Source organism: Burkholderia sp. MSMB1589WGS (genome assembly GCF_001636105.1).
Lineage (GTDB): Bacteria > Pseudomonadota > Gammaproteobacteria > Burkholderiales > Burkholderiaceae > Burkholderia > Burkholderia humptydooensis.
In genome coordinates this window covers 621379-852064 of record NZ_LNJT01000007.1, presented here as the reverse complement: position 1 = coordinate 852064, position 230686 = coordinate 621379, and the positions used below count along the sequence as shown (strand labels likewise).

Below are 230686 nucleotides of genomic sequence, written 5' to 3'. Positions count from 1 at the left end.
CCCGTGTTCTGGCATCACCATTTCGGCAAGATCGCGGCGGCGTGGGCGGTCGCGTTCCTGGTTCCGTTCGCCGCGACGTTCGGCTTCGGCGCCGCGTTCGGCACGCTGATGCACGCGCTCTTCGAGGAATACATTCCGTTCATCGTGCTGCTGACGGCGCTGTACACGGTGGCGGGCGGCATCTGCGTGCGCGGCAACCTGCACGGCACGCCGAAGCTCAACACGGGCATTCTCGCGCTCGGCACCGTGCTCGCGAGCGTGATGGGCACCACCGGCGCCGCGATGCTGCTGATCCGGCCGCTGCTGCGCGCGAACGACAATCGCAAGCACGTCGTGCACGTCGTCGTGTTCTTCATCTTTCTCGTGGCGAACGCGGGCGGCTCGCTGTCGCCGCTCGGCGATCCGCCGCTCTTTCTCGGCTTTCTGAACGGCGTCGATTTCTTCTGGACGACGATCCATCTCGCGCTGCCGATGCTGTTCATCTGCTCGATCCTGCTCGCGCTCTTCTTCGTGCTCGATACGTATTTCTATCGAAAGGGCGGCGAGGAAGGCAAGCCGTTCCTCGATCCGACGCCCGATTCGCACGGCGTGTCGATCGAGGGCAAGATCAACTTCGTGCTGCTCGGCGCGGTGATCGCGCTCGTGCTGATGAGCGGCCTCTGGAAGCCGGGCGTCACGTTCGATCTGTTCGGCACGCACGTCGCGCTGCAGAACGCCGTGCGCGACGTGGCGCTCGTCGTGGTCGCGCTCGTGTCGCTCGCGATCACGCCGCGCTCGGCGCGCGACGGCAACGCGTTCAACTGGGCGCCGATCGAGGAGGTCGCGAAACTGTTCGCCGGCATCTTCGTGACGATCGCGCCCGTGATCGTGATCCTGCGCGCGGGCGGCGACGGCGTGTTCGCGCCGATCGTCCATCTCGTCACGGGCGCGGACGGCAAGCCGGTTGACGCGATGTACTTCTGGGCGACGGGCGTGCTGTCGTCGTTCCTCGACAACGCGCCGACCTACCTCGTGTTCTTCAATCTCGCGGGCGGCGACGCGCAGGCGCTGATGACGACAGGGGCGACGACGCTCGCGGCGATCTCGGCGGGCGCCGTGTTCATGGGCGCGAACAGCTACATCGGCAACGCGCCGAACTTCATGGTGAAGGCGATCGCGGAGTCGCGCGGCGTGAGGATGCCGAGCTTCTTCGCGTACCTCGGCTGGGCGCTCGCGATTCTCGTGCCGGTGTTCCTGCTGACGACGTGGGTGTTCTTCAGCGGTCAGGCAAGGTGACGATAACGGCCGCGCGGGCGGCGGGCGGCGCGATGCGCGCGCCCGCCGCCCGCGCGGCGTGACGGAGACGGCAATGCAGAAAATCCTGGTCGCGCGCTCGATCTTTCCGGACGTGATCGAGCGGCTCAAGCAGTATTTCGACGTCGACTGGAACGACGGCGACGCGCTTGCCCCCGACGTGCTGAAGGCGCGCCTCGCGGACAAGGACGGCGCGCTGACGGCGGGCGACATGATCGACGCGTCGGTGCTCGCGGCCGCGCCGCGGCTGCGCGTCGTGTCGAACATGGCGGTGGGCTACAACAACTTCGACATCGGTGCGTTCAACGCCGCGCACGTGCTCGGCACCAACACGCCCGACGTGCTGACCGAGACGACGGCCGACTTCGGCTGGGCGCTGATGATGGCGGCCGCGCGGCGGATCGCCGAATCCGAGCACTGGCTGCGCGCGGGGCAATGGCGCAAGTGGTCGTACGACAGCTTCCTCGGCGCGGACATTCACGGCGCGACGCTCGGCGTGATCGGCATGGGCCGCATCGGCCAGGCGCTCGCGCGTCGCGCGCGCGGCTTCGCCATGCGCGTGATCTATCACAACCGCTCGCGCGTCGCGCCCGAGATCGAGGCCGAGCTGGGCGCGGAGTACGTGTCGAAGGCGGCGCTCCTCGCGCAGGCCGATCACGTCGTGCTCGTGCTGCCGTACTCGGCGGAAAGCCACCATACGATCGGAGCGGCCGAGCTCGCGCTGATGAAGCCGACCGCGACGCTCACGAACATCGCGCGCGGCGGGATCGTCGACGACGCGGCGCTCGCCGACGCGCTGCGCGACAAGCGGATCGCGGCGGCCGGCCTCGACGTGTTCGAAGGCGAGCCGAGCGTGCATCCGGCGCTGCTCGACGTGCCGAACGTCGTGCTGACGCCGCACATCGCGAGCGCGAGCGAAGGCACGCGTCGCGCGATGGCGAATCTCGCGGCGGACAACCTGATCGCGGCGCTCGGCGCCGGGCCGCGCGCGGGGCGTCCGCCGAATCCGATCAATCCCGGCGTGCTGGGGAAGGCTCGCATATGACTGAAACCTTGTTGCTGGCGGCCGTCGTCGCATTGGCGGTGGCGCTCGCCATCGCGCTCTTCGTGCTGCTGCGCGGCGGCTCGCGCGGCGACGGCCTCGAGCGGCTCGCCGGGCAGATCGACGACGCGAACGACGCGCACGCGCACGCGGCCGAGCGGCTGGAGCGCGAGCTGCGCGCGGAGATCGTCGACGGCGCGCGCAGCTCGCGCACCGAACTCGCGGGCAACTTCGCGCAATTGCAGCAGACGCTCGCCACGCAGCTCACGAGCGTCGCGACCGTGCAGAACAACCAGATCAACGGCTTCGCGCAACAGCTCGCGAAGCTCGTCGCGGGCAACACGCAGCAGTTCGACGCGATGCGCGACACGCTGCAGCGGCAGGCGCAGCTCGCGCGCGAAGAGCAGGGCACGGCGCTCAGGCATTTCGGCGACACGCTCAATCAGCAGCTCACGCAACTGACGGAAGCGAACGATCGCCGGATCGGCGAGGTGCGCGCGACGCTCGAGACGCGCCTGAAGGAAATCGAGGCGAACAACGCGGCGAAGCTCGACGAGATGCGCCGCACCGTCGACGAGAAGCTGCATGCGACGCTCGAGCAGCGCCTGGGCGAATCGTTCAAGCTCGTGTCGGACCGGCTCGAGCAGGTGCATCGCGGGCTCGGCGAGATGCAGACGCTCGCGGCGGGCGTCGGCGACCTGAAGAAGGTGCTGACGAACGTGAAGACGCGCGGTACCTGGGGCGAAGTGCAGCTCGAGGCGCTGCTCGAGCAGATGCTGACGCCCGATCAATATGCGAAGAACGTCGCGACGGTGCCGAAGAGCAGCGAGCGCGTCGAGTTCGCGATCCGGCTGCCGGGGCGGCACGACGAAGGCGCGACGGGCGGGGCGGAGCCGGTGTGGCTGCCGATCGACGCGAAATTTCCGCGCGAAGACTACGAGCGCCTGATCGACGCGCAGGAGCGCGCGGATGCGGCGGCCGTCGACGAGGCCGCGCGCGCGCTCGAGGCGCGGATTCGCGCGGAGGCGCGCACGATCTCGGAGAAGTACGTCGCGCCGCCGCATACGACCGATTTCGCGCTGCTGTTCCTGCCGACCGAAGGGCTCTACGCGGAGATCCTGCGCCGCCCCGGCCTCACCGATCTGCTGCAACGCGACTATCGCGTGACGGTGGCCGGCCCGACGACGCTCACGGCGCTCCTGAACAGCCTGCAGATGGGCTTTCGCACGCTCGCGATCGAGAAGCGCTCGAGCGAGGTCTGGCAGGTGCTCGGCGCGGTGAAGACCGAGTTCGGCAAGTTCGGCGACGTGCTCGCGCGCACGAAGTCGCAGCTCGAGACGGTCACGCGCTCGATCGAGGCGGCCGAGCAGCGCACGCGCGTGATGAACCGCAAGCTGAAGCAGGTCGAGGCACTGCCGGGCGAGGTCGCGAACGGCCTGCTCGGCGCGGACGGGGCGGAGGCGGACGAGAGCTGACGCGCGTCTCTTCCGCGCAAAACAAAAACGGGGCGCCGCGTGCGCCCCGTTTGTTTTGCCGGTTCAGTCGTGCGCCGATGATCGGCATCGACTTCCATCGGCGAGCGCGTCGCTCTCGTCGCTCGTCGGCGACGGCCGGCCCGCGAGCCGCGCAACGTGCGCTACGCGGTGCCGTTCGCGAGCTGGGCGAGCGTGTCGCCCGTCACGCGCACGACGCGCCAGTCGGGCATTATCTGCGCGCCCATCTTCCGATAGAACTCGATCGCCGGCTGATTCCAGTCGAGCACGGTCCACTCGAAGCGCGCGCAGCGGCGCTCGACGGCGATCGCCGCGAGCCGGCGCAGCATCCGCGTGCCGAGCCCCGTGCCGCGCTGCGACGGCTGCACGTACAGGTCTTCGAGATACAGGCCGCGGCGGCCGACGAACGTCGAATAGTTGTGAAAGTAGAGCGCATAGCCGACGATCGTGCCGCCGTTCACCGTACCGTTCACCGCGACGAGCGCCTCGGCGGACGGCCGCGCGCCGAACAGCGCGTCGGCGAGATCCGCTTCGGTCGCGACGAACAGATGCGTGAGCTGCTCGAATTCGGCGAGTTCGCGCATCAGCGCGAGCATCGCGGGCACGTCGGCCGCCGCCGCCGCGCGGATCGCGGTCGTGTCGCCGGCGCTCACGCTTCCTCCGGCGCGTCCGACAGCACGATCTCGATGCCGCCGAAGCGCGAGGCGACCCAGTTGTACGCGTGGCAGGCGATCCACAGCAGCACGAAGCCGACGATCGCGTTCAGGAGCAGCGCGCTGAAGATCGTGCTGAAGATCGTGCCGAGCCCGACCGACTGTTCGCGAAAGAACGCGTTGACGATCCCGAGCAGCACGATCGGCACGCTGAACGTCAGATAGACGAGGATCAGCGCTTTCGCGGTCTGCCCCGGCGCGATCGATGAGATTTGTTTTTTCATATGCGAGTTGCCCCCGTGGAAGTGCTGAGTACGGATTCAGATGGCGCCGTCGAACGGCAGGATGTCGACCGTCGCGCCGGCGTCGACGCGGGCGGCGTCGTGCGCGAGCACGATGAAGCAGTTCGCGTCGCTCAGGCTCTTGAGCGATGCCGAGCTTTGCGAGCCGGCGGGCGTCACGCGCCAGACGCCGCCCGCGTCGCGCGCCGCGTGGCCGCGCAGGTATTCGGTGCGGCCCGCGCGCTTCTTGAGCGGCGCGTCGCAGATGGCCGGATAGCGGGGGAGCGGCTGCGCGTCGGCACCCATCATCGCGAGGAGCGCGTCGCGCACGATCACGGTGAAGGCCGCCGCGACCGCGACCGGGTTGCCCGGCAGGCCGAAGAAGAGCGCGGGCCGTCCGTCGCGCCCGCTCGCCCAGACGCGCCCGCATGCGAGCGGCCGGCCCGGGCGCATCGCGACGCTCGCGAACGTGACGTCGCCGAGCGTGTCGAGCAGCGCGCGAGTGAAATCCGCGTCGCCGACCGACACGCCGCCCGACGTGATCACCGCGTCCGCCTGCGCGGCCGCCGTCTTCAGGGCGCTTTCGAGCGCGGCGGGATCGTCGCGCACGATGCCGAGATCGAGCGTCTCGACGCCGAGGCGCGCGAGCATTCCGACGAGCGTCGCGCGGTTGCTGTCGTAGAGGCCGCCTTCGCGCAGCGGCTCGCCCGGCGTCTGCAGTTCGTCGCCCGTCGAGAACAACGCGACGCGCACGCGCCGGCGCACCGCGACGTCGGCGATGCCGAGCGAAGCGAGCAGGCCGAGATCGGCCGCGCGCATGACGCGGCCGGCGGCGAGCGCGCTCGCGCCGCGCGCGAGATCTTCGCCCGCGCGCCGGCAGTGGTCGCCGCGCGCGGCGGCCGAGGCCGCGAAGCGCACGACGTCGCCCGCAGCATCCACTTTCTCCTGCGGGATCACGGTGTCGCAGCCCGCCGGCATCTGCGCGCCCGTCATGATTCGCACGCACGCGCCTTTCGCGACGCGGGGGCCGTCGAACGGGTGCCCCGCGAGCGCGCGGCCCGCCACCGCGAGCGCCAGCGTGCCGTCGGCGGCAGGCGCGGCGAGCGCCGCGCCGTCGAACGCGTAGCCGTCCATCGCGGCGTTGTCGTAGGCGGGAATGTCGAACGGCGAGGCGACGTCGTCGGCGAGCACGCGGCCGAGCGCATCGCGCAACGCGACGCGCTCGACCTGCGCGACGCGTTCGGCGAAGCGCAACGCGAGCGCGCGCGCTTCGTCGACGGTCAGCGCGACGGCGTGCTCGGACGTGGCGGATGGCGTAGGCGTGGTGTGCGTGGTCATCGGTGACGAGGCGCCGCTAGGCGGATTGTGTTCGGGGCCGGCGCCCGGCCGCCGCTGTGAAACGCTCGCGTCGCAAGCGGCGGGCGGCAGGCGGCGCGCGGAACGCGGTGCGGCCCGTCATGCGCGTTCGAGGCCGGCCAAGTCCCGCAGAGAGTTTGCATTGTAAAACGCCCGCTCGTCGCCAAACGGCACTTCGGCCGTCTTGTGGCGTGCGTACCACGCGCGCATCTTGCGCTCGCCGGCCGCGAGATACGCGGCGAGATCGTCGGCGAGCGCGGTGCGCACGAGTGCGAAGACGGGCTGCGGCGCGATGCCGCCGCTCGCGTCGACAGTCGTCGCGAACGCGATGTCCGCGCGCTGCGCGTCGAGCGCGGCGGTGAGGCGCGCGGCGAGATCGGCGGGCAGGAACGGCGAATCGCACGGCACGCACAGGACGAGCGGCGTGCCGGCCGCGCGCATGCCCGCGGCGAGCCCTGCGAGCGGGCCGGCGAAGTCCGCGTGCGCGTCCGCGACGATCTGCGCGCGAAACGGCGCGCCGAGCGTGGCGTAGGCATCGAGATGGCGATTCGCGCTGATGACGAGCGCGTCGACTTGCGGCGCGAGCCGGCGCAGCACATGCAGCGCGAGCGGCTCGCCGCGCAGCGGCTGCAACCCCTTGTCGACGCCGCCCATTCGCGTGCCGCGTCCGCCCGCGAGCAGCAGGCCGGTGATCGGGGCGGCGGGCGCGGCGCACGACGACATGGCAAGAGCGGGGGCGCGTGGAGCGGGCGGGCCTAGCCGCCGATGTAGGACATTTCGACGCGCTTCGCTTCGCCCGCTGCTTCTTCCGTCGCCTGCGCGCTGCCGCGCAGTTGCGAGTAGCGGTCGGTACGCGCCTGCCAGATGTGGCCGATCAGCGCGGCGATCTGCTCGTCGGTCGCGCCGCCGCGCACGAGGCTGCGCAGGTCGTGGCCGGACGATGCGAAGAGGCACAGATACAGCCGGCCTTCGGTCGACAGTCGCGCGCGCGTGCAATTGCCGCAGAACGCGCGCGTGACGCTCGAGATCACGCCGATCTCGCCGCTGCCGTCCGCGTAGCCCCAGCGCTGCGCGGTCTCGGCGGGCGTGTGCCGCTCGAGCGGCACGAGCGCGAAATGCTCGGCGATGCGCGCGATCACGTCGGCGGACGGCAGCACCTCGGCCATGTTCCAGCCGTTCGACGTGCCGACGTCCATGTACTCGATGAAGCGCAGCACGACGCCCGTGCCCTTGAAGCGGCGCGCCATCGGCACGATCTCGGCGTCGTTCGTGCCGCGCTTGACGACCATGTTGACCTTCACGGGCGAAAGGCCCGCCGCATGCGCGGCGAAGATGCCGTCGAGCACGTCGGTGCTCGCGAAGTCGGCATCGTTCATGCGCTTGAAGAGCGTGTCGTCGAGCGCGTCGAGGCTGACCGTCACGCGCGACAGCCCCGCGTCGCGCAGGCTCTTCGCCTTGCGCACGAGCAGCGAGCCGTTCGTCGTCAGCGTGATGTCGAGCGGACGGCCGCCGGCGGTCGTCATTTTCGCGAGGCGCTCGATCAGGAATTCGATGTTCTTGCGCAACAGCGGCTCGCCGCCCGTGATGCGGATTTTCTCGACGCCGTGTGCGACGAAAAGCCGCGCGAGGCGCTCGATTTCCTCGAGCGTCAGCAGCGCGCTGTGCGGCAGGAACGGGTAATCCTTGCCGAACACGGTGCGCGGCATGCAGTACACGCATCGGAAGTTGCAGCGGTCCGTGACCGAGATGCGCAGGTCGCGCAGCGGGCGCGCGAGGGCGTCGCGCAGCGTGCCGCTCGGCGCGAGCAGGGCGCCGGACAGATCGGGCGCCGTGCTCACCGGGGTCACGGGGATGATGCGTCGGGACATGAGCGTTGCAAGATAAGCCAGACCTCCATTTTAGCTGGAAGCGCCGCACGCGGCCGGGCATGGAAACCCGCAGAACCGGAGCACAGACAAAAAAAGCCCGCCTTTCGGGGCGGGCTTTTTCGGGCGAAGGACGACCGGATCAGCGGTGCGTCGTCTCGACTTGCTGCATCGGCGTTGCGTCGACGGGCGGCAGCGGCTTGCGTTCGCGCGGCGCGCGCGCGGGCGGCACGATTTGCGCGGCGGCGGCTTGCGCGGCGCGCAGCTTGTCCGTGTCCGTGTTGACCCAGACAAGGCCGGCGGATTCGAGCACCGTTTCGAGGCTCGCGCCCGGCGCGGCTGCGACGGGGGCCGGGGCGGGCGCCTCGGCTTGAGCGGCTGCCGGGACGTGCGTCTCGGCGACGGGAGCCGGTTCGTGCGCGATATCCGCTTCGACCGGCGCGGCCGCGACAGGCGCGGGCTGCTGCGGCTCGGCGGCCGGCGCGGGCTCCGCGACCGGGGCCGAAGCGGCCGCGGGCGCGGCGACTTCGGACGCTTCCGCGGCCGGCGCCTCGGCCGCAGCGGCTTCGGCGGGGGCCGTTGCAACCGGAGCGGCTTGCTCGTGCGCGATGTCGGCCGCAGCCGGCTGCGCGTGCGCCGTGGTTGCCGGCGCGGCTTGCTCGACTTCGGCTTGCGCCGGTGCTTCGACGGGGCGAGCAGGCGCTGCTTCGGCCTCTGCCCCGGCCCGTGCGGTGTCGGCGACTGGCGCTTCGGCCGCCGGTTGCGGCTCGGCCTTCGCGCCGCTCTCGACATGCGCGACAGTTTCCGCCGCGACGGCTGCCGCCGCGATCGCCGCCGCGCCCGCACCCGCTTGCGCGGCATGCTGCGGCTCGTGACCGGCGACGGGCGCGACGCCCCGCTGCGCCGGCTCGGCATGCTCGACCGTTTCAGCCGTCACGCCTTCGCCGCCTTCCGCCGCCTGCACTGCGCCTTCGTCTTCACGCTCGCGGCGGCCGCCACGGCGACCGCGGCGGCGGCGGCGGCGCTCTTCGCCGTCGCGTGCGTTCGAATCCGCGTCGACGCCGGCTTCCGCGCCAGGCGCGTGCATTGGCTTCTCGGCGGCTTCCGCGTGCGCACTTTCGCCGCGGTTCACGGTTTCGAGCGTCGCGGCGTGCGGGGCCGGCTTGCGGCGCTCGCCGCGTTCACGGCGCTCGCCGCGCGGCGCTTCCGCAGCCTCGGGCGTTTCGGCGCGCTCGCGCGGTTCACGCGGTTCGCGTTGTTCACGTTGCTCGCGCGGCTCACGGGGTTCGCGGCTTTCGCGCGCTTCGCGGCCTTCCCGGTTGTCCCTGCCGCCGCGTGCTTCGCGGCCTTCGCGCGGCTCGCGGGTTTCCTTGCCTTCGCGCTCGGCGCGCGGCGCCTGAGCGCGGCCGCCGCCGGCCGCGACCTGGTCGCGCCCGCCCGCCTGCTGCGCGGCGCCGCCGCGACGGTTGCGATTGCGATCGCCGCCGCGCTCGGCCTTCTCGCCGCGTTCACCGCGCTCCGCGCGCTCGCGCGCCGGACGCGCGGCCGTTTCCTGCGCGGCGGGCGCCGGTGCGGGCGCCGCGGCCGGCTGCACGCCGAACAGGCCCTTCAGCCACTTCATGAAGCCGCCGCCGCTCGCAGGCGCGGCGGCCACGGGCGCCGCCGCTTCCTGCGCGCTCTGGCGCTGCGGCGCGGGGCTCGGTGCCGGACGCTCGGGCGTGATGCCCTTGACGGCCGCTTCCTGGCGCGGCTTCGTTTCCTCGGCGCGCTTGCTGTAGCCGGTTTCCGCCTCGAGCTCGCGGGCGGCCTCCTCGGCCATCTTCCACGAGGCGCGCGGATCGTCGAGGCGCGCATCGTCGTGACGCAGGCGCTCGAGCTTGTAGTGCGGCGTATCGAGGTGCTTGTTCGGGATCAGCACGACGCCGACCTTGAAGCGCGACTCGATCTTGTTGATTTCCTGACGCTTTTCGTTGAGCAGGAAGGCCGTGACCTCGACGGGCACCTGGCAGTGGATCGCCGCGGTGTTCTCCTTCATCGCCTCTTCCTGAATGATCCGCAGCACTTGCAGCGCGGACGATTCGGTGTCGCGGATATGGCCCGTGCCGTTGCAGCGCGGGCAGGTCACGTGGCTGCCTTCGGACAGGGCCGGGCGCAGGCGCTGGCGCGACAGCTCCATCAGGCCGAAGCGCGAGATCTTGCCCATCTGCACGCGTGCGCGGTCGTGCTTGAGCGCGTCCTTCAGGCGCTGCTCGACCTCGCGCTGGCTCTTCGCCGATTCCATGTCGATGAAGTCGATCACGATCAGGCCGCCCAGGTCGCGCAGGCGCAACTGCCGGGCGACTTCGTCGGCCGCCTCGAGGTTCGTGCGGGTGGCCGTTTCCTCGATGTCTGCGCCCTTCGTCGCGCGCGCCGAGTTCACGTCGATCGCGACGAGCGCCTCGGTGTGGTCGATCACGATCGCGCCGCCCGACGGCAGCGGCACCGTGCGCGAGTACGCGGTCTCGATCTGGTGCTCGATCTGGAAGCGCGAGAAGAGGGGGACGTCGTCGTGATAGCGCTTCACCTTGCCGACGTTGTCGGGCATCACGATGTCCATGAACGCGCGGGCCTGATCGTAGATCTCGGTCGTGTCGATCAGGATTTCGCCGATATCCGGCTGGAAATAGTCCCGGATCGCGCGGATCACGAGGCTCGATTCGAGGTAGATCAGCATCGGCTGGCCGGGATGGCCGCTTTGCGACGCCGCCTCGATCGCGCGCCAGAGCTGCAGCAGGTAGTTCAGGTCCCATTGCAGTTCCTCGGCGCTGCGGCCGATGCCCGCCGTGCGGGCGATCATGCTCATGCCGTCGGGGATCTGCAACTGCGCCATCGTCTCGCGCAGCTCCTGGCGCTCGTCGCCCTCGATGCGGCGCGACACGCCGCCGCCGCGCGGGTTGTTCGGCATCAGCACGAGGTAGCGGCCGGCGAGCGAGATGAAGGTGGTCAGCGCCGCGCCCTTGTTGCCGCGCTCTTCCTTCTCGACCTGGACGATCAGCTCCTGGCCTTCGCGCAGCGCGTCCTGGATGCGCGCGGAGCGCATGTCGACGCCTTCCTTGAAGTACTGGCGGGCAACTTCCTTGAACGGCAGGAAGCCGTGGCGGTCTTCGCCGTAGTTGACGAAGCAGGCTTCGAGCGACGGCTCGATGCGGGTGACGACGCCCTTGTAGATATTGCCTTTGCGCTGTTCGCGTCCGGCGGTTTCGATGTCGATGTCGATGAGCTTCTGCCCATCGACGATGGCGACGCGCAGTTCTTCCTGCTGCGTCGCATTGAACAGCATGCGTTTCATTGAACGACTCCAGGCGGCTCTGCCGGCGGCGCGCTCCGGTTGTCAGGCGGAGCGCGGGGACGACGTCAGGCCGCGCCTTGTTGTGTTGTCACAAGCACGCTGGAGCGGGAACGATGGCGGGAGAATGGCCTGATGAGGCGCGAACCCATACGGCGGGCCGCGGCCAGAGGGCGCCTGCGAACACGGCTTCAAAGCACACGGCGTCGACACTCCGCGCGCCGCAGGGCGCGCCAAGCCTCCGACCGGGCACTGCCGCGGGGCGCGGCGCAAGTTGCGCGCGACGCCGGGTGGCGGCATATGCTGCGGCTCGGCCGCAGCGGGGAGTATCGAATCCAGCCCGACTTTCCCGCCTGGGGTGTTCCTTCCTTGGTTTTGACGTCGCCAAGCCCCGCGCTCTCGCGGGGCCATATCGGGCGCACGCCGTTCTATTCGCAACAGGAAGCTGCGCCGGGCCTACATCGCGCCGCGCCGCAGCCTCCAACAAATTCTTTTTGTCCAACATTCCGTTACCGCGGCACGGCTCAAACCGAATCCGCCTGTGGGCGCGATCCCTGCCTGAGCGCGGTGCCGTGCGTGCAACTTGCTGCTTTCATTCGTGAGGACGAGCAGCACGCCCCGGGCGCAAGTAAAATAACAGTTTGCGCTTGCGCCTCGCGCAGTCCGCCCGAAAACCGGCCGATCAGGCCGCTCCGCTACGGAAGGCTGCGCAAAATTATATTCAGTATGAATGAGTTAGGCAAAAAATCCCATAATTCGATCGCGAGCGGCCAGGTTTCGCTCATCGAGATCGACGAAAGCGCCGCCGGGCAGCGCATCGACAACTTCCTGCTGCGCGTCTGCAAGGGCGTGCCGAAGAGTCATATTTACCGGATTCTGCGCAGCGGCGAAGTTCGCGTGAACAGGGGCCGGATCGATGCGCAATACCGGCTCGCGTTCGGTGACGTCGTGCGCGTGCCGCCCGTGCGCGTCGCGGCGGCCGATCTCGCGCGCGCGGCAGGTCTCGCACCCGTGCCTGCCGCCGCGTTCGAGATCCTGTTCGAGGACGACGCGATCATCGCGCTGAACAAGCCGGCGGGCGTCGCCGTGCACGGCGGCAGCGGCGTCGCGTTCGGCGTGATCGAGCAGATGCGCCACGCGCGGCCGCACGCGAAGTTCCTCGAGCTCGCGCACCGGCTCGACCGCGAGACGTCGGGCATCCTGATGCTCGCGAAGAAGCGCTCGGCGCTCGTCGGGCTGCATGAGCAGATCCGCGAGAACCGGATGGACAAGCGCTACTTCGCGTGCGTGCACGGCGACTGGGCGGCCGACTGGGGCCGCCGCCGCACCGTGAAGGCGCCGCTTTTCAAGTACGCGACGCCTGACGGCGAGCGGCGCGTGCGCGTCCAGGAAGACGGGCTGCCGTCGCACACGGTGTTCAATCTCGTCGACCGCTGGCCGGACTATGCGCTCGTCGAAGCGGAACTCAAAACGGGTCGGACCCATCAGATTCGCGTGCACCTCGCCCATCTCGGCCTGCCGATCGTCGGCGACGCGAAGTACGGCGATTTCGCGCTGAACAAGGCGCTTTCGCGCGCGAACGCGGCGCCGTCGATCAAGCGGATGTTCCTGCACGCGCACCGGCTGCGCTTCGCGCATCCGTTGACGGGCGAGCCGCTGCAGTTCGACGCGCCGTTGCCCGCCGAATGCCGGCAATTTCTCGATCAACTCACCGACTTGCGCGACACCGCGTGACAAGCATGGCCCGACAGCAATTTGATCTGATCGTCTTCGACTGGGACGGCACGCTGATGGATTCGACCGCGCACATCGCGCAGTGCATCCAGGCCGCGTGCCGCGATCTCGGCGTGCCCGCCCCGTCCGACGAGGCCGCCCGCTACGTGATCGGACTCGGCCTGCGCGATGCGCTCGCCGTGACCGCGCCGAGCGTCGATCCCGCCGACTATCCGCGGCTTGCCGAGCGCTACCGGTTCCACTACCTGATCAAGGATCAGCGAACCGAGCTTTTCGGCGGCGTGCGCGAGATGCTCGAAGAGCTGCGCGACACGGGCTACCTGCTCGCCGTCGCGACGGGCAAGGGGCGCGTCGGGCTGAACCGCGCGCTCGACGAGGCGAAGCTGACGAGCCTCTTCGGCGCCACGCGCTGCGCGGACGAGACGTTCTCGAAGCCGCATCCGGCGATGCTGCAGGAATTGTCGCGCGAACTGGGGCAGGATCTGGCGCGCACCGTGATGATCGGCGACACGACGCACGACCTGCAGATGGCGGCGAGCGCGGGGGCGGCGGGCGTCGGCGTTGCGTACGGCGCGCATTCGGCCGACGCGCTCGCCGCGCTGTCGCCGCGCTTCGTCGCGCCCGACGTCGTATCGCTCGCCGGCTGGCTGCGGGAGCACGCATGATGGGCGGCGGCGACGCGCGCTTCGTGTGCGCGGCCGACGCGCTCGTCGACGGCGGCGCGGGCGTGCGGATCGACGCGTCGCTGCGCGGCGAGTCCGTCGTCGTGTTCTTCGTGCGCTACGAAGGGCGCGCCTACGGTTACCTGAACCGCTGCGCGCACGTGCCGATGGAGCTAGACTGGATCGAGGGACAGTTCTTCGAATCGTCAGGCTTATACTTGATGTGCGCGACGCACGGCGCGATTTATGAGCCTGAGACGGGCAGGTGCGTCGGCGGCCCGTGCCGCGGCGCGCGGTTGCGCGCCGTCCGGGTCGACGAGCAGGACACGCCCGACGGCCGCGCGGTGTTCTGGCTGCCCGACGGCGATCTGCGCCCGGCCCCTTCTGACCACTGACTTTCACGCATGTCCGATCAAATCAATCCGCCCGATTCGTCTTCGTCCTCCGCGGCGAACGCCGCCACCCGCGAACCGAACTGGGAGCGCGCCGTGCTCGAGCGCGTTGCGCTTGCGGCGATCAAGGAGCAGCGCGCGGCGCGGCGCTGGAGGATTTTCTTCCGCTTCGCGTTCCTCGTCGTGCTCGGCGCGCTCGCGTTCGCGTTCCTGAGCGTATCGGGCGACGGCAGCAAGCTCGCGAGCGGCCGCCACACGGCCGTCGTGACGATCGAAGGGGAGATCGCCGCGAGCACCAACGCGAACGCCGAGGACATCAACACGGCGCTCGACAGCGCGTTCGAGGATTCGGGCACGGTCGGCGTCGTGCTGAAGATCAACAGCCCGGGCGGCAGCCCGGTTCAGGCGGGCATCGTCTACGACGAGATCCGGCGGCTGCGCAAGAAGTATCCGGGCAAACCGCTTTATGTCGTGGTCTCCGACATGTGCGCGTCGGGCGGCTACTACATCGCCGCGGCGGCGGACAAGATCTACGTCGACAAGGCGAGCATCGTCGGCTCGATCGGCGTGCTGATGGACGGCTTCGGCTTCACCGGGCTGATGGGCAAGCTCGGCGTCGAGCGGCGGCTGCACACGTCGGGCGAGAACAAGGGCTTCTTCGATCCGTTCTCGCCGGAGACGCCGAAGATGGACGCGCACGCGCAGGCGATGCTCGACCAGATCCACGAGCAGTTCATCAAGGCGGTGAAGGACGGCCGAGGCGCGCGCCTGCACGAATCGCCGGACATCTTCTCCGGGCTCTTCTGGACGGGCGCGAAGAGCATCGAGCTCGGCCTCGCCGACGATTACGGGACGACCGACACCGTCGCGCGCGACGTGCTGAAGGCGCCGGACCTCGTCGACTACACGGTCAAGGAAAGCCTGACCGACCGCGTCGCGCGCCGCTTCGGCGCGGCGGTGGGCAAGGCCGCGCTGAAGGCGGCCGTCGCCGGCGGCGAGCTGAAGCTGCGCTGACGGCGCGAAACGCTTCGCTCAGTTCGCGAGCAGCAGGAAGATCGCGGGGCGCTTGTGCAGATCGGGCACAGGCGCCTTTTTCCATTGCGCCGCCGAGCGGCTCGCGATCGTCTCGGTCGCGAGCGTCAGGTCGGCCGCGACGCACACGAGCGTCGACGGCGCGCACGTCGCGACGAGCGCGTCGAGCATCGCGTGATTGCGGTACGGCGTCTCGATGAAGATCTGCGTCTGGTTCGCGTGGCGCGACTGCTGCTCGAGCTCGCGCAGGCGCTTCGCGCGCGCGGCGGCGTCGACGGGCAGGTAGCCGTGGAACGCGAAGCTCTGGCCATTCAGGCCGGACGCCATCAGCGCGAGCAGGATCGAGCTGGGCCCCACGAGCGGCACGACCTTCACGCCGCGCTCGTGCGCGCGGCGCACGAGCAGCGCGCCGGGATCGGCGACGGCGGGGCAGCCGGCTTCCGACACGAGCCCCGCGTCGGCGCCCGCGAGCACCGGCGCGAGCAGCCTGTCGATTTCGCCTGCGGGCGTCTTCACGTTCAACTCGCGGATCTCGATTTCCTGGATCGGCCGCTCGGTGCCGATTTTCTTCAGGAACGCGCGAGTCGTCTTCGCGTTCTCGCCGATGTAGTAGCCGAGCGACGCGGCGCGCGCCTGCACGGCGGCGGGCAGCACGGCGGCGAGCATCGCGGCGTCGCCATCGCCGAGCGTGTTCGGAATCAGATAGAGCGTGCCTGCCGTCATCGTCCGTTCGCTCCGTCGGCGGCCGGCGCCGGCGCGCCGAAAAGGGGATAGCCCGCCGCGCGCAGCATTCGGGTGAGCGCGATGAGCGGCAGGCCGACGAGCGCCGTCGGGTCGTCGGATTCGATCGCGTCGAGCAGCGCGATGCCGAGCCCTTCCGATTTCGCGCTGCCCGCGACGTCGTATGGCGTCTCCGCGCGCAAATAGGCGTCGAGTTCGACGTCGGTCAGCGCGCGGAACCGCACGCGCGTCACGATGTCTTCGACTTGCGCCGCGCCGGAGCGGCTGTCGTACAGGCAAAGCGCGCTATGGAATTCGACGTCGCGGCCGCGCATCGCCTGCAGTTGCGCGAGCGCGCGCGCGTGCGAGCCGGGCTTGCCGATCTGCAGCCCGTCGAAGGTCGCGACCTGGTCGGAGCCGATCACGAGTGCGCCGTGAGGCGCCTGGACGCGCTCGGCCGCGGCGCGCGCCTTCGCGGCGGCGAGCCGCAGCGCGGTCGCGGAAGGCGTTTCGCCCGGCAGCGGCGTCTCGTCGACTTCGGGCGTGACGATGTCGAACGGCGCGCGCAGGCGTTCGAGGAGTTCGCGCCGGTAGCGCGAGCTGGAGGCGAGGATCAGCCTGGGTGGGCTGGAAGCGTTGTGCTGCATGATGGTCGGGTATCGGTCGGTTCGGGAGATCCGGGTTGAAGGAATGGCCGCCGCACTGCGCGCGGGCGCGCGGCGGCCGCGTGTTCGGCGAAGCCGTCTTAAGTATTTGACTCGAAAAGATAAAACGGGTATGCTCTTGCGCTTTTCATCGGCAGGGGTTTTGCGAGCGCCCGACGGCGAACCGAGCAGCCCGGATGCGTCATGCATCCCGTGGCGCGGGCCGCCGGGCCGCGCGGTCCGCTGCACGAACGAGTTGCATCGTGGGTTGATACGGCAGGAGCGCACATGAACCCGTCTTCAGGCAAGCCTGCGGTTTCGCTCGATCCGCACGCGATCGATCTGTTCGAATTTGCGCGCAGCGCTCGGCAGGCGGCGGGCGCCGTCCGGCTCTCGCAGTTGCCGCGCATGTTAAACGAAGTGCCGGCGGACGCGCCAGACCGCGACACCCTATTCACCTGGCAGGCGGAGGGCTCGACGCAGCCCGAGCTGCAGGACGACGGCGCCGAGGCGCAGCAGCCTTATCTGCGGCTCGCGCTGCACGGCGCCGCGTGGCTCGAATGCCAGCGCTGCATGACGCCGTACGAGCAGTCGTTCGACATCGACGTCGTGTACCGGATCGTCGCCACCGAAGAGGAGGCGGACGAATTTCCGCTCGACGAAGATGAAGTCGATGTGATCGTCGGCTCGCGCCAGTTCGATTTCGCCGGCTTGATCGAAGAGGAGCTGCTGCTTTCGCTGCCGCTCGTGCCGAAGCACCAAGTCTGTCCGGCGGTGCACGAAAGCCTGGTATCGGGCGCGAGCGGTCCCGCGGCCGATGCGGACGATACGTCCGACGAAGCGGCAGGCGAAAGCGACAGGCCGAATCCGTTCGCGGCGCTCGAAGCGCTGAAAAAGGGCGGCGACGGCAATAAACACTAAGCAGTTGGGGCGCGGGAAGGCGTGAGGCCGCAGGGCCGGGGTAGCAAGCGCCGGATCGGGCTGTGTTAGAATCCGAAAAATTATTTAGGAGTTAGTCATGGCAGTTCAACAAAACAAGAAGTCGCCGTCGAAGCGCGGCATGCATCGTTCGCACGATTTCCTGACGACCGCGCCGCTCGCCGTCGAGCCGAGCACGGGTGAAGTGCATCTGCGTCACCACGTCAGCCCGAACGGCTACTATCGCGGCAAGAAAGTCGTCAAGACGAAGAACGACTAAGCGTTTCCGTCTCCGTGGCGCGCGTCTGATGGCCATTCGGGCCCCTCGCGCGACAACCGGTTCGCTTGACACTTTCCTGGCTCAACAAAAAGGCGGCATTCAACTGCCGCTTTTTTGTGCCTGAAATTCGTCGCATTCCATGACTGTAAAGCTCACAATCGATTGCATGGGAGGCGACCACGGCCCGTCCGTGACCGTTCCCGCGGCAGTCAAGTTCGTTCGCTCGCATCCCGACGCGCAACTGATGCTCGTCGGCATCGAAAGCGCGATACGGGCGCAACTCAAGAAGTGCAAGGCGCTCGACGAGCCCGCGCTGTCCGTCGTGCCGGCCACCGAAGTGGTCGCGATGGACGATCCCGTCGAAGTGGCGCTGCGCAAGAAGAAGGATTCTTCGATGCGCGTCGCCCTCAATCACGTGAAGGAAGGCGAGGCGCAGGCGTGCATTTCCGCCGGCAACACCGGCGCGCTGATGGCGGTGTCGCGCTACGTGCTGAAGACGCTGCCCGGCATCGAGCGGCCCGCGATCGCGTTCGCGCTGCCGAATCCGACGGGCTACACGATGATGCTCGACCTCGGCGCGAACGTCGACTGCGAGCCGCAGCACCTGCTGCAGTTCGCCGAAATGGGGCACGCGCTCGTCGCGGCGCTCGAGGGCAAGGAGCGGCCGACGATCGGTCTTCTCAACATCGGCGAGGAGATCATCAAGGGGAACGAAACAATCAAGCGCGCGGGCGAGCTATTGCGCACGAGCACGTTGAATTTCCGCGGCAACGTCGAGGGCAACGACATCTACAAGGGCACCGTCGACGTGATCGTCTGCGATGGCTTCGTTGGCAACGTTGCATTGAAGACGTCCGAGGGCCTCGCGCAGATGCTCGCCGACATCATCAAGGAAGAGTTCAGCCGCTCGCTGCTGTCGAGGCTGATGGCGCTTCTCGCGCTGCCCGTGCTGCTGCGCTTCAAGAGGCGCGTCGATCATCGCCAGTACAACGGCGCGGCGCTGCTCGGGCTGCGCAGTCTCGTCATCAAGAGCCACGGCTCCGCCGACGCTTACGCGTTTGAGTGGGCGATCAAACGCGGGTATGATGCCGTCAAAAATGGCGTGCTGGAGCGCCTTTCGCGAGCGATGGCGGAGAACGCCGCGCCGCTTGGCGAAAGCGGTCGCGACGCGGACGGGACGGGGCAGGCGAGTCCGTCCGCGGGCCAGCCAGCCGAGCCCTCCGCCGCGCTTTCCTCGAAGACATGATGGCCCAATCGACCCTCTATTCCCGCGTGCTCGGCACGGGCAGCTATTTGCCGCCCGACCGCGTCACGAATCAAGAACTCGCCGATCGCCTCGCGAAGGACGGCATCGAGACGAGCGACGAGTGGATCGTCGCGCGCACGGGCATCCACGCGCGGCACTTCGCCGCGCCCGACGTGACGACGAGCGATCTCGCGCTCATCGCCGCGCAGCGCGCGATCGAGGCGGCCGACATCGATCCGCAGTCGATCGACCTCATCATCGTCGCGACGTCGACGCCCGATTTCGTTTTCCCGAGCACCGCGTGCCTGCTGCAGAACAAGCTCGGCATCAAGAACGGCGGTGCCGCGTTCGACGTGCAGGCGGTGTGCTCGGGCTTCGCCTACGCGCTCGCGACGGCCGACAGCTTCATCCGCACGGGGCAGCACCGCACCGCGCTCATCGTCGGCGCGGAGACGTTCTCACGCATCCTCGACTTCAAGGACCGCACCACCTGCGTGCTGTTCGGCGACGGCGCGGGCGCCGTCGTGCTGTCGGCGTCCGAAGAGCCGGGCATCCTCGGCAGCGCGCTGCACGCGGACGGCAGCTACTCGAACATCCTCTGCACGCCGGGCAACGTGAACCGCGGCGTCATCGCGGGCAGCGCATTCCTGCACATGGACGGCCAGGCCGTCTTCAAGCTCGCCGTGAATCTGCTCGAGAAGGTCGCGGTCGAAGCGCTGTCGAAGGCGGATCTCGCGCCGGAACAGGTCGATTGGCTGATTCCGCACCAGGCCAATATCCGTATCATGACGAGCACGTGCCGCAAGCTCGGCCTGCCGCAGGAACGCATGATCGTCACTGTCGACGAGCACGGCAACACGTCCGCCGCGTCGATTCCGCTCGCGTTCGACGTCGCGGTGCGCGACGGCCGCATCAAGCGCGGCCAGCACGTGCTGATCGAAGGCGTCGGCGGCGGCTTCACGTGGGGCGCGTCGGTCTTCCGCTACTGAGCCCGCACTTTCCGCGCATCCCATCGGCGCGCCGGGCGCAGCGCGCCGCTCGAATCGATTCAATTAGGGACGATATGAAATTTGCATTCGTTTTTCCGGGCCAGGGCTCGCAATCGGTCGGCATGCTCAATGCGTTCGCCGACGTCGCCGTCGTGCGCGAGACGCTCGACGAAGCGTCCGACGCGCTGGGGCAGGACATCGGCAAGCTGATTGCCGACGGCCCGGCCGACGAACTCAATCTGACGACGAATACTCAGCCCGTGATGCTGACGGCCGCGTACGCGTGCTATCGCGCGTGGCAGCAGGCGGGCGGCGCGCAGCCGTCGATCGTCGCCGGCCACAGCCTCGGCGAATACACGGCGCTCGTCGCCGCGGGCGCGATCGCGTTTCGCGACGCGCTGCCGCTCGTGCGCTTTCGCGCGCAGGCGATGCAGACGGCCGTGCCCGTCGGCGTGGGCGGCATGGCGGCGATTCTCGGCCTCGACGACGACACGGTGCGCGCGGTGTGCGCCGAGGCGTCGGCATCGGGCGTCGTCGAAGCGGTGAATTTCAACGCGCCCGCGCAGGTCGTGATCGCGGGCACGAAGGCGGGCATCGAGAAGGCCTGCGAGATCGCGAAGGCGAAGGGCGCGAAGCGCGCGCTGCCGCTGCCCGTGTCGGCGCCGTTCCATTCGTCGCTGCTCGAGCCGGCCTCCGACAAGCTGCGCGAATATCTCGCGAACGTCGACGTGAAGGCGCCGCGGATTCCCGTCGTCAACAACATCGACGTCGCGGAGGTGTCCGATCCCGCGGCGATCAAGGATGCGCTCGTGCGCCAGGCGGCGGGGCCCGTGCGCTGGGTCGAGTGCGTGCGGCACATCGCCCGCGAGGGCGTGACGCACGTGATCGAGTGCGGCCCGGGCAAGGTGCTCGCCGGCCTCACGAAGCGCATCGACAGCAACCTGGTCGGCGCGTCGGTGTTCGATCCGGCGTCGCTCGACGAAGCGCTCAAGCTCGCCGCCGCCTGACTCCGTCAGGCGCTCGAGCTTGCCGATTCAACCGAAACACGGAACCACTGCATGGACAAGACTCTCGACAAACAAGTCGCGATCGTCACCGGCGCGTCGCGCGGGATCGGCCGCGCGATCGCGCTCGAACTCGCGCGCCGCGGCGCAATGGTGATCGGCACCGCGACGACCGAAGCGGGCGCCGAGAGCATCTCGGCCGCATTCAAGGAAGCCGGGATCGAAGGCCGCGGCGCCGTGCTGAACGTCAACGACGCGGCGGCGGTCGACGCGCTCGTCGAAGCGACGCTCAAGGAATTCGGCGCGCTGAACGTGCTCGTTAACAACGCCGGCATCACGCAGGATCAACTCGCGATGCGGATGAAGGACGACGAGTGGGACGCCGTGATCGACACGAACCTGAAGGCCGTGTTCCGCCTGTCGCGCGCGGTGCTGCGCCCGATGATGAAGGCGCGCGGCGGACGCATCGTCAACATCACGTCGGTCGTCGGCTCGGCCGGCAATCCGGGTCAGGTCAACTACGCGGCGGCGAAGGCGGGCGTCGCGGGGATGACGCGCGCGCTCGCACGCGAGATCGGCAGCCGTGGCATCACCGTGAACTGCGTCGCGCCGGGCTTCATCGATACCGACATGACGAAGGCCCTGCCGCAAGAGCAGCAGGCCGCGCTGAAGACGCAGATTCCGCTCGGCCGCCTGGGCAGCCCGGAGGACATCGCGCACGCAGTGGCGTTCCTCGCGTCGCCGCAAGCGGGCTACATCACGGGCACGACGCTGCACGTGAACGGCGGCATGTTCATGTCGTAACGGATTTCGTTTACCATCCGCGCCGTGCATGCGCATTCGCGCATCGGCGCTTGTCTGGCCGCAAAGCCGGCGCGCATTTTGGGCAGCATCAAACCTGTTAAAATGCGCGCACTTGTAAATTTGAACTTTCCCTCGGAGGGGTAATGGACAATATCGAACAACGCGTCAAGAAGATCGTCGCCGAGCAACTGGGCGTCGCCGAAGCTGAAATCAAGAACGAAGCGTCGTTCGTGAACGACCTCGGCGCGGATTCGCTCGACACGGTTGAACTGGTGATGGCGCTCGAAGACGAGTTCGGCATGGAAATCCCGGATGAAGAAGCCGAGAAGATCACGACCGTTCAGCAAGCGATCGACTACGCTCGCGCGAACGTCAAGGCGTAACACGCGCGTCGTCTGCAAGTTTTTGCACACGCTGCGCCGGATGCGCGATCGCGTCGGCGTTCTCGCCGGCCGAGCTAACAGCCACAGGGCTCGCAGGGGTGGTTCCTGTGGCCGCTGTGGCTTTTGTTTTTGTCATTCAATGGAAAAGAGGTTACCGTGAGCCGCCGTCGTGTTGTTGTTACAGGCCTTGGGCTGATTTCGCCTGTTGGCAATAATGTTGCCGACGGCTGGGCCGATCTCGTGGCCGGCAAGTCCGGCATCGTCAATATCACGAAGTTCGACGCGACGAACTTCTCGACCCGCTTCGCAGGCGAGGTGAAGGGCTTCAACGTCGAGGACTACATCCCGGCGAAGGAAGCGCGCCACATGGATACGTTCATCCATTACGGGATCGCGGCCGGCATGCAGGCGATGCAGGACAGCGGCTTCCAGGTCACTGACGAAAACGCGGAGCGCGTCGGCGTCGTGGTCGGTTCGGGCATCGGCGGGCTGCCGATGATCGAAGTCACGCAGACCGAACTGCTCAACCGCGGCCCGCGCCGGATCTCGCCGTTCTTCGTGCCGGCGTCGATCATCAACATGATCTCCGGCCACCTGTCGATCAAGTTCGGCATCAAGGGCCCGAATCTCGCGCTCGTCACCGCGTGCACGACCGGCCTGCACTGCATCGGCGAGGCGGCGCGCCTCATCGAATACGGCGACGCCGACGTGATGATCGCGGGCGGCGCGGAGGCGACCGTGTCGCCGCTCGGCATCGGCGGCTTCGCGGCGGCGCGCGCGCTGTCGCAGCGCAACGACGATCCGGCGACGGCGAGCCGTCCGTGGGACAAGGACCGCGACGGCTTCGTGCTCGGCGAGGGCGCGGGCGTGATGGTGCTCGAGGAGTACGAGCACGCGAAGGCGCGCGGCGCGAAGATCTACGCGGAAATCGCGGGCTACGGGATGAGCGGCGACGCGCATCACATGACGGCGCCGCTCGAGGATGGCGACGGCGCGCGACGCTGCATGCTGGCCGCGCTGCGCAACGCCGGTGTCAACGTCGATCAGGTGAGCTACCTGAACGCACACGGCACGTCGACGCCGCTCGGCGATCTCGCGGAAACCATCGGCATCAAGCGCGCATTCGGCGATCACGCGAAGCAGATCGTCGTCAATTCGACGAAGTCGATGACGGGCCACCTGCTCGGCGGCTCGGGCGGGCTGGAATCGGTGTTCACGGTGCTGGCCGTCCACAACCAGGTGTCGCCGCCGACGATCAACATCTTCAACCAGGACCCCGCGTGCGATCTCGACTATTGCGCGAACGAAGCGCGCGAGATGAAGATCGACGTCGCGTTGAAGAACTCCTTCGGCTTCGGCGGGACTAACGGCACGCTGGTCTTCAAGCGCATCTGACGCGGGGTCGCTTGACGGAGCCGTTCCACGCCGCATCGGCAGGCGCGCAGCACATCGTGCTGCGCGCGTCGGCGTGCCTGCGCACCGCGTGCGCGCTGTTCGTGGCGGCCGCCGGCGCGGCGGTCTACGCTTGTGCGGCGCCGCTCGTCGGCAGCGGCGGGGCGGCGGCGCTCGCGGGGCTCATCGCGGCGCTCGTCGCGTTGCGCGCGCGGGCCGCCCGCGAGCGGTGTCAGCCGGCTGCGTTGCAGATCGATGCCGGCGCGGGCGTGCTCGCGGCGTTCGACCGCGACGGGCGGCTCCTCGCGCGCGGGCAGATCGCCGGCTGCACGCAATGGAGCGATCTGCTCGTCGTGCTGACGGTGCAAGGCCGCGGCCGGCGCGCGACGCCGCTCGTCATTCCGGCTGACGCGGTCGACGCGCCCGTGTTCCGCGCGCTCTGCGTGCTGGGCCGGCGCGCCGCGCGCGGGACGCTCGCGGCGGCATGACCGCTTTCGCGGCCGGCCGTTTCCGGTCGAAAACGCCCATGAGCGGCTCGAGCGGGAACGTTACAATAGCGCTCCGCGTTGCTTCCCTCGTTTACGGATTTGTCAGGTGAGTGAAAAAGAAATCGATCAGGCACTGGTCGAACGCGTACAGAATGGCGACAAGGCGGCGTTCGAACTCCTGGTCTCCAAATACCACCGCAAGATCATCCGGCTGATCTCGCGCCTCGTGCGGGACCCCGCGGAGGTCGAGGACGTGGCCCAGGACGCGTTCATCAAGGCGTATCGCGCGTTGCCGCAGTTCCGCGGCGAGTCGGCGTTCTACACGTGGTTGTACCGGATTGCCGTCAATACGGCGAAGAACTACCTTGCGACCCAGGGTCGCCGGGCGCCCACGTCCACCGACGCGGACGCCGAAGAGGCTGAAACTTTCTCCGACGCCGACCAACTAAGGGATATCAACACGCCTGAGTCGATGTTGATGAGCAAGCAGATCGCCCAGACGGTCAATGCCGCGATGGCGTTGTTGCCGGAAGAGTTGCGAACGGCCATCACGCTGCGCGAGATCGAAGGCCTGAGCTACGAAGAGATCGCGGAGATGATGGGATGCCCGATCGGCACCGTCCGCTCGCGGATCTTTCGCGCCCGCGAGGCGATCGCGGCAAAATTGCGGCCGCTTCTCGATACGCCGGAAGGCAGGCGCTGGTGAGCGCCTGCGGCGAATCGAAGCGGCTTGGGGTCTAGTTACGGAGTCGTGTGTCACGACGGGGTGTGCAAGATGGGGAGCATCATGGGGTCGGTCTCTACGCAGTCGCAAGCGTGCTCGCAACGCGAGCGCATGTCCGCTCTGGTCGACGGCGAAGCGCCTGAGGGCCTTTCGCTGAAACAGATTCTCGCGGGGCTCGCCGACGCCGAGCGCGCGACGTGGGCGCAATATCACGTGATCGGTGACGCGCTGCGCTCCGACGAGCTCACGCTCGAGCCCGCCGAGAGCCGCGCGTTCATGGCCCGCTTCTCGACGAGCCTCGCGGCCGAGCCGCACCTGCTCGCGCCCGCGGCCGCGCCTGTCGCGCGCCGGCTGCTGGCGCTGCGCCGCCGCGTCGTGCCCGCGTTCGCGGTCGCCGCCGCCGCGGCGACGCTCACGTGGATCGTCGTGCCGCAGATGCAGGGCGCCGGCGCGCCGGGCGCCGTCCAGGTCGCGTCGGTGAGTCCCGCGCAGCAAGGCCCGCTGCAACGCGTGGCGGCCGCGCAGACGGGCGCGCAGGACGTGAACATCATCCGCGACGCGAGCCTCGATCAATATCTCGAAGCGCATCAGCAATTCGCGCAGCAGCCCGTCGTGACGGGTTCGATGCCGGTCATTCGTACCGCCGTCGCCACGCAAGGCCAATAAACTCGATGCGGACGTTGCAGTTGAATCAAGCCCCCCTAGGTTGGAGACGGCTGCCGGCGCTGTTGCTGTGCGCGGCCGCGCTGTTGTCCGTCCAGTCCGCCGCCTCTGCGCAGCAACCCGACGATCCCGTGGCCACCCGGCGCCAGGCGGCCGAGTGGCTCGATCGCCTCCAGCAGGCCGCGCAGCAGCAGAACTACGAAGGGACGTTCGTCTATCAGCGCGGCGCGTACGTGCAATCGTCGCGGATCGTTCATGTCGCGACGAAGGGCGACGGCGAATACGAGCGCGTCGAAAGCCTCGACGGCAAGCCGCGCAAGCTACTGCGCCACAACGACGATCTCTACACGTTCGTGCCCGAGCGGCGGCTCTGCGTCGTCGAGCGCCGCCAGAACAAGGATTCGTTTCCCGCGCTGCTCGGCGCGAGCGGCGAGCAGGTGCTGTCCGTCTACGAGCCGAAGTCGCTCGGGCGCGATCGCGTCGCGGGCCTCGACGCGCAGGTCGTCGAGCTCGTGCCGAAGGACGCGTACCGCTTTGCGTACAAGCTGTGGACCGACGCGAAGACGGGGCTTCTGCTGCGCTCGCAGACGCTCGACGCCGACGATCGCGTGCTCGAGCAGATCGCCTTTTCGCAACTGCAGCTCGGCGCCGCTGCGCCGAGCCAGAAGACCGCGATCGCGGCCGGCATGCGCAATCTCGGCGGCTGGACCATCGTGCGGCCGCCCGTTTCGCCCGTCGACATCGAGGCGCAGGGCTGGCAGATCGCGCCGACCGTCGCGGGCTTCCGCAAGATCCGCGAAGTGCGCCGCCCGATGGCCGCGCGCGACGCGAACGATCCGCCGATTCCCGTCGACCAGGCCGTGTTCACCGACGGCCTCGCGACGATCTCGGTCTTCATCGAACCCGCCGAGAAGAACAGCCGCAAGGAAGGGGCGGGCAGCACGGGCGCGACGCACGTGCTCGTCAAGCGCCGCGGCGATTTCTGGATCACGGTTCTCGGCGAAGCGCCTCCCTCGACGTTGCAGCAGTTCGCGTCTGCCATAGAATACAAGGCTTCCAAGTAACCTTTCGGTTTCCGACATGATGAATCCCTCGCTGCGCACCTGGCTCGTCGCCGCGGCGGTGACGGCCTTGACGCCGCTTGCCGCGCAATCGGCGACGGCGGCTCCGAATGCCACGACCGCGCCCGCCGCAGCGGGCGCCGCGCCCACGATGCGCGCGGGTCTGCCCGATTTCGCGGACCTCGTCGAGAGAGTCGGCCCGGCGGTCGTCAACATCCGGACGACGGCGAACGTGCCGGCCGACACGCGCGGCGCGCTGCCGCCCGGCCTCGACAACGGCGACATGTCGGAATTCTTCCGCCGCTTCTTCGGCATTCCGCTGCCGCAGCCGCCGGGCGGGCAGAAGAACGCGCCGAGCACGCCCGAGGCGCCCGACACCGAGCAGAACCGCGGCGTCGGCTCGGGCTTCATCCTGTCGCCGGACGGCTATGTGATGACGAACGCGCACGTCGTCGACGACGCGGACACGATCTATGTGACGCTCACCGACAAGCGCGAATTCAAGGCCAGGCTCATCGGCGTCGACGAGCGCACCGACGTCGCGATCGTGAAGATCAACGCGTCGAGCCTGCCGACCGTCGCGATCGGCGATTCGAACCGCGTGCGCGTCGGCGAGTGGGTCGTCGCGATCGGCTCGCCGTTCGGCCTCGACAACACGGTCACGGCCGGCATCGTCAGCGCGAAGGGCCGCAACACCGGCGACTACCTGCCGTTCATCCAGACGGACGTCGCGGTCAACCCCGGCAACTCGGGCGGCCCGCTCATCAACATGCAGGGCGAAGTGATCGGCATCAACTCGCAGATCTACAGCCGCACGGGCGGCTTCATGGGCATCTCGTTCGCGATTCCGATCGACGAGGCGATGCGCGTGGCCGAGCAACTGAAGGCGTCGGGCAAGGTCACGCGCGGCCGGATCGCGGTCGCGATCGGCGAGGTGACGAAGGAAGTCGCCGATTCGATCGGCCTGCCGAAGGCGGAAGGCGCGCTCGTCAGCAGCGTCGAGCCGGGCGGCCCGGCCGACAAGGCCGGCCTGCAGCCGGGCGACATCATCCTGAAGTTCAACGGCCGTCCGGTCGAAACGGCGTCGGATCTGCCGCGCATGGTCGGCGACACGAAGCCGGGCACGAAGGCGACGGTGACGGTGTGGCGCAAGGGGGAGTCGCGCGATCTGCCGATCACGATCACGGAATTCCCGGCCGACAAGACCGCGAAGGCCGACAGCCGCCAGGCGCCGCAGCAGAAGCCGCGCAGCAGCGCGCTTGGCCTGACGGTCAGCGACCTGTCGCCCGATCAGTTGAAGACGCTCAAGCTGCGCAACGGCGTGCAGATCGACGCGGTCGACGGGCCGGCCGCACGCGCGGGGCTGCAGCGCGGCGATATCGTGCTGCGCGTCGGCGACGTCGACATCACGAGCGCGAAGCAGTTCGTCGACGTGACGTCGAAGCTCGATCCGCAGCGCGCGGTCGCGGTGCTCGTGCGGCGCGGCGACAACACGCAGTTCATCCCGATCCGGCCGCGCCAGAAGTGAGCGCCGCGCGTTTCACGCTGTACGGCCGCGGCTGGTGCCATTTGTGCGACGACATGCGCGACGCGCTCGCGCCGGTGGCGGCCGAATGCTCGGCGAGCGTCGATTATGTCGACATCGACGCAGAGCCGGCGCTCGTCGCGCGCTATGACGAGGACGTGCCGGTGCTGCTGCTCGACGGTGTCGAGGTATGCCGGCACCGGTTCGACGAGGCGCGGGTCAGGGAAGCGCTCGCGCGGCGCGGGGCGTGAAGCGCTGCGCGATGAAGCGCGCCAAAGGAAGCGCGGCGGTCTCGCCGCCGCTCGCGCCCGACGACTCGCCGCGCACTTCGAACGATCGCGCCGCAGGTCGCCGGCCGGCGCATGTCCGGACGTCCAAAATGCCGCCCCTGGCGAACCTTTTCGGCTAAAATAAGCCGTTTTTTCACCGACTTACAAGGCGTGCTCTGCGGTCGTCGAGCGCGCCTTTTTCGCTTGATCGGCACTGAATGGATCATATTCGCAACTTCTCGATCATCGCGCACATCGACCACGGCAAGTCGACGCTCGCGGATCGCATCATCCAGCTTTGCGGCGGCCTGTCCGACCGCGAGATGGAAGCGCAGGTGCTCGACTCGATGGATCTCGAGCGCGAGCGCGGCATCACGATCAAGGCACAGACCGCCGCGCTCACCTATCGCGCGCGCGACGGCAGGGTCTACAACCTGAATCTCATCGATACGCCGGGGCACGTCGACTTCTCGTATGAAGTGAGCCGCTCGCTGTCCGCGTGCGAAGGCGCGCTGCTCGTCGTCGACGCGAGCCAGGGCGTCGAGGCGCAGACGGTCGCGAACTGCTACACGGCAATCGAGCTCGGCGTCGAAGTGGTGCCCGTCCTCAACAAGATCGACCTGCCGGCCGCAAACCCGGAGAACGCGATCGCCGAGATCGAGGACGTGATCGGCATCGACGCGACCGATGCGGTGCGCTGCAGCGCGAAGACGGGCCTGGGCGTCGAGGATGTGCTCGAATCGCTGATCGCGAAGGTGCCGCCGCCGAAGGGCGATCCCGATGCGCCGCTGCAGGCGCTCATCATCGATTCATGGTTCGACAACTACGTCGGCGTCGTGATGCTCGTGCGCATCGTCAACGGCACGCTGCGCCCGAAGGAAAAGATCAAGCTGATGGCGACCGATGCGCTGTATTCGGTCGAGCACGTCGGCGTGTTCACGCCGAAGTCGCGCAATCTCGAATCGCTGTCGGCGGGGCAGGTGGGCTTCATCATCGCCGGCATCAAGGAACTGACGGCCGCGAAGGTCGGCGACACGGTCACGCACGCGACGAAGCCCGCACCCGAGCCGCTGCCGGGCTTCAAGGAAGTGAAGCCGCAGGTGTTCGCGGGCCTCTATCCCGTCGAGGCGAACCAGTACGACGCGTTGCGCGAATCGCTCGAGAAGCTGAAGCTGAACGACGCGTCGCTGCAGTACGAGCCCGAAGTGTCGCAGGCGCTCGGCTTCGGCTTCCGCTGCGGCTTCCTGGGGCTGCTGCACATGGAGATCGTGCAGGAGCGGCTCGAGCGCGAGTTCGACATGGACCTCATCACGACCGCGCCGACCGTGGTCTACGAGGTCGTGCAGAGCGACGGCACGACGATCAGGGTCGAGAACCCGGCGAAGATGCCGGAGCCCGCCCGGATCGCCGAGATCCGCGAGCCGATCGTGACGGTCAACCTGTACATGCCGCAGGACTACGTCGGCTCGGTGATCACGCTGTGCGAGCAGAAGCGCGGCTCGCAGATCAACATGCAGTATCACGGCCGGCAGGTGCAACTCACGTACGAGATCCCGATGGCGGAAATCGTGCTCGACTTCTTCGATCGGCTGAAATCGGTGTCGCGCGGCTACGCGTCGATGGACTACGAGTTCAAGGAATACCGGACGTCCGACGTCGTGAAGGTCGACATGCTGATCAACGGCGACAAGGTCGATGCGCTGTCGATCATCGTCCACCGTTCGCAGTCGCAGTATCGCGGCCGCGAAGTCGCGGCGAAGATGCGCGAGATCATTCCGCGCCAGATGTACGACGTCGCGATCCAGGCGGCGATCGGCGCGCACATCATCGCGCGCGAGAACATCAAGGCGCTGCGCAAGAACGTGCTCGCGAAGTGCTATGGCGGCGACATCACGCGCAAGAAGAAACTGCTCGAAAAGCAGAAGGAAGGCAAGAAACGAATGAAGCAGGTGGGTTCGGTCGAGATCCCGCAGGAGGCGTTCCTGGCGATCTTGCGAGTCGAAGACAAATAACAGGACTGATCCTTTATGAATTTTGCGTTGATCCTTTTTGTGCTCGTCGTGCTGACGGGCATTGCGTGGGTGCTGGACAAGCTGGTTTTCCTGCCGCAGCGGAAGAAGGCGGCAGACGCGGCGGTCGCCGAGTTCGACCGCCAGCAGGAGCGGATCGGCGAGCGCTTCGCCGACGAGAACGCGCCGCAGACGCGCGCGCGGCTGCGTGACGAGAAGCTGCGCCAGCCGTGGTGGCTCGAATACACCGCGAGCTTCTTTCCGGTGATTCTCGTCGTGTTCGTCGTGCGCTCGTTCGTCGTCGAGCCGTTCAAGATTCCGTCGGGCTCGATGGTGCCGACGCTCGTCGTCGGCGATTTCATCCTGGTCAACAAGTTCGACTACGGCCTGCGTCTGCCGATCACGAACCGGAAGATCACCGCAGGCCGTCCGCTCGAACGCGGCGACGTCGTCGTGTTCCGCTATCCGAAGGACGAATCGGTCGACTACATCAAGCGCGTGATCGGCCTGCCGGGCGACACGATCGCGTATCAGGACAAGAAGCTGACGATCAACGGCCAGCCCGTGCCCGAGACGCCGCTGCCGGACTACTTCGACGAAGAGCGGATGAACTACGCGAAGCAGTTCGAAGAAACGCTCGGCGCGCGCAAGAACGCGATCCTGAACAATCCGTCGGTGCCGCCGTTCGTGATGGGCGCGGACGACTATCCGTATCGCAACAATTGCCAGTACGACAGCCGCGGCGTCGTCTGCAAGGTGCCGCCTGGCCACTACTTCATGATGGGCGACAACCGCGACAACAGCGCCGACAGCCGCTACTGGGGCTTCGTGCCGGACAAGAACATCGTCGGCCGCGCGTTCTTCATCTGGATGAACTTCAGCGAGCTCAAACGCATCGGCTCGTTCAACTAGCCGCACCGAACGTTGCGACACGCCGCGCACGGGCTGCGAGGCGTGTTGCCGAACCACTTTAAGAACCGGCGGCAATGCCGCCTCGTCACGCCTTTTCGCGCCAGGCCGCGTTTCCCGACCGAAGCGGCGCCCGCGTTATACTCCTGTCCATGCCCTTATCCCAGTTGGAAAGCCGGCTGCGCTATGAATTTCGCAATGCGGAATTGTTGCGCCAGGCTTTGACCCATCGCAGTCACAGTGCCACGCATAACGAACGGCTCGAGTTTCTCGGCGATTCCGTTCTGAATTGCGCGGTGGCCGCCCTTTTGTTTCAGCGCTTCGGCAAGCTGGACGAAGGCGATTTGTCGCGCGTGCGGGCGAATCTCGTCAAGCAGCAGTCGCTGTACGAAATTGCTCAGGCCCTCAATATCTCGGACGGCCTGCGGCTCGGCGAAGGCGAGCTGCGCAGCGGCGGATTCCGAAGACCGTCGATCCTCGCGGACGCATTCGAAGCCATCATCGGGGCGGTGTTCGTCGATGGCGGCTTCGAAGCCGCCCAAGGGGTCATCAAGCGGTTGTACGTGCCGATTCTCGACCACATCGATCCGCGCACGCTCGGCAAGGATGCGAAGACGCTGCTGCAGGAATACCTGCAGGGCCACAAGATCGCGCTGCCGACCTATACCGTCGTCGCGACGCATGGTGCGGCGCACAATCAGCAATTCGAAGTCGAGTGCACGGTGCCGAAGCTGGACATCAAGGTGTCCGGCTCGGGCGCGAGCCGCCGCGCGGCCGAGCAGGCCGCCGCGAAGAAGGCGCTCGACGAGGTGATGGCGGTTGCGCCGATGCTCGCCGCGAAGCCGAAGCGCTCGAAGAGCGCGCGCGGCGCGAAGCATGTGGAGCCGGAGATCGTGCCGGGCGTGAAGGGCGTGCAGGAGGCGCTCGACCTGCGTTCGCCGGACCGCAAGGAGCGCGGCGCGAGCCGCGTGGCGGGCGACGAAGCGAAGGGCGCCGAGCCGAAGGCGGTCGATCCGAAGGCCGTGGCCGACCCGAAGTCGGGCGACGCGAAGCATGGCGAGCCGAAGGCTGCGGAGTCCTGCGCGGATGACTCGAAGGCGGCCGAGGCGAAGGCGCCCGAGGCAAGAGCCTCGGCGGACGCGAAAGCCGGTGCGCAGACCCACGCGGCCGCTTCGCCCGTCGTGCCTGCGCAGGCCGACGACGTGGCCGCCCGTTCGCCCGCGGCCACGCCCGTCGCGGTGATCCGCGCGGCGCACGTCGAGCACGGCGCCGACAAGAGCGAGCCGCGCGCGTCGAAGCCGGCCGAAAAATCCGCTTCGACGGCCGACAAGCTGCCGGAGAAGGCGAGCGACAAGCCGTCGCCGGAGAAATCGGCGGAAAAGCCGATGGAAAAGCCGGACGCCGCCGTGCGCGTCTCCGCGGGAACGGCCGACCGGCCGCCGCGCGCGCGCGACGCGTCGTCGTCCGCCACCGCCGAGCCCGATCTGGCCGCCGCGCCCGTGCGCGTCGCCGACGCGGGGCATTGACATCGTCCCAATCGACATCGCGGTCGCGCACGGTCGCGCGGCCGCTTCCGAACCCAGCAGCAGCCTGATATGAACGCACCCGCTCCCACCGGTTTCCGTTGCGGCATGATCGCGATCGTCGGCCGTCCGAACGTCGGCAAGTCGACGCTGATGAACGCGCTCGTCGGCCAGAAGATCAGCATCACGTCGCGCAAGGCGCAGACGACCCGCCACCGGATCACCGGCATCCGCACGCTCGACGACGCGCAATACATCTTCGTCGACACGCCCGGCTTCCAGACGCGCCACAGCACCGCGCTCAACCGGTCGCTGAACCGCGCGGTGACGTCGACGCTGACGTCGGTCGACGCGATCCTGTTCGTGATCGAGGCGGGCCGCTTCGGCCCCGACGACCAGAAGGTGCTCGACCTGATTCCGCCCGGCACGCCGACGCTCCTCGTCGCGAACAAGCTCGACCGCGTATCCGACAAGGGCACGCTGTACCCGTTCTTCCAGAAAATGGGCGAGCTGCGCGAGTTCGCGGAGATCGTGCCGCTGTCGGCGAAGCATCCGGAGGACATCGAGCGGCTGATGAACACGGTCAAGCCGTATCTGCCGGAAGGCGACGCGATCTACGGCGAAGACGACCTGACCGACCGCAGCTCGCGCTTCCTCGCGGCCGAGATCCTGCGCGAGAAAGTGTTTCGCTGGACGGGCGACGAGTTGCCTTACACGAGCACCGTCGTCATCGACAAGTTCGAGGAGGAGGGGCGGCTCACGCGCGTGTTCGCGACGATCCTCGTCGAGCGCGATTCGCACAAGGCGATGGTGATCGGCAGGAAGGGCGCGAAGCTCAAGCAGATCAGCACCGAGGCGCGGCAGGACATGGAGAAGCTGTTCGACGGCCCCGTCTATCTCGAGACCTTCGTCAAGGTGAGGAGCGGCTGGGCGGACAACGAAGCGGGGCTGCGCGCCTATGGGTACGAATGACGGGACGTCCGATGTCGGGATGACCGACGAGGCCGACGCCGACCCGCAACCCCCGATCGCGCCGCCCGCGCCGGACGCCGGCAAGCCGGCGCGCAAGCCGCGCCGCGCCGCGCCGCGCACGTCCGAATTCCGGATCGCCGAGCAGCCGGGGTTCGTGCTGCACAGCTATCCGTATCGCGAGACGAGCCTCGTCGTCGACGTGCTGACGCGCGACCACGGCCGCATCGCGCTCGTCGCGAAGGGCGCGAAGCGCCCGCATTCGGCGCTGCGCGGCGTGCTGCAGACGTTCCAGCCGCTGTCGCTGTCGTGGTCCGGCAAGTCGGAGCTGCGCACGCTGACGGGCGCCGAATGGGTGGGCGGCATGCTGCCGCTCGCGGGCGACGCGCTCTTGTGCGGCTTCTACGTGAACGAGCTGCTCGTCAAGTTCTGCGCGCGCGAAGATCCGCATCCGCCGCTCTTCCAGCACTATCTCGTCACGCTCACGCGCCTCGCGCACGGCGAGCCGCCCGTGCAGGTGCTGCGCTCGTTCGAGCGCGTGCTGCTGCGCGAGACAGGCTATGCGATGACGTTGAAGCGCACCGTCGCGCGGCGCGCGGTCGAGCCCGGCAGGCTCTACGTGTTCGATCCGCAGCGCGGCGTGTGCGATGCGGGCAGCGACGTGCCGTCGCACTGGCCCGTGATCGCCGGCCAGACGTTGCTCGACATGGAAGAGGACGATTACCATCGGGCGCAGACCGTTGCGCAAAGCAAGACGCTGATGCGCTTTCTGCTCAACACCTATCTGGGCGGCACGCCGCTCGCCACGCGTCAGATCCTGATCGACCTGCAAAACCTATGAGCTTCTTCCTCACGACGCCTACCGCCATCGAACTGGGCGTGAACATCGACCACGTCGCGACGCTGCGCAACGCGCGCGGCACCGCCTATCCGGACCCCGTGCGCGCGGCGCTCGCCGCCGAGGATGCCGGCGCCGACGCGATCACGCTGCATCTGCGCGAAGACCGCCGGCACATCGTCGACGCGGACGTGCGCACGCTGCGTCCGCTCGTGAAGACGCGGATGAATCTCGAGTGCGCGGTGACGCCGGAGATGCTCGACATCGCGTGCGAGATCCGGCCGCACGACGCCTGCCTCGTGCCGGAGAAGCGCTCGGAGCTGACGACGGAAGGCGGCCTCGACGTCGTCGGGCACTTCGACGCGGTACGCGCCGCGTGCAAGCAGCTCGCGGACGCGGGCGTGCGCGTGTCGCTCTTCATCGATCCGGACGACGCGCAGATCCGCGCCGCGCACGAGACGGGCGCGCCCGTGATCGAGCTGCACACCGGCCGCTATGCGGACGCGCACGACGCGGCCGAGCAGCAGCGCGAGTTCGAGCGGATCGCGACGGGCGTCGACGCCGGCATCGCGCTCGGGCTGAAGGTGAACGCGGGCCACGGACTGCACTACACGAACGTGCAGGCGATCGCCGCGCTGCCCGGCATCGCCGAGCTGAACATCGGGCACGCGATCGTCGCGCACGCGGTGTTCGCGGGCTGGGACAACGCGGTGCGCGAGATGAAGGCGATCATGGTCGCCGCGCGCGTCGCCGCGCTGCACGGCGGCCGCTGACGCGCATGGCGATCTACGGCATCGGCACCGATCTCGCTCAGGTGAGCCGCATCGCCGCCGTGCTCGAGCGCACGGGCGGGCGCTTCGCCGCGAAGGTGCTCGGCCCCGACGAACTGCGCGTGTTCCACGCGCGGCGCGCGCGCTCGGAGGCGCGCGGCATCGCGTTTCTCGCGACGCGCTTTTCCGCGAAGGAAGCGTTCTCGAAGGCGATCGGCCTCGGCATGCACTGGCCGATGACATGGCGCGCGCTGCAGACGCTCAACCGGCCGAGCGGCGAGCCTTACGTCGTCGCGTCGGGCGAGCTCGCCGCGTGGCTCGATGCGCGCGGCATCACCGCGCGCGTGACGGTGAGCGACGAGCGCGACTACGCGGTCACGTTCGTCGTCGCCGAGGCGCCCGACGACGTCGTCGCCGCGCGCTCGGGCGCCGCTTCCTGATCCATTCTCCGCAAGGACGCTGATTCGATGAAACTGACCCCCGGTCCGGTGATGCTCGACGTCGTCGGCACGACGCTCACGCGTGACGACGCGCGCCGTCTCGCGCATCCGCAGACGGGCGGCGTGATCCTGTTCGCGCGCCACTTCGAAAGCCGCGCGCAGCTCGTCGCGCTGACCGACGCGATCCGCGCGGTCCGCGACGACATCCTGATCGCGGTCGATCACGAGGGCGGCCGCGTGCAGCGCTTTCGCACCGACGGCTTCACCGTGCTGCCGGCGATGCGCCGGCTCGGCGAGCTGTGGGACCACGACGTGCTGCGCGCGACGAAGGCGGCGACCGCGCTCGGCTACGTGCTCGCGTCCGAGTTGCGCGCGTGCGGCATTGACATGAGCTTCACGCCCGTGCTCGATCTCGATTACGGCCGCTCGAAGGTGATCGGCGATCGCGCGTTCCATCGCGATCCGCGCGTTGTCGCGCTGCTCGCGAAGAGCGTCAACCACGGGCTCGCGCTCGCCGGGATGGCGAACTGCGGCAAGCATTTTCCCGGTCACGGCTTCGCGCAGGCCGATTCGCACGTCGCGCTGCCGACCGACGACCGCCCGCTCGAAGATATCCTCGCGAACGACGCGGCGCCGTACGACTGGCTCGGGCTGTCGCTCGCGGCCGTCATCCCGGCGCACGTGATCTATACGCAGGTCGACTCGAAGCCGGCGGGCTTCTCGCGCGTGTGGCTGCAGGACGTGCTGCGCGGCCGGCTGCGCTTTCCGGGCGCGGTGTTCAGCGACGATCTGTCGATGGAGGCCGCGCGCGAAGGCGGCACGCTCGCGCAGGCGGCGCAGGCGGCGCTCGATGCGGGCTGCGACATGGTGCTCGTCTGCAATCAGCCGGATGCGGCGGAACGGGTGCTCGACGCGCTGCGCACGACGACATCGCGTGAATCGCTGCAGCGGATCAAGCAGATGCGGCCGCGCGGCAAGGCGCTCAAATGGCGCAAGCTGATGCGCGAGCCGCGTTATCTGAATGCGCAGGAACTCCTGCGCAGCGCGTTCGCCTGACTTGAAACGGGCGAACGCGGGGCGAAGGCGGCGTGCGGCCGCCTTCGCGTCGACGTCGGCCGGACGTCAGCCGATCTTCATTCGCTGCAGCTTGTTGTAGAGCGTCTTCGGGCTGATGCCGAGCAGCGTCGCCGCGCGGTGGCGCGTGCCGCCGACCGCGTCGAGCGTCGCGCGGATCAGCAGATCCTCGACGTCGGCGAGCGGCATGCCGACGCGCACCTGCACGCTGCTGCCGTTCAGCGCGGCGCCGGGCTTCGGATACGCGTCGCCCGCGCGCAGCGTATCGATGAAGTCGCCCGACTGGTCGTACGCGGTCCGCACGCGCTCCTGCAGCTCGCGCACGTTGCCCGGCCAGTCGTAGGCGAGGCATTCGCGGATGAAGCCGGGCGCGATCCGCTTGTCGGTGATGTTCAGGCCCGCCGCGCGCGCGTCGCGGTTCAGGTCGTCGACGAACGCCTCGGCCATGACGACGACATCGTCGTCGCGTTCGCGCAGCGGCGGCAGGCCGATCGACGCGGCGTCGAGGCGCAGCCACAGATCCTCGCGCAGCGTGCCGTTCGCGACCGCTTCGCGCGCGGGGCGGCGCGTCGTCGCAATCAGCCGGAAGTCGCTCGCGATTTCCGTCGTGCCGCCGACGCGCATGAAGTTCTGCGAATCGAGCGCGCGCAGCAGCGCCTCCTGCAGCGACAGCGGCAGCGCGGTGATTTCCTCGAGGAACAGCGTGCCGCCGCTCGCCTGCTCGAAGAGGCCGGGGTCGCGCCGCTCGACGCCCGTGTACGCGCCGCGCTCGCGGCCGAGCAGCATGCTCTCGATCGCGCGGCCGTTGGTCTCGATGTTGCGCGGCGATTGCACGGCGGCGCGGCAGTCGAACGCGACGAACGGGCCCTTGCGGCGGCGGCTCAGCCCGTGCAGCGTGCGCGCGGCCGCCTCCTTGCCGGTGCCGGGCTCGCCCCACAGCAGCACCGCGGTTTCGGTGCGCGCGTTGTGCTCGATCATGTCGTAGACGTGCTGGATCGCGTCGCTGCGCCCGACGAGCGAGCCGAAGCGGCCGAGGCGGCGCAGCGACGCGCGCAGCGCCTGCACTTCCTCGATCAGTTCGTACGGGCGCGGGATTCGCGCGAGCAGGCTGCGCAGCCGCGGGATGTTGACTGGCTTCAGCAGGTAATCCCAGACGCCGTGCCGCAGCCCCTCGATCGCGCTTTCGACGGTCGCATTGCCGGTCAGCACGATCACCGGCAGCGAGCCGTTCGGCTGCTGTTGCGGCAGGTTCTGCAGCAGGTCGAAGCCGCTGCCGTCGGGCAGGTTCAGGTCGACGAGGACGACGTCGGGAATCGAGCGGGCGAGGGCGCCACGGGCCTCGGCGAGCGAGGTGGCCGTATCGACCGAGAAACCGTCCGCGGCGAGGAGCGCGGTCAGGCCGGATAAGCTATTGGGATCGTCTTCGACAATCAGGGCGTGTGGCATGGTGTGCGCAATTGAAAGACCGGTCCATCGGCCGGACCGGCGTACAACCCCCATTTCGGGATGAGAAATGAATTTTATGCCCCATCGCGCACTTGGCGTACGGTATTTGTTATCGACTATAAAACAGTTACGGATGATACAAATTGAATCCCGTCAGTGCTTCTTCAAGGCATTGTTTATGATGTGGCGCCTTTATGCAATAAGCGGCGTCGAATAAACAAAAAGCGCCCCGAAGGGCGCTTTGTTCGACCTGCCGGCGCAATCGGCGCTTATGCGCGGCTGCGGTACTCGTTCGTACGCGTGTCGATTTCGATCTTGTCGCCGGTGTTGCAGAAGAGCGGCACCTGCAGCTCGAAGCCCGTCGAGAGCTTCGCGTTCTTGAGCACCTTGCCCGACGACGTGTCGCCCTTGACGGCCGGTTCCGTGTACGTGATCTCGCGAACGAGGATCGTCGGCAGTTCGACCGAGATCGCCTTCTCGTTGTAGAACACGACTTCGCACGCCATGCCGTCTTCGAGGTAGTTGAGCGCGTCGCCCATCATTTCCGCTTCGACTTCGTACTGGTTGTAGTCGGCGTCCATGAACACGTACATCGGGTCGGCAAAGTACGAGTACGTGACTTCCTTGCGATCGAGCACGACGACGTCGAACTTGTCGTCCGCCTTGTAGACCGATTCCTGGCCTGCGTTCGTCAGCAGGTTCTTCAGCTTCATCTTGACGACGGCGGCGTTGCGGCCCGACTTGTTGTATTCGGCCTTCGAGACGACCCATGCGTCGTTGCCGACCATCACGACGTTGCCTACGCGGAGTTCCTGTGCGGTTTTCATAACTAAAACTATCCTGAACGAGAGAATTTGCCTGAGCGTTGCTCAACGGCTAACGGCGCAAGCGGGCTCGACCTGGCAAGCCCGGCGACCGTATGCGCGATCGGCCGCGGCCGGGCTGGCGGCCCCCTTTATCCTGAAGCGTCGCGCCGGTAACGGACGCGCTTGCGTGGTCAGCCGTTGGATAACCGTTTATTTTAACTGAGTTTTTGCAAAATCCGCCAGATTTCCGGCGAGGTCGCCGACGGCCGCGAGCTCGTTCGCCCAGTTCGCCGCGCGCGCGGCGAGCGCCGCGCGGTGCTGCCAGAAGTCGGCCCAGTCGGGCGCGCCCGCGCCGTTCCACGCATGCCAGAAGCGTTCGGTCGCCGCGCGCGTCGCGTGATCGACGCGCGCCGTGACGTGCGCGAGCGCCGCGTCGAGCTTCGGCAGATGCGCGTCGTCGGCCTGCGGATAGATCTGCCAGACGAACGGCCGGCGCGCCCATTGCGCGCGAACGAACGAATCCTCGCCGCGCACGAAGTTCACGTCGCTCGCCCACAGCAGCCGGTCGTAGTCGGGCTGTGCGACGAACGCGAGCCCGTGCGCGGCGACGCTGCCGCGTGCCGCGTGCGCGCCGGCGCCGAACGTGCCGACCCCGAAGAAGCGCGCGACGCGCGCCGAGATCCGGCCCTCGGGCACGAGCAGCACGACCGGCTCGCCGCCGTCGCGCCATTGTTCGAGCAGCGCGTCGAGCGCCGGGTTCTCGTACGCGAAGAGCGATGCGACGGTTGCGTCCGGGCCCGGCCTCGGCGCGCCCGCAACGTTTTGCCACCATGCGCGGCGCGCGTCGTCGTCGGCTTCGAACGCGGCGCGGCGCGCGTCGAGATCGCGCTCCTTCAGCACGCCGCCCGTGCCGGGGCCGAGGCCGGGGAAGAAGAACGTCTTCGTCAGCGGGTAGCGCGGGTGCGGCGACGGGCGCAGATGGAAGTCGCCCACCCAGTCTTCGGCGCTCAGGTATTCGAGGTTGATCCAAACGGGCGGCCGCGCGCGGCGCGCCATCGCGGCGACGTAAGCGCCCGGCAGCTCGCACGCGAACGCTTCGATCACGACGTCGGCGATCTCGAGCGTGTCGCCCGCGTGCGCGGGCGCGCGCCAGTGTTCGACGGCGATGCCGTCGACGGTCTGCCGCGCGGCGTCGGGCCGGGCGGCCGGCTGCAGGCGCGCGAATGTCGCGAGATCGTCGACGAAGAGCCGCACCTGCCAGCCATGCTCGGCCGCGAGCTGGCGCGCGAGGCGCCAGCACACGCCGATGTCGCCGAAGTTGTCGACGACCGCGCAGAAGATGTCGCACGCGATCGGGCCCGCCGCGTCTTGCGGCGGCGGGCGAGTGTCGGCTGGCGCGGAAGCGGGTGCGGAAGCGGGTGGGGTGAGCGGGGCGGACGACGTCATCTGGTCTGGGCAAGCGTAGCGAATGAAACGCTGATCGGCAGGCGAATCAGCGTGCAAACCGGCGAGCCGCGCGGCACGCGGACGCGCGCCGCGGCGGCCGGGCCGCGATCGCGCGCGGCGAATGCTCTAAACTGGCGATTCTAAATGACCTTGTTCGCGCGCGCCGCTCGCGCCCGCATTGAGCATGACATCCCCCGACGCACCCGAATCCCGTTTCGAACCCAAGCCGATCCTCGCCCAACTGCCGCACCTGCCGGGCGTCTACCGTTACTACGACGCGCAGGACGCGGTGCTGTACGTCGGCAAGGCGCGCGACCTGAAAAAGCGCGTGTCGAGCTACTTCACGAAGACGCAGTCGTCGCCGCGGATCGCGATGATGGTCACGCGCATCGCGCGCGTCGAGACCACGGTCACGCGCTCGGAGGCCGAGGCGCTGCTGCTCGAGAACAACCTGATCAAGGCGCTCGCGCCGCGCTACAACATCCTGTTTCGCGACGACAAGTCGTATCCGTACCTGAAGCTCACGGGCCACGCGTTTCCGCGCATGGCGTACTACCGCGGCGCGGTCGACAAGAAGAACCAGTACTTCGGGCCGTTTCCGAGCGCGTGGGCGGTGCGCGAGAGCATCCAGATCCTGCAGCGCGTGTTCCAGTTGCGCACCTGCGAGGACTCGGTGTTCAACAACCGCACGCGCCCGTGCCTGCTGCACCAGATCGGCCGCTGCTCGGCGCCGTGCGTCGGCGCGATCGGCGAGGAGGACTATGCGCGCGACGTGGACAACGCGTCGCGCTTCCTGCTCGGCCGGCAGGGCGAGGTGATGGGCGAGCTCGAGCGGAAGATGCACGCGTTCGCGGCCGAGCTGAAGTTCGAGCAGGCAGCGGCCGTGCGCAACCAGATGAGCTCGCTCGCGAAGGTGCTGCATCAGCAGGCGATCGACGTCGGCGGCGACAGCGACGTCGATATCCTCGCCGTCGTCGCGCAGGGCGGCCGCGTGTGCGTGAATCTCGCGATGGTGCGCGGCGGCCGGCATCTCGGCGACAAGGCGTATTTCCCGACGCACGTCGAAACCGCGCTCGCGCTCGAAGGCGACTTCGACGCGCGCGCCGGCGAAGGCGCGGGCGACGACGCGCAGGCCGCCGGAGCGGAGCCGACGGCGCGGGCGCCGCTTGCGGGCGACGCGCCCGCCGACGCGCGTGCCGAAGGCGATGTCGAGCGACGCGCGGACGCGAGCGTCGGCCCGCAAGGCGAGGCCGAAGCGCGCGAGGCCGGCGCGCCGCCCGGCAGCGGCGCTGCAGCCGCGCCGCAGGAAGCCGAGACCGATGCTGCCACCGCGCCGCTCGAAACCGAAGTGCTCGAAGCGTTCATCGCGCAGCACTACCTCGGCAACCGCGTGCCGCCGATTCTCGTCGTGAGCCATGCGCCCGCGAATCGCGAGCTGATCGATCTGCTCGTCGAGCAGGCTGGGCACAAGGTCGCGGTCGTGCGGCAGCCGCAGGGCCAGAAGCGCGCGTGGCTCGCGATGGCCGAGCAGAACGCGCGCCTCGCGCTCGCGCGGCTCTTGTCCGAGCAGGGCTCGCAGCAGGCGCGCACGCGCGCGCTCGCCGACGTGCTCGGCTACGAGAGCGACGATCTCGCGCAGTTGCGGATCGAGTGCTTCGACATCAGCCATACGATGGGCGAGGCGACGCAGGCGTCGTGCGTCGTCTATCACCATCACAAGATGCAGTCGTCCGAGTACCGCCGCTACAACATCGCGGGGATCACGCCCGGCGACGACTACGCGGCGATGCGCCAGGTGCTCACGCGCCGCTACGAGAAGATGGTCGAGGAGGCGGCCGCCGAGGCGTCGGCCGACGAAGCGGCCGGCATTGACGGCAATGCGGTGCATGCGGCCGCTTCGGCCGGGCGGTTGCCGAACATCGTGCTGATCGACGGCGGCCGGGGCCAGGTCGAGATCGCGCGCCAGGTGTTCTCCGAGCTCGGGCTCGATATCTCGATGCTCGTCGGCGTGGCGAAGGGCGAGGGGCGCAAGGTCGGGCTCGAGACGCTGATCTTCGCCGACGGCCGCGCGCCGCTCGAGCTCGGCAAGGAGAGCGCCGCGCTGATGCTCGTCGCGCAGATCCGCGACGAGGCGCACCGCTTCGCGATCACCGGGATGCGCGCGAAGCGGGCGAAGGCGCGGCAGACGTCGCGGCTCGAGGAACTCGAAGGCGTCGGCGCGAAGCGTCGGCAGCGACTGCTTGCGCGCTTTGGCGGCTTGCGCGGCGTCGTTGCCGCGAGCGTCGACGAGCTCGCGAGCGTCGAAGGCATCTCCCGCGCGCTCGCCGAGCAGATCTACCGGCAACTCCACTGAACGCCGCACCGCCCGCCGCCGCCCGGCCCGGCGCGGCCCGCGCCGGGCGCCTTGCTTGTGGCGGCGCGGGCGACGCGGCACAATGGCAAATCCTTCAATCGTGTCGCGTGCCATGCCGTTCAACTTCCCGATTTTCCTGACGTGGGTGCGAATCGTGCTGATTCCGCTCGTCGTCGGCGTGTTTTATCTGCCGGACACGATGCTGAGCGCCGACCATCGCAATCTGGCGGCCGCCGTGATCTTCATTCTGGCCGCGCTGACCGACTGGTTCGACGGCTATCTCGCGCGGAAATGGAACCAGACGTCGGCATTCGGCGCGTTTCTCGATCCGGTCGCCGACAAGCTGATGGTGACGGCGGCGCTGCTGATGCTCGTGCAGCTCGCGCGCATTGACGCGGCGATCGCGCTCGTGATCGTCGGCCGCGAAATCGCGATCTCGGCGCTGCGTGAATGGATGGCGCAGATCGGCGCGTCGAAGAGCGTCGCGGTGAACTCGCTCGGCAAGTTCAAGACCGCGTGCCAGATGGTCGCGATCCCGATGCTGCTCTTCTACGGCCGGCTGCCGTTCGGCGGCGGCGTCGCGATCGACACGCGCGTGTGGGGCGAGTGGCTGATCTATCTCGCGGCCGTGCTGACGATCTGGTCGATGCTCTACTACATGAAGCTCGCGTGGCCGCAGATTCGCGAGCGCGGCGGCGCGGCGTGAGCGCGGAACGCACGGCGAAACGCATGCCGGATCGCGCGTCGACGATGGCGATGACGTGATCGAAGAAAAAGGGCGCGAAAAACGCTTGACACGCAAATCGAGTTTCACCATAATTTCGCTTCTCCACTGCATGACGCCTGACGCAGTGCGGTGGGGGAAGCAAAACGCGGGAGTAGCTCAGTTGGTAGAGCGCAACCTTGCCAAGGTTGAGGTCGCGAGTTCGAGACTCGTCTCCCGCTCCAGGTTTCAAGGCAGCGTTTTGCTTGACGTGCTGTTCGGCAAGACATGCAGTGCAGGATGATGCGGGAGTAGCTCAGTTGGTAGAGCGCAACCTTGCCAAGGTTGAGGTCGCGAGTTCGAGACTCGTCTCCCGCTCCAGAACAAGGGGAAGCCAAGCTTCCCTTTTTGTTTGATGGGCCTTTCGGCCCTCGAACGAAATCTGTCGATCGTTGCAAGCCGGCTGGTTTTCGCGACGTTCGGCAGTCCGCTTACGGCGCGATAGCAAAGCGGTTATGCAGCGGCCTGCAAAGCCGTGTAGGCCGGTTCGACTCCGGCTCGCGCCTCCAGACAAAGCCCCGATCAACGGGGCTTTTCTTTTTTCGCTTCCCCGCCCGTATCGCCGCTTCCGGTGTGACAATCGCGTTCAATCCGCATGCGCCGCGGGCAACGCGCAGCGTCGCCTGCTCGCGTGCGCGAGCCGTTTCCCATTTCGAGCCTGACCGGGAGCGTACTTGAAACCGATTCATTCGAATTCGTCCGCGTCGTCGAACGACACGTCGGCCGCGGCATCGGCCGGGTATCGCGGCGGCCGTCTGCGCCGGGTCCTGCTGGATCAGGACGGCTTGCGCGCGCCGTGGGGCGTGCTGCTGTTCGTCGCGATCTTCGTCGGTGCGATCGCCGGGCTTGCGCTCGTCTCGCGCCGGCTGCTGCCGATGCCGGCGGGCGATCAGGCGCTGTCCGTCGCGAACGGCGCGGTGATGGAGGCGATGCAACTCGCATCGGTTGCGCTCGCAACGATCGTGCTCGCGTGGATCGAGCGCCGTTCGCCGTTTTCCTACGGGCTGCAGGGGCGAGCGCGCGCGTTGCGCTTCGCGGCTGGCGCCGTATGCGGCTTCATGGCGATTTCGGCGCTGGTGTTCGCGTTGTGGGAGGCCGGGCTGCTGCGCTTCGATGCGCCCGCGATTCACGGTGCGCGCGCGTGGGAATATGCGGCCGTGTGGGCCGCGATGTTCGTGATGACCGGGCTCTTCGAGGAGTCGCTGCTGCGCGGCTATCTGCTTTGTACGCTCGCGCGCTGGATTGGCTTTTGGTGGGGCGCCGTGTTGTTGTCGGCGCTCTTCGGCGCGCTGCATGTCGTCAGTCCGGACGAATCGATCATGGGGCTCGTGTCGGCGATGCTGTTCGGATTCGTCTTCTGTCTATCGCTCTGGTATACGGGGTCGCTCTGGTGGGCGATCGGCTTTCATGCGGCATGGGACTGGGGCGAATCGTATTTCTACGGCGCGCCGGATAGCGGCCGGCTCGTCGAGGGCGTGCGGCTGACCGCGCACGCCGTCGGGCATCCGCTGCTGAGCGGCGGGACGGCCGGGCCCGAGGGCAGCGTGCTGGTTCTGCCGCTGCTCGCTATCGGCGCGTTCGCGATGTGGGGCTGGTGGGGGCGCGGCGCACGTGCGCCGGGCATTGCGCTGCGTGGCGAAAGCGCGCGGGGAATCGATCGATAGACGCGGCCGGCCGGTTCGATGAGGGAGTGGCCGGGCACCCTGATTCATCGCGAGTGCGCGCGGGGGCGCGATCATACGGACGCGAGGCGCGCGCGCTTGCACACTGTCGAGACGAGGCGAACGGCTTGCCGGCGACGCCTTCCGCCTGGCACGGCCGGCATCGCCGGATACCGATTCACTTGCCGGGCCGCGCCGCGTTTTCCCACGCGACCTCGACGAACACCCGGCAGAGCGCCTCCATGCCTGCCGCGTCCTCTTCGTCGAAGCGGCCGATCAGCGGGCTGTCGACGTCCCATACGCCAATCAATGCGCCGTCGCGCGCGACGAGCGGCACGACGATTTCCGATTGCGACGCCGAATCGCATGCGATGTGGCCGGCAAACGCGTGCACGTCGTGCACGACTTGCGTGCTGCGCGTCTGCGCGGCCGTCCCGCACACGCCCTTGCCGAGCGGAATGCGCACGCACGCGGGCTTGCCCTGGAACGGGCCGACGACGAGCTCGCGGCCGTCAAGGAAATAGAAGCCGGCCCAGTTGAGGCCGTCGAGCGAGTGGTAGACGAGCGAAGCGAAATTCGCCGCGTTGGCGACGACATCGGTTTCCGTCTCGACGAGCGCGCGCGCCTGCGCGGCGAGCGTTTCGTAGAGCGCAGGCTTCGATGACGGAAGGGTTTCGGAGAGCGCGAACATGAGCGATTGACGTGATGGTTGAGCGGCGGCTGCGGCGGCTGTGGCGGCTGCGGCGGCCGCAACTCGTGCAGTCTAAGGGAATTCGCCGCGGCGCGCGGCGTGATCGCGCGCCGCGGCCGGGGTCAATCGGAGGCGGGCGCCGTATCGATCGAAGGCCCGAGCGTTCGTCTAATCCGGCTCGAGCGCGGCGAAACGCCGGGCGAGAAAGTCGAGCAGCGCGCACGGACGGCAGCAGCCCGCGGCGCGACGCGAACACCGCATGCACGATTTCGCGCCGCGGCGCCCAGCCGGGCAGCAGTTGCCGCAGCTCGCCGCGCGCAATCGGGCCGCGGACCATCATCGTCGGCAACTGGGCGACGCCGACGCTCGCGGCGGCGGCCGCGCGCAGCGCGATGTCGATTAGGAGCGCGATGCGCCGGCTCGGCTTCGACTTCGGCATGTTCAGCGCGCGCCCGGCGGGCGCGAAGCCGCCGTGATCGACGACCTGGACGAAGTAGCAGAGATCGTTCAGATCCCGCATGATGCATCGTTCTCCATATGGAACGCTGAGTGCGATTTCCACGCACTACCGCAAACATCGTTCGGATTCTATCTTCTATCCATCGACTGAAGCGATCGCTTCGGCCATGAATGAAAGGAGAGGAGCATGAAGCAAATCGTCGGCGTGCACAGCGCGCCTCGCTCGCATTGGGTCGGCGACGGCTTTCCCGCGCGGCCCCTGTTCAGCTACGACAGCCACGGCGCGCATCTGAGCCCGTTCCTGCTGCTCGACTATGCCGGTCCCGCGCGCTTCGAGCCGACGGCCCGCCGGCGCGGCGTCGGCCAGCACCCGCACCGCGGGTTCGAGACGGTGACGATCGTCTATCAGGGCGAAGTCGATCACCGCGACTCGACGGGCGCGGGCGGCCATATCGGCCCGGGCGACGTCCAGTGGATGACGGCGGCGGGCGGCATCCTGCACGAGGAGTTTCATTCGGCGCAGTTCGCGCGCGACGGCGGCACGCTCGAGATGGTGCAGCTCTGGGTGAATCTGCCGGCGAAGGACAAGATGTCCGAGCCCGGCTACCAGACGCTGCCGAACGACAGTATCCCGTCCGTCGAGCTGCCCGACGGCGCGGGCCGCGTGCGGGTGATCGCGGGCGAGTTCGGCGGCCGCCGCGGGCCGGCGCGCACGCACACGCCGCTCGACGTGTGGGACGTGCGCGTTGCGCAGGGCGGCCACGTGCGGCTGCGCGCCGACGCGGGCCGCACGCTCGCGCTCGTCGTGCTGCGCGGCACGGTGCTCGTGAACGGCGAAGAGGTCGTGCGCGAAGCGCAACTCGTGCAGTTCGCGCGGGACGGCGGCGACGTCGACATCGAAGCGAACAACGATGCGACGCTGCTGTGGCTGAGCGGCGAGCCGATCGACGAGCCGATCGTCGGCTACGGGCCGTTCGTGATGAACAGCGACGAGGAGATCCGTCAGGCGATCGACGATTTCAACGGCGGCCGCTTCGGCAAGATGAGCGCTTGACGAAGGCCCCGCGATGAGCGGAGCGTTTTTCGTGCGCCGTTCGCGCGGCGTCGCGTGCGGATGCTCGGCGCGGCGCGTGCGCATCGGCGCGGATGTCTGCATTCGCGTTCGCGACCCCGTCCGTTCAAGGCATAATCGGCCATTGCGCGCATCGCAACGGCGCAGCCTTTCATTCGGGATCTCGATCATGTCCATCTCCACGACAGCCGCTTCGTCCGTTACCACCGCTGCGCCGCCGGCGTCGCTCGAATGGCGCTGGAAGCCGTTCGGCGCGCTGACGCCGAGCGAGATCTACGCGATCCTCGCGGCGCGCAGCGACGTGTTCGTCGTCGAGCAGAACTGCGTGTACCGCGACATCGATCATGCCGATCTCGAGGCATGGCACCTCGGCGCGTACGACGCGCAGGGCCGCCTCGCATGCTACCTGCGCGTGCTGCTGCCCGACGCGTCGGAGCCGGACATCCGGATCGGACGCGTGCTGACGACGCAGCCGTTTCGCGGAATGGGCGTCGGCCATGCGATGCTCTCGGCCGTGCTCGAGCGCATTCGCGCGCAATGGCCGGATACGCCGATCAGCCTGCACGCGCAGGCGCATTTGCAGAAGTTCTATGGCGCGTTCGGTTTCGCGCCGAGTTCGGACGTGCACGACGAGGACGGCATTGCGCACGTGTGGATGCGTTCGCCCGCGTGAGCGGCGCGCGCCGCGCGCTCGTCGGACAGCCGGCCGCGCGCGGACAGCCGCATCCAGTGCCGCAGCGCGATCAGCGCGCCGATCACGCTCATCATCGAGCCGGGAATCCACAGCAGCAGCCCGCCGATCTGCTGGTCGCGCAGCGGGCTCAACCACGTGAACGCGCGCCCGCAGATCGAATAGATCGGATAGAGCTCGTGCGGCGTGAAGAAGATCAGCGCGCCGAGCATGATCTGCGGCGGAATCGCCGCGACGACCATCAGGATGCGCCGCCCCGGCGCGAGCCGGGCGGGCGGCGCGGGCCGTGGATCGACGACGAGCCACCAGAACAGCAGCCCGTCGATCACCATGCTCCAGTTCATCACGCGATAGAGCCGCCAGTCGAGCATCGCGACGAAGTGGATCGGCGACAGCAGCCAGAAATAGATCAGTCCGACGAACAGCACGACCGCGACGACCGGATTGAACAGCACGTCGAGCGTCGCGCGCACGAACGGCTGCGCGAGCGCGGGGCGCACGAAGCGCTGCCGCCACGCGAACGGGATGCCGGCGCGGATCGCCGCGCCCGGATACGACAGCGCGATGAAGAACGGCCCGAGGTGGTGCAGCACCAGGTGCTGCGCGCGATGCATGAAGAACTCGTGCTCGAAGAAATAATCGAGCCGCGTGTGCAGCGCGACGTACAGCGCGACGAGTCCGAGCCAGAACGCGACGCGCCGCGGCGCCGACACCTTCGCCTTGCGCGCGCCGCGCGCGAACAGCACGCCGGCCACGAGCACGGCGATCACGACGGTGGGCGACGGCTCCCACGGCTCGAGCCAGTACAGCAGGTTCATCGCGCGGAGCTTACTTGGCGGCCGCGGGCGACTTCACGGCGAACGGCGCGTCGAGCTTCTCGCCGTCGGAGAACTGCATCCGCAGGTGCACGGTGTCGCCCGGCTTGATCGCGCGCTTCGGCTCTTCGAGCATGAAGTGATAGCCGCCCGGCGCGATGTCGACCTTGCCGCGCGCGGGGATCGTCAGCTTGTCGACCATCTCCATCTTCTGCGTCGAGCCGTTCGACACGGTCTGGTGCAGCATCGTCATCCCGTACTCGGGGCTGTCGACGTCGACGAGATCGATCGGCTTGTCGCTCGCGTTGACGAGCGTCACGTAGCCGGCGGCGGGCAGTTTGTTCGGCAGCCAGCGCACCCACGCGTTCTGCGCGCTGATCGAAGCGGCGCCGGCCGCGTGTGCGTTCAGGCTGAGCGAAAGGGCGGCGAGCGCGGCGAGGAGGGTCGGTTTGAGCGTCATCGGCTTGGCGGTAAGTGGGTTCCGGTTCAGGAACGGTTGGCGATGATCCGGCGCAGATCGGCGGCGATCGCGTCGGGGGAATCCTGGTCGGTCGCGAGCAGGCGCGCGCGGCCTTGCGCATCGAACACGTAGACGGCCGAGCTGTGCGTGACTTCGTAGCTGCCGTTCGGGTCGCGCTTTTCCATCTGATACGCGACGCGATAGCGCTTCGCGAGCGACTCGATTTGCCGCTCGCTGCCCGTGAGCCCGTACGCGTGCTCGGCGTCGAACGCGCCGACATAGTCGCGCATCGCGGCGGGCGTGTCGCGCGCCGGGTCGACCGACACGAACAGGATGCGCACGTCGCCGCGCGCGTCGGGGCCGAGCAGCGCGAGCACCCGCATCAGGCGCGTCATCGTTTCGGGGCACACGTCCGGGCAGTGCGTGTAGCCGAAGTAGACGAGCGCGGCGTGGCCGCGGAACGCGGACGCGTCGATCGGCTTGCCGTCCTCACCCGTGAGTGAGAACGTCAGGTCGGGCAGGTGGCCTGTCACATTCGTCAAGCGCCACGGCTCGCCGCGCGGCGTGCAGCCGGCGAGCGCGGCCGCCGCCGCGCAGGCAGCGGCGAAGCGGAGAAGGCGCATGCGGCGTGCGCCAGCCGGCGGTGAGGCGGCCTGCGCGCGCGCCGCGAAAAAAGGAAACGGCATCGGCGAATTCGGTTCGAAGCAATCGTGCGCGACGGCCACGCGCGGCGTCGGGTGCCGCGGCACGGGGCTTGCGGCGCCGGCTGCGGTCGAGGGCGCATCGATCGCGCCGCGCCTTCGGCGCATCGCCCGTCGCGGCGCGCGCGTCAGGCCCGGCCACGGGCACCTGCGGATCGGCGTCGCGCCGTGTCGCGCTATATCGGTTGGCGATTGCGACTGTAGCGCAATTTGATCCGGATCGTCTTTTCGAAACGCGCGCGGCGCACCGAGCCGGGGCAAAATGTCGCAGCGGCGCGGCACGCCGGCCGCGCGCCACGGGCCCGCGCTTTTGTTCATCGCGCACGAGGCGCGGTAAGATGCGCACATTCGCCCGGCGGGCGCGCCCGCCGGCAGCCATTCTCTTCAGCGAATCGATGCAATCCATCCCGCTTTCCCTTCCGCTCGCCCGCACCGCGTTCTTCTTCGACTTCGACGGCACGCTCGTCGATCTCGCGCCGACGCCCGACGCGATCCGGGTGCCGCCCGACGTGCCCGCGCTCGTCGACGCGCTGCGGCGGCTGTCGCACGGCGCGGTCGCGATCGTGTCGGGGCGCGGCATCGACAGCATCGACGCGTACCTCAACCTGCCGGATCTGCCGGTGGCGGGCCTGCACGGCGCCGAACGGCGCGACGCGAACGGCGACACGCAGCGGATCGGCTTCGACGATCCGCGTCTGTTGCGCATCGAGCGCGAGCTCGCGGCGGTCGTCGATCGCCATCCGGGCATGCTGCTCGAGATCAAGGGCGCGGCGCTCGCGCTGCACTTTCGCAACGCGCCCGAACGCGAAGGCGTTGCGCGCGCGGCGGCCGAGCGGCTCGTCGCCGACTATCCGGACGCGTACGTGCTGCAGCCGGGCAAGATGGTGTTCGAGATCAAGCCGAGGGGCGTCGACAAGGGGCGCGCGGTCGCCGCGTTCCTGAACGAGCCGCCGTTCGCCGGCCGCATGCCTGTCTTCGCCGGCGACGATCTGACCGACGAGCAGGGCTTCGCCGTCGTCAACGCGAACGGCGGGCTGTCGATCAAGGTCGGCGCGGGCGACACGACGGCGCGCGCGCGCATCGATTCGGTCGCCGCGTTCCGCGAGCAGCTCGCGCGCTGGATCGACGCGGGGCGCGCGCCCGCATGAGCCGTCTCATCATCGTCTCGAATCGGGTCGCGCCGATTTCGGAAGGGGAGCCCGCCGCGGGCGGTCTCGCGGTCGGCGTCTACGACGCGCTGAAGGAAACGGGCGGCATGTGGTTCGGCTGGAGCGGCGAGGTCGTCGCGTCGGGCGCGCCGCAGATTCGCGTCGAGGAGCACGGCCCCGTCACGTTCGCGACGATCGGGCTGTCGCGCCGCGACTACGATCAGTACTACCGGGGCTTCTCGAATGCGACGCTGTGGCCCGCGTTCCATTACCGCGCGGACCTGATCCAGTTCGATCGCCACGAGTTCGAGGGCTATTCGCGCGTGAACGTGTGGCTCGCGCAGCAGCTCGTGCCGCTCTTGCGCGACGACGACGTGATCTGGGTGCACGACTATCATCTGATCCCGTTCGCGCAGGCGTTGCGCGCGGCCGGCGTGAAGAACCGGATCGGCTTCTTCCTGCACATTCCGTTTCCGGCCGCGCAGGTGCTCGTCAACGTGCCGCCGCATCGCGAGCTCGTCGAGGCGCTGTGCTCGTTCGATCTGCTCGGCTTCCAGACCGACACCGATCTGCGCGCGTTCTTCGAGTACGTCGAATGCGAGGCGGGCGGCGCGGTCGACCGCGCCGCGCATCCGGCGCGCGTCGAGGCGTTCGGGCGCACGCTGCGCGCGGCCGCGTATCCGATCGGCGTCTATCCGGACGAGATCGCCGCGCTCGCGAAGGCGGGCGAGAACGGCCGCGCGGTGAAGTCGCTCGCGGCGTCGCTGCGCGGGCGGCAGCTCGTGATGAGCGTCGACCGGCTCGATTACTCGAAGGGGCTCGTCGAGCGCTTTCGCGCGTTCGAGAAACTGCTCGAGCACGAGACGTCGTTTCGCAACCACGTGTCGTTCCTGCAGATCGCGCCGTCGACGCGCGCCGACCTGCGCGCGTACCAGGACATCCGCCGGCAGCTCGAGGGCGAATCGGGGCGCATCAACGGCCGCTTCGCCGAGCTCGACTGGGCACCGATCCTCTATATCCACCGGCAGTACGAGCGGCCGGTGCTCGCCGCGCTGTACCGGCTCGCGCGCGTCGGGTACGTGACGCCGCTGCGCGACGGGATGAATCTCGTCGCGAAGGAGTACGTGTCGGCGCAGGACCCGGACGATCCCGGCGTGCTCGTGCTGTCGCGCTTCGCGGGCGCCGCGTGCGAACTGACGGGCGCGCTGATCGTCAATCCGATCGATATCGGCGGGATGGCCGATGCGTTGTCGCGCGCGCTGTCGATGCCGCTCGCCGAGCGGCGCGCGCGTCACGCCGACATGCTCGCGCGGCTGCGCGAGAACAACGTGTCGGTGTGGCGCGACAACTTCTTGCGGGATCTCGGGCGGTAGCGCACGGCGACGGGCGACGGCCCGGGTCCTCTGCGGCGCGCGCGGCGCTACGCGACGCGTTCGTCGTCCGACGCAGACGAATCGTCGCCGCCGTCGCCGTTGTCTTCGGCGGGCGCCGGCGCGGCCAGGTGCCGGCCGTGCTGCTTCGCGAGCAGGTCGCGGTACAGGCCCGGGCGCTCGCGCAGCACGTCGGGGCTGCCGTCGTCGATCACCTTGCCCGCGCTCATCACGATGATCCGGTCGAAGTTGCGCAGCGTCGACAGCCGGTGGGCGATCGCGATCACTGTGCGGCCCGTCATCAGCCGGTCGAGGGCGGCCTGGATCGCTTCCTCGGACGCGCTGTCGAGCGCCGACGTCGCCTCGTCGAGCAGCAGGATCGGCGCGTCCTTCAGGATTGCGCGCGCGATCGCGATCCGCTGCCGCTGGCCGCCCGACAGCTTCACGCCGCGATCGCCGACGATCGTCTCGAAGCCCTCGGGCATCGCCTCGATGAACTCGGTGCAGCGCGCGTCGCGCGCGGCGGCGAGCACTTCCTCGCGCGTCGCGTCGGGCCGGCCGTACGCGATGTTCTCGTAGATCGACCGGTGAAAGAGGGAGATGTCCTGCGGCACGAGCGCGATCGATTGGCGCAGGCTCTCCTGCGTGATCGAGCCGAGGTCCTGGCCGTCGACCCGGATCGCGCCCTGCTGGATGTCGTAGAAGCGCTGCAGCAGCGCGAGCACGGTCGATTTGCCCGCGCCCGACTTGCCGATCAGGCCGACGCGCTGGCCGGGCTCGATGTGCAGGTCGAAGTGGTCGAGGATCGGCCGGCGGTGCGGATACGCGAACGTCACGCGCTCGAAGTCGACGCGGCCGCCGCGCGGCGCAAGCGCGATCGCGTCCGAGCGGTCGGGCATCCCGTGCGGCTCGAGGAGCGTCTTCACCGCCTCGGCGAGACGCGCGACGTGTTGCGTGACGTCGACGAGCGCGACGGCGAGGTCGCGCGTGCCGTGCAGGATCGTGAAGCCGAGCGAGCTGACGAGCACGATGTCGCCCGACGTCGCGCGGCCCTGGTCCCAGAGCCACAGCGCCCAGCCGAGAAGGCCCGCCGACAGCATCGCGGTGATCACCGCGTGCAAGAGGCGCAGCTTCTCGAGGTAGAGCAGGCTCTGCTGGCGCGCGTCCATCTCGGCCTTCACGGTCGCGGAAAAGCGCTTCTGCTCGCGCAGCGTCATCCCGAACGCGCGCACGAGCCCCATGTTGCCGATCACGTCGACGAGCTCGCCGTCGACAGCCGCCGCCTTCGCCGCGAAGCGGTGGTGGCGCATCGAGCCGCGCTTGGCGAGCTTGAACAGCACGATCGCGAGCACGCCCGAGCACGACAGCAGGCCGAGCGCCATCAGCGGATTGACGACGATGATCATCAGGATCGCGCCCATCACCGCGATGCACGGCGGCAGTACGTTCCACGCCATCGTGTTCTCCGACGTGTAGATCGCGTTCGACGTAGCGGTGATCCGGCTCGCGAGCGTGCCGGGCTGCTTCTCCGCGTAGTAGGTCTGCGAGTGCCCGCTCAAATACTGGAACAGATCGCGGCGCAGATCGCCCGTCACCGCGACGAACGTATGCGCGGCGACCCAGCCGCCGACGCGCCAGAGCAGGTTGTCCGCGGCGATCAGGCCGACGAGGAGCGCGAACGCGCCCCAGAGCGCGCCTGGATGATGGCGGCCGGCCGCGAGCACGTCGATCAGGTGCTTGATCGCGTACTGCGAGCCGAGCGCGCAGCCGACCGCCGCGAGCACGCTGACGAGCACGACGACATGTGCGACCGGCTGCATCCGGATGTAGCGGAACAGGAACGCGAGCGGCCGGGCGGCGTAGCTCGCGAGCTTCGCGTTGTGGGCGTTGCGCTGGGCAGGGGTGAGAGCTTCCAAAATCAGTGCGTGTGGTGAAACGAGGGTTGAACGCCGCGTCCGAACGTCGCGCCGAGAAGCAGGCGAAAGCCGGCATTGTAATCAAGCCGGTGTGTCGCGCTGCACCCGAGTTGCATCGCGCCAGGGTATGCGACTTATTTTGGGATAAAATTTTACGTCTTGTGGCGCGTTCCTCTCGTCGACGGACGAAAACCGCCGCGCGCACGGCCTGTTGCCGCAGGGAGCGGGGCAGACGCAACTACTCTAAAACGGTCTTCACGTCGGAAGATTGGCAAAGTGTTGCGTCTTTGTAACAACGTAAAGACTTTGAAATGTTGTGCGCCGCACTGTTCGCGACCCCCGATAATCGACTCCGGGTTTGCCCTAGGTCCTTTACTGGAACCTGTCAACGGATTTCCCGCTGAAACGTTGATTGCCCGTGCGACGCGGCCTGCGAGGCAACGCAGCTTCAGTGTCGCGAGCCGGCTCGCCCGACGTCCAACCGACGTCGCGGCGGCGTTCGGCAGGCGGGCGATCGACCCGCTGTTTTACTTTTTGCCGATTTTTTAGGAGTTGCACATGCGAATCGCTCAAATCGCTCCGTTGCACGAAGCGGTTCCCCCGAAACTGTACGGCGGTACCGAACGGGTGGTGTCCTATCTGACCGAGGCGCTCGTCGAGATGGGGCATGACGTCACGCTCTTCGCGAGCGGCGATTCGCAAACCTCCGCGAAGCTCGCGGCCGTGTGGCCGCAGGCGCTGCGCCTCGATCCGACGATCCGCGACGTGATGGCGCCGCACATGCTGCTGCTCGAGGAAGTGCGCCGCCGCGCGGACGAGTTCGACGTGCTGCACTTCCACATCGACTACTACCCGTTCCCGCTGTTCTCGCGCCAGCCGGTGCCGCATCTGACGACGCTGCACGGCCGCCTCGACTTGCCGGAGCTGCAGCCGATCTTCAACACGTTCAGCGACGTGCCCGTCGTGTCGATCTCCGACAACCAGCGCATTCCGCTGCCGCAGGCGAACTGGCTGCAGACGACCTATCACGGTCTGCCCGAGAACCTGCTGAAGCCGATTCCGGACGTGAAGCCGAGCTACCTCGCGTTCCTCGGCCGCATCTCGCCGGAAAAGCGCGTCGACACCGCGATCCGGATCGCCGAGCAGGCCGGCATGCCGATCAAGATCGCCGCGAAGCTCGACAAGGCCGACCGCGCGTACTACGAAGAGAAGATCAAGCCGCTCTTCTCGCTGCCGCACGTCGAATATATCGGCGAGATCAGCGAAGCCGAGAAGGCCGAATTCCTCGGCAACGCGCACGCGCTGCTGTTCCCGATCGACTGGCCGGAGCCGTTCGGCCTCGTGATGATCGAGGCGATGGCGTGCGGCACGCCGGTGATCGCGTTCAAGCGCGGCTCGGTGCCCGAGGTGATCGAGAACGGCGTGTCGGGCTTCGTCGTCGAAGACGAGCTGTCGGCCGTCGCCGCCGTCAAGCGCCTGAACACGCTGCCGCGCGAGCGGGTGCGCGCCGCGTTCGATGCGCGCTTCACGTCGAAGGTGATGGCGCGGAACTACGTGTCGGGCTACGAAGAGCTGCTGCGCCAGAAGCGCCGCACGGTGCTGCGCGAAGTCAACGCAGGCTGACGCGCCGCGTCTTCGCCGCACGCGGCGAAGCGCCGCGCCGCGCTTTCGGACGCCGCATGTTCGAGCGATGCCCCGCCCGGGTCGACCCGGGCGGGGCATTTTGCATTCGGCGACGGGGTAGGCCGGCCGCCCTGGCGCGCCGCCCGCGATCTGTTGTATTCGCGCCGCGCCGCCGGGGCAGGAAACGACGCAATCCGGCGATTTGCGCCGCGCGGGCATCAGCCGGCCGAGTAATGTCCCTATAATGGCCGTGCCGTAAAATCAGGCCCCGGCAAGGCCGTCAAGAGGAGAGAGCTTTGGCGAGAACGAAACCCACGCGCGCGAACCCGGCTCCCGGCTCGGGCGTCATTTTCGCGTTGCGAGCCATCGGTCTCGTGCTGCTCGCCCGCTGGCTGTTCTCGATGTCGCTGATGGGCTATCGCGCGTCGCTGTCGGCGATGGCGTCCTCGCCGTGGGCGTGCATCAACGTCGTCCTCATCTTCCTGCTGCTCGTCTTGCCCGGCGCGCAGGCGCGCGCCGAGCGCCCGTTTCATCCGCTTCCGCAGTGGCTGCGCCAGGCGCTGCGCTTCTTCGCGCTGCTCGGCTTCCTGTTCGCCGTATGGTCGGTCGGCGTGTTCGCGGCGGCGGCCGGCTGGCGCCGCTCGCTGCACGCGCTGACGGTCAGCAACGGCTGGCTGCTCGCCGCGCCCGCGCTCTATGCGGCCGTCGTCTGGATGTGCCGGCCGCGCGCGCTGTGGCGTACCAATGTCGCTGCGCGCCGCTACGCGATCGGCCGCTACGCGATCTCGCTCGATGTGCTGACGCGCACCGTCGTCGTCTGGATGGAGAGCCGCAAGGTCGGGCAATACGATGCGCGCGAGCTGTCCGTGCGCTGGCCGAAGGGGGCCGCGCCGCAATCCTCGGCCGTCGAAGCCGGCGCGCCGGCGCAACCGGATATTGCCGCGCAACCCGTTGCGCAACCGGATGCCGCCGCATCGGCGGCATCGGCCGCATCGCGTGCTTCGGCGAAACAGCCGACGTCGGCGCGTCCCGCACCGCGCAACGGAGGGTGGCTCGCGCGGCCGAAGATCGAGCTGCTGTGGGATTCGCCCGCCGCGGTCGGCCACAACCGCCAGATCGTGATGCGCGCGCCGCTCGCGACGGAAGGGGACCGCGTCGCGGCGCGCGCGCTCGACGCGTCGCTCAGGCAGATCGCGTGACGCCGGCGGGCCGGTTCGCGCTGCCGCGCCCGCTTCGCCGACACAAGGAGGAACGATGCTGACCGTTCGATGGCTGCTCGCCGCCGTTCATTTGCTCGCGTTCGGTTTCGCGTTCGCGTCGATCGCCGCGCGCAACCGCGCGCTCAAGCGCGTCGCCGCGTCGCGGCAGTCCGCCGATCTGCCCGACGTGTTCAGGGCCGACGCGATCTGGGGCGTGTCCGCGCTCGTGCTGATCACGACGGGCATCGTCCGCGCGTTCGGCGGCTTCGAGAAAGGCGGCGACTATTATCTGCACGCGCCGCTCTTTCATCTGAAGATGGGCGCGCTCGCGCTGATCCTCGTGCTCGAGCTGATGCCGATGATGGGCCTCATCCGCTGGCGCGTGACCGCGCGGCGCGGGATGCTGCCCGACCTCGCGCGCGCGCCCGCGTACGCGCGGATCGGCCACGTGCAGGCGATGCTCGTCGCCGTGATCATGCTCGCGGCAACCGGAATGGCGCGCGGCGTCGGGCTCTGAGCGCTGGCCGTTCCCGCCGCCGCGCATTCTCCGTCAAACCACGTTCTTCTCGACGATCGGCCGGCCTTCGAGCACGCGCGCGAAGCCGAGCGGCGAAAGATCGAGCGACGTGTACCGCCCGTGCACGATCAGCTCCGCAACGCCGCGCCCCGTCGCCGGCCCCTGCTGCAGCCCATGCCCCGAGAAGCCGTTCGCGAAGAGGCAATTGTCGAGGTCCGGGTGCGGCCCGATGATCGCGTTCTGGTCGAGCACGTTGTACTCGTAGTAGCCGGACCAGCTCCGCACGACCCGCAGCGCCTCGAACTGCGGCACGCGGTGCGCGAGCGTCGGCCAGATCAGGTCGTCGAAGAGCGCATGGTCGACGTCGTCGAGCGGCAGGTCGTCGAAATCGCGCTCGGGCGGCGGCGCCGCGCCGCAAATGAACGATGCGCCTTCCGGCCGGAAGTAGACGCCGCTCGGATCGACGACGAGCGGGCAGCGCGGCAGCACGGCGGGCGAGCTCACGTTGAAGATGCTGCGGCGGCGCGCGCGCACCGGCAGATCGACGCCGACGAACGCCGCGACCGTGCGCGCCCACGGCCCCGCCGCGTTGACGAGCGCGTCGCAGTCGAACGTGCGGCCGTCGGCTGTCAGCAGTTGCGTGACGCGCCGCCCGCCGACGCGCGCGCCCGTCACATCCGCGCTCACGTATTGCGCGCCGAGCGCGCGCGCCTTGCGGCGCAGCGCCTGCACGAGCCCGTAGCCGTCGAACCAGCCTTCGCCGCGCTCGCCGTAGCAGCCGGCCGCGAGGTCATCGGCGGCGAGCCAAGGGAACGCCGCGGCGAGCGCATCGCGCGGCAGATAGCGGATCTGCGCGCCGAGCGACGTCTGCAGCGCGTGGTTCTCGCGCAGCGTCGCGTCGCCCGCCGGCGTCGCGAGAAAGAGGTAGCCGCCTTCGTGCAGATCGATCGACGCTCGTTCGCCGTCGACCGCGAGCCGCTCGCCGAGCGAGCGCAGGAACTCGATCCCGAAGAGCGACATCCGGATCGACAGCGGCGTCGAGAACTGCTGGCGGATCGACGCCGCGGACAGCGCGGACGACGCGCGCGCATAAGTCGGATCGCGCTCGATCACGGTCACGGCGATGCCCGGATCGAGCGTGCGCAGGAAGTAGGCGGTCGCGCTGCCGATGACGCCGCCGCCGACGATGACGACTTTCGAATGCATCGAAACTCCGTGGGTTGGGCGCGATGCGCGCCGTTCGGGAAAAGGGCCGCGCGCATGCAGCGCGTTGCACGCGGCCCGCTCGAATCACGGGCGGCCGATCAGCCCCCCTTCGTGACGATTGTCTGCCACGCGCCGTTCTTCACCTGATAGAGCGTGGACATCCCGCTCTTGAGCGAGCCGTCGCCGCCAAACGAGATGCGGCCGGTGATGCCCTCGAAGTCGATCTTCTTCAGCGCGGGCCGATAGCCGTTCGGATCGGTCGAGCCCGCCGCCTGCATCGCCTTGATCGCGGCCCACGTCGCGTCGTAGCCGAACTGCGCGTACGACAGCACGTCGACGCCGAAGCGCTTCTTGAAGCGCGCCTCGAAATCCTTGCCTTGCGGCAACTGGTCGAGCGGCCGGCCGTATTCCCACGCCATCGCGCCTTCCGCGGCGGGGCCGGCGATCTTGATGAACTCGGCGTCCTTCACGCCGCCGCCGCCGACGAACTGCGCATTCAGGCCGAGCTGCTTCATCTGCCTGGTGAAGTTCGCCGCGAGCGAATCGAGGCCGCCGAAGAACACCAGGTCGACGTTCTTGCTCTTGAGGCTCGTGATCTGCGCGCGGAAGTCGACGGCCTGGTTGCTCGTGTATTCGCGCGCGACGATCGCGCCGCCCGCGGCCTTGACCGCCTTGTCGAACTCGTCGGCCTCGCCCTGGCCGAACGCGGTGCGGTCGTCGACGATCGCGATGCGCTTCGCCTTCGTCACGCCGACCGCGTAGCGGCCCGCGTTGCCGGCGTTCTGGCCGTCGGTGGCGATCACCATGAACACGTTCGCGAGCCCGCGCGAGGTGATGACGGGGTTCGTCGCGGCCGGATCGATGACGGGGATGCTCGCCTTGTCGTAGACGACCGATGCGGGAATCGTCGTCCCGGAATTGAAGTGGCCGACCACGACCGACACCTTCTTGTCGACGAGGCTTTGCGCGGCCTGCACGCCGATCCGCGGGTCGGCCTGGTCGTCCTCGACGACGAGCTCGAAGCGCGCGGGCTTGCCGGCGATCTTGACGTCCTGCGCGCGGGCGTCGTCGAGCGCGAGCTGCACGCCGTTTTGCAGATCCTTGCCGTAGCCCGCGTTGACGCCCGTGAGCGGCGCGGCGAAGCCGATCCTCACGGGCGTGTCGTCGGCGGCGCGCGCGGCGCCGGTTGCGCCGCACGCGAATGCCGCAGCGAGGGCGAGGGAGGACAGTGACGAGCGGAGTCTCATGTTCTTTCCTTGTAGCGATGCACGAACGGGACGCGAGTAGCGCGGATGCTCAGGGCCGACGCCGCGGCCCGCGTCGCGGGCTGCCGGAGCGGCGCCGGCTAACCGATTTATAGAAGGCCAAATTGGGCGAGTCTTGTCGATTTGCGGCGCATCGGGTGCGGATTTGCGCATAGTCGCGCGATGGCGGGAGCGGGCGCGAAACGGCGGGGGCGCCTGGATTCTGCAGACTGTTGGCGAAGTGCGCCGTGCGTGCATCGGTGGGGGCTCGCGGCGCATTGCGGCAGAACGCGGGGAATCGGGTTCGAGCGGGGAAAGCGTGCGCGGGAGACCGCGGGAGACATATGGCGGGCGGGATGCGCTCCGCCGCTTTCAGGACGATTTCGTACGACGGATCGCCGGCGCGTGATCGATCGATCGCGGCATGACGCGGCGAGACGCGTCGCGCTGCGTGCGTCTCGCCGCGTGTTCGCCGGACGCGCGGGGCGATCGCCGCCCGAGCGCTCCGTCGTGCGCTCGCCCGCCGCACGACGGGCGACAGCCCGCGCCCGTCCCGTCGGCCGCGTGCGCCGCCGAAGCGACGCACGCGGCGTCGCTCGGACCGCCGCTCAGACCGTCGCGATCAGCGGATCGCTCGTGCTCGGCCGGCCTGTCTCGACGTGCCCCGCGAAGCGGCGCAGGAAGCCGTTCGGCGCGCCGTCGGAGACGGTCAGGTCGTACCAGTTGTAGCTGTCGCGCAGATCCCAGTAGTCGTTGATCCGCTGACCGGGCTTCAGCTCGTAGACGCGCGGGCTTTCCTTGCCGTACGCGTTCGCGACCGTGAGCCGCACCGCCGCGCGGCCGCGGTTCGACAGGCGCAGCGTAATGTTGCCGTTCGCGACGTCGTAACCGTAGATCACTTCCGGGTTCGCGGTGAGGCCGAGCGCGGCCGCGGTCGAGCCGCGGAACTGGCAGAGGAAGCCGTTCGGGCCGTAGACGGTCAGATCGTAGAGGCTCAGCGTGAGCGCCGTGCTCCACTCGTCGGACAGGCGCTTGCGCGCTTCGACCGTGTACGCCCACGGGCCGTCGAGCCGATTGCCGGCCGTCACCTGGAACGCCGCGCCCGCGCGGCCCGTGTTCGCGAAGGTCAGCTTGAACTTGCCGGTCGACTGGTCGATGCGGCCGAGCACGAAGAGCTCGTACGGCAGCGCGCGCGCGGCGCGCAGGCCCGCCTCCTGTTTCGGCATCGACTGCACGACGGGCGGCACCGGCACGTAGCTCGGGTGGCGGTTGCGATCGGGCGGCGCGTAGCCGCTCGTGTCGGGCAGTTGCGGCCAATTGCCGTCCGGGCTCGCGAAGTCGAATGCGGACGTGAGATCGCCGCACACCGCGCGGCGCCACGGCGTCACGTTCGGCGCGCGCACCGGGTAGCGATCGTTGAAGCGCGCCTCGATGAATTGCAGCAGCGACGTGTGATCGAACGTCTGCGAGCAGACCCAGCCGCCCTTCGTCCACGGCGACACGACGAGCATCGGCACGCGCGGCCCGAGCCCGTAAGGTCCGGCCATGTGCGTCGCGTCGCCCGCGAAGATCTCGCCCGCGGTCGACACCGTCGACAGCCCGTTGTCGCGCGACTGCGGCGCGAACGGCGGCGCGACATGATCGAAGAAGCCGTCGTTCTCGTCGTACGTGATGAAGAGCGCGGTCTTGCTCCACACGTCCGGGTTCGACGTCAGCGCCTTCAGCACCTGCTCGACGTACCACGCGCCGTAGTTCGCCGGCCAGTTCGGGTGCTCGGAATACGCTTCCGGCGCGCAGATCCACGACACCTGCGGCAGCGTGCCGTTCTTCACGTCCTGCAGCAGCACGTCGAAAAGCGTGCCGCCCGCGCTCACGTTCGTGCCCGTGCGCGCCTTGTCGTACAGCGCGCTGCCCGGCTGCGCGTTGCGGTACTGGTTGAAGTAGAGGAGCGAATTGTCGCCGTAGTTGCCGATGTACGGATTCTGCGTCCAGCCCCACGAGCCCGCCGCGTCGAGGCCCGTGCCGACGTCCTGATAGATCTTCCACGACACGCCCGCCTGCTCGAGCGTCTCCGGATACGTGCTCCAGCCGTAGCCGGCTTCCTCGTTGCCGAGCACCGGGCCGCCGCCCGCGCCGTCGTTGCCGACGTAGCCCGTCCACATGTAGTAGCGGTTTGGATCGGTCGAGCTCGGGATCGAGCAGTGGTACGCGTCGCAGATCGTGAACGCGTCGGCGAGCTGGTAGTGGAACGGGATGTCGCCGCGCTCGAGATGCGCCATCGTCGTCGTGCCCTTGTTCGCGATCCAGCGGTCGTAGCGCCCCTTGTTCCATGCGCCGTGCGTGTCCTGCCAGCCGTGAGGCAGATCCTGCAGGAACTGCATGCCGAGGTTCGACGCGTCCGGATGGAACGGCAGCAACTCGGCCGGGCCGAGGAGCACCGGCTGATGGAACACCGACTTGCCGTTCTGCATCACGAGCGGGCGCGGATCGCCGAAGCCGCGCACGCCGCGCAGCTTGCCGAAGTAATGGTCGAACGAGCGGTTTTCCTGCATCAGGATCACGATGTGCTCGATGTCGCGAATCGTGCCAGTGCGGCGGTTCGCGGGAATCGCGAGCGCTTCGCGGATCACGGGCGGAAAGAGCTGCAGCGCGGCCGCGCCCGCCGTGCCGGCGGCGAGGCGCAGAAAGTCCCGGCGATTCTGATTCGTCATGTTGTCGCTTCCTTGTCTGGAGTGGGGCGAGACCGCCGGAGCGGCGGCGGCCGAAGGGAAGATGGTCGCGATGCGTGATGCCGTCTTGCGCGGCAGCGCCGCCGCGCAACGCCGCCGGGAGGATATCGGGGAAACGGTGTCATCCGGATGAACGTGCGCGGGCGTGCGCGTGGATGCCGGCGCGCGCGTTCGGGCGCGATGGCGCGCGCCGTGTCGATGCGGCGTGCGCGGCGGCGCGGCGGATGCGGTTCGGCGCGAGGACGCGAGTGGGCGGGCGATGGGTGCGGCCGCGGCTGTGGCCGTGAGGCGGGCGACGGCGGCTGTGATGACTGCGGCGATGGCGAGGATGGCGAGGAAAGCGGAAGCGGCAAGAGCCGCGACGACGCTTTGCGCCGAGGCGGCCGAAACGCAAGCGCGCGATGGAGCGTGCGGATCAACACGCGGGCCGGCGCGCGCCGCGCATCAATCCGCGCCCGTGATCCACGCGCCGAACCACTCGCTCGGCTGCGCGATCTCGTCCTGCGCGGCGACGAGCTCGAGCTCGTAGCGCCGCGCGTCGTAGGTCGCCTTGACGACCGCGTGCACGGCGGCGAGCGTGTGCTCGAACGCGGCGCGCACGCTGTCGCCGCGCAGCCGGCGTGCGACGAAGATCGCGCTCGTCAGGTCGCCGACGCCGACCGGATGCCGCGGGAACGCATACAGCGGCCGCTGGCCGATCCACGCTTCGGTCTCGGTGACGACGAGCATGTTGAAACGGTCGGCGGGGCTGTTGCGGTCGTGCAGATGCTTGACAAGGATCACCTGCGGACCGCGGCGGATGATCGAGCGGCATGCGTCGACCGCCTCGGCGACCGTTTCGATCCGCTGTCCGGCAAGCTTTTGCAGCTCGCTGTGATTGGGCGCCATGCCGTCCGCGAGCTCGGGCAGCTCGGCGACGATGAACTCCTCGACGCCGGGCTCCGGCCGGATGCCGCCCGTCTGGCCCATCGCCGGATCGCAGAAGTACCACGCGTTCGGATTCGTCGCCTTCACGGTGCGCACGATCTCGACCGCCGCGCGCGCCTGCGCGGGCGAGCCGAGGAAGCCCGAGAGAACCGCGTCGCAGCGCTTGAGCGCGCCGATCGCGGCGATGCCGTCGACGAGCTGCTCCATCTTCGCCGCGTCGATCGCGCTGCCCGCCCAGTGACCATACTGCATGTGGTTCGACAATTGCACGGTGTTGAGCGGCCAGACGTTGACGCCGAGCCGTTGCATCGGAAACACTGCGGCGCTGTTGCCCGCATGCCCGTAGATGACGTGCGACTGGATGCTGAGGACGTTTTTCATGATCGAGTGTGCCGGCGCGCGGCGGGCCCGTCGGACTACGTCGAACGATACATGACTTTCCCGCATTCGCGGAAACATCCAGTAATACAGTGCCGGGGAGGCGTCAGCCCGTCGAAAGTAAAATGGCGCGCGGCTTGCACGGATGCCGGCGAGCCGCTTTCTTCATCGCTTCCTTTATCGCTTCATTCACTCTTCCCGGCTTCGACGATGCTCCAGATTCGCATAGTGTGGTTCACGCGGCTCGCCGCGATGTTCGCGGCCGCTGCGGCGGCCGCGGCGATGCCGCAGGCGCCGGCGTTCGCCGCTTCGCCGGTTGCCGCGAGCGCGCCTGCCGTGGGTGCGGCGAGCGCCGCCGCGCGCGCGAAGGCCGACGGCCCCGAGTACGGCGCCCAGTTGGAAGGCTTCGCGTACGCGTATCCGGTGCATCGCTACGCATTCACGTCGCAGCGCGAGACGCTGCAGATGGCGTATCTCGACGTGCGCCCCGAGCATCCGAACGGCCGCGCCGTCGTGCTGCTGCACGGGAAGAACTTCTGCGCGGGGACGTGGGAGCAGACGATCGACGTGCTCGCGAAGGCGGGCTACCGCGTCGTCGCGCCCGACCAGATCGGCTTTTGCAAGTCGACGAAGCCCGTGCGCTATCAATACAGCTTCCAGCAGCTCGCGCACAACACGCACGCGCTGCTCGAATCGATCGGCGTGAAGGAGGCGACGATCGTCGGCCATTCGACGGGCGGCATGCTCGCGGCGCGCTACGCGCTGATGTACCCGAAGGACACGCAGCAGCTCGTGCTCGTCAATCCGATCGGCCTCGAGGACTGGAAGGCGCTCGGCGTGCCGCCGCTGTCGGTCGACTACTGGTATGCGCGCGAGCTGAAGACGACCGCGGACGGCATTCGCCGCTACGAGCAGCGCACGTACTACGCGGGCGAGTGGTCGCCCGCGTACGAGCGCTGGGTGCAGATGCTGGCCGGCATGTATCGCGGACCGGGGCGCGACGTCGTCGCGTGGAATTCGGCGCTCGTCTACGACATGATCTTCACGCAGCCGGTGCTCTACGAGTTCGGCGCGATCAGGGTGCCGACGCTGCTCCTCATCGGCGACAAGGACACGACCGCGATCGGCAAGGACGTCGCGCCGCCCGACGTGCATGCGAGGCTCGGCCGCTATCCGGCGCTCGCTAAGCGAACGCAGGCGGCGATTCCGGGCGCGGTGCTATACGAATTCCCGGCGCTCGGCCACGCGCCGCAGATCCAGGACCCGGCGACGTTCCACAAGGCGCTGCTCGACGGGCTCGCGGACGTGAAGCCCGCCGCGCGCGCGGCGAGTTCGGCGAACGAGTAGGCGTTCGTGGCGGGGGCGGGGCCCGGACATTTGGACTTGGACTCCGCGCATCACCCCCATGCGGCCATCGCCATCGCGCCGCCCTCGCCGTCTTCCCCCCATCACCCCCCGGCTTCGTCGCGAAGCTCGTCGCGCACCTGCGCGGCGAGCTGGTACGACCGCACCCGCGCGCCGTGATCGAAGATCTGCGCGGCGACGATCAGTTCGTCCGCGCCCGTCTGCGCGATCATCCGCCGCAGCCGCTCGCGCACGGTGTCGCGCGAGCCGACCGCCGCGAACGACAGCGCGTGCGCGACGCTCGCGAGCTCCTGCTCGGTCGCGCCGAGCGCGTCGAGCGATTCGACGGGCGGCGGCAGTTGCCCGGGCGTGCCGCGCCGCAGATTCAGGAACTGCTGCTGCAGCGACGTGAAGAGGCGGCGCGCGTCGTCGTCGGTGTCGGCGGCGAACACGTTCACGCCGACCATCGCATACGGTTTCGCGAGCGCGGCGGACGGCCGGAATTGCGCGCGGTACACGTCGAGCGCGCGCATCAGATAGTCCGGCGCGAAATGTGACGCGAACGCGAACGGCAGCCCGAGCATCGCGGCGAGCTGCGCGCTGAAGAGGCTCGAGCCGAGCAGCCAGACCGGCACGTCGAGCCCCGCGCCCGGCACCGCGCGCACGCGCTGGCCGGGGGCGGGCGCGGCGAAGTAGCGCTGCAGCTCGACGACGTCGTCCGGGAACGAATCGGCGCTGCCGATCAGGTCGCGGCGCAGCGCGCGGGCCGTCGTCTGATCGGTGCCGGGCGCGCGCCCGAGGCCTAGATCGATGCGGCCCGGATACAGCGACGCGAGCGTGCCGAACTGCTCGGCAATCACGAGCGGCGCGTGGTTCGGCAGCATCACGCCGCCCGAGCCGACGCGGATCGTCTGCGTCGCGCCCGCGACGTGGCCGATCACGACGGCGGTCGCCGCACTCGCGATGCCGGGCATGTTGTGGTGCTCGGCGAGCCAGTAGCGGCGATAGCCGAGACGCTCGGCATGCCGAGCGAGATCGGCGGAGTGGCGAAACGCCTGGGCGGCGTCGGCGCCGGCGGGAATCGGCGCGAGGTCGAGAACGGAAAACGGGATCATGGCGACGGCGGAACGAATGGCATGGGGACGGAACGCGGGCCGGCGCATGCGCCGCTGCCCGGCGATGATGCGCGCACGCAACAGATGGCGTCGATTGTGCCAAAGCGTTCCGGATCGCGTCGGAGGCGGGAAAGATATCCCTGACGGCGGCAGGGGCGAAAGGGGGTGTCGACGTGACGCGGCGCCTCGCGAAAGATTGTTCTGTAATAGACTGTAATCGTAAGAAACCCGACGAAATAAGCGAGGATTTGACTCGAATATTTCATCTGGTACAAAAAATCACAGAAACCCTTACGTTTTGGACAGCGCGCGTCCTGCAAAGCGCTTACGCTAACAATGGAGCAATTGCGCGGAAATTGACCGTATCTGCGTGGATCTGCCGTTCAGAAACAGTGCTTTTCAACATGCGCGGCAAGCGTTGCCGGCTTGTCGCTGCTAAAATTCGCGGCCTACGCACCAATCGCGCTCACGGATTCCGTTCCATTCTCCCTGCGCTTGCAGCGAAAAGCCGCACGAGGAGCCTCGGGATAGCGGCCGCCAGGCCGGTTCCGGTGCGTTGCGCGTCGTTGAAAGTGCAAGCCAGTCAGAAAGGAGTTGGGATCGTGTTCGAAATCGTCCCCGCCGAAGCATCGCATCCCCGTTTCGCCCGCCGCCCGATCGTCCGGAGGCGCGCGGCATGACGGAATCGCTTTCCATCGTCGGTTGGGTGTTGCTCGCGCTCGTTTGCGCATCGTGCGGCTATGCGGCGCTCGCCGCGTTCGCGCCCGCGCCGCGCGTGCCCCGTACGGCCGCGCGCGACGGCTTCGAGCCCGTGAGCGTGCTCAAGCCGCTGTGCGGATCGGAGCCGCATCTCTATGAAAACCTCGCGACCTTCTGCGAGCAGCGGCATCCGCGCTATCAGTTGCTGTTCGGCGTCGCGTCGGCCGCCGATCCGGCCGCAGCCGTCGTGCGCCGGCTGCAGGCCGACTATCCCGATAGCGATATCGAGCTCGTGATCGACGCGCGCGTGTACGGCTCGAACCTGAAGGTCAGCAATCTCGTCAATCTCGCCGAGCGCGCGCGCCACGGCCGCATCGTGATCGCCGACAGCGACATCGCGGTCGAGCCCGACTATCTGACGCGCGTGAGCGCGCCGCTCGCCGATCCGTCGGTCGGCGTCGTCACTTGCCTGTATCATGCGCGCAGCGTCGGCGGCTTCTGGACGCGGATCGGCGCGCAGTTCGTCGATGCGTGGTTCGCGCCGTCGGTCCGGATCACCCATCTCGGCGGGTCGAGCCGGTTCGGGTTCGGCGCGACGCTCGCGTTGACGCGCGCGACGCTCGACGCGATCGGCGGCTTCAAGGCGCTGAAGGATGAGCTCGCGGACGACTACTGGCTCGCCGAGCTGCCGCGCCGCCTCGGGCGGCGCACGGTGCTCTCCGAGGTGAACGTGGCGACCGACGTCGCGGAGCCGTCGTTCGCGCCGCTGTGGCTGCGCGAGACGCGCTGGCTGCGCACGATCCGCTCGCTGAATCCGGCGGGCTTCGCCTTCCTGTTCATCACGTTCACCGCGCCGTGGCTCGCGATCGGCGCGGCGCTCGCGGCGTGGCTCGGCCCGGCGTCGGCGGCGGGCGCGACGGCCGCCGCGGCGGCCGCGATCGGCGCGCTCGCGCGGCTTGCGCTGCACGCGCGCGGCTCGGCCGGATGGCGCGCGTTCTGGCGGGACTTGCCGCTCGTGCCGGTGCGCGACGCGCTGCTCGCGCTCGAATGGCTCGTCGCGGCGTTCGGCACGCAGGTCGTGTGGCGGGGCGCGCGGATGACGGTCGTCGGCGGCGACGCGCGCGCGACGGTCGTGGAAGCGGGCGACGGGCGCTGACGGGTGCCGGGCACTCATGCCGGATGCGCGGGCGGCGGCGGGCCGTCCGCGGTTTTTCGAAACATTTGTACTGGAACGAATTGATATCTATGCAGCAGGCTACCGGAGCATTCATGAAAACGCTGTTCTTGCAGGCACCGTCGTACGACGGCTTCGACGGCGGCGCGGGCTCCCGCTACCAGGCGAAGCGCGAGATCCGATCCTTCTGGTATCCGACCTGGCTCGCGCAGCCGGCTGCGCTCGTGCCGGGCAGCCGCGTCCTCGACGCGCCCGCCGACGGCCTGTCGGTCGAGGAGACGCTCAAGATCGCGCAGGACTACGATCTCGTGATCATCCACACGAGCACGCCGTCGTTCCCGACCGACGCGATGTTCGCGGAAGACCTGAAGAAGATGAAGCCGTCGATGCTCGTCGGCATGGTCGGCGCGAAGGTCGCGGTCGATCCGCACAACTCGCTCGCCGCGACGGAAGCGATCGATTTCGTGTGCCGCGAGGAATTCGACTACACGTGCAAGGACATCGCGGCAGGCTTGCCGTTCGCCGAGATCCTCGGGATGAGCTACCGCGCGAAGGACGGCTCGATCGAGCACAACGGAGCGCGCCCGATGATCGAGAACATGGACGAGCTGCCGTTCGTCGCGCCCGTCTACAAGCGCGACCTGAAGATCGACAACTACTTCATCGGCTATCTGAACTACCCGTACGTGTCGATCTACACGGGCCGCGGCTGCCGCTCGAAGTGCACGTTCTGCCTGTGGCCGCAGACGGTCGGTGGCCATCGCTATCGCACGCGCTCGGTCGAGAGCGTGCTCGCGGAAGTGAAGTGGATTCGCGACAACATGCCGGAAGTCAAGGAGATCATGTTCGACGACGACACGTTCACCGACTTCAAGCCGCGCGTCGAGGAAATCGCACGCGGGCTCGGCAAGCTCGGCGTCACGTGGTCGTGCAACGCGAAGGCGAACGTCCCGTATTCGACGCTGAAGATCATGAAGGAGAACGGCCTGAGGCTGCTGCTCGTCGGCTACGAGTCGGGCGACGACCAGATCCTGCTGAACATCAAGAAGGGCCTGCGCACCGACATCGCGCGCCGCTTCAATGAAGATTGCAGGAAGCTCGGCATCAAGATCCACGGCACCTTCATCCTCGGCCTGCCGGGCGAGACGAAGGAAACGATCAAGAAGACGATCGAGTACGCGAAGGAAATCAATCCGCACACGATCCAGGTGTCGCTCGCCGCGCCGTATCCTGGCACGCGCCTGTACAACCAGGCGATCGAGAACGGCTGGATGGAAGAGAACAAGACGATCAACCTCGTCAGCAAGGAAGGCGTGCAGCTCGCCGCGATCGGCTATCCGCACCTGCCGAAGGAGGAGATCTATCACGAGCTCGAGCACTTCTATCGCGAGTTCTACTTCCGCCCGTCGAAGATCTGGGAAATCCTCCGCGAAATGCTGACGAGCTGGGAGATGATGAAGCGCCGTTTGCGCGAGGGCGTCGAGTTCTTCCGTTTCCTGCGCGCGCATGAGGCGTGATCGGTGGCGGCTTCCGGCGCGGCGCCGCGTGCGCTGATCTTCACGGCGGACGACTTCGGCCTGCATGAGCGGGTCAATGCGGCCGTCGAGCGCGCGCATCGCGACGGCGTGCTCTCGGCCGCGAGCCTGATGGTCGGCGCGCCGGCCGCGCGCGACGCGGTCGAGCGCGCGAAGCGCCTGCCGTCGCTCGCCGTCGGCCTGCACGTCGTGCTTGCCGACGGGCCCGCGACGCTGCCCGCGCGCGAGATCCCCGCGCTCGTCGGTCCCGACGGGCGCTTTCGCGACGCGATGGCGAAGGACGGCTGCCGCTTCTTCTTCCTGCCGCATGTGCGGGCGCAACTGCGCCGCGAGATCCGCGCGCAGTTCGACGCGTTCGCGGCGACCGGGCTCGCGCTCGATCACGTGAACACGCACAAGCATTTCCATCTGCATCCGACCGTGCTGTCGATGATCGTCGACATCGGCCGCGAGTTCGGGCTCTCCGCGATGCGGCTGCCGTGCGAGCCGTCGACGCCGTTCTGGCTGAAGCCGTGGATCGCGCTCGTGCGCGCGCGGCTCGACCGCGCGGGCATCGCGCACAACGATTACGTCGTCGGCATCGAGCACTCGGGCGCGATGGACGAGGCGGCGCTGCTCGCCGCGCTCGCGAAGCTGCCCGCGGGCGTCGGCGAGATCTATTCCCATCCGGCCGAGGCGGGCGACGGCCCGATCACGCCGTCGATGCGCGACTACCGGCCGGCCGACGAGCTCGCCGCGCTGCTGTCGCCGCGCGTCGCGGCCGCGGTGCAGGCGGCGGGCGTCGCGTGCGGCGGCTTCGCCGACGTGTTCGACGGCGGCGCGCGCGCACGGATGCCGCGCGCGGCGCGCGGATGAGCGGAGCGCAGCCGTCATGACCCGCTGGATCAAATGGCTCGGCTGGCCGATCGGGATTGCGATCCTGCTCGCGCTCGTCGTGCGCGAGGGCGTCGGCGACGTCGGTCGCGTGATCGGCCAGGCCGGCTTCGCGCTGCTGTGGCTTGTGCCGTTCCACGGGCTGCCGCTGCTGCTCGACGCGCACGCGTGGCGTCTGCTGCTCGACAAGCGCGCGTCGCTGCCGTTCCTCTGGTGGATCGCGACCGTGCGCGAGGCGGTGAACCGGCTGTTGCCCGTCGTCGGCGTCGGCGGCGAGATCGCCGGCATCCGGCTCGCGCGTTGGCGCGTGCCCGATGCGAGCCGCGTGACGGCGTCGGTGATCGTCGAGGTGCTCGTGACGATCGCCGTCCAGTACGCGTTCGCCGCGCTCGGGCTCGTGCTGCTGCTCGCCGCGACGCAGGAGAGCGTCGGCGCGAGGACGATCGGCGTCGGGCTCGTGCTGTCGCTGCCGATCCCCGTGCTCGGATTCGTGCTGATGCGGCGCGGCGGCGTCTTCCATGCGATCGAGCGCTTCGCGAGCCGGCTGCTCGGCGATTCGCACCGGCTGTTGCAGGGCGTCGACGGCAAGCGCCTCGACGCCGACATCGATGCGCTGATGTCGCGCGCGGGCCTGCTGTTCCGCGCGTTCTTCTGGCAGCTCGCGGGTTATGTCGCCGGCGCGCTCGAGATCTATTGGGCGCTCGCGCTGCTCGGCCACCCGGTGTCGATCGGCGGCGCGATCGCGATCGAGGCGATGACGCAGGCGGTGCGGCATGCGGCGTTCATGGTGCCGGGCGGTCTCGGCGTGCAGGAGGCGACCGTCGTGCTGCTCGCGCAGATGTTCGGCGTCGGCCGCGAGGCGGCGCTGTCGCTCGCGCTCGTCAAGCGCGTGCGCGAGCTGCTGTTCGGCGCGCTTGCGCTCGGGTCGTGGCAATTCGTCGAGCTGTCGCGCACGCGGCGGCGGATTCGCAGCCATGCGCGGCGCGCGGCGCGCGTCGCGGCCGCCGAGGCGCGGCGCGAGCGGCAGGCCGAGCCCATGCTGTGAGCGCGCGGCCGAGCGGCGGGGCGCTTTCGTTCGGGCGTTGACTCGTGGGCGCGGCGGATCGATGGTCCGGTGGCTCGGCGGCTCGGCGGCTCGGCGGCTCGGCGGCTCGGTGGCTCAAAGGCGCGGCCCTCGTGCGCGCCCAGCGCTTCCTTCGGTGGCGATCCCTCGGCCATGCGGTCGACGGGTTTCCGATTTTCCTCCTTTCCCGCCCCGGCCCCGGGGGGAATCGCCCGCCCGCTCGCCGCGCCGAATCGTGCTTTCCGTGTGCGACGGCCGCGGTGCGTTATGCTTGCGCGCGTGTTCGATGTCACGCGCGAAGACGCGCCGTTTCCCGATGACGATGTTCCGATTCCGTATCCTCCCTGTCGCGATGCTCGGCGCGGCGCTCGCGCTCGCCGGTTGCGACGATCAGCAAAGCGAGCAGACCGTGCAGCGATTCAAGGATTTCTTCAACGCGATCAAGCCCGCGCCGCTGTTCCTCAAGGGGCTCACGCCCGGCGTGACGACCGAGGCCGAGATCCGCAGCCAGATGGGGCGGCCCGAGACGGAGCGCGCCTACACCGACGGCTCGAAGCGGCTCGAATACCCGCGCGGCCCGATGGGCAACGAGACGTACATGGTCGACATCGACGCGAACGGCCGCTTCGTCGCCGCGACGCAGGTGCTGACGGCCGCGAACTTCGCGAAGATCCGCTCGGGCATGACGCAGGACGAGGTGCGGCGTCTGCTTGGCAAGCCGACCGAGGTCGCGCGCTACCCGCTCAAGCCGGAGACGGTGTGGAGCTGGCGCTGGCTCGAGGACGGCGTCAATCAGGACGCGTTCTTCAACGTCCATTTCGGGCCGGATGGGCTCGTCTACACGACTTCGCGCTCCGACATCCTGAAGGGGCACTGAGCGCCGCTCGCCCGCCGACCCCGTCGGCTCTATCGCAAAAGCGACCCGAAACTTGCAAAAAAGCCGCAGACGGCGCGCGGCCGGCAACGCACGGAACCGACGTTTACCCCGCTAAAACAGTGCTGTGCGCGCCGCGCGCGGCGGCGTCGGTGTGATGTTGCAACGCAGCATCGCGCGTCACCGCCATTTGAGCGGTTTTTTTTCGCTTGCGACTATCCGCGTCAAACCGGCGCAGTCATCCGCGCGCCGTTCCCCCCCCTCACGATCACGGAGACAAGCGTGTTCCTATACGGCTTTGGTCCGCTCATCTGGGCGGGCACCGTGCAGACGATCGAGCTGTCGGTGCTGTCGCTCGCGGCGGCGGTGCTGCTCGGCCTCGCCGGCGCGATCGCGAAGCTCTCGCACAATCGCGTGCTGCGCGCGATCGCGACGGGCTACACGACGCTCATCCGCTCGGTGCCCGATCTCGTGCTGATGCTGCTGCTGTTCTACAGCATCCAGATCTGGCTCAACCAGTTCACCGATCTGATGAACTGGGATCAGATCGACATCGATCCGTTCGTCGCCGGCGTGCTGACGCTCGGGTTCATCTACGGCGCGTATTTCACCGAGACGTTCCGCGGCGCGTTCCTCGCGGTGCCGCGCGGTCAGCTCGAGGCGGGCAGCGCGTACGGGATGGGCGGGATGCGCGTGTTCGTGCGGATCATGTTTCCGCAGATGATGCGCTTCGCGCTGCCCGGCATCGGCAACAACTGGCAGGTGCTCGTGAAGGCGACCGCGCTCGTGTCGATCATCGGTCTCGCCGACATCGTGAAAGCCGCGCAGGACGCGGGCAAGAGCACGTTCAACATGTTCTTCTTCATTCTCGTCGCGGCGCTCGTCTATCTGGCGATCACGACGGCCTCCAATCTCGTGCTCAAGCAGCTCGAGAAGCGTTATTCCATCGGCGTGAGGCACGCGGAACTATGATCGAGATTCTCCAGGAATTCGGGCGCGCGTTCCTCTACTGGGACGGCCAGCGCGTGTCGGGGCTCGCCGTCACGCTGTGGCTGCTCGTCGCGTCGATCGCGATCGGCTTCGTCTGCGCGGTGCCGCTCGCGGTTGCGCGGGTGTCGAAGAAGCGCTGGCTGTCGACGCCCGTGCGCTTCTACACGTACGTGTTCCGCGGCACGCCGCTCTACGTGCAGTTGCTCCTCATCTACACGGGGATGTACAGCCTCGCGTTCGTTCGCGATCACGCGTTCCTCGACGCGTTCTTCAGGAGCGGCTTCAACTGCGCGATTCTCGCGTTCGCGCTGAACACCTGCGCGTACACGACCGAAATCTTCGCGGGCGCGATCCGCGCGATTGCGCACGGCGAGGTGGAGGCGGCGCGCGCGTACGGAATGGGCCCGTTCACGATGTATCGCCGGGTGATCCTGCCGTCTTCGCTGCGCCGCGCATTGCCGCTCTACAGCAACGAGGTGATCCTGATGCTGCACGCGACGACGGTTGCGTTCACGGCGACCGTGCCCGATATCCTGAAGGTCGCGCGCGACGCGAATTCGGCGACGTACATGGCGTTCCAGTCGTTCGGAATCGCCGCGCTGATCTATCTTGCGGTATCGTTCGCACTCGTCGCGGCCTTTCGTCGGGCCGAGCGCCACTGGCTCGCGTATCTCGCGGCCGGCCGTCATTGATTTCACTCCAGGGAGAGCCAGTTGGCAGAGACCACGACCACGAATGCCGCGTGCAAGCTCGAGGCACGGGACATCCACAAGCGCTACGGCGACAACGAGGTGCTCAAGGGCGTGTCGCTGAACGCGAAGGCGGGCGACGTGATCAGCATCATCGGCGCGAGCGGCTCGGGCAAGAGCACGTTCCTGCGCTGCATCAACTTCCTCGAGCGGCCGAACGCGGGTCAGATCGTCGTCGACGGCGAGACGGTGCGCACGAAGACCGATCGCGCGGGCAATCTCGAAGTCGCCGATCACAAGCAACTGCAGCGGATTCGCACGAAGCTCGCGATGGTGTTCCAGCACTTCAATCTGTGGTCGCACATGAACGTGCTGGAGAACGTGATGGAAGCGCCCGTGCACGTGCTGGGGATTTCGAGGCGCGAGGCGGAGGGGCGCGCGCGCGAATATCTGGAGAAGGTCGGTCTCGCGCCGCGGGTGGAGAAGCAGTATCCGTCGCATTTGTCGGGCGGCCAGCAGCAGCGCGTCGCGATTGCGCGCGCGCTGGCGATGCACCCGGACGTGATGCTGTTCGACGAGCCGACGTCGGCGCTCGATCCGGAGCTGGTCGGCGAAGTGCTGAAGGTGATGCAGAAGCTCGCGGAGGAAGGGCGGACGATGATCGTCGTCACGCACGAGATGGGCTTTGCGCGCAACGTGTCGAATCACGTGATGTTTCTGCACCAGGGTCGCGTCGAGGAGGAAGGCGCGCCTGCCGAGGTGTTCGGCGGCACGAAGAGCGAGCGCCTGAAGCAGTTCCTGTCGGGCAGCCTCAAGTAACGGCCGACGCGGCAGGTCGTGACGTCCGTGAATCGCCCAGGCAGCCCCGCGCGCACGATACAGGTGGCGATCGTTGCATTGCCGCCCGTGTCGATGTCGGGTGTCGGGCCGATCGTCGACGCGCTGAATCTCGCGAACGAGATCGACGGGCGTCTGCTGTACCGCTGGCGGGTGTGCTCGTGGGACGGACGTGCGGTGCCGCTTGCGGGCGGCGCGCAATGGCACGCGGACGCGGCGTTCAACGATGCGATCGTCTGCGACTGGCTGATCGTCGTGAGCGAGCGGTTCCAGCAGTTCGCCGACTACCGGCTTTTTCTCGCGAGCCTCGCGCGGGTCGGCCAGCGCACGCCGCTCGTGACGGGCATCCATCACGGCGTATGGTGGCTCGCGATGGCGGGGCAACTGTCGGGCTACCGGGTCAGCGTGAACTGGGAGACGTACCAGCAGTTCGCCGAACAGTTCGAGCGCTCGATCGTCACGCAGCAGATCTTCGAGATCGACCGCGATCGCGCGACATGCGCGGGCGGCCAGGCGAGCGTCGACTTCATGCTGGCGATGATCGGCCGCGACCAGGGGCCGGAGCTGGCGGAGCGGATTGCGGATGCGCTCGGCACGGGGCCGCTCAGAAGCGGCGAGGCGCGCCAGCGGATTCCATTCGTGACGGCGCCGGGCGAGCGGCACCCGCGGTTGAACGATGCGTTGCTGCTGATGGAGGCGAACATCGAGGACCCGCTCGCGACCGACGAGATTGCGGGGCTCGTCGGCGTGTCGCGCAGGCAGCTCGAGCGGCTCTTCAGACAATATCTCGGCGCGATGCCGTCCAAGTATTACCTCAATTTGCGGCTCCTGAAGGCCCGCACGCAGTTGCAGCGCACGAGCAAGTCCGTCGTGCAGGTGAGTCTTGCTTGTGGGTTTTCTTCTGCTGCGCATTTCTCCAATGCTTATCGGGAGCGGTTCGGGGTGACGCCGCGTGAAGATCGGCGGGCCTGGCTCGAGAAGCAGCATGGGGGCGTCGAGCCGCCTCGGGCGGGGGCGCTGGTCGAGCGGCCCAGCGATGGGGATTGAGTGGTCGTCGGGGCGTTTTTTTGTGGCAGTTTTGGGTGTTGCTTTTGGGGGGGCGTGAATGGCCTGTGATGTTTTCGGTCTATTGGCGTCGCCCCTCCCCGGGGCGGGGGTCACTTTTCTTTGTCTTGCCAAAGAAAAGTAACCAAAAGAAAGGCGCTTTTTCGGCCCCGGCCTACGTTGCCAGGCTCCAGCAAACTGGCACAGCCCCTAACGAGTCGCGTCAGACAAGAACGCCAAGGGGATCGCGCAGGGTCGGTGTCGTCGAACCGTTCACCAGAGCGGTATACCTCCCGCCGCTCCATCCTCGCTGCGCTCGGACGACGGGTACAGCGAATCGAGCGGGAAAGCTGGCGGGAAGAGGGAGCGTAGCTCCCTTTGCTGTCCGCCCAAGGACGCGCCTTTCTTTTGGTTACTTTTCTTTGGCAAGACAAAGAAAAGTGACCCCCGCCCCGGGGAGGGGCGACGCCAATAGACCGAAAACATCACAGGCCATTCACGCAACACACACAAATGACCGACCAAGAAACCATCCCCCACCGAAAAAGGTGGCAAAAGCCCCCTCCGATAAATCCCGTCGCAATTGCGCAAGACGCATCCCGCGACGTTGCCTAAACTTGAATCTGTTACCTCTTACGAAACGAAAGGAATCGTCATGAAGAGCCCGAACGTGTCCCGTCAGACTTTCGATGAAGTGATGGTGCCGGTGTTCTCGCCCGCGCCGTTCGTCCCCGATCGCGGCGAGGGCTCGCGCGTCTGGGACACGGAAGGCCGCGATTATGTCGATTTCGCCGGCGGCATCGCCGTCACCGCGCTCGGCCACGGTCATCCGGAACTCCTCAAGGTGCTCGACGAGCAAAGCCGCAAGCTCTGGCACATCGGCAACGGCTACACGAACGAGCCCGTCCTGCGCCTCGCGAAGCGTCTCGAATCGCTCACGTTCGCCGACCGCGCATTCTTCGCAAACTCCGGCGCCGAAGCCAACGAGGCCGCCCTCAAGCTCGCGCGCCGCGTCGCGTTCGAACGCCACGGCGCCGACAAGTACGAAATCGTGTCGTTTCTCCAGTCGTTCCACGGCCGCACGTTCTTCACCGTCAGCGTCGGCGGCCAGTCGAAGTACTCCGAAGGCTTCGGCCCCGTGCCGGAAGGCATCAAGCATCTGCCGTTCAACGACATCGCCACCGCCCAGGCCGCGATCGGCCCGAGGACCTGCGCGGTCATCGTCGAGCCGATCCAGGGCGAGGGCGGCGTCATTCCCGCCGATCCCGCCTTCCTCGAGGCGCTGCGCGAAGCGTGCGACGCGCACGGCGCACTCCTCATCTTCGACGAAGTGCAAACGGGCGTCGGCCGCACCGGCCACTTCTACGCGTACATGGACACGGGCGTCACACCCGACATCCTGACCACCGCGAAAGCGCTCGGCAACGGCTTCCCGATCGGCGCGATGCTCACCACCGAAGCGCTCGCCGCGCACTTCAAGGTCGGCGTGCACGGCACGACATACGGCGGCAATCCGCTCGCGTCGGCGATCGCCGACAAGGTCGTCGAGCTCGTCAGCGATCCCGCGCTCCTCGAAGGCGTCAACGAACGCAGCGCGCGCCTCACGGCCACGCTCGAAAAAATCAACGCGCGCTTCAAGCTCTTCAAGGAGGTTCGCGGCAAGGGCCTCCTGATCGGCGCCGAGCTCGTCGACGCACTCGACGGCCGCGCGAAGGACTTCGTGTCGGCCGCGGCCGAGCACGGCGTCATCATGCTGATCGCCGGCCCGAACGTGCTGCGCTTCGCGCCATCGCTCGTGATTCCGCTCGACGTGCTCGACGAAGGCCTCGCGCGCTTCGGGAAGGCCGTCGAGCAGGTGCTCGCCGCGCAAGCCGAAACCGCGTCGCGCTAAGCCGACCCTGAGCCGCCCCCAAGCAGCCCAATCGCTGACGTAGACAGGAACGACGATGCTCTTCGTACGCCCCGGCAAACTCGCCGATCTCGACGCGCTCGCGCAGATGGCGCGCACCGCGCAACCCGTGCTGCACTCGCTGCCGCACGACCGCGCGGCGCTCGAAGCGCGCGTCGCGCTTTCCGAGGACTCGTTTCGCGCGGAAGTCGACTTCCCCGGCGAGGAGTTCTATCTGTTCGTGCTCGAGGACAGCGCCACAGGCAAGCTGCTCGGCACCGCGAGCGTCGTCGCCGCGGCCGGCTACTCGGAGCCGTTCTACGCGTTTCGCAACGACGCGCTGATCCACGCGTCGCGCGAGCTGCACGTGAACCGCAAGATCCACGCGCTCACGATGTCGCACGAATTGACGGGCAAGAGCCGGCTCGCCGGCTTCTATGTCGATCCGTCGCTGCGCGGCGACGCCGCCGCGCACCTGCTCTCGCGCGCACGGATGATGTACATCGCCGCGAATCGCAGCCGCTTCACGCCCGAGGTGTTCTCGCTGCTGCTCGGCGTCACCGACGAGACGGGCGCGTCGCCGTTCTGGGAAGCGGTGGGCCGCAAGTTCTTCGGGCGCGACTTCGCCGCGGTCGAGATCGAATCGGGCGGCCGCAGCCGCACGTTCATCGCCGAAGTGATGCCGACCTATCCGCTCTATGTGCCGCTCTTGCCCGAAGCCGCGCAACGCGTGCTCGGCGAGCCGAACGAGCATGCGCTCCTCGCGTACGACATCCATCTCGAAGAAGGCTTCGAGCCGGACCGCTATGTCGACATCTTCGACGCCGGCCCCGTGCTGACCGCGCAGGTCGACCGCACCGCGTGCGTGACGAAGCACGCCGATCGCACGGTGCGCGAGGCGGCGCGCGCGCAAGGCGGCGCCACGTATCTGCTGTCGAGCGGGCGCGGCGACGCGTTCCGCTGCGTGCTCGCGGACTTGCCCGCCGACAGCGCCGACGCGCCGCTGCCCGCCGATGCGCGCACGGCGCTCGGCGTCGCCGACGGCGACACGGTGCGCTGCGTGCCGCTGCATCAGCGCGACGGCCAACCGGTGGACCAACCGACGGACCAACCAGGAGACGCAGCATGATCGTCGTTCGGGTCGTACAAACGGGCGACGTGGACGCGCTCGTCGCGCTCGCGCAGGAAACCGGACCGGGCCTCACCACGTTCAAGCCGGACCGCGACGCGCTCGCCGCGCGCATCGAGCGCACGCGCCGCACGCTCGGCAATCTCGCGCCGCCCGCCGAAGCCGGCTACTTCTTCGTGATGGAGGATTCGCAGTCGGGCGACATCGCCGGCGTATGCGGCATCGAAACCGAAGTCGGCCTCGCGCAGCCGTTCTACAACTACCGCGTGAGCACCGTCGTCCACGCGAGCCAGGATCTCGGCGTGTGGACGAAGATGTCGCTGCTGAACATCTCGCACGACCTGACGGGCTACGCGGAAGTGTGCTCGCTGTTCCTGAGCCCGCGCTACCGCACGGGCGGCGTCGGCGGCCTCCTGTCGCGCTCGCGCTTCATGTTCATCGCGCAGTTTCGCGAACGCTTTCCGGAGCGCATCTGCGCGGAGCTGCGCGGGCACTTCGACGACGACGGCACGTCGCCGTTCTGGCGCGCGGTCGGTTCGCATTTCTATCAGATCGACTTCAACGCCGCCGACTATCTGAGCTCGCACGGCCGCAAGTCGTTCCTCGCGGAGCTGATGCCGCGCTTTCCGGTGTACGTCGACCTGCTGCCGCAGGACGCGCAGGACGTGATCGGCGTCACGCACCGCGACACGCTGCCCGCGCGCAAGATGCTCGAAGCGGAAGGGCTGCGCTATCAGAACCATGTCGACATCTTCGACGCGGGCCCCGTGCTCGAATGCCACGTGTCGGATCTGCGCACGGTGCGCGAGAGCGTCGTCGTGCCGGTCGCGATCGGCTCGCGCGAAGGGCGCGAAGGGCAAGACAACGTGCCGCGCTCGCTCGTGTCGAACACGTCGCTCACCGATTTTCGCGTCGGCATCGCGCCGGGGCTCGTCGACGAAGGCGCGTTCACGCTGTCGGCCGAGGACGCCGCCGCGCTGCGCGTGAGCGCGGGCGATCCCGTGCGCGTGCTGCCGCTCAAACCGAAACAGGGATAACGAAATGACTGAACTCTTCATCGACGGCGCCTGGCGCGACGGCGCGGGCCCCGTCTTCGCTTCGCGCAACCCCGGCACGAACGAGCGCGTGTGGGAAGGCGCGAGCGCGTCGGCGGACGACGTCGAGCGCGCGGTCGCGAGCGCGCGCCGCGCGTTCGCCGCGTGGTCCGCGCTCGATCTCGACGCGCGCTGCGCGATCGTCAAGCGCTTCGCCGCGCTCCTCGTCGAGCGCAAGGAAGCGCTCGCGACGATGATCGGCCGCGAGACCGGCAAGCCGCTGTGGGAGGCGCGCACCGAGGTTGCGTCGATGGCCGCGAAGGTCGACATTTCGATCGCCGCATATCACGAGCGCACCGGCGAGAAGCGCACGCCGATGGCGGACGGCGTCGCGGTGCTGCGGCACCGTCCGCACGGCGTCGTCGCGGTGTTCGGTCCGTACAACTTCCCGGGCCACCTGCCGAACGGGCACATCGTGCCCGCGCTCATCGCGGGGAACACTGTCGTGTTCAAGCCGTCGGAGCTCGCGCCCGGCGTTGCGCGCGCCACCGTCGAGACCTGGCGCGACGCGGGGCTGCCCGCGGGCGTGCTGAACCTCGTGCAGGGCGAGAAGGACACGGGCGTCGCACTCGCGAACCATCGGCAGATCGACGGCCTCTTCTTCACCGGCAGCTCGGACACGGGCACGCTGCTGCACCGGCAGTTCGGCGGCCGGCCCGAGATCGTGCTCGCGCTCGAGATGGGCGGCAACAATCCGCTCGTCGTCGCCGACGTCGAGGACATCGACGCGGCCGTTCACCACGCGATCCAGTCGGCGTTCCTGTCGGCGGGGCAGCGCTGCACGTGCGCGCGCCGGATCCTCGTGCCGCACGGCGCGTTCGGCGAGTGCTTCCTCGCGCGCTTCGCGGACGTCGCATCGAAGATCACGGCCGACGTCTACGACGCCGATCCGCAGCCGTTCATGGGCGCGGTGATCTCCGCGCGCGCGGCGTCGCGCCTCGTCGCCGCGCAGGCGAAGCTCGTCGGGCTGGGCGCCGCGCCCATCATCGAGATGAAGCAGCGCGATCCGGCGCTCGGCTTCGTCAACGCGTCGATCCTCGACGTCACGCCCGTGCGCGAGCTGCCCGACGAGGAGCACTTCGGCCCGCTTGCGCAGATCGTTCGCTACACGGATCTCGACGACGCGATCGCGCGCGCGAACGATACCGCGTTCGGCCTGTCGGCGGGCCTGCTCGCCGACGACGAAAAAGCCTGGGACACGTTCCGCCGCGCGATCCGCGCCGGCATCGTGAACTGGAACCGGCCGACCAACGGCGCGTCGTCCGCGGCGCCGTTCGGCGGCGCGGGCCGCTCGGGCAACCATCGCCCGAGCGCGTACTACGCGGCCGATTACTGCGCGTATCCGATGGCGTCGGTCGAGAGCGCGCAATTGCAGATGCCCGCGAGCCTGTCGCCGGGCCTTCATTTCTGAGCAGGATGCGACGATGAACGCTAAGGAAGCCAATTTCGACGGGCTCGTCGGCCCGACCCATAACTACGCGGGGCTGTCGTTCGGCAACGTCGCGTCGCTGTCGAACGAGAAGTCCGACGCGAACCCGAAGGCGGCCGCCAAGCAGGGGCTGCGCAAGATGAAGCAGCTCGCCGACCTCGGCTTCGCGCAGGGCGTGCTGCCGCCGCAGGAGCGGCCGTCGCTGCGCCTGTTGCGCGAGCTCGGCTTCTCCGGCAAGGACGCCGACGTGATCGCGAAGGCCGCGAAGCAGGCGCCCGAGCTGCTCGCCGCCGCGAGCTCCGCGTCGGCGATGTGGACCGCGAACGCGGCGACGGTGAGCCCGTCCGCCGACACGAGCGACGGCCGCGTGCACTTCACGCCGGCCAACCTGTGCAGCAAGCTGCATCGCGCGATCGAGCATGAAGCGACACGCCGCACGCTCGCCGCGATCTTCGCGGACGAAACGCGCTTCGCGGTGCACGACGCGTTGCCCGGCACGCCGGCGCTCGGCGACGAGGGCGCCGCGAACCACACGCGCTTTTGCGCGGAATACGGCGCACCCGGCGTCGAGTTCTTCGTGTACGGCCGCGCCGAATATCGCCGTGGGCCGGAGCCGACACGCTTCCCGGCGCGCCAGACCTTCGAGGCGAGCCGCGCGGTCGCGCATCGCCACGGCCTGCGCGAGGCGGCGACGATCTACGCGCAGCAGAGCCCGGACGTGATCGACGCGGGCGTGTTCCACAACGACGTGATCGCGGTCGGCAACCGCGACACGCTGTTCTGCCACGAGCGCGCGTTCGTCGACAAAGCGGCCGTGTACGACGCGCTCACCGCGTCGCTCGGCGCGCTCGGCGCGCGGCTGAACGTGATCGAGGTGCCGGATCGCGCGGTGAGCGTCTCCGACGCGGTGGGCTCGTACCTGTTCAACAGCCAGTTGCTCACGCGCGAGGACGGCCAGCAACTGCTCGTCGTGCCGCAGGAGTGCCGCGAGAACGCGAACGTAGCCGCGTATCTCGACGCGCTCGCCGCCGGCAACGGGCCGATTCGCGACGTGCGTGTGTTCGATCTGCGCGAGAGCATGAAGAACGGCGGCGGGCCCGCGTGCCTGCGGCTGCGCGTCGTGCTGAGCGACGACGAGCGCGCGGCGGTGAAGCCGAACGTGTGGATCGGCGACACGTTGTTCGCGTCGCTCGACGCATGGATCGACAAGCACTACCGCGACCGGCTGTCGCCCGCCGATCTCGCCGATCCCGCGCTCCTCGACGAATCGCGCACCGCGCTCGACGAACTGACGCACATTCTCGGCCTCGGCTCGCTCTATGACTTCCAGCGCTGATCCCGGCCGCGACGCCGCCTGGCTCGACGATTTCCTCGCGCTGACGCTCGCGGGCGAAGCGCCGCGCGCGGATGCGGGCGAGTGCGCGGCGCACGCGGTGCGCTGGCGCTGGCTCGGCGACGGCCTGCTGCAGTTCGAGCCTGTCGACGCGGCGCAGCGCATGCAGAGCGTGCTCGTTTCGGCGGGCGTGCACGGCGACGAGACCGCGCCGATCGAGCTGCTGTCGATGCTCGTGCGCGACATCGCGCGCGGCGCGCTGCCGCTGCGCTGCCGGCTCCTCGTCGCGCTCGGCAATCCGGGCGCGATGCGCGCGGGCGAGCGCTATCTCGACGACGATCTGAACCGGCTGTTCGGCGGCCGGCACGCGTCGCTCGCGACGAGTCGCGAAGCGCCGCGCGCCGCGCAACTGAAGGCGGCCGCGTCGGCGTTTTTCGCGACGGCGGGCCGCGCGCGCGGCGCGCGCTGGCACATCGACATGCACACGGCGATCCGCGCGTCGGTCTTCGAGCAGTTCGCGCTGCTGCCGCACACGGGCGAGCCGCCGACGCGCACGATGTTCGAGTGGCTCGGCGAAGCGAAGATCGCGGCGGTGCTGCTGCATACCACGCGGGGCAGCACGTTCTCGCACTTCAGCGCGCAGACGTGCGGCGCGCTCGCGTGCACGCTCGAGCTCGGCAAGGTGATGCCGTTCGGCGCGAACGATCTGTCGCGCTTCGCGCCTGCCGACGCGGCGGTGCGCAATCTCGTGTCCGGCCGCCGCGAAGCGGCGCGCGGGGTGCTGCCGCGCGTGTTCACGGTCGTCGACCAGATCACGAAGCGAAGCGATGCGCTCGAACTGTTCGTCGCGAAGGACGTGCCGAATTTCACGCCGTTTGAGCAGGGCACGCTGCTCGCGCGCGACGGCGATTACCGCTACGCGGTGCGGCACGCGCAGGAGCGCATCGTGTTTCCGAATCCGTCGGTGAAGCCCGGCCTGCGCGCGGGGCTGCTCGTCGTCGAGACGACGCGCGACACATACGCGGCGCTCGCGTGAAGCGCGGGACACACCGGGCCCGGCCCGATCCGGCCCGGCGTGTCTCGCGCGTCAGCGGCCGAGACCTTCGGCCGCGAGCGCCTCCTTGACCTTCGGCCGCGCGGCCACCCGCTCCATGAACGCGACGAGATGCGGGTACGGCGCGAGCGGGATGCGCAGGAGATTCGACCAGTTCGCGACCGCGAACAGATAGGCATCCGCGACCGTGAAGCCGCCCGTCAGATAGTCGCGCGTCGCGAGATGCGCGTCGACTTCCTTCAGGCGACGGTCGAGCTTGTCGAGACATTGCTGCCGCGTCGAGTCGGCGGTGTCGGCGCGAAAGAGCCACGGGCTGTACGTCTTGCCCAGCTCGGAGCTGACGAACGTCAGCCATTCGATCACCTCGTAGCGCGCCGCCGTGCCGTGCGCGGGAATCAGCGCGCCGGCGCCCGCGAGGTCGCCGACGCGCTGCAGCAGCGCGGCCGCCTCGGTATGGCGCGTGCCGTCGTCGAGCTCGACGAGCGGCACGTAGCCGCGCGGCGACACCGCGTAGTAGTCGCTGCCGTCGGACGCGATGCGATGCTTCGACAGATCGACCTTGACGCTTTCGAACGGCAGGCCGGCTTCGGTGAGCGCGATGCGGATGGCGAGCGAGCATGCGCCGGGCGAGTAATAGAGCTTCATGAGTGAGCGTTTCCTTGTCGTGACGATTGAGCCGGGGAGGGCGGCCGCGACGGCGCGCCCGGAATACGCCGTTAAAATAGCAGCGACCGACTCCGGCGATAACCGGCAAGACGCCAAACGATGCATGCAGAAACGCAATACGAACTGACGGCCATCGACATGCAGACCGTGCTCGCGCTCGTGCGCGCGGGCACGCTCGCGGAGGCGGCGCGACGGATGAATCTCGATGCGTCGACCGTGTTCCGCACGGTGCAGCGCATCGAGCGCGGCCTCGGGCAGCGGCTCTTCGAGCGCTCGAAGCGCGGCTACCGGCCGACGCCGCTCGGCAGCCGGCTCGCGCAGCACGGCGAGCGGATCGAGGCGGAGCTCGACGCCGCGCGCGTCGCGGCGGGCACGGATACGGCCGCGCTGACGGGCACGGTCCATGTGACGACGACGGACAGCGTGCTGTCCGGGCCGCTGCTGAACGCGCTCGGCGGGCTTGCCGCGCGGCATCCGGCGCTGCGCTTCGATCTCGACACGAGCAACGGCCTCGCGAGCCTCACGCGGCGCGACGCGGACATCGCGGTGCGCGCGACGAAGCGCGCGCCCGGGCATCTGATCGGCCGCGCGGTCGGCCCGTTGCGCATCGCGGTGTTCGCGCACGCGTCGAGCCCGCTGCGCGCCGGCGATTTCGACGCGCTCGCGCAATGCGATTGGGCGGCGCCCGACCTCGCGCTGTCGAACCATCCGTCGGTGGGCTGGCGCCGCCGCCGCTATCCGGACGTCGAGCCGCGCTATCGCGTGAACAGCGTCGTGTCGGTGTGCGAGCTCGTCGCGGCGGGCCTGGCGATCGGCGTGCTGCCGATTTTTCTCGCGAAGGCGTACCCGGGCATCCGGCGGCTCAGCCCGCCGCTCGACGACGCGCAATCGCAGCTCTGGGTGCTCGCGCATCCGGACGCGCGTCACCTGCCGCACGTGTCGGCCGTCTACTCGCATCTGTGCGCGGCGCTTGCCGACGCGCTCGCCGACGACGGCGGCGACGCATAGCCGGGCGAGCGCGGCGCATGCACGCCTTGCGCGATTGCGACATCCTCTTGCGACTTCCGCCCGGGCCGCGCGGCGCATGCGTCGCGGCGGCGCTCGAGCGAGGGTTCGACGGCTCGGCCCGCGCGAGACGGTACAATCGCGACCTTGCGGCTGTTGCGCCGCATCACGGCCGCCCCGCGCGTTTGTCCGGAAATTTCGGCGCTGCAATGATGCGGCGGTCCGGTCGTTGACTGACATTGTTCGTTCAAAGCGAGGAGAACACCTGATGAAGTTGAACTGGCGGAAGATGGCCGCGCACGCGGTGGTGACGGCCACGGCCCTGGCGGCAGGCAGCGCGTTCGCCGCCGACCTGAAGGAAATCCGCTTCGGCGTCGAGGCGTCGTATGCGCCGTTCGAGTACAAGACGCCGGACGGCAAGCTGGCGGGCTTCGACATCGACATCGGCAACGCGGTGTGCACGAAGCTGAAGGTCAGGTGCGTGTGGGTGGAGAACGCGTTCGACGGCCTGATCCCGGCGCTGCAGGCGCGCAAGTTCGACGCGATCAACTCCGACATGACGATCACCGAGCAGCGTCGGAAGGCGATCGATTTCACCGATCCGATCTACACGATCCCGAACCAGTTGATCGCGAAGAAGGGCAGCGGCCTGCTGCCGACGGTGGCGTCGCTGAAGGGCAAGCGCATCGGCGTGCTGCAAGGCACGATCCAGGAAGCGTATGCGAAGAAGCGCTGGGCGCCGGCGGGCGTCGAAGTCGTGCCGTACCAGACGCAGGATCTCGCGTATGAAGACCTGAAGTCGGGCCGTCTCGACGCGACGTTCCAGGATTCGGAAGCCGGCGCGAAGGGCTTCCTGTCGAAGCCGCAGGGCGCGGGCTTCGCGTTCGCGGGCGATCACGTGAGCGATGCCGAGATCCTCGGCACGGGCGTCGGCTTCGGTCTGCGCAAGAACGACGCGCAACTGAAGAGCGCCGTCAATCAGGCGCTGAAGGAACTGAAAGCCGACGGCACGATCGACGGCCTCGCGAAGAAGTACTTCAGCGTGCCCGTGACGCTCAAGTAATGCGCCCGGCGGGCGGCTCGCCGCCGCGCGGCGATGGGCTCGAACCGGCCGGCCGCGCAAGCGGCCGGTCTTGTTTCAGGGGCGTGGTGCGGCAGCGTGGGGCGATCGCCGCGAGTGGGCGAGCGGCGAGCGAGCGACGGGCGCAGCCATGCGGCCGCGCAGCCACGTAGCCGCCGGCGTCACGCGCCGCTCAGCCCGTTCGGCGTGTCGATCGGCCGCTGCTCGGCCATCGGCGCATCCGCGCGCAGATGCGCGTCGCTCGTCGCGCGGCCGCGATAGTCGGTCCAGCACTTGCGATCGGTATCGTAGAGCTTGCAGCGCCGCGCGGTGTCGAAGTACCAGCGCCAACTGAAGTGCTGCACGACGATGCGCCCCGGCAGCATCGCCTCGAGCTTCGCCTGCGCGTCCTTCAGCCCGTACAGCGGAATGCTCATGTCGACGTGGTGCGCGGTGTGCTCCATGATGTGATGCAGCAGGCCGCCGATGCCGTACGAGAACGTGAGGTGCAGCGTCGTCGACACGAACGGCGCGGCGCGCGACCACTCGGCGCGGTTCGCGTGCCACGAGATGCGCGGATCGGTGTGGTGAACGTAGACGACGAAGCCGATCATCGAGCACCAGAACAGGAACGGCACGGCAACGCCCGTGACGAGCAGCAGGAGCGTCGACTGCTGCGTCGCCGCGGCGATCCAGACCACCGCGCCGATCCACAGCGCGGCGAAGCCCGTGACGAGCAGGCAGTCGCGCCGGAAGATCGGCCGCGACGCGCCGAGGTAGGCCTTCGTCGGAAAGTACATCCGCAGCCACCAGATTTCGACGAGATAGTAGAGCCCCGGCGCCCAGCCGCTGCGATAGATGCGATCGAGGAAGCGCTGCGTGGGCGACAGCGCCGCGTATTCGTCGGGCGTGCGCGGCGCCCATACGAAATCGAAACCTTTCAGGTTCGTGTAGCCGTGGTGGACGACGTTGTGGCCGACCTCCCACAGGCTGTACGGCGTGAGCGACGGCAGGAACGCGATGCGGCCGAGCCAGCGGTTGAGCCGGTGATTCGGCGTGAGGCTCTGGTGGCATGCATCGTGGCCGATGATGAAAAGACGCCCGGTGATGAAGCCGGCCGCCATCCCGCAGACGATCTTCACGATGCTCGACGCGGCGAGCAGCGCGCCCGCCAACGCGGCGAGGAGCAGCAGATAGTCGACGGCGAGCAGCACGATCGAGCGCGCGATCACGCGTTCGCCGAACGGCGTGATCCATGAGCGGATGACCTTGCGGTGCGGCATCGGCTCGTCGACGCGAATGGGGTTGGAAGAGTCGTTCATGGAATCGATCACACAAAGAGACATCGATGCGCCGTTTCCCCTTGCTCCGCGTTCCGCGGCGAAATCGCGGCGGCGGGCGAGGGCGGCGCGACGCGTCCGGCAAGCAAACAAGCGGCCGGCCCGCGCGGGAATCGAACCCCCGCGCGATCCGGCTGCAACAAAAGCGATGCCGTCCCGCGCGGGACGGCATCGGCGACAGGCAAAACGGCTCGCCTATCGGGACATCATGTTCATGCCGACGTTGTGCATGACCCAGACCGTGCCGAAGATCAGGATCAGCGCGGTCAGCACCGTGTAGCTGAACGCCATCACGTTCCAGCGCTGGCTCGATGACGTGTTCATGTGCAGGAAGTACACGAGGTGCACGACGATCTGCACGGTGGCGAGCACGGCGAGCGACACGAGCGCCTCGCGCGGCGGCAGCACGCCGCCCATCACGAGGCCGAACGACGCGGCCGTGAGCAGTACCGACAGCAGGAAGCCCGCGATATAGCCGCCGACGGTGCCGTGCGCTTCATCGCCGTGGGAAGGATGCGAATGGGCCATTTAGATCACGCTCGCAAGATAGACAAAGGAAAAGACGCAGATCCAGACGATGTCGAGGAAGTGCCAGAAGAGGCTGAGGCAGGTGAGCCGGCGGATGTCGCGCTCGGTCAGCTCGGGGCGGCGCAGCGCCTGCGCGGCGAGCACGGCCATCCACAGGAGGCCCGCCGTCACGTGCAGCCCGTGCGTGCCGACGAGCGTGAAGAACGACGACAGGAACGCGCTGCGCTGCGGTCCCGCGCCCTCGGCGATCAGGTGCGAGAACTCGCGCAGTTCCATCGCGAGGAACGCCGCGCCGAGCACGAACGTCACCGCGAGCCAGCCGAACACCGCGCCGCGCTGCCGCTTGTGCGCGCCGATCATCGCGAAGCCGTACGTGATGCTCGAGAGCAGCAGCGCGGCGGTTTCGAGCGCGACGCCGGGAATGTCGAACAGATCCCGGCCGGTCGGGCCGCCCGCGAACTGGTTGCCGAGCACCGCGAACGTCGCGAACAGCGCGGCAAAGAGCACGCAGTCGGTCATCAGGTACAGCCAGAAGCCGAACACCGAATGCGACGGCGGATGACCGTGCGATGCCGCGTGGTCAAGCATCATCGTGTTGTGCGACATCAGTTGGCCTCCAGTTCGACTTCGGCCGGCTGCGCGGCAACGCGCGCGCCGGCGCGCTTTTCTTCGATCTTGCGGACGGTGTCGGCCGGGATGTAGTAGCCGTCGTTGTCGCCCGCGCTATACAGGACCACCGTCGCGACGATGCCGACGAGCGACGCGATCGCGAGCCACCAGATATGCCAGACGAGCGCGAAGCCGAGCACGAGGCTGAGCACGCCGATGACGAAGCCCGCACCCGTGTTCGACGGCATGTGGATGTCCTGGTAGACGACGTTCTTGCCGGCGCCGATGCCGATGCCGTGCTCCTTGCGGTATGCGAGCTCGTCGAGCGCGTGCACGGTCGGGATCACCGCGAAGTTGTAGACGGGGGGCGGCGACGACGTCGCCCATTCGAGCGTGCGGCCGCCCCACGGGTCGCCCGTCGTGTCGCGATAGCCGGGCTCATTGCGGTTGCGCACCGCAACCCACACCTGCGCAACCTGGTGCAGCACGCCGATCGCGATCAACGCGACGCCGCACGCGGCGACGATGAGCCACGGATGCCATGCGGGGTTGTCGTAGTGGTTCAGGCGGCGCGTCATGCCCATGAAGCCGAGCACGTAGAGCGGCACGAACGACACGTAGAAGCCGATGAACCAGCACCAGAACGCACGCTTGCCGAGCTTTTCGTCGAGCTTGAAGCCGAACGCCTTCGGGAACCAGTAGTGGAAGCCGGCGAGATAGCCGAACACGACGCCGCCGATGATCGCGTTGTGGAAGTGCGCGATCAGGAACAGGCTGTTGTGCAGCACGAAGTCGGCGCCCGGAATCGCCATCATCACGCCCGTCATCCCGCCGAGCGTGAACGTCACCATGAAGCCGATCGTCCACAGCACGGGCGCGGTGAACTCGATGCGGCCGCGGTACATCGTGAACAGCCAGTTGAAGATCTTCACGCCGGTGGGGATCGCGATCACCATCGTCATGATCCCGAAGAACGCGTTCACGTTCGCGCCCGAGCCCATCGTGAAGAAGTGGTGCAGCCACACGAGGAACGCGAGCACCATGATCACGCACGACGCGTAGACCATCGTCTTGTAGCCGAACAGCGGCTTTTTCGAGAGCGTCGCGATCACTTCCGAATAGATGCCGAACGCGGGCAGCACGAGGATGTACACCTCCGGATGGCCCCACGCCCAGATCAGGTTCAGGTACACCATCGCGTTGCCGCCGGCGTCGTTCGTGAAGAAGTGCATGCCGAGGTAGCGGTCGAGCGCGAGGAGGGCGAGCGCAACCGTCAGGATCGGGAACGTCGCCATGATGAGGACGTTCGAGCAGAGCGCAGTCCACGTGAACACGGGCATCTTCATCATCGTCATGCCGGGCGCGCGCATCCGCAGGATCGTCACGAAGAAGTTGATCGCGGTGATCAGCGTGCCGACGCCGGATATCTGCAGCGCCCACAGGTAGTAGTCGACGCCCACGCCCGGGCTGAACTGCAACTCCGACAGCGGCGGATACGCGAGCCAGCCCGTCTGCGCGAACTCGCCGACGATGAGCGACACGTTCATCAGCAGCGCGGCGACGGCCGTCATCCAGAAGCTCAGCGAGTTCAGGAACGGGAACGCGACGTCGCGCGCGCCGATCTGCAGCGGCACGATCAGGTTGAAGAGCCCGACGAGCAGCGCCATCGCCATGAAGAAGATCATGATGACGCCGTGCGCGGTGAAGATCTGGTCGTAGTGGTGCGGCGGCAGATAGCCGGGGCCGTTGTACGCGAGCGCGAGCTGCAGGCGCATCATCACCGCGTCCGCGAAGCCGCGCAGCAGCATCAGCACTGCGACGATGATGTACATCACGCCGATCTTCTTGTGGTCGACCGACGTGAGCCACTCGGTCCATAGCCATTTCCAGCGCTTCGTGTAGGTCAGCGTGCCGACGACCGACAGCGCGACGAGCGCCATGAACGCGGCCGCGCCCATGACGATCGGCTGATCGAACGGGATGGCAGAAAGCGTCAATTTACCGAACATGCATTACCCCTTCGTCCGACAGGCGGCGTCCGTCAGGTCGAGGACGTGGCCGTTGTTGTACTTCGCGATGATGTTGTGAAAGAGCCGCGAATCGACCGTCGAGTAGTAGCGCACGGGCTGCTTCTCGCTCGGCTGCGCGAGCTGGCCGTATGCGGTCATGTCGAGCCGGTCGGCCGATGCGCGCACCTTCGCGACCCACGCGTCGAACGCGTCGCGCGATGTCGCGAGCGTGCGGAACTTCATGTCCGAGAAGCCGCGGCCGCTGTAGTTCGCGGAAATGCCGGTGAAATCGCCCGGTTCGTCGGCGATCAGGTGCAGGCGCGTCTGCATGCCGGCCATCGCGTAGACCTGCGTGCCGAGCTGCGGAATGAAGAACGAGTTCATCACCGAATCGGACGTGATCCGGAAATTGATCGGCGTGCCGACGGGCACCGCCAGTTGGTTTACCGAAGCAATGCCGAGATCGGGATAGACGAAGAGCCATTTCCAGTCGAGCGCGACGACCTCGACGTTGATCGGCTTCACCGACGATTCGAGCGGCCGGTACGGGTCGAGCGCGTGCGTCGTCTTCCACGTGAGGATGCCGAGAAACAGGATGATCAGCGACGGAACCGTCCAGATCACGATCTCGATCGCGGTGGAATGCGCCCACTTCGGCGCGTAGGTCGCGTTGCGGTTCGATGCGCGGTAGCGCCACGCGAACAGCAGCGTGAGGAGGATCACCGGCACGACCACGATCAGCATCGCCCACGTCGACGTCGCGATCAGCGACTTCTCCGCGGCGCCCACCGCGCCTTTCGGATCGAGCACGTGCAGCTCGCTGCATCCGGAAAGTCCCGCGACGAGCCCTAATCGCAGGATCGCGGACGCTCTACTCGTTATTCTTCGGACCATTGAATTTGCCTAAGTTGTGATGAAGCGGGCCTACCGAGGCGCCGAAACGCATTCGGCGCATGCGATGCGACATCCAGTCGCTTTGGCGGCGGAATGTAGCGGAAATCCGCGGGACGCATGTTGACGATTCGCAAACAACAAGTAGGGCAAGGTCTTGATCTGCGTTCAGACGAACCCGATGCGAGACGAAAATGCGCATCGGAACGCGGTATCGGAGAAAATGCCGACGCGCCGGGCGCGCGCCGCGCCCGCGCGCCCGCGGCCCGGCAATCTTGTGCTGAATCAACGGGAATGAAGATCGGCGAGCGAACGGCGGCCGCGGCATGTACCTTCGAAGAGGCGACCCGTCAGGCCGCGTCCCGAATCACGAACCATTCCGTCCTTCCGATGCAAGACCTTTCAACCGAGCTGAAACCCGAGCTGAAGCTCGACGATCCGTTCGTCGACGCCGTTCACACGGAATTCGTCCAGTTGCTCGACGCGGCCGCGCGCGCGGACGACGCGCATTTCCTGCAGGCGTACGACGCCTGGATCGATCACTGCCGGCAGCACTTCGAGCGCGAAGAGCGCTGGATGGCGAGCACGAAGTTCGGCCCGCAGTATTGCCATGCGGCCGATCACGACGAGGTGCTGAAGGTGGCGGCGGCCGTGCGCGACAAGGTTGCGCGCGACGCGCAATTCGAATTGGGCCGCCGGTTGCTGGCGGAGGTATCGGAATGGTTCGACCATCACGTCCGGACGATGGACTCGATGATGGTCTCCCACCTGAAGATGCTGAACTTCGTGATGGTCGACGCGCCGACCGAGGTCTGACGCGATTCTGCTTTCGTCGATCGCGACATCGCGAGGGCCAGGGCTAGGGCCAGGGCGCGGCGCTCGGCCGCCGCGTCCGCGCGGGACGAACGCGCAGCGGCGATCGGCATTCGGGCGCGGGCCTTCAGCGCGCTCGCGCGATCGATTTCGACGGCATCGCGACCGTGAATTCATGCATCTTCTCGGCCGGGCTCAATCCGTTCTTCGGCGGCGGGCCGACGAGATCCGCGAGCGTCGCGCCGTCGAGTTCCTTGAAGTACGCGCGCAAGGCGCTGTCGAGCAGCCGCTCGAGCCGGCATTTCGCGGCGAGCATGCACGTGTTCGTGTTCCGGTCGAAGCACTCGACGAGGCGGAAGTCCGTTTCGGATGCGCGAATCACGTCGCCGATGCCGATGCGCGCGGGCGGCATCGCGAGGCGTACGCCGCCGCCCCGGCCGCGCGTCGTCTCGAGCGTGCCCTGGCGTGCGAGGCTGTTGACGATTTTCGTCAGGTGATTCTTCGACACGGCGTGGCGTTCGGCGAGCTCCGCGATCGTGATGAGCCGATCCGGATTCGCCGCGCAGTACATCAGCACGCGCAGCGTGTAGTCCGTGTATTCAGAGAGTCGCATACGTGGCAAAAAGATGCATGTCTTATGTTGCTGTCGAGGGTGGCGCGCTATAACATGCGCAATACATGCACTTTATATAGTGAACGGCTGCATGTTGCAAGCCGGGCGAACGCTGTGCGCGTCTTCCGGCGAATGGCGGGCGTTCCGCACCGGTCGCGCGCCGCGTCTTCCTCCCTTCAAGGACCATGGCTCGAAGAGCGCGCGGCCGATTCGTTCGAATGGACGTATCTGGCGGCGGGACCGTCGCAGTGGCGCGTGCAGATCGCGAAGCGCGACGGCGGGTTCGGACGCGACGCGGGCGAAAGCTGCGGCCCGGGCGGCGGCTGCGGCGGTTAAGACGCACGTCGCGACGGGATGCGGCGCGGTGCCCGCGGGCGGCGCCGCGTCAGAGACCGAGCGTCAGCATCGCCGTCTCCGACATGCGCGACCGGTCCCACGGCGGATCGAACACCATGTCGACGTTGACTTCGCCGACGAACGGCAGCGCGAGCACCTTGTCGGCGACTTCGTCGGCGAGCGTTTCGCCCATTCCGCAGCCGGGCGCGGTCAGCGTCATCCTGATCGACACTTTCACGCGGTCGTGCTCGGCAGGCTCGATCGTGCAGCCGTAGATCAGCCCGAGCTCGACGATGTCGACCGGGATCTCCGGGTCGTAGCAGGTCTTCAGCGTCCGCCAGACGAATGCTTGCGCGTCGTCGGGCGATACGGGGCCGTCCGGCGCGTCGGCCGGCTCGGGCGGTGGCCTGCCGATCGCGTCGGCGTCGTCGCCGCGCAGCCGCACCATCTGGCCGCCGACGACGAGCGTGAAGTTCGTGCCGAGCGCCTGCGTGATGTCGGCGACGGTGCCCGCGGGCAAATCGAGCGGCGCGCCGGACGGCACGCATTCGACCCGCACCCGCCGCCGCAGGACGACTGCTTCTCTCGAATGTCTCATGATGCGCGCGGCTCCGCTTCGGAAGGGGCGGCCACGCGCGTGTCGAGCGCGTGCGCGAGCGCATGCCAGCCGAGCAGCGCGCATTTGATCCGGCTCGGGTAGCGTTGCACCGCGACGAGGCTCTCGAGCTTGCCGAGAGACGCTTCGTCGTGCACGGCCTGGCCGGTGAGCACCGCGCGGAAACGCTGCTGGAGCTCGCGCGCGGCTTCGACGTCACGCCCGATCACGGCCTCGGTCATCATCGACGCGGACGCGATGCAGATCGCGCAGCCGTGGCCGTCGAAGCGGATGTCGCCGATCCGGCCGCCTTCGATGCGCAACTGGACTTTCAGATCGTCGCCGCATTGCGGATTGTGTCCGCGCGCTTCGTGCGTCGGCTCGGCAAGCCTGCCGAAGTGGCGCGGCGCACGCTTGTGCTCGACGACGAGCTCCTGATAGAGCGTGCTTTGCGCATCATCGGGAACGGTGTGGGACGCAGCCGGATTCATCTCAGTACCTTCAGTGCTTGCGCGACGCCCGCGACGAGGCGCTCGACTTCGTCGTGCGTGTTGTACAGCGCGAACGACGCGCGCGTCGTCGGCCCGCAGCCGAGCCGGTCGAGGAGCGGCTGCGCGCAGTGAAAGCCCGTGCGCACGGCGATGCCGCGCTCGTCGAGCAACGTGCCGATGTCGTGCGGATGCGCGCCGTCGGCGACGAACGACACGATCGCCGACGGCGTGTGCGGCGCGAGTACGGTCACGCCGTCGAGCGCCGCGAGGCCCGCCGCCGCGTGCGCGCGCAGCGCGCGCACGTGGGCGTCGATGCGGGCGCGGCCGATCGCGTCGATATAGTCGGCGGCGGCCGCGATTCCGACCGCGCCGGCCACGTTCGGCGTGCCGCCTTCGAGTCGCGCGGGCAGCGCGTCGAACGTCGCGTCCGTCTCGCCGACCCAGCTCACCATGTCGCCGCCGAAGCGCAGCGGAACGAGCCGCTCGAGCGCGTCCCGGCGGCCGACGAGCGCGCCCGTTCCCATCGGCCCGTACATCTTGTGGCCGGAGAACGCGGCGAAGTCGCACGCGAGCGCCGACAAGTCCGGCACGTCGTGGCCGACCGCCTGTGCGGCGTCGAGCACCGTCAGCGCGCCGGCCGCTCGCGCGATGGCGAGCAGCGCTTCATAGGGCGGCCGCTCGCCCGTCGCGTTCGAGCACGCCGTGACCGCGAACACGCGCGTGCGCGGCGTCAGCAATCGTTCGAGATCCCGCACATGCAGGCGGCCTTGCGGATCGGGATGGAGGATTCGCAGTTGCGCGCCGCAACGGCGCGCGGCCATCTGCCACGGCACGAGATTCGCGTGATGCTCGAGCGCGCTGACGACGATCTCGTCGCCTTCCTGCAGCACGGCGCGCGCGTGGCCCGCGAGCGACAGCCCGTGCGCGACGAGATTCAGCGCATCGGTCGTGCCCGACGTGAAGACGAGCAGGTGATCGTCGCTCGCGCCGACGAAGCGCGCGAGCGTGTCGCGCGCGCGCTCGTAAGCGTCGGTGGCGCGCTGGCTGAGCGTGTGGACGCCGCGGTGAACGTTCGCGCGGTCGCGCTCGTCGAAGCCGCGGATCGCGGCGAGGACGGGCTGCGGCACGTGCGTCGTCGCCGCGTTGTCGAGGTAGGCGAGCGGCGCGCCGTTCACGCGCTGCGCGAGCGCCGGGAACGCGCTCGCCATCGTGGCCGAACGCAGCATGTCACCCATGATGCGCCTCCCCTTGTTCGGCGAGATGCCGGGCGACCTCGCGCGCGAGCAGCGCGTCGCCGCCGAGCGCCTCCAGCCTGCCCGGCGTGTCGATGCCGCGCGCGAGCGCCGCGTGCGCGATGCCCGCGACGATCATCGCCAGCGCGTCGCGGCGAGCGAGGCCGCGCTGGCACGCGTAGAAGAGCGCGTCGCCGGGCAGCGCGCCCCACGTCGCGCCATGCGCGGCCTGCACGTCGTCGTGATGAATGTCGAGATGCGGCCGCAGCACGACGCGCGGCTCGCCGCCCGTCGGAATGCCGCTCAGGCGTTGCCGGAGGTCGGCGCCCGACGCGCCGGCGGCGATCGACGAGAACGCGTTCGCGACGATCTGCGCATGGCCGCTCGCGAGCGCGAGCGTATCGATCGCGCTTTGCGTATTCGGCGACGCATGCATGGCGCGCACCTGCTGTTCGAGCTTCGCATGCGCGGACGCGAACAGCGCGCCGGATGCGCGGCCCAGCGCGCGCTCGCCGCGCAGATCGAGCACCGTGCGTTGCAGGTGGTACTCGCTGCCCGACGCGAGCAGCGATTGCCGGTATTGCGCGTCGCGCTCGAGCCGCACGTGCACATGATGCGAGATCCGGTCGCGTGCGCCGGGCGTCGCAACGCGCAGATGGTCGAGCGACGCGCCGGCGCCGAGCCGCACGTATGCATGCAGGTTCTGCGTGATCGGGCCGTCGCGGCCGGCGGCATCGTGCTCGTGCGATTCGACGAGCACGCAATGCCCGCCGGGCAGCACGTCGATCACGACAAGCGGCGCTTCGACGCTCGCCTGCGGCAGCAGCCGCAATTGCAGCATCACGGGCGCGCGATGCGCTGGGCCGCTGCCGACGCGCAGACGCAAGCCTGCTTCGCACAGCGCGCGATGTGCCCAGAAAAACGGTGCGGCGTCGTCTTCGGACGACGTCGGCAAGTCTGCGAACAATGCGGCGCGCTCGGCGCAATCCGCGGCGCTGAGCCAGCATGCGTCGACCTGTTCGAGCGAGCCGGAGCCGACGGGCGCGAGCAGCCAGCCGGCGTGCGCGGCGGCGCGCGGCGGTTGGGCCGCGCGCGCGTGGCCGGCTTCGCCGCCGAGCCATGCGTCGGCCGCGGGCGGCGGCAGATGGCGGAATGATTCGTTGCGGCGCGAGATCCAGCCGTGTTCCGCGAGCCGCGTTCGCGCGGCGATCCGTTCGGTGTCTGTCGTCGTCATCGTGTCAGGCCTGCGCGAGCGCGTCCGTGCGAACGAAGCCCTTTGCCGCGATGTCGCGGGCGAGGGCGAGGTCGCCGGATTCGGCGATGCGCCCGCGATCGAGCAGCAATACCGCATCGGGCGCGAGCGATTCGATCATCTGCAGATAATGCGACACGATCACGAACGCTGTGCCTTGCTCGCGCAGCCGGCCGATCAGGTCGACCGCCGCGCGCACGCCGTCGACGTCCATCCCCGAGTCGATCTCGTCGAGCATCGCGAGCCGCGGGCGCAGCAGCGCGAGCTGCAACAGCTCGTTGCGCTTGCGCTCGCCGCCCGAGAAACCTTCGTTCATCGAACGGTTGAGCATCGCGTCCGGCAGCCCGACGCGCGCGGCGGCCGCGCGCGCGTCGCCGAGAAAGTCGAGCGCGGTGTCGCCGCGCGCCTCGCGCACCGCGTTGAGCGCCGTGCGAATGAAGAGATTGTTTTTCACGCCGGGAATGTCGGGCGGCGCCTGGAACGACAGGAACAGGCCGGCGCGCGCGCGCTCCTGCACGCTCATCGCGAGCAGGTCCTGCCCGCCGAACCGCACGTGGCCGTGCGCCACGCGATACGCGGGATGGCCCGCGAGCGTCATGCCGAGCGTGCTCTTGCCGCTGCCGTTCGCGCCCATCAGCACGACGAGCGCGCCTGCCGGCACGGCGAGCGACACCGATTGCAGCACGCGGCGCTTCGCGACGTCCACGCTCAGGTCGAATGCCTGCAGCAAGGGTTCGGATCGATTCATGGTGATTCCTTCGTTCGTCATGGGTGGGGATCAGCCGACGGCGCCTTCGAGCGACACCGCGAGCAACGCCTTCGCCTCGAGCGCGAACTCCATCGGCAGCGCTTCGAGCACCGCCTGGCAGAAGCCGCCGACGATGAGCGCCGCCGCTTCCTGCGGATCGATGCCGCGCTGCTGGCAATAGAAGAGGCGATCTTCGGAGATGCGCGTCGTCGTCGCCTCGTGCTCGACGACGGCGTCGCCGCGCGCGCTCTCGACATACGGGAACGTGTGCGCGCCGCATCGCGGGCCGATCAGCAGCGAGTCGCACTGCGTATGGTTGCGCGCGCCTTCGGCCGTGCGCGCGACGCGCACGAGCCCCCGGTAGCTGTTCTGCGCGCGGCCCGCGCTGATGCCTTTCGAGACGATCCGGCTGCGCGTGTTGCGGCCGAGATGGATCATCTTCGTGCCGGTGTCGGCCTGCTGGCAGTGGTTCGATACGGCGATCGAATGGAACTCGCCGCTCGATTCGTCGCCGCGCAGCACGACGCTCGGATACTTCCACGTAATCGCGGAGCCCGTCTCGATCTGCGTCCATGCGATCCGCGAGCGCGCGCCCGCGCAGAGCCCGCGCTTCGTCACGAAGTTGTAGATGCCGCCGACGCCGTTCGCATCGCCCGGATACCAGTTCTGCACGGTCGAGTACTTGATGTGCGCGTCGTCGTGCGCGACGAGCTCGACGACGGCTGCGTGCAGTTGGTGCTCGTCGCGCTGCGGCGCCGTGCAGCCTTCGAGGTAGCTGACGTGACTGCCGGGCTCGGCGATGATCAGCGTGCGTTCGAACTGGCCGGTGTTCTGCGCGTTGATCCGGAAGTACGACGACAGCTCCATCGGGCAGCGCACGCCTTCCGGCACGTAGACGAACGAGCCGTCGGAGAACACGGCCGAGTTCAGCGCCGCGTAGAAATTGTCGGCGGGCGGCACGACGGTGCCGAGATAGCGCTCGATCAGCTCGGGGTGATGCTCGACCGCGTGCGAGAACGAACAGAAGATCACGCCCGCTTCGGCGAGCTGCTCGCGAAACGTCGTGCCGACCGACACCGAATCGAACACCGCGTCGACTGCGACGCCCGCGAGCCGGGCGCGCTCGTGCAGCGGCACGTTCAGCTTCTCGTAGGTTTCGAGCAGCTTCGGGTCGACGTCGTCGAGGCTCTTCGGGCGGTCCTTCAGCGATTTCGGCGCCGAATAGTACGACTGCGCCTGGAAATCGATCGGCGCGATGCGCAGCTTGCCCCAATCGGGCGGCGACATCGCAAGCCAGCGCTCGAATGCGGCGAGCCGCCATTTCAGCAGGAACGCCGGTTCGCGCTTGCGGCGCGAGATCTCGCGAACGACGTCTTCGTCGAGGCCGGGCGGCAGCGAGTCGGATTCGATGTCGGTCACGAATCCGTGCCGATACGTTTGTTCGAGCGCTCTCGCGAGCGGCGTGGGTTGATCGACGTTGAGCATGGGCGAATCCGTGTAGAGCAGGGCGGCCGCCTCCGTGCGATTCGATGTGCAACGCGCGGCGCGACTCGGTTCGGTCTGTAGCCTTAATTGTGGTATATGTTATGCATCTATTTGACGGGCCGCAAGCTGCGGGATGGAGACCCTGCTTCGAGTCGTGTCTTTATCGCCGGGAAGCGGCTGAGAAGCGGCTGAGAAGTGGCTGAGAAGTGGCTGAGAAGCGGCCGGAAAGTGATCGGAAAACGAAGCGGCGCGGCCTCTTGACGCCATGCACGGGGAATGCGTATCCGGGCGACGCGGTTTCTCGCCGGACGTCGCGACGAAAACGGCCGAGCCGGAACAACTTCGGAGTCCGTCTCGATCGAGCGGCGCTCCGGCGGTTCAACCGGCCTTGCCGTCGATGCGCGGCGACGTCAGATAGCCGGTGTAGCGCAGCGCATACACGGCGAATGCCGCTATCCAGCACGCGCCGGCGATGTCGATCCAGACACGCGTCGCGCCGGGCGCGATCCACGGTGCGAACACGCGCACGAGCGCGGCCGCGATCAGCAGCCAGTAACACGCGATTTCGGCCGGCCCCGCGCGCAGCGGCCGGCCCGTATGGCCGAGCGCGGTGCGTGTGATCATCGCGACGATCGCGCCGCCGATCACGCCAACCGTCAGCGCATGGATCGCGAGCGAATGCGGCGCAACGCCGAGCGCGGCGAGCGCGAGCATCGCGAAACCCACCGGCACCCACGCATACGCAACGTGCAGGATCCACAGGATCGGCCGCGCGCCGACGCGCCACGAACGCCAGCCAACGATGCGCGTTGCGTGCAGCGCCGCCGCGGCAAACGCGACGGCCGCGACGATCGCACCCGGCAATCGGGACGCGTCCGCGCAGAGCGCGAGCACCGTGACCGGGGCGGCGAGCGTCTCGACGAATTTCCAGCGCTTCGCGGTGAAGCCGGGAATCGCGTTCATCGTGAACGTCGGCACGATGCGGCCCGCAATCACGACGACGAACAGCATGACGAAGCCGACGGCCGCATACGCGGCCTGCAGCGCGAGATCGAGGCGCCCCTGCGCGGCCCACCAGTGGAAGAGCGCGTTGAGCGCGCCGAACAGAAAGAGCGCGACGGTCAGGAACACGTTGCGATGATTGCGCGCGGCGAGCAGCACGCGCAGCAGGATGATCGCGGTGATCGGCAGGAACGCGGAGTCGACGACGGCGGCGAGCGGCTCCGGTCCCGCCCAGACGAGCAGGCGGCCGGCCGCCCACAGCAGCCATAGTGCGGCGAGCTGCGCGCCGTGCGGCGTGTCGCGCGAGGTCCACGCGCGGATTGCCGTGAGCAGGAAGCCGACGATGATCGCCGCGGAGAATCCGAACACCATTTCATGGACGTGCCACGCGAGGCCGCTCATCGTGGATGACAGGCCGGCAACCGGATGGCCGCGCAGCGACGCGAGCCAGAGCGCGATCGAAACGATCCCGAAATAGGCGCCGCCGAGATAGAACGGCCTGAAGCCGAGCCGCAGCACCGGCAGGCCGGTGGGTTGTCGAGACGGTTGCGGGGGCGCGAGCGGAATCTTCAAGTTGGTTCTCCAGTAAGATGTATTTATTATGTATCTTAATGCGTGAATCGATGCGGGTCCAATGCTCGCGCGCATGGAGATGCCGGCGGCGAAGACGCCGTCGATATCCGGCATTGCGGCAATTTTGATCCGCATCAAACGATGGTCAGGAAAACGGATCATGGCGCACGTGCGGCACAGCGCCGCATGAATGCGAAAGCGCCGCACGGACTCGAACAAATGGCACAACGCGCGCGAGTCGCGCCATAGGCGTTTGCAGGCGACATGCATCGCGCGCGGTTGCGATAGCGCGCGGGCGTCGCGCAATTGGTGCGGCGTGGGGAAGATTTCGATGTCGTGGTTGACGATTGATCTCGCTTAAGTATCGGGCCGAACGATCCGTATACAGAAACGAGACCGAAACAGTCGTCTTATCACATCGAAAAGGGGCAAGAATGAGCAAGCAAGTATTTGGACCTGGAATGCGCCTGATGGCGCGCATGAAGCTGCCCAGGAAGCTCGCGATTCTCGCCGTGCTGTTCATCGCGCCGCTCGTCGCCGCACTCTACGCGACGCTCGCCGTCGCTCTGCACGCCTATGCGACGACGCAGGGCGAGCGTGACGGTATCTCGATCCTCGAAACGACGCAGGATCTGTTGAAGGCGGTGCAGGTGCGGCGCGGCGCGGGCGCCTCGGTGCTCGCGGGCAACGAGGCGATGCGCGCGAAGTTCGATGCGGCGAGCGCGAGCGCCGATCGTCTCGTCGCGACGCTCGAGCAGCAGGTGCGCGGCACCGGCCGGTTCGACGTCGTCGCGCCCGTGGGCGCGCTCGCGAGCCGGTACGGACACGCGGCGACGGGCGGGCTCGGCACGTCCGCCGCCGCGCTGTTCGATTCGCACACCGACGTGATCCACGCGATCTTCCTGTTCGAGAAGGACCTGGCGGTCGCGTCGCAGCTCGGCGCCGATCCGGATGCGTCGAACTATCACCTGATCGACTCGGTGTTGTTCGTGCTGCCGGGCACGGCCGAGACGGTCGGCGTGCTGCGCGGCAAGGGATCGGCCGCGCTGAGCGGCGGCTCGCTCGGCGACGCGGACAGGCGCGAGCTCGCCGTGCGCGCGGGCGGCCTCGCCGAGCAGATGAGCATGATTCGCCATCATCTCGAGCGCGTGAAGAACATGCTCGGCGCAAACACGCTGGATGGCGTCGATCTCGGCGCGGTTGCGGCATTTCAGCGCGCGGCGGCGTCGCTCGCGGGCGGCGGTGCGTCGATCGACGCGAAGAGCTATTTCCAGCAGGGCAGCGATGCGATCGACGCGCTGTATCGCGTGCACGGCGCGCTCGCGCAGCAGCTACGCGAGCGCCTCGCGGCGCGCGCGCACGCCGAGCAGATGAAGGTGGCCGCGATCATGACGCTGAGCGTCGTGCTGGTTGCATGCGCGCTCTATCTTTTCGTCGCTTTCGCGATGTCGACGCACGAGGACGTCGCGCAGTTGTCCGGCTGCATGCGCGCGGCGGGCGACGGCGATTTGCGCGCGCGCCTCGCGGTGCGCGGCGGCGACGAATTCGCTTTCATCAAGCGCGGTTTCAACGCGCTGCTCGACGTCTGGGCGCAGACGCTGACCGAGACGCGGCGCGTTGCCGATTCGGTGATGGTCGGCAGCCAGCAGATCGCAGCCGGCAATCTCGATCTGTCGGGCCGCACCGAGACGCAGGCGGCGTCGCTCGAGCAGACGGCGGCGAGCATGGAGGAGCTGACGTCGACCGTGCGCCACAACGCATCGAACGCATCGCATGCGAGCACGCTGAGCGCCGAGGCGTCCGAGCGCGCGGCGGACACCGGGCGGATCGTGACGCACGCGGTGGCGCTGATGACGAAGATCCACGACAGTTCGAGCCGGATGGCGGAGATCGTATCGGTGATCGAAGGCATCGCGTTCCAGACCAACATCCTCGCGCTGAACGCGGCCGTCGAGGCGGCGCGCGCGGGCGAGCAGGGCAAGGGCTTCGCGGTGGTCGCGGGCGAGGTGCGCTCGCTTGCGCACCGCAGCGCGACCGCCGCCAAGGACGTGAAGGAGCTGATTCACGAATCGATTCGTCACGTGACGGACGGCGCGTCGCTGTTCACGCGCGCGGACGATGCGATCCGCAGCGTGAACGCCTCGATCAGGAGCGTCGATACCGTCGTCAGCGAAATCGCGAAGGCGTCCGAGCAGCAAAGCGACGGGATCGAGCAGGTCAACGCGGCGATCACGCAGATGGACGAAGTGACGCAGCGCAATGCGGCGCTCGTCGAGGAATCGGCGGCCGCGAGCGCGTCGCTGCGCGAACAGGCCGAGCACATGGGAAAACTCGTTGGGCACTTCGTGCTCGCGTAGCGGGCGGACAGCTCGTCAGCGTATACGTGTGCCGCCCGGCCGGCGGCACGCGCGCGACATCGGAGGTTGATTTGCGTCAAGTCCGTCCGAGCCGCGCGCCCGACAATGGAACGCTGGCGTTTCGCGCGGCATGCCAGGGTATAGCCAGGGTACAAGCAGATGGACATGACAACGCATTCGAATGACGGCGCGGATACGATCGCGCCCGCTCTCCACCACGACGTGTCCGCGTTCGCGGACGTTCAGATCTCCGAAGCGCTGATCCGGCGCTTCGACCGGCAAGGGCCGCGCTATACGTCCTATCCGACGGCCGACCGGTTTTCCGACGCATTCGACGAACACGCTTACCGCGAGCATCTGTCGCGCCGGGCGTCGGCCGAGCGCAACCCGCCGTTGTCGGTCTACCTGCATCTGCCGTTTTGCGAGTCGCTCTGTTACTTCTGCGCGTGCAACAAGATCATCACGCAGGATCACACCCGGACGAGCGCGTATGTCGACTACCTGATCCGTGAAATGGAGCTCGTCGCGCCGGACCTCGGCCGCGACCGTCTGACGACGCAACTGCATCTGGGCGGCGGCTCGCCGACGTTCTTCGCGATCGACGAGCTCGCGCGCCTGATGCGCGCGCTGCGTGGCCATTTCGAATTCGCGCCGCATGCGGAGCTCGGCGTCGAGATCGATCCGCGCACGGTCGACGAGCGCACGCTGCAGTCGCTCGCGGCGCTCGGCTTCAACCGGACGAGCTTCGGCGTGCAGGACTTCGATCCGTCGGTGCAGGAGGCGGTGCATCGAATCCAGCCGCTGCCGATGGTCGAGCGCGCGCTCGCGGCGAGCCGCGCGGCCGGGTTCGAATCGGTCAACATCGATCTGATCTACGGGCTGCCGCGGCAGACGCCCGCGAGCTTCTCGCGCACGCTCGACGAGGTGATCCGGCTGTCGCCCGATCGCATCGCGGTCTACAACTACGCGCATCTGCCGAGCCGCTTCAAGGCGCAGCGCCTGATCGTCGAATCGGAGCTGCCGGCCGCCGAAGACCGGCTGCGCATCTTCATCGAATCGACGCGGCGGCTGCTCGACGCCGGTTACGTGTACATCGGGCTCGATCACTTCGCGAAGCCGGTCGACGAGCTCAGCAACGCGTTGCGCGAGCGCAGCCTGCACCGCAATTTCCAGGGCTATACGACGCAGGCCGAATGCGACCTGGTCGGCTTCGGCGTGTCGGCGATCGGCAAGGTCGGCGCATCGTACAGCCAGTCGACGCGCTCGCTGAAGACGTATTACCGCCAGCTCGACGCCGGACGCCTGCCGATCGAGCGCGGCTTTGCGCTGACGCCCGACGATCTGCTGCGCCGCGAAGTCATCATGACGGTGATGTGCAGCACGCCCGTCGATTTCGCGGAGATCGGCCGCCGGCACGGCATCGATTTCGCGCGGTATTTCGCGTCCGAGCTCGCGCAGCTCGAGCCCTATCGCGACGCGGGGCTGCTCACGATCGACGCGGAGCGCATCGCCGTGACGCCGAAGGGGCGCATGTTCGTGCGCGCGATCGGCATGGTGTTCGACGCGTATCTCGGCCGGCCCGCCTCGGCGTCCTATTCGAAGTTGATCTAGGGTCTGTTGACATACGAAATCGCATGTGCGTTCCGTATGTCAACAGACCCTGGTGATGAAGGTGGCGTGATGAAGGAAAGCAAGATTCCCGTGCAGGACTTTCTCGCGCGGTTGCCGATTTTCAGCGTGCTGTCGCGCGGCGAGCTCGACAATCTCGCGCGCGGCACGATGCGCGTGCAGGTGCCGCGCGGGCAGACGGTGTTCAGCCGCGGCGATCCTTGCGGCGGCTTTCACATGATCGTCTACGGCCAGATCAAGCTGAGCTCGTTCTCGCCGCTCGGCATCGAGAAGATCGTGCGCCTGCTCGGGCCGGGCGACAGCTTCGGCGAAGCGGTAATGTTCATGGACAAGCCGTATGCGGTGACGGCGAAAGCGCTCTCCGACACGCTGCTCCTGCACGTGACGAAGGCCGTCGTGACCGAGGAGCTCGATCACAACCCAGCGTTCGCGCGCCGGATGCTCGCGAGCCTCAGCATGCGCCTGCATCAGCTCGTCGTCGATGTCGAGACGTATTCGCTGCGCTCGGGCACGCAGCGCGTGATCAGCTACCTGCTCGAGCAGACCGACGCGCCCGTGGAATCCGGCCTGCAGATCCGGCTCGAGACGGGCAAGAAGGCGATTGCGTCGCGCCTGAATCTCACGCCCGAGCATTTCTCGCGCGTGCTGCGCGATCTGTGCACGCGCGAGCTCGTCGTCGTCAACGGCCGCGACATCTTCATTCCCGACGTCGACCGGCTACGCTCGGAGATGCAGTACTGACGCCGACGCGACGCGCCGCCGGATTCGCGCGTAGCGCCGCCATGCACCGAGCATGTTGAGCGCGAGCCAGCCGGCCGACACGCCGAGCGCGACGGCGGCCGGCCGCGCGAACGGCGCCGGCGCGACGCTCGCGGCGGCGAGCAGCAGCAACGCGGCGACGTGCGCGAGGAACTGCGGGCGCGCGGCGCGCTCCGGCAACATGTCCTTGACCTTCGGCATCGCGGGAATCGTCGTCTCGCTCGACTTTTGCGCGTGATACCACAGCAGGAACGGGATGATCTTGTAGAGCATCCCGTTGATCGCCGACCACGCGCCGCCCACCATCAGCAGCACGCCGACCGTCACCGCGACGTCTCGGCCGCCCGCGGCCGCGTTCGCGATCCACAGCACGCTCGCGCATCCGACGCTCGCCGTCGCGGTGCGCCAGAACAGCGTCGTCGTGTCGGCTTCGGGGCGCTTGCGCGTCCAGAGCAGGTAAAAGGTCCACGCGGCGTATCCCGCGTACAGCGCGTAGAGCGTGAGCCGGATCGCGTCGGAGGCGAAGCCGCGGCGATCGCCCGGACCGAACGCGGCGGCCGATGCCGCAACGAGCGCCGCGAACACGCCTGGGCCGAACCACCGCGCGGCGGCGCGCGGATAGGGCTCGGTCGCCTGGAACATCGGGATCAACTGGTACGAGATGCCGGCCGTCAGCAGCCCGACCCAGCCGGCCAGCCCCCAGGTCGCGTGCAGATCGACGAGTCCGATCGAGAAGAAGGGCAGATGCCCGCCGAGCGCGAACCCGAGCGACACGCCGAGCGCGCCGGTTCCCGCGAGCGCGAGCCACGCGAGGCGCACGGTGCGCAACACGCTTGCGGCGCCTGCCGGCATGCGCCGCCGATGTTGCGCGAAGCCGAGCGCGCAGACGAGCAGGAACCACAGGAGCGCCGCGCCGAGCAGCAGCGCGGCGGGCGCGAACAACACGGGCGCCGCGCCCGCGAACGCCGCCGCGAGCATCAGCGTGCCGAGCGTCAGGCACGCGTGGATCGCGGTTGCGTTTGCGACGGGCGATGCGATCCGGATGCCGGCTGCGACCGACATGATCTGAATCATCGCGCCGACCATCGTTGTCGCGAGCATCCCGAGCGCGCACAGATGCGTGAGCGCGAGCGCGGCGGGCGACCAGCGCGACGCGAGCGCATCCGGCCCGGCCCACAGCAGCAAGCCTGCCGCGACGATCGCGAAGAGCGGCGCGCTGACGAAGAAGCGCAGCGGCACGCTCAGCGCGGGGGAGTGGTCGAGTTCGAGTTTGCGCTGCATGGCGGAAAGAATGCGCTCGGCGAGGGGCGCCGCGAACGGGGGCGGCCGGCGCATCGCGCGCCAGCGCATCAACGACGCGCGGCGACGCGACGCACCCATGTTTCGGCATTCTGATCATAACCCCGGATCGAGGCGCGATCCGGACCGAGACCTTGACGCCGATTAAGGCGATGCCAACACATTCGGCCGCACACTTACGCACCAGGCGTAAGCCGGCTTTTCAGGAATTTGCCGTGTCCGTGTCCGTCGTCAAAACCGCATTCAAGAATCTCGTGATCAAGGGCAGGTCGCTGCTGCCGATTGTGCAAGGCGGGATGGGCGTCGGCGTGTCCGCGCACCGGCTTGCCGGCGCGGTCGCGTCGCTTGGCGCGTTCGGGACGATCTCGAGCGTCGACCTGCGCCGCCATCATCCCGACCTGATGGCGCGCACCGGCCGCTCGCGCGATCGCGCGCTCATCGACGCGGCGAACCTCGAAGCGCTCGATCGCGAGATCCGCGCGGCGAAGTCGCTCGCGAACGGCTGCGGGCTCGTCGCCGTCAACGTGATGCGCGCGTTGTCCGAATACGCGTCGTATGTGCGCCAATCGTGCGAGAGCGGCGCGCATGCGGTCGTCGTCGGCGCGGGGCTGCCGCTCGACTTGCCCGAGCTGACCGCCGATTTTCCCGACGTCGCGCTGATTCCGATCCTGTCGGATGCGCGTGGGATCGGGCTCGTGCTGAAGAAGTGGATGCGCAAGAACCGCCTGCCCGACGCCGTCGTCATCGAGAACCCGCGCTACGCGGCGGGCCATCTCGGCGCGCCGACGACAGACACCCTGAACAACCCGAATTTCGCGTTTCCCGCGGTGCTCGAAGGCACGTTCGCGCTATTCAGGGAGCTCGGCATCGAGCGCGAGCGGATTCCGCTGATCGCGGCGGGCGGCATCCACAGCCACGAGCAGGCGCGGCAACTGTTCGCGCTCGGCGCGAGCGCGGTGCAGCTCGGCACGCCGTTCGCCGTGACCGAAGAGGGCGACGCGCATCCGAACTTCAAGAAAGTGCTCGTCGAGGCGGGGCCGGACGACATCGTCACGTTCATGAGCGTCGCGGGCCTGCCGGCGCGCGCGGTGCGCACGCCGTGGCTCACGAACTATCTGGAACGGGAACGGAAGCTGCAGCGCGCGGCGAAGCCGCGCAAGTGCCTCGTCGGCTTCGATTGCCTGCAGCAATGCGGGCTGCGCGACGGCATCGAGAAGCACGGGCAGTTCTGCATCGACACGCGGCTTGCGTTCGCGCTCGCGGGCGACATCAAGCGCGGGCTGTTCTTCCGCGGCTCGGAAGTTTTGCCGTTCGGTCACGAGATCCGTTCCGTGCGCGAGCTGATCGACTATCTGCTCACGGGCGTCAGGCGCGCGGCCGCCGCGGCGCTCGCACCCGAGCCGGTGCGTGCGCCGCTGCCCGCACTCGGCTGACGGCGCCTCGCTTCGGGCGACGCCCGTTTCCGCCGCTCGCCGGCATGCCGCGAGCGGTTTCTCGTTTCTTTGATGGAGCCGTCATGCCATGACGCAAAGCAGTCACTTCGCGACGGGCGCCGCGCCGATCGAACTCGTGTGCCCGGCGGGCAGCCTGCCCGCGCTGAAGGCCGCGGTCGACAACGGCGCGGACTGCGTGTATCTCGGTTTTCGCGACGCGACGAACGCGCGCAACTTCGCCGGCCTGAACTTCGACGCGCAGGCGATCGCGGCCGGCATCCGCTATGCGCGCGAGCGCGGCCGCAAGGTGCTCGTCGCGCTCAACACGTATCCGCAGCCGGACGGCTGGACCGCATGGCGGGAAGCGGTGGCCCGCGCGGCCGACGCGGGTGTCGACGCGATCATCGTCGCCGATCCGGGGCTCATGCGCTTCGCGCGCGAGCGCTACCCGGAGCTGCGGCTGCACCTGTCGGTGCAGGGCTCGGCAACGAACTACGAGGCGATCAACTTCTATCACGAGCACTTCGGCGTGTCGCGCGCGGTGCTGCCGCGCGTGCTGTCGCTCGCGCAGGTCGAGCAGGTGGCCGAGAACACGCCGGTCGAAATCGAGGTGTTCGGCTTCGGCAGTCTGTGCGTGATGGTCGAAGGGCGCTGCGCGCTGTCGTCGTACGCGACGGGCGAATCGCCGAACACGCGCGGCGTGTGCTCGCCCGCGAAGGCGGTGCGCTGGCAGAAGACGCCCGACGGCCTCGAATCGCGGCTGAACGGCGTGCTGATCGATCGTTACGAAGACGGCGAGAACGCCGGCTACCCGACGCTCTGCAAGGGGCGCTTCAAGGTCGCGGACGAGAGCTACTACGCGATCGAGGAGCCGACGAGCCTGAACACGCTCGAGCTGCTGCCGAAGCTGATGCAGATCGGCATCCGCGCGATCAAGATCGAAGGCCGCCAGCGCAGTCCCGCGTACGTCGCACAGGTGACGCGCGTGTGGCGCGAAGCAATCGATCAGTGCGCGGCGAACCTCGCGCGCTACTACGTGAAGCCGGCGTGGATGACGGAACTGAACAAGGTCGCGGAAGGGCAGCAGCATACGCTCGGCGCCTACCATCGGCCGTGGAAATGACACGCACGACGGCGCACGCCTGAATGCGGGAGCCAGGATCATGAAAATTGCTTTGGGGCCGGTGCAGTACTACTGGCCGCGCGTCGCGACGATGCAGTTCTATCAGGCGATGGCGGAGACGCCCGTCGACATCGTGTATCTCGGCGAGACCGTCTGCGCGCGCCGGCACGAGCTGCGCTTCGCGGACTGGATCGAGATCGCCGACATGCTCGCCGAGGCCGGCAAGGAAGTCGTGCTGTCGACGCAGGTGCTGCTCGAATCGGGCCGGGACCTGAAGGCGATGCGCGAGATCGCCGGGAACGGCCGCTATCTGGTCGAGGCGAACGACATGGGCGCCGTGCGCAGCAGCGCGGCGTGCGCGTTCGTCGCGGGGCCGTGGCTGAACGTCTACAACCCGCCGACACTCGCGATGCTCGCGGAGCTCGGCGCGCGGCGGTGGGTGATGCCGCCCGAGATGAGCGAGGCGGGGCTCGCGCAGATGCAGGCCGAGCGGCCCGCGCATCTGGAAACCGAAGTGTTCGCCTACGGGCGCATTCCGCTTGCGTTTTCCGCGCGCTGCTTCACCGCGCGCAATCGCAATTTCCCGAAGGACAACTGCCAGTACGTGTGCATGGAGCACCCGGACGGCCTGCCGCTGCACACGCGCGAAGGTGAGCCCTTCCTCGTGCTCAATGGCATTTCGACGCAGTCCGCGCGCGTCTACAACCTGATCGGCGAGATCGACGCGTTGCGTGCGCTGAACGTCGACGTCGTCCGGTTGAGCCCGCAATCGCAGCACATGGCCGAGGTGGTCGACGCATTTCACGGCGTGCTGAACGGCCGCGCGAGCGCGCGCGACGCGCTCGCCGCGCTGCACGACAGGATGCCGGAGACGTCGTGCAACGGTTACTGGTACGGCAAGCCGGGCCTCGAGCACGTCGCGCATTGAAGCCGCGGCTCGGCCCTTGCCGCGTCGCTTCGAACTGGATGATGAGGAATCCCCGATGAACGCCCCGATCTATCAATTGCCGCCCGCACTCGGCAAGCTGCTGTCGAAATTGCCCGCGTATCCGGGCGCGCTCTTGTTCGCGAGCGGGATCAATCTCGTGCTGCGCCGGCATTTGCCCTCGGAGACGCTCGCGCTGCTGGACGATCGTCCGCTGCGCATCCAGGTGAAGGATGCGGGCGTCGCGTTCGATTTCGTCTGCCGGCGCGGAACGTTTTCGGCGCTGTCGGGCGGGCGAGACGTCGATCTGACGATCGGCGCGACCGCGTACGACTTCTATCTGCTGTCGCAGCGCCGCGAAGATCCCGATACGCTGTTCTTCAGCCGGCGCCTGACGATGGAAGGCGATACCGAGCTGGGTTTGCTCGTGAAGAATTCGCTCGACGCGATCGATCTGTCGGTGTTTTCGCTCGAGCGATGGCTGCCGTCGCGGCTGTTCCGCCAGCAGCCGGTCGGGCGCGGCGGGATGTCGGACTGAGGATGACGGACTGAGATGCGCGCGAGCCGGCGAACGGGCGATCAGGAGACCGGAATGAATCACGAAACGAAAGTGCTGCCGATCGTCTATTCCTGCTCGGGATGCTCGAACGTCGCGCAACTCGCGAATCATGTCGCGGTGCGGCTCGACCGCGGCGGCGACGCGGAGATGTCGTGCATCGCGGGCGTCGGCGGCGACGTGCCGTCGCTCCTGAGGGTCGCCCATTCGGGGCGGCCGATTCTCGCGATCGACGGCTGCCCGCTCGTGTGCGCGAAGAAGAGCCTCGCGCGGCACGGGATCGCGCCGGACGCGCATTTGCAGCTCGGCGAGCATGGCGTCAGGAAGCGCTTTCACGAGGATTTCGACCCGGACGACGCGAGTCGCATTCTCGCGATCGCGCGAGGCGAAGCCGCGCGGCTCGCACGACGCGAGCCGGCGCGCGAGCACGAGCATGCGCTCACGCTCACGCAGGCCGACGAGGGCGCCGACGCCGCGTTGCACGGCAAGATCTGACCATGCGCGGCCGATTCGGCCGCGCCGGCTCAACCGCGCCGAATCGAGAAATTCGCAAACAGGCGATCGAGCCGGCCGAGCACCGCATCGCTCGGATAGCCGGCGAGATGCGCCGCGTTCAGCGCGCCGTCGCCGCATCCTTGCGCCCGAAACACTTGCAGCACGTAATGCTCGACGCCGAGATCGGCGAGTTCGTGCGCGATGCGCAGCAGCGCCGGCTCGGGCAGCAGATCCGGATGCGCGGTCGTCCGGCATTCGTATGCGATGCCGCTCGCGAGCACTGCTTCGAGGCTCTGCCGTGCATGGCCGCCGCTTGCGCGCACGCGTGTCGTGCGCGCGTAGTCGTCGAACGGCGCTTTCACGTCGAGCCCGATCCAGTCGAGTGACGGCAGCAGGGGAGTGAGTCGCCGCGGATGCGTGCCTGCGCTGTGCAGGCCGATCTTGAAGCCGAGCCGCCTGATGTCGCCGATCGATGCGGCGAGCGCCGGATCGATCGACGGTTCGCCGCCGCTGAACACGACCGCGTCGATCAGCCCGACGCGGCGCGCGAGGAACGCGAGCAGCGCGTCCCATTCGATCCCGGCCGGATGCGAGCGCGGCTGCAGGTGCGGATTGTGGCAATACCCGCAACGCCACGGGCAGCCCTGCACGAACACGACCGCGGCGAACTGGCCGGGATAGTCGGTCGCGGTGAACGGGACGAGCCCGCCCACCTTGAGCGAACGACGCCGGGGAAGGGCGAGGTTCATCGCGTGAGCGAGCCGCGCTTACGCCGCCGCGCGCATGGCGACGCCGCTCGCTTCGACGTCGCCCGTTTCGCGCTCGCGGAAGTACCTGCGCTCGTGGAATTCGCCTTGCTTGCCGACGTTGAACGACGACACCGGGCGATGGTAGCCCATCACGCGGGTCCAGATTTCGCACGGCTGGCGCTCGTCGTCGGGCAGCGCGATCGCGGCGAGGGCGGCTTGTGGGTTGGTTTGCAGTGTCGTCATGATGTTCAGGCTTCCATCGGTTGGGATTGAGACAGTTTGCGACGCAGCAGTGCTTCGTCGCACTTCGGGCAAAACGGGTGGCTGCCCGCGAGATAGCCGTGCGTCGGGCAGATCGAGAACGTCGGCGTGACGGTCAGATACGGCAGCGAGAAGCGGGTGAGCGCGCGCTTCACGAGCGTGCGGCACGCGTCGGCGGACGACAGCGGCTCGGTCATGTACAGATGCAGCACCGTGCCGCCCGTGTATTTGCGCTGCAGGTCGTCCTGGCGCTCGAGCGCCTCGAACGGATCGTCGGTGAAGCCCACCGGCAACTGCGACGAGTTCGTGTAGTACGGCATCTGCGCCGTGCCCGCCTGCAGGATGGCCGGATAGCGGCGGCGGTCCTCTTTCGCGAAGCGGTACGTCGTGCCCTCGGCGGGCGTCGCCTCGAGGTTGTACATGTGGCCCGTTTCCTCCTGATACTCGACGATGCGCGCGCGCACGTGGTCGAGCAGCCGCAGCGCGAACGCATGGCCCCAGTCGGTCGTCAGGTCGTGCGCGTCGTGCGTGAAATTGCGGATCATCTCGTTGACGCCGTTCACGCCGAGCGTCGAGAAGTGATTGCGCAGCGTGCCGAGATAGCGCTTCGTGTACGGGAAGAGCCCGTTGTCCATGTGGCGCTGAATCACGTCGCGCTTGATCTCGAGGCTTTCCTTGCCGTAGTCGAGCAGCGTGTCGAGCCGCGCGAAGAGCGCGCGCTCGTCGCCCGCGTGCAGATGGCCGAGCCGCGCGCAATTCACGGTGACGACGCCGATCGATCCCGTCTGCTCGGCCGAGCCGAAGAGCCCGTTGCCGCGTTTCATCAGCTCGCGCAGGTCGAGCTGCAGCCGGCAGCACATCGAGCGGATCATGTTCGGCTTCAGCTCGGAATTGATGAAGTTCTGGAAGTACGGCAGGCCGTAGCGCGCGGTCATCTCGAACAGGCGCCCGGCATTCGGGCTGTGCCAGTCGAAATCGGCGGTGATGTTGTAGGTCGGGATCGGGAACGTGAACACGCGGCCCGCCGCGTCGCCCGCCTGCATCACCTCGATGTACGCCTGGTTGATCATGTCCATTTCGGGCTGCAGATCGCCGTACGTGAACGGCATCTCTTCGCCGGCGATCACGGGCACCTGCTCGCGCAGATCCTCGGGGCAGGTCCAGTCGAACGTCAGGTTCGTGAACGGCGTCTGCGTGCCCCAGCGCGACGGCACGTTCAGGTTGTAGATCAGCTCCTGAACGGACTGCCTGACTTCGGCGTAGGTGAGCGCGTCGCGGCGCACGAACGGCGCCGTGTACGTGTCGAACGAGCTGAACGCCTGCGCGCCCGCCCATTCGTTCTGCAGCGTGCCGAGGAAGTTCACGATCTGGCCGACGGCGCTCGACAGGTGCTTCGGCGGCCCCGACTCGACCTTGCCGGGCACGCCGTTCAGCCCTTCGGCGAGCAGCGTGCGCAGCGACCAGCCCGCGCAGTAGCCGGACAGCACGTCGAGATCGTGGATGTGCAGATCCGCGTTGCGGTGCGCTTCGCCGATCGCGCTCGGGTAGACGTGGCTCAGCCAGTAGTTCGCGATCACCTTGCCGGACACGTTCAGGATCAGGCCGCCGAGCGAATAGCCCTGGTTCGCGTTCGCGTTGACGCGCCAGTCCTGCCGGTCCAGGTATTCGTTGATCGACGATTCGACGTCGATCAGCGGCTTGCCGCGCGGCGCCGGATTCGACGCGGCGCCAGGGTGGATGGTCTCGGACAACGTGGGCCTCTCTCGTTTGTGACACAAAATATGGTGATATGGTGAATGCTAAATACCAGATGTTGTGTTGGTCAACGCCGAGACGCCGAAGTTTGGCGCGCACTTGACGGCGATTAAGGCGAGGCGAATCCGGGCTGCGGCATCGATCGCCGGTTGCGCGGATCGAATGCGCGACGCTCGTGCGGATGGCAGGATTTGCCGCGCGGCCGCGAATATGCGGCTCTGACGCGTGACGGGAGGCGGGCGGGAGAGCGGGCGCTCACGGTGTGCGCCGTCTCGTGTCCGCAGCCGGGCGGGTGCGGTGAGCGAACCGGGCATCGCCGACGAGAAAGCGAGGTCTCGCCGAACGACTTGCGACTAACGACTAACGTCCGGCAATGCGCCTACTCGCCGGACTTCGCGTCCGAACCGGGCGCGGTCAACGCAGGCGAAACCAGGCGTCCGGCATAGCGCGCGACGTAGACGAGCAGCGCAGCCGCCCAGGCGACGCCCGCGACGACGAGCCATTGCGCGGTCGCGGCGGGCGCGAGCCACGGCCCTGCGACGCGCGCGAGCGTCGCTGCGATCAGCAGTCCGTAGCAGACGCGCTCGGCGAAGTTCGCGACGGGCTCGCGTGCCGTCTGTTCCAGCGCGGTGCGCGTGATCATCCCGATGATCGCGCAGCCGATCGCGCCCGTCGTGAACGTGTGCAGCGCGAGCGAATGCGCGACGAGCCCGTATGCGCTCAAGGCCGTCAGAGCGAAGCCGGCGGCGATCGATGCATAGGCGACGTGCAGGATCGACAGCATCGGCCGCCGCCCGGTCGCCCAGAAGCGCCAGCCGGCGAGCCGCGCCGCGTGCAGCGCGGCCGCCGCCCCGGCGAGCGCGGCGATCGCGGGCGCGGGGGCGGCCGTCGCGTCGGCGATCAGCGCGGCGAGCGTCACCGGCATCACCGACGATTCGACGATCCGCCACTGCCCGATGGTGAGCTCGGGCCGCGCGGCCGTCGCGATCGACGGAATGATGCGCCCGCCGATGATGACGATAAAGAGCACGAGCAACCCCGCGGCGAGCTCGACGCAGCGCAGCGCCCAGTCGGCGTGGCCTTGCCGGAGCCACAGGTGAAAGAGCGCGTTGAGCACGGCGAGCATGCCGAGCGCGACGGGCAGGAAGATGCCGTGCCGATTCCTCGCGCCGATCAGCGCGCGGACGAGCGCATAGGCGATCGCCGGCAGGAACGCGACGTCGACCGCGGCCGCGGCCCAGCCGGGCCCCGTCCACATCAGCACGCGGCCGGCGAGCCACAGCAGCCACAGCGCGGCGAGCGACGGGCCTTGCGCGGGGTTCGTCGACGTCCAGGTGCGCACCGACGTCAGCAGGAAGCCGGACACGATCGCGCCGCCGAAGCCGAAGACCATTTCGTGCGCGTGCCAGAAGAGGCCGCTCGCGGGCGGCGCATGGCCGGCCCAGTCGCGGCCCGCGAGCGCGCCGAGCCAGGCGAGCATCGCGATCGCACCGAAAGAGGCGCCGCCGAGATAGAAGGGCCGGAAGCCGGTCGACCACAGCGCGGCGCGGCGGCCGTCGGGCTGCGCGGGCGCGTTGTGGTCCGTCGAGCGGACGAGCGGCATGGCGTTCCCCCCTTTTTTGATATGTTGCTTTCGTGATGCATGATAGGAGAAGAAGCGCGCGCATGCGCTGCGACAAGATTGCGCGGCCGCATCTTTGTCTGCGCGCAAGGCTGTCGCGTTCGCGCGTTGACGCGACGGATGCGGTGAACTAGCCGGCTCGCTTGCCGTTGCTGCTACGCCTCGTCGAACGGCGCGCGAGCGCGGCGCCGATCGCGAGCGTGACGGCGAAGCTCGCGATCGCGAGCGCGGCGATTTCGCCGCCCGCGCGCCGCAGCGCGAACGCATCGAAGAGACCGCCCGCGACGCGCAGCGCGACGGCTGCGTGCAAGAGCGCGAGCGGCGCATGGAAGAACGGCCGGTACGCGACGCGCAGCCGTGTGACTGCCGGCACGATGATCGGCATGTGCCCGAGGATCATCGAGAACACGAAGCCGAGCGTGAGCGTGTGCAGTGCGGCGTCGTGCGCCGGCTGGCCGGGCGCGAGCGCACCGGTCAGGCCGAGTGCGCCGCTCACCGCGAGCCAGCCGTAGCCGGACAGCAGGCAGACGGCGATGAAGCGCGTGAGGCCGCGCTGGCGCACCGTGCGGCGCGCGACGTCGTAGCGGATCAGCCACGACGCGAGCAGCAGTTCGCCCGCGCCGAACAGCCGCAGCGCGGGCAGCGGCTGCCACGGCGCAAGCGCGGCGGCGACGGGCAGCAGCGCGGCGATGCCGCAGAAGCAGGCGCTCGCGCCGCGCGGCAGCGGGCGCACGCGCGTGAGCTCGAGCCGCTCGGCGGCGATCGTCAGGATCAGGAACGCGAGCCACCACGCAACGGCCGCGAACGGATCGCCCGTCAGCAGCCAGACGACATCGCCCGCCCACCAGCATCCGACGCTCGCGGCGAGCACCCACAGGAACAGCGCGGTTTGCCGCCGCAGCACCGCGGCGTTGACGGCGAGCGCGACGCTTGCCGCGCCGGCCAGCAGCGCGGCGGCGAGCATCGGCGGCGCGCCTGCAAGCAACGTGATGCCGGCCGCGACGGCCATCGCCGGCACGAGATACGCCCAGCGCGCGCCGAGCGCGACCGCGCGCTCGATGCCGATCACCGCGCCGAAGAACACCGGAATCATCAGCACGCCGTGCCACGCGAGCCTCGATACGGCATGCGCTGGCGCGGGCGCGCCGAGCCGCGCGAGACCCGTCGCGACGCCGCACGCGAGCAGCGCGACGATCACGCCGCCCGCCGTCGCGCGGACGATCGGGCGGGCGAGCGAGCGGGCGAGCGAAGCGGCCGGTTGCATGGCGGCGGGCACGACGTCGAGGGCGTGAAGCGCGTTACGCGATCGGCCAGCCCATCTGCTCGCGCGCCGCGTCGCTCATCATCTTCGGCGCCCACGGCGGCTCCCAGACGAGATCGACGTCGACGGGCAGCGTATCGGAGGTGGCGTCGCCGAGCGTCGCCTGCACGTCGTCGATCACGACGCCCGCCATCGGACAGGCGGGCGACGTCATCGTCATCGTCACGACGATGCGCTCTTCGGTGCGTTCGATCCGGTAGACGAGACCGAGGTCGACGATGTTGACGCCGATCTCCGGATCGATGACTTCGCGCAGCGCGTCGCGCAGCGCGAGCTCGTCGGGCGTTTCGCTTCGGATTGCTGAGGCATTCGGCATGATTGCTCCGGACGGAGGGAGGAGAGGAGGCCGGCGGGCCGTGCGATGCGCACGGCCCGCCGGCGGCGCGAGAGCGGCGCTTACATGCGTTGCGCGGCCTGGCCGACGGCGCGCTCATCGGGCTGCGGCGGCGCGGGCCGGCGCAGCAGGCGAAGCGCGAACCAGCCGAGATACAGCACGCCGAACGCGAACACGATGTCGCCCGGCACGCGCAGCCACACGAGCGCGTTCATGATCGGCGCGTGCACGACTTCCGGCGAGCGTGCGTACCAGAGGCCCTTCGTCACGCTCGCATACGCTTCATAGATGCCCGACGGCAGGATCGACACGAACACCATCATGAAGAGGCCGACGTTCAGCAGCCAGAACGCGGGCTTGAGCAGGCCGTCGCTCCACGCGCCGCGCGCCGACATGCCGCGCAGGCAGAACAGCATCAGGCCGATGCCGAGCATCCCGTACACGCCGAACAGCGCGGCGTGGCCGTGCGCGGGCGTCATGTTCAGGCCCTGCACGTAGTAGAGCGAAATCGGCGGATTGATCGAGAAGCCGAGCAGGCCCGCGCCGACGGTATTCCACGCGCCCACCGCGACGAAGCAGAGGATCGCCCACTTGTACGACTGGATCCACGGCGCGGCGTGCGACTTGCGATACGTCTGCCAGCCCTCGAAGCCGACGAGCGCGAGCGGCACCACTTCGCACGCGGAGAACACGGCGCCCACCGCGATGATCGACGTCGTCGTGCCGGTGAAGTACAGGTGGTGCAGCGTGCCGAGAATGCCGCCGAACAGGAACACGATCGTCTCCATCACGATCGCGCGGTTCGCGCTTTCGAAGCGGATGAGGCCGAGGCGCGCGAAGATGAGGGCGATCACCGCGGTCGCGAACACTTCGAAGAAGCCTTCGACCCACAGGTGCACGAGCCACCATCTCCAGTACTCGATCATCGAGTAGTGCGTGTTTTGCCCCCACGCGAGCGACGACGCATAGAAGAGCCCGATGCACGCGGCGGACAGGAAAACCATGCCGATCAGGCCGCGGCCTTCGGTCGCCTTGTTACGCAGCGCGGGCATCAGCGCGCGGCCCATCAGGAACAGCCAGAACAGCAGGCCGACGAAGAGCAGGATCTGCCAGACGCGGCCCATGCTCGTGTACGCGAGGCCCTGATTGCCGATCCAGAACGAGAAGTTCGTGCCGAGATGCTTGAGCGAGCCGAGCCAGCCGGTGACGGTCGAGCCGACGACGATGAAGATCAGCGCCCAGAACAGCACGTCGACGCCGAGCTTTTGCAGCTTCGGCTCGCGGCCGGACAGAAGCGGCGAAATGTAGAGGCCCGTCGCGAGCCACGCGGTCGCGATCCAGAGGACGCCGAACTGCGTATGGATCGTGCGGCTCACGACCCACGGCATCACGTCCGCGAGCGGAATGCCGAAGAAGCTGTGGCCTTCCACCGCATAGTGCGCGGTGATCGCGCCCATGAAGACCTGCGTGAGCAGCAGGCCGATCACGACGTAGAAGTACTTCTTCGTCGCGCGCATCGACGGCGTCGGCTTCACGTTGAAGAGCGGATCGTTGGTCGGGACGGCGAGCGGCGCATCGTGCTCGCCGTGCGCGGTGTGATACCAGACCATCGCGGCGATCGCGCCGAGCAGGATGATCACGCTCGCGATCGACCACATGCCGTTCGCGGCGGTCGGCGTGTTGCCGACGAGCGGCTCGTGCGGCCAGTTGTTCGTATACGTGACGCCCGTTTCGCCGGGACGGTCGGTCGTTGCCGACCACGCGGACCAGAAGAAGAACGACGCGAGCGCGGTGCGGTCGGCCGCGCCCGGAACCGAGCCTGCCGTCATCGCGTACTGGTCGCGCAGCGTGTCGAGTGACGGATCGGCGCCGAACAATGCTTCGTAGTGCCCGGCGACCCGCTGCGCCGCCGCCGCGCGCGCATCCGACAGCGTGAGGCGATCGTTCGCGGCGTCATAGCGGTTCGCGCGCATTTCATGCTTCAGGCGCGCATCGAGCATGCCTTGCTGATCGACGGGCAGCTTCTCGTACGGCGCGCCGAATTGCTGGCGCGCCCACGCGTCGCGCAGCTCGAGCGCTTCGCGATGCAGCCAGTCCGCCGACCAGTCCGGCGCGACGTAGCTGCCGTGCCCCCAGACGGTGCCGAGTTGCTGGCCGCCCGATGCGAGCCAGACCTGCTGACCGCGCCTGATCTGCTCGCCAGTGAAAATGACGCGCCCATTTTCGCTGACGACCGTGTTCGGTATCGGCGGCGCGGCGAGATAGATGTCTCTGCCGAGCCATAGCAGGACGGCGAATGACGCGAGGCAGACGAGCCCGAGCCATGTCCATGAACGACGTGTGGAGCGCATGACCTCTCTCCTTTCAAGAGGGTGAATGTGGAGAAAAACGTTCAATGCGACGGCGGCGCGACAGGCCGTCGATTAAACATGTATAAAGAATGTATGTTTTAGCGGATGGTATGAGACGGCCATGCGCTTGTAAAGGCTCGATGCCGCGACAGGGCGGCGCGACGGCGTTGCGCGCCGCATCGCGCGGGCCGCTCAGGCGCGCCGATATTGGGCCGCCGGGCGTGGCGGGAAAGGCGGCGTGTCAATTGGTCGCGGGCGGGCGCGACGTCGCGGCGCGAGGTATGGCGGCGATGGGCGCTCGTGCGACGTGAGCGCCGTGTATGCCAGGGACGGCGGCGTTGCGCGATCGGAAAAAGCGCGATTCAGGCGAGGCGGTTGCGGTCGGTCAGCGCGAGAGGGGCGAAGCAATGCGGGCGAAGCAACGAAACGCGAACGCAAAGCGTCGCGGCGTCCGCGCGCCGGGCTGCCGTGGGGCGGCGTCCCGGCGCGTCATCGAATCATGGCGTGTTCGCGATCGCCAGATTCGCGAGCACCTTCTGCCGGATCGACGGCTTGATGTTCGATTGCGCCATGTCCGCGCCGTAGTGCGCAACGACCCGCGGATTCATCACCCGGAACCACAGCGGCGGCACGTACGCGAGCAGGATCATCGCCGCGTAGCCGGCGGGCAACTGCGGCGAATCGTCGAAGTGCCGCAGCGCCTGATACGAGCGCGTCGGATTCGCGTGATGATCGGCGTGGCGTTGCAGTTGATAGAGAAACAGGTTCGTCACGACGTGGTTGCTGTTCCACGAATGCTGCGGCGTGCAGCGCTCGTAGCGTCCGGTCGGCAACTGCTTGCGGCCGAGTCCGTAATGCTCGACATAGTTCACGACCTCGAGCAGCGACGCGCCGTAGGCCGCCTGGATCAGCAGGAACGGCGCCACCTTCGCGCCGCCGAACGCGATCGCGGCGCTCCATAGCGCGACCGTCATCGCCCATGCCTGCAGCACCTCGTTGCGCCACGACCAGACCGGGCGGCCGCCTCGCGCGAGACGCTCCCGCTCGAGCTGCCAGGCGGAGGCGATGCTGCCCGTCACGGTGCGCGGCAGGAACGCCCAGAACGATTCGCCGTAGCGCGCGCTCGCGGGATCGTTCGGCGTCGCGACGCGCACGTGGTGCCCGCGATTGTGCTCGACGAAGAAGTGGCCGTACGCGACGGGCGCGAGCGTGATCTTCGCGAGCCAGCGCTCGAGCGGGCTCGTCTTGTGGCCGAGCTCGTGCGCGGTGTTGATCGAGATGCCGGTCGCCGCGCCGAGCGAGAGCGCGAAGCCGAGATAGTCGTACCATGCGAGCGGCTTCGTGCCGACGATCCAGATCGCGCCCGCGAATGCGACGTAGACAACGAAGGTCGCGAGATAGACGACATGGCGATAGTAGCGGTCGCTTTCGAGCCGGGGCACGATCGATTCGGGCGGATTCTCGCTGTCGACGCCGATCAGCAGATCGAGCACCGGAATGACGCCGAACGCGAAGAGCGGCCCGAACCACCAGAAGATATGCCAGCCTGTCGACAGCGCGAGGAGCGCGGCGAGGAGCGGCAGCGTGATCGTCAGCGCGCCGAGCAGCCACCAATAGCGTTTCGTGTCGGTCCAGTCGGCCGACGCCGGTTGCCGGATTGCCATTGTCTCCCTCCATGTCGGGTACCGATTTTGTTGCGCTCCGATCGATCGCTTGCGCAAGCGATCGCCGTTCGCGCCGACGGGTTCATGCCCGTTGCGCTGATTTATACGTGTTCAATTATCGTTCAGCCAAACATTCGGAATAGGGCGCGACCTCCAAACATCGGCGCGGCCGGCAGGCGTTGCGATACCGCTTGCGTCGGGGGGCGATTCAAACGTCCGCGTATTCCATGATTGCCGAACGGACGACGCGTAAAACCGAGGGTAATTCCGTATATTTTGGGGGGCGGTGCACGAAGCATGAGCGCGCGGCGCCGCGTCCGATACAGTCGGTCCGCGTTGACTTTGTTTCGTTTGTCTTTCATCGGAGTCCGTCCGTTGTCTTCATCCGTCCCGGCCGCGCCCGCCGTCGTCGGGTTTCGCGATGATCTGCGCGTGTACCGTCATCCCGCGCTCGCGCGTGCCGCCGAGTCGGGGCGCCCCGTGATCGAGCTCGACGCACTCGGGCTCGAGCCGAGCGCCCGGACTGGGCGGGCGGTTTGCGCGAAGCGTGGCGTTTCGGCGAGGACGCCGCGCACCGCGCGGCGACGCAGGCGGATCTCGACACGTTTCTGAGCGAGCTCGGCTGGCGGGAGTCTTGCTGGGCTCAGCCCTATCGTTTTCCGGACCTGCCGCGCCGCAGCCTGCGTCACACGCTCGACGGGATGCCGTGGCGCGACGATCCCGCCGCGCTCGCCGCGTGGCGGCGTGGCGCGGCGCAACGGGCTGTCCGCTCGTCGATGCCGGCACGCGCGAGCGCCGGGCGACGGGCGGGATGCACAATCGCGCGCGGATGGTTTGCGCGTCGTTCCTCGTCAAGCATCTGCTGATCGACTGGCGGGTGGGCGACGCGTGGTTCTGGGACACGCTCGTCGACGCGGACGCCGCGCCGTACTTCCGGATCTTCAATCCGGTCGCGCAGGGGAGGCGGTTCGATCCGGACGGCGCCTACGTGCGGCGCTGAGCGTCCGAACTGGCCGGCTTGCCGCCGGCCGCGCTCCGCGAGCCCTGGGCCGCGCCGCCCGCGCAGTTCGCCGCGGCGGGCGTGCGGCTCGGCGACACCTATCCGATGCCGATCGTCGCGCACGACGCCGCGCGCCGGCGCGCGCTCGACTCCATTTGCGACAACCCAATGAAGCCGGTGCTGGAGCATTTAATTTTTTGTAATTAATTCGTCTGAAATAATCCGGGAAGAGCGCATTTTTTATCTTTTTCAGTGGTTAAACTCTCATCTCGCGCCAAAGAGGGTTTGAAAGAGGCTAACGCATGGACATGATGGGCGGTTTTCCGCCGGAGGCGGTCGCTCCGGTCGTATGGATGACGGGGCTGCCGGGGGCCGGCAAGACGACGACGGCGAACGCGCTGCTGAACCGGCTGATCGAGGGCGGCGCGAAGGCGGTCGTGCTCGACGGCGATGCGCTGCGCGCCGGCCTTTGCGCCGATCTCGGCTTTTCCGACGCCGACCGGCTGGAGAACATCCGCCGCTTCGCGCACGTCGCCAAGCTGTTCCAGCGCGAAGGCTATGTCGTGATCGTCGCGACGATCTCGCCGCTGCAGGCGCATCGCGATCTCGCGCGCTCGATCGTCGGGAAAGGCTTCTTCGAGGCCTACGTGGCGACGTCGCTCGAAGTGTGCCGCTCGCGCGACCCGAAGGGGATGTACGCGCGCGCCGAGCAGGGGCGGCTGATGCAGTTCACGGGCGTGTCGGGCGCGTACGAGCCGCCCGTGGCTCCCGATATCCTGATCGACACGACGAACTGCAGCGTCGCTTTTTCGCTCGCCGAAGTCATGGCGCAGCTTGCGCGGGTGAACGCGTTGCCGGCGCAACTCGCCGCCGCCGCATCCGCACCCGCCACGGCGCTCGGCTGACGGACGTTCGATTCGCGACGCGCGGGGGCTCGCTTGCCGCCCGCGCAGCGGATCACGCGGCGCATTCCCGGCGCTTGCCGCAGCGCTCGTTTTCCTGCTCGTTCCCGTTCGATCGCGCGCCGCCGGCAGGCGTGTCGCGCTGCCCGTCGGCAGACGTTCGTCATCTGCCGACTCGCACGCGGCGCGCGTCATTCAACTGACGAATGCGTCGCGCGTGCCTCGCGTCGCAATGCGCCGATTTACTTTTTGGTTAAAAATTTCGATATCACACAAGCCGCACTCGCTGCGCGTGTCGATGCACCCATTATCTTTCGCCCGCTTTTCACTCGCTTTTCGCCCGCTCCGCCGATGCCTGCACAAAGGCTTTTTTGAGATGTTCTGGCGTCGCGCGTGAATAATCCGAGCAAGCATTGAGCGATTTCTTCGGCTATTCGAGCAGCGTATGGGGCCGTTTTGGGGAATGAAAAAATCTCATTTGCCCGAAGGTCGCTGCGCATGTGTAATTCGAATCGCATTACACGAAAACGCAAACCGCATAAGCACAATCAATCATAAATACATGCTGATCATTCGGGCCGGTTGATCTTGCCTCGCATTGCCGCGTCGGGCGCGGCGCATCGTACCGCTACGCGAGAAACTTCGGCTTGCCCGAGCATGGAGGTCCGATGAGGGCGGCGATGGGGAATTGGGCAGAGGATCTGCTGGCGGGGCTCGACAGCGCACGATCCGAGGAAGAGGCGTTTCGGAGCATCGAAACCGCGACGACGGCCCTCGATTTCGAATACTGCGCATACGGGCTGCGCGTGCCCTGGCCGCTGTCCAGGCCGCGCATCGAGACGCGCAGCAATTTTCCCGAGCAATGGAAGCGGCGCTACGTCGAGGCGGGTTTTCTCGACATCGATCCGATCCTCGCGCACGGCCGCCGATCGCAGCAGCCGGTCGTCCTGAGCGAGACGCTGTTTGCGTCCTCGCATCAGATGTGGGTCGAGGCGCAGTCGTTCGGACTGCGGTTCGGCTGGGCGCAATCGAGCTTCGACGCATACGGCGGCATGGGCATGCTCGCGCTCGTCCGCTCGCGCGGGCCAGTGACGGAGGCGGAGCTCGACGCGAAGGAATACCGGATGCGCTGGCTCGTGCGCACCGCGCACGCCGCGCTCGGCCGCATGATGTTGCCGAAACTGATGGCGGATCCGGAGCGCGGGCTGACCGAGCGCGAGGTCGAGGTGCTCAAATGGGCGGCGGACGGCAAGACGTCCGGCGAGATCTCGAAGATCCTCGCGATTTCTGTCGATACGGTGAACTTCCACGTGAAGAACGCGATCCTGAAGCTCAGGACCGCGAACAAGACCGCAGCCGTCGTGCGCGCGGCGATGCTCGGGTTGTTGAGCTGAGCGGGGGCGGGCAAAGCCCGGCGTACCGGTACGCCGCCGCAACCCGGCATCGGGCGACGATTCCGGCCGGCGGCGTTCGGCGCACCGCGCCGCGTCGTGCGTTTCGGCGTCCGCGCAATATCGCCACCGTTCGCTCGCGGCTCGGGACGGCAGGTATGGGTCGGCGCATATTGGGTCACGCGCGTTTCGCTCACCGCGCGCCGCCGTTTCCCGACCTGGCGCGGCTCGCTGCCGGCTTCGCGCAAATCGAGTAACGTATCGTTGCTGCGTCGCGGCGGCCATTCAGGCGGCGGCCATTCGGGCCATTCGGGCCATTCGGCCGTGCGATGTCCGCGCGGCGACATCCGGGGCCGAAGCAATGCGGAACCTGAGCGGACGGCGGCGCATCGGCGCGCGTCGCCGTGCCCGCGCGGCGTCGCAGCATCGCGATGCCGCCCGATTCCGGCGGGCGATCGACGGACGTGCATCCGCCGGTCCGCGGACGACTGACGAGAGCGGACGGCCGCGCGGCGCCCCGCCCCGACAAATCGAAGATATAAGGAGACGATAGATATGCCGGACCCGCAACCCGACGCCATTCCGCCCGAGCCCTTCATCGCGCCCGCCGCCGACGGCTTTCCCGTGCGCGGCTTCGCGTGGCGGCATCGCGGCCCCGCGGCGGGCAGGCCGGTGACGGTCGTCAATTGCGCGACGTCCGTGCGCTGCCGCTATTACTTCCGCTTCGCCGCGTATCTGTTCAGCCACGGCAGCGACGTGCTCGTCTACGACTATCGCGGCATTGGCGAATCGCGGCCCGCCTCGCTCGCCGGCTTTCACGCGACCTGGCTCGACTGGGGCCGCCTCGATTGCGACGCGGTGCTGCAATATGCGGCGCGCACGTTTGCAGGCCAGCCGGTCGACGTCGTCGCGCACAGCGTCGGCGGCGTCGTGCTCGGGCTCGCGGCGTCGAATCCGCTCGTGCGCCGCGTGCTCACGGTCGGCTCGCAATATGCGTACTGGCGCGATTACGCGGGCTCGCACCGGCTGCGGATGCTGATCAAATGGCATCTCGCGATGCCGGTTCTCGCACGCGTGTTCGGCTACGTTCCGGCCAAGCGGCTCGGCTGGATGGAGGATACGCCGCGCGGCGTCGCGCTGTCGTGGAGCCGCAGCCGGCCGCGCTTCGAGGACGCGTACGTGCGCGCGCCGCTCGACGAGACGTCCGACGCGCGGCGCGATCTCGTCGAGCGCTTCACGCGCCTCACCGCGCCGATGCTCGCGATCGGCCTGTCGGACGACGAGTTCGGCAGCGTCGAGGCGGTCGAACGCCTGCTCGGCTATTACACGCGCAGCGCGGTCACGCATCTGCGGATCGCGCCCGAGCAGATCGGCGCGGCGTCGATCGGGCATTTCGCGTTCTTCCACAGCCGCTTCGAACCGACGCTCTGGCCGATCGCGCTCGGCTGGCTGAAGACGGGTGCGCTCGCGCCCGGGACGCCGGGCGACGTCTATCGGCAGTCGTCCCCGCCCGAGCGCGGGCTCGCGGCGCGCGACGAAGCGGCAGGACGGACGGCCGCGGGCTGAGCGGCGCGAGAGACGGCTGCGGCCGGCGCGCGCGAAGATCCGTTACCATCGAGCGCTTTCCACCGCCTGCACGACGTGCACCGCCGCCGATGCGCCAGCCGACCGACGCCGCCTTGCCGTTCCCGACCGACGCCGCCTTTCGGGCCGTCGAACTGTCGCCGCCCGCGGCGGCGCAACGCGCCGGCGTGCGGCTCGTGCGGCTCGATTTCGATTTCGACGCCGCGCACCGCACATGCGCGTTTGCGTGGCTGAGCGATGCCGAGCGCGAGCGCGCTCGCCGCTTCATGCGCGCAGAGGACACGCTGCGCAGCGCCGCGACGCGCGCCGTCGTGCGCGGCGTGATCGGCGCGGCGCTCGGCTTGCCGCCCGCCGAGTTGCGGATCGTCGCCAACGCGTCGGGCCGCCCGCGGCTCGCGCCCGAGCATGCGGCGCGCGCGCCGACGCTCGACTTCAACGTATCGCATTCGGGCGCGCACGCGCTGATCGCATGGAGCCGCGCCGTGCGTGTCGGCGTCGACATCGAGGCGCGGCGGGCGGACGTCGACTGGAGGTCGCTTGGCCGCTCGGCGTTCGCGCCCGCGGACGCCGCGGCGATCGACGCGCTGCCCGCTGACGAACGCGAATCGGCGTGCTACCGCGTATGGGCGGCGAAGGAGGCGCTGCTGAAGGCGCTCGGCACGGGGATCGGCGGCGGCCTGACCGCGTTTTCGGTGCTCGCCGGCGGCGGCGCGCCGCCGGGCGCGGGCCGCGCGCCCGGCGTCGGCGTCGTCGATCCGACGTCGGCCGCGAGCGGCGTGGCGGCGTTCGACGCCGCGTGGCTCGACGCGCCCGCAGGCTATGCGGCCTGCTTGGCGTGGCGGCGCGCCGGGCAGGGGGCGTTCTAGCCGCGGTGCGCGGCGGCGCGGGATTGGCATCGGCGTTCGCCCCGTTGCGTCGTCCCGCCATGCCCCGCGCCATTCCGCGGCCGGCGGATTCCTCACGGCCTTGCATGGCGATTGCGATGCCTTCGGCCATCGAGGGGCGATCACCGGCGATCACCGGCGATCGCGAGCTATCGCGGATCATCGCGGCGTCGACTGCGCTCACGAGCGCGCCGGCCCTAGGGGAAACTCCTAGCCCCGGTTTTTGAAAAACAAGTTGTCTATACAACATCGAATCACTACACTCGTCTCATTCCGAAAACTTGTATAGACAGGACCCCTTCATGATCACGCTGACCCCAGGCCGCCTGACTCTCCCGCAACTGCGCCGGATTGCCCGCGAGAACGTGCAGATCGCGCTCGACCCCGCGAGCTTCGCCGCGATCGACCGGGGTGCGCAGGCCGTCGCCGACATCGCCGCGAAGGGCGAGCCGGCGTACGGCATCAACACGGGCTTCGGACGCCTCGCGAGCACGCACATCCCGCACGATCAGCTCGAGCTGCTGCAGAAGAACCTGGTGCTGTCGCATGCGGTGGGCGTCGGCGAGCCGATGGCGCGCCCCGTCGTGCGCCTCCTGATGGCGCTCAAGCTGTCGAGCCTCGGCCGCGGCCACTCGGGCATCCGCCGCGTCGTGATGGACGCGCTCGTCAAGCTGTTCAACGCCGACGTGCTGCCGCTCATCCCGGTCAAGGGCTCGGTCGGCGCATCGGGCGATCTCTCGCCGCTCGCGCACATGTCGGCGGTGCTGCTCGGCATCGGCGACGTGTTCATCCGCGGCGAGCGCGCGAGCGCGACGGACGGGCTGCGCGTCGCGGGCCTTGCGCCGCTCACGCTCGAAGCGAAGGAGGGCCTCGCGCTCCTGAACGGCACGCAGGCGTCGACCGCGCTCGCGCTCGACAACCTTTTCGCGATCGAAGACCTGTACCGCACGGCGCTCGTGTCGGGCGCGCTGTCGGTCGACGCGGCGGCGGGCTCGGTGAAGCCGTTCGACGCGCGCATCCACGAGCTGCGCGGCCATCGCGGCCAGATCGACGCGGCCGCCGCGTACCGGTCGCTCCTCGACGGCTCGGCGATCAACGTGTCGCACCGCGACTGCGGCAAGGTGCAGGACCCGTACAGCCTGCGCTGCCAGCCGCAGGTGATGGGCGCGTGCCTCGACCAGATCCGCCACGCGGCCGGCGTGCTGCTTGTCGAAGCGAACGCGGTGTCGGACAACCCGCTGATCTTCCCGGATACGGGCGAGGTGCTGTCGGGCGGCAACTTCCACGCGGAGCCCGTCGCGTTCGCGGCCGACAATCTCGCGATCGCGGTGGCCGAGATCGGCGCGCTCGCCGAGCGCCGCATCGCGCTCCTGATCGACGCGACGCTCTCCGGCCTGCCGCCTTTCCTCGTGAAGGACGGCGGCGTGAACTCGGGCTTCATGATCGCGCACGTGACGGCCGCCGCGCTCGCGTCGGAGAACAAGACGCTCGCGCATCCGGCGTCGGTCGATTCGCTGCCGACGTCGGCGAACCAGGAGGACCACGTGTCGATGGCGACGTTCGCCGCGCGCAAGCTCGCGGACATCGCGGAGAACGTCGCGAACATTCTCGCGATCGAGCTGCTCGCCGCCGCGCAGGGCGTCGACCTGCGCGCGCCGCACGAAACGAGCCCGGCGCTGCGGCACGCGATGAAGACGATCCGCGCGGATGTCGCGCACTACGATCTCGACCATTACTTCGCGCCCGACATCGCGGTGATCGCGCGGCGCGTGCGCGAGCGCGCGTTCGCGACGCTGAGCCCGCTGTCGTTCGAATCGGAACAATAAGACGATGAGCACACCCGCCTATCAGGAAATCAAGGACTTCATCCTCGCGCGCATTCACGCCGGCGAATGGGCGGAAGGCGATCAGGTGCCGTCCGAGAACGAGCTCGCGCGCGAGTTCAAGGTCGCGCGGATGACCGTCAACCGCGCGCTGCGCGAGCTGACGGCCGAGCAGGTGCTCACGCGCATCCAGGGGGCGGGCACGTTCGTCGCGCGGCCGAAATACGAATCGACGCTCGTCGCGATCCGCAGCATCTCCGACGAAGTCGCCGCGCGCGGCCACAAGCATCATGCGCGCGTGCTCGACCTCGTCACGATGAAGGCCGACGAGGCGCTCGCCGACGAAATGCAGGTGCCGCTCCACACGAGGCTCTTCCGCTCGGTGATGCTGCACTACGAGAACGACGAGCCCGTGCAGCTCGAGGAACGCTGGGTCAATCCGGCCGTCGCCGCGGATTACGCGGAGCAGGATTTCTCGGCGATCACGCCGAACCAGTACCTGACGCGTGTCGCGCCGCTGCAGCGCGTCGAGTACCGGATCGAGGCGGCGATGCCCGATCGCGCGATGCGCGAGGAGCTGGAGATGAGCGAAGCCGAACCGTGCCTCGTGCTGCATCGGCGCACGTGGTCGCAGGGCGTCGTCGCCTCGGTCGCGAACCTCTGGCATCCGGGCAGCCGCTATCGCTTCACCGGCCATTTCTGAACGCTTGACGAACCTTCACATCCTTTTCCGGGAGCAGTTGCGATGAACCACCCGAAACACATCGATCCGCGCCTCGATCCGACCCGCGTGATCCGAGCGCCGCGCGGCAGCGAGAAGACCTGCAAGAACTGGCTCGCCGAGGCCGCGTACCGGATGATCCAGAACAATCTCGATCCGGAGGTCGCCGAGCATCCGCACGCGCTCGTCGTCTACGGCGGCATCGGCCGCGCGGCGCGCAACTGGGACTGCTTCGACCAGATCCTCGCGTCGCTGAAAGACCTGAACGGCGACGAGACGCTGCTCGTGCAATCGGGCAAGCCGGTCGGGGTGTTCCGCACGCACGAGAACGCGCCGCGCGTGCTGATCGCGAACTCGAACCTTGTACCGCACTGGGCGACGTGGGACCACTTCAACGAGCTCGACCGCAAGGGCCTGATGATGTACGGCCAGATGACGGCGGGTAGCTGGATCTACATCGGCAGCCAGGGGATCGTGCAGGGCACCTACGAGACGTTCTTCGCGGTCGCGAACCAGCACTTCAACGGCGATCCGGCGGGCCGCTGGATCCTGACGGGCGGGCTCGGCGGCATGGGCGGCGCGCAGCCGCTCGCGGCGACGATGGCGGGCTTCTCGATGATCGCGGTCGAGTGCGACGAATCGCGGATCGACTTCCGCCTGAAGACGCGCTACGTCGACAGGAAGGCGAAGACGCTCGACGAAGCGCTCGCGATGATCGACGAGGCGAAGCGCGCGGGCAAGCCGGTGTCGGTGGGCCTCCTCGGCAACGCGGCCGACGTGTTCGCGGAGATCGTCGCGCGCGGCATCACGCCGGACTGCGTGACCGACCAGACGAGCGCGCACGATCCGATCAACGGCTACCTGCCGCAGGGCTGGAGCGTCGAGCAGTGGCGCGAGGCGCAGAAGGTCGATCCGCAGAGCATCGTGCGCGCGGCGAAGCAGTCGATGGCGGCGCAGGTGCGCGCGATGCTGACGCTGCAGGCGCGCGGCGCGGCGACGCTCGACTACGGCAACAACATCCGCCAGATGGCGCTGGAAATGGGCGTCGAGAACGCGTTCGACTTCCCGGGCTTCGTGCCCGCGTACATCCGGCCGCTGTTTTGCGAAGGCAAGGGGCCGTTCCGCTGGGTCGCGCTGTCGGGCGATCCGGAGGACATCTACAAGACCGATGCGAAGGTCAAGGAACTGATCCCCGACGATGCGCACCTGCACAACTGGCTCGACATGGCGCGCGAGCGGATCGCGTTCCAGGGGCTGCCCGCGCGGATCTGCTGGGTCGGCGTGAAGGATCGCTATCGCCTCGGCCAGGCGTTCAACGAGATGGTGAGGAACGGCGAGCTGAAGGCGCCGGTCGTGATCGGCCGCGACCACCTCGACACCGGCTCGGTCGCGAGCCCGAACCGCGAGACGGAGGCGATGAAGGACGGCTCGGATGCCGTGAGCGACTGGCCGCTGCTGAACGCGCTGCTGAATACGGCGGGCGGTGCGTCGTGGGTGTCGCTGCATCACGGCGGCGGCGTCGGCATGGGCTTCTCGCAGCATGCGGGCGTCGTGATCGTCGCCGATGGCACCGATGCCGCGCACGAGCGCCTCGGCCGCGTGCTGTTCAACGATCCGGCCACGGGCGTGATGCGTCACGCGGACGCCGGCTACGAGCTCGCGCAGCGCACCGCGAAGGAAGCGGGCCTGAAGCTGCCGATGCTCGGACGCTGATGCGGGCCGCGCCGTCCCCGATGCGCGCGACGCTGATCCGCGCGGACGCGCTCGTTGCGTCGCCGTGGAAGAACGGCGGCGGGGTGACGCGCGAGATCGCCGCGCATCCGCCGCGCGAGGGCGCCGGCCACGGCGCGCTCGACGCGTTCGCGTGGCGCGTGAGCGTCGCGGACGTCGCGGAGCCGGGGCCGTTCTCGCGCTTTCCCGGCGTCGACCGCACGCTCGTGCTGCTCGCGGGCGCGGGGATGACGCTCGTCGGCGCGGACGGCGCGCGGCACGCGCTGCGCGCGCCGCTCGATCGCGCCGCGTTCGCGGGCGAGGCGGCGATCGCGGCCGAGCTGCACGACGGCCCGACGCGCGACTTCAATCTGATGATCCGGCGCGACGCCGCGCGCGGCGGCGTCGACGTATGGCGCGGCGGCGCGGCGCACGCGCTGTGCGCGGACACCGTGCTGCTGTTCTGCGCGAGCGGCGCGCCCGTCGTCGACCTCGGCGGCGGCGCGAGCGTCGCGCTGGGTGCGTTCGACACGCTGCGCATCGACGCGCCAGCGCCCGCGAACGGCGAGCTGCGGTGCGCGGTTCGCGGCGACGGCGCGCTTCTCGCGGTCGGCGTGACGCTTCTTCAAGACAATGCACAAGGCTCGAGCGGATGAAATCGATTCTCTGGCACAACCTGAAGCTGTGCGCGCACGGCGACCCGAACGACACGATCGCGGACGCGGCGATCGCGGTGAACGGCGACGGCACGATCGCGTGGACCGGGCGCGCGAGCGACGTGCCGGCCGGCTACGTGCACTGGTCGCGCGAGGACCTGCGCGGCGCATGGGTGACGCCCGGCCTCGTCGACTGCCATACGCACCTCGTCTACGGCGGCCAGCGCGCGGACGAGTTCGCGCAGCGCCTGGCGGGCGCGAGCTACGAAGAGATCGCGCAGCGCGGCGGCGGGATCGTGTCGACCGTGCGCGCGACGCGCGACGCGAGCGAGGCGACGCTCGTCGAGCAGGCGGCCGCGCGGCTGCGGCCGCTTCTCGCCGAGGGCGTGACCGCGATCGAGATCAAGTCCGGCTACGGGCTCGAGCTCGCGAGCGAGCGCCGGATGCTGCGCGTCGCGCGGCAGCTCGGCGAGCGCTTTCCGGTGAGCGTCTACACGACGTTCCTCGGCGCGCACGCGCTGCCGCCGGAATACGCGGGCCGCGCGGACGAATACGTCGACGAGGTCTGCGAGCGGATGCTGCCCGCGCTCGCCGACGAAGGGCTCGTCGACGCGGTCGACGTGTTCTGCGAACGGATCGGCTTCACGCTCGCGCAGAGCGAGCGCGTGTTCGAGGCGGCCGCGCGGCGCGGGCTGCCCGTCAAGATGCACGCGGAACAATTGTCGAACGGCGGCGGCGCCGCGCTCGCCGCGCGTTATCGCGCGCTGTCGGCCGATCATCTCGAATATCTGGACGAGGCGGGCGTCGCGGCGATGCGCGCATCGGGCACGACGGCCGTGCTGCTGCCGGGCGCGTACTACTTCATTCGCGAGACGAAGCTGCCGCCGATCGATCTGCTGCGCCGCCACGGCGTGCCGATCGCGCTCGCGACCGACCACAATCCGGGCACCTCGCCGCTCACGTCGCTGCTGCTGACGATGAACATGGGCTGCACGCTCTTCAAGCTGACGGCGCAGGAGGCGCTGCTCGGCGTCACGCGCCATGCGGCGGCGGCGCTCGGCGCAGGCGACCGGCACGGCTCGCTCGCGCCGGGGCGGCAGGCGGACTTCGCGGTGTGGGCGGTATCGACGCTCGCGGAGCTCGCGTACTGGTTCGGCCGGCCGCTGTGCGAGCGGGTCGTGAAGGGCGGCGTGACGGTGTTCGCGCGCGAAGTGCGCTGACCGGAAGACGAGCATGACGATGATCGAATCGATGTTGTTTGCCGAGCATGCGTATCTGCCCGGCGGCTGGCAGCGCGACGTGCTGCTGCGCTGGGATGCGACGGGCGCGCTCGTCGACGTGAGCGCGAACGCGGCGGCGCCCACGCGCGTCGCGCGCGCGAGCGGGCCGCTCTTGCCCGGCATGCCGAACCTGCATTCGCACGCGTTCCAGCGCGCGATGGCGGGGCTCACCGAATATCGCGCGAATCCGTCCGACACGTTCTGGAGCTGGCGCGACCTGATGTACCGCTTCGCGCTGAAGATCACGCCCGACGCGCTCGCCGCGGTCGCGCGCTGGCTCTATGTCGAGATGCTGAAAAGCGGCTACACGTCGGTGTGCGAATTCCATTACGTGCATCACGCGCCGGACGGCACGCGCTATCCGCGGCTCGCGGAACTGGCGGCGCGCGTCGTCGGCGCGGCGCGCGACGCGGGCATCGGCATCACGATGCTGCCCGTCGCGTATCAGTACAGCGGCTTCGGCGAGCGCGCGCCGCGCGACGACCAGCGCCGCTTCATCAACACGCCGGACGCGCTGCTCGCGCTTCTCGGCGCGCTGCGCGGCGAACTGCCCGAGCACGGCGGGCTGCGCTACGGAATCGCGCCGCATTCGCTGCGCGCGGTGTCGGAGAGCGGGCTGCGCGAACTGGTCGGCGCGCTGCCGGCCGACGCGCCGGTCCACATCCACATCGCCGAGCAGACCGCGGAAGTCGACGATTGCGTGCGCGCGTACGGCGCGCGGCCGGTGCAATGGCTCATCGACCGCTTCGACGTGAACGCGCGCTGGTGTCTCGTCCATGCGACGCATCTCGACGCCGCCGAGACGCACGCGCTCGCGCGCAGCGGCGCGATCGCGGGCCTGTGTCCGACGACCGAGGCGAACCTCGGCGACGGCATTTTTCCGGCGGTCGACTATCTCGCGGCGGGCGGCGCGATCGGCATCGGCTCGGACAGCCACGCGAGCGTCGACTGGCGCGCCGAGCTGCGGCTCTTCGAATACGGGCAGCGGCTCGCGCGGCGCGAGCGCAACGTGCTTGCCGATGCGGCGCAGCCGCGCGTGGCGGACCGCCTGTTCGCCGCGTCGCTCGCGGGCGGCGCGCGCGCGGCCGGGCGCCCCGTCGGCGCGCTCGAGGCAGGCCGGCGCGCTGACTGGATCGTGCTCGATCCCGCGCATCCGTCGATCGCCGAGCACGGCAGCGACACGTGGCTGTCGGGCGCGGTGTTCGCCGAGCATGGCGACACGCCGGTGCTCGACGTGTACGTCGGCGGCGAGCAGGTGGTGAGCGCGCGCCGGCATCGTGACGAAGAGGCGGCGTATGCCGGATACCGCGCGGCGCTTGCGCAGCTATTGAGCTAAAGCGCGGCCGCGTTGCGCGAACGCAGGGCGCTACGAAGGGGTGGCAACGCGGACGCTTCGCAACGCGGTTAGGATAGGTTCGGCATCCGGCGCGGCGGCCCGCCGCCGCGTGCGCCGCAAGAATGGCCGGCGAGCCGTGCGGCTCGCCGCATCATCAACGAGGTCGAACGATCATGAACACCGCATCGCATCCGCCGGTATTCACGCTGCATCGCGGCACGCTGCCGCTGCTCGTGTCGATACCGCACGCGGGCACTCACATTCCCGATGACATCGCCGCGACGATGACGCCCGTCGCGCGCCACGTCGACGATTGCGACTGGCATCTCGAGCGTCTGTACGATTTCGCGAAGAGGCTCGGCGCGTCGGTGCTCGTGCCGTCGCACGCGCGCTATGTCGTCGACCTGAACCGTCCGCCCGATGATGCGAATCTCTACCCGGGCCAGGACACGACGGGCCTCGTGCCTGTCGATACGTTCGACAAGACGCCGCTGTACGCGCACGGCAGCGAGCCGACCGTCACCGAGATCGCGCGCCGCCGCGCGCGCTACTGGGCGCCGTATCACGATGCGCTCGCGGGCGAGCTGCAGCGGCTGAAGGACGCGCACGGCCGCGTGCTGCTGTGGGAAGCGCACTCGATCCGCTCGCACGTGCCGCGCTTTTTCGACGGCCGGCTGCCGGACTTCAACTTCGGCACGTCGAACGGCGCGAGCGCCGCGCCCGGTCTCGCCGACAAGCTGGCCGCGCTCGTCGACAGGCACGGCGGCTACACGTCGATCGCGAACGGGCGCTTCAAGGGCGGCTACATCACGCGCCACTACGGCGCGCCGGAGCAGGGCGTGCAGGCGGTGCAGCTCGAACTCGTGCAGGCGACCTACATGGACGAAGCGCGGCCTTATTCGTATGACGAAGCAAAGGCGCAACGGATCGCGACGCTGCTCGAGGCGCTCGTGAGGACCGCGCTTTCGCGACCGATTTGAAACGAGCGCAACGGACGCATGTTTCGTTCGCGATTCGCATGTGTGTTGCGAGAAGCGAGCGTATCAGCCGATCATTATTCGGATTCCGATCGAGCCTCGCGCCGATGCCGCGCAATACGCGCATGTGCCGGCACCGATCGTCGAATATTTTAAGCAACGCTTGAGCCGAGAGATCAGGGAAAACCCCGGCTTCGTAATGTTGAAACCGAATTGACGGCGTTTCCAGTTACGATAAGCTGATTGTCAGCTAGCCGTCACATCGATCGCGGCGGCGTCCGTCGACGTTGCCGCCACTCGCGAACGGGCTGCTGCGACGTTCGCGACGATCGACCGGCTGGCCGAGCGGCGGCGCATGCGAAGTCGCATCGCCGCTTGCCGCGTTCAATACTTTAAACAGTCAGTCGAGTGTGATCGTGAGAGTCCAAGGCCCCTTGGTCGGACGGGATCGAAGTCGGCGCGCGAGTCTTGCGCACGCCGTCGATGCCGCCGCCGACGGCTGCGGCAAGCATCTCGCCAGCCGAAGCCTGTCCATCTTCCCCTCCGTGTCCCGGCGCTCCGTGCGCCGCCACAACGCGGTCGCCGCGCGCGCCTACATGGCGGTGCACGACGACGGCATCGCGTCGCTGTTGCCCTAGCGCCTCTTTTCGTCGCTCGCCGGGTCGTCCGCTGGTTCGTCGTTACCGCGCGCCGTTGCATGGTGCGAAGTCCCGCCGACGCCTCGTCGCGCGCCGTGCATGCGTTCGTCGCGCGTGTCGAATGGAGGAATCGCGATGAATGAACACCTCGACGCCGGGCAGCGGCCTGTCGTCGGCGTCTGCGCGGATCGCAAGACGATTGGCCTGCATGTCGCGCACGTCGCGGGCGAGAAATACCTGAATGCCGTCGTCGACGGCGCACATGCGCTCGCGATCGTGCTGCCCGCGCTCGGCGAGCGGCAGCGCGCGGACGAGTTGCTTGCGCTCGTCGACGGCCTGCTGCTGACGGGCAGCTATTCGAACGTGGAGCCCGCGCGCTACGGTGGCCCGGCGAGCGCGCCCGGCACGCTGCACGACGCGGCGCGCGACGCGACGACGCTGCCGCTCGTGCGCGCCGCGATCGACGCCGGCGTGCCCGTGCTCGCGATCTGCCGCGGGATGCAGGAGCTGAACGTCGCGTACGGCGGCACGCTGCATCAGGCGGTGCACGCGTCGGGCGGCCACGCCGATCATCGCGAGGACCTGCTGGCGTCGGTTGACACGCAGTACGGCCCCGCGCATCCGGTCCGGCTCGTGCCGGGCGGCCTGCTGCATCGGCTCGCGGGGGCCGGGACCGTCGACGTCAATTCGCTGCATGCACAAGGCATCGAGCGGCTCGGCGACGGGCTGACCGTCGAGGCGCGCGCGCCCGACGGGCTCGTCGAGGCGATCGGCGTGCGCGACGCGCGCGCGTTCGCGCTCGGCGTGCAATGGCATCCCGAATGGCGATTCGACGGCAATCCGCTGTCGCGAGAAATCTTTGCGGCGTTCGGCGCGGCGTGCCGCGCCCGAAGACGCAGGACGGCCGCACGCGCGCTGCGCGCGTGACGGCCGTCGAAGCTTATCGAAGAGAGGCTCACATGCAAGACATCGATGATTTTCTGAGGCAGCACCGGATCACCGAAGTGGAAGCGATCATCCCCGACATGGCGGGCATCGCGCGCGGCAAGATCATTCCGCGCAACAAGTTCGAAACCGGCGAATCGATGCGCCTGCCGCAGGCGGTGATGGTGCAGACCGTCACCGGCGACTACCCGGAGGACGGCACGCTCACGGGCGTGACCGATCCCGACATGGTGTGCGTCGCCGACGCGTCGACGATCTGCCTGATTCCGTGGGCGGTCGATCCGACCGCGCAGGTGATTCACGATTGCGTGCATTTCGACGGCTCGCCCGTCGAGATCTCGCCGCGCTACGTGCTGCGCCGCGTGCTCGACCTGTATCGCGCAAAGGGATGGAAGCCCGTCGTCGCGCCGGAGCTCGAGTTCTATCTCGTCGACATGAACAAGGACCCGGACCTGCCGCTGCGGCCGCCCGTCGGGCGCACGGGGCGCGCGGAGACGGGGCGGCAGTCGTACTCGATCGAAGCCGTCAACGAGTTCGATCCGCTCTTCGAGGACATCTACGAATACTGCGAACTGCAGGGCCTCGACATCGACACGCTGATTCACGAAGTCGGCGCCGCGCAGATGGAGATCAACTTCCTGCACGGCGACGCGCTGTCGCTCGCCGACCAGGTGTTCCTGTTCAAGCGCACGGTGCGCGAAGCGGCGCTGCGCCACAACATGTACGCGACGTTCATGGCGAAGCCGATGGAAAACGAGCCGGGCTCGGCGATGCACATTCATCAGAGCGTCGTCGACATTGAGACGGGCCGCAATCTCTTCATCGGCGCGAGCGGCGATGCGACGCCGATGTTCCGCAGCTATCTTGCCGGCCTGCAGAAGTACACGCCCGCGCTGATGCCGATCTTCGCGCCGTACATCAACTCGTATAGGCGGCTCTCGCGCTTCATGGCCGCGCCGATCAACGTGCAGTGGGGCTACGACAACCGCACGGTCGGCTTCCGGATTCCGCATTCGGTGCCCGCCGCGCGGCGGATCGAGAACCGGATTCCGGGCGTCGACTGCAACCCGTATCTCGCGATCGCGGGCACGCTCGCGGCGGGCTACCTCGGTATCACGCAGGCGCTCGAGCCGACCGAGCCGATCGCGAGCGACGGCTACAGCCTGCCGTATCAGTTGCCGCGCAATCTCGAGGAGGGGCTCACGCTGATGAGCGCGTGCGCGCCGCTCGCCGAGATGCTAGGCGAGAAGTTCGTGATGGCCTACCTCGCGTTGAAGGAAACGGAGTACGAAGCATTTTTCCGCGTGATCAGCTCGTGGGAGCGCAAGCACCTGCTGCTGCACGTTTGAGCGTGCGTGAGCACGCCGCATTAAGGAGATCAAAGTGACGTATCGAACCGAAGACATCGCCTATGTAGAACCGCTGCACGCGAGCGCGTCGCGACAGCGCCGCACGAGCGCCGAATACCGCGCGCTCGACGCCGCGCACCACATTCACCCGTTCTCGGACATGGGCTCGCTCAATCGCGCGGGCAGCCGCGTGATCGTGAGGGCCGAAGGCGTCCATCTGTGGGATTCCGACGGCAACAGGATCATCGACGGCATGGCCGGCCTCTGGTGCGTGAACGTCGGCTACGGCCGCGACGAGCTGATCGAGGCCGGCAGCCGCCAGTTGCGCGAGCTGCCGTTCTACAACACGTTCTTCAAGACCACGCATCCGCCCGTCATCGAGCTGTCCGCGCTGCTCGCGGAAATCGCGCCGCCGGCGTTCAACCGCTTCTTCTATTGCAACAGCGGCTCCGAGGGCAACGACACGGTGCTGCGCATCGCGCATCAGTACTGGCGCACGCAGAACCGCCCGCAGAAGAAGTTCGTGATCTCGCGCAGCAACGGCTATCACGGCTCGACGATCGCGGGCGCGACGCTCGGCGGCATGAGCTACATGCACGAGCAGATGCCGTCGAAGGTCGAGCACATCGTCCACATCGATCAGCCTTATTACTTCGGCGAAGCGGGCGAGGGACAGACGCCCGAGGCGTTCGGGCTCGAACGCGCGCGGCAGCTCGAAGCGAAGATCCTCGAACTCGGCGCGGAGAACGTCGCGGCGTTCATCGGCGAGCCGTTCCAGGGCGCGGGCGGCGTGATCTTCCCGCCGTCGACGTACTGGCCCGAGATCGAGCGGATCTGCCGCCAGTACGACGTGCTGCTCGTCGCGGACGAAGTGATCGGCGGCTTCGGGCGCACCGGCGAATGGTTCGCGCATCGGCACTTCGGCTTCGAGCCGGATCTGATGACGCTCGCCAAGGGCCTGACGAGCGGCTACGTGCCGATGGGGGCCGTCGCGCTGTCGGACCGGATCGCCGACGCGCTGATCGCGCACGGCGAGTTCAACCACGGGATGACGTACTCGGGGCATCCGGTCGCGGCGGCGGTGGCCGTTGCGAATCTGAAGGTGCTGCGCGACGAACGGATCGTCGAGCGCGTGAAGACCGATACCGGCCCCTACTTCCAGCAGTTGCTGCGCGAGACGTTCGCGAACCATCCGATCGTCGGCGAGATCGCGGGCGCGGGGCTCGTCGCGGGCATCCAGCTCGCGCGCGAGCCGGGCGCGCGCAAGCGCTTCGAGAACGGCGGCGAAGTCGGCACGATCTGCCGCGACTACTGCTTCAACGGCAACCTGATCATGCGCGCGACGGGCGACCGGATGCTGCTGTCGCCGCCGCTCGTGGTCTCGAAGCCCGAAATCGACGAGATCGTCGAGAAGGCGAAGCGCGCGATCGACGCGACGGCGAAGCAGTTGGGCTTCGCGTGATGCAGGGTGGGTGGCGTCGGGTGTGCGCGCGTCGATCACGGTGACGGAGCGATACGCATATGGGGCACGCGGCGGTACAACTGCTCTTGCCGGTTGAGTAAGGCGGCTTGGTCGGTGCTACTTGTCTCGATACCGTTTCAGCTCTTTTCGAAGTCGGTGATTGTCCAAAAGCAGGGCGACGAAAACGACGGTCGCCAGGATAAGGGTGCTCCACTTGCCGGCGCCGATTGAAAACAGCCATGCGAGGCCCGCGCATAGAACTGCGACGCCGAGTAGCGCAGCGCGATCAATCCACCACTCACGGGAACGGGTCTTCATGGTCATTTCGCGAATTCGGGTTGCTTGGTCGACAGGCCGCGGCGCGCATACATAAGGCGGTTCGTCGCGTTGTCATCGAAGATTTCCGGGTGAGTCTGCAGGTGAAACAGCAGGGTGCTCGGAACGCGGATTGCCGCCTCGAACTGGAATCGTTGGACGGCTCGCGAGATGTCAGTCGAGCTGCCGCATTGCGCATATTTGCCGGTGGCGACCATGAGGCTGCCGACGGCCGCGCCGACATACCACGATGCATAGATTCCGCCGGCCGCTAGCAGCTTCTCCGGCAAAGTGGTTGCGCCGATCAGTTCCGCAAGCGTTGCATTTCGGCCGAGCCGGTCAACTGCTGCGACGAGTGCGCCGACGCGTGTAAGCAGGGTGGTTTGGGTGCCGTACCAGCTCGACGGCACATCAAGGCCGAGCGCCTCCATGTTTTGCTTGAAAGCTTGGTAGAACGCTGTTCCCGTGCAGGCTACAGACATTTGATTTCCCTCGGATTTTTGTATTTGGAAGCCCGGGCAGGATGCCATAGCGCGCGATGGGCTGGCAACTGGTGGGGTCGGTGGGGCGTTGGGTGCGAAAAAAAAAGCCCCGCAAGTGTGGGGCTCTTTTGCTTATCAACTGAATGCTGGTTCGGGGTGTCCGTTGAGGATCTGCCTGAACCAGTCTTTGAAACGCTGCCAGCGGCTACGCTTGGTGTCTTTGGTGGGCGGTACTGGGATCGAACCAGTGACCCCTGCCGTGTGAAGGCAGTGCTCTACCGCTGAGCTAACCGCCCAAAGAGCCTTGAATTATGTCAGAGCTTTTCCACTTCGTAAAGCACTTTTTCGACATAACTCATCTGGCGGGTGCCGGTCGCGCATCGCGCGACCAAGGCCGTGATTCTACCGGCAATCGCGCACTTTTATCCAGAACTTTTTCAGCGCCGCCGCGCGCCGTCACTTCGCCATGCCGCGAAGCCGCCGGATCTCGTCGTCCAGATATTCGCCGAAGCGCTCCGCAACGGGCTCCCGCTCGTTCGCCCGGCGCAGCCGCAACGTGTGCGATTCGAGCGCATCGCCGGCGAGCGGCAGGTAGCGCAGCCGTTCGCTGCGCACCTGGCGCAGCACGCTCGGCACGAGCGCCACCCCCATCTCGAACTCGACCATCGTCAGCACCGTCTGCCACAGGCGCGCTTCGTGCCGGATCTGCGGGCTGAAGCCCGCGCTCACGCACTGCGCGATGATGAGGTCGTGATAGTGAGGCGCCGCCTCGCGCGGGAACAGGATGAACGGCTCGTGCGCAAGCGTCGCGAGATCGACGCGCTTTCGTCGCGCAAGCCGGTGCGCGGCGGGCAGGCAGCAGAGGAACGGCTCGGAGAAAATCGCGTCGGCCGCGATCTCGGGCGGGAACGTGCCCCAGTGCGCGTAGCCGACGTCGATCTGCGCGCGCAGGATCGCCTGCACCTGCTCGTGCGTGTTCATCTCCTTCAGCACGACTTCGACATTCGGATAGTCCGCCTCGAAGCGCCGCACCGCGGACGGCAGCCCGCGATACAGCATCGAATTGACGAAGCCGATCTTGAGTCTCCCCGCGAGCCCCGACGCCGACCGAATCGTCAGACGTTGCGCCTCCTGCGCCTGCAGCAGCAGCCGGCGCGCCTCGCCGAGCAGCACTTCGCCCGCATTCGTCAGCGTGACCGACTTGCTCGTGCGCGCGAACAACTGCACGCCGAGCTCGTCCTCGAACTTGCGGATGTCGAAGCTCAGGGCCGGCTGCGAGATGAACAGCCGTTTCGCCGCGCGGCCGAAATGCAGTTCCTCCGCGACGGCGACGAAGTAGCGCAATTGCTTCAGGTCCATCCCGTTTCCGTTCGAAGCGATCGATAAATGCTGCTTATCGTACTGGATAAATCCTGTATTGGACGATTATCGATCGCGGTCCTACGCTCGTCGAACCAGGAGACAAGCGATGAACATGATGAAAGAAATCGTCGAAGTGAACGCGCCCGCGGCGGGCGCGGCGAACATTCCCGACTCGCGGGGCATCAACTTCTTCACGAACGACCCCGATTGCGCGGCGCTGTTGCGGCTCCATCTCGGCGAAGCGCGCTTTCGCGACCTCGAGCCGGAACTGCGCACGCTCGGGCTGCGCGCGTCGGACGAGCTCGATCGCCTCGCGTCGCGCGCCGATCGGAATCCGCCCGTGCTTCAGCCGCGCACGCGTCGCGGCGAGGCGCTCGAGACGATCGACAAGCATCCGGACTATGTCGCGCTCGAGCGCGTCGCGTATTCGGAGCTCGGGCTCGCCGCGATGAGCCATCGCGACGATGCGCCGCCGCCGCTCGTCAAGTATGCGTTGACGTTCCTGTTCGTGCAGGCCGAATTCGGCCTCTGCTGTCCCGTCAGCATGACCGACTCGCTGACGCGCACGCTGCGCCGCTTCGGTTCGCGCGAGCTCGTCGGGCGTTTCCTGCCGCGGCTCGCGTCGCGCGATTTCGACGTGCTGTACCAGGGCGCGATGTTCATGACCGAGCAGGCGGCGGGTTCCGACGTCGGCCGGATCGCAACGCGCGCGGTGCGCGATACGTCCGCCGACGGCTCGGCGATCTGGCGTCTGTTCGGCGACAAATGGTTCTGCTCGAACGCGGACGCCGATCTCGCGATGGTGCTCGCGCGCCCCGAGGGCGCGCCTGACGGCGTCAAGGGGCTCGCGTTGTTCCTGTTGCCGAAGACGCTTGCCGACGGTTCGCGCAATCGCTATCGGATCGTGCGTCTGAAGGACAAGCTCGGCAGCCGCTCGATGGCGAGCGGCGAGATCGCGCTCGAAGGGGCGCAGGCGTATCTGATCGGCGAGATCGGCCGCGGCTTCCATCAGATGGCCGACATGATCAACATGTCGCGTCTGTCGAACGGCGTGCGCGCGGCGGGGCTGATGCGTCGCGCGACGACGGAGGCGCTGCACGTCGCGCGCCATCGCGAAGCGTTCGGCCGCAAGCTGATCGACATGCCGCTGATGCAGCGGCAACTCGTCAAGATGCTCGTGCCGACCGAGCAGGCACGCTCGCTCTTCATGCAGATCGCGCTGCTGCTCGCGAAAGCCGACGAGGGCGACGCGCAGGCGGCCGGCTGCGTGCGGATACTGACGCCGCTCATCAAGTTCCGCGCGTGCCGCGACGCGCGCCGCGTCGCCGGCGACGCGATGGAGGTGCGCGGCGGCACCGGCTACATCGAGGAATGGAGCGACGCGCGCGTGCTGCGCGACGCGCATCTCGGCTCGATCTGGGAGGGCACGAGCAACATCGTCGCGCTCGACGTCGCGCGGGCGGTCAAGCGCGAAGGCGCGCTCTCGCCGCTGCGCGCGTTCCTGCTCGACACGCTCGACGCGGCGCGGCTGCCCGGCGCGAGCGCGGCGCGTCTGCGCCGCGCGCTCGATCGCGCGAGCGACGCGATCGCGCACGTCGCGCAGACGGGCGACGATGCGTTCGTGCGGCAGGCGGCGTCCGCGCTCTATCACGCGACGACCGCGATCCTGCTCGCGAGCGAAGGGATGCGCCTCGCGCCCGACCATCGGCGGCTCGCGCTCGCGCATCTCGTGCTGCGCCACAAGCTGTCGCCCGTCGATCCGCTCGCGCTGCCGGGTGCCGATGCCGATGCCGATGCGGACGCCGGCGCGCTGGCGGCGTTGCTGCGCGATCGGCCCGTCGCGCTCGACGATGCGCTGCGGCTGCTCGGCGAGCCGTCAGGAGAGGCGGCATGAGCGGCGATGTCTCGAAGCGATTTCCGTCTTCAAGCGGATGGGAGATCGGGTGTGCCGCCGCGCGTGCGCCCGATTCGGCATGCGCGTCCGGTGTTGCCGGCGAGGCAGGGAGCGCCGCGGATTCGTCGCAGCCGGCGAGCGCACTTTGTGCATCGTCCGCGCGGCGCGAATCGTCGGAGACGACAATCGCCGATGCTGCGCACACCGCAAGCACCGCGAACACCGCGCGCCGCCCGAACCCGGCCGTCCCGGGCAACGCGACAACGACCGAGCCCGCCCGTCATGGCGCGCTCGCGGGGCTCAAGGTGATCGACCTGAGCCGCGTCCTCGGCGGCCCGTACTGCACGCAGGCGCTCGCGGACCACGGCGCGCGCGTGATCAAGATCGAGCCGCCCGCGGGCGACGAAACGCGCGGCTGGGGCCCGCCGTTCTTCGACGACGACGCGTGGTACTTCACCGGCGTGAACCGCAACAAGGACGGGATCGCGCTCGACCTGTCGCGCGACGAAGGCCGCGCGATCCTCTGGCGGCTGCTCGAGGACGCGGACGTGCTTGTCGAGAACTTCAAGCCCGGCACGCTCGCGCGCTGGGGGATGGACTACGAGCGGGATTTGCGGCCGCGCTTTCCGCGCCTCGTCCATTGCGCGATCACGGGCTTCGGCGCCGACGGCCCGCTCGGCGGGCTGCCCGGTTACGACGCGGTGATCCAGGCGATGGCGGGCCTCATGAGCGTGAACGGCGACGCCGACGGCGACGCGACCCGCATCGGCCTGCCGATCGTCGACATGGTGACGGGCCTGAACGCGCTCGCCGGCATCCTGCTCGCGCTCGCCGAGCGCGAGACGAGCGGCGTCGGCCAGTCGGTCGACATCGCGCTGTACGACTGCGGCGTGTCGCTCCTGCATCCGCATCTGCCGAACTGGTTCGGCTCGGGGCGCACGCCCGCGCGCAGCGGCAACGCGCATCCGAACATCGCGCCGTACGACAGCTACCGCACCGCGAGCGCGCCGATCTTCCTCGCGGTCGGCAACGACCGGCAATTCGCGCGTCTCTGCGCGCACCTCGGCGTGCCCGCGCTCGCGAGCGATCCGCGTTTCGTCGACAACCGCAGCCGCTGCGCGCATCGCGCGGAGCTGAAGGCGAGCCTCGAAGCGCGGCTCGCCGATCGCGACTGCGAAACGCTCGCGCGCGAGCTGATGGCCGAGGGCGTGCCGTGCGGGCCGGTGCGCACGGTCGATGCCGTCGTGCGCGATCCGCACACGCTGCATCGCGGGCTCGTCGTCGAGATGGGGCGCTACCGCGGCGCCGCGTCGCCGATCAGGCTGTCGCGCACGCCCGCGACGTACCGCAGCGCGCCGCCGACGCTCGGCCGCGACACGCGCGCGGTGCTCGACGCGCTCGGCATCGACGCGGCGCCGCAGGCGCGGCTCGCCGACGCGGGCGTGCTGAAGGAGGCGAAATAAATGGCGACGTGAGCGAATGCATGCGGCCGCCGGCGCGAAGCGGCGGCTTCTGCTTGATGGTCGCCGTCGGGGGCGCGCGCGGCCGGACGTCCGGAGACGATCGATCCGTCTTCGGCCGAACGGTTCGCGTGGCCCGCCCGGCGCGACCGAATCCGGAGCGATCCGGCCCGACCGGTGAAGGCGCGCGCGAGTCGCGCCGCCGGCAAGAGACATGGAGACAACGATGACATCCCAGCACGATGGCCGCGTCGAGCGCGCGCCGGTCGGCCAGCCCGCGCGCGCCGCGCTCGCGGCGTTCGTCGGCACGACGATCGAGTGGTACGACTTCTACCTTTACGCGACCGCGTCCGCGCTCATCTTCGGCAAGCTGTTCTTTCCGCCGGGCGAGCCGTTCTTCAGCACGCTCGCGTCGTTCGGCACGTTCGCGGTCGGCTTTTTCGCGCGGCCGTTCGGCGGCCTCGTGTTCGGCCATCTCGGCGACCGGATCGGCCGCAAGAAGGCGCTCGTCGCGACGCTCGTCATCATGGCGGCCGGCACGGTCGGCATCGGCCTGCTGCCCGCTTACGCGCAGGCGGGCGTCGCCGCGCCCGTCGCGCTCGTCGCGCTGCGCATCGCGCAAGGCATCGCGATCGGCGGCGAGTGGGGCGGCGCGGTGCTGATGGCGAGCGAGCACGCGAGCGCGGACAAGCGCACGTTCGTCGCGTCGTTCGCGCAGCTCGGCAGCCCGGCCGGATTGATTCTCGCGCTGCTCGCGTTTCGGCTCGTCGCCGGCATGGAGCACGGCGCGTTCCTCGCGTGGGGCTGGCGGCTGCCGTTTCTCGCGAGCGCGGCGCTGCTTGTCGTCGGGCTCGCGATCCGCGCGGGCGTCGACGAATCGCCGGAGTTCGCGCGCGTGAAGGCCGAGCGGCGCACGGCGGCGCGGCCCGTGGCCGACGTGGTGCGCGACGCGTGGCGCACGCTGCTGCTCTGCCTCGGCGCGAACGTGATCGGCGTCGCGGGCGCGTGGTTCGTCAACACGTTCATGCTGAACTACACGACGCAGACGCTCGGGCTCGATCGCGCGCTGATCCTCGATTGCCTGTTCGTCGTCGCGTTCATCCAGCTCGGCACGCAGCTCGCGTCCGGCTGGTTCGCGCAGCGCGTCGGCACCGGGCGTTTCCTGATGACGGCCGCCGCGCTCGCGATCGCGTCGCCGTATCCGATGTTCGCGCTCGTGTCGACGGGGCGCCCCGTCGCGATCGTCGCCGGCATCGCGATCGCGGTGATGTGCATGTCGAGCTCGTACGCGGTGATGGCGGGCTTCATGTCGACCGCGTTCGACGTGCGCGTCCGCTATTCGGCGATCTCGCTGTCGTACCAGCTCTGCGCGGCGCTCGCGGGCGGGCTCACGCCGCTCGCCGGCGCGCTGCTCGCGCACCGTTTCGCCGGCCAGTGGTGGCCGCTCGCCGTGTTTTACAGCGCGCTCGCGGCGGTGTCGCTCGTGTGCATCGCGACGCTCGAGCGCGGCAAGCGCGTCGACGTCGGCGCGAGGGGCGGGGTGCTCGCGAAGCCTTGACGGCGCGCTCGCGCGCTCGCGCGCGCAAAAAAAGCCTCGGGCAGCAATCGCTGCCCGAGGCTTTCGTCCGATATGCGGAACGCGGCGGCGGAACGCGGCGGTTCAGCCCTGCGTCGGCGGCACGTAGCCGGACGCCTGGTCCGCGCCGTCGCCGAAGAAATACTTCTCGGTCTGCTTCATCAGGTACTGACGCGCGCGCGGATCGGCCATGTTCAGCCGGTTCTCGTTGATCAGCATCGTCTGCTGCTTGAGCCAGCCTTGCCACGCTTCCTTCGACACGCTCTCGTACAGGCGCTTGCCGAGCTCGCCCGGCAGCGGCGGGAAATCGAGTCCCTCGGCTTCCTTGCCGAGCTTCGCGCAGTGAATCATACGGGCCATCGTGTACCTCTCCTGTAATCGTAATCGGGGGGAAGGGCGCGCCGCGCCGCTCAGAGCTGCTTCATCAGCACGAGCGACTTGCGCTGCCAGTTGTAGAGCTTGCGGCGGTCTTCGGGCAGGTCGTCGACCGTCGCCTTCACGAAGCCGCGCTTCAGGAACCAGTGCTCGGTGCGGGTCGTCAGCACGAAGATCCGCGTCAAGCCGCGCGCGCGGGCGCGCTGCTCGATCCGCTTCAGGAGCTGCGCGCCGTCGCCCGAGCCTTGCGCCTCGGGCGCGACCGTGAGGCACGCCATCTCGCCGATCTTCTCGGTCGGGTACGGGTAGAGCGCCGCGCAGCCGAACAGCACGCCGTCGTGCTCGATGACCGAGAAGTGATCGATGTCCCGCTCGATCTGGTGGCGGCCGCGCCGCACGAGCGTGCCGTCCGTCTCGAGCGGCTCGATGAGGGTCAGGATGCCGCCGACGTCGTCCGGCGTCGCTTCGCGCAGGCTCTCGAGGTTCTCGTACGAGATCATCGTGCCCACGCCGTCATGCAGGAACAATTCGAGCAGCACGCTGCCGTCGAGCGACTGCGGAATCAGGTGCGCGCGCGCGACGCCGCCGCGGCACGCGCGGATCGCGTGCTTCAGGAAGAACCCGTCGTCGCCCTGCAGATCGCCCGAGTCGAGCAACTCGGCCGCCGCGTCGAGCGACATCTCGCGCACGAGCTCGCCCGCTTCGTCGACGATGCCGGGCGACTCGGTCAGGAAGATGATCTTGTCCGCGCGCAGCGCGATCGCGGCCGCCGACGCGACGTCCTCCATCGACAGGTTGAACGCCTCGCCCGTCGGCGAGAAGCCGAGCGGCGACAGCAGCACGAGCTTGCGGCTCGCGAGCGAATGGCGGATCGACTCGGCGTCGATCTTGCGCACGACGCCCGTGTGCGCGAAGTCGACGCCATCGAGAATCCCCACCGGCCGCGCGGTCACGAAGTTGCCGGACACGACGCTGATGTGCGCGTGCGCCATCGGCGTGTTCGGCAGGCCCTGGCTGATCGCCGCCTCGATGTCGAGCCGCACTTCGCCCGCCGCTTCCTTCGCCGATTCGAGCGCGCGCGCGTCGGTGATCCGCAGGCCGTGCGAGAACGCGGATTCGACGCCGTGCAGGCTCAGTTGCTCCTCGACCTGCGGCCGCGAGCCGTGCACGAGCACGATCTGGATGCCCATCGCCTGCAGCAGCGCGATGTCGGACACGAGCGCGCTCAGCAGTCCGCGCTGCACGACCTCGCCGCCGAAGCCGACGACGAACGTGTTGTTGCGGAACTTGTGGATATAGGGCGCGACGGAACGCATCCAGTCGACGAACTGCGCGTGATGGACGGCTTCGTCGACGGACGGCTGGGGCGCGGCGCCCGAATGGGTGGCGGGGAGGTCGGTTTGGGAATTCATGGGCGGGATTATAATGCGCCCCCATGTCGAATGTACCTAAAAGTCCCGCGCAAAAACGTGCGGGCACGCCGGGCGAGCCGCGGCCGTCGCGCCCGCGGCAGGCGTCGCCCGGGCAGCCGGGCGCGCCGCGCGCCGCGCGCCGCGACGCCGGCCCCGAGGCCGCCCGCGCGCCGCGCGCACCGCATGCCCCGCAGACACGCGTCGCGCCGAATCCCGTTGCGCCGATCACGTTTCCCGAAAGCCTGCCCGTGTCGGGCAGGCGCGACGAGATCGCGCGCGCGATCGCCGATCACCAGGTGGTGATCGTCTGCGGCGAGACGGGCTCGGGCAAGACCACCCAGTTGCCGAAGATCTGCCTGTCGCTCGGCCGCGGCCTCGGCGCGGGCGGCGCGGGCCTGATCGGCCACACGCAGCCGCGGCGGCTCGCGGCGTCGTCGACAGGCCGCCGGATCGCCGAGGAGCTCGGCACGCCGTTCGGCGAAGTGGTCGGCTACAAGGTGCGCTTCACCGACAACCTCGCGCCGGGCGCCTCGGTCAAGCTGATGACGGACGGCATCCTGCTCGCCGAGACGCAGACCGATCCGCTCCTGAAGGCGTACGACACCCTTATCATCGACGAGGCGCACGAGCGCAGCCTGAACATCGATTTCCTGCTCGGCTACCTGAAGCAGATCCTGCCGCAGCGGCCGGACCTGAAGCTGATCGTCACGTCGGCGACGATCGACGCGGAGCGCTTCGCGCGCCATTTCGGCAGCGACGAGCGGCCCGCGCCCGTGATCGAGGTGAGCGGGCGGCTGTATCCGGTCGAGGTCCGCTACCGGGCGATCGCCGATGACCGGCCGGCCGCCGTCCGGCACGCGGAAGGCGCGGCGTCCGGCCGCGACCGCGCGAAGAGCGCGCGCGAGGCCGAGCGCGACCTGATGGACGGCATCGTCGACGCGGTCGACGAGCTGTGCCGCGAAGGCCCGGGCGACGTGCTCGTGTTCCTGCCCGGCGAGCGCGAGATCCGCGACGCGGCCGAGTCGCTGCGCAAGCATCATCCGCCGCACACCGAGATCCTGCCGCTCTTCGCGCGGCTGTCCGCCGCCGAGCAGGAGCGCGTGTTCAAGCCGTCGAACGCGCGCCGGATCGTGCTCGCGACGAACGTCGCCGAGACGTCGCTCACGGTGCCGGGCATCCGTTACGTCGTCGATACGGGCCTCGCGCGCGTGAAGCGCTATTCGTACCGGAACAAGGTCGAGCAACTGCAGATCGAGTCGATCTCGCAGGCGGCCGCGAACCAGCGCGCGGGCCGCTGCGGCCGCGTCGCCGACGGCGTCTGCATCCGCCTTTACGAAGAAAGCGATTTCGCCGGCCGCGCGCGCTTCACCGATCCGGAAATCCTGCGCTCGTCGCTCGCGGCGGTGATCCTGCGGATGAAGTCGCTGCATCTGTCGGAGATCGAATCGTTTCCGTTCATCGAGCCGCCGCCCGGCCGCGCGATCGCGGACGGCTATCAGTTGCTCAACGAGCTCGGCGCGGTCGACGACGACAACGCGCTCACGCCGCTCGGCCGCGAGCTCGCGCGGCTGCCGCTCGACCCGCGCGTCGGCCGGATGATCCTCGCCGCGCGCGACCAGCAGGCGTTGCGCGAAGTGCTCGTGATCGCGAGCGCGCTGTCCGTGCAGGACCCGCGCGATCGCCCGGCCGACGCGCAGGAGCAGGCCGACCAGGCGCATCGGCGCTTCGCCGACGAGCGCTCCGAGTTCCTCCAGTGGCCGAAGATCTGGGCGTGGTTCGAGGAGGCGGTCGCGCACAAGAAGTCGAACCGGCAGCTCGTCGACGCGTGCCGGCAGAACTTCCTGTCGCATCTGCGGCTGCGCGAATGGCGCGACGTCCACTCGCAGCTCTTGACCGTCGTGCGCGAGCACGGCTGGCGCCTGAACGAGGCCGACGCGACGTTCGAGCAGATCCATCTGTCGCTGTTGACGGGCCTGCTCGGCAACATCGGCTTCAAGGCCGAGGACGAGCCGCACTACCTCGGCGCGCGCGGGATCAAGTTCCATCTGTGGCCGGGCTCCGCGCTCGTGAAGAAGGCGGGGCGCTGGGTGATGGCGGCCGAGCTCGTCGAGACGAGCCGGCTCTATGCGCGCTGCATCGCGAAGATCGAGCCGGAATGGATCGAGCGGATCGGCGCGCATCTGCTGAAGAGATCGCTGTCCGAGCCGCACTGGGAGAAACGTCCCGCGCAGGTCGCCGCGTTCGAGCGCGCGACGCTGTACGGGCTCACCGTCTATCACCGGCGGCGCGTCGCGTTCGGCCGGCAGGACCCGGCGCGCGCGCGGGAGCTCTTCATCCGCGGCGCGCTCGTCGACGGCGAATTCGACACGAAGCTCGCGTTCTTCGCGCACAACCGCAAGCTGCTCGCCGACATCGAGCAGCTCGAGCACAAGTCGCGCCGGCAGGACGTGCTCGTCGACGACGAGCTGATTCACGCGTTCTACGATCAGGCGATTCCGGCCGGCATCCACACGGGCGCCGCGTTCGAGCGCTGGTATCGCGACGAGGTGAAGAAGAGCGGGCAGCCGGAAGACGGGCTGCGCCTGCTGTATCTGTCGCGCGACGACCTGATGCGCCACGAGGCGGCGGGCGTGACGACCGACCTGTTTCCGAAGCGCGCAACGATGGCGGGCGTCGAGATGGCGCTCGCGTACCACTTCGAGCCCGGCTCGCCGCGCGACGGCGTGACGCTCGCGGTGCCGCTCTTCGCGCTGAACCAGGTCGACGCGCGCCGCGCCGAGTGGCTCGTGCCCGGGATGCTGAAGGAGAAGGCGCACCTGCTGCTGAAGTCGCTGCCGCAGAAGCTGCGCCGCCATTGCGTGCCGCTGCCCGAATACGCGGCGGGCTTCGTCGAGCGCGCCGGACGCGCTCGCTTCGGCGCGGCCGGCGCAGGCGCGGGCGGCCTCGTCGATGCGCTGATCGCCGACGTCCGGGAGCAGACGCAAGTCGCGACGAAGACGTCCGACTTCAAGCTCGAGACGCTGCCCGCGCACCTGTTCATGAACTTCAAGGTGATCGACGAGCACGGCCGCCAGCTCGCGATGGGGCGCAATCTCGCGCAATTGCGCGCGGAGCTGGGCGCGCAGGCGCAGCAGCATTTCCAGAAGATCGCCGCCGCGGCGACGCTCGCGCCGGCGGGCGAGCATTCGGGCGCGACGGCGGCCGCCGCCGAGGCGCCCGCGGGCGGCGCGCGGCCGCGACGCGGGCACGTCGGGGCGCCGCAGCCGGCGGCGCAAGCGGGCGCGGCGGCCGCCGGCGCGACCGCGCTCTACGAGAACCTGACGACGTGGAACTTCGGCACGCTGCCGGAATTGCTCGAGATCCGCCGGCGCGGCGAGACGCTCGTCGGCTACCCGGCGCTCGTCGACCGCGGCACGCACTGCGACGTCGAGGTGTTCGACTCGCCCGACGAGGCCGCGCGGGTCCACCGCGCGGGCTTGCGGCGCCTGTTCGCGCTGCAGTTGAAGGAGCCGATCAAGTATCTGGAGAAGAACCTGCCGGGGCTGCGCGAGATGGCGATGCAGTACATGTCGCTCGGCACGCAGGACGAGCTGCGCGACCAGTTGATCGCGACCGCGCTCGACCGCGCGTGCCTGCAGGACCCGCTGCCCGACGACGACGCGAGCTTCCACGCGCGCCGCGACGAGGGCAGGAGCCGCCTGAACCTGCTCGCGCAGGAGATCGCGCGGCTCGTCGGGCAGATCCTCGCCGAGTACGCGGGGCTCGCGAAGAAGCTCGCGCAGGCGAAGCCGTTCCCGGCCGCGCACGCGGACATGCAGGGCCAGCTCGCGGCGCTCGTCGGCAAGCGCTTCGTCGTCGATACGCCTTACGCGCAGCTTGCGCACTTCCCGCGCTACCTGAAGGGGATCGCGCTGCGAATCGACAAGCTGAAGGCCGATCCCGCCCGCGACGCGCGGCAGGCGGCCGAGCTGCAGCCGCTCGCGCAGCACTACCAGCGCTCGGCCGCGCAGCGCGGCGGCGTCGCGGACGCGCGGCTCGCCGAGTTCCGGTGGCTGCTCGAGGAACTGCGGATCTCGCTGTTCGCGCAGGAACTGCGCACGCCGATGCCGGTGTCGGTCAAGCGGCTCTACAAAGTGTGGGAGTCGATGCAGCGCTGAGCGCGGCTCGGAGTATGCGGGTTCACACTCGGGCGCGGGACGTCAACCGGCGGCGTTCTCGCGCGTTTTATCAATCACGCCAGTCCCTCGACGTGAGTCTTCATGCGCAATTTCCTCTCTCTCGGCCGCACGCTCGCGCTTGCGGCCGCCGTGCTGGCGCCTGTCGCCGCCTTCGCGAACAACGTGATCGTGCTGAATTCGGCTGAAGCGACGCTGTCCCTCATCGATCAGCAATCCCGCCAGGTCGTCGGCCAGTATCCGACCGGCAAGGAGCCGCATCACCTGATGGCGACGCCCGACAATTCGTCGCTGATCGTCGCGAATTCGGTGTCGAACAGCCTGATGTTCCTCGATCCGAAGACGGGCAAGCCGCAGCGCACGCTCGAAGGGATCGACGATCCTTACCAGCTCGGTTTTTCGCCCGACCGCAAGTGGTTCGTCGCGGCGGGCCTGCGGCTCGACCGCGTCGACATCTACAGCTACGACGGCCGTGACCTGAAGCTCGCGAAGCGCGTGCCGCTCGCGGTGATGCCGAGCCACCTCGCGTTCACGAAGGACAGCAAGACGGTGCTCGTGTCGCTGCAGGTGTCGGGCGAGCTCGCGGCGATCGATCTGGCCACGCAGACGGTCAAGTGGAAGATGAAGGTCGGGCCGGTGCCGGCGGGCTTGTGGCTCACGCCCGGCGACAAGTACGTGCTGATCGGGATGACGGGCGCCGACTACGTCGCCGTCGTCGACTGGCGCAACCAGAAGGTCGTGAAAACGATTCCGACCGGCAAGGGCGCGCACAACTTCCGCTCGCTCGCGGACGGCACGCACGTCGCGGTGACGAACCGGGTGGCGAACACGATCAGCATCATCGACGAGAACGCGCTCACGAACGTCGGCGACATCACGGGCCTGTTGCCCGGCCCGGACGACATGGAGCTGTCGGCCGACCGGAAGACGCTGTGGGTGACGTTCCGCTTCGCGAAGAAGGTCGGCGTGATCGATCTGCCGAGCCGCAAGCTGATCCAGACGATTTCGGTCGGCCGCTCGCCGCACGGGATCTATTTCTACGACCGGGCGCCGTGGACGGCGCCGAACGGCGCGTGACGCGGCGGGGGAGCGGTTCATGCTGCACATGATCGTCGCCGCGCTGGACGGCTTCGTGTCCGATCTGCAGACCTGGCTGTACGTCGACATCGTGCAGCCGCTGCTGTTCAAGGTCGGCCTGATGGACTACGACGAGGACACGTACGACGCGCTCTACTGGGTGATCGTCGGCGCGCTGCAGGTGGTCGCGATGTACGCGCTGCTGCGCCCGCTCGAGGCGCTGCGCCCCGTCGAGCGGTGGGAGAACCGCAAGGAGGCGCGCGTCGACGTGATCTACACGCTGATCGCGAAGCTCGGCATCTTCAGCCTGTTCTTCTTCTTCGCGATGCAGCCGCTCTTCGACGCCTTCCAGGCGTGGCTGCGTCTTCACGGGATCTCGAACTTCAATCTCGACTACCTGTGGCCGGGCGTCACGTCCAAGCCGATCGTCGCGTTCGCGATCTATCTGATCGCGCTCGATTTCGCCGGCTACTGGTATCACCGCTGGCAACACCGGATCGGCGTCTGGTGGGAGCTGCACGCCGTGCATCACAGCCAGCGCCAGATGTCGCTCTGGTGCGACGACCGCAACCACCTGCTCGACGACGTGCTGCAGGCGTGCTTCTTCGCGGCGATCGCGCTCGTGATCGGCGTGTCGCCGTCGCAGTTCGTCGTGCTGACCGCGGTCACGAACTTCATGCAGAGCGTTCAGCATACGAACGCGCGGCTGCCGCTCGGCTGGCTCGGCGAGCGCCTCGTCGTCAGCCCGACGTTCCATCGCCGCCATCACGCGGTCGGCTACGGCCACGAGGGCACGAAGTACGGCTGCAACTTCGGCGTGCTGTTTCCGTGGTGGGACATGCTGTTCCGCACCGCGTCGTGGAACCGCACGCCCGAGCCGACGGGCATCCGCGAGCAGTATGAGGGCGTGTCGTACGGCGACGGCTTCTGGGCGCAGCACTGGCTCGCGTTCGTGCGGATCGCGCGGCGGCTCGCGCCGGGGAAGCAGCGCGACGCGGCGTCGGCGTAAGCCGCCGCGGCGGGCGAGCGGCGCGTTCGGGGGGCGGCTTGGCCGAACGGCTTGCGGCTTTTCGACTGCCGGGGCGCTTCCCACCAGCTCTCTTCTCGCCGCGCGCCGCCCGGCCGCCCATGTGCGCGCATCGCACGCCTTCGCCGCCCCCATTCGCTACCGCCCCGTTTTTGCCGCACGCATGCCGCGTGGTTTATCCTTTCCGGGCCTTCCCATTCCCGATCGATGATCCGTCCCGCATGAACGATCTGCTGCGCTCCTTCGGCCGGGCGCTCGCGAGTGCGCTGCACCCGCGGATGCTCTGGCTCACCTTCATGCCGTTTATCGTCTCCGCGGTGATCTGGGGCGTCGTGCTCTGGTTCTCGTGGCAGCCGCTCGTCGACGCCGCGCGCGCCGCGCTCGACGGCTTCGCGCTGACGGCGCTCCTCTACAAGTTCTTCAACGCGATCGGCGCATCGCAACTGCACGCGGTCGTCGCGCCGTTCGTCGTCGTGTCGCTCGCGATTCCGCTCATCGTGCTGACGGTGCTGCTCCTGATCGCGACGCTGTCGATGCCCGCCGTCGTCTCGCATCTGTCGAAGCGCCAGTTCGCGTCGCTCGAGATGAAGCGGGGCGGCAGCCTGTTCGGCAGTGTGTTCAATTCGCTGTGGGCCGCGTTCGCGAGCATCGTGCTCCTGATCGTGACGGTGCCGCTGTGGCTGATTCCGCCGTTCTTCGCGCTGCTGCCGCCCGTGATCTGGGGCTGGCTCACGTACCGCGTGATGACCTATGACGCGCTCGCGCTGCACGCGAGCGCCGACGAGCGCCGCGCGCTCGTGCGCAAGCGCCGCTGGCCGCTGTTGGGCATCGGCGTCGCGAGCGGGCTGCTCGGCACGGTGCCGACCTTCATCTGGGTGTCGTCGATCTGGATGATGGTGCTGTTTCCGTTCGTCGCCGCCGCGATGATCTGGGTCTACGCGTTCATTCTGGTGTTCTCGGCGCTGTGGTTCGGCTTCTACTGCCTGCGCGCGCTGCAGGACGAGCGCGCGGCGGCCGGGAACGCGACTTCCATCGATTCGACGAGGCAAGCATGACCATCGGCATCATCATCATCGGCGACGAGATTCTGTCCGGTCGCCGCCAGGACAAGCACCTCGCCAAGGTGATCGAGCTCCTGGCCGCGCGCGGGCTGGCGCTCGGCTGGGCCGAGTACGTCGGCGACGATCCCGCGCGGATCACGGCGACGCTCGCGCGCACGTTCGCGTCGGGCGACATCGTGTTCTCGACGGGCGGGATCGGCGCGACGCCCGACGACCACACGCGCCAGTGCGCGGCCGCGGCGCTCGGCGTGCCGCTCGAGCTGCATCCGGAAGCGAAGGCGCTGATCGAGGCGCGGATTCGCGAGACGCACGCCGATCCGGCGAAGCCCGCCGATCTCGATTCGCCGGAGAACCGGCATCGGCTGAACATGGGCGTGTTCCCGCGCGGCGCGACGATCATCCCGAACGGCTACAACCGGATCCCGGGCTTTTCGTGCGGCGATCATCACTTCGTGCCGGGCTTTCCGGTGATGGCGTGGCCGATGATCGAATGGGTGCTCGACACGAAGTACGCGCACCTGCATCACGCGACCCCGCATGCGGAGCGCTCGCTCTATGTGTTCGAGCTGCCCGAATCGACGCTCACGCCGCTGATGGAGAGAATCGAGCGAGATTTCCCGGGCGTGCGGGTCTTCAGCCTGCCGAGCGTAGGCGACGCGGAAAAGGGCGGCGTCTATGCGCGCCGGCACATCGATCTCGGCGTGAAGGGCGAGCCGGAGGCGGTCGCGGCCGCGTTCGTGAGACTGCGCGAGGGCGTGCATCTGCTCGGCGGCGACATCGTCGAGCCGGCCGAGCCGCAGCACGGCTGAGCGGGGCGGGCGCGGCGCGCGGGCCGTCATCGCCATGTCATCGGCCGGCCGGACGATGGCGGGCGGCGTCGCGCGTTATGCGCCGATCCAGGGCAAGCCGCGGTGGCACCAGCCTTCGACGGTCTTCCGGTGCCCTTGCGCGTCCTTAGCGCCTTCGAATCCTTCGAGCAGATCGAACGCCTTCATGAAGCCGGCCTGCGCGGCGGCGACCGCGGCGAGCTTCGAGCGCGCGGCGCTGCGGCACAGGAACAGGATCGGCTGACCGGGTTGCGCGAGGGTGCGCAATTGGTCGATGAATTCCGCGTTCGGCACGCCGCCCGGGTAGCGGGCCCATTCGATGTGCGCGTACTGGCCGTCGCCGACGAGCGGACGGCCGACCCAGTCGAGCTCCGCGCGGGTGCGCACGTCGATGAGGCGCGCGCTCGGATCGAGTTGCAGCAGCTCGAAGGCCTCGGCGGGCGAGAGCGCGCCCGCGTAGTTCAGGTTGCCTTGCGCGCGGCGCGTGTCGGCTTGCGCGTAAAGCTGTTCAAGCGTACTCATGGCGGGAGGTCTCCTGCGGATCAAAAAACCATTCTAGCGCGCCGGCCGGGCAGCGACGGCCGCCGATATCCATGACGCGCGCGATGTGCTGATATCACCAAAAAGGTGCAAAATGAGCGAAGGGCACCAGAACGGTGATTTCAGGGTGTATGGAACGCTCTATTGCACAAACAAGGTGCGCGCCCGGCAGCGTCCGGGCGCGCCGAAGCCCCGAAAGTGCGCGCCCCGGCCCTGACGGGGCGCGGCCTCGCGCGCTTCGCGCCGATCTGGCGCATGCATGGCATGGAAGCTGCTATATCCATCCCGTTCGAATCGGTTGTACGCGGCAAAGAACGCTGCGCTCAGCAGCTCGCTTAACGAGGCGGTCCCAGTCCGCCGGATTTGTTCAATCAGGAGAAGAGGTTATGAGTAAAACCGTCGCCGACGTCATGCAGCTTGTGAAGGACGAGGACGTCAAGTTTGTCGATTTCCGCTTCACGGACACGCGCGGCAAGGAGCAACACGTGTCGGTGCCGGTGTCGGCCTTCGGCGAGGACAAGTTCGAAAGCGGCCACGCGTTCGACGGCTCGTCGATCGCGGGCTGGAAGGGCATCGAGGCGTCGGACATGCTGCTCATGCCGGATCCGAACGCCGCCTTCATCGACCCGTTCTACGAAGAGTCGACCCTCGTGCTGACCTGCGATGTCGTCGAGCCTGCCGACGGCAAGGGCTACGAGCGCGATCCGCGCTCGCTCGCGAAGCGCGCCGAGGCGTACCTGAAGAGCACGGGCATCGGCGACACCGCGTACTTCGGCCCGGAGCCGGAATTCTTCATCTTCGATTCGGTGCAGTGGAACACCGACATGTCCGGCTGCTTCGTGAAGATCAGCTCGGAAGAAGCGCCGTGGTCGTCGGCGAAGGAATTCGAAGGCGGCAACACGGGCCACCGTCCGGGCGTGAAGGGCGGCTACTTCCCGGTCGCGCCGGTCGATTCGTTCCAGGACATGCGCTCGGAAATGTGCCTGCTGCTCGAGCAGATCGGCATTCCGGTCGAAGTGCACCACCACGAAGTGGCGGGCCAGGGCCAGAACGAAATCGGCACGAAGTTCTCGACGCTCGTCGAGCGCGCGGACTGGACGCAATGGGCGAAGTACATCATCCATAACGTCGCGCACTCGTATGGCAAGACGGCAACGTTCATGCCGAAGCCCGTCGTCGGCGACAACGGCTCGGGCATGCACGTGCACCAGTCGATCTGGAAGGACGGCCAGAACCTGTTCGCGGGCAACGGCTACGCGGGCCTGTCGGAAACGGCGCTCTTCTACATCGGCGGCATCATCAAGCACGCGCGCGCGCTGAACGCGATCACGAACCCGACGACGAACTCGTACAAGCGCCTCGTGCCGCACTTCGAGGCGCCCGTGAAGCTCGCGTACTCGGCGCGCAACCGCTCGGCGTCGATCCGCATTCCGCACGTGTCGAACCCGAAGGGCCGCCGCATCGAAACGCGCTTCCCGGACCCGATGGCGAACCCGTACCTGTGCTTCACGGCGCTGATGATGGCGGGCCTCGACGGCATCCAGAACAAGATCCATCCGGGCGAGGCCGCGGACAAGAACCTGTACGACCTGCCGCCGGAAGAGGACGCCAAGATCCCGACCGTGTGCGCCGGCCTCGACCAGGCGCTCGAAGCGCTCGACCAGGACCGCGAGTTCCTGACCCGCGGCGGCGTGTTCACGGACGCGATGATCGACGCGTACCTGGGCCTGAAGGAACAGGAGCTCGCGAAGTACCGCATGACGACGCATCCGATCGAGTTCGAGATGTACTACTCGCTGTAAGCGACGATGGCGCTTCGTCTCGTCGGCGAACGAAGCGCCGCGGCGCCGACCGGCCTTCGCGCGGCAGTTGCGCGCGAAGGCATCGGACCTTGAAAAGGGGACGGCGGGACGCCGTCCCCTTTTTGTTCCGCCAGCGACGGCGGTTTTTGACACGGCATCCACGCAAGATGGTTCTGAAGAATCTGATCAAGGCCAGGGCCGGCCACCCGGAGCGCTTGTCGGACGACGACCGGCTCGTGCGCTCGGGGCTTCTGACCGGGCTCGAAGCGTTGCCGACGGTCGTGCTCGTGCTCGACCGGCGCACGCTCAGGATCGCGTTCGCCAATCCGTCGGCGGAGGCGATGCTCGACATCTCGCGCCGGCAGTTGTCGCAGATGCCGTGGGGCGAGATCTTCCCGAACGCGGGCGAGCTCGCGACGACGATCACCGCGATCGGCGAAGAACGCTTTCATGCGACGCATCTCGACACCGTGCTCGACCGCCCGGGCCGCGAGCCGCTGCACGTGCACGCGATCGTCGGCTTCCTCGAGGGCGCGCCCGATTTCGTGCTCGTCGAGCTGTTCGAGAACGAACGGCAGTCGCGCACCGACCGCGAGGAGCGGATCCACGATCTCACGGCCGTCAACAAGCAACTGATCCGCAATCTCGCGCACGAGATCAAGAACCCGCTCGGCGGGATCCGCGGCGCTGCGCAATTGCTCGAATTCGAGTTGGGCGAGCGCGAGCGCGACGAGCTGCGCGAGTACACGCAGGTGATCATCAAGGAATCGGACCGGCTGCAGACGCTCGTCGATCGGCTGCTCGAGCCGCATCGCCATCCGCACATCGTCGGCGACGTGAATATCCATGAAGTGTGCGAGCGGGTGCGCGCGGTGATGCTCGCGGAATTTCCGCGCGGCCTCACGATCGAGCGCGACTACGACGTGAGCGTGCCCGATCTGCGCGGCGACAAGGAGCAACTGATCCAGGCGCTCCTGAACATCGTGCGCAACGCGGCGCAGGCGCTGCGCGAGCGCATCGCGCAGGGCGACGCGAGGATCGAACTGCGCACGCGCGTCGCGCGCAAGGTGACGATCGCGAAGCGCCTGTACAAGCTGGCACTGGATTTGCACGTGATCGACAATGGCCCCGGCATTCCCGACGACATCCGCGACCGGATCTTCTATCCGCTCGTATCCGGCCGCGACGACGGCAGCGGACTCGGGCTCACGCTCGCGCAGACGTTCATCCAGCAGCATGACGGGATGATCGAAGTGGACAGCCGGCCGGGCCGAACCGAATTTCAGATTTTGCTGCCGCTCGACCATTGAGCGGCGGCGCAGCGATTCTCCATACCTCTGACCGACTATGAAGCCGATCTGGATAGTAGACGACGACCAATCGATCCGCTGGGTGCTCGAGAAAGCGCTCGCGCGCGAGAGCTTCGCGACGAGGAGCTTCGCGAACGTGCGCGAAGCGCTCGGCGCGCTCGACCAGGAAACGCCGCAGGTGCTCGTATCCGACATCCGGATGCCGGGCGGCTCGGGGCTCGAGCTGCTGCAGGCGATGCACGACAGGCTGCCGGGGCTGCCCGTCATCATCATGACGGCGTTCTCGGACCTGGACAGCGCGGTTGCGGCGTTTCAGGGCGGCGCGTTCGAATATCTCGCGAAGCCGTTTGACGTCGACAAGGCGGTCGAGCTGATCCGGCGCGCGGTCGAAGAGAGCCTGCGCGGCGGCGTGCCCGACGACGACAAGCTCGCCGAAGCGCCCGAGATGCTCGGCCAGGCGCCCGCGATGCAGGACATGTTCCGCGCGATCGGCCGGCTGTCGCATTCGGCCGCGACCGTGCTGATCACGGGCGAATCGGGCACCGGCAAGGAGCTCGTCGCGCGTGCGCTGCATCGGCACAGCCCGCGCGCGAACGGTCCGTTCATCGCGCTCAACACGGCGGCGATCCCGAAGGACCTGCTCGAATCCGAGCTGTTCGGCCACGAGCGCGGCGCGTTCACGGGCGCGCAGACGACGCGCCAGGGCCGCTTCGAGCAGGCCGAGAACGGCACGCTGTTCCTCGATGAAATCGGCGACATGCCGTTCGACTTGCAGACGCGCCTGTTGCGCGTGCTGTCGGACGGGCAGTTCTATCGCGTCGGCGGCCACAGTCCGCTGCGCTCGAACGTGCGCGTGATCGCGGCGACGCACCAGAATCTCGAGGCGCGCGTGCGGCAGGGGCTGTTCCGCGAGGATCTGTATCACCGGCTCAACGTGATCCGGCTGCGGCTGCCGCCGCTGCGCGAGCGCAGCGAGGACATTGCGCTGCTCACGCGCCACTTCCTGCAGAAGAGCGCGCGCGACCTCGGCGTCGAGCCGAAGCGCGTGTCGGACGAGGCGCTCGCGTATCTGACGTCGCTGCCGTTTCCGGGCAACGTCCGGCAGCTCGAGAATCTCGCGAACTGGCTGACGGTGATGGCGCCCGCGCAGACGGTCGAGATCAAGGATCTGCCGCCCGATCTCGTCGCGACGCAGACCGCGTCCGGCAGCGTGACGCCCGTCGAGGCCACCGTGGAGGCGGACGCGCCGATGGCCGGCATGGGCGTCGGCGTGGCGGAATCGCACGTGGCGAGCGTGGTCGCGGCCGCGCCCGCGATGGCGGGCGTGCCGGCGGCGATAGGTGCGACGGCGGGGCATCCGCTGTGGGAGCACGGCTTGCGCACCGAAGTCGCGCGCTTGTTGCGCGAGAACTCGGCGGACGTGATGGATGCGCTCGCGCGCCGCTTCGAGGCCGCGGTGATCCGCGAGGCGCTCGATTTCACGCGCGGCCGCAAGGTCGAGGCGGCCGAGCGGCTCGGCATCGGCCGCAACACGATCACACGCAAGATTCAGGAGCTGCACCTCGAATCGTGATCGGCGCGGCGCGATGTGCGCCGTGCATGCGGCGCCGGCTCAGCCGATCTGCGCGACGACGGGCGTGTGGTCGGACGGCTGCTCCCACGTGCGCGGCACGCGGTCGACCGTGCAGCTCGTGCAGGTCTCCGCGAGCGCGGGCGACAGCAGGATGTGATCGATCCGCAGCCCCGCGTTGCGGCGGAACGCGAGCATCCGGTAGTCCCACCACGTGAAGGTTTTCTCGGGTTGATCGAAGCGGCGGAATGCGTCGACGAAGCCGAGCGCGACGAGTTGCGCGAAGTGCGCGCGCTCCTGCGGCGACACGAGATTCTGGCCTTCCCATTTCGCGGGATCGTGCACGTCGCGATCTTCGGGCGCGATGTTGTAGTCGCCGAGGAGCGCGAGCTTCGGGTAGCGCTGCAGCTCGCGCTTCAGCCACGCCTGCAGCGCGTCGAGCCATTGCATCTTGTAGACGAACTTCTCCGAGTCGAGCGCCTGGCCATTCGGGAAGTATGCGGACACGATCCGCACGCCGTCGATCGTCGCGGCGATCAGGCGCTGCTGCGAGTCTTCGAAGCCGGGAATGTTGCGCACGACGTCCGCCTCGTCGAACGGCAGGCGCGCGCGCGCGAGGATCGCAACGCCGTTGTAGGTCTTCTGGCCCGCGAACCAGCTTCGGTAGCCGGCTGCTTCGAGCGCTTCGCGCGGGAATTTCTCGTCGGGGATCTTGAGCTCCTGAAGGCACAGCACGTCGACGTCGCTTTGCGCGAGCCAGTCGAGCACGTGCTGCTTGCGCACGTTCAGGGAGTTGACGTTCCAGGTGGCAATCTTCATGGCGGATCAACGGGATGCGTGAGGCCGACATCTTACCGCGAGCCGCCACAGTCGACGGGAAAGCCGGGGGCAATGCCGAGCCGGCGAGCGACCGGCGCCGCGCCACGCCGACGGGTCGGCCGACGCGGGCGCACGATCCAGGCGCTGTCGGGGCGGGTCAACGCGCCACCAAAGCCCGACGGCGCGCGCAATCAGAAGCGCGAATTGACCCAGTATTGGCCGCCGTCGACCGTCGTCATGCCGACCACCGACGACAGTTGCGGCTGATGCGCGAACGTGACGGGGCGTTCGCGCATGAGATGCCAGCCGTGCTTGTGCAGGCATTCGATCAGCGCGCCTTCGATCTTCCGGCTGTGCGTGCCGACGAACATGCGCTTGACCTTCTGGCTGAGCAGCGCCGCGCCGTGGACGAGCACTTCCTCTTCCGAGCCCTGGATGTCGCAGTGCAGGAAATCGACGGCGTCGAGGCCGTCGAAGATTTCGTCGAGCGTGCGGATCGGCACTTCCTCGTGCGGGACCGCGCGGCCGACATAGTCGACGTCGGGCGCGCTGTCGGCCGCCTGTCCGCCGTTCTCGAACGCGCTGTTCACGACGGGGAAGAACATCGTGCCTTTCTTGATGCCGACCGCGCCGTGGATCGCGACGCTTTCGACCGTCGGGCCCGCGCCGTTCGACTGGCCGGCGAGATCGTTCGCCGCGTAGTTCTCGGAGATGAGCGCGTGGAAGTAGCGGCTCGCCTCGACGGCGCGCACCGACACGTTCTTGCCGAGGCGCTTCGCGATCACGCCCGCGAGTGCGGCCCAAGGCGCGTAGCTTGCCCCCAGCTCGACCATCGCGAAATGCGGGCTGGCGCTGTGCTCGATGCTGTCGAGCAGCGCGACGTATTCGATCGCCTCCGCGCGAACGCCGTCGTTCGGAATCGGCGGCGCCGTGAGCGTGTGTCCGTTGAGGGCGTTGGCCCACGGCACGAAGTCCGTGCGCGTCTTCACGCCGAAATAGTCGGTCACGTAGCCCGTGGAGCCTTCGGCCGGCTTGTGATGACGCGCGAACAGATCGAGATCGGCAGGCGTCCAGCCGCCGAAGAAATCGCCGCCCAGTGTCTGTCGGGCCGATAGGAGGTGCTGAAGCTGTTCAGATGCTGTCATGAGACTGCCTACCTTCCTGGATGGGGTAAAAGTCACGCCGCACCGCGTGCGGCGGCCCGGGACAACGCGTGCCGCGTTGTCGGGTTGCGCACGTCGACGAGTCAGGCTCGGCGATTGTTTCGTCGTATGCGCCGCCCCGCTGCGTTGTCCGGCAATCCTAGCGTCACGCAGAATACCGCAAAATTTTGTCGTGGCAACACTCTTGCACGCCGATCGTCGATGGGCCGCGTGTTTGCCGTGTGTTCGATGCGGGCTTCGCGAGTTCGATTGACGTCGGCATGCTGGAATACGACAGCCCGAACCCTTTCAGCCGCTTGCGGGATGTAATCGGCGCGTTCGATCGTTGCTCGGCGTGCGTCGCCGATTTCGAGAAGGCTGTTGAAAGGCTTGCTCACGCGTTTGCGATCGGGGGAGGTCGTGGCGCGGTGCACGGGCCGGCGGCGTTCAGGCTGACGTCGGCCCGCGTTGCCGGCGAGGGCGAGATCGACGGCGCATTCGATCGCTCGATCGGTGGCGCGGCGATGAGGCGAAGAACGATGTCGCCGCGATTCACGCGGCCCGCGCCGGCATCCGCACGCGCGTCGCCGAGCGCGCGCGGCAGGCGTTCCCGTTCACGCCTCGGCCGGATGCGGCGCGGTGAGCCCTCGCTCGACCGCATACACGGCGATCTGCACGCGGCTCGTCAGGTTCAGCTTCTTCAGGATGTTCTGCACGTGGATCTTCACCGTGCTCTCGGCGACGTCGAACTCGCGCGCGATCTCCTTGTTGCTCGTGCCGCGCGCGAGCGCGCGCACGATGTCGTGCTCGCGCGGCGTCAACTGGTCGGGATCGACCGACGCATGCGCGACAGGCGCTGCCGCCAGGGCCGGCGCGGGACGCACGGCGGGCGCCGGCGTGCGCAGGCTCGCGATCCACTTCGCGGTCATGCTCTCGGCGATCACCGGCTCGCCCGCGGCCGCCTTGCGGATGCCCGCGACGAGCGTCTCCGCGTCGATGTTCTTCACGAGGAAGCCGCACGCGCCGTCGCGCAGCGCGGTCGTCAGCTCTTGCGCATCTTCCGACACCGTGAGGATCACGACGTGCGCGGACGGCACGTCCTGCACCAGCAGTTGCAGCGTTTCGAGCCCCGACAGCCCCGGCATGTTCAGGTCGAGCAGGATCACGTCGGGCTGATGCTGCTTCGCGCGCTTCACGCCCTCGACGCCGTCGGGCGCCTCGTCGACGACGTCGAAGTCCGGCTGGCGCTGCAACAGCAGCTTGACGCCGCTGCGAAAGAGCGTGTGGTCGTCGATCAACAGTACGCGTATGGTCATGATTGTTGTCCTCGTTCTTGTTCCTATGCCGCCTGTCGCGCGTCGGCCGGCAACACCAGCTCGACGCGCGCGCCGCGTTGCGGCGCGCCCGTCAGCGTGAGCGTCGCGCGCAGGCGGGCGGCGCGCTCGCGCATGATCGCGAGCCCGACGTGCGTGTCCGCGCGCGCGGCGAGCGCGGCCGGATCGTAGCCGCAACCGTCGTCGGAGACGGACAGCCGGAACGCGGCGCCGTTCTCGACGTCGACCGCGACGTGCCCCGCGTGCGCGTGCTTGCGCACGTTCGACAACGCTTCCTGCAGGATGAACAGCACCTGCAACTGCTCGTCGGGCGGCAGCGGCGCGCCGCCCGTCTCGCGATAATTCAGCGCGCACGCGATGCGCGTCTGCTTCTCGAAGCGCGCGATCGTTTCCTCGATCGCCGCCTTCAGCTCCCCTTGCGTCAAGCGCGTGCGGAAGTTGAGCAGCAGCTCGCGCACGTCCGCGTAGCTCTGCTCGACGCCGTGCCTGAGCATCGGCACGATGTCGCGCGCGTCGGCGAGGTTGTCGTGTGCGATCGCGTCGCCGAGCATCTGCGTCTGCAGGTTCACGAAATTGAGGCTTTGCGCGATGCTGTCGTGCAGCCCCTGCGCGACGAGATTGCGCTCTTCGGCGACGGCGAGCTGCCGCGCGCTCGCGGACAGCCGCACGTGGTCGAGCGCGATTCCGAGATGGCGGCCGAGCGTCTCCAGCACGCGCCGCTCGGCGTCGGGCAGCCGCGACGCGTCGCGATAGTGCAGCGAGAACGAGCCGAGCACGGCGTCCTGCGTCATCACCTTGAATACCGCGACGGCCGCGAAGCCCTCGCGCGAGCACGGCGTCGGCGAGCGCGCGGCGCTGCCGCGCAGATCGTGCAGCACGGCCGTTTCCGCGCGCGTCACGGTGCCGCAGAAGCAATCGTCGACGGGCATGCAGCGCTCAAGCTCGGTGAGCTCGGTCGACAGGCCTTCCGCGATCACGAGATGCAGTTTTTCGCCGGTCGGATCGGTGACGCGGATGCTGCCCGCATCCGCGTCGAACTGCGCGATCGTGCGCGACAGAAAGCCCGAGCACATCTCGTCGACGGCCTGAGGGCGGTTCAGGAACGCGGTGATTTCGTAGAGCGCGCTCAGCTCGCGGTTCTGCGCGGCGAGCTGCGCGGTTTTTTGCTGCACGCGTTCCTCGAGCCCCGCGTAGACCTCCTGCAGTTCGCTCGCCATCCGGTTGAAGCCGTGCGCGAGATCGCCGAACTCGTCGCGCGTCTGCACGGGCAGCCGCACCGCGAATTCACGCGCGGCCATGCGCTTCAAGCCATCGCGCAACTGCATCACGGGCAGGATGATCCACAGAAACAGCAGGTAGATGACGGCGACCGTGCCCGAGCACGCGAGCAGGCCGAGCGCGATCTGCGACAGGCGCAGCCATGTCGTCTTGCGCGCGTTGTCCGATTCGATCTCGCGCACGAGCAGATCGGCTTCGTCGACGAAGCCCGGCAGCGCGACGAGATAGGCGGCGGCCGCGTCAGGGCGCGGCGCGCCCGTCAGCGCGGCGTCGGCGAGCGGCCGCAGCGCGGCGTTCCAGCGATCGGCGACGATGTCGAGCTGATGCTGGACGACGGCGGCATTCGGCAGAAAGAGGGGGCGCGACGGATCGCCGCGGCGCAGCCGCGCGAGCGTGCCGTCGATCGCGCCGACCTCGGCCGCGAGCTGGCGGCGCGGCTCGATGCCCGCGCCCGAGAGTTCGACGTAGGTGCGCGTCGCGCGCATCCGCAGGCTGCCGGCGTCGTTGATCGCCGCGCCCGCGCCCTCGAGCTGCCACGACAGCCACAGCGTGCCGCCCACCATCGCGAGGACGAGCGCCCACGCGATCGCCGACAGCGCGACGATCCGCGTCGACAGGCGGTGCCGCCATGGGGCGGGGGAGTCGGGGAGGGCGGAATCCATGGCACGTCATGATTCTTTTGAACATGACAATTGTCCTGCCGAATGTTGCGTCCCTGCTGCGACATTCGCGCACGTGGGGCATCGCGGCGCACCCGCCCGGTGCGCCGATGCCGCCGTCATGCCGCCGTCATGCCGCCGTCAGGTGTTTGGCTCCGGCCCTGCCCGAACCGCCTCTATCGGCGCGCGCGCACGAGCTGCCACGCGCGGCCGACGTACGTGACCGACGCGAAGCCGCTCCACACGTGCACGAGCCGCGTGAACGGGAAGATCGCGAAGAGCGAGAGCCCCATGAACAGGTGCGCCTTGAAGAGCCACGGCGCATCGGCGACATGGCTCGCCGCGTCGCCGCGGAACGTGACGATGTGCTGCGCCCACGTCATCAGTTGCACCATCAGATGGCCGTCGGTGTGGCTCGCCGACTCGAAGATCGTCGACAGCCCGAGCACCAGCGTGACGAGGAGCCACGCGAGCAGCACCTTGTCGCCGCGCCGCGTGACGGCCGCGATCCGCGCGTTCGTGAGCCGCCGGTGCAGCAGGATCGCGAGGCCCGCGAGCGCGAGCGAGCCCATCACGCCTCCCGCCGTCATCGCGACGAGCTGCTTGAAGTGGTGGGTGACGCCGAGCGCGTCCCAGACGGCCACGGGCGTGAGCAGCCCGACGAGATGCCCGAAGAAGAGCCCGAGCACGCCGACGTGAAAGAGGATGTTGCCCGTGCGCAGCGCGCCGCGATGCAGGAGCTGCGAGCTGTCGGACTTCCACGTGTACTGCTCGCGCTCGAAGCGCGCGAGGCTGCCGAACAGGAAGATGGCGGCGGCGATGTACGGATAGATGCCGTAGACAAACGTATTCAGATAATCCATGACGTGACCTCGAAACGGGTTCGCGACGCCCCCGCGTCACGCGCGGGGTGCGGGCGTCGCCGCGCGGCGCGGCGGATGAAAGCGGATCGGCTGCGCGAGCGACGCGTCGGCCGCCGGCGACAGCAGCGGCTCGACGCCGTCGGGGCCGGGGCCGAAGCGTTCGAGCGCCTCGTCCATCGTGCGCGGCGGCGGCTCGGCCACGGGCCGCGGCTCGACGGGCGAGCGCGCGCGCAGCACCGCGAACGCGGCCGCGTACGGACTCTGCGCGCGCGCGAGGCGCTCGCCGAGCGCGGCGAGCACGTCGATCGCGTCGCCGAGCAGATGCGCCGCGTGCGCCTCGTCGCCGTCGCTCGCGATCGCGCCGAGGAACTCGACGAAGAGCGGCACGTAGTCGGGCAGCTCGCTGCCGACAGGCTCGAAGCCGTGGCGCCGGTATTCGTCGAGCAGATCGACCATCGCCTGGCCGCGGTCGCGGCTCTCGCCGTGCACGTGCTCGAACAGATGCAGCGAATGCGACGGCGTGCGGTCGAACGTCGCGACGTAGCGCTCCTGCAGCTCGATCAACGGCGTCGCGCGCAGCGATGCGAGAAGCGGCGCGAGCGTCGCGCGCGCGTCGGGAAACGCGTCGAGCGCGCGCTCGACATCGGGCAGCGCGTCGAGCAGCGGCTGCTCCGGGTAGGTCAGCAGGGCGGACAGAATCGGATAGATCGACATGACGTTTTCCTCGTGCGATACGCTCATGCGGCGCTCGCTTTCTTGCGCGTGACGGTCGGCAACGCGGCGTACGACACGGCCGTTTCCTTCTTGCGGTCGAACAGCGTGCCGTCCGACGTGCCGCCCGAGCAGCCGTTGCCGAACGAGAAGCCGCAACTGCCTTTCTCGTCGAAGCTGTCCTCGGCCATTTCCTTGTGCGACGACGGAATCACGAAGCGGTCCTCGTAGTTCGCGATCGCCATCAACTGATACATGTCCTCGACCTGCGCGGCGGTGAGCCCGACCTGCTCGAGCACCTGCGCGTCGTGCTCGCCGTGCACGGTCTGCGCGCGCTTGTACGCGCGCATCGCGAGCATCCGGTCGAGCGCGGCGGCGACCGGCGCTTCGTCGCCCGCCGTCAGCAGGTTCGCGAGATAGCGCAGCGGAATCCGCAGGCTGCGCACGTCCGGAATCACGCCGTTCATCCCCATGTGGCCCGACTGCGCGGCGCCCTGGATCGGCGAGAGGGGCGGCACGTACCAGACCATCGGCAGCGTCCGGTATTCCGGATGCAGCGGGAACGCCACCTTCCATTCGCACGCCATCCGGTAGACGGGCGAGCGTTTCGCCGCGTCGAGCCAGCTTTGCGGGACGCCGTCGGCCAGCGCCTGGCGCTCGATCGCCGGATCGTGCGGATCGACGAACACCGAAAGCTGCTCTTCATAGAGCTTCTGCGGATCGGCCACGGACGCGGCCTGCTCGATGCAGTCCGCGTCATACAGCATCACGCCGAGATAGCGGATGCGCCCGACGCAGGTTTCCGAGCACACGGTCGGCTGGCCGGCCTCGATGCGCGGGAAGCAGAACACGCACTTCTCGGCCTTGCCGGTCTGCCAGTTGAAGTAGATCTTCTTGTACGGGCAGCCGGAGATGCACATGCGCCAGCCGCGGCACTTGTCCTGGTCGACGAGCACGATGCCGTCGTCCTCGCGCTTGTAGACCGAGCCGGACGGACACGATGCGACGCACGCCGGGTTCAGGCAGTGCTCGCAAAGGCGCGGCAGGTACATCATGAAGGTGTTCTCGAACGTCGAGTACATCTCCTTTTGCACCGCCTCGAACAGCTTGTCGCGGCCGCGCGACTTGAACTCGCCGCCGAGGTCGTCTTCCCAGTTCGGCCCCCATTCGATCTTGTCCATCTTCTGGCCGGTGATCGCGGAGACCGGGCGCGCGGTCGGCGGCGTCTGCGACAGCGGCGCGTTCTGCAGATGCGCGTAGTCGTACGTGAACGGCTCGTAGTAGTCGTCGATCGCGGGCAGGTTCGGGTTCGCGAAGAGGTTCGCGAGGATCTTCAGCTTGCCGCCCTGGCGGGGCTCGAGCTTGCCCGAGTCGTTGCGCTTCCAGCCGCCTTGCCACTTGTCCTGGTTTTCCCACTCGCGCGGGTAGCCGACGCCCGGCTTCGTCTCGACGTTGTTGAACCACGCGTACTCGACGCCGTCGCGCGAGGTCCACACGTTCTTGCAGGTGACGGAGCAGGTGTGGCAACCGATGCACTTGTCGAGATTGAGCACCATCGCCACCTGTGCGCGGATCTTCATTGTTCTGCTCCTTCGTTAAGCGGCTCTTCGAGCCAGTCCACCCGGTTCATCTTGCGCACGATCACGTATTCGTCGCGATTGCTGCCGACGGTGCCGTAGTAGTTGAAGCCATACGCCTGCTGCGCGTAGCCGCCGATCATGTGCGTCGGCTTCGTCACGGTGCGCGTGACCGAGTTGTGAATCCCGCCGCGCTTGCCGCTCGTTTCCGCGCCCGGCACGTTCACGATCTTTTCCTGCGCGTGGTACATCAGGCACATGCCGGCCGGCACGCGCTGCGACACGACCGCGCGCGCGGTCAGCGTGCCGTTCACGTTGAACACCTCGACCCAGTCGTTGTCGAGGATGCCCGCCTGCTGCGCCTCGGCCTCCGAGAGCCACACGTGCGGGCCGCCGCGCGAGAGCGTGAGCATCCGCAGGTTGTCCGAGTAGGTCGAATGGATGCCCCATTTCTGGTGCGGCGTGATCCAGTTCAGCACGAGCTCCGGCTGGCCGTTCGGCATCCGCTTGTGCAGCGGCGCGACGGTCTTCGTGTCGATCGCCGGGCGATACGCGCACGAACCTTCGCCGAAGTCGAGCATCCAGCGGTGGTCCTGATAGAACTGCTGGCGGCCCGTCAGCGTGCGCCAGGGAATCAGCTCGTGGACGTTCGTGTAGCCGGCGTTGTAGCTCACTTCCTCGGATTCGAGCCCCGACCACGTCGGCGCGGAGATGATCTTGCGCGGCTGCGCCTGCACATCGCGGAAGCGGATCTTGTCGTGCTCGCGGCCGAGCGCGAGATGCGTGTGATCGCGGCCCGTGATCTTCGAGAGCGCGTCCCATGCCTTCACGGCGACGTGGCCGTTCGTCTCCGGCGCGAACGTGAGGATCATCTCGGCCGCGTCGATCGCAGTGTCCAGGCGCGGCCGGCCGCGGCTCACGCCGGGCTCGGCGACCGTGTCGGAGAGCGCGCCGATCTCCTTCACCTCGTGCTCGGTGTTCCAGTTGATTCCCTTGCCGCCGTTGCCGAGCTTGTCGAGCAGCGGGCCGATCGACGTGAACTTCTTGTGGATGTCGCCGTAGTTGCGCTCGACGACGGTCATCGACGGCGCGGTCTTGCCGGGAATCAGATCGCATTCGCCGCGGCGCCAGTCCTTCGGCTCGAACGGCTGGCCGAGCTCGCCCGGCGTGTCGTGCAGCAACGGCGTGCAGACGAGGTCGCGCCGCGTGCCGAGGTAGGGGCCCGCGATCTCGCTGAACTTTTTCGCGATCGCCTTGTAGATCTCCCAGTCGGTCTTGCTTTCCCACAGCGGCTGCACGGCTTCGGACAGCGGGTGGATGAACGGATGCATGTCCGACGTGTTGAGATCGTCCTTCTCGTACCAGGTCGCGGTCGGCAGCACGATGTCGCCGTACAGGCACGTCGTGCTCATCCGGAAGTCGAGCACGGTGAGCAGGTCGAGCTTGCCTTCGGCCGCGTCGCGCACCTGCACCTCGGATGGCTTGAGCGCGTCCGCCTCGTCGCTGAAGAGCGCGTTCTGCGTGCCGAGCAGGTACTTGAGGAAATACTCGTGGCCCTTGCCCGAGCTGCCGAGAATGTTCGAGCGCCACACGAACATGTTGCGCGGGAAGTTCGCGGGGTTGTCCGGATCGTCGCATGCGAACGCGAGCTTGCCGCTCTTGAGCATCTCGACCGCATAGGCGATCGGCTCCTTGCCCGCGCGCTCGGCTTCGTCGACGACGTCGAGCGGATTACGGCCGAGCTGCGGCGCGGACGGCAGCCAGCCCATCCGCTCGGACTTCGCGTTCAGGTCGAGCAGCGTCATGCCTTCGTACTTCGAAGGATCGGCGGTCGGCCCGAGGATTTCGCCCACCGCGAGCTTTTCGTGACGCCACTGGCTCGTGTGGTTGTAGAAGAACGACGTGCCGTTCATCTGGCGCGGCGGGCGCGACCAGTCGAGCGCGAACGCGAGGGGCGCCCAGCCGAATTGCGGACGCAGCTTCTCCTGGCCGACGTAGTGCGCCCAGCCGCCGCCGCTCTGGCCGATGCAGCCGCACATCATCAGCAGGTTGATGATGCCGCGGTAGATCATGTCGTTGTGATACCAGTGGTTGAGCGCCGCGCCGACGATCACCATGCTCTTGCCGCGCGTGCGGTCCGCGTTGTCGGCGAACTCGCGCGCGACCTGGATCACGAGATGACGCGCGACGCCCGTGTGCTTTTCCTGCCATGCGGGCGTGCAGGGCACGTCGTCGTCGTAGCCAGCCGCGACGTTCGGGCCGCCGAGGCCTTGATCGACGCCGTAGTTCGCCATCTGCAAGTCGTAGACGGTCGCGACGAGCGCGCTCGTGCCGTCGGCGAGCACGACGCGCTTCGCGGGCACGCGGCGCGCGAGCAGCGATTCGCGCTCGCCGCCGAAATACGGAAAGCCGACGTCGACGATTTCGTCGTGCGCATCGACGAGCGAGAGCCTGGGATCGATCGCGCGGCCGCTGCCGCCGTCCTTCATTTCGAGATTCCAGCGGCCGGCCTTCTCGCCGCCGTGGTGCGCGGCCTCGCCCCAGCGAAAGCCGATCGAGCCGTTCGGCGCGACGATGTCGCCCGTCGCGGCGTCGATCGCGAGCGTCTTCCATTCCGGATGGTTCGCTTCGTTCAGCGAAGCGGCGAGATGCGACGCGCGCAGGAAGTGATCGGACACGCGCACGCCGTCGCGCTCGCGCAGCAGCACGAGCATCGGCATGTCGGTGTACTGCTTCACGTAGTCGCGGAAATACGCGGACTTGCTCGACGCGTGGAATTCCTTCAGCACGACGTGGCCCATCGCCATCGCGAGCGCGGCGTCGGTGCCTTGCTTCGGCGCGAGCCAGATGTCGCCGAACTTGACCATCTCGCCGTAGTCGGACGAGATCGCGACCGTCTTCGTGCCCTTGTAGCGCACCTCGGTGTAGAAGTGCGCGTCCGGCGTGCGCGTCTGCGGCACGTTCGAGCCCCAGACGAGCAGGTAGCTCGAGTTGTACCAGTCGGCCGATTCGGGCACGTCGGTCTGCTCGCCCCACACCTGCGGGCTCGCGGGCGGCAGGTCGCAGTACCAGTCGTAGAACGACAGGCATGCGCCGCCGATGAGGCTCAGATAGCGCGCGCCCGCCGCGTACGACACCATCGACATCGCCGGAATCGGCGAGAAGCCGACGACGCGGTCCGGCCCGTAGCGCTTGATCGTGTACGCGTTCGCGGCGGCGATGATCTCGGTCGCGGTGTTCCAGTCCGCGCGCACGAAGCCGCCCAGGCCGCGCACGCTCTTGTAGCGGCGCGCCTTCTCCGGGTTCTGACTGATCGATTCCCACGCGGCGATCGGGTCCATCGTCTTGCGCGCCTCGCGCCACATCTCCATCAGGCGGCCGCGGATCATCGGATACTTGACGCGCTGCGCGGAGTAGACGTACCAGCTATACGACGCGCCGCGCGGGCAGCCGCGCGGCTCGTGGTTCGGCAGGTCGGCGCGCGTGCGCGGGTAGTCGGTCTGCTGGGTTTCCCACGTGATGAGGCTGTTCTTCACGTAGACCTTCCACGAACAGGAGCCGGTGCAGTTCACGCCGTGCGTCGAGCGGACGATCTTGTCGTGCTGCCAGCGGCTGCGGTAGCCGTTTTCCCAGCGCCGGTCCTCGTCGACGACGGCGCCGTGGCCGTCGGAGAACGTGGATTTCACGCGCGACATGAACTTCAGCCGATCCAGAAAGTGACTCATCGTGTGTTTCTCCAAGGGCATCCGCGGTCGCCCTCGGGTGCTGCGAATGCTTGTGTCAGGGGACAGTCCGAGATTACGGCGCGCGCGCTCGCGCGCCCATTCGCCGATGGAGCGGGAAACGGGCGGGAGAAGAACTAGTTCGAAAGAACTAGAGGGCGCGGCGCGCCCTGTGGAAATGCGAACCGGATGCGGCGGCGTGTCGCGCCGCGCCGCATCCGGCGGGAGGCGTCAGCGCGCCGTCCTCAGCACGGCATCGACGCGTTGCGGCGCGCGTAGAACCACCAGGTGATCGCGACGCACGACACGTAGAACGCGATGAAGCACGCGAGCGCCGGCACGGCCGAGCCCGTCATGTCGAGCGACGTGCCGAAGCTCTTCGGAATGAAGAAGCCGCCGTACGCGCCGATCGCGCCCGAAAAGCCGAGCACCGCGGCCGATTCCTTGCCGGCGTCGAGCGCCGCCTGCTTTTGCGCGGCTTCGCCCTGGCCCTGCGCCGCGCGCTGCCGCTCGGTCAGGAAGATGACCGGAATCATCCGGAACGTCGAGCCGTTGCCGATGCCCGTCAGCGCGAACAGCACGATGAACATCGCGAGGAAGCCCGCGAAGCTGCCCGCGTCGCCGCCCGACGGCAGCGTCGCGATCACGCCCGCGACTGCCGCGATCATCGCGGCGAAGGTCCAGAACGTCACGCGCGCGCCGCCGATCCGGTCGGACACCCAGCCGCCGACGGGCCGCATCAGCGCGCCCGCGAGCGGGCCGATGAACGCGTACGCGGTCGGGTTCACGTTCGGGAAGAGCGCCTTCGTGAGGAGCGCGAAGCCCGCGGAGAAGCCGATGAACGAACCGAAGGTGCCGACGTACAGCCAGCACATCAGCCAGTTGTGCAGCCGGCGGAAGATCACCGCCTGCTCGGCGAACGACGCCTTCGCGTCGGCGATGTCGTTCATGCCGAACCACGCGGCGAGCGTCGCGACGACGATGAACGGCACCCACACGAAGCCCGCGTTCTGCAGCCACAGGTTCGTCGTCGCGCCGTGCGCGGCGACGGTCTGCGGATCGCCCGCGAGCGCGCCGAACAGGCCCGCCGAGATCACGAGCGGCGTGACGAACTGCACGACCGACACGCCGAGGTTGCCGATGCCCGCGTTCAGGCCGGTCGCGAGCCCTTTCTTCGCCTTCGGGAAGAAGAAGCTGATGTTCGCCATCGACGAGCTGAAGTTCGCGCCGCCGAACCCGCAGAGAAGCGCGAGGATGAGGAGCGTCGGATAGCCCGTGCCCGGATCACGCAGCGCGAAGCCCATCCCGAGCGCGGGGATCAGGAGCGTCGCGGTGGAGATCGCGGTGAAGCGGCGGCCACCGAAGATCGGCACGAGGAACGAATAGAAGATGCGCAGCGTCGCGCCGGAGAGCGCGGGCAGCGCGGTGAGCCAGAACAACTGGTTCTTGCTGAAGTGAAAGCCCGCGCGATCGAGATTGACGACGACGACGCTCCAGAGCGACCAGACGACGAACGCGAGCATCAGCGCGGGAATCGAGATTGCGAGATTGCGCCACGCGACGGGGCGCCCCTTGGCCTGCCAGAAGGCCGGGTTTTCGGGGTCCCAGCGCACGAGTAGAGAAGTGGACATGATCGAATCCGTTGAGTGAACGAAGATGACGAAGACGAAGCTCACGCGCAGCGGGCGGCGAGCACGCGCTGGTCCTGCGCCGCGCGCTCGGCGCGGAAGCTGAAGTACATCCAGACGAGGCTCACGCTGACGGCGCCGTAGAGCAGCATGAAGCAGGTCGAGCGCACGCCCGTCAGGTCGACGAGCGCGCCGAACAGGATCGGCAGCGCGAAGCCGGCGAGGCCGCCCGCGAGGCCGACGATGCCCGACACCGCGCCGATGTCGTCAGGGAACTCGTCGGCGATGAACTTGAAGACCGACGCCTTGCCGACCGCCATCGCGATGCCGACCGTGAACAGCAGCGCGGTGAACGCGACGGGCGTGAGCGACAGATGGAAGCCGAGCGGGCCGTGCGCGGCGCGGATCGTGAAATCGGTCGGCGGATAGCTGAGCAGGAAGAACATCACCCAGCAGATCCACATCACCCACCACGTCGTGCGATACGCGCCGTAGCGGTCGGAGAGCCACCCGCCGATCGCGCGCAGCACGCCGCCCGGCAGCGAGAAGCACGCGGCGAGGAACGCGGCCGACTGGATGCCGAAGCCGTATTCGCCGACGTAGTACTGCGTGAGCCACAGCGACAGCCCGACGTAGCCGCCGAACACGACCGAGTAGTACTGCGAGTAGCGCCACACGCGCGGGTCCTTCAGCACGCGCAGTTGCGCGCGCAGCGACGTCGCGTTCGTCGAGCGGTGCGCGGGATCGGTTGCGGAGAACAGCCAGAAGAGGAGCGCCATCGCGAGCATCGCGATCGCGTAGACGCGCGGCACGATGGTCCACGTGCCCGCCGCGGCGATCAGCGCGGGCGCGACGAACTTGTTGACGGCGGCGCCCGAGTTGCCGGCGCCGAACACGCCCATCGCGAGCCCCTGGCGCGCTTTCGGAAACCAGCGCGCGACGTAGGGCGTGCCGACCGAGAACGAGCCGCCCGCGAGCCCGACGAACAGGCCGAGCACGAGGAATTGCCAGAGCTCGGTGGCGTACGCGATCAGCCAGATCGGCGCGACGGTGACGAGCATCAGGATGAAGAACACGATGCGCCCGCCGTAGCGATCGGTCCAGATGCCGAGCGGCACGCGGATCAGCGAGCCGGTGAGCACGGGCATCGCGGCGATGAGGCCGAATTCGGTGTCGTTCAGGCCGAGCGTTTTCTTGAGCGGAATGCCGAGGATCGCGAACATCATCCAGACGGCGAAGCACAGCGTGAACGCGATGGTGCTCGACACGAGCACGGGCATCGCGCGCTTGTCGAGCGATGCGGGAGGAGCGGAGGTTGAAGCCATGACGATTCTCTCGAGACGAGGAGGAGCGTCTCAAGAGTAGGGACGGGCGATGCCCTTGCCTATTCGCCGGAGGAACGGGCGCGGTTGCGTCGCTGGGTCGACCGGACTAGTTCGATCGGCGGGGGCGCGGCTGCGTGTGTGACGAAAATGCGAAATAAGATTTGACGCATCCGCTTAAAACCCATATACTTTTATTTCTTTGACGCGGGGTGGAGCAGTCTGGCAGCTCGTCGGGCTCATAACCCGAAGGTCGTAGGTTCAAATCCTACCCCCGCAACCAAATTCGGCGATGTCCACGCGCAAATGACCGATGCGCGAATCGCCCAGGCGGAAACCCGGCTCTCGAGCCGGGTTTTTGTCTTTCTGCGTTCTGCATTTCGTTTCCCGCTTCTTTCCGATTTCAATGGGCAGCGTGCCGTCGCACCGAGCAGTTGAAACGTGAACTGTGTTTTTGTACAGTATCGGCACCTTGGACAAGCCGACGCCTTCCTTCGATCCGTCTCCGCCGCCTTCGGGTGACGCGGCGCCCCTCGCGCGCAAGATCATCCATTGCGACTGCGACTGCTTCTACGCATCGGTCGAGATGCGCGACGATCCGTCGCTGCGCGGCCGTCCGCTCGCGGTCGGCGGCCGCCCCGACCAGCGCGGCGTGATCGCGACCTGCAACTACGACGCGCGCCGTTACGGCGTGCATTCGGCGATGTCGTCGGCGCTCGCGATGCGCAAGTGTCCGGATCTGCTGATCCTGCCGCCCGCGATGGACAAGTACCGCGCGGCGTCGCGGCTCATCATGGCGATCTATCGCGACTACACGCCCGACGTCGAGCCGCTGTCGCTCGACGAGGCGTATCTCGACGTGAGCCGCGCGACGCGTTGCCAGGGCAGCGGCACGCTGATCGCGCGTGAGATTCGCGAGCGCGTGCGCGACACGGTCGGCGTCACGGTGTCGGCGGGCGTCGCGCCGAACAAGTTCATCGCGAAGATCGCGTCCGACTGGAACAAGCCAGACGGCCTGTTCGTCGTGCGGCCGCACGAAGTCGACGCGTTCGTCGCCGCGCTGCCCGTGCGCAAGCTGCACGGCGTCGGCCAGGTGACGGCGGTGCGCCTCGACAAGCTCGGCATTCGCACCTGCGCGCAATTGCGCGGCTGGTCGCTGTTCGATCTGCATCGCGAATTCGGCGCGTTCGGCCGACGGCTTTACGAACTCGCGCGCGGCGTCGACGAGCGGCCGGTGCGCGCGGACCAGGAGCGCAAGTCGGTGAGCGTCGAGACGACCTACGTGCAGGACCTCGCGACGCTCGACGAATGCGCGGCCGAGATCCGTCGATTGACCGGGCTGCTCGATGCGCGGATCGAGCGGGCGGGGGCCGCGCGCTCGATCAGGAAGCTGTACGTGAAGATCCGCTTCGCGGATTTTCAGCGCACGACAGTCGAATGCGTCGCCGACGCGACCGACGCCGAGACCGCAGTCGCGCTGCTCGCGAAAGGGCTCGCGCGCCGCAAGCAGGCGGTGCGGCTGTTGGGCGTCGGCGTGCGGATCGACGAGGACACGGCCGAGCGGCACGGACAGATCGCGCTCTTTGACGACGACGTGAGCGACGGCGACGACGCGTCGCCCGGCGCGTGAGCGAACGCGCGGCGCGGCGCGCTGCTTCGACGGGGCGATAAAAAAACGGCAACCCGTCGGTACGGGCTGCCGTTCGTCGATATTGCGGATCGGCCGCGCGCCCGACCCGGGCGCGCGATGCCGAACGCGTCACGCGCGCGGCTGCGCGGCGTCGGCCATCCCGCTGTGGCGCAGCAGCGCGTCGATGTTCGGCTCGCGGCCGCGGAACGCCTTGAACGAGTCCATCGCCGGGCGGCTGCCGCCGACTTCGAGAATCTCGCGCCGATAGCGCGCGCCCGTCGTCGCATCGAGCACGCTGCCCGCCGAGCCGGCCGCTTCCTCGAACGCCGCATAGGCGTCGGCGGACAGCACTTCGGCCCACTTGTAGCTGTAGTAGCCGGCCGCATAGCCGCCCGCGAAGATGTGGCTGAACGTGTTCGGCCAGCGCGAGAACGGCGCTTGCGGAATCACGTGGAAGCGCTCGTTGATCTTGCGCGCGAAGTCGTTGACGCTCGTCTTGCCGGACGCCGGATCGAAGTCGACGTGCAGCAGCATGTCGAACATCGAGAACACGATCTGGCGCAGCGTGCCGAGGCCGCTCTGGAAATTCTTCGCGGCGAGCATCTTGTCGAAGAGCCCGCGCGGCAGCGCGTCGCCCGTGTCGACGTGCGACGACATCGACTTCAGCACGTCCCACTCCCAACAGAAGTTCTCCATGAACTGCGACGGCAGCTCGACCGCGTCCCATTCGACGCCGTTGATGCCGGACACGCCGATCTCGTCGACGCGCGTGAGCATGTGATGCAGCCCGTGGCCGAACTCGTGGAACAGCGTGATCACCTCGTCGTGCGTGAAGCACGCGGGCTTGCCGCCGATCGGCGCGGAGAAGTTGCAGGTCAGGTACGCGACGGGCGTCTGCACGCGGCCGTCGCCGCGCTTCGCGCGCGAGCGCGCGTCGTCCATCCACGCGCCGCCGCGCTTGCCTTCGCGTGCGTACAGGTCGAGATAGAACTGCGCGACGAGCGAGCCGTCGCGGTTCTCGACGCGGAAGAAGCGCACGTCCTCGTGCCAGACGGGCGCGTCGTCGCGCGCGATCCGCACGCCGAACAGCGTCTCGGCGACCGTGAAGAGGCCCTTCAGCACCGCGGGCTCGGGGAAGTACTGCTTCACCTCGTTCTCGGAGAACGCGTAGCGCCGCTCGCGCAGCTTCTCGGCCGCGTACGCGACGTCCCACGGCTCGAGCGCAGCGAGGCCGAGCTCGCCCGACGCGAACGCGCGCAGCTCGTCCCAGTCCTTCTCCGCGAACGGGCGCGCGCGCTTCGCGAGATCCTCGAGGAACGCAATCACCTGCTGCGGCGATTCCGCCATCTTCGGCGCGAGCGACACTTCGGCGAAGTCGTGATAGCCGAGCATCGTCGCCTCTTCGCGGCGCAGCGAGAGTTGATCCGCGACGATCGTCGTGTTGTCCCAGTCGGCCTTGCCGTCGCCATACTGCGGGCCGAGCTCGGATGCGCGCGTCACGTAGGCGCGGTACATCGCCTCGCGCATCGCGCGGTTCTGCGCGTATTGCAGCACCGGGAAATACGACGGGAAGTGCAGCGTGAACTTCCAGCCGGCCTTGTCTTCCTTTTGCGCGGCCTCGCGCGCGGCCGCGATCGCATCGTCGGGCAGGCCGGCCAGCTCGTCCTCGCTCTGCGCGTAGTACGCGTAGCCGTTCGTCGCGTCGAGCACGTGATCGGAGAATGATTTCGACAGCGCCGCCTGTTGCTCCTGCAACTCGGCGAAGCGCGGCTTCCGCTCCTCGGGCAGCTCGGCGCCCGACAGGCGGAAGTCGCGCAGCGCGTTGTCGAGGATTTTCTTGCGCTCGGCGGACAGCGTCGCGTATTCGGCGCTCGCGGCGATCGCCTTGTACTTCTCGTAGAGCGCGAGATTCTGGCCGACGCTCGACCAGAACTCGGTCACGCGCGGCAGGTTCTCGCCGTAGACGGCGCGCAGCTCGGGCGTGTCGGCGACCGCGTTCAGGTGGCCGACGACGCCCCATGCGCGGCCGAGCGGCTCGGTCGCATGCTCGATGGTCTCGACGACGGCGGCCCAGGTCGCGGGCGTCTCGGGCCGCGCGGCTTGCTCGACGGCGTCGTTTGCATTCGCGAGCAGCGTGTCGAGCGCGGGCGTCACGTGCTCGGGGCGAATTTCGCCGAAGCGGGGCAGGCCTGAGAAATCGAGAAGCGGGTTGGCGTTTGCGCTGACGGACATAGTGCTCCCTGGCGGTTTCGGTTTCGGGTTGGGGGAAGACGGCGGCGCACGGCGCCGGCCGTCGCGTCATGTCGACATTATTGGGGCGCATCGCGCGCTTTCCAATCGTTAGTTTCCAACGAAGCGATTGGGGCGGGAACGCGGGGCGGCGATGGCGGCCCGCTGCGCGCATACGCAGGCGTGTGCATGCGGCGAGCGATATGGGAGGGCGGGGAGGGCGTTTCCGGACCGTGAGCATCCGGTTTTCCGCACGACGCTGCGAGGAGGCGCGCGGCAGCATGGCGGCCGACGCGGGCGGCCATCGCCTCCCGGAGCCGGCCGGCTCGCCCGCCGCCGCAAGCGTTGGCGAACCCGCCGTCAGGCCGCGGCCGCGGCGCGCTCGGCGGCTTCGATCGTGTTGATGAGCAGCATCGTGATCGTCATCGGGCCGACACCGCCGGGCACGGGCGTGATGTGGCCCGCGACCTGCGAGACGCCCGCGAAGTCGACGTCGCCGCACAGCTTGCCTTCGTCGTTGCGGTTCATCCCGACGTCGATCACGGTCGCGCCCGGCTTCACCATGTCGGCCGTCAGCACGTTGCGTTTGCCGACCGCCGCGACGACGATGTCGGCTTGGCGCGTGTGCGCGGCGAGCTCGCGCGTCTTGCTGTGGCAGATCGTGACGGTCGCGCCCGCTTCGAGGAGCAGCAGCGCCATCGGCTTGCCGACGATGTTCGAGCGGCCGATCACGACCGCGTTCGCGCCCTGCAGCGGGATCTTGTATGCGTCGAACATCTTCATCACGCCGTATGGCGTGCACGGGCGAAAGAGCGGCTTGCCCGTCAGCAACGCGCCGGCGTTCGCGACGTGAAAGCCGTCGACGTCCTTCTCCGGCGCGATCGCCTCGATCACCTTGTGGCTGTCGATGTGCGCGGGCAGCGGCAACTGCACGAGGATGCCGTGGATTTTCGGATCGCGGTTCAGTTCGTCGATGCGCGCGAGCAGCTCGGGCTCGGAGAGCGTCGCCGGATAGCGGTCCTTCAGCGAGAAGAAGCCGTTGTCCTCGCACGCCTTGATCTTGTTGCGCACGTAGACTTCGCTCGCCGGGTTGTCGCCGACGAGGATCACCGCGAGGCCCGGGCGGTGGCCGCGCGCGGCTAGCGCGGCGGCGCGCTCGGCTGCTTGCGCGCGCAGGGTCTTCGAAAGGGCGTTGCCGTCGATCAGGGTGGCTGTCATGGTGGGAATTCGCTTGGGCGAGGTTGGATATGCGGGCGTGCGGCGCCGGGTTGCGCTGCAGCGAAGCATCGAATTATACCGCCCGCCTGTCGTCAGCCGACACCGACCAGGTCGATTCGCGCCATGCGCCGCGTGAGGCGCGGGAGAAAAACGGGGACGGCATGTGCCGGAGAGCGGGGATGCGCGCGGGCATGCAGGCGGACGACGGGACGGCGGGAACCGGAAACATCGCGCGCGCCGTCGCGCCGCAAAAAGAGCCGCTCGCCCGGCGCGCACCGGGCGGGAGAGGGGGCGTGGCGCCGCGCGTTACGCCTGTTTCTTCGACAGCGCGAGCCGCAGCAGATCGGCGACCGTGTTGACGTTGAGCTTTTCCATGATGTTCGCGCGGTGCGCCTCGACCGTCTTGATGCTGATTCCGAGGTCGTCGGCGATCTGCTTGTTCAGGCGGCCGGCGATGATCCGCTCGAGCACCTGCTGCTCGCGAGCCGTCAGCTTCGACAGGCGCTCGCTCGCCGCGCGCTGCTCCTGGACGCTCTTGCTCTCGCTGCGCGCCTTGTCGAGCATCCGCTCGACGAGCTTGCGCAGCTCGGCTTCGTCGAACGGCTTCTCGATGAAGTCCATCGCGCCTTTCTTCATCGTCGACACGGCCATCGGCACGTCGCCGTGGCCCGTCACGAAGATGATGGGGAGCGCCGCGTTCTCGGCGATCAGGCGCTCCTGCAGCTCGAGGCCGCTCATCCCGGACATCCGCACGTCGAGGATCAGGCACGCGATCTGTCCCGCCTGCTGCGCGGGCTGGTAGGCGTCGAGGAACTGCTCGGCGCTCGAGAAGCATTGCACGCGATAGCCGTTTGCCTCCAGCAGCCAGCGCAGCGAGTCGCGCACGGCCTCGTCGTCGTCGACGACAAAGACGGTTTCCTGAGAGGTGGTGACAGGGCTATTCATATCTCTCCCGTTACGGTTTGTGATGGCGATGTCTCGGATCCGCGACCGCGATCCTCCGGTTCCCCAACGGGCAGGCTGCAGTGGAACGTCGCGCCCGACACGAAGCCGTCAGGCTCGACGTTGTTGACCACCCACAGACGCCCGCGATGCGATTCGATGATCGAGCGGCAGATATTGAGCCCCATGCCCATCCCGTCCGACTTGGTGCTGTAGAACGGTTCGAACAGGCGTTCGGCCGTCGCCTCGTCGACGCCCGGACCCTGGTCGATCACGCGGATGTCGACGAAACCTGCTTCGAGGTCGGCGACGACGCGGATCACGCCGTTCTCCGCCTGCGGCCGCGCCTCCTGCATCGCCTCGGCCGCGTTCTTCATCAGGTTCACGAGCACCTGCTCGATCAACACGGGGTCGACATAAATAATAGGCATTCTTGCGCGGATTTCGGTGACGATCCGAATCCGGCGCTTTCTCGCCTCGATTTCGGCGAGCCCGACCGCGTCGGCGACGATGTCGGCGACGCGCGACGGCTGCCGCTTCGGCTCGCTGCGTTTCACGAACTCGCGGATCCGCTTGACGATCATCCCGGCCCGCAGCGCCTGCTGCGCGGTCTTCTCGAGCGCGGGCGCGAGCGTCTCGGGCGACGCGCGGCCGCTCTTCACGAGCGCGAGCGTGCCGGAGCAATAGTTGTTGATCGCGGCGAGCGGCTGGTTCAGCTCGTGCGCGATCGACGACGCCATCTCGCCCATCGTCATCAGCCGGCTCGTGAACTGCAGCTTCTCCTCCTGCTGGTGCGCGAGTTCCTGCGCCTTCTTGCGCGTCGTGATGTCGGTCGCGATCTGCATCTGCGCGAGGTGGCCGTCGACCCACTGGATGTACTGGCGGCGCACCTCGAACCACTTCTGAATGCTCTCGACGTACACCTCCTGCGCGTCCGCCGTGCTCTCGGTGAGCGCGGCGGCGGGCAGGCCGGCGTATGCGTCGACCAGGTCGATCGAGTCGGACGACGCCTGCGCGGTGTCGAAACCGCCGCCCGACAGCTCGAGATGGCCGTCCGGACGGATGCCGAACAGATGCCGGTAATAGCGGTTCGCGAACAGGAGCTCGGCCTCGTCCGCGGCGAGCACCGACACCGCGGCGTCGAGGCTTTCGAGCACGGTCGTGAAGCGCTCGTGCGCGGCCGCGAGCTCTTCGCGCGCGCGCTTCGGCTCGGTGATGTCGGTCATCGACGACATCCAGCCCGTCTGCCGGCCGGCGCTGTCGATGAGCGGCGATACGTACAGGCGCGCGTGAAAGAGCGAGCCGTCCTTGCGGCGCACGCGCAGCTCGAAGCCGGAAGAAGGCGCCTTGCCGCGCAGCGTCATGTCGAGCTGGCGCTGCATTTCCGGGTATGCATCGCGCGGCCAGTACGGGAACGGCGCGGTCTTGCCGACGAGGTCGCTCTCGTCCCAGCCCGTCATCCGGCAGAACGCCGGGTTCACGTGCGTGATCCGGCCGTGCATGTCGAGCACGCGCATGCCGATCAGCACCGAATTTTCCATCGCGCGGCGGAAGAACGCCTCCGCGTACAGCGCCTGCTGCGCCTCGAAGCGCTGCCGCGTGTGCTTCCACAGGCTCCAGAGGCTCCACAGCACGAAGCACGACAGGCCCGCGACGAGCCACACGAGCGTGTTGTTGGTCAGGTTCGTCGTTTGCGGGTACGCGTAGACGCGCACCGTGAGGCCCTGGCCGGGCGGGTCGAGCGGCAGGTCGTAGTGCGCGTCGCGCGGCAGCCGCGGGCGCGACGACGTCGACGCGAGCTCGCGGTTGTTCGCGTCGGTGATCGAGATCTTGTATTTCGCGGACAGCTCGGGCGGGATGTCGTGCTTCAGGATCCCTTCAACCGAGAACACCGCGGCGATCGAGCCGAGGTACTCGCGGTCGCGGATCACGGGCGTTTGCAGCGTCAGGTAGCCGTTGCCGAAGTCGTCGTAGACGAGCGGCGAGTACGACTGCCGGCGCGTGCCGCGCGCCTCGGCGTACGCGCCGCGCACGACTTCGTCCATCTGCGCGTCGCCCGGCTTCGCGAGCCGCTGGCCGAGGACCGGCAATTGCATCGTCGGCCAGCGTTTCGTGCCGGGCGACGTGTACCAGTTCAGATAGAGGATCTCGGGATGCGCCTGCATCACGTCGCCGACCGTCGCCTGGAACGCGTGCTCGTCGACGCGGCCCGCGGCGATGTCGCGCGAGAACGCCTGGAGCTGCTCCTGCGCGCTCGTCATCGACAGCCGGATCTGCTGCTGCGCCCACGCGACGTTGCGAAACAGCGTGTCTTCCTGCTGCTGCTCCTCGCGGCGGTTGAGGCTCCACAGAATGAGGCTCATCACGACGAGAAAGACCAGGATCGACAGCAGGGGGGTGAGCAGGTAAGAGTTGGACCACCACGGTCCGTGGTGCCAGCGGGACGGCTGCGACTCCGCCGGCGAGCCCGACGGTCGCGCCGAGCGAGCGAAAAGCCGATCGGTCAACATGGCAGGATTGTAGCTCAGCGCGCCATGCACAAAAGGCGTACAAGAAAGATTGAACCGAAAGCGGAATTATCGATACATGTTGCGCGGCAAATGCCGGCCGGATGAGTGCGGCGCAGCAATATTTCACATTACAAGAAATGATCTCATAATTCGAAAATTTTGTTGCGCGTTGCGTGCGACGCTCTTTACAATCCGCGGGAGCTTGTTGCAGCCGGCGGCACGCGTCGTCGCGCGAAGGCCATCTTCAATTCCAGGACACCCAGGAGACGAGAATGTCCGCTGTACCGAATGAAGTGATGAAGTACGTCGCGGCCGAACGCGACGACGACGCGCAGGAAACCGTCGAATGGCTCGAAGCGCTCGACGGCGTGATTTCCGCGGTCGGTCCCGGCCGCGCGCACTACCTGATCGAGAAGCAGATCGAATTCGCGCGGATGCACGGCGAGCACCTGCCGTTCTCCGCGAACACCCCGTACATCAACACGATTCCCGTCGAAGCCCAGGCGAGGATTCCGGGCGACCAGGACATCGAGCACCGGATCCGCTCGTACACGCGCTGGAACGCGATCGCGATGGTGTTGCGCGCGGGCAAGGATACGAACGTCGGCGGCCACATCGCGTCGTTCGCTTCGGCCGCGACGCTCTATGACGTCGGCTACAACCACTTCTGGCACGCGCCGTCCGCCGAGCACGGCGGCGATCTCGTGTTCGTGCAGGGCCATTCGTCGCCCGGCATTTACTCGCGCGCGTTCCTGCTCGGCCGCCTGACGGAAGCGCAGCTCGACAACTTCCGCCAGGAAGTGGGCGGCAACGGCATCTCGTCGTATCCGCACCCGTGGCTGATGCCGGATTTCTGGCAGTTCCCGACCGTGTCGATGGGCCTGGGCCCCATCATGGCGATCTACCAGGCGCGCTTCATGAAGTACCTGCAGGCGCGCGGCATCGCGAAGACGGACGGCCGCAAGGTCTGGGCGTTCCTCGGCGACGGCGAGACGGACGAACCGGAATCGCTCGGCGCGATCGGCATGGCGAGCCGCGAGAAGCTCGACAACCTCGTGTTCGTGATCAACTGCAACCTGCAGCGTCTCGACGGCCCGGTGCGCGGCAACGGCAAGATCATCCAGGAACTGGAATCGGAATTCCGCGGCGCCGGCTGGAACGTGATCAAGGTGATCTGGGGCGGCCGCTGGGATGCCCTCTTCGCGCGCGACAAGACGGGCGCGCTGATGCGCCGCATGATGGAAGTCGTCGACGGCGAATACCAGACGTACAAGTCGGAATCGGGCGCGTACGTGCGCGAGCACTTCTTCAACTCGCCGGAGCTGAAGGCGCTCGTCGCCGACTGGTCCGACGACGACATCTGGGCGCTGAACCGCGGCGGCCACGACCCGCACAAGATCTACGCGGCGTTCCACGAGGCGAGCAACTCGAAGGGCGCGCCGACGGTGATTCTCGCGAAGACCATCAAGGGCTACGGGATGGGTGAGTCGGGTCAGGCGATGAACATCACGCACCAGCAGAAGAAGCTGCCCGTCGAGCAACTGAAGAAGTTCCGCGACCAGTTCCGCCTGCCGATCACCGACGAGCAGATCGCCGACGTGCCGTACGTGAAGTTCGACGAAGGCTCGAAGGAGCTCGAATACATGCGCAAGCAGCGCATGGACCTCGGCGGCTACCTGCCGCAGCGCCGCCAGAAGGCCGAGTCGCTGCCGGTGCCGGCGCTCGACGCGTTCGAGCCGCTCCTGAAGGGCACGGGCGAAGGCCGCGAGATCTCGACGACGATGGCGTTCGTGCGGATCCTGAACATCCTGCTGAAGGACAAGACGCTCGGCAAGCGCGTCGTGCCGATCGTGCCCGACGAATCGCGCACGTTCGGCATGGAAGGTCTCTTCCGCCAGATCGGCATCTGGAACCAGGAAGGCCAGAAGTACGTGCCGGAGGATTCCGATCAGTTGATGTTCTACAAGGAATCGGAAACCGGCCAGATCCTGCAGGAAGGCATCAACGAAGCGGGCGGCATGTGCGACTGGATCGCGGCGGCGACGTCGTACTCGACGCACGGCGAGATCATGGTGCCGTTCTACATCTTCTATTCGATGTTCGGCTTCCAGCGGATCGGCGACCTCGCATGGGCGGCGGGCGACATGCGCTCGCGCGGCTTCCTGCTCGGCGGCACCGCGGGCCGCACGACGCTCAACGGCGAGGGCTTGCAGCACGAAGACGGCCACTCGCTGATGTGGGCGGCGTCGGTGCCGAACTGCGTGAGCTACGACCCGACGTTCGGCTACGAGCTCGCCGTCATCATGCAGGACGGTCTGCGCCGGATGGTGCAGGAGCAGGAGGACGTCTACTACTACGTGACGGTGATGAACGAGAACTACGAGCACCCGGCGATTCCGCAGGGCGAGCACGTGGCGGCCGACATCATCAAGGGCATGTATGCGTTCAGGAAGGCCGACGCCGGCAAGAAGGCGCCGCGCGTTCAACTGCTCGGCGCGGGCACGATCTTCAACGAAGTGATCGCCGCCGCGGACCTGCTGAAGAACGACTGGGGCGTCGCCGCCGATCTCTGGAGCGTGCCGAGCTTCACCGAGCTCGCGCGCGAAGGCCATGACGTCGAGCGCTGGAACCTGCTGCATCCGGCCGAGGCGCGCCGCCTGTCGCACGTGCAGACGTGCCTGAAGGACACGCAGGGCCCGGTGATCGCGTCGACCGACTACGTGCGCGCGCTCGCCGACCAGATCCGCGGCCAGATCGATCGCCGCTACGTCGTGCTCGGCACCGACGGCTTCGGCCGCTCGGACACGCGCGGCGCGCTGCGCCACTTCTTCGAGGTGGATCGCTACTGGGTCACGGTCGCGGCGCTCAACGCGCTCGCCGACGAAGGCGCGATCGAGCGCAAGGTCGTGGCGGACGCCATCGCGAAGTACGACCTCGACCCGGCCAAACCCAACCCGATGACGGTTTAACGCACGCGCCGCGCGACGCCGCCCGCCCGTTCCCGCTTTCGACGAAGCGGGGGCGGGGCGGCGCGGCTCCGCCTTGCATGGGATCGCGGCAGGCCGCTCGCGCGGCCTGCCGCGATCGACAGGAGACTGAAACAGATGAGTCAAGCGATCGAAGTCAAGGTGCCGGATATCGGCGATTACAAGGACGTGCCCGTCATCGAAGTGCTCGTGAAGCCGGGCGACGCGGTCGAGCCCGAGCAGTCGCTCGTCACGCTCGAGTCCGACAAGGCGACGATGGACGTGCCGAGCCCGTCGGCGGGCACGGTCAAGGAAGTGAAAGTGAAGGTCGGCGACGCAGTGTCGGAAGGCTCGCTGATCGTGCTGCTCGACGGCGCGCAGGCGGTGGGCAAGCTCGCGCAGGCGAACGGCGCCGCGGCGAGCGCCGCGCAGCCGGCGGCCGCGCCCGCGGCAGCCGCACCTGCGCCCGCGGCGGCGTCGGCGTCGGCGGGCGGCGGCACGGTCGAAGTGAAGGTGCCGGACATCGGCGACTACAAGGATGTGCCGGTGATCGAGATCGCCGTGAAGGTCGGCGATACGGTCGAGAAGGAGCAGTCGCTCGTCACGCTCGAGTCCGACAAGGCGACGATGGACGTGCCGAGCCCGGCCGCGGGCGTCGTCAAGGGCATCTTGGTGAAGGTTGGCGACGCGGTGTCGGAGGGCTCGCTGATTGTCGTGCTCGAAGCGTCGGGCGCCGCCGCGAGCGCGCCGCAGGCGGCCGCGCCCGCAGCCGCACCCGTGCAAGCCGCGCCCGCTCCGGCGCCCGCCGCCGAGCCCGCGCCGCAAGCGGCAACTGCAGCCGCGGCCGCAGCCGCGCCGGCGCCCGCCGCGAGCGGCGAGTACCGCGCGAGCCACGCGTCGCCGTCGGTGCGCAAGTTCGCGCGCGAACTCGGCGTCGACGTGTCGCGCGTCACGGGCACGGGGCCGAAGAGCCGCATCACGAAGGACGATGTCACCGCGTTCGTGAAGGGCGTGATGACGGGGCAGCGCGCGTCGCCCGCCGCCGCGGCCGCGCCGGCGGGCGGCGGCGAGCTGAACCTGCTGCCGTGGCCGAAGATCGATTTCGCGAAGTTCGGCCCGTTCGAGGCAAAGCCGCTGTCGCGGATCAAGAAGATCTCGGGTGCGAACCTGCACCGCAACTGGGTAATGATCCCGCACGTCACGAACAACGACGAAGCGGACATCACCGATCTCGAGGCGCTGCGCGTGCAACTGAACAAGGAGCACGAGAAGGCGGGCGTGAAGTTCACGATGCTCGCGTTCGTGATCAAGGCGGTCGTGGCGGCGCTCAAGAAGTTCCCGACCTTCAACGCGAGCCTCGATGGCGACAACCTCGTCTTCAAGCAGTACTACCACATCGGTTTCGCGGCCGACACGCCGAACGGCCTCGTCGTGCCGGTGATCCGCGACGCGGACAAGAAGGGCCTCGTCGACATCGCAAAGGAAATGAGCGAGTTGTCGAAGGCCGCGCGCGAAGGCAAGCTGAAGCCGGACCAGATGCAGGGCGGCTGCTTCTCGATCTCGTCGCTCGGCGGGATCGGCGGCACGCACTTCACGCCGATCATCAACGCGCCGGAAGTGGCGATCCTCGGGTTGTCGCGCGGCCAGATGAAGCCGGTGTGGGACGGCAAGCAGTTCGTGCCGCGTCTCACGCTGCCGCTGTCGCTGTCGTATGACCATCGCGTGATCGATGGCGCGGAAGCGGCGCGGTTCAATGCGTATCTGGGGTCGCTGCTTGGCGACTTCCGGCGCGTGATTCTTTGATGAGCGATGGACCTCGCAGGGGCCTGGGTCAATGTCGTTGATCCGCGCTCCGTCGTTGAACTCGTTTTCTTGACGGTCTGCATGCGTCGCCCCTCCCCTGGGGCGGGAGGCACTTTTCTTTGTCTTGCCAAAGAAAAGTGACCAAAAGAGAGGCGCGTCCCTGGGTGGACGGCAAAGGTGGCGCTGCCCAGGTTCCCGTTCTCCAGACAGGCCGTAGTTCAACGCGCGAGTTCCACTCCCTCTGTCAGCAGCCAAACAAGTAGGGGACGTACATGAGTCTCATCGAAGTCAAGGTTCCGGATATCGGCGATTTCAGCGGCGTCGACGTCATCGAAGTCAACATCAAGCCCGGCGACGTGATCGAAAAAGAGCAGACGCTCCTCACGCTCGAATCGGACAAGGCCTCCATGGAAGTGCCGAGCGACGTCGCCGGCACCGTCAAGGAAATCCTGGTCAAGGCCGGCGACAAGGTCTCGCAAGGCACCGTGATCGCGCTCGTCGAGGCGTCAGCCGCTGCCGCAGCACCCGCGAAGACGGCCGAGCCGGCGAGGCCCGCAGCACCGGCCGCCGCGCCCGCAGCCACTTCGGCCGCCGCGCCGCAAGCCGGCAGCTACGCCGGCGCCGCCGACATCGAGTGCGACATGCTCGTGCTCGGCGCCGGCCCCGGCGGCTATTCGGCCGCGTTCCGCGCCGCCGATCTCGGTATGAAGACGGTGCTCGTCGAGCGCTACCCGACGCTCGGCGGCGTGTGCCTGAACGTCGGCTGCATCCCGTCGAAGGCGCTGCTGCATACGGCGCTCGTCGTCGAAGAGGCCGAGGCGCTCGCCGCGCACGGCATCTCGTTCGGCAAGCCCGAAGTCAACCTCGACAAGCTGCGCGACTTCAAGTCCGGCGTCGTCAAGAAACTGACGACGGGCCTCGCCGGCATGGCGAAGGCGCGCAAGGTCGAAGTCGTGACGGGCGCCGGCGCGTTCGTCGATCCGCATCACATGGAAGTGCAGGGCGAAGGCGGGAAGAAGGTCGTCCGCTTCAAGCAGGCGATCATCGCGGCCGGCTCGCAGTCGGTGAAGCTGCCGTTCCTGCCGGAAGACCCGCGCATCGTCGATTCGACGGGCGCGCTCGAGTTGCGCCAGCAGCCGAAGCGCATGCTCGTGATCGGCGGCGGCATCATCGGCCTCGAAATGGCGACCGTCTACTCGACGCTCGGCGCGGAGATCGACGTCGTCGAAATGCTCGACAGCCTGATGAACGGCGCGGACCGCGACCTCGTCAAGGTCTGGGAAAAATACAACGCGAAGCGCTTCGGCAACGTGATGCTGAAGACGAAGACGGTCGGCGCGGAGGCGAAGGAAGACGGCATCTACGTGAAGTTCGAGGGCGAGAAGGCGCCGACGGACGCGCAGCGCTATGACCTCGTGCTCGTCGCGGTGGGCCGCAGCCCGAACGGCAAGAGGATCGGCGCCGAGAAGGCGGGCGTCGCCGTCACCGAGCGCGGCTTCATCGAAGTCGACAGGCAGATGCGCACGAACGTCCCGCACATCTTCGCGATCGGCGACATCGTCGGCCAGCCGATGCTCGCGCACAAGGCGGTGCACGAAGGCCACGTCGCGGCGGAAGCGGCGCACGGCGAGAAGGCCTACTTCGACGCGCTGCAGATTCCGTCGGTGGCCTACACCGATCCGGAAGTCGCGTGGGCGGGCAAGACGGAAGACCAGTGCAAGGCCGAAGGCATCAAGTACGGCAAGGCGGTGTTCCCGTGGGCCGCGTCGGGCCGCGCGATCGCGAACGGCCGCGACGAGGGCTTCACGAAGCTGATCTTCGACGAGGAAACGCATCGCGTGATTGGCGGCGGCATCGTCGGCCTGAACGCGGGCGACCTCATCAGCGAAGTGTGCCTCGCGGTCGAGATGGGCGCGGATGCGGAAGACATCGGCAAGACGATCCATCCGCACCCGACGCTCGGCGAATCGGTCGGCATGGCCGCCGAGCTGTACGAAGGCGTCTGCACGGACCTGCCGCCGCAACGCAAGAAGTAAGCGCCGCGGCCGGCCGGCTGCGACGGCGCAAGAAACGGCGCCTCCCGAAACGAACCGCACGCGGAAAGCCGACATCCGGCTTCGCGCGGTCGGTTCAAAAAGGGAGGCGCCGTTTTGTTTGGCTGCGGGCGAACGGGAAGGGCGTTCGCGGGCGGGTCACAGCCATGAAAAAAGCCGCGCAGATGCGCGGCTTTCCCCAAACGAGCAGGCAGTGACGCCGGCGCTTACGCGGTCTTGCCGGTGCTGCTGCGGCGCGACGCGGCGGCCGCGGTGTTCGCCGCCTTCGTGGCGACGGCGGCAGCGGCGTTGAAGTTCGTTTCGGCGATTTCGACCGCTTGCTTCGCGGCCTTCTGCACCGTTTCGTACGTCGTGTTCGCGGCGTTGATCGCCGACTTCAGCGCGGCGACGGCCGTTTCCGAGCCGGCCGGCGCGTTCTTCGCGACGTTGTCGACGAGCGCCTGCACCTTGCGGTTCTGTTCCTCGTATTGCGCCTCGGCGACCTTCGCGAATTCGGCTTGCGTGGCCGACGCGATTTCGTACACATGGCGGCCGTACGCGAGCACCTTCTCGGCGATCGGCTGCGTGAGGCTTGCCTGCAGCGCGAGGAGTTCCTGCGTGTCCTTCACCGACAGCGCGCGCTGCACGTTTTCCTGGCTTTCAGCGAGCGTCGACTTCACCACTTGCAGATTCAGTTCGATCAGCTTTTCGACGCCTTCAAACGCCTTCGTCGTGAGACCGAAGAGGCTTTCGATGTTGGCTTTCTGGGCGGCGGCGATTTGCTCGGGGGTCAGCAAGGACATGTTCATGCTCCTGAGGTTCGATCGATGATCGTGAAGGAAAAGGGCACAACTTTGGGGAACAGATGCCTGAAACTGCTTTGTGCAACGCAACAATGGTTTCTATTTTAGGGCGTCAGGATTGAATGTCAAGTGCTTTTGGTGCATTGCACAATCCTGACAATCCTTAAGTAAAACAATAGTTTGCGTTATCTCGTTGGTATCGGTTTCAGCGCCTGTGCGAAGCCGGTTCGGCCGCGTGTCGCATTGACGCAGGCGCACTATAGCGACGCGGTAAACCGATTGGAGCGACGGAACGTTTAACATTCTGGCTTGTCGAACCGACCGCCGTTTTCGGCTCGGCGGCGGCGCGAACCCATGCGCGAACGTCCGCTGCGAGCCCGTCGGCGGGCCGTTCGGCCCGCTTCGCTGCCGTATTCGTGGTTTCCCCTGCTTCAGCTTGTCCGTTGCGACGCCGATATTCTGGTCAACCGATGGGTGATTCGTGTGTCGCGCGCGTCGGGCGTCTCGTTTTCTTCATCGTATTTTTCGATGGGAAAGGCGGGGCCGATTGGCCTGGTATGACCGATTCTTACATTCCGGTTTAACGAAGATCGGTAAGTGCCTAATATTGCTTATTTTTTCAGCTTTTACTACACTTGCGGAAACTTCCCGCTGTTTTGTTCGGACCCCAATGAAAGCCCAATTGTTTGCACCGCTCAGGATGATGCAGAGCGTGGCGCTCGGCACCGCTGTCTCGGTCGCCGTCTCGCTGATGGTGGCGACGGCCGCCGTCGCGCCCGCGGACGCGTTTGCCGCCACCGCCAAGACCGCGCAGAGCGCGAAAGGCAAGAAGAGCGCGGCGAAGAAGTCGCTGCGCGCCGCGTCGTCGAGTGCCGGGCCGCGCGCGAAAGGCGCGCGCAAGCGCGTGACCTACGTGTCGAACGGCCGGCATCGCAGCGGCGTGCGCCGCGTCGCGTTCGAGCCGCGCCCGCCGTCGGTGGGCCAGGCGTTCGGCCTGCACGAGACGCCCGATTCGCTCGCGCTGCGCTCGAGCGTCGCGTACGTCGTCGACCAGAACACGTCCGAGCCGCTCTTCGACAAGAATTCGCATGCGGTCGTGCCGATCGCGTCGATCACGAAGCTGATGACCGCGATGGTCGTCCTCGACTCGAAGGCGCCGCTCACCGACCAGATCGACGTGACCGACGAAGACCGCGATTACGAGAAGGGCACGGGTTCGCGCCTGTCGGTCGGCTCGGTGCTGTCGCGCGAGGACATGCTGCACATCGCGCTGATGGCGTCGGAGAACCGCGCGGCGGCCGCGCTGTCGCGCTACTACACGGGCGGCCGCCCGGCGTTCATCGCGGCGATGAACGCGAAGGCGAAGTCGCTCGGCATGAGCGACACGCACTTCGAGAATTCGACGGGCCTGTCGAGCCAGAACGTGTCGAGCGCGCGCGATCTCGTGAAGATGGTGAACGCGGCGTACCAGTACCCGCTCATCCGCAAGTTCTCGACCGATCGCAGCTACGAGGTCAACACCGGCAAGCGGATGCTCGCGTACAACAGCACGAACGCGCTCGTGCGCAATCCGTCGTGGGACATCGGCCTGCAGAAGACGGGCTTCATCAACGAAGCGGGCGAGTGCCTCGTGATGCAGACGACGATCCACAGCCGTCCGATCGTGATGGTGCTGCTCGATTCGTTTGGCAAGTATTCGCGTTTCGCCGATGCGTCGCGCGTGCGCAACTGGCTCGACAACGGCGGCGGCGAGCGTCTGACGGCGGCGAACACGTCGACGGGCGGAACCTGATCGCGCGGCCGTCCGATTGTGGCGTCGCTCAGCAAAAAGCCCCGCATTCGCGGGGCTTTTTCGTGTGCGTGGCCCGCGGGCGACCGGCCGACGAAAGCGCGCAAGCGTAGTGCGCCTACGCCTGCTTTTGCGCCGGCGCGTCCACGTCCTTCGCGGTTTCCGGCCGATAGCCGAGCGATTCGGAGATCGTGAGCGCCGTGCGGCTCAACTGGCCGAGCCATGCGTCCTGCAGCCGGTCGGCGGGCGCGGACAGCGACAGCCCCGCGACCAGCTTGCCGGAATCGTCGTAGATGCCGGCCGCGATGCAGCGCACGCCAAGCTCCAGTTCCTCGTTGTCGCGCGCGCACGCTTGCTGGCGCACGAGCGTCAATTCGCGCTCGAGCTTCGGCAGCTCGGTGATACTGTTCTGCGTATGGCCGGCGAGGCCCGTGCGCGTCGCGTATGCGCGCACCCGCGACGTCTCGTCGGCCGCGAGGAACAGCTTGCCGACCGACGTCAGGTGCAGCGGCGCGCGGCCGCCGATCGCGCGGACGACCTGCATCCCCGAGCGCTCCGAGTACGCGCGTTCGATGTAGACGATCTCGTCGCCCTGGCGCACCGACAGGTTCACGGTCTGCCCCGTCATCCGGTGCAGCTCGCGCATTGGCATCAGCGCGGCGTCGCGCACTGACAGGCGGGCCTTCACGAGGTTGCCGAGTTCGAGCAGGCGCATGCCGAGCCGGTACGTGCCGGGATCGGACCGGTCGACGAGACGGCAGGTCACCATGTCGTTCAGGATACGGTGCGCGGTGGAGGGATGCAGTTCGGTGCGCTGCGCGAGTTCCTTCAGGCTGACCGGATCGCTGTGCGCGGCGAGCGCATCGAGGAGCCGCATCATCCGTTCGATCACCTGGATCGACGTTTTGGAATCCGGGTTCGGGTTGCTCATCGTGGGAAATCGATTGCCGCATCAAATACCAATGCGTCGATTGTATCTCGTATCGTGAAAAAAGCGAACGGTGTTCGAGGAAGTCCTCGCTTGGCGCCGGACGCGGCGTTTCTTTGCGCGGGGGCGTTGGTCGCGCCGCGCGAACGGCGGATAATGAGCGGCGTTTTCTCGAAGGGGCGCCTATGCGAGTCGGATTGTTCGTCACATGCCTCGTCGACCTGATGCGGCCCGAGATCGGCTTTTCGGCACTCAAGCTGCTGAAGCAGGCGGGCTGCGACGTCGTCGTGCCGCCCACGCAGACCTGCTGCGGCCAGCCCGCGTACAACTCGGGCGAGCGTGCGCTCGCGCGCGATCTCGCCGAAAAGACGCTCGGCGAATTCGAAGCGCTCGACTATGTCGTCGTGCCGTCGGGCTCGTGCGGCGGGATGATCCGGGTCCATTACGGCGACCTCTTTCGCGACGATCCCGAGCTGATGGCGCGCTACGGGCGTCTGCGCGCGAAGGTCTATGAACTGACCGACTTCTTCGTCAACGTCGCGCGGGTGACGCTCGAGCCGGGCGAGTTCAAGGGGCCTGTCACGTACCACGATTCGTGCTCCGGCCTGCGCGAGCTCGGCGTGAAGGCGCAGCCGCGCGCGCTGCTTGCGCAGCGCGGCGTCGCCGTCGACGAAATGAAGGACTGCGAGCACTGTTGCGGCTTTGGCGGCACGTTCGCGGTGAAGTACGGCGACATCTCGACCGCGATCGTCGACGAGAAGTGCGCGAACGTGCGCGCGACGGGCGCGGGCGCGGTCGTGCTCGGCGATCTCGGCTGCATGCTGAACATCGAAGGGCGGCTGCGCCGCACGGGCGACCGCGACACGCGCGTGCTGCACGTCGCGCAGGTGCTCGCGGGCGACGTCTGAGCGTCTCGCCCCGGACGGATCGGCCGTGCCACGCGCGCCGCGCCGCCGTTCGCCGCCGATCACCGATGCGAAACCGCGACGAGATCCACGAACTTCACGAGCCGCCATGCAGGTCCAATCGATGCACTTCAAGGCACGCGCCGGCGAAAAGCTCGCCGATGCGCGCCTGCAGGAAAACCTCGGAAGGCTGTCGACGAAATTCGTGTCGGGCCGCGCCGAGGCGATCACGCAGATCGATTTCGTCGCGACGCGCGCGGAGCTGAAGGCGCGCCGCAACCGTGCGCTGGAGCGGCTCGACGTGTGGCTCGATATGTTCGAGCGCGAGGCGACGCGACGCGGTACGACCGTGCTGTACGCGGAGACGACGGGCGACGCGGCGGCGCTCATCGCCGACATCGCGCGCCGGCACGGCGTGAAGAAGGTCGTCAAGACGAAATCGATGGTGACCGAGGAAGCGAATCTCAACGCGGTGCTCGGCCGGCTCGGCGTGCAGTCGATCGAGACGGACCTCGGCGAATACATCCTGCAGATCAACGACAACGAGCCGCCGAGCCACATCATCGCGCCCGTGCTGCACCGGGACAAGGAGGAGGTTGCCGAGCTGTTCGCGAAGACGCACGGGCGGCCGCGCCTCACCGAGATTGCCGAGATGACCCGCGAGGCGCGCGAGGTGCTGCGCCCGCATTTCCTGTCGGCGGACATGGGCGTGACGGGCGGCAACTTCGTGATCGCCGAGACGGGCTCCGTCGTGCTCGTGACGAACGAGGGCAACGAAGGGATGTGCACGGTGCTGCCGCGCGTGCACGTCGCGGTGACGGGGATCGAGAAGGTGCTGCCGACGCTCGAGGATCTCGCGACCGCGATGCGCCTGTTGCCGCGCTCGGCGACCGGGCAGAAGACGTCGAACTATTTCTCGCTGCTGACCGGCGCGCGCGGCGACGGCGACGAGGACGGGCCCGAGCACGCGTACGTCGTGCTCGTCGACGGCGGCCGCAGCGGGCTCATCGGCGGCGAATTCCAGGAGATGCTGCGCTGCATCCGCTGCGGTGCGTGCATGAACCATTGCCCGGTCTACCAGAAGGTCGGCGGGCACGCGTACGGCTGGGTGTATCCGGGGCCGATGGGCTCGGTGCTGACGCCGAGCTACGTCGGGCTCGGCAACGCGCTCGATTTGCCGCAGGCGGCGACGCTCTGCGGCGAGTGCGACAGCGTCTGCCCGGTCGGCATCCCGATTTCGGGCTTGCTGCGCAAGCTGCGCGAGAAGCAGGTCGAGCTGCGCCTGCGGCCGTGGCGCGAGCGCGCGGCGCTCGCCGCGTGGGGCTTCTTCGCGCGGCGGCCGGCGCTGTACGCGCTCGCGACGAAGCTCGCGGTTCGCGTGCTCGAGCGGGCGGGCGGCGCGCCGGGCGGCGTGGCGGGCGCGTTCGGACGCTTGCCGTTCGCGCGCGCCTGGACTCGAGGCTGGACCGATACGCGCGACATCCCGGCGCCCGCCGGCCGGACGTTCCGCGAGCTGTACGCAGCGTCGCGCACGCATCTCGATCCGTCCTCGACGCGCTGATCCGACGGCGGGCAAGCGCGTCGCGAAGCCCCGCTCGAGCGGGCGGGGCACAAGTCGCGCCGCGACTGTTCATCGAGCGACAACACTGCGTTCGCTATTCGTGGATTTATCTCGATAGGTGCGGTCTATAGAATCTCGACATCAGCATGGGAGGAATGCCCTGTGCACCAGCCGAGAGAGGTCGCATCATGAGAAAGACAATATCGATGTACTGGCCGCTTGCGATCGTCGTGCCGCTCGCCGCCGCCTACCTGTATCTGTCCGAAGCCGCGCCGCGGAGCGCGCCCGCGATCGCACGCGACACGTCGGCAGAGCTCGCGCGCGCCGTTTCATACGGGCTCGTCGACGACGCGTCGCAGCCGCTGCCCGCCGCGCCGAACGTTGCGCCGCTCGCCGGCCCGAAGGCGCTGTGAGGCGGGATCTGGCGCAAGCGAGAATCGGCGCGCCTTTGTATAATGGCGCGTTACTCATCCGAGCGGTTCTCCGCGACTGTCTGGCTGCACGATGAAAAGCGTCGCGATCTGCTTTGTCTGCCTCGGCAACATCTGCCGCTCGCCCACCGCGGAAGGGGTGATGCGCCATCAGGTGGCGGCAGCGGGGCTCGACGCGGCGATCCAGATCGATTCGGCCGGCACGGGCGACTGGCACGTCGGCGAGGCGCCCGACGCACGCGCGCAGCAGGCGGCGCGCGCGCGGGGCTACGATCTGTCGGCGCTGCGGGCGCGGCAGATCGGCGATGCCGATTTCGAGCGCTTCGATCTCGTGCTCGCGATGGATTGCGCCAATCTCGCGGAGTTGCGCAAGCGCTGCCCGCCGCAATATCGGGGCAAGATCCGGCTCCTGATGGCGTACGCGGGCGACGGATCGGCGGGCGAAATCACCGATCCTTATTTCGGCGGCGCGCGTGGCTTCGAGCGGGTGCTCGATCAGTGCGAGGACGCGTGCCGCGGCCTCCTCGAAAGCCTGCGTGAAACGGCGCGCTGAAGCGCCGCATACAACCCCTTTTAGCGGCATGGATACTTGACTAAATTGGTCAAATATTTATACTTGACCAAAATCGTCAAGATTGCTGCCCATTCAATACCATGAGACTCACCACCAAAGGCCGTTTCGCCGTCACGGCGATGATCGACTTGGCGCTACGCCAGGAGCAAGGCCCGGTGACGCTTGCAGGCATCAGCCAGCGCCAGCGGATTTCGCTCTCCTACCTCGAGCAATTGTTCGGCAAGCTGCGCCGGCATGAAATCGTCGAATCGGTCCGCGGGCCGGGCGGCGGCTACAACCTCGCGCGTCGTGCGCAGGACGTGACGGTCGCCGACATCATCATCGCGGTCGACGAGCCGCTCGATGCGACCCAATGCGGCGGCAAGGGCACGTGCGAGGGCTCGAAGCAGCACGATGGCCATTGCATGACGCACGAGCTCTGGTCGACGCTGAACCAGAAGATGGTCGAATACCTCGATTCGGTGTCGCTGCAGGATCTCGTCGATCAGCAGCGCGCCCGCGAAGGCACGCCCCCCGCCGTGCTGCGCGACAAGCGCAAGCCGGAGCCCGTCGCGGCGAGCGTCGAGCCGGTCCGCTCGATTCCGCTCGGTCCGAATTCGGTCTTCAACATCGCGAGCTCATGAGCGCCGCGCACTGAACGCGGCCCGCACAACGAATAGTCCCCGCACTGAACGCATACCCGGAGCGATAGATGAACAACGAGATCCCCCACCTGCCCATCTACATGGACTACAGCGCGACGACGCCCGTCGATCCGCGCGTCGTCGACAAGATGGTGCCGTATCTGCGCGAGCAGTTCGGCAACCCGGCGTCCCGCAGCCACGCATACGGCTGGGATGCGGAGCGCGCGGTCGAAGAGGCGCGCGAGCAGGTGGCGGCGCTCGTGAACGCCGATCCGCGCGAGATCATCTGGACGTCCGGCGCGACCGAATCCGACAACCTCGCGATCAAGGGCGCCGCGCACTTCTATCAGGGCAAGGGCAAGCACATCGTCACCGTGAAGACCGAGCACAAGGCGGTGCTCGACACCTGCCGCGAGCTCGAGCGCGAAGGCTTCGAAGTGACCTATCTCGACGTGAAGGACGACGGTCTCGTCGATCTCGACGTGCTCAAGGCCGCGCTGCGCCCGGACACGATCCTCGTGTCGGTGATGCACGTGAACAACGAGATCGGCGTGATCCAGGACATCGGGACGATCGGCGAGATCTGCCGCGAGAAGGGCATCATTTTCCACGTCGACGCCGCGCAGGCGACGGGCAAGGTCGAGATCGACCTCGCGAAGCTGAAGGTCGACCTGATGTCGTTCTCCGCGCACAAGACCTACGGCCCGAAGGGCATCGGCGCGCTGTACGTGCGCCGCAAGCCGCGCGTGCGCATCGAGGCGCAGATGCACGGCGGCGGCCACGAGCGCGGAATGCGCTCGGGCACGCTGCCGACGCACCAGATCGTCGGCATGGGCGAGGCGTTCCGGATCGCGCGCGAAGAAATGGCGACCGAGAACGAGCGTATCCGGATGCTGCGCGACAAGCTGCTGCGCGGCCTGTCGGAAATCGACGAAACCTACGTGAACGGCGATCTCGAGCAACGGATTCCGCACAACCTGAACATCAGCTTCAATTTCGTCGAAGGCGAATCGCTGATCATGGCGATCAAGGACGTCGCGGTGTCGTCGGGCTCCGCGTGCACGTCGGCGTCGCTCGAGCCGTCCTACGTGCTGCGCGCGCTCGGCCGCAACGACGAGCTCGCGCACAGCTCGATCCGCTTCACGGTCGGCCGCTTCACGACGGAGCAGGAAGTCGACTACGTGATCGACCTGCTGAAGAGCAAGATCGCGAAGCTGCGCGACCTGTCGCCGCTTTGGGAGATGCATCAGGAAGGCATCGATCTGTCGACGATCGAATGGGCGGCGCACTGAGCGCAGCGACTTTTTCGCGGGCGACGGCGCGCCGCGCAGACGAAACGAAGCAAGGAGCATGAGTCATGTCTTACAGCAACAAGGTTCTGGATCACTACGAAAATCCGCGTAACGTCGGCTCGTTCGCGAAGGACGACGAAGCGGTGGGCACCGGCATGGTCGGGGCGCCCGCTTGCGGCGACGTGATGAAGCTGCAGATCCGCGTCGGCGAGAACGGCGTGATCGAAGACGCGAAGTTCAAGACCTACGGTTGCGGGTCGGCGATCGCGTCGAGCTCGCTCGTCACCGAGTGGGTGAAGGGCAAGACGCTCGACGAGGCGCTCGCGATCAAGAACACGCAGATCGCCGAGGAACTCGCGCTGCCGCCCGTGAAGATCCACTGCTCGATCCTCGCGGAAGACGCGATCAAGGCGGCCGTGGCCGACTACAAGAAGCGCCACGAAATGGCCGAAGACGGCAAGGCCGCCGCGTAAGCGGCCGCGGGTTCGACGGACGGCGGATTGGGGTTTGGACGCATGACGCACGAAGCCGGCTTCGTGCGAAGAAGGACATTTATGGCTATCACACTGACCGAAAAGGCTGCGCAACATGTGCAGAAGTATCTGACGCGGCGCGGCAAGGGGCTGGGCCTGCGGCTCGGCGTGCGCACGACCGGCTGCTCGGGCCTTGCGTACAAGCTCGAGTACGTCGACGAGCTCGCCCCCGAGGATCAGATGTTCGAAAGCCACGGCGTGAAGGTCTTCGTCGATCCGAAAAGTCTTGCGTACATCGACGGCACGGAGCTCGACTTCGCGCGCGAAGGGTTGAACGAGGGGTTCAGGTTCAACAATCCAAACGTGAAGGACGAGTGCGGCTGCGGCGAATCGTTCCGCGTGTGACGGCGCTCCGCGCGAGGCGGGCAAGAGGCGGCGCGGGCCGCCTTTTTAATGGGCGGCACTTCGGTCGACGTCGTGCCGCAGTCGACAACGAGTTGAGCGCGAGAGCGACTACGCGATGGTTTCGCTGAAGGACAGCCACTTCGATCTCTTTCATTTGCCGGCGCAATTCGCGCTCGACGAGCCCACGCTCGACGCCGCGTACCGCGCCGTGCAATCGCAGGTGCACCCGGATCGCTTCGCCGCGGCGGGCGACGCGCAAAAGCGCATCGCGATGCAATGGGCGACGCGCGCGAACGAGGCGTACCAGACGCTGCGCGATCCGCTCAAGCGGGCGACGTACCTGCTGCATCTGCGCGGCGTCGACGTCGGCGCGGAGAACAACACGGCGATGGAGCCGGCGTTCCTGATGCAGCAGATGGAGTGGCGCGAGCGCATCGAGGATGCGGCGGCCGCGAAGAACATCGGCGAGCTCGCCGCGCTCCTCGCCGAATTGCGCGACGATAGGCGCGCGCGCCTCGCGAAGCTGGGCGCGCTGCTCGACAGCGGCTCGGACCAGGGCGCGGCCGAGGCCGTGCGGCAACTGATGTTCGTCGAGCGCGTGTCGGCCGAGATCGGTGCTCAGATCGAGCGCCTCGAACACTAACCGCGCGCGTGACGCACGCGATGCAAGCGGGGCTTCGGCCCTCATCGAACACACAGAGATGGCTTTACTGCAAATTTCCGAACCCGGCATGGCGCCCGCGCCGCATCAGCGGCGCCTCGCCGTCGGCATCGACCTCGGCACGACGAATTCGCTCGTCGCAGCGGTGCGCAACAGCATTCCGGAAGCGCTGCCCGACGACGCGGGCCGCGTGCTGCTGCCGTCCGTCGTCCGCTATCTGGAGAAGGGCGGCCGCCGGATCGGTCATGCCGCGAAGGAAGAGGCGGCGATCGACCCGCGCAACACGATCGTGTCGGTCAAGCGCTTCATGGGGCGCGGCAAGGCGGAAGTCGAGGGCGCGGCGAACGCGCCGTACGAATTCGTCGACGCGCCCGGCATGGTGCAGATCCGCACGGTCGACGGCGTGAAGAGCCCGGTCGAGGTATCGGCGGAAATTCTCGCGACGCTGCGGCAACGCGCCGAGGATTCGCTCGGCGACGACCTGGTCGGCGCGGTGATCACGGTGCCCGCGTATTTCGACGATGCGCAGCGCCAGGCGACGAAGGACGCCGCGCGGCTCGCGGGCCTGAACGTGCTGCGCCTGTTGAACGAGCCGACCGCGGCCGCGATCGCGTATGGGCTCGACAACGGCGCTGAGGGCCTCTACGCGGTCTACGACCTCGGCGGCGGCACGTTCGACCTGTCGATCCTGAAGCTCACGAAGGGCGTGTTCGAGGTGCTGGCGGCAGGCGGCGATTCCGCGCTCGGTGGCGACGATTTCGATCACCTGCTGTTCGCGCACGTGCTCGCGCAGGCCGGCCTCGACGCGGCCGCGCTCGCGCCCGAGGACGTGCGCCTGCTGCTCGATCGCGTGCGCGGCGCGAAGGAGGCGCTGTCGGCCGCGCAGCAGGCGCGCCTCGACGTGAAGCTGTCGACGGGCGAAAAGCTCGCGCAGACGATCACGCGCGACGCGTTCGCCGCGCTCGTCGAGCCGCTCGTGCAGCGCACGCTTGCGCCCACCCGCAAGGCGCTGCGCGACGCGCAGGTGAGCGCGGCCGACATCAAGGGCGTCGTGCTCGTCGGCGGCGCGACGCGCATGCCGGTGATCCGGGACGCGGTCGCGAAGCATTTCGGCCAGCCGCCGCTCGTCAATCTCGATCCGGACCAGGTCGTGGCGCTCGGCGCGGCGATCCAGGCGGATCTGCTCGCGGGCAACCGCAGCGGCGGCGACGACTGGCTGCTGCTCGACGTGATTCCGCTGTCGCTCGGCGTCGAGACGATGGGCGGCCTTGTCGAGAAGATCATTCCGCGCAACTCGACGATTCCCGTCGCGCGCGCGCAGGAATTCACGACGTTCAAGGACGGCCAGACCGCAATGGCGATCCACGTCGTGCAGGGCGAGCGCGAGCTCGTCGCCGATTGCCGGTCGCTCGCGCGCTTCGAGCTGCGCGGCATTCCGCCGATGGCGGCGGGCGCCGCGCGGATTCGCGTGACCTATCAGGTCGACGCGGACGGTCTGCTGTCGGTGTTCGCGCGCGAGCAGCACTCGGGCGTCGAGGCGTCGGTCGTCGTGAAGCCGTCGTACGGCCTCGGCGACGACGACATTGCGCGCATGCTCGAAGACAGCTTCAAGACGGCCGAAGTCGACATGCGCGCGCGCGCGCTGCGCGAGGCGCAGGTCGAGGCGCAGCGCCTCGTCGAGGCGACGGAGGCGGCGCTCGCCGCCGACGGGGATCTGCTCGACGTGAGCGAGCGCGCGATGGTCGACGGACTCGTCGCGTCGCTGCGCGCGGCCGCGCCGGGCGACGATGCGAATGTGATCGACGCGGCGACGAAGGCGCTCGCCGAGGGTACCGACGAATTCGCCGCGCGCCGGATGGACAAGAGCATCAAGCGGGCGCTCGCCGGCCGCAAGCTCGACGAGATCTGAATGCGAACTGCGCCGTGCGGCCGACCGGCCGCCAGCGCGGCGATGGACGGCGCGGCAGCGGGCCGCGCACTGGTTGAACGAACGGAACGAACATGCCTCAACTCGTAGTACTGCCGCACGTCGAATTGTGCCCGGACGGCGCGGTGATCGACGCCGTGCCCGGCAAGAGCATCTGCGACAACCTGCTCGACAACGGTGTGGAGATCGAGCATGCGTGCGAGAAGTCGTGCGCGTGCACGACGTGCCACGTGATCATTCGCGAAGGCTTCAACGAGCTCGAGCCGTCCGAGGAGGACGAGGACGATCTGCTCGACAAGGCGTGGGGCCTCGAGCCGACGTCGCGCCTGTCGTGCCAGGCGATCGTGAAGGAGGGCGTGGATCTGGTCGTCGAGATTCCGAAGTACTCGATCAACCACGCGAAGGAAAATCACTGACGACGAGGAGGTTCGACGATGAAATGGACCGATTCCCGCGAGATCGCGCTCGCGCTCGCGGACAAGCATCCGGATGTCGACCCGAAGCGGATCAATTTCGTCGATTTGCGGCAGTGGGTGCTGGAACTGGATGGCTTCGACGACGATCCGGGCCATTCGGGCGAGAAGATTCTCGAGGCGATCCAGGCGCACTGGCTCGACGAATCGGACTTCGACGACGAGGATTGACGCGGCGCATCCGGCCGCGCCGGCGCGGCAATGTCGCGCCGGGGTGACGATGCGGCGACGCGAAGCCTCCTGCAAGCGTTCGAAGGAAATTCAGGGAAAAACGGCTCGTGAAGCAATCACGAGCCGTTTTTTTGTGTCCGGCAGGCGGCGGGGCACGGAGGCCGCTCGCGTCACGCGCCGACGAGCGTGCCGTTCTCGATGCGCACGCGCTGGCCTTGGCCGAACGGCGGCGGGTTGTGGTACGTGAACGTGCGCGTCGAGCCGTCCTGCATCTGCACCTGAACCTGATAGTCGGTTTCGCTGCGGACCTGCTTCTCGACCGCGTTGCCGGCGAGACCGCCGCCCAGCGCGCCCAGGATCGTCATCGCGGTGCGGCCGTTGCCGCGGCCGAACTGGTTGCCGACGAGGCCGCCTGCGGCCGCGCCGCCGATCGCGCCGATCCCGGAGCTCGTGCCCGCCGTGCGCACCGGCACGATCGCGGCGACGGTGCCGCAGCTCGCGCAGTACTGCGATTGCTGCTGTTGTTGCGGATAAGGCTGCTGCGCATATTGCGGCGGCTGCGGCGCCGAGGACGTCTTGTGATGATGGCGCGTCGTCTGATGCGAGGCCGGCTTCGGCGCGGCCTGCGCGACCGCCTGCTGCTGGGCCGCCTGTTGCTGCGCGGCTTGCGCGGCGAGCGCGGCGCTTGCCGCGGCGGCCGTGTCGACGGCCGGCTGCGACGCGATCAGCGCGGCCTGCGTCTGCGGGTTCTGCGCGTCGACGCTGCTCGCCTTCGGGAACACGCCCGTGATGGCCGCCGTCGCGGCGAGGCTCGCGATGATGACGGCGCCCGCGGCCGTCGCGACGAGCGGATGGAGGCGCTGCCGTTGTTGCGTGGTGGTGTTCTGATTGTCCATTTTCGACTCTCCTGGCGCACACGGTGGTGCGTTATTTTCTGGAGCTAGTGTCGATCAAACGCCCTCGGCGCGCCGTTTCAAGTTGTAACGATTCGCTGCGCTAACTTGCGTGTCAAACACGGTCAAATGCCCGCTCGCGCAAGCGGCGCAAAGGCTGCGTGAAGAAGGGGACGGAAGAGAGGGGCGGCGCGGCGGCCGGGATTTACGGGCGGTTACAAAGCAGGCGAGGCTTGCCGCCGTTCGCCGCCCCGCCCGCCGTCGCCCGCGAAAGCAGGCTGAAGCAGGCGAAAGGCGGACGAAAGCAGAAAGAAAGGCGGACGCTTCGCGCGAACTCAGTCCTCGCGGCGCAGGTGCGGGAACAGCAGCACGTCGCGGATCGTCGGGCTGTCGGTGAGCAGCATCACGAGACGGTCGATGCCGATCCCGCAGCCGCCTGTCGGCGGCATCCCGTATTCGAGCGCGCGGATGTAATCGGCGTCGAAGAACATCGCTTCCTCGTCACCCGCGTCCTTCTGCTCGACCTGCTTCTTGAAGCGCGCGGCCTGGTCTTCGGGATCGTTCAGCTCCGAGAAGCCGTTCGCGATTTCGCGGCCGGTGACGAAGAGCTCGAAACGCTCGGTGATGCCCGTCACCGTGTCCGATTCGCGCGCGAGCGGCGACACTTCGATCGGGTAGTCGATGATGAAGGTCGGCTCCCACAGTTGCGCTTCCGCGGTTTCCTCGAAGAGCGCGAGCTGCAGCGCGCCGATGCCGGCGTTCAGGAACGCCGGCTGCGTGACGTCGACGCCGAGGCGCTTCAGTTCGCTGCGCAGGAACGCGTCGTCCGACAACTGGCCGTTCGTGTAGTTCGGCGCGTACTTCCGGATCGCCTGCGTGATCGTCAGGCGATGGAACGGCTTCGCCAGATCGAGCTCGCGGCCCTGGTACTGGATCGTCGCGGTGCCGAGCGCGTCGACGGCCGCCTGGCGGATCAGGCGCTCGGTGAAATCCATCAGCCAGCGGTAGTCGGTGTACGCGGCGTAGAACTCCATCATCGTGAATTCCGGATTGTGGCGCGGCGACACGCCTTCATTGCGGAAATTCCGGTTGATCTCGAACACGCGCTCGAAGCCGCCGACGATGAGGCGCTTCAGGTAAAGCTCGGGCGCGATGCGCAGGAACATCTGCATGTCGAGCGCGTTGTGATGCGTGACGAACGGCTTCGCGGCCGCGCCGCCCGGGATCGGGTGCAGCATCGGCGTCTCGACTTCCATGAACTCGGCGTCGCTCATGAACTTGCGGATCGACGCGATCGCCTTCGTGCGCGCGCGGAACGTCGCGCGCGTCTCGGGCGTGACGATCAGGTCGACGTAGCGCTGGCGATAGCGCGTTTCCTGGTCGGCGAGGCCGTGGAACTTGTCGGGCAGCGGGCGCAGCGCCTTCGTGAGCAGCCGCAGCTCCGTGCACTTCACCGACAGCTCGCCCTTGTTCGTGCGGAACAGCACGCCGCGCGCGGCGACGATGTCACCCAGGTCCCACTTCTTGAACGCGTCGTAGGTCTCGGCGCCGACGTCGGCGGGCGTCACGAAGAACTGGATCTGACCCGAGCCGTCCTGCACCGTCGCGAAGCTCGCCTTGCCCATCACGCGCTTGAGCATCATCCGGCCGGCGATCGCGACTTCGAGCGGCTTCGCCTCGAGCGCTTCCTTGTCGGCATCCGCGTATTCGGTCTGCAGATCGGCCGCGCGGTGCGTCGGCTGGAAGTCGTTCGGATAGGCGATGCCTTGGTCGCGCAGCGCGCGCAGCTTGTCGCGGCGTTCCGCGACGATCTGGTTTTCGTCCGCTGCGACAGCGGCCTGCGGTTGGGTCGGTTCGGTCATGATGGTCGGGTTCGATGGTGATGCGGCAGCGGGGCGCGGTGCGGCGCGCAACCGGCGCGCGGGCCGGCTTCGCGCCGCGCCCGCGCGAGGAGCGCTTACACGCCCTGTTTGAGGCTCGCGCTGATGAAGTCGTCGAGGTCGCCGTCGAGGACGGCTTTCGTGTTGCTCATTTCGACGTTCGTGCGCAGATCCTTCACGCGGCTCTGGTCGAGCACGTACGAGCGGATCTGGTGGCCCCAGCCCACGTCGGTCTTGCTCGATTCGAGCTTGTCCTGCTCGGCCTGGCGCTTGCGCAGCTCGGCTTCGAAGAGGCGCGACTTCAGCATCGCCATTGCTTCCGCGCGGTTGCGGTGCTGCGAGCGGTCGTTCTGGCACTGGACGACGATGCCCGTCGGCATGTGCGTGATCCGCACGGCCGAGTCGGTCTTGTTGATGTGCTGACCGCCCGCGCCCGACGCGCGGTAGGTGTCGATGCGCAGGTCGGCCGGGTTGACCTCGACTTCGATCGAGTCGTCGATCTCCGGGTACACGAACACCGACGAGAACGACGTGTGGCGGCCGCCCGACGAATCGAACGGCGACTTGCGCACGAGGCGGTGGATGCCCGTTTCGGTGCGCAGGTAGCCGTACGCATATTCGCCCGAGACCTTGATCGTCGCGTTCTTGATGCCGGCGACGTCGCCGTCGGACTCTTCGAGCACCTCGGCCTTGAAGCCCTTGCGCTCGCAGTAGCGCAGGTACTGGCGCAGCAGCATCGACGCCCAGTCGCACGCCTCGGTGCCGCCCGCGCCCGCCTGGATGTCGATGAAGCAGTTGTTCGGATCGGCCGGGTTCGAGAACATCCGGCGGAATTCGATGTCGGCGACGCGCGCCTCGAGCTTCGCCGCGTCGGATTCCGTCGCGACGAGCGTGTCCTCGTCGCCTTCCTCGTGCGCGAGATCGAACAGATCCTGCGCGTCGCGCAGGTCGTTATCGAGCTCGGTCAGCGTCGTGACGACGCTCTCGAGCGACTTCTTCTCGCGGCCGAGCGCCTGGGCGTTCTTCGAGTCGTTCCAGACGTTCGGATCTTCGAGTTGCTTGTTGACTTCGACTAGACGTTCGGACTTGACGTCGTAGTCAAAGATACCCCCGTAGCTCGCCTGCGCGCCGGCGCAGGTCCGCGAGGGAGCTTTCGATCGCGTTCAGACGTTCCGCTTCCATGATCTTGTTCGCTTTTGATGCTTCGTGAAAAGGGGAAATTATAGCCGATCGGGGGAGGCGGCCGGTACGGCGCCGGGCGGGCGGCCGCGCGCGGCGCGGGGGCGGGACGCGCGGATTCGGGGCGTCAGGAATCCGCGACGGATCGGCGCGCGGCATCGAAGGGCATCGAGCGGCCGCTCGCGTTACGCCGCGTGCTCGACGATCAACTGCACGCGCGTCATCCCGTTCCACGTGTCGCTCGCAAGCCGGAACGCGACCGTCGCGCGCGCGGGCAGCGGCTCCGCATGGTTGAACCAGATCGCGTTGAAGCGCTGGCGGCCGCGCATCAATTGCAGCTTCAGGTGCTTGTCCTTGACGAGCGCCTGCGACGCGACGTCGAATTCGCCGGAGAAGAGCGGCGCCGGGAAGCCCTGGCCCCAGACGGCGGCATCGAGCAGCTCGACGACCTGCGGCGTGAAGTACGCGTCCTCGAGATCGCCGTCCGTCTCGATCACGCGCGCGAGCGCGTCGTCGGTCAGCCATTCGCGCGCGACCGCCTCGAACGCGGCGGCGAAGCGCGGCACGTTTCCGGTGTCGAGCGTGACGCCCGCCGCCATCGCGTGGCCGCCGAACGTGACGATCAGATCGGGCTCGCGCTTCGAGATCAGGTCGATCGCGTCGCGCAGATGGAAGCCGGGGATCGAGCGGCCGGAGCCCTTCACGCGCGCGCCGCCGTCGTCCGCGTGCGCGAACGTGAACGCCGGCCGGTGGAAGCGCTCCTTCAGCCGCCCCGCGACGATCCCGATCACGCCCTGGTGCCATTCGGGATTGAAGAGCGTGATCGTCGCCGCTTCGGCGGGATCGACCGATGCGAGATCGGCGAGCGCCTGCTGCTGCATGCCGGCCTCGATCTCGCGCCGCTCGCGGTTCATCGCGTCGAGCTGCTGCGCGAGCTCCCACGCGCGGCCGATGTCGTCGGTCGTCAGGCATTCGATGCCGAGCGACATGTCCGACAGGCGGCCCGCCGCGTTCAGGCGCGGGCCGAGGCCGAAGCCGAGATCGAAGCCCGATGCGCTGCGCGCGTCGCGCGCGGCCGCTCGAAAGAGCGCCGCGACGCCGGGCTGCATCCGTCCGTTGCGAATCCGCTGCAGGCCCTGCGCGACGAGCACGCGATTGTTGCCGTCGAGGCGCACGACGTCGGCCACCGTGCCGAGCGCGACGAGGTCGAGGAGGCCGTCGAGCCGAGGCTCGGGGCGGCGCTCGCCGAACGCGCCGCGCGCGCGCAGCTCGGCGCGCAGCGCGAGCAGCACGTAGAACATCACGCCGACGCCCGCGATGTGCTTGCTCGGGAATGCGCAGCCGGGCTGGTTCGGATTGACGATCGCGCGCGCGGCGGGCAGCGTGTCGCCGGGCAGGTGGTGATCGGTGACGAGCACGTCGATGCCGCGCGCGTTCGCGGCCGCGACGCCGTCGACGCTCGCGATTCCGTTGTCGACGGTGATCAGCAGATCGGGCTTTCTCGCGGCCGCGAGCTCGACGATCTCGGGCGTGAGCCCGTAGCCGTATTCGAAGCGGTTCGGCACGAGGTAGTCGATCTTCGCGCCGAACATCCGCAGGCCGCGCACGGCGACCGCGCAGGCGGTCGCGCCGTCGCAGTCGTAATCGGCGACGACGAGCATCTTGCGGCCGGCTTCGAGCGCATCGGCGAGGAGCGCGGCGGCATCCGCGCAGCCCTTCAACTGCGCGGGGGGCGCGAGGCGCGACAGCGCGGTCTCGACGTCGGCGGGCGACGCGATTCCGCGCGCCGCGTACAGGCGGGCGAGCACGGGGTGCAGCCCGTGGCGGGCGAGCGCGTCGAGCGCGGCGGGGACGGCTAGGCGGGTGACGATGCGGGTCATGCGAAACGGTTGTCGTTATTCGAACAGGGAGGCGAGCGCGCGGCGGCGCCAGAACTTGCGCAGGTCGCCGCGCGTCGCGGCGAGCGTCGCGGCGCTCGTGTCGCCGCACAGCGTGAGCGCGAGCTCGCCGATGCGGCCTCGCGCGAGCGCGTCGAGAGCAGGCGCGAACCAGTCGCGCTCGAGCGCGGCGAGCGCGTCGTGCCAGCGCGCCCAGTCCTGCTCGATGAACGGCGTCGTCAGCGCGTCGAGCTCGACGAGCGTCGCGCCGTCCGGCTGCGACGCGGCGCCGGCTGTGAGCGCGTCGAGCGCGGCGGGCGGCTCGCCTGCGGCCGCGCCCGCGGCGAGGGCGAGCCCGCGGGCGGCCGGCGAGCGCGACAGCACGCGCGCGAACGGACGTGTCACGGGCTTCATCGCGCCTTGCGCATGGAACCAGATCGAATTGACGGCCGGGTAGCCGCGCGCCTCGCGCGCCTCGTTGACGGGATGCCGGAACCAGGCCATCTGCACTTCGTTCTGCAGCTTCATCCACGCGCGCGAGCGTTCGCCCGTTTGCGTCTCGTGCGGCAGCCAGATCTCGATGTTGCGGCCGCTCGCGCGCAGCGGCGCGGCGCCCGCGAGTCCGGCGAGCTGCGGGCTCGACAGATACCAGCGCGACGCGCGCGGCGCCTGCACCTTCACGCCGAGCTCCTCAATCAGCGGACGCGCGCTGTCGAGGAGTGCGGCGGCTTCGTCGTCGCCGATCTCGAGCGATGCGGGATCGATCAGCACGAGATGGTCGGTCGCGATCCGCACGTGCACGGGCTCGACGCACGCCCACGTGTCGCCGCCGGGCGCGCCGCCGTCGGCCATGAGCATGTACGGCGCGAGCGGCGCGTCGTCGGCGTCGTCGGCAATCGCGCCGAACCGGCGCGCGAGCCAGCGCTCGTGCGGCAGCGTGCGCTGGAAGTCTTCGCCGACCGTGTGCTCGACGAGCCGCGCGCGGGCGACGAGCTTCGCGAGCGCGGGGCTGTCGAGCGTATGGAGGGAAGACGCGGCGTCGGCGGCCGACGGCAGCGCGAAGGGCACGAGGAAATGAAGACGTTGGGCACGCATGATGGTGCGCATTGTAGGCCAAACGGCAAGGCCGGTCGCCGACGGCGCGCTGCGAGCCGGACGCGCGGCGCGAGGGGGCGGGTGGGTAAAATTGTCGACCGGCGCCGCGCGCGTCGTGAGCATGGACATCGTGCGTGCCGCTCGCCGGCGAGCCCGTGGCGCAGCCCATCCGCCGGCCGGCCGACGATGCATCGATCGTGCCCGGGCGCGGGGGCGACCGATCGCGGATCGCCGCTGCATGCGCTGTTGCGTGTGCAGCCCGAACGCGTTTCACTGATCCGGAACGTTTTCAGGGTCGATTAAGCATTGTGTGGCACACTGCGCGCGTAATCGGGTCCACCCGGTTCCTGCGCGCGGATTCGCGCGGCGCGCGGCGTCTCAACCAGCAGAAAGGATACGCTTGAAACTTCCGTACGAATGGCAGATCGGCTGGCGCTACACGCGCGCCGGCAAACGCACGACCGGCAACGGCTTCATTTCCTTCATCGCGCTCGTGTCGATGCTCGGGATCGCGCTCGGCGTCGCGGCGCTCATCGTCGTGCTGTCGGTGATGAACGGCTTCCAGAAAGAGGTGCGCGACCGGATGCTGTCGGTGCTCGCGCACGTCGAGATCTTCTCGCCGACGGGCTCGATGCCCGACTGGCAACTGACCGCGAAGGAAGCGCGCCTGAACAAGGCGGTCATCGGCGCGGCGCCGTACGTCGACGCGCAGGCGCTCCTCACGCGCCAGGACGCGGTGAGCGGCGTGATGCTGCGCGGCGTCGAGCCGTCGCTCGAGCCGCAGGTGTCCGACATCGGCAAGGACATGAAGGCGGGCGCGCTCACGGCGCTCGCGCCCGGCCAGTTCGGGATCGTGCTCGGCAACGCGCTCGCGGGCAATCTCGGCGTGGGCGTCGGCGACAAGGTCACGCTCGTCGCGCCGGAGGGCACGATCACGCCGGCCGGGATGATGCCGCGCCTGAAGCAGTTCACGGTGGTCGGCATCTTCGAGTCCGGCCATTACGAATACGACAGCTCGCTTGCGATGATCGACCTCCAGGACGCGCAGGCGCTCTTCAGGCTGCCCGCGCCGACGGGCGTGCGGCTGCGCCTCGCGGACATGCAGCGGGCGCCGCAGGTCGCGCGCGAGCTCGCGCACACGCTGTCGGGCGACCTGTACATCCGCGACTGGACGCAGCAGAACAAGACGTGGTTCTCCGCGGTGCAGATCGAGAAGCGGATGATGTTCATCATCCTGACGCTCATCATCGCGGTCGCGGCGTTCAATCTGGTGTCGTCGCTCGTGATGACGGTGACGAACAAGCAGGCGGACATCGCGATCCTGCGCACGCTCGGCGCGCAGCCGGGCTCGATCATGAAGATCTTCGTCGTGCAGGGCGTGACGATCGGCTTCGTCGGCACCGCGACGGGCGTCGCGCTCGGCTGCCTGATCGCGTGGAGCATTCCGTGGCTCGTCCCGATGATCGAGCATGCGTTCGGCGTGCAGTTCCTGCCGCCGTCGGTGTACTTCATCAGCGAGCTGCCGTCCGAGCTCGTCGCGGGCGACGTGATCAAGATCGGCGTGATCGCTTTCGCGCTGTCCGCGCTCGCGACGCTCTATCCGAGCTGGCGCGGCGCGAAGGTGCGCCCCGCGGAGGCGCTGCGCTATGAATGACCGGGTTTTCGAACAGACGATGAATCAGAACCATCAGGGCGGCGCCGAGCGCGAATGCGTGCTCGAGGCGCACGGAATCACAAAGACGTTCGTGCAGGGCGGCTTCAACGTGCAGGTGCTCGACAACGCGCAGGTATCGGTGCGGCGCGGCGAGAAGCTCGCGATCGTCGGCGCGTCGGGCTCGGGCAAGAGCACGCTGCTGCACGTGCTGGGCGGGCTCGACGAGCCGAGCGCGGGGCAGGTGTCGCTGCTCGGCAAGCCGTTCACGCAGCTTGCCGAGCGCGAGCGCAACGATCTGCGCAACCGCGCGCTCGGCTTCGTCTATCAGTTTCACCATCTGCTGCCGGAGTTCACCGCGCTCGACAACGTGGCGATGCCGCTCAGAATTCGCCGGATGTCGACCGAGGAGGCGCGTCACCATGCGCGCGAGATGCTCGAGCAGGTGGGGCTCGGCGCGCGCGCGAAGCACCGGCCGGGCGAGCTGTCGGGCGGCGAGCGGCAGCGCGTCGCGATCGCGCGCGCGCTCGTCACGAAGCCCGCGTGCGTGCTCGCCGACGAGCCGACGGGCAACCTCGACGGCTCGACCGCCGATCACGTGTTCCATCTGATGCTCGAGCTGTCGAGAACGCTCGACACGAGCTTCGTGATCGTCACGCACGATCCGGATCTCGCCGCGCGCTGCGACCGCATCCTGCGGCTGCGCGACGGCGTGCTGCACGAGGAGCCGGCCGTGCCGGTGTGACGCGATGTGGATCGACACGCATTGCCATCTCGATGCGCCGGAGTTCGACGCCGACCGCGAGGTCGTCGCCGCCGCGGCGCGGGCGGCGGGCGTGTCGCGCATCGTGATTCCGAGCGTCGGGCGGATGAATTTCCCGACGGTGCGCGAGCTCGCGCATGCGACGCGGGGCGCGGTCTACGCGCTCGGCATTCATCCGATGTACACGCCGAATGCGCGCGACGAGGATCTCGACCGGCTGCGGATGGAAATCGAAGCGAGCATCGGCGATCCGCGCTTCGTCGGCATCGGCGAGATCGGTCTCGACTACTTCGTGCCGGGGCTCGACGAGAGCCGGCAGCACTTCTTCTACGACGCGCAGTTGCGGCTCGCGCGTGACTTCGATCTGCCCGTCGTGTGCCACGTGCGCAAGTCGCAGGATCGCGTGCTGGCCGGGCTGCGGCGCGCGGGCGTGCGGCGCGGCATCGCGCATGCGTTCAACGGCAGTTTCCAGCAGGCCGACGCGTATCTCGCGCAAGGGCTCAAGCTTGGTTTCGGCGGCAACGTGACGTTCGGCCGTGCGCGGCAGATCAGGCGGCTCGCCGGGCAACTGCCGCTCGACGCGCTCGTCGTCGAGACCGACGCGCCCGACATTCCTCCCGAATGGCGCTACAGGCAGCGCAACACGCCCGACCAGGTGCCGCGCATCGGCGCCGTGATCGCCGAGCTGCGCGGCATCGATGTCGACGCGCTTTCCCTATCCACTTCGGCTAACGCGCTTGCCGCGCTGCCGCGACTCGCGCTTTCGTCCGCATAATCGATTCGTGACGGACAGGCGTCGCTCGGGCGGCGCGAAAAGACGGAGGCGCGATGCGGGCGAGGTGCGGCGCGTTCGCGCTCGGCGTCGTCGCGCTGCAGCAGCAGACGGCGTTGCCGGGCGCGGCGGCATGGGCGGGCGGTGTGCTCGCGTTCGGCTTGTGCGTGTGGCTCGCGCTCGCGTGGCGCGGCGGCGCGCGTGCGCGCATGCGACTGGCCGGGTTCTGCGCATGCTGCTGCGCGGCGGCGCTCGCGGGCTTCGGCTACGCGGCGGCGCGCGCTCAGTGGCGGCTCGCCGATGCGCTGCCCGCGCCGTGGGAAGGGCGCGACATCGTCGTGACGGGCGCCGTGCGCGGACTGCCGTCGCGCGATGCGAACGGCACGCGTTTCCTGTTCGACGTCGACGAAAACGATGCAGGCATCGCGCGGTTTCCGGCGACGCTATCGCTTGCGTGGTACGCGTTCGGCCGCGCGGCCGCGTCGCCGCCCGAGTTCGTGCCGGGCGACCGATGGCGGCTGCGCGTGCGTCTGAAGCGCCCGCACGGCGAGGCGAATTTCGGCGTGCGCGACGCGGAGGCGGCGTGGCTCGCGCGCGGCATCCGGGCGCTCGGCTACGTGTCGGCGCCGCACGATGCGCGGCGGCTCGCGGGGCGCGTGCCCGGCATCGCGGCCGTGATCGACCAGTTGCGCGCGCGCCTGCGCGGGCGCATCGCCGATGCGCTCGGCGATGCCGCGCATCGCGGGATCGTCGTCGCGCTCGCGATCGGCGCGCAGGACGACATCGCCGACGACGACCGGCGCATCCTGCGCGATACCGGCACGAGCCATCTCGTCGCGATTTCCGGGCTGCACGTCGGGATGGTCGGCGGCCTGTGCGCGTGGCTCGCGGGCGGGTTCTGGCGCCGCTCGGGCTATGTCGGGCGCAACTGGCCGCTCGTCGTGTCCGCGCAGAAAGTCGCGGCGCTCGGCGCGATCGCCGGCGGCGCCGGCTATGCGGCGCTCGCGGGCTTCAACGTGCCCGCGCAGCGCGCGTGGTGGATGCTCGCCGCCGCGGGCGTCGCGCATCTCAGCGGGCGGTCGCTCGCGCCTTCGTCGGTGCTGGCGGCGGCGCTCGGCTGCGTGCTGCTCGTCGATCCGTGGGCGGTGACGTCGGCGGGGTTCTGGCTGTCGTTCTGCGCGGTCGCGGCGATCCTGTTCGTGTCGTCGGGGCGAAGCGCTGCACGCGACGCATGCGACGCCCGCGACATCGGCGGTGCGCACGACCTGCGCCGCCTGATCGAAGGCGCAGGGGGCGAACGCATGTCGCCGTCGTCGCATCGCGCGCGGTGGCGTGCCGCGCGCGGGCGGGCGTGGATCGCGGCGTGGACGGGAGCGAGGCGGGCGGCAGGGCGGCTCGTTCAGCACTTGCGCGATGCCGCGCGGGCGCAGTTCGCGGTGACGATCGCGCTCGCGCCGCTTACCGTGCTGTGGTTCGCGCAGATCCCGCTCGCCGGCCCGCTCGCGAACGCGTTCGCGATTCCGTGGGTCGGCTCGCTCGTCACGCCGATCGTGCTCGCGGGCGTCGTGCTGCCCGCGCCGCTCGACGCTTCGGCATACGCGCTCGCGCATGCGCTCGTCGCAACGCTGATGCGGCTCCTCGATGCGGTTGCCGGCGCGGGGCGCACGGTCTGGATGCTGCCGACGCCGGGCGGCTTCGCGCTCGCCACGGCAGCGGTGGGCGTCGTGTGGGCGCTGACGCCGCGCGGCTGGCCGCTGCGCGGTGCGGCGCCGCTCGCGTGGCTGCCGCTTGTCGTGCCGGCGCCGCTCGCCCCGCCCGACGGCGCGTTCCGGCTGACGGCGCTCGACGTCGGCCAGGGTTCCGCTGTGCTGATCGAGACCGCGCGGCATACGCTGTTGTTCGACGCGGGCCCGGGGCCTGAGGCGTCGAACGCGGGCGAACGGATCGTCGTGCCGTTTTTGCGCGCAGGGGGCGTGCGCCTGCTCGACGCGCTCGTCGTGAGCCATGCGGATTCGGATCACGCGGGCGGCGCGCCCGCCGTCCTCGAATCGGTCGCGGTCGCGCAGGTGACGGGCGGGCTGCCGCCGCCGAACCGCCTGTGGCGCGTCGCGCGCGCGGCCGGCGTGGCCGACGCGCTGCCGTGCGCGGCGGGGCAGCGCTGGCGTTGGGACGGCGTCGAGTTCGCGACGCTCTGGCCCGCCGGCGGCCCGCGCGCGGGCGGCGCGACGAACGCGCAGTCGTGCGTGCTGCGCGTGTCGGCGGGCGAGCGTGCGGCGCTCCTGACGGGCGACGTCGACGCGCGCTCCGAGCGCGCGCTCGTTGCCGGATCGGGCGGCGCGCTCGCCGCGCAGGTGCTCGTCGTTCCGCACCACGGCAGCCGCACGTCGTCGACCGAGCCCTTCCTCGATTCGGTCGAACCGCGCATTGCCATATTTCAGGTAGGCTACGCCAACAGGTTTCACCATCCGCATCCAACCGTCTGGGCGCGCTATGCGGTACGCGGCATCGAGTTGCCGCGTACCGACCGCGACGGCGCGGTGCGCATCGACATGATGCCGAGCGGCGCGCTTCCCGCGCCGGTACGATACCGGGACGCGCACCGGCGCTACTGGATGGACCGTTGACGCGGTGCGGCGGCTACGACAGGGAGACAGCGTCGTTTGAAGGACATCATCCATTTCTCGCATGCGAACGGCTTTCCGGCGTCCGTCTACCGGACGATCTTCGCCGAGCTCGCGGACGATTACGAATTGCGCTTCATCGAGCGGATCGGCCATGACCGCCGCTTTCCGGTGACGCGCGATTGGCCGCACCTCGTCGAGCAACTGCTCGACGACATCGGCCGCGCGTACGAGCGGCCCGTGTGGCTCGTCGGCCATTCGCTCGGCGGCTATCTGTCGCTGATGGCGGCGCTCAAGCGCCCGCAATGGGTGCGCGGCGTGGTGATGCTCGATTCGCCCGTGATTGCCGGCTGGCGCAGCAGCGCGCTGCGCGTGAGCCAATGGACGGGGCTCGACGAGCGCCTGTCTCCCGCCGCCGCGACGCGCACCCGCCGCGTCCATTGGGCGAGCCGCGACGACGCGTGGCGGCATTTCCGCGCGAAGTCCGCGTTCGCGCGCTGGGACGAGCGGATGCTGTCCGACTACATCGACTACGGCATTCCGCAGACGAGTGCGAAGGGCGAGCGCGCGCTCGCATTCGACCGGCAGATCGAATACATGATCTACCGGACGCTGCCGCACACGCTCGGCCCGCGCCTCGCGCACGGCGCGCCCGTGCCGGTCGGCTTTCTCGCCGGCACGCGCTCGCGCGAGATCCGCCAGATCGGGCTCGCGGCGACGCGCCGGGCCGTGCGCGGCCGGATCGAATGGCTCGAGGGCAGCCATCTCTTTCCGATGGAGCGGCCGCTCGAGACCGCGCGCGCGCTGCAGCGCATGATCAATACGCTGCGCGCGGCGGAAGGCGGCGGCGACGCGCGGCGCGGATGATCGAGGCGGCGCGCGCGGCTTGCGTGCAGCGAGGTGCGGGAAGGAGCGGGATGGCCGGGCGGCGCGGGCGCGCTCGAACCGGACGGGGAAGGGGGGCGGTCGAGCGTCGATTGCCGAGTGACGCGCGGCCTTTACGGTATAATCCGTTTTTCCCGCGAGCATCCAGCGATGACCAAATATGTTTTCGTCACCGGCGGCGTAGTTTCCTCCCTCGGCAAGGGCATTGCCGCCGCCTCTCTCGCCGCGATCCTTGAATCGCGCGGTCTCAGAGTCACCCTCCTCAAACTCGATCCATACATCAACGTCGATCCCGGCACGATGAGCCCGTTTCAGCACGGCGAAGTGTTCGTGACGGAAGACGGCGCGGAGACGGATCTCGACCTCGGCCACTATGAGCGCTTCATCAGCACGAAGATGCGCAAGGCCAACAACTTCACGACCGGCCAGATCTACGAATCGGTGATCCGCAAGGAGCGCCGCGGCGATTACCTCGGCAAGACCGTCCAGGTGATCCCGCACATCACGAACGAGATCCAGGCGTTCATCGAGCGCGGCGCGGCATCGGCCACCTGCGGCGAGCCGGACGTGGCGATCGTCGAGATCGGCGGCACGGTGGGCGACATCGAGTCGCTGCCGTTCCTCGAGGCGGCGCGCCAGATGAGTCTGCGCCTCGGCCGCAACAGCGCATGCTTCGTTCACCTGACGCTCGTGCCGTTCATCGCGACGGCGGGCGAGCTGAAGACGAAGCCGACCCAGCACAGCGTGCAGAAGCTGCGCGAGATCGGCATTTTGCCGCACGTGCTGCTCTGCCGCGCCGATCGCCCGATCCCCGACGACGAATCGAAGAAGATCTCGCTCTTCTCGAACGTGCCGGAAGACGCGGTGATCTCGGTGTGGGACGTCGACAGCATCTACAAGATTCCGCAGATGCTGCACGACCAGGGGCTCGACCGCATCATCTGCGAGGAACTGCGCCTCGATCCGCAGCCGGCCGACCTGCGCATGTGGGCGGGGCTCGTCGAGAAGCTTCAGAATCCGAAGCACGAGGTGACGATCGGGATGGTCGGCAAGTACGTCGACCTGACGGAGTCGTACAAGTCGCTGATCGAAGCGCTGCGTCATGCGTCGATCCACACGTCGACGAAGGTCAACATCGAGTACATCGATTCGGAAGAGCTCGAGGCGAACGGCACCGCGAGCCTCGCGCATCTCGACGCCGTGCTCGTGCCGGGCGGCTTCGGCCGGCGCGGCACCGAAGGCAAGATCGCGGCCGTGCGCTACGCGCGCGAGGCGAAGGTGCCGTATCTCGGCATCTGCCTCGGCATGCAGCTCGCCGTCATCGAATTCGCGCGCGATGTCGTCGGCCTCAAGCAGGCGAACAGCACCGAGTTCGATTCGAACACGCCGGAGCGCGTCGTCGCGCTGATCACCGAGTGGTACGACCGCGAGGGCAAGGTCGAGAAGCGCACCGAGGAATCCGACCTCGGCGGCACGATGCGGCTCGGCTCGCAGCGCTGCCCGATCAAGCCGGGCACGCTCGCCGAGGAGATCTACGGCAAGGACGTGAACGAGCGCCACCGTCACCGCTATGAAGTCAACAACCGCTTCGTGCCGCAGCTCGAAGCGGGCGGCCTCGTGATCAGCGCGCGCACGCCGAGCGAGGATCTGCCGGAAATGATGGAGCTGTCGCGCGGGATGCACCCGTGGTTCGTTGGCGTCCAGTTCCACCCGGAATTCACGTCGACGCCGCGTGACGGCCATCCGCTCTTCAAATCGTTCGTTCAAGCCGCGCTCGCGTGTCAGCAGGCGCGCGCCGGAGCGAAGGCATGAATCTCGCCGGATTCGAAGTCGGCCTCGACAAGCCGTTCTTCCTGATCGCCGGCACCTGCGTCGTCGAATCGGAGCAGATGACGATCGATACCGCGGGTCGGCTGAAGGAGATCTGCGCGAAGCTCGGCGTGCCGTTCATCTACAAGTCTTCGTACGACAAGGCCAATCGCAGTTCGGGCAAGTCGTTTCGCGGGCTCGGGATGGACGCGGGGCTGCGGATTCTCGCCGAGGTGAAGCGCCAACTGAACGTGCCGGTGCTCACCGACGTGCACGAGATCGACGAGATCGCGCCCGTGGCGGCCGTCGTCGACGTGCTGCAGACGCCCGCGTTCCTGTGCCGCCAGACCGATTTCATCCGCGCGTGCGCGCAATCGGGCAAGCCCGTCAATATCAAGAAGGGCCAGTTCCTTGCGCCGCACGACATGAAGAACGTGATCGACAAGGCGCGCGACGCCGCGCGCGAAGCGGGGTTGTCGGAAGACCGCTTCATGGCGTGCGAGCGCGGCGTGTCGTTCGGCTACAACAATCTCGTGTCGGACATGCGGTCGCTCGCGATCATGCGCGAGACGCTCGCGCCCGTCGTGTTCGACGCGACCCACTCGGTGCAACTGCCAGGTGGGCAGGGCACGAGCTCGGGCGGCCAGCGCGAGTTCGTGCCGGTGCTCGCGCGCGCGGCGGTCGCCACGGGCGTCGCGGGGCTTTTCATGGAGACGCACCCGAATCCGGCCGAGGCCAAGTCCGATGGCCCGAATGCGGTGCCGCTCGGCAGGATGGCCGCGCTGCTGGAGACGCTCGTCACGCTCGATCAGGCGGTGAAGCGCGCGCCGTTCCTGGAAAACGATTTCAATTGATGAACTCGGCGGCCGTTGCGCGCGTCAGTAGCAGGAGCGGCTGCCGCGCCGGATCGGCCGCCGTCGCTGAAGACAGGAACCATCGTCATTTTCAGAGGAAACCATGAGTGCAATCGTAGACATCATCGGCCGCGAAATTCTGGATTCGCGCGGCAATCCCACCGTCGAATGCGACGTGCTGCTCGAATCGGGCACGATGGGCCGCGCGGCGGTGCCGTCGGGCGCGTCGACCGGCTCGCGCGAGGCGATCGAGCTGCGCGACGGCGAAGCCGGCCGCTACAACGGCAAGGGCGTGCTGAAGGCGGTCGAGCACATCAACACCGAGATCTCCGAAGCGATCATGGGCCTCGACGCGTCCGAGCAGGCGTTCCTCGACAAGACGCTGCTCGAGCTCGACGGCACCGACAACAAGTCGCGCCTCGGCGCGAACGCGATGCTCGCCGTGTCGATGGCGGTCGCGAAGGCCGCGGCTGAAGAAGCCGGCCTGCCGCTGTACCGCTATTTCGGCGGCTCGGGCGCGATGCAACTGCCGGTGCCGATGATGAACATCGTCAACGGCGGCGCGCACGCGAACAACAGCCTCGACATCCAGGAATTCATGATCGTTCCGGTCAGCCAGCCGACGTTCCGCGAAGCGCTGCGTTGCGGCGCGGAAGTGTTTCATGCGCTGAAGAAGATCCTCGGCGACCGCGGCATGAGCACGGCGGTCGGCGACGAAGGCGGCTTCGCGCCGAACTTCGGCAGCAACGACGAATGCCTGTCGACGATCCTGCAGGCGATCGAGAAGGCCGGCTATCGCGCGGGCGAGGACGTGCTGCTCGCGCTCGACTGCGCGGCGTCCGAGTTCTACCACGACGGCAAGTACCAGCTCGCGGGCGAGGGCCTGCAACTGTCGTCGGCCGAATTCACCGATTACCTCGCAACGCTCGCCGACAAGTTCCCGATCGTGTCGATCGAAGACGGCATGCACGAAAGCGACTGGGACGGCTGGAAGCTCCTGACCGAGCGCCTCGGCAAGAAGGTGCAGTTGGTCGGCGACGACCTGTTCGTCACGAACACGCGCATCCTGAAGGAAGGCATCGAGAAGGGCATCGCGAACTCGATCCTCATCAAGATCAACCAGATCGGTACGTTGACCGAAACGTTCGCGGCGATCGAGATGGCCAAGCGCGCGGGCTACACGGCCGTGATTTCGCACCGTTCGGGCGAAACCGAGGATTCGACGATCGCCGACATCGCAGTCGGCCTGAACGCCGGCCAGATCAAGACGGGCTCGCTCTCGCGCAGCGATCGCATTTCGAAGTACAACCAACTGCTTCGCATCGAAGAGGACCTGGGCGACATCGCGAGCTACCCGGGCAAATCGGCGTTCTACAACCTGCGCTGACGCGCGCTAACGCGTTACTATCGGTCTTGTTCACTGATGACGCCGCTTCGCGATCCCGTGAAGCGGCGCTTCTTATATCTGCGGCTTATTCATGCGGCTCGTTACCGTCGTTCTGATCGCTTTGCTGGTCGTGATTCAGTACCCGTTGTGGTGGGGGCACGGCGGCTGGCTGCGGGTGCACGAGTTGCGGCAGCAGTTGAACGACCAGTTGCAGAAGAACGCCGATGCGAAGCTGCGCAACGAGCGGATTGCGGGCGAGGTGCAGGATCTGCAGAGCGGCACGTCGGCGATCGAGGAGCGCGCGCGCTACGAAATGGGCATGGTGAAGGACGGCGAAGTGTTCGTGCAGTTCGTGTCGCCGAATTCGCCGGCGCCCGCGGCGCAGAGCAACGCGCAGCCGTCGACGTCGACGCGCGGCGAGGTGTCGGCCGCGCCGATGCGCGTCGTGCCGAATCCGGTGTCGCGCGCAAAGCCCGAGAAGCGGCACGGCGGCGACAAGGCGCACAAGCCGGCGCACGGCTGACGGGCGCGCCGCCGGGCGTTGCACGGTGAAGATTTTTTGTTTCCCGTGGGTTTTCAATTCGCCGGAATTCGGCGATTTCACCACCACCAGCCCGGGTAGCCGTAGCTGAAGCCCGACCCCCAGCCATGTCCCCAGCCGCCGCCATAGTAGCCGCCGTAATAGGTGACGGGCGGCGGATAGTAGTACGACCAGGCGCGCGCCGCGTCCTCGGCCGCGATCGCCGCATTCTGCTCGCGCAGCACCTGCCGGTCGATCTCGTCGTAGCGCTTGCGCTCGTCGGGCGTGAGCGTGTGCGCCGGGGTGCCCGCCTGCTCGGGCAGACGACTCAGGACCGTCGTCGACGGCGGCGCGACGCATCCGCTCAGCGACGCGGCCGCAACGAGCGCCGCGAGCGGCGCGGCGTGAACGAGAATCGGTTTCATGCTGCTGCCTCCTGGCTTGTGCCGGCGCCGCGCTCGCCGGACGGCGGCGCGGCGCATTGCCCGCTTGCTCGTTTGTCCGTTTGCTCGCGGGCGAATCAGTGCCGTTGCGCGGCGGCGGGCGCGACGCCGGCGCCGAGCTCGGGCGTCGAGAATAGCTGGACGACGTCGACCGGATCGAATTCGTAGCGCTGATTGCAGAATTCGCAGTGGATCTCGACGTGGCCGCGCTCTTCGATCACGCCGTCGATCTCGACGCGCCCGAGCATGCGCAGCATCCCGCCAACCTTCTCGCGCGAGCACGTGCACTGGAAGCGCGTGGCCGTCGGTTCGAAGTGCTGCACGTTCTCCTGCCAGAACAGACGCCGGAACACGGTCTCGGGTTCCACTTCGAGCAGCTCTTTCGACGACAGCGTGCCGCCGAGCGTGCAGACGCGCTCCCACGTATCCGTATCGGTCTCCTCGACGCGCGGCACGATCCCGCCGTCGCCCGGCAGCTTCTGCAGCAGCACGCCGACCGCGCGATCGTGATCGGCGGCGAGCCAGAGGCGCGTGTCGAGCTGCTCGGAGTGCCGCATGTAATGCTCGAGCACGTCGGCGATCGACGCGAGCTGGCCGTCCTCGCCGTTCAGCGGCACGATGCCCTGATACGGCTGCTGGCCGGGCCGCTTGTCGGCGGGATCGAGCGTGATCACGCAGCGGCCGTGGCCGCTCGCGTTGATCAGGTCCGCGAACGAAGTGTCGTCGCCGACGGCCCGCGCGGCGTCGCCCGAGAACTTCGCGGTCGCGCGCATCGCGAGGTCCGAGCTGCACTGGACGACGAGCATCTTCAACGGGCCGTCGCCGAAGATCTGCATGATGAGCGTGCCGTCGAACTTCAGATTTGCCGACAGCAGCGCGCACGCCGCCATCATCTCGCCGAGCACGTTGCGCACGGGCGTCGGATAGTCGCGGCGCGTGAGCACCTCTTGCCACGTGTTGCGCAGCGAGACGATCTCGCCGCGCACCGGGGCCGCGTTGAACATGAATTTCTGTAACTGGTCGCTCACTTTTTCCCTCGACGATCAAACGGCTCGTGCGCGGCGGTTCAGCCGATCCGCACGAGCTGCTCCTTGAAATACGCGCGCCGCATCGCGTAGCTCTTCGTGTTCATGTGCATCCGCGCGACGTCCTCGTCGGACAGCGTACGCACGACCTTCGCCGGCGCGCCGAGAATCAGCGAATTGTCGGGAAACGCCTTGCCCTCGGTGATCACCGCGCCCGCGCCGACCAGACAGTTGCGGCCGATCACCGCGCGATTCAAGATCACGGCCTGAATGCCGATCAGCGAGCCCTCGCCGATCGTGCAGCCGTGCAGCATCGCCTGATGGCCGACCGTCACGTTCGGCGCGATCGTGAGCGGGCAGCCCGGATCGGTGTGCAGCACCGCGCCTTCCTGCACGTTGCTGCCGGCGCCGACCGTGATCGGCTCGTTGTCGCCGCGGATCGTCGCGCCGAACCAGACGCTCGCGTTCTCTTCCAGCACGACCTTGCCGACGATCGTCGCGCTGTCCGCGACGAACACGCTTTCGTGGATGGACGGGGCGTTGTCGCCGAGCTTGTAGATGGTCACGATGTCTCCCTTGGGCCTTGTCTGGGCGGCCGGTACAATGGCGCGCGGTGGCGTCGCGCCTGGATGCGGCGCAATCGAATCTTTTATTGTAAACGGTTGTCCCGGTCGTTCGCGCGCGCAGCGTGCGAGCATGTCGTCTTCTCATGTCATCCGTCTCGATTTCGTCGCCCGAACCGTTGCGCTGCGTGCGCAGCGACGCACTTGCCGCGCTTTGCGAACCCGATCCCGCGCGCAAGGCCGCGCTCGTCGTCGAGCTGCGCTCGGCGCTCATCGACGGCCGCGCGGCGGCGTTCCCCGAGCGCGAGCTGAGCGAGCCCGAGCACGGCCTGCCCGGGCGGCCGGTTCGCCCGGAGCTCGTCGAGCCGCGCCGGCTCGAGCGGCGCAGCATGCGCTCGCCGCAAGGGCGGGTCGTGCTGCTGCATGCGCTCGCGCACATCGAATTCAACGCAATCAATCTCGCGCTCGACGCGGTATGGCGCTTTGCGCGGATGCCCGCGGCGTTCTATGCGGACTGGCTGAAAGTCGCCGCGGAGGAGGCGCACCACTTCTCGCTGCTCGCCGCGCGTCTTGCCGAGTTCGGGCACGCGTACGGCGATTTTCCGGCGCACGACGGCCTCTGGGAGATGTGCGAGCGGACCGCGGGCGACGTGCTCGCGCGGATGGCGCTCGTGCCGCGCACGCTCGAGGCGCGCGGGCTCGACGCGTCGCCGCCGATCCGTGCGCGGCTTCAGCAGGCGGGCGATCATGCATCGGCGGCGATTCTCGACGTGATCCTGCGCGACGAGATCGGCCACGTAGGGATCGGCAATCGCTGGTTTCGCCATCTGTGCGACGACGCCGGGTTCGATCCGCATGCGACCTACGAACGGCTCGCCGAGCAGTATCGGGCGCCGCGGCTGCGCGGCCCGTTCAATGTCGATGCACGGCGCGCCGCGGGCTTTACCGACGACGAATTGAATGCGCTCGTGGCGCAGGACGTCGATCCGAAGGGATGACGCGGGTGCCGGCTCAGTTTGGCTCGTTCGGCACGGCGGGGCGGGTTGCGCCACGCCCGACGCCCGCATCGGCGTGGCCCAGTGTCTGTTCACGCCCGTCATGAGCGTGAACAGACCCTGGAGAAGTGCCTCGACACGCGCCCGGCCTTGCGACTCGCCATACGCCGGACGGGCCGGATCGATATAATCGAACGGTCATTCTTTTTTGGCGGTTGCGATGCACTCCACTCAATCTGTCTCCGATTTCGTCACGGTTCGCGGCGTGAAGCTGCATGTGCGCCGCTGGGGGCGGCCCGATGCGCCGACGCTCTACATGCTGCATGGCTGGATGGACGTCGCCGCGTCGTTCCAGTTCGTCGTCGACGCGCTCGCGGGCGACTGGCAGGTGATCGCGCCCGACGCGCGCGGCTTCGGCCTGTCCGATTGGCCGGTCGCCGCGCAAGGCGGCGGCCATTATTGGTTCCACGAGTACCTGGCGGACCTTGATGCGCTGCTCGATCACTACACGCCGGAAGGCGAGGTAAACCTCGTCGGCCACAGCATGGGCGCGAACGTCGTGTGCCTGTATGCGGGCGCGCGGCCGCGGCGGGTGCGGCGAGTCGTCGATCTGGAGGGCTTCGGGCTCGCGCCCGCGCGCGCCGAGCAGGCGCCGCGGCGCCTCGAGCAATGGCTCGACGAGCTGCGCACGCCGCCGACGCTCAAGCGTTACGCGTCGCTCGAAGACGTCGCCGCGCGCCTCGTGAAGACGAATCCGCGCCTCGAGCCGCGCCGCGCGGCGTTTCTCGCCGCGCATTGGTCGACGCGCGATGCGGATGGCCAGTACCGGCTGCTCGCCGATCCCGCGCACAAGCTGCGCGGCCCGCTGCTGTACAGGCTCGACGAGGTGATGGCGATCTGGGCGAAGGTGCGCGCGAAGGTGCTGCACGTCGAGGCCGTCGATTCGCCGACGTTCGCGTTTCTGGCGGGCGAGATTCCGATTCCCGAGTTCAAGGCGCGCTTTGCGGCGTTCGCCGACTGGCGCGAGAAGCTCGTCGAAGACGCGGGACACATGGTCCATCACGACCAGCCGGAGCAGATCGCGGCGCTGATCGAGGCGTTCTGCGCCTGAGCCGATTTCGAGGGGCGTCGATCCGGGCGGGGCTGCGAATCGGCAAATCGGTGGGCGGCGAAAATCTGAAGGCGAAAGACCGAAGGCGACGAGCGAAGGGCGAAGGAAGGGCGAAGGAAGGGCGAAGGAAGGGCGAAGGAAGGGCGGCCGCGCGCCGGCTCGCCGGGCCCGCCGCCGTTCGCGGTCCCGCCGGCTGAGCGTCTGCGGCGAATTTGCGCGTTGCAGTAGAATGAACGCTTAGCCTCCGACGCCCACGATGAACGCCGATCTCCACTGCCATTCGAACGTTTCCGACGGTCAGCTCGCGCCCGCCGACGTCGCGCGCCGCGCGCACGCGGGCGGCGTCACGCTGTGGGCGCTGACCGATCACGACGAGGTCGGCGGCCAGCGCGCCGCGCGTGAAGCCGCCGAGGCGCTCGGCATGCGCTATCTGCACGGCGTCGAGATTTCCGTGACGTGGGCGTCGCGCACCGTGCACATCGTCGGCCTGAACATCGATCCGCAGAACCCCGCGCTCGTCGACGGGCTCTGCCGCACCCGCAACGGCCGCGCGGCGCGCGCGGTCGCGATCGGCGACGCGCTCGCCGCGCTCGGCATCGAGGGGGCCTACGAAGGCGCGCTCGGCTTTGTGTCGAATCCCGATCTGATCTCGCGCACCCACTTCGCGCGCTTTCTCGTCGACAAGGGCTACGCGGCGTCGATATCCGACGTGTTCGACCGCTATCTCGGCGACGGCAAGCCGGGCTATGTCGCGCACCGCTGGGCGAAGCTGTCGGACGCCGTCACGTGGATCCGGCAGGCGGGCGGCGAAGCGGTCATCGCGCATCCGGGCCGCTATGCGTACACGAGCGTCGAGTTCGACGCGTTCTTCGGCGAGTTCATCGATCTGGGCGGCGTCGCGATCGAGGTCGTGACGGGCAGCCACACGCCCGACCAGTACCGCGAATACGCGGACGTCGCGCGGCGCTTCGGCTTCGAGGCGTCGCGCGGCTCCGATTTTCACGCGCCGGGAGAAGGGCGCACCGAGCTCGGCAGCCTGCCGCCGCTGCCGTCCGATCTCAAGCCCGTCTGGGAGCGCTGGCTGTAGCGGCGTTTGCCGGCAGCACATCCGGCCGCGGCACGCGCGCGCCGATCCATACCTTTGTCCCCATGTCCCAATTCTTCAGGATTCACCCGGATAATCCGCAGACGCGTCTCGTCAAGCAGGCGGCCGAAATCGTGCGCGGCGGCGGCGTGATCGCGCTGCCGACCGATTCGAGCTATGCGCTCGCATGCCATCTGGACGACAAGGACGCGGTCGAGCGCGTGCGCCGCATCCGCGGGCTCGACGAAAAGCAGCACCTGTCGCTGCTCGTGCGCGATCTGTCCGAGCTCGCGACGTTCGCGATGGTCGACAACCGGCAATACCGGCTGATCAAATCGGTGACGCCGGGGCCGTACGTGTTCATCCTGCAGGCGACGAAGGAAGTGCCGCGGCGGCTGTCGCACCCGTCGCGCAAGACGATCGGCCTGCGCGTGCCCGCGCACGCGATCACGCTCGCGCTGCTCGAGGCGCTCGGCCAGCCGCTTCTCGGCACGACGCTGATCCTGCCGCCCGACGATG

199 protein-coding genes, 5 tRNA genes and 6 pseudogenes (2 of these 210 running past the window's edge) are annotated in these 230686 nt (G+C 68.2%); 131 read left to right on the top strand and 79 right to left on the bottom strand.

The features are described 5' to 3' along the window. The 3 genes from WT16_RS11850 to rmuC form a co-directional block, all read left to right on the top strand. A protein-coding gene (locus WT16_RS11850) for a sodium:proton antiporter (protein WP_063533397.1) crosses the window boundary here: on the top strand, positions 1-1275 show its 3' portion. Its footprint begins 165 nt before the window's first position; the window shows 1275 of its 1440 coding nt (coding positions 166-1440); its start codon lies beyond the left edge, outside the window; the stop codon is at positions 1273-1275. A 73-nt stretch (positions 1276-1348) separates the two neighbouring features. After that, positions 1349-2338: a D-glycerate dehydrogenase gene (locus WT16_RS11845; protein WP_015600377.1), complete on the top strand. Its 990-nt coding sequence runs from the start codon at positions 1349-1351 to the stop codon at positions 2336-2338. After that, positions 2335-3810, top strand: coding sequence for a DNA recombination protein RmuC (gene rmuC, locus WT16_RS11840; RefSeq protein WP_063533396.1), 1476 nt, complete (start codon positions 2335-2337; stop codon positions 3808-3810). Before WT16_RS11845 ends, rmuC begins: the two co-directional genes overlap by 4 nt. Before the next feature lie 161 nt (positions 3811-3971). Here rmuC and WT16_RS11835 read toward each other — a convergent pair whose 3' ends face one another. The 6 genes from WT16_RS11835 to WT16_RS11810 form a co-directional block, all read right to left on the bottom strand. Beyond that, positions 3972-4424, bottom strand: coding sequence for a GNAT family N-acetyltransferase (locus WT16_RS11835; RefSeq protein ID WP_231892076.1), 453 nt, complete (start codon positions 4422-4424; stop codon positions 3972-3974). A gap of 53 nt (positions 4425-4477) precedes the next feature. After that, a complete protein-coding gene (locus WT16_RS11830) occupies positions 4478-4765 on the bottom strand; it encodes a hypothetical protein (protein WP_004192965.1) in 288 nt (95 codons plus the stop codon). A gap of 36 nt (positions 4766-4801) precedes the next feature. Continuing rightward, positions 4802-6100 carry a gephyrin-like molybdotransferase Glp gene (gene glp / locus WT16_RS11825; protein ID WP_015601336.1) on the bottom strand — a complete coding sequence of 433 codons (1299 nt, stop codon included), beginning with the start codon at positions 6098-6100 and terminating at the stop codon, positions 4802-4804. Positions 6101-6217: 117 nt separating this feature from the next. Next, positions 6218-6841, bottom strand: a complete 624-nt coding sequence (gene mobA, locus WT16_RS11820; RefSeq protein WP_063533394.1) for a molybdenum cofactor guanylyltransferase MobA — start codon at positions 6839-6841, stop codon at positions 6218-6220. Between the two features lie 32 nt (positions 6842-6873). Continuing rightward, positions 6874-7986 carry a GTP 3',8-cyclase MoaA gene (moaA, locus tag WT16_RS11815; RefSeq protein ID WP_015601640.1) on the bottom strand — a complete coding sequence of 371 codons (1113 nt, stop codon included), beginning with the start codon at positions 7984-7986 and terminating at the stop codon, positions 6874-6876. A gap of 139 nt (positions 7987-8125) precedes the next feature. Next, entirely contained in the window at positions 8126-11311 is a 3186-nt protein-coding gene (locus WT16_RS11810) for an Rne/Rng family ribonuclease (protein ID WP_063533393.1), read from the bottom strand. A 723-nt stretch (positions 11312-12034) separates the two neighbouring features. On the opposite strand from WT16_RS11810, the gene WT16_RS11805 reads away from it, so the two are divergent. The 4 genes from WT16_RS11805 to WT16_RS11790 are packed head-to-tail and all read left to right on the top strand — an operon-like array spanning position 12035 to position 15110. Then, positions 12035-13042: an RluA family pseudouridine synthase gene (locus WT16_RS11805; RefSeq protein ID WP_063533392.1), complete on the top strand. Its 1008-nt coding sequence runs from the start codon at positions 12035-12037 to the stop codon at positions 13040-13042. Between the two features lie 5 nt (positions 13043-13047). Beyond that, positions 13048-13707 carry an HAD-IA family hydrolase gene (locus WT16_RS11800; protein ID WP_006025791.1) on the top strand — a complete coding sequence of 220 codons (660 nt, stop codon included), beginning with the start codon at positions 13048-13050 and terminating at the stop codon, positions 13705-13707. Continuing rightward, the gene (locus WT16_RS11795; RefSeq protein ID WP_043282386.1) at positions 13704-14099 is read left to right on the top strand and encodes a Rieske 2Fe-2S domain-containing protein; all 396 of its coding nucleotides are present in this window, start codon (positions 13704-13706) and stop codon (positions 14097-14099) included. Before WT16_RS11800 ends, WT16_RS11795 begins: the two co-directional genes overlap by 4 nt. Positions 14100-14108: 9 nt before the next feature. Next, on the top strand, positions 14109-15110 hold the full coding sequence (locus WT16_RS11790; RefSeq protein WP_006025793.1) for a S49 family peptidase: 1002 nt from the start codon (positions 14109-14111) through the stop codon (positions 15108-15110). A gap of 18 nt (positions 15111-15128) precedes the next feature. Here the strand turns inward: WT16_RS11790 and WT16_RS11785 are convergent, their stop codons facing one another. Together WT16_RS11785 and WT16_RS11780 are read right to left on the bottom strand one after the other, a co-directional pair. After that, positions 15129-15851 carry an SAM-dependent methyltransferase gene (locus WT16_RS11785; RefSeq protein WP_006025794.1) on the bottom strand — a complete coding sequence of 241 codons (723 nt, stop codon included), beginning with the start codon at positions 15849-15851 and terminating at the stop codon, positions 15129-15131. Next, positions 15848-16495, bottom strand: coding sequence for a Maf-like protein (locus WT16_RS11780; RefSeq protein ID WP_063533391.1), 648 nt, complete (start codon positions 16493-16495; stop codon positions 15848-15850). The genes WT16_RS11785 and WT16_RS11780 overlap by 4 nt, the downstream gene beginning before the upstream one ends. A 285-nt stretch (positions 16496-16780) precedes the next feature. On the opposite strand from WT16_RS11780, the gene WT16_RS11775 reads away from it, so the two are divergent. The 22 genes from WT16_RS11775 to nagZ all read left to right on the top strand — a co-directional run bounded on the left by WT16_RS11775 (position 16781) and on the right by nagZ (position 36752). Next, positions 16781-17413 (top strand): DUF177 domain-containing protein, encoded by a 633-nt coding sequence (locus tag WT16_RS11775; RefSeq protein WP_006025796.1) that lies wholly within the window; start codon positions 16781-16783, stop codon positions 17411-17413. 97 nt (positions 17414-17510) lie between these two features. Further along, positions 17511-17690 (top strand): 50S ribosomal protein L32, encoded by a 180-nt coding sequence (gene rpmF, locus WT16_RS11770; protein ID WP_006025797.1) that lies wholly within the window; start codon positions 17511-17513, stop codon positions 17688-17690. Positions 17691-17829: 139 nt separating this feature from the next. After that, positions 17830-18936, top strand: coding sequence for a phosphate acyltransferase PlsX (plsX, locus tag WT16_RS11765; RefSeq protein WP_009913176.1), 1107 nt, complete (start codon positions 17830-17832; stop codon positions 18934-18936). After that, positions 18936-19925, top strand: a complete 990-nt coding sequence (locus tag WT16_RS11760) for a beta-ketoacyl-ACP synthase III (RefSeq protein ID WP_063533390.1) — start codon at positions 18936-18938, stop codon at positions 19923-19925. The genes plsX and WT16_RS11760 overlap by 1 nt, the downstream gene beginning before the upstream one ends. A gap of 74 nt (positions 19926-19999) precedes the next feature. Next, complete coding sequence (gene fabD / locus WT16_RS11755; RefSeq protein WP_015601955.1) at positions 20000-20932, top strand: ACP S-malonyltransferase; 933 nt, start codon at positions 20000-20002, stop codon at positions 20930-20932. Positions 20933-20983: 51 nt separating this feature from the next. Then, on the top strand, positions 20984-21733 hold the full coding sequence (fabG, locus tag WT16_RS11750; protein WP_063533389.1) for a 3-oxoacyl-ACP reductase FabG: 750 nt from the start codon (positions 20984-20986) through the stop codon (positions 21731-21733). A 143-nt stretch (positions 21734-21876) separates the two neighbouring features. After that, a complete protein-coding gene (acpP, locus tag WT16_RS11745; RefSeq protein WP_004197638.1) occupies positions 21877-22116 on the top strand; it encodes an acyl carrier protein in 240 nt (79 codons plus the stop codon). Between the two features lie 156 nt (positions 22117-22272). After that, positions 22273-23511: a beta-ketoacyl-ACP synthase II gene (gene fabF / locus WT16_RS11740; protein ID WP_015601792.1), complete on the top strand. Its 1239-nt coding sequence runs from the start codon at positions 22273-22275 to the stop codon at positions 23509-23511. Between the two features lie 11 nt (positions 23512-23522). Continuing rightward, positions 23523-23996 carry a protein YgfX gene (locus WT16_RS11735; RefSeq protein WP_063533388.1) on the top strand — a complete coding sequence of 158 codons (474 nt, stop codon included), beginning with the start codon at positions 23523-23525 and terminating at the stop codon, positions 23994-23996. Positions 23997-24102: 106 nt separating this feature from the next. Then, positions 24103-24702 carry an RNA polymerase sigma factor RpoE gene (gene rpoE, locus WT16_RS11730; protein WP_006025804.1) on the top strand — a complete coding sequence of 200 codons (600 nt, stop codon included), beginning with the start codon at positions 24103-24105 and terminating at the stop codon, positions 24700-24702. Positions 24703-24783: 81 nt separating this feature from the next. Next, a complete protein-coding gene (locus WT16_RS11725) occupies positions 24784-25386 on the top strand; it encodes a sigma-E factor negative regulatory protein (RefSeq protein WP_063533387.1) in 603 nt (200 codons plus the stop codon). 5 nt (positions 25387-25391) lie between these two features. Further along, positions 25392-26447, top strand: a complete 1056-nt coding sequence (locus WT16_RS11720; protein WP_015601294.1) for a MucB/RseB C-terminal domain-containing protein — start codon at positions 25392-25394, stop codon at positions 26445-26447. A 16-nt stretch (positions 26448-26463) separates the two neighbouring features. Then, positions 26464-27972 carry a DegQ family serine endoprotease gene (locus tag WT16_RS11715; protein ID WP_063533386.1) on the top strand — a complete coding sequence of 503 codons (1509 nt, stop codon included), beginning with the start codon at positions 26464-26466 and terminating at the stop codon, positions 27970-27972. Continuing rightward, positions 27969-28220, top strand: coding sequence for a glutaredoxin family protein (locus WT16_RS11710; RefSeq protein ID WP_006025808.1), 252 nt, complete (start codon positions 27969-27971; stop codon positions 28218-28220). The genes WT16_RS11715 and WT16_RS11710 overlap by 4 nt, the downstream gene beginning before the upstream one ends. 236 nt (positions 28221-28456) lie before the next feature. Continuing rightward, positions 28457-30250, top strand: a complete 1794-nt coding sequence (gene lepA, locus WT16_RS11705) for a translation elongation factor 4 (protein ID WP_063533385.1) — start codon at positions 28457-28459, stop codon at positions 30248-30250. A gap of 15 nt (positions 30251-30265) precedes the next feature. Beyond that, positions 30266-31159: a signal peptidase I gene (lepB, locus tag WT16_RS11700; RefSeq protein ID WP_009913165.1), complete on the top strand. Its 894-nt coding sequence runs from the start codon at positions 30266-30268 to the stop codon at positions 31157-31159. A 149-nt stretch (positions 31160-31308) separates the two neighbouring features. Continuing rightward, positions 31309-32682, top strand: a complete 1374-nt coding sequence (gene rnc / locus WT16_RS11695) for a ribonuclease III (protein WP_015601926.1) — start codon at positions 31309-31311, stop codon at positions 32680-32682. 69 nt (positions 32683-32751) lie between these two features. After that, on the top strand, positions 32752-33651 hold the full coding sequence (era, locus tag WT16_RS11690; RefSeq protein WP_009913163.1) for a GTPase Era: 900 nt from the start codon (positions 32752-32754) through the stop codon (positions 33649-33651). Between the two features lie 19 nt (positions 33652-33670). Further along, on the top strand, positions 33671-34489 hold the full coding sequence (recO, locus tag WT16_RS11685) for a DNA repair protein RecO (RefSeq protein WP_006025813.1): 819 nt from the start codon (positions 33671-33673) through the stop codon (positions 34487-34489). After that, entirely contained in the window at positions 34486-35259 is a 774-nt protein-coding gene (gene pdxJ, locus WT16_RS11680) for a pyridoxine 5'-phosphate synthase (protein ID WP_006025814.1), read from the top strand. Before recO ends, pdxJ begins: the two co-directional genes overlap by 4 nt. A 5-nt stretch (positions 35260-35264) precedes the next feature. Beyond that, entirely contained in the window at positions 35265-35696 is a 432-nt protein-coding gene (gene acpS, locus WT16_RS11675; RefSeq protein WP_006025815.1) for a holo-ACP synthase, read from the top strand. Between the two features lie 27 nt (positions 35697-35723). Then, on the top strand, positions 35724-36752 hold the full coding sequence (nagZ, locus tag WT16_RS11670) for a beta-N-acetylhexosaminidase (protein WP_059933972.1): 1029 nt from the start codon (positions 35724-35726) through the stop codon (positions 36750-36752). A 66-nt stretch (positions 36753-36818) separates the two neighbouring features. Here nagZ and WT16_RS11665 read toward each other — a convergent pair whose 3' ends face one another. The 3 genes from WT16_RS11665 to earP form a co-directional block, all read right to left on the bottom strand. Next, positions 36819-38216 (bottom strand): sigma-54 dependent transcriptional regulator, encoded by a 1398-nt coding sequence (locus tag WT16_RS11665; RefSeq protein WP_009913159.1) that lies wholly within the window; start codon positions 38214-38216, stop codon positions 36819-36821. A 269-nt stretch (positions 38217-38485) separates the two neighbouring features. Then, a complete protein-coding gene (efp, locus tag WT16_RS11660) occupies positions 38486-39043 on the bottom strand; it encodes an elongation factor P (protein ID WP_006025818.1) in 558 nt (185 codons plus the stop codon). 189 nt (positions 39044-39232) lie between these two features. After that, the gene (gene earP / locus WT16_RS11655) at positions 39233-40468 is read right to left on the bottom strand and encodes an elongation factor P maturation arginine rhamnosyltransferase EarP (RefSeq protein WP_063533384.1); all 1236 of its coding nucleotides are present in this window, start codon (positions 40466-40468) and stop codon (positions 39233-39235) included. Positions 40469-40652: 184 nt separating this feature from the next. On the opposite strand from earP, the gene uvrC reads away from it, so the two are divergent. The 6 genes from uvrC to WT16_RS11625 all read left to right on the top strand — a co-directional run bounded on the left by uvrC (position 40653) and on the right by WT16_RS11625 (position 45248). Beyond that, positions 40653-42821: an excinuclease ABC subunit UvrC gene (gene uvrC / locus WT16_RS11650; RefSeq protein WP_063533383.1), complete on the top strand. Its 2169-nt coding sequence runs from the start codon at positions 40653-40655 to the stop codon at positions 42819-42821. Positions 42822-42933: 112 nt separating this feature from the next. Continuing rightward, complete coding sequence (gene pgsA, locus WT16_RS11645; protein WP_006025821.1) at positions 42934-43527, top strand: CDP-diacylglycerol--glycerol-3-phosphate 3-phosphatidyltransferase; 594 nt, start codon at positions 42934-42936, stop codon at positions 43525-43527. A 166-nt stretch (positions 43528-43693) separates the two neighbouring features. Then, positions 43694-43769, top strand: a tRNA-Gly gene (locus WT16_RS11640). 60 nt (positions 43770-43829) lie between these two features. Further along, positions 43830-43905: transfer RNA gene (locus tag WT16_RS11635), tRNA-Gly, on the top strand. A gap of 114 nt (positions 43906-44019) precedes the next feature. Next, positions 44020-44093 (top strand) — tRNA-Cys (locus tag WT16_RS11630). Positions 44094-44258: 165 nt separating this feature from the next. Then, on the top strand, positions 44259-45248 hold the full coding sequence (locus WT16_RS11625) for a type II CAAX endopeptidase family protein (RefSeq protein ID WP_015602216.1): 990 nt from the start codon (positions 44259-44261) through the stop codon (positions 45246-45248). 175 nt (positions 45249-45423) lie between these two features. Here WT16_RS11625 and WT16_RS11620 read toward each other — a convergent pair whose 3' ends face one another. Together WT16_RS11620 and WT16_RS30950 are read right to left on the bottom strand one after the other, a co-directional pair. Beyond that, positions 45424-45936 (bottom strand): GAF domain-containing protein, encoded by a 513-nt coding sequence (locus WT16_RS11620; RefSeq protein ID WP_015600142.1) that lies wholly within the window; start codon positions 45934-45936, stop codon positions 45424-45426. 168 nt (positions 45937-46104) lie between these two features. Next, positions 46105-46456: pseudogene (locus WT16_RS30950) on the bottom strand (LysR family transcriptional regulator). Positions 46457-46582: 126 nt separating this feature from the next. Here WT16_RS30950 and WT16_RS11615 point away from each other — a divergent pair. Both WT16_RS11615 and WT16_RS11610 read left to right on the top strand, forming a co-directional pair. Next, on the top strand, positions 46583-47449 hold the full coding sequence (locus WT16_RS11615) for a pirin family protein (RefSeq protein WP_015600774.1): 867 nt from the start codon (positions 46583-46585) through the stop codon (positions 47447-47449). A 187-nt stretch (positions 47450-47636) separates the two neighbouring features. Then, positions 47637-48140 (top strand): GNAT family N-acetyltransferase, encoded by a 504-nt coding sequence (locus WT16_RS11610; RefSeq protein WP_015600531.1) that lies wholly within the window; start codon positions 47637-47639, stop codon positions 48138-48140. Here the strand turns inward: WT16_RS11610 and WT16_RS11605 are convergent. From WT16_RS11605 to WT16_RS11595, 3 genes are read right to left on the bottom strand one after another with little or no spacing between them, the layout of a single operon-like run. Beyond that, a complete protein-coding gene (locus WT16_RS11605; RefSeq protein WP_006025826.1) occupies positions 48056-48976 on the bottom strand; it encodes a cytochrome c oxidase assembly protein in 921 nt (306 codons plus the stop codon). The two genes, WT16_RS11610 and WT16_RS11605, sit on opposite strands and share 85 nt — an antisense overlap. Positions 48977-48986: 10 nt before the next feature. Next, positions 48987-49433 carry a copper chaperone PCu(A)C gene (locus WT16_RS11600; RefSeq protein WP_006025827.1) on the bottom strand — a complete coding sequence of 149 codons (447 nt, stop codon included), beginning with the start codon at positions 49431-49433 and terminating at the stop codon, positions 48987-48989. 26 nt (positions 49434-49459) lie between these two features. After that, on the bottom strand, positions 49460-50119 hold the full coding sequence (locus tag WT16_RS11595; RefSeq protein ID WP_063533847.1) for an SCO family protein: 660 nt from the start codon (positions 50117-50119) through the stop codon (positions 49460-49462). A gap of 353 nt (positions 50120-50472) precedes the next feature. On the opposite strand from WT16_RS11595, the gene otsB reads away from it, so the two are divergent. Both otsB and otsA read left to right on the top strand, forming a co-directional pair. Further along, positions 50473-51282, top strand: coding sequence for a trehalose-phosphatase (otsB, locus tag WT16_RS11590; protein WP_082743903.1), 810 nt, complete (start codon positions 50473-50475; stop codon positions 51280-51282). Beyond that, positions 51279-52655, top strand: coding sequence for an alpha,alpha-trehalose-phosphate synthase (UDP-forming) (gene otsA, locus WT16_RS11585; RefSeq protein WP_063533382.1), 1377 nt, complete (start codon positions 51279-51281; stop codon positions 52653-52655). The genes otsB and otsA overlap by 4 nt, the downstream gene beginning before the upstream one ends. Positions 52656-52702: 47 nt before the next feature. On the opposite strand, the gene WT16_RS11580 is transcribed toward otsA, so the two are convergent. After that, complete coding sequence (locus tag WT16_RS11580) at positions 52703-54568, bottom strand: ABC transporter ATP-binding protein (RefSeq protein WP_063533381.1); 1866 nt, start codon at positions 54566-54568, stop codon at positions 52703-52705. A gap of 558 nt (positions 54569-55126) precedes the next feature. Here WT16_RS11580 and WT16_RS11575 point away from each other — a divergent pair. From WT16_RS11575 to WT16_RS11565, 3 genes are all read left to right on the top strand, one after another. Then, complete coding sequence (locus WT16_RS11575; protein WP_009913136.1) at positions 55127-56191, top strand: glycosyltransferase family 4 protein; 1065 nt, start codon at positions 55127-55129, stop codon at positions 56189-56191. Between the two features lie 296 nt (positions 56192-56487). Further along, positions 56488-57390 (top strand): hypothetical protein, encoded by a 903-nt coding sequence (locus WT16_RS11570; RefSeq protein ID WP_015600968.1) that lies wholly within the window; start codon positions 56488-56490, stop codon positions 57388-57390. 55 nt (positions 57391-57445) lie between these two features. Next, a complete protein-coding gene (locus WT16_RS11565; RefSeq protein ID WP_006025834.1) occupies positions 57446-57907 on the top strand; it encodes a DUF2214 family protein in 462 nt (153 codons plus the stop codon). 33 nt (positions 57908-57940) lie between these two features. Here the strand turns inward: WT16_RS11565 and WT16_RS11560 are convergent, their stop codons facing one another. From WT16_RS11560 to pdxY, 4 genes are all read right to left on the bottom strand, one after another. Then, positions 57941-59113, bottom strand: coding sequence for an FAD-binding oxidoreductase (locus WT16_RS11560; RefSeq protein WP_006025835.1), 1173 nt, complete (start codon positions 59111-59113; stop codon positions 57941-57943). Between the two features lie 98 nt (positions 59114-59211). Continuing rightward, positions 59212-60360 carry a branched-chain amino acid ABC transporter substrate-binding protein gene (locus WT16_RS11555; RefSeq protein ID WP_009913124.1) on the bottom strand — a complete coding sequence of 383 codons (1149 nt, stop codon included), beginning with the start codon at positions 60358-60360 and terminating at the stop codon, positions 59212-59214. 605 nt (positions 60361-60965) lie between these two features. Continuing rightward, positions 60966-63068, bottom strand: coding sequence for a phospholipase C, phosphocholine-specific (locus tag WT16_RS11550; RefSeq protein WP_015600326.1), 2103 nt, complete (start codon positions 63066-63068; stop codon positions 60966-60968). Positions 63069-63530: 462 nt separating this feature from the next. After that, positions 63531-64394 (bottom strand): pyridoxal kinase PdxY, encoded by an 864-nt coding sequence (gene pdxY / locus WT16_RS11545; protein ID WP_006025838.1) that lies wholly within the window; start codon positions 64392-64394, stop codon positions 63531-63533. A 207-nt stretch (positions 64395-64601) separates the two neighbouring features. Here pdxY and WT16_RS11540 point away from each other — a divergent pair, with 207 nt between their 5' ends. Continuing rightward, positions 64602-65738: an alpha/beta hydrolase gene (locus WT16_RS11540; protein WP_197486468.1), complete on the top strand. Its 1137-nt coding sequence runs from the start codon at positions 64602-64604 to the stop codon at positions 65736-65738. 101 nt (positions 65739-65839) lie between these two features. Here the strand turns inward: WT16_RS11540 and WT16_RS11535 are convergent, their stop codons facing one another. Further along, on the bottom strand, positions 65840-66850 hold the full coding sequence (locus tag WT16_RS11535) for an LLM class flavin-dependent oxidoreductase (RefSeq protein ID WP_059933950.1): 1011 nt from the start codon (positions 66848-66850) through the stop codon (positions 65840-65842). Positions 66851-67526: 676 nt separating this feature from the next. Between WT16_RS11535 and hpnI the strand changes: the two genes are divergently transcribed. The 9 genes and pseudogenes from hpnI to WT16_RS11490 all read left to right on the top strand — a co-directional run bounded on the left by hpnI (position 67527) and on the right by WT16_RS11490 (position 76631). Then, positions 67527-68705 carry a bacteriohopanetetrol glucosamine biosynthesis glycosyltransferase HpnI gene (gene hpnI, locus WT16_RS11530; protein WP_006025841.1) on the top strand — a complete coding sequence of 393 codons (1179 nt, stop codon included), beginning with the start codon at positions 67527-67529 and terminating at the stop codon, positions 68703-68705. Positions 68706-68818: 113 nt separating this feature from the next. Then, positions 68819-70240, top strand: a complete 1422-nt coding sequence (gene hpnJ, locus WT16_RS11525) for a hopanoid biosynthesis associated radical SAM protein HpnJ (protein WP_015600896.1) — start codon at positions 68819-68821, stop codon at positions 70238-70240. A gap of 3 nt (positions 70241-70243) precedes the next feature. Further along, a pseudogene (hpnK, locus tag WT16_RS11520) lies at positions 70244-71133 on the top strand (hopanoid biosynthesis-associated protein HpnK). Then, entirely contained in the window at positions 71130-72176 is a 1047-nt protein-coding gene (locus WT16_RS11515; RefSeq protein WP_063533380.1) for an HpnL family protein, read from the top strand. Before hpnK ends, WT16_RS11515 begins: the two are co-directional and overlap by 4 nt. Positions 72177-72480: 304 nt before the next feature. After that, positions 72481-73071: a hypothetical protein gene (locus tag WT16_RS11510; RefSeq protein WP_006025845.1), complete on the top strand. Its 591-nt coding sequence runs from the start codon at positions 72481-72483 to the stop codon at positions 73069-73071. 279 nt (positions 73072-73350) lie between these two features. Beyond that, entirely contained in the window at positions 73351-74040 is a 690-nt protein-coding gene (gene hisQ, locus WT16_RS11505; RefSeq protein WP_006025846.1) for a histidine ABC transporter permease HisQ, read from the top strand. Continuing rightward, positions 74037-74750 carry an ABC transporter permease gene (locus tag WT16_RS11500; RefSeq protein ID WP_015600859.1) on the top strand — a complete coding sequence of 238 codons (714 nt, stop codon included), beginning with the start codon at positions 74037-74039 and terminating at the stop codon, positions 74748-74750. Before hisQ ends, WT16_RS11500 begins: the two co-directional genes overlap by 4 nt. Positions 74751-74771: 21 nt before the next feature. Next, positions 74772-75566, top strand: coding sequence for an ABC transporter ATP-binding protein (locus tag WT16_RS11495; protein ID WP_059933943.1), 795 nt, complete (start codon positions 74772-74774; stop codon positions 75564-75566). A gap of 27 nt (positions 75567-75593) precedes the next feature. Further along, on the top strand, positions 75594-76631 hold the full coding sequence (locus tag WT16_RS11490; protein ID WP_009913099.1) for a GlxA family transcriptional regulator: 1038 nt from the start codon (positions 75594-75596) through the stop codon (positions 76629-76631). A gap of 393 nt (positions 76632-77024) precedes the next feature. On the opposite strand, the pseudogene WT16_RS35590 reads toward WT16_RS11490, so the two are convergent. After that, positions 77025-77114: pseudogene (locus WT16_RS35590) on the bottom strand (ion transporter); the annotation flags it as partial. Between the two features lie 169 nt (positions 77115-77283). Between WT16_RS35590 and WT16_RS11485 the strand changes: the two are divergent. From WT16_RS11485 to astE, 6 genes are read left to right on the top strand one after another with little or no spacing between them, the layout of a single operon-like run. Continuing rightward, complete coding sequence (locus WT16_RS11485) at positions 77284-78519, top strand: aspartate aminotransferase family protein (RefSeq protein WP_063533379.1); 1236 nt, start codon at positions 77284-77286, stop codon at positions 78517-78519. A gap of 55 nt (positions 78520-78574) precedes the next feature. Continuing rightward, positions 78575-79645, top strand: a complete 1071-nt coding sequence (gene aruF, locus WT16_RS11480) for an arginine/ornithine succinyltransferase subunit alpha (protein WP_063533378.1) — start codon at positions 78575-78577, stop codon at positions 79643-79645. Further along, positions 79642-80682, top strand: coding sequence for an arginine N-succinyltransferase (astA, locus tag WT16_RS11475; RefSeq protein ID WP_063533377.1), 1041 nt, complete (start codon positions 79642-79644; stop codon positions 80680-80682). The genes aruF and astA overlap by 4 nt, the downstream gene beginning before the upstream one ends. Before the next feature lie 4 nt (positions 80683-80686). Further along, positions 80687-82150, top strand: coding sequence for a succinylglutamate-semialdehyde dehydrogenase (gene astD, locus WT16_RS11470; protein WP_015600618.1), 1464 nt, complete (start codon positions 80687-80689; stop codon positions 82148-82150). Between the two features lie 13 nt (positions 82151-82163). Further along, positions 82164-83504 carry an N-succinylarginine dihydrolase gene (astB, locus tag WT16_RS11465; RefSeq protein WP_063533376.1) on the top strand — a complete coding sequence of 447 codons (1341 nt, stop codon included), beginning with the start codon at positions 82164-82166 and terminating at the stop codon, positions 83502-83504. Next, positions 83488-84537 carry a succinylglutamate desuccinylase gene (astE, locus tag WT16_RS11460; protein WP_063533375.1) on the top strand — a complete coding sequence of 350 codons (1050 nt, stop codon included), beginning with the start codon at positions 83488-83490 and terminating at the stop codon, positions 84535-84537. The genes astB and astE overlap by 17 nt, the downstream gene beginning before the upstream one ends. 51 nt (positions 84538-84588) lie before the next feature. Here astE and WT16_RS11455 read toward each other — a convergent pair whose 3' ends face one another. Next, a complete protein-coding gene (locus tag WT16_RS11455; protein ID WP_015600175.1) occupies positions 84589-85200 on the bottom strand; it encodes a glutathione binding-like protein in 612 nt (203 codons plus the stop codon). A gap of 120 nt (positions 85201-85320) precedes the next feature. Here WT16_RS11455 and WT16_RS11450 point away from each other — a divergent pair, with 120 nt between their 5' ends. Continuing rightward, positions 85321-86229: a LysR family transcriptional regulator gene (locus WT16_RS11450; RefSeq protein WP_015602333.1), complete on the top strand. Its 909-nt coding sequence runs from the start codon at positions 85321-85323 to the stop codon at positions 86227-86229. 265 nt (positions 86230-86494) lie between these two features. Further along, positions 86495-87289, top strand: a complete 795-nt coding sequence (locus tag WT16_RS11440; RefSeq protein ID WP_015601439.1) for an ABC transporter substrate-binding protein — start codon at positions 86495-86497, stop codon at positions 87287-87289. 179 nt (positions 87290-87468) lie between these two features. Here the strand turns inward: WT16_RS11440 and WT16_RS11435 are convergent, their stop codons facing one another. From WT16_RS11435 to WT16_RS35585, 6 genes are all read right to left on the bottom strand, one after another. Next, positions 87469-88632: a fatty acid desaturase gene (locus WT16_RS11435; protein ID WP_231748952.1), complete on the bottom strand. Its 1164-nt coding sequence runs from the start codon at positions 88630-88632 to the stop codon at positions 87469-87471. 189 nt (positions 88633-88821) lie between these two features. Then, positions 88822-89154 (bottom strand): cytochrome o ubiquinol oxidase subunit IV, encoded by a 333-nt coding sequence (cyoD, locus tag WT16_RS11430; RefSeq protein ID WP_063533373.1) that lies wholly within the window; start codon positions 89152-89154, stop codon positions 88822-88824. Continuing rightward, a complete protein-coding gene (cyoC, locus tag WT16_RS11425; protein WP_063533372.1) occupies positions 89155-89760 on the bottom strand; it encodes a cytochrome o ubiquinol oxidase subunit III in 606 nt (201 codons plus the stop codon). Next, positions 89760-91772 carry a cytochrome o ubiquinol oxidase subunit I gene (gene cyoB / locus WT16_RS11420; RefSeq protein ID WP_063533371.1) on the bottom strand — a complete coding sequence of 671 codons (2013 nt, stop codon included), beginning with the start codon at positions 91770-91772 and terminating at the stop codon, positions 89760-89762. The genes cyoC and cyoB overlap by 1 nt, the downstream gene beginning before the upstream one ends. A 3-nt stretch (positions 91773-91775) precedes the next feature. Continuing rightward, positions 91776-92666 (bottom strand): ubiquinol oxidase subunit II, encoded by an 891-nt coding sequence (cyoA, locus tag WT16_RS11415; protein ID WP_063533370.1) that lies wholly within the window; start codon positions 92664-92666, stop codon positions 91776-91778. Continuing rightward, a complete protein-coding gene (locus WT16_RS35585; RefSeq protein ID WP_308411141.1) occupies positions 92651-92800 on the bottom strand; it encodes a ubiquinol oxidase in 150 nt (49 codons plus the stop codon). Before WT16_RS35585 ends, cyoA begins: the two co-directional genes overlap by 16 nt. Positions 92801-93053: 253 nt before the next feature. On the opposite strand from WT16_RS35585, the gene WT16_RS11410 reads away from it, so the two are divergent. Beyond that, positions 93054-93479: a bacteriohemerythrin gene (locus WT16_RS11410; protein ID WP_015602334.1), complete on the top strand. Its 426-nt coding sequence runs from the start codon at positions 93054-93056 to the stop codon at positions 93477-93479. Positions 93480-93603: 124 nt separating this feature from the next. On the opposite strand, the gene WT16_RS11405 is transcribed toward WT16_RS11410, so the two are convergent. Then, the gene (locus tag WT16_RS11405; protein ID WP_006025866.1) at positions 93604-94089 is read right to left on the bottom strand and encodes an Rrf2 family transcriptional regulator; all 486 of its coding nucleotides are present in this window, start codon (positions 94087-94089) and stop codon (positions 93604-93606) included. A 91-nt stretch (positions 94090-94180) separates the two neighbouring features. Between WT16_RS11405 and WT16_RS11400 the strand changes: the two are divergent. Beyond that, positions 94181-94425 (top strand): annotated as a pseudogene (locus tag WT16_RS11400) (hypothetical protein). Between the two features lie 49 nt (positions 94426-94474). On the opposite strand, the gene sufT reads toward WT16_RS11400, so the two are convergent. From sufT to WT16_RS11365, 7 genes are all read right to left on the bottom strand, one after another. Continuing rightward, complete coding sequence (gene sufT / locus WT16_RS11395; protein ID WP_009913074.1) at positions 94475-95023, bottom strand: putative Fe-S cluster assembly protein SufT; 549 nt, start codon at positions 95021-95023, stop codon at positions 94475-94477. Then, a complete protein-coding gene (gene sufU / locus WT16_RS11390) occupies positions 95020-95511 on the bottom strand; it encodes a Fe-S cluster assembly sulfur transfer protein SufU (RefSeq protein ID WP_006025868.1) in 492 nt (163 codons plus the stop codon). Before sufU ends, sufT begins: the two co-directional genes overlap by 4 nt. Beyond that, positions 95508-96746, bottom strand: a complete 1239-nt coding sequence (locus WT16_RS11385; RefSeq protein ID WP_059933909.1) for a SufS family cysteine desulfurase — start codon at positions 96744-96746, stop codon at positions 95508-95510. The genes sufU and WT16_RS11385 overlap by 4 nt, the downstream gene beginning before the upstream one ends. Continuing rightward, a complete protein-coding gene (locus WT16_RS11380; protein ID WP_063533369.1) occupies positions 96739-97977 on the bottom strand; it encodes a SufD family Fe-S cluster assembly protein in 1239 nt (412 codons plus the stop codon). Before WT16_RS11380 ends, WT16_RS11385 begins: the two co-directional genes overlap by 8 nt. A gap of 4 nt (positions 97978-97981) precedes the next feature. Then, the gene (gene sufC, locus WT16_RS11375; RefSeq protein WP_063533845.1) at positions 97982-98743 is read right to left on the bottom strand and encodes a Fe-S cluster assembly ATPase SufC; all 762 of its coding nucleotides are present in this window, start codon (positions 98741-98743) and stop codon (positions 97982-97984) included. 30 nt (positions 98744-98773) lie between these two features. After that, positions 98774-100228, bottom strand: coding sequence for a Fe-S cluster assembly protein SufB (gene sufB / locus WT16_RS11370; RefSeq protein ID WP_063533368.1), 1455 nt, complete (start codon positions 100226-100228; stop codon positions 98774-98776). A 378-nt stretch (positions 100229-100606) separates the two neighbouring features. Then, positions 100607-101803: an NnrS family protein gene (locus WT16_RS11365; RefSeq protein WP_063533367.1), complete on the bottom strand. Its 1197-nt coding sequence runs from the start codon at positions 101801-101803 to the stop codon at positions 100607-100609. A gap of 61 nt (positions 101804-101864) precedes the next feature. On the opposite strand from WT16_RS11365, the gene WT16_RS35380 reads away from it, so the two are divergent. From WT16_RS35380 to WT16_RS11350, 4 genes are all read left to right on the top strand, one after another. Continuing rightward, the gene (locus WT16_RS35380; RefSeq protein WP_258006874.1) at positions 101865-101993 is read left to right on the top strand and encodes a hypothetical protein; all 129 of its coding nucleotides are present in this window, start codon (positions 101865-101867) and stop codon (positions 101991-101993) included. 244 nt (positions 101994-102237) lie between these two features. Beyond that, positions 102238-104160, top strand: a complete 1923-nt coding sequence (locus WT16_RS11360) for a methyl-accepting chemotaxis protein (protein WP_063533366.1) — start codon at positions 102238-102240, stop codon at positions 104158-104160. A 159-nt stretch (positions 104161-104319) separates the two neighbouring features. Continuing rightward, entirely contained in the window at positions 104320-105771 is a 1452-nt protein-coding gene (gene hemN, locus WT16_RS11355; RefSeq protein WP_059933894.1) for an oxygen-independent coproporphyrinogen III oxidase, read from the top strand. Between the two features lie 69 nt (positions 105772-105840). After that, positions 105841-106530: a Crp/Fnr family transcriptional regulator gene (locus WT16_RS11350; RefSeq protein WP_063533365.1), complete on the top strand. Its 690-nt coding sequence runs from the start codon at positions 105841-105843 to the stop codon at positions 106528-106530. Here WT16_RS11350 and WT16_RS11345 read toward each other — a convergent pair. Beyond that, entirely contained in the window at positions 106507-107829 is a 1323-nt protein-coding gene (locus tag WT16_RS11345; RefSeq protein WP_015601258.1) for a hypothetical protein, read from the bottom strand. The genes WT16_RS11350 and WT16_RS11345 overlap by 24 nt on opposite strands. 233 nt (positions 107830-108062) lie before the next feature. Between WT16_RS11345 and WT16_RS11340 the strand changes: the two genes are divergently transcribed. The 5 genes from WT16_RS11340 (at position 108063) to WT16_RS11320 (ending at position 112379) form a co-directional block, all read left to right on the top strand. Then, positions 108063-109280 (top strand): nitronate monooxygenase family protein, encoded by a 1218-nt coding sequence (locus WT16_RS11340; protein ID WP_063533364.1) that lies wholly within the window; start codon positions 108063-108065, stop codon positions 109278-109280. Between the two features lie 88 nt (positions 109281-109368). Further along, complete coding sequence (locus tag WT16_RS11335) at positions 109369-110403, top strand: peptidase U32 family protein (protein ID WP_063533363.1); 1035 nt, start codon at positions 109369-109371, stop codon at positions 110401-110403. Between the two features lie 40 nt (positions 110404-110443). Beyond that, on the top strand, positions 110444-111331 hold the full coding sequence (locus WT16_RS11330; RefSeq protein ID WP_063533362.1) for a U32 family peptidase: 888 nt from the start codon (positions 110444-110446) through the stop codon (positions 111329-111331). A gap of 55 nt (positions 111332-111386) precedes the next feature. Then, positions 111387-111866 (top strand): SCP2 sterol-binding domain-containing protein, encoded by a 480-nt coding sequence (locus tag WT16_RS11325; RefSeq protein ID WP_063533361.1) that lies wholly within the window; start codon positions 111387-111389, stop codon positions 111864-111866. A 54-nt stretch (positions 111867-111920) separates the two neighbouring features. After that, positions 111921-112379: a putative zinc-binding protein gene (locus WT16_RS11320; protein ID WP_063533844.1), complete on the top strand. Its 459-nt coding sequence runs from the start codon at positions 111921-111923 to the stop codon at positions 112377-112379. A gap of 29 nt (positions 112380-112408) precedes the next feature. Here WT16_RS11320 and WT16_RS11315 read toward each other — a convergent pair whose 3' ends face one another. The 8 genes from WT16_RS11315 to WT16_RS11280 all read right to left on the bottom strand — a co-directional run bounded on the left by WT16_RS11315 (position 112409) and on the right by WT16_RS11280 (position 122435). Continuing rightward, positions 112409-113128 (bottom strand): anaerobic ribonucleoside-triphosphate reductase activating protein, encoded by a 720-nt coding sequence (locus WT16_RS11315; RefSeq protein WP_063533360.1) that lies wholly within the window; start codon positions 113126-113128, stop codon positions 112409-112411. Between the two features lie 18 nt (positions 113129-113146). Beyond that, positions 113147-113374: an anaerobic ribonucleoside-triphosphate reductase gene (gene nrdD, locus WT16_RS35375; RefSeq protein WP_082743929.1), complete on the bottom strand. Its 228-nt coding sequence runs from the start codon at positions 113372-113374 to the stop codon at positions 113147-113149. 2 nt (positions 113375-113376) lie between these two features. Further along, positions 113377-115140, bottom strand: a complete 1764-nt coding sequence (locus WT16_RS11305; RefSeq protein ID WP_015600125.1) for a ribonucleoside triphosphate reductase — start codon at positions 115138-115140, stop codon at positions 113377-113379. Positions 115141-115523: 383 nt separating this feature from the next. Beyond that, a complete protein-coding gene (locus WT16_RS11300; RefSeq protein ID WP_063533359.1) occupies positions 115524-116747 on the bottom strand; it encodes an NnrS family protein in 1224 nt (407 codons plus the stop codon). Positions 116748-116895: 148 nt separating this feature from the next. Continuing rightward, entirely contained in the window at positions 116896-118041 is a 1146-nt protein-coding gene (locus WT16_RS11295; protein WP_063533358.1) for a hypothetical protein, read from the bottom strand. A gap of 22 nt (positions 118042-118063) precedes the next feature. Then, a complete protein-coding gene (locus tag WT16_RS11290; protein ID WP_063533357.1) occupies positions 118064-118402 on the bottom strand; it encodes a metal-sulfur cluster assembly factor in 339 nt (112 codons plus the stop codon). An 80-nt stretch (positions 118403-118482) separates the two neighbouring features. Continuing rightward, complete coding sequence (locus WT16_RS11285) at positions 118483-120771, bottom strand: nitric-oxide reductase large subunit (RefSeq protein ID WP_063533356.1); 2289 nt, start codon at positions 120769-120771, stop codon at positions 118483-118485. 497 nt (positions 120772-121268) lie between these two features. Further along, positions 121269-122435 (bottom strand): alkane 1-monooxygenase, encoded by a 1167-nt coding sequence (locus WT16_RS11280; RefSeq protein ID WP_063533355.1) that lies wholly within the window; start codon positions 122433-122435, stop codon positions 121269-121271. Between the two features lie 483 nt (positions 122436-122918). Here WT16_RS11280 and WT16_RS30910 point away from each other — a divergent pair. The 16 genes and pseudogenes from WT16_RS30910 to WT16_RS11195 form a co-directional block, all read left to right on the top strand. Continuing rightward, positions 122919-123642: pseudogene (locus WT16_RS30910) on the top strand (FAD-binding domain-containing protein); the annotation flags it as partial. A 95-nt stretch (positions 123643-123737) separates the two neighbouring features. After that, complete coding sequence (gene cysC, locus WT16_RS11265; protein WP_015601213.1) at positions 123738-124340, top strand: adenylyl-sulfate kinase; 603 nt, start codon at positions 123738-123740, stop codon at positions 124338-124340. 677 nt (positions 124341-125017) lie between these two features. After that, positions 125018-125731, top strand: coding sequence for an autoinducer binding domain-containing protein (locus tag WT16_RS11260; protein WP_009913036.1), 714 nt, complete (start codon positions 125018-125020; stop codon positions 125729-125731). A gap of 552 nt (positions 125732-126283) precedes the next feature. Then, positions 126284-127294 (top strand): alpha/beta fold hydrolase, encoded by a 1011-nt coding sequence (locus WT16_RS11255; protein WP_015600498.1) that lies wholly within the window; start codon positions 126284-126286, stop codon positions 127292-127294. Between the two features lie 89 nt (positions 127295-127383). Continuing rightward, positions 127384-128178, top strand: coding sequence for a 4'-phosphopantetheinyl transferase superfamily protein (locus tag WT16_RS11250; RefSeq protein ID WP_063533353.1), 795 nt, complete (start codon positions 127384-127386; stop codon positions 128176-128178). Positions 128179-128498: 320 nt separating this feature from the next. Beyond that, positions 128499-130022, top strand: a complete 1524-nt coding sequence (hutH, locus tag WT16_RS11245; RefSeq protein ID WP_015601965.1) for a histidine ammonia-lyase — start codon at positions 128499-128501, stop codon at positions 130020-130022. Between the two features lie 4 nt (positions 130023-130026). Further along, positions 130027-130722: a histidine utilization repressor gene (gene hutC / locus WT16_RS11240; RefSeq protein WP_006025899.1), complete on the top strand. Its 696-nt coding sequence runs from the start codon at positions 130027-130029 to the stop codon at positions 130720-130722. 42 nt (positions 130723-130764) lie between these two features. After that, entirely contained in the window at positions 130765-132453 is a 1689-nt protein-coding gene (gene hutU, locus WT16_RS11235; RefSeq protein ID WP_045554830.1) for a urocanate hydratase, read from the top strand. After that, positions 132453-133106 carry a HutD family protein gene (locus tag WT16_RS11230; RefSeq protein ID WP_063533352.1) on the top strand — a complete coding sequence of 218 codons (654 nt, stop codon included), beginning with the start codon at positions 132453-132455 and terminating at the stop codon, positions 133104-133106. The genes hutU and WT16_RS11230 overlap by 1 nt, the downstream gene beginning before the upstream one ends. Continuing rightward, on the top strand, positions 133103-134326 hold the full coding sequence (gene hutI / locus WT16_RS11225; protein WP_059933841.1) for an imidazolonepropionase: 1224 nt from the start codon (positions 133103-133105) through the stop codon (positions 134324-134326). Before WT16_RS11230 ends, hutI begins: the two co-directional genes overlap by 4 nt. A gap of 13 nt (positions 134327-134339) precedes the next feature. Then, complete coding sequence (locus WT16_RS11220; protein WP_063533351.1) at positions 134340-135722, top strand: formimidoylglutamate deiminase; 1383 nt, start codon at positions 134340-134342, stop codon at positions 135720-135722. Positions 135723-135895: 173 nt separating this feature from the next. Continuing rightward, the gene (gene hutG / locus WT16_RS11215) at positions 135896-136702 is read left to right on the top strand and encodes an N-formylglutamate deformylase (RefSeq protein ID WP_059933835.1); all 807 of its coding nucleotides are present in this window, start codon (positions 135896-135898) and stop codon (positions 136700-136702) included. Between the two features lie 431 nt (positions 136703-137133). Next, positions 137134-137337 (top strand): hypothetical protein, encoded by a 204-nt coding sequence (locus WT16_RS11210; RefSeq protein WP_041861616.1) that lies wholly within the window; start codon positions 137134-137136, stop codon positions 137335-137337. 135 nt (positions 137338-137472) lie between these two features. Beyond that, positions 137473-138264: a gamma-glutamyl-gamma-aminobutyrate hydrolase family protein gene (locus WT16_RS11205; protein ID WP_015601557.1), complete on the top strand. Its 792-nt coding sequence runs from the start codon at positions 137473-137475 to the stop codon at positions 138262-138264. A 32-nt stretch (positions 138265-138296) separates the two neighbouring features. Continuing rightward, positions 138297-139631: a glutamine synthetase family protein gene (locus WT16_RS11200; RefSeq protein ID WP_063533843.1), complete on the top strand. Its 1335-nt coding sequence runs from the start codon at positions 138297-138299 to the stop codon at positions 139629-139631. A gap of 34 nt (positions 139632-139665) precedes the next feature. Continuing rightward, a complete protein-coding gene (locus WT16_RS11195) occupies positions 139666-141093 on the top strand; it encodes an aspartate aminotransferase family protein (RefSeq protein WP_063533350.1) in 1428 nt (475 codons plus the stop codon). A 117-nt stretch (positions 141094-141210) separates the two neighbouring features. Here WT16_RS11195 and WT16_RS11190 read toward each other — a convergent pair whose 3' ends face one another. The 4 genes from WT16_RS11190 to WT16_RS11175 form a co-directional block, all read right to left on the bottom strand. Then, positions 141211-141411 (bottom strand): hypothetical protein, encoded by a 201-nt coding sequence (locus WT16_RS11190; protein WP_223873582.1) that lies wholly within the window; start codon positions 141409-141411, stop codon positions 141211-141213. 2 nt (positions 141412-141413) lie between these two features. Beyond that, positions 141414-141890 (bottom strand): hypothetical protein, encoded by a 477-nt coding sequence (locus tag WT16_RS11185; RefSeq protein WP_063533349.1) that lies wholly within the window; start codon positions 141888-141890, stop codon positions 141414-141416. 221 nt (positions 141891-142111) lie between these two features. Continuing rightward, positions 142112-142186 (bottom strand) — tRNA-Val (locus tag WT16_RS11180). A gap of 160 nt (positions 142187-142346) precedes the next feature. Continuing rightward, the gene (locus tag WT16_RS11175) at positions 142347-143249 is read right to left on the bottom strand and encodes a LysR family transcriptional regulator (protein ID WP_063533348.1); all 903 of its coding nucleotides are present in this window, start codon (positions 143247-143249) and stop codon (positions 142347-142349) included. Between the two features lie 109 nt (positions 143250-143358). Between WT16_RS11175 and WT16_RS11170 the strand changes: the two genes are divergently transcribed. From WT16_RS11170 to WT16_RS11160, 3 genes are all read left to right on the top strand, one after another. Then, positions 143359-145146: an acyl-CoA dehydrogenase family protein gene (locus WT16_RS11170; protein WP_082874783.1), complete on the top strand. Its 1788-nt coding sequence runs from the start codon at positions 143359-143361 to the stop codon at positions 145144-145146. Then, the gene (locus tag WT16_RS11165; RefSeq protein ID WP_063533347.1) at positions 145143-146609 is read left to right on the top strand and encodes a CoA transferase; all 1467 of its coding nucleotides are present in this window, start codon (positions 145143-145145) and stop codon (positions 146607-146609) included. The genes WT16_RS11170 and WT16_RS11165 overlap by 4 nt, the downstream gene beginning before the upstream one ends. A gap of 223 nt (positions 146610-146832) precedes the next feature. Further along, positions 146833-148164: an MFS transporter gene (locus WT16_RS11160; RefSeq protein WP_015601454.1), complete on the top strand. Its 1332-nt coding sequence runs from the start codon at positions 146833-146835 to the stop codon at positions 148162-148164. Between the two features lie 102 nt (positions 148165-148266). Here the strand turns inward: WT16_RS11160 and WT16_RS11155 are convergent, their stop codons facing one another. Further along, positions 148267-148542, bottom strand: coding sequence for an oxidative damage protection protein (locus WT16_RS11155; protein ID WP_009913003.1), 276 nt, complete (start codon positions 148540-148542; stop codon positions 148267-148269). Positions 148543-148592: 50 nt separating this feature from the next. Beyond that, positions 148593-149969, bottom strand: a complete 1377-nt coding sequence (gene argA / locus WT16_RS11150; RefSeq protein WP_015602335.1) for an amino-acid N-acetyltransferase — start codon at positions 149967-149969, stop codon at positions 148593-148595. Positions 149970-149992: 23 nt separating this feature from the next. Between argA and hrpA the strand changes: the two genes are divergently transcribed. The 5 genes from hrpA to WT16_RS11125 all read left to right on the top strand — a co-directional run bounded on the left by hrpA (position 149993) and on the right by WT16_RS11125 (position 158118). Continuing rightward, complete coding sequence (gene hrpA, locus WT16_RS11145; RefSeq protein WP_063533346.1) at positions 149993-154126, top strand: ATP-dependent RNA helicase HrpA; 4134 nt, start codon at positions 149993-149995, stop codon at positions 154124-154126. 102 nt (positions 154127-154228) lie between these two features. Then, positions 154229-155221, top strand: a complete 993-nt coding sequence (locus tag WT16_RS11140) for a beta-propeller fold lactonase family protein (protein WP_006025919.1) — start codon at positions 154229-154231, stop codon at positions 155219-155221. 19 nt (positions 155222-155240) lie between these two features. Further along, positions 155241-156230: a sterol desaturase family protein gene (locus WT16_RS11135; protein ID WP_006025920.1), complete on the top strand. Its 990-nt coding sequence runs from the start codon at positions 155241-155243 to the stop codon at positions 156228-156230. Between the two features lie 239 nt (positions 156231-156469). Beyond that, entirely contained in the window at positions 156470-157303 is an 834-nt protein-coding gene (locus WT16_RS11130) for an EI24 domain-containing protein (protein WP_006025921.1), read from the top strand. Further along, positions 157300-158118 carry a molybdopterin-binding protein gene (locus WT16_RS11125; RefSeq protein ID WP_063533345.1) on the top strand — a complete coding sequence of 273 codons (819 nt, stop codon included), beginning with the start codon at positions 157300-157302 and terminating at the stop codon, positions 158116-158118. The genes WT16_RS11130 and WT16_RS11125 overlap by 4 nt, the downstream gene beginning before the upstream one ends. A 75-nt stretch (positions 158119-158193) precedes the next feature. Here WT16_RS11125 and WT16_RS11120 read toward each other — a convergent pair whose 3' ends face one another. Then, positions 158194-158658, bottom strand: a complete 465-nt coding sequence (locus tag WT16_RS11120) for a rhodanese-like domain-containing protein (protein ID WP_063533344.1) — start codon at positions 158656-158658, stop codon at positions 158194-158196. A 404-nt stretch (positions 158659-159062) separates the two neighbouring features. Here WT16_RS11120 and glnA point away from each other — a divergent pair, with 404 nt between their 5' ends. From glnA to ntrC, 3 genes are all read left to right on the top strand, one after another. Further along, the gene (gene glnA / locus WT16_RS11115; RefSeq protein ID WP_015601285.1) at positions 159063-160478 is read left to right on the top strand and encodes a type I glutamate--ammonia ligase; all 1416 of its coding nucleotides are present in this window, start codon (positions 159063-159065) and stop codon (positions 160476-160478) included. A 167-nt stretch (positions 160479-160645) separates the two neighbouring features. Next, positions 160646-161788, top strand: a complete 1143-nt coding sequence (gene glnL, locus WT16_RS11110; protein WP_009912993.1) for a nitrogen regulation protein NR(II) — start codon at positions 160646-160648, stop codon at positions 161786-161788. Positions 161789-161825: 37 nt separating this feature from the next. After that, positions 161826-163361: a nitrogen regulation protein NR(I) gene (gene ntrC, locus WT16_RS11105; protein WP_063533343.1), complete on the top strand. Its 1536-nt coding sequence runs from the start codon at positions 161826-161828 to the stop codon at positions 163359-163361. A 39-nt stretch (positions 163362-163400) separates the two neighbouring features. Here the strand turns inward: ntrC and xth are convergent, their stop codons facing one another. The 11 genes from xth to WT16_RS11050 form a co-directional block, all read right to left on the bottom strand. Then, positions 163401-164177 carry an exodeoxyribonuclease III gene (gene xth / locus WT16_RS11100; RefSeq protein WP_006025927.1) on the bottom strand — a complete coding sequence of 259 codons (777 nt, stop codon included), beginning with the start codon at positions 164175-164177 and terminating at the stop codon, positions 163401-163403. 191 nt (positions 164178-164368) lie between these two features. After that, positions 164369-165322 carry an FkbM family methyltransferase gene (locus WT16_RS11095; protein ID WP_063533342.1) on the bottom strand — a complete coding sequence of 318 codons (954 nt, stop codon included), beginning with the start codon at positions 165320-165322 and terminating at the stop codon, positions 164369-164371. Between the two features lie 101 nt (positions 165323-165423). Beyond that, positions 165424-165717 carry a hypothetical protein gene (locus WT16_RS33640; RefSeq protein WP_156521431.1) on the bottom strand — a complete coding sequence of 98 codons (294 nt, stop codon included), beginning with the start codon at positions 165715-165717 and terminating at the stop codon, positions 165424-165426. A gap of 216 nt (positions 165718-165933) precedes the next feature. Then, positions 165934-166635 (bottom strand): response regulator, encoded by a 702-nt coding sequence (locus tag WT16_RS11085; RefSeq protein ID WP_063533340.1) that lies wholly within the window; start codon positions 166633-166635, stop codon positions 165934-165936. Between the two features lie 23 nt (positions 166636-166658). Next, positions 166659-168593: a type IV pili methyl-accepting chemotaxis transducer N-terminal domain-containing protein gene (locus tag WT16_RS11080; RefSeq protein WP_059929291.1), complete on the bottom strand. Its 1935-nt coding sequence runs from the start codon at positions 168591-168593 to the stop codon at positions 166659-166661. 173 nt (positions 168594-168766) lie between these two features. Then, positions 168767-169453 (bottom strand): respiratory nitrate reductase subunit gamma, encoded by a 687-nt coding sequence (gene narI / locus WT16_RS11075; protein ID WP_006025931.1) that lies wholly within the window; start codon positions 169451-169453, stop codon positions 168767-168769. 36 nt (positions 169454-169489) lie between these two features. Further along, positions 169490-170194: a nitrate reductase molybdenum cofactor assembly chaperone gene (narJ, locus tag WT16_RS11070; RefSeq protein ID WP_063533339.1), complete on the bottom strand. Its 705-nt coding sequence runs from the start codon at positions 170192-170194 to the stop codon at positions 169490-169492. Beyond that, positions 170191-171744 carry a nitrate reductase subunit beta gene (gene narH / locus WT16_RS11065; RefSeq protein WP_063533338.1) on the bottom strand — a complete coding sequence of 518 codons (1554 nt, stop codon included), beginning with the start codon at positions 171742-171744 and terminating at the stop codon, positions 170191-170193. The genes narJ and narH overlap by 4 nt, the downstream gene beginning before the upstream one ends. Further along, complete coding sequence (locus WT16_RS11060; RefSeq protein WP_063533841.1) at positions 171741-175466, bottom strand: nitrate reductase subunit alpha; 3726 nt, start codon at positions 175464-175466, stop codon at positions 171741-171743. The genes narH and WT16_RS11060 overlap by 4 nt, the downstream gene beginning before the upstream one ends. 242 nt (positions 175467-175708) lie before the next feature. Beyond that, entirely contained in the window at positions 175709-177094 is a 1386-nt protein-coding gene (locus WT16_RS11055; protein WP_009912978.1) for a NarK family nitrate/nitrite MFS transporter, read from the bottom strand. 41 nt (positions 177095-177135) lie between these two features. Continuing rightward, positions 177136-178416: a nitrate/nitrite transporter gene (locus tag WT16_RS11050; RefSeq protein ID WP_063533337.1), complete on the bottom strand. Its 1281-nt coding sequence runs from the start codon at positions 178414-178416 to the stop codon at positions 177136-177138. Positions 178417-178619: 203 nt separating this feature from the next. Here WT16_RS11050 and WT16_RS11045 point away from each other — a divergent pair. Both WT16_RS11045 and dinB read left to right on the top strand, forming a co-directional pair. Further along, positions 178620-178696, top strand: a tRNA-Met gene (locus WT16_RS11045). A gap of 189 nt (positions 178697-178885) precedes the next feature. Beyond that, positions 178886-180043 carry a DNA polymerase IV gene (gene dinB / locus WT16_RS11040; protein WP_082874782.1) on the top strand — a complete coding sequence of 386 codons (1158 nt, stop codon included), beginning with the start codon at positions 178886-178888 and terminating at the stop codon, positions 180041-180043. Positions 180044-180172: 129 nt separating this feature from the next. Here dinB and WT16_RS11035 read toward each other — a convergent pair whose 3' ends face one another. From WT16_RS11035 to fixL, 4 genes are all read right to left on the bottom strand, one after another. Continuing rightward, on the bottom strand, positions 180173-182275 hold the full coding sequence (locus WT16_RS11035; RefSeq protein ID WP_063533335.1) for a M3 family metallopeptidase: 2103 nt from the start codon (positions 182273-182275) through the stop codon (positions 180173-180175). Between the two features lie 357 nt (positions 182276-182632). Then, positions 182633-183490: a bifunctional methylenetetrahydrofolate dehydrogenase/methenyltetrahydrofolate cyclohydrolase FolD gene (folD, locus tag WT16_RS11030; RefSeq protein ID WP_006025939.1), complete on the bottom strand. Its 858-nt coding sequence runs from the start codon at positions 183488-183490 to the stop codon at positions 182633-182635. Between the two features lie 306 nt (positions 183491-183796). Continuing rightward, entirely contained in the window at positions 183797-184435 is a 639-nt protein-coding gene (gene fixJ, locus WT16_RS11025; protein ID WP_006025940.1) for an oxygen response regulator transcription factor FixJ, read from the bottom strand. Beyond that, on the bottom strand, positions 184432-186942 hold the full coding sequence (fixL, locus tag WT16_RS11020) for an oxygen sensor histidine kinase FixL (RefSeq protein ID WP_009912971.1): 2511 nt from the start codon (positions 186940-186942) through the stop codon (positions 184432-184434). Before fixL ends, fixJ begins: the two co-directional genes overlap by 4 nt. Here fixL and WT16_RS34375 point away from each other — a divergent pair. The 5 genes and pseudogenes from WT16_RS34375 (at position 186862) to lpdA (ending at position 193747) form a co-directional block, all read left to right on the top strand. Then, positions 186862-187047: a hypothetical protein gene (locus tag WT16_RS34375; protein ID WP_075644977.1), complete on the top strand. Its 186-nt coding sequence runs from the start codon at positions 186862-186864 to the stop codon at positions 187045-187047. The genes fixL and WT16_RS34375 overlap by 81 nt on opposite strands. Before the next feature lie 167 nt (positions 187048-187214). After that, entirely contained in the window at positions 187215-189911 is a 2697-nt protein-coding gene (aceE, locus tag WT16_RS11015) for a pyruvate dehydrogenase (acetyl-transferring), homodimeric type (protein ID WP_063533334.1), read from the top strand. 135 nt (positions 189912-190046) lie between these two features. Next, positions 190047-191711 carry a dihydrolipoyllysine-residue acetyltransferase gene (gene aceF, locus WT16_RS11010; RefSeq protein ID WP_063533333.1) on the top strand — a complete coding sequence of 555 codons (1665 nt, stop codon included), beginning with the start codon at positions 190047-190049 and terminating at the stop codon, positions 191709-191711. 81 nt (positions 191712-191792) lie between these two features. Continuing rightward, positions 191793-191868 (top strand): annotated as a pseudogene (locus tag WT16_RS35580) (ion transporter); the annotation flags it as partial. 115 nt (positions 191869-191983) lie between these two features. Then, the gene (gene lpdA, locus WT16_RS11005) at positions 191984-193747 is read left to right on the top strand and encodes a dihydrolipoyl dehydrogenase (protein ID WP_063533332.1); all 1764 of its coding nucleotides are present in this window, start codon (positions 191984-191986) and stop codon (positions 193745-193747) included. A 224-nt stretch (positions 193748-193971) separates the two neighbouring features. Here lpdA and WT16_RS11000 read toward each other — a convergent pair whose 3' ends face one another. Next, a complete protein-coding gene (locus tag WT16_RS11000) occupies positions 193972-194547 on the bottom strand; it encodes a phasin family protein (RefSeq protein ID WP_015600339.1) in 576 nt (191 codons plus the stop codon). A 670-nt stretch (positions 194548-195217) separates the two neighbouring features. On the opposite strand from WT16_RS11000, the gene pbpG reads away from it, so the two are divergent. Further along, on the top strand, positions 195218-196339 hold the full coding sequence (gene pbpG, locus WT16_RS10995; protein WP_015602039.1) for a D-alanyl-D-alanine endopeptidase: 1122 nt from the start codon (positions 195218-195220) through the stop codon (positions 196337-196339). A gap of 115 nt (positions 196340-196454) precedes the next feature. Here pbpG and WT16_RS10990 read toward each other — a convergent pair whose 3' ends face one another. Beyond that, entirely contained in the window at positions 196455-197267 is an 813-nt protein-coding gene (locus WT16_RS10990) for an IclR family transcriptional regulator (RefSeq protein WP_006025947.1), read from the bottom strand. Between the two features lie 182 nt (positions 197268-197449). On the opposite strand from WT16_RS10990, the gene WT16_RS10985 reads away from it, so the two are divergent. From WT16_RS10985 to iscX, 12 genes are all read left to right on the top strand, one after another. After that, entirely contained in the window at positions 197450-198172 is a 723-nt protein-coding gene (locus WT16_RS10985) for a (Fe-S)-binding protein (protein ID WP_063533331.1), read from the top strand. A 106-nt stretch (positions 198173-198278) separates the two neighbouring features. Further along, complete coding sequence (locus WT16_RS10980) at positions 198279-199730, top strand: lactate utilization protein B (protein ID WP_063533330.1); 1452 nt, start codon at positions 198279-198281, stop codon at positions 199728-199730. 206 nt (positions 199731-199936) lie between these two features. Next, a complete protein-coding gene (locus WT16_RS10975) occupies positions 199937-200143 on the top strand; it encodes a hypothetical protein (protein WP_170963100.1) in 207 nt (68 codons plus the stop codon). A 91-nt stretch (positions 200144-200234) separates the two neighbouring features. Beyond that, positions 200235-200714, top strand: a complete 480-nt coding sequence (locus tag WT16_RS10970; RefSeq protein ID WP_006025951.1) for a low molecular weight protein-tyrosine-phosphatase — start codon at positions 200235-200237, stop codon at positions 200712-200714. A 101-nt stretch (positions 200715-200815) separates the two neighbouring features. After that, positions 200816-201358, top strand: a complete 543-nt coding sequence (gene iscR / locus WT16_RS10965; protein WP_009912960.1) for a Fe-S cluster assembly transcriptional regulator IscR — start codon at positions 200816-200818, stop codon at positions 201356-201358. A gap of 68 nt (positions 201359-201426) precedes the next feature. Further along, complete coding sequence (locus tag WT16_RS10960; protein WP_006025953.1) at positions 201427-202650, top strand: IscS subfamily cysteine desulfurase; 1224 nt, start codon at positions 201427-201429, stop codon at positions 202648-202650. Between the two features lie 65 nt (positions 202651-202715). Then, positions 202716-203123, top strand: coding sequence for a Fe-S cluster assembly scaffold IscU (gene iscU / locus WT16_RS10955; protein WP_006025954.1), 408 nt, complete (start codon positions 202716-202718; stop codon positions 203121-203123). Positions 203124-203204: 81 nt separating this feature from the next. Next, entirely contained in the window at positions 203205-203528 is a 324-nt protein-coding gene (gene iscA, locus WT16_RS10950) for an iron-sulfur cluster assembly protein IscA (protein ID WP_006025955.1), read from the top strand. A gap of 115 nt (positions 203529-203643) precedes the next feature. Next, complete coding sequence (gene hscB, locus WT16_RS10945; RefSeq protein WP_063533329.1) at positions 203644-204171, top strand: Fe-S protein assembly co-chaperone HscB; 528 nt, start codon at positions 203644-203646, stop codon at positions 204169-204171. A 58-nt stretch (positions 204172-204229) separates the two neighbouring features. Then, positions 204230-206098, top strand: coding sequence for a Fe-S protein assembly chaperone HscA (gene hscA / locus WT16_RS10940; RefSeq protein WP_006025957.1), 1869 nt, complete (start codon positions 204230-204232; stop codon positions 206096-206098). Between the two features lie 92 nt (positions 206099-206190). Next, positions 206191-206532 (top strand): ISC system 2Fe-2S type ferredoxin, encoded by a 342-nt coding sequence (gene fdx / locus WT16_RS10935; RefSeq protein ID WP_006025958.1) that lies wholly within the window; start codon positions 206191-206193, stop codon positions 206530-206532. An 18-nt stretch (positions 206533-206550) separates the two neighbouring features. Further along, positions 206551-206760: a Fe-S cluster assembly protein IscX gene (iscX, locus tag WT16_RS10930; RefSeq protein WP_006025959.1), complete on the top strand. Its 210-nt coding sequence runs from the start codon at positions 206551-206553 to the stop codon at positions 206758-206760. Positions 206761-206930: 170 nt separating this feature from the next. On the opposite strand, the gene WT16_RS10925 is transcribed toward iscX, so the two are convergent. From WT16_RS10925 to WT16_RS10905, 5 genes are all read right to left on the bottom strand, one after another. Next, a complete protein-coding gene (locus WT16_RS10925) occupies positions 206931-207656 on the bottom strand; it encodes a glycine zipper 2TM domain-containing protein (RefSeq protein ID WP_015601320.1) in 726 nt (241 codons plus the stop codon). 332 nt (positions 207657-207988) lie between these two features. Further along, entirely contained in the window at positions 207989-209515 is a 1527-nt protein-coding gene (gene lysS / locus WT16_RS10920; protein ID WP_063533328.1) for a lysine--tRNA ligase, read from the bottom strand. 95 nt (positions 209516-209610) lie between these two features. Then, positions 209611-210639: a peptide chain release factor 2 gene (gene prfB / locus WT16_RS10915; RefSeq protein ID WP_162486750.1), complete on the bottom strand. Its 1029-nt coding sequence runs from the start codon at positions 210637-210639 to the stop codon at positions 209611-209613. A 258-nt stretch (positions 210640-210897) separates the two neighbouring features. Then, a complete protein-coding gene (recJ, locus tag WT16_RS10910; protein ID WP_015600997.1) occupies positions 210898-212592 on the bottom strand; it encodes a single-stranded-DNA-specific exonuclease RecJ in 1695 nt (564 codons plus the stop codon). A 15-nt stretch (positions 212593-212607) separates the two neighbouring features. Then, positions 212608-213684 carry a hypothetical protein gene (locus tag WT16_RS10905; RefSeq protein WP_015602068.1) on the bottom strand — a complete coding sequence of 359 codons (1077 nt, stop codon included), beginning with the start codon at positions 213682-213684 and terminating at the stop codon, positions 212608-212610. 400 nt (positions 213685-214084) lie between these two features. On the opposite strand from WT16_RS10905, the gene WT16_RS10900 reads away from it, so the two are divergent. The 9 genes from WT16_RS10900 (at position 214085) to ftsB (ending at position 224949) form a co-directional block, all read left to right on the top strand. Further along, positions 214085-215338, top strand: a complete 1254-nt coding sequence (locus WT16_RS10900) for a lipoprotein-releasing ABC transporter permease subunit (RefSeq protein WP_006025966.1) — start codon at positions 214085-214087, stop codon at positions 215336-215338. Beyond that, complete coding sequence (lolD, locus tag WT16_RS10895) at positions 215331-216080, top strand: lipoprotein-releasing ABC transporter ATP-binding protein LolD (protein WP_045554832.1); 750 nt, start codon at positions 215331-215333, stop codon at positions 216078-216080. Before WT16_RS10900 ends, lolD begins: the two co-directional genes overlap by 8 nt. 4 nt (positions 216081-216084) lie before the next feature. Continuing rightward, the gene (locus WT16_RS10890) at positions 216085-216873 is read left to right on the top strand and encodes a TatD family hydrolase (RefSeq protein WP_063533327.1); all 789 of its coding nucleotides are present in this window, start codon (positions 216085-216087) and stop codon (positions 216871-216873) included. Positions 216874-216926: 53 nt separating this feature from the next. Beyond that, the gene (locus tag WT16_RS10885) at positions 216927-219494 is read left to right on the top strand and encodes a DNA internalization-related competence protein ComEC/Rec2 (RefSeq protein ID WP_063533326.1); all 2568 of its coding nucleotides are present in this window, start codon (positions 216927-216929) and stop codon (positions 219492-219494) included. A 36-nt stretch (positions 219495-219530) separates the two neighbouring features. Continuing rightward, positions 219531-220358, top strand: a complete 828-nt coding sequence (locus WT16_RS10880; protein WP_059929238.1) for an alpha/beta hydrolase — start codon at positions 219531-219533, stop codon at positions 220356-220358. 168 nt (positions 220359-220526) lie between these two features. Beyond that, positions 220527-222188: a CTP synthase gene (locus WT16_RS10875; RefSeq protein WP_006025971.1), complete on the top strand. Its 1662-nt coding sequence runs from the start codon at positions 220527-220529 to the stop codon at positions 222186-222188. Continuing rightward, positions 222185-223039, top strand: coding sequence for a 3-deoxy-8-phosphooctulonate synthase (gene kdsA / locus WT16_RS10870; RefSeq protein WP_006025972.1), 855 nt, complete (start codon positions 222185-222187; stop codon positions 223037-223039). The genes WT16_RS10875 and kdsA overlap by 4 nt, the downstream gene beginning before the upstream one ends. 103 nt (positions 223040-223142) lie before the next feature. Next, entirely contained in the window at positions 223143-224426 is a 1284-nt protein-coding gene (gene eno, locus WT16_RS10865; RefSeq protein WP_006025973.1) for a phosphopyruvate hydratase, read from the top strand. A 91-nt stretch (positions 224427-224517) separates the two neighbouring features. Next, positions 224518-224949: a cell division protein FtsB gene (gene ftsB, locus WT16_RS10860; RefSeq protein ID WP_009912938.1), complete on the top strand. Its 432-nt coding sequence runs from the start codon at positions 224518-224520 to the stop codon at positions 224947-224949. A gap of 77 nt (positions 224950-225026) precedes the next feature. On the opposite strand, the gene WT16_RS10855 is transcribed toward ftsB, so the two are convergent. The 3 genes from WT16_RS10855 to WT16_RS10845 form a co-directional block, all read right to left on the bottom strand. Continuing rightward, positions 225027-225371: a hypothetical protein gene (locus WT16_RS10855; RefSeq protein WP_063533840.1), complete on the bottom strand. Its 345-nt coding sequence runs from the start codon at positions 225369-225371 to the stop codon at positions 225027-225029. Between the two features lie 95 nt (positions 225372-225466). Next, entirely contained in the window at positions 225467-226417 is a 951-nt protein-coding gene (hslO, locus tag WT16_RS10850) for an Hsp33 family molecular chaperone HslO (RefSeq protein ID WP_015602261.1), read from the bottom strand. A 38-nt stretch (positions 226418-226455) separates the two neighbouring features. Beyond that, the gene (locus WT16_RS10845; protein ID WP_006025977.1) at positions 226456-226980 is read right to left on the bottom strand and encodes a gamma carbonic anhydrase family protein; all 525 of its coding nucleotides are present in this window, start codon (positions 226978-226980) and stop codon (positions 226456-226458) included. A gap of 176 nt (positions 226981-227156) precedes the next feature. Between WT16_RS10845 and WT16_RS10840 the strand changes: the two genes are divergently transcribed. From WT16_RS10840 to WT16_RS10825, 4 genes are all read left to right on the top strand, one after another. Next, positions 227157-227975, top strand: coding sequence for a ferritin-like domain-containing protein (locus WT16_RS10840; protein WP_063533839.1), 819 nt, complete (start codon positions 227157-227159; stop codon positions 227973-227975). A 217-nt stretch (positions 227976-228192) separates the two neighbouring features. Further along, positions 228193-229083, top strand: a complete 891-nt coding sequence (locus tag WT16_RS10835; RefSeq protein WP_063533838.1) for an alpha/beta hydrolase — start codon at positions 228193-228195, stop codon at positions 229081-229083. A 256-nt stretch (positions 229084-229339) separates the two neighbouring features. Further along, the gene (locus WT16_RS10830) at positions 229340-230170 is read left to right on the top strand and encodes a 3',5'-nucleoside bisphosphate phosphatase (RefSeq protein WP_063533325.1); all 831 of its coding nucleotides are present in this window, start codon (positions 229340-229342) and stop codon (positions 230168-230170) included. A 62-nt stretch (positions 230171-230232) separates the two neighbouring features. Continuing rightward, on the top strand, positions 230233-230686 hold the 5' portion of the coding sequence (locus tag WT16_RS10825) for an L-threonylcarbamoyladenylate synthase (RefSeq protein WP_063533324.1). The gene runs 176 nt beyond the window's last position; the window shows 454 of its 630 coding nt (coding positions 1-454); the start codon lies at positions 230233-230235; the stop codon falls past the right edge of the window.

What these genes read in the sequence shown, in the direction of transcription:
- WT16_RS11845 (WP_015600377.1), top strand. Translation starts at nt 1,349, where the DNA reads ATGCAGAAAATCCTGGTCGCGCGCTCGATCTTTCCGGACGTGATCGAG.
- rmuC (WP_063533396.1), top strand. Translation starts at nt 2,335, where the DNA reads ATGACTGAAACCTTGTTGCTGGCGGCCGTCGTCGCATTGGCGGTGGCG.
- WT16_RS11835 (WP_231892076.1), bottom strand. Translation starts at nt 4,424, where the DNA reads ATGCTCGCGCTGATGCGCGAACTCGCCGAATTCGAGCAGCTCACGCAT.
- WT16_RS11830 (WP_004192965.1), bottom strand. Translation starts at nt 4,765, where the DNA reads ATGAAAAAACAAATCTCATCGATCGCGCCGGGGCAGACCGCGAAAGCG.
- glp (WP_015601336.1), bottom strand. Translation starts at nt 6,100, where the DNA reads ATGACCACGCACACCACGCCTACGCCATCCGCCACGTCCGAGCACGCC.
- mobA (WP_063533394.1), bottom strand. Translation starts at nt 6,841, where the DNA reads ATGTCGTCGTGCGCCGCGCCCGCCGCCCCGATCACCGGCCTGCTGCTC.
- moaA (WP_015601640.1), bottom strand. Translation starts at nt 7,986, where the DNA reads ATGTCCCGACGCATCATCCCCGTGACCCCGGTGAGCACGGCGCCCGAT.
- WT16_RS11810 (WP_063533393.1), bottom strand. Translation starts at nt 11,311, where the DNA reads ATGAAACGCATGCTGTTCAATGCGACGCAGCAGGAAGAACTGCGCGTC.
- WT16_RS11805 (WP_063533392.1), top strand. Translation starts at nt 12,035, where the DNA reads ATGAATGAGTTAGGCAAAAAATCCCATAATTCGATCGCGAGCGGCCAG.
- WT16_RS11800 (WP_006025791.1), top strand. Translation starts at nt 13,048, where the DNA reads ATGGCCCGACAGCAATTTGATCTGATCGTCTTCGACTGGGACGGCACG.
- WT16_RS11795 (WP_043282386.1), top strand. Translation starts at nt 13,704, where the DNA reads ATGATGGGCGGCGGCGACGCGCGCTTCGTGTGCGCGGCCGACGCGCTC.
- WT16_RS11790 (WP_006025793.1), top strand. Translation starts at nt 14,109, where the DNA reads ATGTCCGATCAAATCAATCCGCCCGATTCGTCTTCGTCCTCCGCGGCG.
- WT16_RS11785 (WP_006025794.1), bottom strand. Translation starts at nt 15,851, where the DNA reads ATGACGGCAGGCACGCTCTATCTGATTCCGAACACGCTCGGCGATGGC.
- WT16_RS11780 (WP_063533391.1), bottom strand. Translation starts at nt 16,495, where the DNA reads ATGCAGCACAACGCTTCCAGCCCACCCAGGCTGATCCTCGCCTCCAGC.
- WT16_RS11775 (WP_006025796.1), top strand. Translation starts at nt 16,781, where the DNA reads ATGAACCCGTCTTCAGGCAAGCCTGCGGTTTCGCTCGATCCGCACGCG.
- rpmF (WP_006025797.1), top strand. Translation starts at nt 17,511, where the DNA reads ATGGCAGTTCAACAAAACAAGAAGTCGCCGTCGAAGCGCGGCATGCAT.
- plsX (WP_009913176.1), top strand. Translation starts at nt 17,830, where the DNA reads ATGACTGTAAAGCTCACAATCGATTGCATGGGAGGCGACCACGGCCCG.
- WT16_RS11760 (WP_063533390.1), top strand. Translation starts at nt 18,936, where the DNA reads ATGGCCCAATCGACCCTCTATTCCCGCGTGCTCGGCACGGGCAGCTAT.
- fabD (WP_015601955.1), top strand. Translation starts at nt 20,000, where the DNA reads ATGAAATTTGCATTCGTTTTTCCGGGCCAGGGCTCGCAATCGGTCGGC.
- fabG (WP_063533389.1), top strand. Translation starts at nt 20,984, where the DNA reads ATGGACAAGACTCTCGACAAACAAGTCGCGATCGTCACCGGCGCGTCG.
- acpP (WP_004197638.1), top strand. Translation starts at nt 21,877, where the DNA reads ATGGACAATATCGAACAACGCGTCAAGAAGATCGTCGCCGAGCAACTG.
- WT16_RS11725 (WP_063533387.1), top strand. Translation starts at nt 24,784, where the DNA reads ATGGGGTCGGTCTCTACGCAGTCGCAAGCGTGCTCGCAACGCGAGCGC.
- WT16_RS11720 (WP_015601294.1), top strand. Translation starts at nt 25,392, where the DNA reads ATGCGGACGTTGCAGTTGAATCAAGCCCCCCTAGGTTGGAGACGGCTG.
- WT16_RS11715 (WP_063533386.1), top strand. Translation starts at nt 26,464, where the DNA reads ATGATGAATCCCTCGCTGCGCACCTGGCTCGTCGCCGCGGCGGTGACG.
- lepA (WP_063533385.1), top strand. Translation starts at nt 28,457, where the DNA reads ATGGATCATATTCGCAACTTCTCGATCATCGCGCACATCGACCACGGC.
- lepB (WP_009913165.1), top strand. Translation starts at nt 30,266, where the DNA reads ATGAATTTTGCGTTGATCCTTTTTGTGCTCGTCGTGCTGACGGGCATT.
- rnc (WP_015601926.1), top strand. Translation starts at nt 31,309, where the DNA reads ATGCCCTTATCCCAGTTGGAAAGCCGGCTGCGCTATGAATTTCGCAAT.
- era (WP_009913163.1), top strand. Translation starts at nt 32,752, where the DNA reads ATGAACGCACCCGCTCCCACCGGTTTCCGTTGCGGCATGATCGCGATC.
- recO (WP_006025813.1), top strand. Translation starts at nt 33,671, where the DNA reads ATGACCGACGAGGCCGACGCCGACCCGCAACCCCCGATCGCGCCGCCC.
- pdxJ (WP_006025814.1), top strand. Translation starts at nt 34,486, where the DNA reads ATGAGCTTCTTCCTCACGACGCCTACCGCCATCGAACTGGGCGTGAAC.
- acpS (WP_006025815.1), top strand. Translation starts at nt 35,265, where the DNA reads ATGGCGATCTACGGCATCGGCACCGATCTCGCTCAGGTGAGCCGCATC.
- nagZ (WP_059933972.1), top strand. Translation starts at nt 35,724, where the DNA reads ATGAAACTGACCCCCGGTCCGGTGATGCTCGACGTCGTCGGCACGACG.
- WT16_RS11665 (WP_009913159.1), bottom strand. Translation starts at nt 38,216, where the DNA reads ATGCCACACGCCCTGATTGTCGAAGACGATCCCAATAGCTTATCCGGC.
- efp (WP_006025818.1), bottom strand. Translation starts at nt 39,043, where the DNA reads ATGAAAACCGCACAGGAACTCCGCGTAGGCAACGTCGTGATGGTCGGC.
- earP (WP_063533384.1), bottom strand. Translation starts at nt 40,468, where the DNA reads ATGACGTCGTCCGCCCCGCTCACCCCACCCGCTTCCGCACCCGCTTCC.
- uvrC (WP_063533383.1), top strand. Translation starts at nt 40,653, where the DNA reads ATGACATCCCCCGACGCACCCGAATCCCGTTTCGAACCCAAGCCGATC.
- pgsA (WP_006025821.1), top strand. Translation starts at nt 42,934, where the DNA reads ATGCCGTTCAACTTCCCGATTTTCCTGACGTGGGTGCGAATCGTGCTG.
- WT16_RS11620 (WP_015600142.1), bottom strand. Translation starts at nt 45,936, where the DNA reads ATGTTCGCGCTCTCCGAAACCCTTCCGTCATCGAAGCCTGCGCTCTAC.
- WT16_RS11615 (WP_015600774.1), top strand. Translation starts at nt 46,583, where the DNA reads ATGAAGCAAATCGTCGGCGTGCACAGCGCGCCTCGCTCGCATTGGGTC.
- WT16_RS11610 (WP_015600531.1), top strand. Translation starts at nt 47,637, where the DNA reads ATGTCCATCTCCACGACAGCCGCTTCGTCCGTTACCACCGCTGCGCCG.
- WT16_RS11605 (WP_006025826.1), bottom strand. Translation starts at nt 48,976, where the DNA reads ATGAACCTGCTGTACTGGCTCGAGCCGTGGGAGCCGTCGCCCACCGTC.
- WT16_RS11600 (WP_006025827.1), bottom strand. Translation starts at nt 49,433, where the DNA reads ATGACGCTCAAACCGACCCTCCTCGCCGCGCTCGCCGCCCTTTCGCTC.
- WT16_RS11595 (WP_063533847.1), bottom strand. Translation starts at nt 50,119, where the DNA reads ATGCCGTTTCCTTTTTTCGCGGCGCGCGCGCAGGCCGCCTCACCGCCG.
- otsB (WP_082743903.1), top strand. Translation starts at nt 50,473, where the DNA reads ATGCGCACATTCGCCCGGCGGGCGCGCCCGCCGGCAGCCATTCTCTTC.
- otsA (WP_063533382.1), top strand. Translation starts at nt 51,279, where the DNA reads ATGAGCCGTCTCATCATCGTCTCGAATCGGGTCGCGCCGATTTCGGAA.
- WT16_RS11575 (WP_009913136.1), top strand. Translation starts at nt 55,127, where the DNA reads ATGCGAATCGCTCAAATCGCTCCGTTGCACGAAGCGGTTCCCCCGAAA.
- WT16_RS11565 (WP_006025834.1), top strand. Translation starts at nt 57,446, where the DNA reads ATGCTGACCGTTCGATGGCTGCTCGCCGCCGTTCATTTGCTCGCGTTC.
- WT16_RS11560 (WP_006025835.1), bottom strand. Translation starts at nt 59,113, where the DNA reads ATGCATTCGAAAGTCGTCATCGTCGGCGGCGGCGTCATCGGCAGCGCG.
- WT16_RS11555 (WP_009913124.1), bottom strand. Translation starts at nt 60,360, where the DNA reads ATGAGACTCCGCTCGTCACTGTCCTCCCTCGCCCTCGCTGCGGCATTC.
- WT16_RS11550 (WP_015600326.1), bottom strand. Translation starts at nt 63,068, where the DNA reads ATGACGAATCAGAATCGCCGGGACTTTCTGCGCCTCGCCGCCGGCACG.
- pdxY (WP_006025838.1), bottom strand. Translation starts at nt 64,394, where the DNA reads ATGAAAAACGTCCTCAGCATCCAGTCGCACGTCATCTACGGGCATGCG.
- WT16_RS11540 (WP_197486468.1), top strand. Translation starts at nt 64,602, where the DNA reads ATGCTCCAGATTCGCATAGTGTGGTTCACGCGGCTCGCCGCGATGTTC.
- WT16_RS11535 (WP_059933950.1), bottom strand. Translation starts at nt 66,850, where the DNA reads ATGATCCCGTTTTCCGTTCTCGACCTCGCGCCGATTCCCGCCGGCGCC.
- hpnI (WP_006025841.1), top strand. Translation starts at nt 67,527, where the DNA reads ATGACGGAATCGCTTTCCATCGTCGGTTGGGTGTTGCTCGCGCTCGTT.
- hpnJ (WP_015600896.1), top strand. Translation starts at nt 68,819, where the DNA reads ATGAAAACGCTGTTCTTGCAGGCACCGTCGTACGACGGCTTCGACGGC.
- WT16_RS11515 (WP_063533380.1), top strand. Translation starts at nt 71,130, where the DNA reads ATGACCCGCTGGATCAAATGGCTCGGCTGGCCGATCGGGATTGCGATC.
- WT16_RS11510 (WP_006025845.1), top strand. Translation starts at nt 72,481, where the DNA reads ATGTCACGCGCGAAGACGCGCCGTTTCCCGATGACGATGTTCCGATTC.
- WT16_RS11500 (WP_015600859.1), top strand. Translation starts at nt 74,037, where the DNA reads ATGATCGAGATTCTCCAGGAATTCGGGCGCGCGTTCCTCTACTGGGAC.
- WT16_RS11485 (WP_063533379.1), top strand. Translation starts at nt 77,284, where the DNA reads ATGAAGAGCCCGAACGTGTCCCGTCAGACTTTCGATGAAGTGATGGTG.
- aruF (WP_063533378.1), top strand. Translation starts at nt 78,575, where the DNA reads ATGCTCTTCGTACGCCCCGGCAAACTCGCCGATCTCGACGCGCTCGCG.
- astA (WP_063533377.1), top strand. Translation starts at nt 79,642, where the DNA reads ATGATCGTCGTTCGGGTCGTACAAACGGGCGACGTGGACGCGCTCGTC.
- astD (WP_015600618.1), top strand. Translation starts at nt 80,687, where the DNA reads ATGACTGAACTCTTCATCGACGGCGCCTGGCGCGACGGCGCGGGCCCC.
- astB (WP_063533376.1), top strand. Translation starts at nt 82,164, where the DNA reads ATGAACGCTAAGGAAGCCAATTTCGACGGGCTCGTCGGCCCGACCCAT.
- astE (WP_063533375.1), top strand. Translation starts at nt 83,488, where the DNA reads ATGACTTCCAGCGCTGATCCCGGCCGCGACGCCGCCTGGCTCGACGAT.
- WT16_RS11455 (WP_015600175.1), bottom strand. Translation starts at nt 85,200, where the DNA reads ATGAAGCTCTATTACTCGCCCGGCGCATGCTCGCTCGCCATCCGCATC.
- WT16_RS11450 (WP_015602333.1), top strand. Translation starts at nt 85,321, where the DNA reads ATGCATGCAGAAACGCAATACGAACTGACGGCCATCGACATGCAGACC.
- WT16_RS11440 (WP_015601439.1), top strand. Translation starts at nt 86,495, where the DNA reads ATGAAGTTGAACTGGCGGAAGATGGCCGCGCACGCGGTGGTGACGGCC.
- WT16_RS11435 (WP_231748952.1), bottom strand. Translation starts at nt 88,632, where the DNA reads ATGTCTCTTTGTGTGATCGATTCCATGAACGACTCTTCCAACCCCATT.
- cyoD (WP_063533373.1), bottom strand. Translation starts at nt 89,154, where the DNA reads ATGGCCCATTCGCATCCTTCCCACGGCGATGAAGCGCACGGCACCGTC.
- cyoC (WP_063533372.1), bottom strand. Translation starts at nt 89,760, where the DNA reads ATGTCGCACAACACGATGATGCTTGACCACGCGGCATCGCACGGTCAT.
- cyoB (WP_063533371.1), bottom strand. Translation starts at nt 91,772, where the DNA reads ATGTTCGGTAAATTGACGCTTTCTGCCATCCCGTTCGATCAGCCGATC.
- cyoA (WP_063533370.1), bottom strand. Translation starts at nt 92,666, where the DNA reads ATGGTCCGAAGAATAACGAGTAGAGCGTCCGCGATCCTGCGATTAGGG.
- WT16_RS11410 (WP_015602334.1), top strand. Translation starts at nt 93,054, where the DNA reads ATGCAAGACCTTTCAACCGAGCTGAAACCCGAGCTGAAGCTCGACGAT.
- WT16_RS11405 (WP_006025866.1), bottom strand. Translation starts at nt 94,089, where the DNA reads ATGCGACTCTCTGAATACACGGACTACACGCTGCGCGTGCTGATGTAC.
- sufT (WP_009913074.1), bottom strand. Translation starts at nt 95,023, where the DNA reads ATGAGACATTCGAGAGAAGCAGTCGTCCTGCGGCGGCGGGTGCGGGTC.
- sufU (WP_006025868.1), bottom strand. Translation starts at nt 95,511, where the DNA reads ATGAATCCGGCTGCGTCCCACACCGTTCCCGATGATGCGCAAAGCACG.
- WT16_RS11385 (WP_059933909.1), bottom strand. Translation starts at nt 96,746, where the DNA reads ATGGGTGACATGCTGCGTTCGGCCACGATGGCGAGCGCGTTCCCGGCG.
- WT16_RS11380 (WP_063533369.1), bottom strand. Translation starts at nt 97,977, where the DNA reads ATGACGACGACAGACACCGAACGGATCGCCGCGCGAACGCGGCTCGCG.
- sufC (WP_063533845.1), bottom strand. Translation starts at nt 98,743, where the DNA reads ATGAATCGATCCGAACCCTTGCTGCAGGCATTCGACCTGAGCGTGGAC.
- sufB (WP_063533368.1), bottom strand. Translation starts at nt 100,228, where the DNA reads ATGCTCAACGTCGATCAACCCACGCCGCTCGCGAGAGCGCTCGAACAA.
- WT16_RS35380 (WP_258006874.1), top strand. Translation starts at nt 101,865, where the DNA reads ATGCTCGCGCGCATGGAGATGCCGGCGGCGAAGACGCCGTCGATATCC.
- WT16_RS11360 (WP_063533366.1), top strand. Translation starts at nt 102,238, where the DNA reads ATGAGCAAGCAAGTATTTGGACCTGGAATGCGCCTGATGGCGCGCATG.
- hemN (WP_059933894.1), top strand. Translation starts at nt 104,320, where the DNA reads ATGGACATGACAACGCATTCGAATGACGGCGCGGATACGATCGCGCCC.
- WT16_RS11350 (WP_063533365.1), top strand. Translation starts at nt 105,841, where the DNA reads ATGAAGGAAAGCAAGATTCCCGTGCAGGACTTTCTCGCGCGGTTGCCG.
- WT16_RS11345 (WP_015601258.1), bottom strand. Translation starts at nt 107,829, where the DNA reads ATGCAGCGCAAACTCGAACTCGACCACTCCCCCGCGCTGAGCGTGCCG.
- WT16_RS11335 (WP_063533363.1), top strand. Translation starts at nt 109,369, where the DNA reads ATGACGCAAAGCAGTCACTTCGCGACGGGCGCCGCGCCGATCGAACTC.
- WT16_RS11330 (WP_063533362.1), top strand. Translation starts at nt 110,444, where the DNA reads ATGAAAATTGCTTTGGGGCCGGTGCAGTACTACTGGCCGCGCGTCGCG.
- WT16_RS11325 (WP_063533361.1), top strand. Translation starts at nt 111,387, where the DNA reads ATGAACGCCCCGATCTATCAATTGCCGCCCGCACTCGGCAAGCTGCTG.
- WT16_RS11320 (WP_063533844.1), top strand. Translation starts at nt 111,921, where the DNA reads ATGAATCACGAAACGAAAGTGCTGCCGATCGTCTATTCCTGCTCGGGA.
- WT16_RS11315 (WP_063533360.1), bottom strand. Translation starts at nt 113,128, where the DNA reads ATGAACCTCGCCCTTCCCCGGCGTCGTTCGCTCAAGGTGGGCGGGCTC.
- WT16_RS11300 (WP_063533359.1), bottom strand. Translation starts at nt 116,747, where the DNA reads ATGCCGCTCGTCCGCTCGACGGACCACAACGCGCCCGCGCAGCCCGAC.
- WT16_RS11290 (WP_063533357.1), bottom strand. Translation starts at nt 118,402, where the DNA reads ATGCCGAATGCCTCAGCAATCCGAAGCGAAACGCCCGACGAGCTCGCG.
- WT16_RS11285 (WP_063533356.1), bottom strand. Translation starts at nt 120,771, where the DNA reads ATGCGCTCCACACGTCGTTCATGGACATGGCTCGGGCTCGTCTGCCTC.
- WT16_RS11280 (WP_063533355.1), bottom strand. Translation starts at nt 122,435, where the DNA reads ATGGCAATCCGGCAACCGGCGTCGGCCGACTGGACCGACACGAAACGC.
- cysC (WP_015601213.1), top strand. Translation starts at nt 123,738, where the DNA reads ATGGACATGATGGGCGGTTTTCCGCCGGAGGCGGTCGCTCCGGTCGTA.
- WT16_RS11260 (WP_009913036.1), top strand. Translation starts at nt 125,018, where the DNA reads ATGGGGAATTGGGCAGAGGATCTGCTGGCGGGGCTCGACAGCGCACGA.
- WT16_RS11255 (WP_015600498.1), top strand. Translation starts at nt 126,284, where the DNA reads ATGCCGGACCCGCAACCCGACGCCATTCCGCCCGAGCCCTTCATCGCG.
- WT16_RS11250 (WP_063533353.1), top strand. Translation starts at nt 127,384, where the DNA reads ATGCGCCAGCCGACCGACGCCGCCTTGCCGTTCCCGACCGACGCCGCC.
- hutH (WP_015601965.1), top strand. Translation starts at nt 128,499, where the DNA reads ATGATCACGCTGACCCCAGGCCGCCTGACTCTCCCGCAACTGCGCCGG.
- hutC (WP_006025899.1), top strand. Translation starts at nt 130,027, where the DNA reads ATGAGCACACCCGCCTATCAGGAAATCAAGGACTTCATCCTCGCGCGC.
- hutU (WP_045554830.1), top strand. Translation starts at nt 130,765, where the DNA reads ATGAACCACCCGAAACACATCGATCCGCGCCTCGATCCGACCCGCGTG.
- WT16_RS11230 (WP_063533352.1), top strand. Translation starts at nt 132,453, where the DNA reads ATGCGGGCCGCGCCGTCCCCGATGCGCGCGACGCTGATCCGCGCGGAC.
- hutI (WP_059933841.1), top strand. Translation starts at nt 133,103, where the DNA reads ATGAAATCGATTCTCTGGCACAACCTGAAGCTGTGCGCGCACGGCGAC.
- WT16_RS11220 (WP_063533351.1), top strand. Translation starts at nt 134,340, where the DNA reads ATGACGATGATCGAATCGATGTTGTTTGCCGAGCATGCGTATCTGCCC.
- hutG (WP_059933835.1), top strand. Translation starts at nt 135,896, where the DNA reads ATGAACACCGCATCGCATCCGCCGGTATTCACGCTGCATCGCGGCACG.
- WT16_RS11205 (WP_015601557.1), top strand. Translation starts at nt 137,473, where the DNA reads ATGAATGAACACCTCGACGCCGGGCAGCGGCCTGTCGTCGGCGTCTGC.
- WT16_RS11200 (WP_063533843.1), top strand. Translation starts at nt 138,297, where the DNA reads ATGCAAGACATCGATGATTTTCTGAGGCAGCACCGGATCACCGAAGTG.
- WT16_RS11190 (WP_223873582.1), bottom strand. Translation starts at nt 141,411, where the DNA reads ATGAAGACCCGTTCCCGTGAGTGGTGGATTGATCGCGCTGCGCTACTC.
- WT16_RS11185 (WP_063533349.1), bottom strand. Translation starts at nt 141,890, where the DNA reads ATGTCTGTAGCCTGCACGGGAACAGCGTTCTACCAAGCTTTCAAGCAA.
- WT16_RS11175 (WP_063533348.1), bottom strand. Translation starts at nt 143,249, where the DNA reads ATGGACCTGAAGCAATTGCGCTACTTCGTCGCCGTCGCGGAGGAACTG.
- WT16_RS11170 (WP_082874783.1), top strand. Translation starts at nt 143,359, where the DNA reads ATGAACATGATGAAAGAAATCGTCGAAGTGAACGCGCCCGCGGCGGGC.
- WT16_RS11165 (WP_063533347.1), top strand. Translation starts at nt 145,143, where the DNA reads ATGAGCGGCGATGTCTCGAAGCGATTTCCGTCTTCAAGCGGATGGGAG.
- WT16_RS11160 (WP_015601454.1), top strand. Translation starts at nt 146,833, where the DNA reads ATGACATCCCAGCACGATGGCCGCGTCGAGCGCGCGCCGGTCGGCCAG.
- WT16_RS11155 (WP_009913003.1), bottom strand. Translation starts at nt 148,542, where the DNA reads ATGGCCCGTATGATTCACTGCGCGAAGCTCGGCAAGGAAGCCGAGGGA.
- argA (WP_015602335.1), bottom strand. Translation starts at nt 149,969, where the DNA reads ATGAATTCCCAAACCGACCTCCCCGCCACCCATTCGGGCGCCGCGCCC.
- hrpA (WP_063533346.1), top strand. Translation starts at nt 149,993, where the DNA reads ATGTCGAATGTACCTAAAAGTCCCGCGCAAAAACGTGCGGGCACGCCG.
- WT16_RS11140 (WP_006025919.1), top strand. Translation starts at nt 154,229, where the DNA reads ATGCGCAATTTCCTCTCTCTCGGCCGCACGCTCGCGCTTGCGGCCGCC.
- WT16_RS11135 (WP_006025920.1), top strand. Translation starts at nt 155,241, where the DNA reads ATGCTGCACATGATCGTCGCCGCGCTGGACGGCTTCGTGTCCGATCTG.
- WT16_RS11130 (WP_006025921.1), top strand. Translation starts at nt 156,470, where the DNA reads ATGAACGATCTGCTGCGCTCCTTCGGCCGGGCGCTCGCGAGTGCGCTG.
- WT16_RS11125 (WP_063533345.1), top strand. Translation starts at nt 157,300, where the DNA reads ATGACCATCGGCATCATCATCATCGGCGACGAGATTCTGTCCGGTCGC.
- WT16_RS11120 (WP_063533344.1), bottom strand. Translation starts at nt 158,658, where the DNA reads ATGAGTACGCTTGAACAGCTTTACGCGCAAGCCGACACGCGCCGCGCG.
- glnA (WP_015601285.1), top strand. Translation starts at nt 159,063, where the DNA reads ATGAGTAAAACCGTCGCCGACGTCATGCAGCTTGTGAAGGACGAGGAC.
- glnL (WP_009912993.1), top strand. Translation starts at nt 160,646, where the DNA reads ATGGTTCTGAAGAATCTGATCAAGGCCAGGGCCGGCCACCCGGAGCGC.
- ntrC (WP_063533343.1), top strand. Translation starts at nt 161,826, where the DNA reads ATGAAGCCGATCTGGATAGTAGACGACGACCAATCGATCCGCTGGGTG.
- xth (WP_006025927.1), bottom strand. Translation starts at nt 164,177, where the DNA reads ATGAAGATTGCCACCTGGAACGTCAACTCCCTGAACGTGCGCAAGCAG.
- WT16_RS11095 (WP_063533342.1), bottom strand. Translation starts at nt 165,322, where the DNA reads ATGACAGCATCTGAACAGCTTCAGCACCTCCTATCGGCCCGACAGACA.
- WT16_RS11085 (WP_063533340.1), bottom strand. Translation starts at nt 166,635, where the DNA reads ATGACCATACGCGTACTGTTGATCGACGACCACACGCTCTTTCGCAGC.
- WT16_RS11080 (WP_059929291.1), bottom strand. Translation starts at nt 168,593, where the DNA reads ATGGATTCCGCCCTCCCCGACTCCCCCGCCCCATGGCGGCACCGCCTG.
- narI (WP_006025931.1), bottom strand. Translation starts at nt 169,453, where the DNA reads ATGGATTATCTGAATACGTTTGTCTACGGCATCTATCCGTACATCGCC.
- narJ (WP_063533339.1), bottom strand. Translation starts at nt 170,194, where the DNA reads ATGAGCGTATCGCACGAGGAAAACGTCATGTCGATCTATCCGATTCTG.
- narH (WP_063533338.1), bottom strand. Translation starts at nt 171,744, where the DNA reads ATGAAGATCCGCGCACAGGTGGCGATGGTGCTCAATCTCGACAAGTGC.
- WT16_RS11060 (WP_063533841.1), bottom strand. Translation starts at nt 175,466, where the DNA reads ATGAGTCACTTTCTGGATCGGCTGAAGTTCATGTCGCGCGTGAAATCC.
- WT16_RS11055 (WP_009912978.1), bottom strand. Translation starts at nt 177,094, where the DNA reads ATGTCCACTTCTCTACTCGTGCGCTGGGACCCCGAAAACCCGGCCTTC.
- WT16_RS11050 (WP_063533337.1), bottom strand. Translation starts at nt 178,416, where the DNA reads ATGGCTTCAACCTCCGCTCCTCCCGCATCGCTCGACAAGCGCGCGATG.
- WT16_RS11035 (WP_063533335.1), bottom strand. Translation starts at nt 182,275, where the DNA reads ATGTCCGTCAGCGCAAACGCCAACCCGCTTCTCGATTTCTCAGGCCTG.
- folD (WP_006025939.1), bottom strand. Translation starts at nt 183,490, where the DNA reads ATGACAGCCACCCTGATCGACGGCAACGCCCTTTCGAAGACCCTGCGC.
- fixJ (WP_006025940.1), bottom strand. Translation starts at nt 184,435, where the DNA reads ATGAATAGCCCTGTCACCACCTCTCAGGAAACCGTCTTTGTCGTCGAC.
- fixL (WP_009912971.1), bottom strand. Translation starts at nt 186,942, where the DNA reads ATGTTGACCGATCGGCTTTTCGCTCGCTCGGCGCGACCGTCGGGCTCG.
- aceE (WP_063533334.1), top strand. Translation starts at nt 187,215, where the DNA reads ATGTCCGCTGTACCGAATGAAGTGATGAAGTACGTCGCGGCCGAACGC.
- aceF (WP_063533333.1), top strand. Translation starts at nt 190,047, where the DNA reads ATGAGTCAAGCGATCGAAGTCAAGGTGCCGGATATCGGCGATTACAAG.
- lpdA (WP_063533332.1), top strand. Translation starts at nt 191,984, where the DNA reads ATGAGTCTCATCGAAGTCAAGGTTCCGGATATCGGCGATTTCAGCGGC.
- WT16_RS11000 (WP_015600339.1), bottom strand. Translation starts at nt 194,547, where the DNA reads ATGTCCTTGCTGACCCCCGAGCAAATCGCCGCCGCCCAGAAAGCCAAC.
- pbpG (WP_015602039.1), top strand. Translation starts at nt 195,218, where the DNA reads ATGAAAGCCCAATTGTTTGCACCGCTCAGGATGATGCAGAGCGTGGCG.
- WT16_RS10990 (WP_006025947.1), bottom strand. Translation starts at nt 197,267, where the DNA reads ATGAGCAACCCGAACCCGGATTCCAAAACGTCGATCCAGGTGATCGAA.
- WT16_RS10985 (WP_063533331.1), top strand. Translation starts at nt 197,450, where the DNA reads ATGCGAGTCGGATTGTTCGTCACATGCCTCGTCGACCTGATGCGGCCC.
- WT16_RS10980 (WP_063533330.1), top strand. Translation starts at nt 198,279, where the DNA reads ATGCAGGTCCAATCGATGCACTTCAAGGCACGCGCCGGCGAAAAGCTC.
- WT16_RS10975 (WP_170963100.1), top strand. Translation starts at nt 199,937, where the DNA reads ATGTACTGGCCGCTTGCGATCGTCGTGCCGCTCGCCGCCGCCTACCTG.
- WT16_RS10970 (WP_006025951.1), top strand. Translation starts at nt 200,235, where the DNA reads ATGAAAAGCGTCGCGATCTGCTTTGTCTGCCTCGGCAACATCTGCCGC.
- iscR (WP_009912960.1), top strand. Translation starts at nt 200,816, where the DNA reads ATGAGACTCACCACCAAAGGCCGTTTCGCCGTCACGGCGATGATCGAC.
- WT16_RS10960 (WP_006025953.1), top strand. Translation starts at nt 201,427, where the DNA reads ATGAACAACGAGATCCCCCACCTGCCCATCTACATGGACTACAGCGCG.
- iscU (WP_006025954.1), top strand. Translation starts at nt 202,716, where the DNA reads ATGTCTTACAGCAACAAGGTTCTGGATCACTACGAAAATCCGCGTAAC.
- iscA (WP_006025955.1), top strand. Translation starts at nt 203,205, where the DNA reads ATGGCTATCACACTGACCGAAAAGGCTGCGCAACATGTGCAGAAGTAT.
- hscB (WP_063533329.1), top strand. Translation starts at nt 203,644, where the DNA reads ATGGTTTCGCTGAAGGACAGCCACTTCGATCTCTTTCATTTGCCGGCG.
- hscA (WP_006025957.1), top strand. Translation starts at nt 204,230, where the DNA reads ATGGCTTTACTGCAAATTTCCGAACCCGGCATGGCGCCCGCGCCGCAT.
- fdx (WP_006025958.1), top strand. Translation starts at nt 206,191, where the DNA reads ATGCCTCAACTCGTAGTACTGCCGCACGTCGAATTGTGCCCGGACGGC.
- iscX (WP_006025959.1), top strand. Translation starts at nt 206,551, where the DNA reads ATGAAATGGACCGATTCCCGCGAGATCGCGCTCGCGCTCGCGGACAAG.
- WT16_RS10925 (WP_015601320.1), bottom strand. Translation starts at nt 207,656, where the DNA reads ATGGACAATCAGAACACCACCACGCAACAACGGCAGCGCCTCCATCCG.
- lysS (WP_063533328.1), bottom strand. Translation starts at nt 209,515, where the DNA reads ATGACCGAACCGACCCAACCGCAGGCCGCTGTCGCAGCGGACGAAAAC.
- recJ (WP_015600997.1), bottom strand. Translation starts at nt 212,592, where the DNA reads ATGACCCGCATCGTCACCCGCCTAGCCGTCCCCGCCGCGCTCGACGCG.
- WT16_RS10905 (WP_015602068.1), bottom strand. Translation starts at nt 213,684, where the DNA reads ATGCGTGCCCAACGTCTTCATTTCCTCGTGCCCTTCGCGCTGCCGTCG.
- lolD (WP_045554832.1), top strand. Translation starts at nt 215,331, where the DNA reads ATGAATGACCGGGTTTTCGAACAGACGATGAATCAGAACCATCAGGGC.
- WT16_RS10890 (WP_063533327.1), top strand. Translation starts at nt 216,085, where the DNA reads ATGTGGATCGACACGCATTGCCATCTCGATGCGCCGGAGTTCGACGCC.
- WT16_RS10885 (WP_063533326.1), top strand. Translation starts at nt 216,927, where the DNA reads ATGCGGGCGAGGTGCGGCGCGTTCGCGCTCGGCGTCGTCGCGCTGCAG.
- WT16_RS10875 (WP_006025971.1), top strand. Translation starts at nt 220,527, where the DNA reads ATGACCAAATATGTTTTCGTCACCGGCGGCGTAGTTTCCTCCCTCGGC.
- kdsA (WP_006025972.1), top strand. Translation starts at nt 222,185, where the DNA reads ATGAATCTCGCCGGATTCGAAGTCGGCCTCGACAAGCCGTTCTTCCTG.
- eno (WP_006025973.1), top strand. Translation starts at nt 223,143, where the DNA reads ATGAGTGCAATCGTAGACATCATCGGCCGCGAAATTCTGGATTCGCGC.
- ftsB (WP_009912938.1), top strand. Translation starts at nt 224,518, where the DNA reads ATGCGGCTCGTTACCGTCGTTCTGATCGCTTTGCTGGTCGTGATTCAG.
- WT16_RS10855 (WP_063533840.1), bottom strand. Translation starts at nt 225,371, where the DNA reads ATGAAACCGATTCTCGTTCACGCCGCGCCGCTCGCGGCGCTCGTTGCG.
- WT16_RS10835 (WP_063533838.1), top strand. Translation starts at nt 228,193, where the DNA reads ATGCACTCCACTCAATCTGTCTCCGATTTCGTCACGGTTCGCGGCGTG.
- WT16_RS10830 (WP_063533325.1), top strand. Translation starts at nt 229,340, where the DNA reads ATGAACGCCGATCTCCACTGCCATTCGAACGTTTCCGACGGTCAGCTC.